This window comes from Ralstonia sp. 22086, from assembly GCF_052045975.1.
GTDB classification, from domain to species: domain Bacteria; phylum Pseudomonadota; class Gammaproteobacteria; order Burkholderiales; family Burkholderiaceae; genus Ralstonia; species Ralstonia wenshanensis.
The window spans coordinates 283850-508849 of sequence record NZ_JBQEPZ010000003.1; the positions used below are offsets into that span (position 1 = coordinate 283850).

General features: G+C 64.5%; 210 protein-coding genes, 2 tRNA genes, 1 other RNA gene and 1 riboswitch (2 of these 214 only partly in view). Of the genes, 96 read left to right on the forward strand and 117 right to left on the reverse strand.

Annotated elements, in window-relative coordinates; translation table 11 throughout:
* Both ACTJK6_RS14460 and ACTJK6_RS14465 read right to left on the reverse strand, forming a co-directional pair.
* Positions 1 to 807, reverse strand: the start of a protein-coding gene (locus ACTJK6_RS14460; RefSeq protein ID WP_440839435.1) for a tetratricopeptide repeat protein. 3225 nt of this gene lie to the left of the window's left edge; the window shows 807 of its 4032 coding nt (coding positions 1-807); the start codon lies at positions 805 to 807; its stop codon lies beyond the left edge, outside the window.
* Complete coding sequence (locus tag ACTJK6_RS14465) at positions 794 to 3631, reverse strand: bifunctional glycoside hydrolase 114/ polysaccharide deacetylase family protein (protein WP_440839436.1); 2838 nt, start codon at positions 3629 to 3631, stop codon at positions 794 to 796. Before ACTJK6_RS14465 ends, ACTJK6_RS14460 begins: the two co-directional genes overlap by 14 nt.
* A gap of 485 nt (positions 3632 to 4116) precedes the next feature.
* Here ACTJK6_RS14465 and ACTJK6_RS14470 point away from each other — a divergent pair, with 485 nt between their 5' ends.
* Positions 4117 to 5424, forward strand: a complete 1308-nt coding sequence (locus ACTJK6_RS14470) for a hemolysin family protein (RefSeq protein WP_440839437.1) — start codon at positions 4117 to 4119, stop codon at positions 5422 to 5424.
* Here the strand turns inward: ACTJK6_RS14470 and ACTJK6_RS14475 are convergent.
* The 3 genes from ACTJK6_RS14475 to ACTJK6_RS14485 all read right to left on the reverse strand — a co-directional run bounded on the left by ACTJK6_RS14475 (position 5421) and on the right by ACTJK6_RS14485 (position 6673).
* Positions 5421 to 5849: a carboxymuconolactone decarboxylase family protein gene (locus tag ACTJK6_RS14475; protein WP_232040679.1), complete on the reverse strand. Its 429-nt coding sequence runs from the start codon at positions 5847 to 5849 to the stop codon at positions 5421 to 5423. The two genes, ACTJK6_RS14470 and ACTJK6_RS14475, sit on opposite strands and share 4 nt — an antisense overlap.
* On the reverse strand, positions 5752 to 6309 hold the full coding sequence (locus ACTJK6_RS14480) for a MerR family transcriptional regulator (RefSeq protein WP_232040680.1): 558 nt from the start codon (positions 6307 to 6309) through the stop codon (positions 5752 to 5754). The genes ACTJK6_RS14475 and ACTJK6_RS14480 overlap by 98 nt, the downstream gene beginning before the upstream one ends.
* A 139-nt stretch (positions 6310 to 6448) precedes the next feature.
* Positions 6449 to 6673 carry a signal peptidase gene (locus ACTJK6_RS14485; RefSeq protein WP_232040681.1) on the reverse strand — a complete coding sequence of 75 codons (225 nt, stop codon included), beginning with the start codon at positions 6671 to 6673 and terminating at the stop codon, positions 6449 to 6451.
* Positions 6674 to 7076: 403 nt separating this feature from the next.
* Here ACTJK6_RS14485 and ACTJK6_RS14490 point away from each other — a divergent pair, with 403 nt between their 5' ends.
* Positions 7077 to 7349, forward strand: a complete 273-nt coding sequence (locus tag ACTJK6_RS14490) for a hypothetical protein (protein ID WP_004631175.1) — start codon at positions 7077 to 7079, stop codon at positions 7347 to 7349.
* Between the two features lie 64 nt (positions 7350 to 7413).
* Here ACTJK6_RS14490 and ACTJK6_RS14495 read toward each other — a convergent pair whose 3' ends face one another.
* Complete coding sequence (locus ACTJK6_RS14495) at positions 7414 to 7686, reverse strand: hypothetical protein (RefSeq protein ID WP_440839631.1); 273 nt, start codon at positions 7684 to 7686, stop codon at positions 7414 to 7416.
* On the opposite strand from ACTJK6_RS14495, the gene ACTJK6_RS14500 reads away from it, so the two are divergent.
* Positions 7583 to 8362: a MipA/OmpV family protein gene (locus ACTJK6_RS14500; RefSeq protein WP_260802248.1), complete on the forward strand. Its 780-nt coding sequence runs from the start codon at positions 7583 to 7585 to the stop codon at positions 8360 to 8362. The two genes, ACTJK6_RS14495 and ACTJK6_RS14500, sit on opposite strands and share 104 nt — an antisense overlap.
* Before the next feature lie 327 nt (positions 8363 to 8689).
* On the forward strand, positions 8690 to 9130 hold the full coding sequence (locus ACTJK6_RS14505) for a hypothetical protein (RefSeq protein ID WP_232040683.1): 441 nt from the start codon (positions 8690 to 8692) through the stop codon (positions 9128 to 9130).
* Between the two features lie 86 nt (positions 9131 to 9216).
* Here the strand turns inward: ACTJK6_RS14505 and ACTJK6_RS14510 are convergent, their stop codons facing one another.
* Positions 9217 to 10098 carry a substrate-binding periplasmic protein gene (locus ACTJK6_RS14510; protein WP_440839438.1) on the reverse strand — a complete coding sequence of 294 codons (882 nt, stop codon included), beginning with the start codon at positions 10096 to 10098 and terminating at the stop codon, positions 9217 to 9219.
* Between the two features lie 97 nt (positions 10099 to 10195).
* Complete coding sequence (gene pedF / locus ACTJK6_RS14515; protein WP_232040685.1) at positions 10196 to 10681, reverse strand: cytochrome c-550 PedF; 486 nt, start codon at positions 10679 to 10681, stop codon at positions 10196 to 10198.
* Positions 10682 to 10946: 265 nt separating this feature from the next.
* On the opposite strand from pedF, the gene ACTJK6_RS14520 reads away from it, so the two are divergent.
* Positions 10947 to 12965, forward strand: coding sequence for a sigma-54-dependent Fis family transcriptional regulator (locus ACTJK6_RS14520; protein ID WP_232040686.1), 2019 nt, complete (start codon positions 10947 to 10949; stop codon positions 12963 to 12965).
* On the opposite strand, the gene ACTJK6_RS14525 is transcribed toward ACTJK6_RS14520, so the two are convergent.
* A complete protein-coding gene (locus tag ACTJK6_RS14525) occupies positions 12951 to 13895 on the reverse strand; it encodes an alpha/beta fold hydrolase (RefSeq protein WP_440839439.1) in 945 nt (314 codons plus the stop codon). The two genes, ACTJK6_RS14520 and ACTJK6_RS14525, sit on opposite strands and share 15 nt — an antisense overlap.
* Before the next feature lie 102 nt (positions 13896 to 13997).
* On the opposite strand from ACTJK6_RS14525, the gene pqqA reads away from it, so the two are divergent.
* From pqqA to pqqE, 5 genes are all read left to right on the forward strand, one after another.
* A complete protein-coding gene (gene pqqA / locus ACTJK6_RS14530) occupies positions 13998 to 14072 on the forward strand; it encodes a pyrroloquinoline quinone precursor peptide PqqA (RefSeq protein ID WP_009277446.1) in 75 nt (24 codons plus the stop codon).
* Positions 14073 to 14218: 146 nt separating this feature from the next.
* On the forward strand, positions 14219 to 15136 hold the full coding sequence (gene pqqB, locus ACTJK6_RS14535; RefSeq protein ID WP_440839441.1) for a pyrroloquinoline quinone biosynthesis protein PqqB: 918 nt from the start codon (positions 14219 to 14221) through the stop codon (positions 15134 to 15136).
* The gene (gene pqqC / locus ACTJK6_RS14540; RefSeq protein ID WP_232040689.1) at positions 15133 to 15843 is read left to right on the forward strand and encodes a pyrroloquinoline-quinone synthase PqqC; all 711 of its coding nucleotides are present in this window, start codon (positions 15133 to 15135) and stop codon (positions 15841 to 15843) included. Before pqqB ends, pqqC begins: the two co-directional genes overlap by 4 nt.
* Positions 15824 to 16096 (forward strand): pyrroloquinoline quinone biosynthesis peptide chaperone PqqD, encoded by a 273-nt coding sequence (gene pqqD / locus ACTJK6_RS14545; RefSeq protein WP_045206002.1) that lies wholly within the window; start codon positions 15824 to 15826, stop codon positions 16094 to 16096. Before pqqC ends, pqqD begins: the two co-directional genes overlap by 20 nt.
* Positions 16068 to 17270, forward strand: coding sequence for a pyrroloquinoline quinone biosynthesis protein PqqE (gene pqqE / locus ACTJK6_RS14550; protein ID WP_260801944.1), 1203 nt, complete (start codon positions 16068 to 16070; stop codon positions 17268 to 17270). The genes pqqD and pqqE overlap by 29 nt, the downstream gene beginning before the upstream one ends.
* A gap of 78 nt (positions 17271 to 17348) precedes the next feature.
* Here the strand turns inward: pqqE and ACTJK6_RS14555 are convergent, their stop codons facing one another.
* From ACTJK6_RS14555 to exaC, 6 genes are all read right to left on the reverse strand, one after another.
* Positions 17349 to 17681: a c-type cytochrome gene (locus ACTJK6_RS14555; protein ID WP_260802249.1), complete on the reverse strand. Its 333-nt coding sequence runs from the start codon at positions 17679 to 17681 to the stop codon at positions 17349 to 17351.
* A gap of 71 nt (positions 17682 to 17752) precedes the next feature.
* A complete protein-coding gene (locus ACTJK6_RS14560; protein ID WP_260801945.1) occupies positions 17753 to 19507 on the reverse strand; it encodes a PQQ-dependent methanol/ethanol family dehydrogenase in 1755 nt (584 codons plus the stop codon).
* Positions 19508 to 19721: 214 nt separating this feature from the next.
* Positions 19722 to 20297, reverse strand: a complete 576-nt coding sequence (locus ACTJK6_RS14565) for a cytochrome b (protein WP_440839442.1) — start codon at positions 20295 to 20297, stop codon at positions 19722 to 19724.
* Positions 20284 to 21357 (reverse strand): beta-propeller fold lactonase family protein, encoded by a 1074-nt coding sequence (locus ACTJK6_RS14570; protein ID WP_440839443.1) that lies wholly within the window; start codon positions 21355 to 21357, stop codon positions 20284 to 20286. The genes ACTJK6_RS14565 and ACTJK6_RS14570 overlap by 14 nt, the downstream gene beginning before the upstream one ends.
* Positions 21358 to 21376: 19 nt before the next feature.
* On the reverse strand, positions 21377 to 23998 hold the full coding sequence (locus ACTJK6_RS14575; RefSeq protein WP_440839444.1) for a TonB-dependent receptor domain-containing protein: 2622 nt from the start codon (positions 23996 to 23998) through the stop codon (positions 21377 to 21379).
* A 257-nt stretch (positions 23999 to 24255) separates the two neighbouring features.
* Complete coding sequence (exaC, locus tag ACTJK6_RS14580; protein ID WP_024972380.1) at positions 24256 to 25776, reverse strand: acetaldehyde dehydrogenase ExaC; 1521 nt, start codon at positions 25774 to 25776, stop codon at positions 24256 to 24258.
* A 286-nt stretch (positions 25777 to 26062) separates the two neighbouring features.
* Here exaC and ACTJK6_RS14585 point away from each other — a divergent pair, with 286 nt between their 5' ends.
* The 5 genes from ACTJK6_RS14585 (at position 26063) to ACTJK6_RS14605 (ending at position 31241) form a co-directional block, all read left to right on the forward strand.
* Complete coding sequence (locus ACTJK6_RS14585; protein ID WP_440839446.1) at positions 26063 to 26839, forward strand: quinoprotein dehydrogenase-associated SoxYZ-like carrier; 777 nt, start codon at positions 26063 to 26065, stop codon at positions 26837 to 26839.
* Complete coding sequence (locus tag ACTJK6_RS14590) at positions 26836 to 27786, forward strand: quinoprotein relay system zinc metallohydrolase 1 (RefSeq protein ID WP_440839447.1); 951 nt, start codon at positions 26836 to 26838, stop codon at positions 27784 to 27786. The genes ACTJK6_RS14585 and ACTJK6_RS14590 overlap by 4 nt, the downstream gene beginning before the upstream one ends.
* Positions 27787 to 27826: 40 nt before the next feature.
* Positions 27827 to 28756 carry an MBL fold metallo-hydrolase gene (locus ACTJK6_RS14595; RefSeq protein WP_440839448.1) on the forward strand — a complete coding sequence of 310 codons (930 nt, stop codon included), beginning with the start codon at positions 27827 to 27829 and terminating at the stop codon, positions 28754 to 28756.
* A 261-nt stretch (positions 28757 to 29017) separates the two neighbouring features.
* Positions 29018 to 30148, forward strand: a complete 1131-nt coding sequence (locus ACTJK6_RS14600; RefSeq protein WP_232040697.1) for a porin — start codon at positions 29018 to 29020, stop codon at positions 30146 to 30148.
* Between the two features lie 181 nt (positions 30149 to 30329).
* Entirely contained in the window at positions 30330 to 31241 is a 912-nt protein-coding gene (locus tag ACTJK6_RS14605; RefSeq protein WP_260801952.1) for an acyltransferase, read from the forward strand.
* 90 nt (positions 31242 to 31331) lie between these two features.
* Here the strand turns inward: ACTJK6_RS14605 and ACTJK6_RS14610 are convergent.
* From ACTJK6_RS14610 to speB, 5 genes are all read right to left on the reverse strand, one after another.
* Positions 31332 to 31421 (reverse strand) — tRNA-Ser (locus tag ACTJK6_RS14610).
* 79 nt (positions 31422 to 31500) lie between these two features.
* Positions 31501 to 32817: a serine--tRNA ligase gene (serS, locus tag ACTJK6_RS14615; RefSeq protein ID WP_232040699.1), complete on the reverse strand. Its 1317-nt coding sequence runs from the start codon at positions 32815 to 32817 to the stop codon at positions 31501 to 31503.
* Positions 32818 to 32896: 79 nt separating this feature from the next.
* Positions 32897 to 34204, reverse strand: coding sequence for a replication-associated recombination protein A (locus tag ACTJK6_RS14620; RefSeq protein WP_433867588.1), 1308 nt, complete (start codon positions 34202 to 34204; stop codon positions 32897 to 32899).
* 89 nt (positions 34205 to 34293) lie between these two features.
* Complete coding sequence (locus ACTJK6_RS14625; protein ID WP_440839449.1) at positions 34294 to 35598, reverse strand: MFS transporter; 1305 nt, start codon at positions 35596 to 35598, stop codon at positions 34294 to 34296.
* Between the two features lie 31 nt (positions 35599 to 35629).
* Complete coding sequence (speB, locus tag ACTJK6_RS14630; RefSeq protein WP_440839451.1) at positions 35630 to 36589, reverse strand: agmatinase; 960 nt, start codon at positions 36587 to 36589, stop codon at positions 35630 to 35632.
* A gap of 133 nt (positions 36590 to 36722) precedes the next feature.
* Between speB and ACTJK6_RS14635 the strand changes: the two genes are divergently transcribed.
* A complete protein-coding gene (locus tag ACTJK6_RS14635) occupies positions 36723 to 37619 on the forward strand; it encodes a LysR family transcriptional regulator (protein WP_232040702.1) in 897 nt (298 codons plus the stop codon).
* A gap of 16 nt (positions 37620 to 37635) precedes the next feature.
* Here ACTJK6_RS14635 and ACTJK6_RS14640 read toward each other — a convergent pair whose 3' ends face one another.
* From ACTJK6_RS14640 to ACTJK6_RS14650, 3 genes are all read right to left on the reverse strand, one after another.
* On the reverse strand, positions 37636 to 38061 hold the full coding sequence (locus ACTJK6_RS14640; RefSeq protein WP_260801956.1) for a hypothetical protein: 426 nt from the start codon (positions 38059 to 38061) through the stop codon (positions 37636 to 37638).
* Between the two features lie 46 nt (positions 38062 to 38107).
* Positions 38108 to 38755, reverse strand: a complete 648-nt coding sequence (lolA, locus tag ACTJK6_RS14645) for an outer membrane lipoprotein chaperone LolA (protein ID WP_260801957.1) — start codon at positions 38753 to 38755, stop codon at positions 38108 to 38110.
* Positions 38756 to 38853: 98 nt separating this feature from the next.
* Positions 38854 to 41199: a DNA translocase FtsK gene (locus ACTJK6_RS14650; protein WP_440839452.1), complete on the reverse strand. Its 2346-nt coding sequence runs from the start codon at positions 41197 to 41199 to the stop codon at positions 38854 to 38856.
* Between the two features lie 219 nt (positions 41200 to 41418).
* On the opposite strand from ACTJK6_RS14650, the gene trxB reads away from it, so the two are divergent.
* From trxB to ACTJK6_RS14665, 3 genes are all read left to right on the forward strand, one after another.
* The gene (gene trxB, locus ACTJK6_RS14655; RefSeq protein WP_316869978.1) at positions 41419 to 42375 is read left to right on the forward strand and encodes a thioredoxin-disulfide reductase; all 957 of its coding nucleotides are present in this window, start codon (positions 41419 to 41421) and stop codon (positions 42373 to 42375) included.
* A gap of 129 nt (positions 42376 to 42504) precedes the next feature.
* Positions 42505 to 43170 carry a Smr/MutS family protein gene (locus tag ACTJK6_RS14660; RefSeq protein ID WP_260801960.1) on the forward strand — a complete coding sequence of 222 codons (666 nt, stop codon included), beginning with the start codon at positions 42505 to 42507 and terminating at the stop codon, positions 43168 to 43170.
* A gap of 46 nt (positions 43171 to 43216) precedes the next feature.
* A complete protein-coding gene (locus ACTJK6_RS14665) occupies positions 43217 to 43840 on the forward strand; it encodes a trimeric intracellular cation channel family protein (RefSeq protein WP_232040708.1) in 624 nt (207 codons plus the stop codon).
* A 43-nt stretch (positions 43841 to 43883) separates the two neighbouring features.
* On the opposite strand, the gene ACTJK6_RS14670 is transcribed toward ACTJK6_RS14665, so the two are convergent.
* The 3 genes from ACTJK6_RS14670 to ACTJK6_RS14680 are packed head-to-tail and all read right to left on the reverse strand — an operon-like array spanning position 43884 to position 46509.
* The gene (locus ACTJK6_RS14670; protein ID WP_004631293.1) at positions 43884 to 44222 is read right to left on the reverse strand and encodes a P-II family nitrogen regulator; all 339 of its coding nucleotides are present in this window, start codon (positions 44220 to 44222) and stop codon (positions 43884 to 43886) included.
* Positions 44223 to 44235: 13 nt separating this feature from the next.
* Entirely contained in the window at positions 44236 to 44862 is a 627-nt protein-coding gene (locus tag ACTJK6_RS14675; protein WP_440839453.1) for a class I SAM-dependent methyltransferase, read from the reverse strand.
* Positions 44863 to 44871: 9 nt separating this feature from the next.
* Positions 44872 to 46509 carry an NAD+ synthase gene (locus tag ACTJK6_RS14680; protein ID WP_440839454.1) on the reverse strand — a complete coding sequence of 546 codons (1638 nt, stop codon included), beginning with the start codon at positions 46507 to 46509 and terminating at the stop codon, positions 44872 to 44874.
* 55 nt (positions 46510 to 46564) lie between these two features.
* On the opposite strand from ACTJK6_RS14680, the gene ACTJK6_RS14685 reads away from it, so the two are divergent.
* Positions 46565 to 47797, forward strand: coding sequence for a GNAT family N-acetyltransferase (locus ACTJK6_RS14685; RefSeq protein ID WP_440839455.1), 1233 nt, complete (start codon positions 46565 to 46567; stop codon positions 47795 to 47797).
* 64 nt (positions 47798 to 47861) lie between these two features.
* On the opposite strand, the gene ACTJK6_RS14690 is transcribed toward ACTJK6_RS14685, so the two are convergent.
* The gene (locus tag ACTJK6_RS14690) at positions 47862 to 48008 is read right to left on the reverse strand and encodes a hypothetical protein (RefSeq protein WP_440839456.1); all 147 of its coding nucleotides are present in this window, start codon (positions 48006 to 48008) and stop codon (positions 47862 to 47864) included.
* Positions 48009 to 48355: 347 nt separating this feature from the next.
* Positions 48356 to 48883 carry an inorganic diphosphatase gene (ppa, locus tag ACTJK6_RS14695; protein WP_024975070.1) on the reverse strand — a complete coding sequence of 176 codons (528 nt, stop codon included), beginning with the start codon at positions 48881 to 48883 and terminating at the stop codon, positions 48356 to 48358.
* A gap of 169 nt (positions 48884 to 49052) precedes the next feature.
* On the opposite strand from ppa, the gene ACTJK6_RS14700 reads away from it, so the two are divergent.
* The 3 genes from ACTJK6_RS14700 to ACTJK6_RS14710 all read left to right on the forward strand — a co-directional run bounded on the left by ACTJK6_RS14700 (position 49053) and on the right by ACTJK6_RS14710 (position 52744).
* The gene (locus tag ACTJK6_RS14700; RefSeq protein ID WP_440839457.1) at positions 49053 to 50489 is read left to right on the forward strand and encodes an aldehyde dehydrogenase family protein; all 1437 of its coding nucleotides are present in this window, start codon (positions 49053 to 49055) and stop codon (positions 50487 to 50489) included.
* A 39-nt stretch (positions 50490 to 50528) separates the two neighbouring features.
* A complete protein-coding gene (locus ACTJK6_RS14705) occupies positions 50529 to 51287 on the forward strand; it encodes an SDR family oxidoreductase (protein WP_027680820.1) in 759 nt (252 codons plus the stop codon).
* 122 nt (positions 51288 to 51409) lie between these two features.
* Complete coding sequence (locus ACTJK6_RS14710; RefSeq protein WP_232040714.1) at positions 51410 to 52744, forward strand: MFS transporter; 1335 nt, start codon at positions 51410 to 51412, stop codon at positions 52742 to 52744.
* A gap of 46 nt (positions 52745 to 52790) precedes the next feature.
* On the opposite strand, the gene ACTJK6_RS14715 is transcribed toward ACTJK6_RS14710, so the two are convergent.
* From ACTJK6_RS14715 to hemC, 3 genes are read right to left on the reverse strand one after another with little or no spacing between them, the layout of a single operon-like run.
* Positions 52791 to 53984, reverse strand: a complete 1194-nt coding sequence (locus tag ACTJK6_RS14715; protein WP_232040715.1) for a heme biosynthesis protein HemY — start codon at positions 53982 to 53984, stop codon at positions 52791 to 52793.
* A 2-nt stretch (positions 53985 to 53986) separates the two neighbouring features.
* Complete coding sequence (hemDX, locus tag ACTJK6_RS14720; protein ID WP_440839458.1) at positions 53987 to 56128, reverse strand: fused uroporphyrinogen-III synthase HemD/membrane protein HemX; 2142 nt, start codon at positions 56126 to 56128, stop codon at positions 53987 to 53989.
* 15 nt (positions 56129 to 56143) lie between these two features.
* The gene (gene hemC, locus ACTJK6_RS14725; protein ID WP_260801965.1) at positions 56144 to 57160 is read right to left on the reverse strand and encodes a hydroxymethylbilane synthase; all 1017 of its coding nucleotides are present in this window, start codon (positions 57158 to 57160) and stop codon (positions 56144 to 56146) included.
* Positions 57161 to 57290: 130 nt separating this feature from the next.
* Here hemC and ppc point away from each other — a divergent pair, with 130 nt between their 5' ends.
* Positions 57291 to 60299, forward strand: a complete 3009-nt coding sequence (ppc, locus tag ACTJK6_RS14730; RefSeq protein ID WP_440839459.1) for a phosphoenolpyruvate carboxylase — start codon at positions 57291 to 57293, stop codon at positions 60297 to 60299.
* Here the strand turns inward: ppc and ACTJK6_RS14735 are convergent, their stop codons facing one another.
* Positions 60300 to 61727: an MFS transporter gene (locus tag ACTJK6_RS14735; protein ID WP_440839460.1), complete on the reverse strand. Its 1428-nt coding sequence runs from the start codon at positions 61725 to 61727 to the stop codon at positions 60300 to 60302.
* Between the two features lie 125 nt (positions 61728 to 61852).
* Between ACTJK6_RS14735 and ACTJK6_RS14740 the strand changes: the two genes are divergently transcribed.
* Positions 61853 to 62737 (forward strand): LysR family transcriptional regulator, encoded by an 885-nt coding sequence (locus tag ACTJK6_RS14740; RefSeq protein ID WP_440839624.1) that lies wholly within the window; start codon positions 61853 to 61855, stop codon positions 62735 to 62737.
* Positions 62738 to 62769: 32 nt separating this feature from the next.
* On the opposite strand, the gene ACTJK6_RS14745 is transcribed toward ACTJK6_RS14740, so the two are convergent.
* Positions 62770 to 63375 (reverse strand): ferritin-like domain-containing protein, encoded by a 606-nt coding sequence (locus ACTJK6_RS14745; RefSeq protein ID WP_232040720.1) that lies wholly within the window; start codon positions 63373 to 63375, stop codon positions 62770 to 62772.
* A gap of 203 nt (positions 63376 to 63578) precedes the next feature.
* On the opposite strand from ACTJK6_RS14745, the gene ACTJK6_RS14750 reads away from it, so the two are divergent.
* The 6 genes from ACTJK6_RS14750 (at position 63579) to ACTJK6_RS14775 (ending at position 70076) form a co-directional block, all read left to right on the forward strand.
* Positions 63579 to 64226, forward strand: coding sequence for an RNA polymerase sigma factor (locus tag ACTJK6_RS14750; RefSeq protein ID WP_232040721.1), 648 nt, complete (start codon positions 63579 to 63581; stop codon positions 64224 to 64226).
* Positions 64226 to 64945 carry an anti-sigma factor gene (locus ACTJK6_RS14755; protein ID WP_440839461.1) on the forward strand — a complete coding sequence of 240 codons (720 nt, stop codon included), beginning with the start codon at positions 64226 to 64228 and terminating at the stop codon, positions 64943 to 64945. The genes ACTJK6_RS14750 and ACTJK6_RS14755 overlap by 1 nt, the downstream gene beginning before the upstream one ends.
* A gap of 103 nt (positions 64946 to 65048) precedes the next feature.
* A complete protein-coding gene (gene argH / locus ACTJK6_RS14760; RefSeq protein ID WP_316878833.1) occupies positions 65049 to 66464 on the forward strand; it encodes an argininosuccinate lyase in 1416 nt (471 codons plus the stop codon).
* Positions 66465 to 66815: 351 nt separating this feature from the next.
* Complete coding sequence (locus ACTJK6_RS14765) at positions 66816 to 67313, forward strand: DUF3304 domain-containing protein (protein WP_440839462.1); 498 nt, start codon at positions 66816 to 66818, stop codon at positions 67311 to 67313.
* Positions 67314 to 67401: 88 nt separating this feature from the next.
* A complete protein-coding gene (locus ACTJK6_RS14770) occupies positions 67402 to 67932 on the forward strand; it encodes a DUF3304 domain-containing protein (protein WP_440839463.1) in 531 nt (176 codons plus the stop codon).
* A complete protein-coding gene (locus ACTJK6_RS14775; RefSeq protein ID WP_440839464.1) occupies positions 67929 to 70076 on the forward strand; it encodes a T6SS phospholipase effector Tle1-like catalytic domain-containing protein in 2148 nt (715 codons plus the stop codon). The genes ACTJK6_RS14770 and ACTJK6_RS14775 overlap by 4 nt, the downstream gene beginning before the upstream one ends.
* A 97-nt stretch (positions 70077 to 70173) precedes the next feature.
* Here ACTJK6_RS14775 and ACTJK6_RS14780 read toward each other — a convergent pair whose 3' ends face one another.
* The 15 genes from ACTJK6_RS14780 to apbC form a co-directional block, all read right to left on the reverse strand.
* Positions 70174 to 72453, reverse strand: a complete 2280-nt coding sequence (locus ACTJK6_RS14780) for an arginine/lysine/ornithine decarboxylase (RefSeq protein WP_232040727.1) — start codon at positions 72451 to 72453, stop codon at positions 70174 to 70176.
* A gap of 73 nt (positions 72454 to 72526) precedes the next feature.
* Positions 72527 to 73093: a dCTP deaminase gene (gene dcd, locus ACTJK6_RS14785; protein WP_004632155.1), complete on the reverse strand. Its 567-nt coding sequence runs from the start codon at positions 73091 to 73093 to the stop codon at positions 72527 to 72529.
* A gap of 195 nt (positions 73094 to 73288) precedes the next feature.
* Positions 73289 to 74164: a formate dehydrogenase accessory sulfurtransferase FdhD gene (locus ACTJK6_RS14790; RefSeq protein ID WP_232040728.1), complete on the reverse strand. Its 876-nt coding sequence runs from the start codon at positions 74162 to 74164 to the stop codon at positions 73289 to 73291.
* A gap of 90 nt (positions 74165 to 74254) precedes the next feature.
* A complete protein-coding gene (locus ACTJK6_RS14795; RefSeq protein WP_232040729.1) occupies positions 74255 to 74806 on the reverse strand; it encodes a superoxide dismutase family protein in 552 nt (183 codons plus the stop codon).
* Between the two features lie 82 nt (positions 74807 to 74888).
* The gene (locus tag ACTJK6_RS14800) at positions 74889 to 75206 is read right to left on the reverse strand and encodes a hypothetical protein (RefSeq protein ID WP_260801971.1); all 318 of its coding nucleotides are present in this window, start codon (positions 75204 to 75206) and stop codon (positions 74889 to 74891) included.
* A gap of 35 nt (positions 75207 to 75241) precedes the next feature.
* Entirely contained in the window at positions 75242 to 76405 is a 1164-nt protein-coding gene (locus tag ACTJK6_RS14805; RefSeq protein WP_440839465.1) for a formate dehydrogenase subunit gamma, read from the reverse strand.
* 31 nt (positions 76406 to 76436) lie between these two features.
* A complete protein-coding gene (locus ACTJK6_RS14810) occupies positions 76437 to 76682 on the reverse strand; it encodes a hypothetical protein (protein WP_316869994.1) in 246 nt (81 codons plus the stop codon).
* Positions 76679 to 77347, reverse strand: coding sequence for a formate dehydrogenase FDH3 subunit beta (gene fdh3B, locus ACTJK6_RS14815; protein ID WP_440839466.1), 669 nt, complete (start codon positions 77345 to 77347; stop codon positions 76679 to 76681). Before fdh3B ends, ACTJK6_RS14810 begins: the two co-directional genes overlap by 4 nt.
* A gap of 16 nt (positions 77348 to 77363) precedes the next feature.
* A complete protein-coding gene (locus ACTJK6_RS14820) occupies positions 77364 to 80369 on the reverse strand; it encodes a molybdopterin-dependent oxidoreductase (protein WP_260801973.1) in 3006 nt (1001 codons plus the stop codon).
* Positions 80370 to 80436: 67 nt separating this feature from the next.
* Positions 80437 to 80688 (reverse strand): ubiquinol-cytochrome c reductase iron-sulfur subunit N-terminal domain-containing protein, encoded by a 252-nt coding sequence (locus ACTJK6_RS14825; RefSeq protein ID WP_232040735.1) that lies wholly within the window; start codon positions 80686 to 80688, stop codon positions 80437 to 80439.
* A 235-nt stretch (positions 80689 to 80923) separates the two neighbouring features.
* On the reverse strand, positions 80924 to 81595 hold the full coding sequence (locus ACTJK6_RS14830) for a TorD/DmsD family molecular chaperone (protein WP_232040736.1): 672 nt from the start codon (positions 81593 to 81595) through the stop codon (positions 80924 to 80926).
* Positions 81596 to 81639: 44 nt separating this feature from the next.
* The gene (locus ACTJK6_RS14835; protein ID WP_322017404.1) at positions 81640 to 83799 is read right to left on the reverse strand and encodes a 4Fe-4S binding protein; all 2160 of its coding nucleotides are present in this window, start codon (positions 83797 to 83799) and stop codon (positions 81640 to 81642) included.
* Positions 83800 to 83879: 80 nt separating this feature from the next.
* A complete protein-coding gene (locus tag ACTJK6_RS14840; RefSeq protein ID WP_440839467.1) occupies positions 83880 to 84452 on the reverse strand; it encodes a DUF3306 domain-containing protein in 573 nt (190 codons plus the stop codon).
* 11 nt (positions 84453 to 84463) lie between these two features.
* A complete protein-coding gene (locus tag ACTJK6_RS14845; protein ID WP_260801977.1) occupies positions 84464 to 85003 on the reverse strand; it encodes a DUF3305 domain-containing protein in 540 nt (179 codons plus the stop codon).
* A gap of 10 nt (positions 85004 to 85013) precedes the next feature.
* Positions 85014 to 86102, reverse strand: coding sequence for an iron-sulfur cluster carrier protein ApbC (gene apbC, locus ACTJK6_RS14850; RefSeq protein WP_232043039.1), 1089 nt, complete (start codon positions 86100 to 86102; stop codon positions 85014 to 85016).
* A gap of 204 nt (positions 86103 to 86306) precedes the next feature.
* Between apbC and ACTJK6_RS14855 the strand changes: the two genes are divergently transcribed.
* Positions 86307 to 86936, forward strand: coding sequence for an OmpA family protein (locus ACTJK6_RS14855; RefSeq protein ID WP_232040740.1), 630 nt, complete (start codon positions 86307 to 86309; stop codon positions 86934 to 86936).
* A gap of 304 nt (positions 86937 to 87240) precedes the next feature.
* The gene (metG, locus tag ACTJK6_RS14860) at positions 87241 to 89310 is read left to right on the forward strand and encodes a methionine--tRNA ligase (protein ID WP_440839468.1); all 2070 of its coding nucleotides are present in this window, start codon (positions 87241 to 87243) and stop codon (positions 89308 to 89310) included.
* Positions 89311 to 89428: 118 nt separating this feature from the next.
* Here metG and ACTJK6_RS14865 read toward each other — a convergent pair whose 3' ends face one another.
* The 3 genes from ACTJK6_RS14865 to ACTJK6_RS14875 form a co-directional block, all read right to left on the reverse strand.
* A complete protein-coding gene (locus tag ACTJK6_RS14865) occupies positions 89429 to 89971 on the reverse strand; it encodes a hypothetical protein (protein ID WP_260801979.1) in 543 nt (180 codons plus the stop codon).
* Between the two features lie 95 nt (positions 89972 to 90066).
* A complete protein-coding gene (locus ACTJK6_RS14870; RefSeq protein ID WP_440839469.1) occupies positions 90067 to 93975 on the reverse strand; it encodes a translocation/assembly module TamB domain-containing protein in 3909 nt (1302 codons plus the stop codon).
* Between the two features lie 8 nt (positions 93976 to 93983).
* On the reverse strand, positions 93984 to 95771 hold the full coding sequence (locus ACTJK6_RS14875) for an autotransporter assembly complex protein TamA (protein WP_440839470.1): 1788 nt from the start codon (positions 95769 to 95771) through the stop codon (positions 93984 to 93986).
* 237 nt (positions 95772 to 96008) lie between these two features.
* Here ACTJK6_RS14875 and ACTJK6_RS14880 point away from each other — a divergent pair, with 237 nt between their 5' ends.
* Genes ACTJK6_RS14880 through panC form a run of 3 tightly spaced genes read left to right on the forward strand, consistent with a single transcriptional unit; the run spans position 96009 to position 97994 of the window.
* Positions 96009 to 96197, forward strand: a complete 189-nt coding sequence (locus ACTJK6_RS14880) for a DUF3460 family protein (protein ID WP_024975037.1) — start codon at positions 96009 to 96011, stop codon at positions 96195 to 96197.
* A 39-nt stretch (positions 96198 to 96236) separates the two neighbouring features.
* A complete protein-coding gene (locus ACTJK6_RS14885; protein ID WP_232040744.1) occupies positions 96237 to 97118 on the forward strand; it encodes a segregation and condensation protein A in 882 nt (293 codons plus the stop codon).
* 24 nt (positions 97119 to 97142) lie between these two features.
* Entirely contained in the window at positions 97143 to 97994 is an 852-nt protein-coding gene (gene panC / locus ACTJK6_RS14890) for a pantoate--beta-alanine ligase (RefSeq protein WP_232040745.1), read from the forward strand.
* Between the two features lie 49 nt (positions 97995 to 98043).
* Here panC and ACTJK6_RS14895 read toward each other — a convergent pair whose 3' ends face one another.
* Positions 98044 to 98709 (reverse strand): ParA family protein, encoded by a 666-nt coding sequence (locus ACTJK6_RS14895; protein ID WP_232040746.1) that lies wholly within the window; start codon positions 98707 to 98709, stop codon positions 98044 to 98046.
* 75 nt (positions 98710 to 98784) lie between these two features.
* Positions 98785 to 100281: a cobyric acid synthase gene (locus ACTJK6_RS14900; RefSeq protein WP_440839471.1), complete on the reverse strand. Its 1497-nt coding sequence runs from the start codon at positions 100279 to 100281 to the stop codon at positions 98785 to 98787.
* A gap of 61 nt (positions 100282 to 100342) precedes the next feature.
* Between ACTJK6_RS14900 and cobU the strand changes: the two genes are divergently transcribed.
* From cobU to ACTJK6_RS14920, 4 genes are read left to right on the forward strand one after another with little or no spacing between them, the layout of a single operon-like run.
* On the forward strand, positions 100343 to 100918 hold the full coding sequence (gene cobU, locus ACTJK6_RS14905; protein ID WP_232040748.1) for a bifunctional adenosylcobinamide kinase/adenosylcobinamide-phosphate guanylyltransferase: 576 nt from the start codon (positions 100343 to 100345) through the stop codon (positions 100916 to 100918).
* Positions 100915 to 101895, forward strand: a complete 981-nt coding sequence (cbiB, locus tag ACTJK6_RS14910) for an adenosylcobinamide-phosphate synthase CbiB (protein WP_440839472.1) — start codon at positions 100915 to 100917, stop codon at positions 101893 to 101895. The genes cobU and cbiB overlap by 4 nt, the downstream gene beginning before the upstream one ends.
* Complete coding sequence (gene cobD / locus ACTJK6_RS14915) at positions 101892 to 102899, forward strand: threonine-phosphate decarboxylase CobD (protein WP_440839473.1); 1008 nt, start codon at positions 101892 to 101894, stop codon at positions 102897 to 102899. Before cbiB ends, cobD begins: the two co-directional genes overlap by 4 nt.
* Before the next feature lie 12 nt (positions 102900 to 102911).
* Positions 102912 to 103868 carry a cobalamin-binding protein gene (locus ACTJK6_RS14920; protein WP_440839474.1) on the forward strand — a complete coding sequence of 319 codons (957 nt, stop codon included), beginning with the start codon at positions 102912 to 102914 and terminating at the stop codon, positions 103866 to 103868.
* A 13-nt stretch (positions 103869 to 103881) separates the two neighbouring features.
* On the opposite strand, the gene cobC is transcribed toward ACTJK6_RS14920, so the two are convergent.
* The 7 genes from cobC to ACTJK6_RS14955 are packed head-to-tail and all read right to left on the reverse strand — an operon-like array spanning position 103882 to position 110624.
* Positions 103882 to 104460: an alpha-ribazole phosphatase gene (cobC, locus tag ACTJK6_RS14925; protein WP_440076155.1), complete on the reverse strand. Its 579-nt coding sequence runs from the start codon at positions 104458 to 104460 to the stop codon at positions 103882 to 103884.
* The gene (locus ACTJK6_RS14930; RefSeq protein ID WP_433865018.1) at positions 104445 to 105215 is read right to left on the reverse strand and encodes an adenosylcobinamide-GDP ribazoletransferase; all 771 of its coding nucleotides are present in this window, start codon (positions 105213 to 105215) and stop codon (positions 104445 to 104447) included. Before ACTJK6_RS14930 ends, cobC begins: the two co-directional genes overlap by 16 nt.
* Complete coding sequence (cobT, locus tag ACTJK6_RS14935; RefSeq protein WP_440839476.1) at positions 105212 to 106276, reverse strand: nicotinate-nucleotide--dimethylbenzimidazole phosphoribosyltransferase; 1065 nt, start codon at positions 106274 to 106276, stop codon at positions 105212 to 105214. The genes ACTJK6_RS14930 and cobT overlap by 4 nt, the downstream gene beginning before the upstream one ends.
* Complete coding sequence (gene cobO / locus ACTJK6_RS14940) at positions 106276 to 106896, reverse strand: cob(I)yrinic acid a,c-diamide adenosyltransferase (protein ID WP_440839477.1); 621 nt, start codon at positions 106894 to 106896, stop codon at positions 106276 to 106278. The genes cobT and cobO overlap by 1 nt, the downstream gene beginning before the upstream one ends.
* Entirely contained in the window at positions 106886 to 107725 is an 840-nt protein-coding gene (locus ACTJK6_RS14945) for an ABC transporter ATP-binding protein (RefSeq protein ID WP_440839478.1), read from the reverse strand. The genes cobO and ACTJK6_RS14945 overlap by 11 nt, the downstream gene beginning before the upstream one ends.
* Positions 107722 to 108741: a FecCD family ABC transporter permease gene (locus tag ACTJK6_RS14950; RefSeq protein ID WP_440839479.1), complete on the reverse strand. Its 1020-nt coding sequence runs from the start codon at positions 108739 to 108741 to the stop codon at positions 107722 to 107724. The genes ACTJK6_RS14945 and ACTJK6_RS14950 overlap by 4 nt, the downstream gene beginning before the upstream one ends.
* The gene (locus ACTJK6_RS14955; RefSeq protein WP_232040758.1) at positions 108738 to 110624 is read right to left on the reverse strand and encodes a TonB-dependent receptor domain-containing protein; all 1887 of its coding nucleotides are present in this window, start codon (positions 110622 to 110624) and stop codon (positions 108738 to 108740) included. The genes ACTJK6_RS14950 and ACTJK6_RS14955 overlap by 4 nt, the downstream gene beginning before the upstream one ends.
* A 125-nt stretch (positions 110625 to 110749) precedes the next feature.
* Positions 110750 to 110997: riboswitch (cobalamin riboswitch) on the reverse strand.
* A gap of 167 nt (positions 110998 to 111164) precedes the next feature.
* On the opposite strand from ACTJK6_RS14955, the gene ACTJK6_RS14960 reads away from it, so the two are divergent.
* The 5 genes from ACTJK6_RS14960 (at position 111165) to ACTJK6_RS14980 (ending at position 113662) form a co-directional block, all read left to right on the forward strand.
* Entirely contained in the window at positions 111165 to 111485 is a 321-nt protein-coding gene (locus ACTJK6_RS14960) for a hypothetical protein (RefSeq protein WP_260801993.1), read from the forward strand.
* Positions 111486 to 111487: 2 nt separating this feature from the next.
* Positions 111488 to 111805, forward strand: a complete 318-nt coding sequence (locus tag ACTJK6_RS14965) for a cell division protein ZapA (protein WP_092972874.1) — start codon at positions 111488 to 111490, stop codon at positions 111803 to 111805.
* A 215-nt stretch (positions 111806 to 112020) separates the two neighbouring features.
* Positions 112021 to 112240, forward strand: a non-coding RNA gene (gene ssrS, locus ACTJK6_RS14970) — 6S RNA.
* Between the two features lie 155 nt (positions 112241 to 112395).
* On the forward strand, positions 112396 to 112866 hold the full coding sequence (locus ACTJK6_RS14975) for an EVE domain-containing protein (RefSeq protein WP_440839481.1): 471 nt from the start codon (positions 112396 to 112398) through the stop codon (positions 112864 to 112866).
* Between the two features lie 94 nt (positions 112867 to 112960).
* On the forward strand, positions 112961 to 113662 hold the full coding sequence (locus ACTJK6_RS14980; RefSeq protein ID WP_260801996.1) for an SIMPL domain-containing protein: 702 nt from the start codon (positions 112961 to 112963) through the stop codon (positions 113660 to 113662).
* A 68-nt stretch (positions 113663 to 113730) separates the two neighbouring features.
* Here the strand turns inward: ACTJK6_RS14980 and lgt are convergent, their stop codons facing one another.
* Both lgt and ACTJK6_RS14990 read right to left on the reverse strand, forming a co-directional pair.
* On the reverse strand, positions 113731 to 114633 hold the full coding sequence (lgt, locus tag ACTJK6_RS14985; protein ID WP_232040762.1) for a prolipoprotein diacylglyceryl transferase: 903 nt from the start codon (positions 114631 to 114633) through the stop codon (positions 113731 to 113733).
* 14 nt (positions 114634 to 114647) lie between these two features.
* Positions 114648 to 115592, reverse strand: coding sequence for a LysR substrate-binding domain-containing protein (locus ACTJK6_RS14990; protein ID WP_440839482.1), 945 nt, complete (start codon positions 115590 to 115592; stop codon positions 114648 to 114650).
* Positions 115593 to 115720: 128 nt separating this feature from the next.
* Between ACTJK6_RS14990 and ilvD (ACTJK6_RS14995) the strand changes: the two genes are divergently transcribed.
* On the forward strand, positions 115721 to 117394 hold the full coding sequence (gene ilvD / locus ACTJK6_RS14995; protein ID WP_440839483.1) for a dihydroxy-acid dehydratase: 1674 nt from the start codon (positions 115721 to 115723) through the stop codon (positions 117392 to 117394).
* Positions 117395 to 117448: 54 nt separating this feature from the next.
* Here the strand turns inward: ilvD (ACTJK6_RS14995) and ACTJK6_RS15000 are convergent, their stop codons facing one another.
* From ACTJK6_RS15000 to ACTJK6_RS15010, 3 genes are read right to left on the reverse strand one after another with little or no spacing between them, the layout of a single operon-like run.
* The gene (locus tag ACTJK6_RS15000; protein WP_232040765.1) at positions 117449 to 117874 is read right to left on the reverse strand and encodes a DUF2486 family protein; all 426 of its coding nucleotides are present in this window, start codon (positions 117872 to 117874) and stop codon (positions 117449 to 117451) included.
* Positions 117871 to 118299: a DNA polymerase III subunit chi gene (locus ACTJK6_RS15005; RefSeq protein WP_206274972.1), complete on the reverse strand. Its 429-nt coding sequence runs from the start codon at positions 118297 to 118299 to the stop codon at positions 117871 to 117873. The genes ACTJK6_RS15000 and ACTJK6_RS15005 overlap by 4 nt, the downstream gene beginning before the upstream one ends.
* A gap of 22 nt (positions 118300 to 118321) precedes the next feature.
* Positions 118322 to 119830: a leucyl aminopeptidase gene (locus tag ACTJK6_RS15010; RefSeq protein WP_232040766.1), complete on the reverse strand. Its 1509-nt coding sequence runs from the start codon at positions 119828 to 119830 to the stop codon at positions 118322 to 118324.
* A gap of 134 nt (positions 119831 to 119964) precedes the next feature.
* On the opposite strand from ACTJK6_RS15010, the gene lptF reads away from it, so the two are divergent.
* From lptF to ACTJK6_RS15025, 3 genes are read left to right on the forward strand one after another with little or no spacing between them, the layout of a single operon-like run.
* Positions 119965 to 121083 carry an LPS export ABC transporter permease LptF gene (gene lptF, locus ACTJK6_RS15015; RefSeq protein ID WP_147213297.1) on the forward strand — a complete coding sequence of 373 codons (1119 nt, stop codon included), beginning with the start codon at positions 119965 to 119967 and terminating at the stop codon, positions 121081 to 121083.
* Positions 121083 to 122276 (forward strand): LPS export ABC transporter permease LptG, encoded by a 1194-nt coding sequence (gene lptG, locus ACTJK6_RS15020; RefSeq protein ID WP_440839484.1) that lies wholly within the window; start codon positions 121083 to 121085, stop codon positions 122274 to 122276. The genes lptF and lptG overlap by 1 nt, the downstream gene beginning before the upstream one ends.
* Positions 122276 to 122647, forward strand: coding sequence for a sirohydrochlorin chelatase (locus ACTJK6_RS15025; RefSeq protein ID WP_440839485.1), 372 nt, complete (start codon positions 122276 to 122278; stop codon positions 122645 to 122647). The genes lptG and ACTJK6_RS15025 overlap by 1 nt, the downstream gene beginning before the upstream one ends.
* A 10-nt stretch (positions 122648 to 122657) precedes the next feature.
* Here ACTJK6_RS15025 and ACTJK6_RS15030 read toward each other — a convergent pair whose 3' ends face one another.
* The gene (locus tag ACTJK6_RS15030) at positions 122658 to 123059 is read right to left on the reverse strand and encodes a 5-carboxymethyl-2-hydroxymuconate Delta-isomerase (protein WP_343618942.1); all 402 of its coding nucleotides are present in this window, start codon (positions 123057 to 123059) and stop codon (positions 122658 to 122660) included.
* A 29-nt stretch (positions 123060 to 123088) separates the two neighbouring features.
* Positions 123089 to 123985: a LysR family transcriptional regulator gene (locus ACTJK6_RS15035; protein WP_433865042.1), complete on the reverse strand. Its 897-nt coding sequence runs from the start codon at positions 123983 to 123985 to the stop codon at positions 123089 to 123091.
* Between the two features lie 123 nt (positions 123986 to 124108).
* Here ACTJK6_RS15035 and ACTJK6_RS15040 point away from each other — a divergent pair, with 123 nt between their 5' ends.
* Positions 124109 to 125125, forward strand: a complete 1017-nt coding sequence (locus ACTJK6_RS15040) for a zinc-dependent alcohol dehydrogenase family protein (protein WP_343618940.1) — start codon at positions 124109 to 124111, stop codon at positions 125123 to 125125.
* A 7-nt stretch (positions 125126 to 125132) separates the two neighbouring features.
* Here ACTJK6_RS15040 and cobA read toward each other — a convergent pair whose 3' ends face one another.
* From cobA to ACTJK6_RS15075, 7 genes are all read right to left on the reverse strand, one after another.
* Entirely contained in the window at positions 125133 to 125939 is an 807-nt protein-coding gene (gene cobA, locus ACTJK6_RS15045) for a uroporphyrinogen-III C-methyltransferase (protein ID WP_322017425.1), read from the reverse strand.
* A 56-nt stretch (positions 125940 to 125995) separates the two neighbouring features.
* Positions 125996 to 127303, reverse strand: a complete 1308-nt coding sequence (locus tag ACTJK6_RS15050; RefSeq protein WP_316870023.1) for a sulfate adenylyltransferase subunit 1 — start codon at positions 127301 to 127303, stop codon at positions 125996 to 125998.
* Between the two features lie 2 nt (positions 127304 to 127305).
* A complete protein-coding gene (cysD, locus tag ACTJK6_RS15055) occupies positions 127306 to 128256 on the reverse strand; it encodes a sulfate adenylyltransferase subunit CysD (protein ID WP_232040774.1) in 951 nt (316 codons plus the stop codon).
* A gap of 20 nt (positions 128257 to 128276) precedes the next feature.
* Positions 128277 to 129113, reverse strand: a complete 837-nt coding sequence (locus tag ACTJK6_RS15060) for a phosphoadenylyl-sulfate reductase (RefSeq protein WP_316870217.1) — start codon at positions 129111 to 129113, stop codon at positions 128277 to 128279.
* Between the two features lie 2 nt (positions 129114 to 129115).
* Complete coding sequence (locus tag ACTJK6_RS15065) at positions 129116 to 129661, reverse strand: DUF934 domain-containing protein (protein WP_440839486.1); 546 nt, start codon at positions 129659 to 129661, stop codon at positions 129116 to 129118.
* Between the two features lie 18 nt (positions 129662 to 129679).
* Positions 129680 to 131341 (reverse strand): nitrite/sulfite reductase, encoded by a 1662-nt coding sequence (locus tag ACTJK6_RS15070; protein ID WP_232040776.1) that lies wholly within the window; start codon positions 131339 to 131341, stop codon positions 129680 to 129682.
* Between the two features lie 125 nt (positions 131342 to 131466).
* Positions 131467 to 132240 carry a sulfite exporter TauE/SafE family protein gene (locus tag ACTJK6_RS15075; protein ID WP_045202820.1) on the reverse strand — a complete coding sequence of 258 codons (774 nt, stop codon included), beginning with the start codon at positions 132238 to 132240 and terminating at the stop codon, positions 131467 to 131469.
* A 155-nt stretch (positions 132241 to 132395) separates the two neighbouring features.
* On the opposite strand from ACTJK6_RS15075, the gene ACTJK6_RS15080 reads away from it, so the two are divergent.
* The 5 genes from ACTJK6_RS15080 to ilvD (ACTJK6_RS15100) all read left to right on the forward strand — a co-directional run bounded on the left by ACTJK6_RS15080 (position 132396) and on the right by ilvD (ACTJK6_RS15100) (position 137666).
* Positions 132396 to 133337 carry a CysB family HTH-type transcriptional regulator gene (locus ACTJK6_RS15080; RefSeq protein ID WP_147213309.1) on the forward strand — a complete coding sequence of 314 codons (942 nt, stop codon included), beginning with the start codon at positions 132396 to 132398 and terminating at the stop codon, positions 133335 to 133337.
* A 41-nt stretch (positions 133338 to 133378) separates the two neighbouring features.
* A complete protein-coding gene (locus tag ACTJK6_RS15085; protein WP_260802009.1) occupies positions 133379 to 134548 on the forward strand; it encodes an ABC transporter substrate-binding protein in 1170 nt (389 codons plus the stop codon).
* Between the two features lie 21 nt (positions 134549 to 134569).
* Positions 134570 to 135454 carry an NAD(P)-dependent oxidoreductase gene (locus ACTJK6_RS15090; RefSeq protein ID WP_343618937.1) on the forward strand — a complete coding sequence of 295 codons (885 nt, stop codon included), beginning with the start codon at positions 134570 to 134572 and terminating at the stop codon, positions 135452 to 135454.
* Between the two features lie 66 nt (positions 135455 to 135520).
* Positions 135521 to 135605: transfer RNA gene (locus ACTJK6_RS15095), tRNA-Leu, on the forward strand.
* A 201-nt stretch (positions 135606 to 135806) separates the two neighbouring features.
* Positions 135807 to 137666 carry a dihydroxy-acid dehydratase gene (ilvD, locus tag ACTJK6_RS15100; protein WP_440839487.1) on the forward strand — a complete coding sequence of 620 codons (1860 nt, stop codon included), beginning with the start codon at positions 135807 to 135809 and terminating at the stop codon, positions 137664 to 137666.
* A gap of 81 nt (positions 137667 to 137747) precedes the next feature.
* On the opposite strand, the gene dkgB is transcribed toward ilvD (ACTJK6_RS15100), so the two are convergent.
* Genes dkgB through ACTJK6_RS15115 form a run of 3 tightly spaced genes read right to left on the reverse strand, consistent with a single transcriptional unit; the run spans position 137748 to position 140722 of the window.
* Positions 137748 to 138554, reverse strand: coding sequence for a 2,5-didehydrogluconate reductase DkgB (gene dkgB, locus ACTJK6_RS15105; protein WP_440839488.1), 807 nt, complete (start codon positions 138552 to 138554; stop codon positions 137748 to 137750).
* Between the two features lie 24 nt (positions 138555 to 138578).
* Complete coding sequence (locus tag ACTJK6_RS15110) at positions 138579 to 139781, reverse strand: MFS transporter (RefSeq protein ID WP_440839489.1); 1203 nt, start codon at positions 139779 to 139781, stop codon at positions 138579 to 138581.
* Positions 139778 to 140722, reverse strand: coding sequence for a TIGR03571 family LLM class oxidoreductase (locus tag ACTJK6_RS15115; protein ID WP_440839490.1), 945 nt, complete (start codon positions 140720 to 140722; stop codon positions 139778 to 139780). The genes ACTJK6_RS15110 and ACTJK6_RS15115 overlap by 4 nt, the downstream gene beginning before the upstream one ends.
* A gap of 245 nt (positions 140723 to 140967) precedes the next feature.
* On the opposite strand from ACTJK6_RS15115, the gene ACTJK6_RS15120 reads away from it, so the two are divergent.
* A complete protein-coding gene (locus ACTJK6_RS15120) occupies positions 140968 to 141405 on the forward strand; it encodes a MarR family winged helix-turn-helix transcriptional regulator (protein WP_232040783.1) in 438 nt (145 codons plus the stop codon).
* A 4-nt stretch (positions 141406 to 141409) separates the two neighbouring features.
* Complete coding sequence (locus tag ACTJK6_RS15125) at positions 141410 to 143227, forward strand: chloride channel protein (RefSeq protein ID WP_440839491.1); 1818 nt, start codon at positions 141410 to 141412, stop codon at positions 143225 to 143227.
* 9 nt (positions 143228 to 143236) lie between these two features.
* Here ACTJK6_RS15125 and ACTJK6_RS15130 read toward each other — a convergent pair whose 3' ends face one another.
* Both ACTJK6_RS15130 and ACTJK6_RS15135 read right to left on the reverse strand, forming a co-directional pair.
* Positions 143237 to 144904 (reverse strand): diguanylate cyclase, encoded by a 1668-nt coding sequence (locus ACTJK6_RS15130; RefSeq protein WP_440839492.1) that lies wholly within the window; start codon positions 144902 to 144904, stop codon positions 143237 to 143239.
* 1 nt (position 144905) lies between these two features.
* Complete coding sequence (locus ACTJK6_RS15135) at positions 144906 to 145907, reverse strand: NAD-dependent epimerase/dehydratase family protein (protein ID WP_440839625.1); 1002 nt, start codon at positions 145905 to 145907, stop codon at positions 144906 to 144908.
* 80 nt (positions 145908 to 145987) lie between these two features.
* Between ACTJK6_RS15135 and ACTJK6_RS15140 the strand changes: the two genes are divergently transcribed.
* From ACTJK6_RS15140 to ACTJK6_RS15150, 3 genes are all read left to right on the forward strand, one after another.
* Complete coding sequence (locus ACTJK6_RS15140; RefSeq protein WP_316872969.1) at positions 145988 to 147037, forward strand: CDP-6-deoxy-delta-3,4-glucoseen reductase; 1050 nt, start codon at positions 145988 to 145990, stop codon at positions 147035 to 147037.
* Positions 147038 to 147308: 271 nt separating this feature from the next.
* Complete coding sequence (locus ACTJK6_RS15145; protein WP_440839493.1) at positions 147309 to 148496, forward strand: acetylornithine transaminase; 1188 nt, start codon at positions 147309 to 147311, stop codon at positions 148494 to 148496.
* Between the two features lie 81 nt (positions 148497 to 148577).
* On the forward strand, positions 148578 to 149054 hold the full coding sequence (locus ACTJK6_RS15150; RefSeq protein WP_440839494.1) for a GNAT family N-acetyltransferase: 477 nt from the start codon (positions 148578 to 148580) through the stop codon (positions 149052 to 149054).
* 65 nt (positions 149055 to 149119) lie between these two features.
* Here ACTJK6_RS15150 and ACTJK6_RS15155 read toward each other — a convergent pair whose 3' ends face one another.
* The 7 genes from ACTJK6_RS15155 to ACTJK6_RS15185 all read right to left on the reverse strand — a co-directional run bounded on the left by ACTJK6_RS15155 (position 149120) and on the right by ACTJK6_RS15185 (position 156068).
* Complete coding sequence (locus tag ACTJK6_RS15155; protein WP_009241298.1) at positions 149120 to 149836, reverse strand: ABC transporter ATP-binding protein; 717 nt, start codon at positions 149834 to 149836, stop codon at positions 149120 to 149122.
* Positions 149837 to 149852: 16 nt separating this feature from the next.
* Positions 149853 to 150629: an ABC transporter ATP-binding protein gene (locus tag ACTJK6_RS15160; RefSeq protein ID WP_004632013.1), complete on the reverse strand. Its 777-nt coding sequence runs from the start codon at positions 150627 to 150629 to the stop codon at positions 149853 to 149855.
* Between the two features lie 13 nt (positions 150630 to 150642).
* Entirely contained in the window at positions 150643 to 151770 is a 1128-nt protein-coding gene (locus tag ACTJK6_RS15165; protein WP_232040790.1) for an ABC transporter permease subunit, read from the reverse strand.
* Between the two features lie 13 nt (positions 151771 to 151783).
* A complete protein-coding gene (locus ACTJK6_RS15170) occupies positions 151784 to 152719 on the reverse strand; it encodes a branched-chain amino acid ABC transporter permease (RefSeq protein WP_232040791.1) in 936 nt (311 codons plus the stop codon).
* Between the two features lie 210 nt (positions 152720 to 152929).
* Entirely contained in the window at positions 152930 to 154138 is a 1209-nt protein-coding gene (locus ACTJK6_RS15175) for a branched-chain amino acid ABC transporter substrate-binding protein (protein ID WP_232040792.1), read from the reverse strand.
* A gap of 453 nt (positions 154139 to 154591) precedes the next feature.
* Positions 154592 to 155575, reverse strand: a complete 984-nt coding sequence (ispH, locus tag ACTJK6_RS15180; protein WP_232040793.1) for a 4-hydroxy-3-methylbut-2-enyl diphosphate reductase — start codon at positions 155573 to 155575, stop codon at positions 154592 to 154594.
* A 1-nt stretch (position 155576) separates the two neighbouring features.
* Positions 155577 to 156068, reverse strand: a complete 492-nt coding sequence (locus ACTJK6_RS15185) for an FKBP-type peptidyl-prolyl cis-trans isomerase (RefSeq protein WP_232040794.1) — start codon at positions 156066 to 156068, stop codon at positions 155577 to 155579.
* 119 nt (positions 156069 to 156187) lie between these two features.
* On the opposite strand from ACTJK6_RS15185, the gene radC reads away from it, so the two are divergent.
* The 4 genes from radC to nadB all read left to right on the forward strand — a co-directional run bounded on the left by radC (position 156188) and on the right by nadB (position 159240).
* A complete protein-coding gene (radC, locus tag ACTJK6_RS15190) occupies positions 156188 to 156862 on the forward strand; it encodes a RadC family protein (protein WP_440839495.1) in 675 nt (224 codons plus the stop codon).
* A gap of 180 nt (positions 156863 to 157042) precedes the next feature.
* Positions 157043 to 157276, forward strand: a complete 234-nt coding sequence (rpmB, locus tag ACTJK6_RS15195; RefSeq protein WP_004631999.1) for a 50S ribosomal protein L28 — start codon at positions 157043 to 157045, stop codon at positions 157274 to 157276.
* 13 nt (positions 157277 to 157289) lie between these two features.
* Positions 157290 to 157460: a 50S ribosomal protein L33 gene (gene rpmG, locus ACTJK6_RS15200; protein WP_003262397.1), complete on the forward strand. Its 171-nt coding sequence runs from the start codon at positions 157290 to 157292 to the stop codon at positions 157458 to 157460.
* 178 nt (positions 157461 to 157638) lie between these two features.
* Positions 157639 to 159240 carry an L-aspartate oxidase gene (nadB, locus tag ACTJK6_RS15205; protein WP_232040796.1) on the forward strand — a complete coding sequence of 534 codons (1602 nt, stop codon included), beginning with the start codon at positions 157639 to 157641 and terminating at the stop codon, positions 159238 to 159240.
* Positions 159241 to 159243: 3 nt separating this feature from the next.
* On the opposite strand, the gene nadC is transcribed toward nadB, so the two are convergent.
* The 7 genes from nadC to purN all read right to left on the reverse strand — a co-directional run bounded on the left by nadC (position 159244) and on the right by purN (position 167050).
* A complete protein-coding gene (gene nadC / locus ACTJK6_RS15210) occupies positions 159244 to 160143 on the reverse strand; it encodes a carboxylating nicotinate-nucleotide diphosphorylase (protein ID WP_440839496.1) in 900 nt (299 codons plus the stop codon).
* Positions 160140 to 161288, reverse strand: a complete 1149-nt coding sequence (gene nadA / locus ACTJK6_RS15215; protein ID WP_414560963.1) for a quinolinate synthase NadA — start codon at positions 161286 to 161288, stop codon at positions 160140 to 160142. Before nadA ends, nadC begins: the two co-directional genes overlap by 4 nt.
* A gap of 188 nt (positions 161289 to 161476) precedes the next feature.
* Positions 161477 to 162667: a DesA family fatty acid desaturase gene (locus ACTJK6_RS15220; RefSeq protein WP_232040799.1), complete on the reverse strand. Its 1191-nt coding sequence runs from the start codon at positions 162665 to 162667 to the stop codon at positions 161477 to 161479.
* A gap of 373 nt (positions 162668 to 163040) precedes the next feature.
* Positions 163041 to 164417, reverse strand: a complete 1377-nt coding sequence (locus tag ACTJK6_RS15225; RefSeq protein WP_322017444.1) for a mechanosensitive ion channel family protein — start codon at positions 164415 to 164417, stop codon at positions 163041 to 163043.
* Between the two features lie 25 nt (positions 164418 to 164442).
* On the reverse strand, positions 164443 to 165012 hold the full coding sequence (locus ACTJK6_RS15230) for a phospholipase D family protein (RefSeq protein WP_440839497.1): 570 nt from the start codon (positions 165010 to 165012) through the stop codon (positions 164443 to 164445).
* Positions 165009 to 166403 (reverse strand): RsmB/NOP family class I SAM-dependent RNA methyltransferase, encoded by a 1395-nt coding sequence (locus ACTJK6_RS15235; protein ID WP_322017460.1) that lies wholly within the window; start codon positions 166401 to 166403, stop codon positions 165009 to 165011. The genes ACTJK6_RS15230 and ACTJK6_RS15235 overlap by 4 nt, the downstream gene beginning before the upstream one ends.
* Positions 166400 to 167050 carry a phosphoribosylglycinamide formyltransferase gene (gene purN / locus ACTJK6_RS15240; RefSeq protein WP_440817194.1) on the reverse strand — a complete coding sequence of 217 codons (651 nt, stop codon included), beginning with the start codon at positions 167048 to 167050 and terminating at the stop codon, positions 166400 to 166402. The genes ACTJK6_RS15235 and purN overlap by 4 nt, the downstream gene beginning before the upstream one ends.
* Before the next feature lie 402 nt (positions 167051 to 167452).
* On the opposite strand from purN, the gene ACTJK6_RS15245 reads away from it, so the two are divergent.
* A complete protein-coding gene (locus tag ACTJK6_RS15245; RefSeq protein WP_004631976.1) occupies positions 167453 to 168118 on the forward strand; it encodes a response regulator transcription factor in 666 nt (221 codons plus the stop codon).
* Positions 168119 to 168178: 60 nt separating this feature from the next.
* On the opposite strand, the gene ACTJK6_RS15250 is transcribed toward ACTJK6_RS15245, so the two are convergent.
* Positions 168179 to 170011 carry an ATP-binding response regulator gene (locus ACTJK6_RS15250; protein ID WP_232040804.1) on the reverse strand — a complete coding sequence of 611 codons (1833 nt, stop codon included), beginning with the start codon at positions 170009 to 170011 and terminating at the stop codon, positions 168179 to 168181.
* 219 nt (positions 170012 to 170230) lie between these two features.
* Here ACTJK6_RS15250 and ACTJK6_RS15255 point away from each other — a divergent pair, with 219 nt between their 5' ends.
* From ACTJK6_RS15255 to ACTJK6_RS15270, 4 genes are all read left to right on the forward strand, one after another.
* Positions 170231 to 171229, forward strand: a complete 999-nt coding sequence (locus ACTJK6_RS15255) for a bifunctional riboflavin kinase/FAD synthetase (protein ID WP_260802025.1) — start codon at positions 170231 to 170233, stop codon at positions 171227 to 171229.
* A 109-nt stretch (positions 171230 to 171338) separates the two neighbouring features.
* Complete coding sequence (gene ileS, locus ACTJK6_RS15260) at positions 171339 to 174218, forward strand: isoleucine--tRNA ligase (protein ID WP_440839498.1); 2880 nt, start codon at positions 171339 to 171341, stop codon at positions 174216 to 174218.
* Positions 174218 to 174742, forward strand: coding sequence for a signal peptidase II (gene lspA, locus ACTJK6_RS15265; protein WP_322017462.1), 525 nt, complete (start codon positions 174218 to 174220; stop codon positions 174740 to 174742). The genes ileS and lspA overlap by 1 nt, the downstream gene beginning before the upstream one ends.
* Positions 174743 to 174749: 7 nt before the next feature.
* On the forward strand, positions 174750 to 175127 hold the full coding sequence (locus ACTJK6_RS15270; protein WP_414560967.1) for a DUF4180 domain-containing protein: 378 nt from the start codon (positions 174750 to 174752) through the stop codon (positions 175125 to 175127).
* A 3-nt stretch (positions 175128 to 175130) separates the two neighbouring features.
* Here ACTJK6_RS15270 and ACTJK6_RS15275 read toward each other — a convergent pair whose 3' ends face one another.
* Positions 175131 to 175709: a YdcF family protein gene (locus tag ACTJK6_RS15275; RefSeq protein WP_440839499.1), complete on the reverse strand. Its 579-nt coding sequence runs from the start codon at positions 175707 to 175709 to the stop codon at positions 175131 to 175133.
* Positions 175710 to 175857: 148 nt separating this feature from the next.
* Here ACTJK6_RS15275 and coaBC point away from each other — a divergent pair, with 148 nt between their 5' ends.
* The 3 genes from coaBC to dut are packed head-to-tail and all read left to right on the forward strand — an operon-like array spanning position 175858 to position 178549.
* A complete protein-coding gene (gene coaBC, locus ACTJK6_RS15280) occupies positions 175858 to 177063 on the forward strand; it encodes a bifunctional phosphopantothenoylcysteine decarboxylase/phosphopantothenate--cysteine ligase CoaBC (RefSeq protein WP_440839500.1) in 1206 nt (401 codons plus the stop codon).
* Positions 177060 to 178106 carry an LLM class flavin-dependent oxidoreductase gene (locus ACTJK6_RS15285; RefSeq protein WP_260802030.1) on the forward strand — a complete coding sequence of 349 codons (1047 nt, stop codon included), beginning with the start codon at positions 177060 to 177062 and terminating at the stop codon, positions 178104 to 178106. The genes coaBC and ACTJK6_RS15285 overlap by 4 nt, the downstream gene beginning before the upstream one ends.
* On the forward strand, positions 178103 to 178549 hold the full coding sequence (gene dut / locus ACTJK6_RS15290; RefSeq protein WP_024974963.1) for a dUTP diphosphatase: 447 nt from the start codon (positions 178103 to 178105) through the stop codon (positions 178547 to 178549). Before ACTJK6_RS15285 ends, dut begins: the two co-directional genes overlap by 4 nt.
* A gap of 68 nt (positions 178550 to 178617) precedes the next feature.
* Here the strand turns inward: dut and clpA are convergent, their stop codons facing one another.
* Both clpA and clpS read right to left on the reverse strand, forming a co-directional pair.
* Positions 178618 to 180906, reverse strand: coding sequence for an ATP-dependent Clp protease ATP-binding subunit ClpA (gene clpA, locus ACTJK6_RS15295; RefSeq protein ID WP_004631957.1), 2289 nt, complete (start codon positions 180904 to 180906; stop codon positions 178618 to 178620).
* On the reverse strand, positions 180903 to 181229 hold the full coding sequence (gene clpS / locus ACTJK6_RS15300) for an ATP-dependent Clp protease adapter ClpS (RefSeq protein WP_003261876.1): 327 nt from the start codon (positions 181227 to 181229) through the stop codon (positions 180903 to 180905). The genes clpA and clpS overlap by 4 nt, the downstream gene beginning before the upstream one ends.
* Positions 181230 to 181805: 576 nt before the next feature.
* Between clpS and ACTJK6_RS15305 the strand changes: the two genes are divergently transcribed.
* From ACTJK6_RS15305 to ACTJK6_RS15315, 3 genes are all read left to right on the forward strand, one after another.
* The gene (locus ACTJK6_RS15305) at positions 181806 to 182009 is read left to right on the forward strand and encodes a cold-shock protein (RefSeq protein WP_004631953.1); all 204 of its coding nucleotides are present in this window, start codon (positions 181806 to 181808) and stop codon (positions 182007 to 182009) included.
* Positions 182010 to 182197: 188 nt separating this feature from the next.
* Entirely contained in the window at positions 182198 to 182653 is a 456-nt protein-coding gene (locus ACTJK6_RS15310; RefSeq protein ID WP_440076176.1) for a DUF2501 domain-containing protein, read from the forward strand.
* A 79-nt stretch (positions 182654 to 182732) separates the two neighbouring features.
* Positions 182733 to 183353 carry a DUF4126 domain-containing protein gene (locus tag ACTJK6_RS15315; RefSeq protein WP_316870047.1) on the forward strand — a complete coding sequence of 207 codons (621 nt, stop codon included), beginning with the start codon at positions 182733 to 182735 and terminating at the stop codon, positions 183351 to 183353.
* 4 nt (positions 183354 to 183357) lie between these two features.
* Here ACTJK6_RS15315 and ACTJK6_RS15320 read toward each other — a convergent pair whose 3' ends face one another.
* From ACTJK6_RS15320 to ACTJK6_RS15350, 7 genes are all read right to left on the reverse strand, one after another.
* Positions 183358 to 183645: a cyd operon YbgE family protein gene (locus ACTJK6_RS15320; protein ID WP_322017471.1), complete on the reverse strand. Its 288-nt coding sequence runs from the start codon at positions 183643 to 183645 to the stop codon at positions 183358 to 183360.
* On the reverse strand, positions 183642 to 183770 hold the full coding sequence (gene cydX, locus ACTJK6_RS15325) for a cytochrome bd-I oxidase subunit CydX (RefSeq protein WP_232040816.1): 129 nt from the start codon (positions 183768 to 183770) through the stop codon (positions 183642 to 183644). Before cydX ends, ACTJK6_RS15320 begins: the two co-directional genes overlap by 4 nt.
* A gap of 23 nt (positions 183771 to 183793) precedes the next feature.
* A complete protein-coding gene (cydB, locus tag ACTJK6_RS15330; RefSeq protein WP_414560974.1) occupies positions 183794 to 184936 on the reverse strand; it encodes a cytochrome d ubiquinol oxidase subunit II in 1143 nt (380 codons plus the stop codon).
* A gap of 10 nt (positions 184937 to 184946) precedes the next feature.
* Complete coding sequence (locus ACTJK6_RS15335; RefSeq protein ID WP_232040818.1) at positions 184947 to 186503, reverse strand: cytochrome ubiquinol oxidase subunit I; 1557 nt, start codon at positions 186501 to 186503, stop codon at positions 184947 to 184949.
* The gene (cydP, locus tag ACTJK6_RS15340; RefSeq protein ID WP_316878730.1) at positions 186500 to 186712 is read right to left on the reverse strand and encodes a cytochrome oxidase putative small subunit CydP; all 213 of its coding nucleotides are present in this window, start codon (positions 186710 to 186712) and stop codon (positions 186500 to 186502) included. The genes ACTJK6_RS15335 and cydP overlap by 4 nt, the downstream gene beginning before the upstream one ends.
* Positions 186713 to 187617: 905 nt before the next feature.
* The gene (gene icd, locus ACTJK6_RS15345; protein WP_260802034.1) at positions 187618 to 188868 is read right to left on the reverse strand and encodes an NADP-dependent isocitrate dehydrogenase; all 1251 of its coding nucleotides are present in this window, start codon (positions 188866 to 188868) and stop codon (positions 187618 to 187620) included.
* 261 nt (positions 188869 to 189129) lie between these two features.
* Positions 189130 to 189507 (reverse strand): sugar dehydrogenase complex small subunit, encoded by a 378-nt coding sequence (locus ACTJK6_RS15350; RefSeq protein WP_440839626.1) that lies wholly within the window; start codon positions 189505 to 189507, stop codon positions 189130 to 189132.
* A gap of 370 nt (positions 189508 to 189877) precedes the next feature.
* Between ACTJK6_RS15350 and ACTJK6_RS15355 the strand changes: the two genes are divergently transcribed.
* From ACTJK6_RS15355 to ACTJK6_RS15375, 5 genes are all read left to right on the forward strand, one after another.
* A complete protein-coding gene (locus ACTJK6_RS15355; protein WP_004631913.1) occupies positions 189878 to 190090 on the forward strand; it encodes a hypothetical protein in 213 nt (70 codons plus the stop codon).
* 187 nt (positions 190091 to 190277) lie between these two features.
* Positions 190278 to 191792, forward strand: coding sequence for a metallophosphoesterase (locus ACTJK6_RS15360; protein WP_440477345.1), 1515 nt, complete (start codon positions 190278 to 190280; stop codon positions 191790 to 191792).
* A gap of 71 nt (positions 191793 to 191863) precedes the next feature.
* Positions 191864 to 193165: a cytochrome-c peroxidase gene (locus ACTJK6_RS15365; protein ID WP_440077082.1), complete on the forward strand. Its 1302-nt coding sequence runs from the start codon at positions 191864 to 191866 to the stop codon at positions 193163 to 193165.
* Positions 193166 to 193220: 55 nt separating this feature from the next.
* On the forward strand, positions 193221 to 193673 hold the full coding sequence (locus tag ACTJK6_RS15370) for a DUF192 domain-containing protein (protein ID WP_440076182.1): 453 nt from the start codon (positions 193221 to 193223) through the stop codon (positions 193671 to 193673).
* Between the two features lie 38 nt (positions 193674 to 193711).
* Positions 193712 to 194677 carry an MBL fold metallo-hydrolase gene (locus tag ACTJK6_RS15375; protein WP_440839501.1) on the forward strand — a complete coding sequence of 322 codons (966 nt, stop codon included), beginning with the start codon at positions 193712 to 193714 and terminating at the stop codon, positions 194675 to 194677.
* Here the strand turns inward: ACTJK6_RS15375 and ACTJK6_RS15380 are convergent.
* The 3 genes from ACTJK6_RS15380 to ACTJK6_RS15390 form a co-directional block, all read right to left on the reverse strand.
* On the reverse strand, positions 194674 to 195141 hold the full coding sequence (locus tag ACTJK6_RS15380) for an MliC family protein (protein ID WP_316870056.1): 468 nt from the start codon (positions 195139 to 195141) through the stop codon (positions 194674 to 194676). The genes ACTJK6_RS15375 and ACTJK6_RS15380 overlap by 4 nt on opposite strands.
* Positions 195142 to 195176: 35 nt before the next feature.
* On the reverse strand, positions 195177 to 196142 hold the full coding sequence (locus ACTJK6_RS15385) for a LysR family transcriptional regulator (RefSeq protein ID WP_343619998.1): 966 nt from the start codon (positions 196140 to 196142) through the stop codon (positions 195177 to 195179).
* A 64-nt stretch (positions 196143 to 196206) separates the two neighbouring features.
* Positions 196207 to 197115, reverse strand: coding sequence for a LysR family transcriptional regulator (locus ACTJK6_RS15390; protein ID WP_232043044.1), 909 nt, complete (start codon positions 197113 to 197115; stop codon positions 196207 to 196209).
* A 73-nt stretch (positions 197116 to 197188) separates the two neighbouring features.
* On the opposite strand from ACTJK6_RS15390, the gene ACTJK6_RS15395 reads away from it, so the two are divergent.
* The gene (locus tag ACTJK6_RS15395) at positions 197189 to 198745 is read left to right on the forward strand and encodes an MFS transporter (protein WP_260802041.1); all 1557 of its coding nucleotides are present in this window, start codon (positions 197189 to 197191) and stop codon (positions 198743 to 198745) included.
* Between the two features lie 9 nt (positions 198746 to 198754).
* Here ACTJK6_RS15395 and ACTJK6_RS15400 read toward each other — a convergent pair whose 3' ends face one another.
* A complete protein-coding gene (locus tag ACTJK6_RS15400; protein ID WP_232040826.1) occupies positions 198755 to 199165 on the reverse strand; it encodes a DoxX family protein in 411 nt (136 codons plus the stop codon).
* Between the two features lie 34 nt (positions 199166 to 199199).
* Positions 199200 to 200084, reverse strand: coding sequence for a LysR family transcriptional regulator (locus ACTJK6_RS15405; protein WP_260802042.1), 885 nt, complete (start codon positions 200082 to 200084; stop codon positions 199200 to 199202).
* Between the two features lie 124 nt (positions 200085 to 200208).
* Here ACTJK6_RS15405 and ACTJK6_RS15410 point away from each other — a divergent pair, with 124 nt between their 5' ends.
* On the forward strand, positions 200209 to 201837 hold the full coding sequence (locus ACTJK6_RS15410; protein ID WP_440839502.1) for a gamma-glutamyltransferase family protein: 1629 nt from the start codon (positions 200209 to 200211) through the stop codon (positions 201835 to 201837).
* 102 nt (positions 201838 to 201939) lie between these two features.
* On the forward strand, positions 201940 to 203256 hold the full coding sequence (locus ACTJK6_RS15415; RefSeq protein WP_440076185.1) for an MFS transporter: 1317 nt from the start codon (positions 201940 to 201942) through the stop codon (positions 203254 to 203256).
* 30 nt (positions 203257 to 203286) lie between these two features.
* Here ACTJK6_RS15415 and ACTJK6_RS15420 read toward each other — a convergent pair whose 3' ends face one another.
* The gene (locus tag ACTJK6_RS15420; protein WP_440839503.1) at positions 203287 to 203877 is read right to left on the reverse strand and encodes a hypothetical protein; all 591 of its coding nucleotides are present in this window, start codon (positions 203875 to 203877) and stop codon (positions 203287 to 203289) included.
* Positions 203878 to 204195: 318 nt separating this feature from the next.
* Between ACTJK6_RS15420 and ypfJ the strand changes: the two genes are divergently transcribed.
* Positions 204196 to 205080, forward strand: a complete 885-nt coding sequence (ypfJ, locus tag ACTJK6_RS15425) for a KPN_02809 family neutral zinc metallopeptidase (protein ID WP_232040831.1) — start codon at positions 204196 to 204198, stop codon at positions 205078 to 205080.
* Between the two features lie 15 nt (positions 205081 to 205095).
* Here the strand turns inward: ypfJ and ACTJK6_RS15430 are convergent, their stop codons facing one another.
* Positions 205096 to 205842: an SDR family oxidoreductase gene (locus tag ACTJK6_RS15430; protein ID WP_440839504.1), complete on the reverse strand. Its 747-nt coding sequence runs from the start codon at positions 205840 to 205842 to the stop codon at positions 205096 to 205098.
* Between the two features lie 138 nt (positions 205843 to 205980).
* On the opposite strand from ACTJK6_RS15430, the gene ACTJK6_RS15435 reads away from it, so the two are divergent.
* The 4 genes from ACTJK6_RS15435 to ACTJK6_RS15450 all read left to right on the forward strand — a co-directional run bounded on the left by ACTJK6_RS15435 (position 205981) and on the right by ACTJK6_RS15450 (position 210875).
* Positions 205981 to 207456 carry a DNA-3-methyladenine glycosylase 2 family protein gene (locus ACTJK6_RS15435; protein WP_440839505.1) on the forward strand — a complete coding sequence of 492 codons (1476 nt, stop codon included), beginning with the start codon at positions 205981 to 205983 and terminating at the stop codon, positions 207454 to 207456.
* A 17-nt stretch (positions 207457 to 207473) separates the two neighbouring features.
* The gene (locus tag ACTJK6_RS15440) at positions 207474 to 208022 is read left to right on the forward strand and encodes a methylated-DNA--[protein]-cysteine S-methyltransferase (RefSeq protein ID WP_440839506.1); all 549 of its coding nucleotides are present in this window, start codon (positions 207474 to 207476) and stop codon (positions 208020 to 208022) included.
* 60 nt (positions 208023 to 208082) lie between these two features.
* Positions 208083 to 209015, forward strand: a complete 933-nt coding sequence (locus ACTJK6_RS15445) for a DMT family transporter (RefSeq protein WP_440839507.1) — start codon at positions 208083 to 208085, stop codon at positions 209013 to 209015.
* 549 nt (positions 209016 to 209564) lie between these two features.
* Entirely contained in the window at positions 209565 to 210875 is a 1311-nt protein-coding gene (locus ACTJK6_RS15450; protein WP_232040836.1) for a HipA N-terminal domain-containing protein, read from the forward strand.
* A gap of 32 nt (positions 210876 to 210907) precedes the next feature.
* Here ACTJK6_RS15450 and ACTJK6_RS15455 read toward each other — a convergent pair whose 3' ends face one another.
* Positions 210908 to 211183, reverse strand: coding sequence for a hypothetical protein (locus ACTJK6_RS15455; protein WP_024974928.1), 276 nt, complete (start codon positions 211181 to 211183; stop codon positions 210908 to 210910).
* A 225-nt stretch (positions 211184 to 211408) separates the two neighbouring features.
* Here ACTJK6_RS15455 and ACTJK6_RS15460 point away from each other — a divergent pair, with 225 nt between their 5' ends.
* Both ACTJK6_RS15460 and ACTJK6_RS15465 read left to right on the forward strand, forming a co-directional pair.
* Positions 211409 to 212824, forward strand: a complete 1416-nt coding sequence (locus ACTJK6_RS15460; RefSeq protein ID WP_440839509.1) for a M20 family metallopeptidase — start codon at positions 211409 to 211411, stop codon at positions 212822 to 212824.
* Positions 212825 to 212896: 72 nt separating this feature from the next.
* The gene (locus tag ACTJK6_RS15465; RefSeq protein ID WP_440839510.1) at positions 212897 to 213712 is read left to right on the forward strand and encodes a transporter substrate-binding domain-containing protein; all 816 of its coding nucleotides are present in this window, start codon (positions 212897 to 212899) and stop codon (positions 213710 to 213712) included.
* Between the two features lie 15 nt (positions 213713 to 213727).
* On the opposite strand, the gene tet is transcribed toward ACTJK6_RS15465, so the two are convergent.
* Positions 213728 to 214909, reverse strand: coding sequence for a Tet(A)/Tet(B)/Tet(C) family tetracycline efflux MFS transporter (gene tet / locus ACTJK6_RS15470; RefSeq protein WP_316870069.1), 1182 nt, complete (start codon positions 214907 to 214909; stop codon positions 213728 to 213730).
* A 119-nt stretch (positions 214910 to 215028) separates the two neighbouring features.
* The gene (locus ACTJK6_RS15475; protein WP_232040840.1) at positions 215029 to 215835 is read right to left on the reverse strand and encodes a hypothetical protein; all 807 of its coding nucleotides are present in this window, start codon (positions 215833 to 215835) and stop codon (positions 215029 to 215031) included.
* A gap of 409 nt (positions 215836 to 216244) precedes the next feature.
* Here ACTJK6_RS15475 and ACTJK6_RS15480 point away from each other — a divergent pair, with 409 nt between their 5' ends.
* The 5 genes from ACTJK6_RS15480 to ACTJK6_RS15500 all read left to right on the forward strand — a co-directional run bounded on the left by ACTJK6_RS15480 (position 216245) and on the right by ACTJK6_RS15500 (position 220975).
* On the forward strand, positions 216245 to 216517 hold the full coding sequence (locus ACTJK6_RS15480; protein ID WP_124381667.1) for a hypothetical protein: 273 nt from the start codon (positions 216245 to 216247) through the stop codon (positions 216515 to 216517).
* Positions 216518 to 216788: 271 nt separating this feature from the next.
* The gene (locus ACTJK6_RS15485; protein ID WP_232040842.1) at positions 216789 to 217997 is read left to right on the forward strand and encodes an HD-GYP domain-containing protein; all 1209 of its coding nucleotides are present in this window, start codon (positions 216789 to 216791) and stop codon (positions 217995 to 217997) included.
* On the forward strand, positions 217979 to 219535 hold the full coding sequence (locus ACTJK6_RS15490) for an ABC transporter permease/substrate-binding protein (RefSeq protein ID WP_440839511.1): 1557 nt from the start codon (positions 217979 to 217981) through the stop codon (positions 219533 to 219535). Before ACTJK6_RS15485 ends, ACTJK6_RS15490 begins: the two co-directional genes overlap by 19 nt.
* A 64-nt stretch (positions 219536 to 219599) precedes the next feature.
* The gene (locus ACTJK6_RS15495; protein WP_322017495.1) at positions 219600 to 220367 is read left to right on the forward strand and encodes a sulfite exporter TauE/SafE family protein; all 768 of its coding nucleotides are present in this window, start codon (positions 219600 to 219602) and stop codon (positions 220365 to 220367) included.
* A 167-nt stretch (positions 220368 to 220534) separates the two neighbouring features.
* Entirely contained in the window at positions 220535 to 220975 is a 441-nt protein-coding gene (locus ACTJK6_RS15500) for a hypothetical protein (RefSeq protein WP_232040845.1), read from the forward strand.
* A gap of 67 nt (positions 220976 to 221042) precedes the next feature.
* Here the strand turns inward: ACTJK6_RS15500 and ACTJK6_RS15505 are convergent, their stop codons facing one another.
* Complete coding sequence (locus ACTJK6_RS15505; RefSeq protein ID WP_440839512.1) at positions 221043 to 222443, reverse strand: GntP family permease; 1401 nt, start codon at positions 222441 to 222443, stop codon at positions 221043 to 221045.
* A 153-nt stretch (positions 222444 to 222596) separates the two neighbouring features.
* A complete protein-coding gene (locus tag ACTJK6_RS15510) occupies positions 222597 to 222947 on the reverse strand; it encodes a hypothetical protein (RefSeq protein WP_440839513.1) in 351 nt (116 codons plus the stop codon).
* Between the two features lie 182 nt (positions 222948 to 223129).
* On the opposite strand from ACTJK6_RS15510, the gene ACTJK6_RS15515 reads away from it, so the two are divergent.
* The gene (locus ACTJK6_RS15515) at positions 223130 to 224461 is read left to right on the forward strand and encodes an MFS transporter (RefSeq protein ID WP_440817122.1); all 1332 of its coding nucleotides are present in this window, start codon (positions 223130 to 223132) and stop codon (positions 224459 to 224461) included.
* Positions 224462 to 224510: 49 nt separating this feature from the next.
* On the opposite strand, the gene ACTJK6_RS15520 is transcribed toward ACTJK6_RS15515, so the two are convergent.
* Positions 224511 to 225000 carry the 3' portion of an oxidoreductase gene (locus ACTJK6_RS15520; protein ID WP_414560994.1) on the reverse strand. The gene runs 263 nt beyond the window's last position, so 490 of the gene's 753 nt are visible here — the last part of the coding sequence; its start codon lies beyond the right edge, outside the window; the stop codon is at positions 224511 to 224513.

Here is a 225000-nt window from a genome sequence, read left to right on the forward strand (position 1 = left end):
CCGGTTACATGCCATCGCCAGGCGCGTGAGAAAGCGCAGCGTTTCGGTATCGTCGATCAGTGGACCCACGCGGCGTTGCGCTTCCGTCATGGCGTCGTCGAGCAGGTTGCCAGCCTGCAGTGCCTTCAACCCTGCAATGAAGTAGCGGCGCTGTTCGTCGAGCGACTTGGCGGTGGCCTGCGCAGCAAAGTTGGCAGCGGCAGCGGCGCGGTATTCGCCCACGCCCAGCGCAATCTCAGCAGTACGCGCCTGCCATTGCGCGGCGCGCGCCACGTCCTGTTTTGCCAGACGTTGATAGAACTGGATGGCAATCGCCCCCTGATCCAAGCCACGCGACTTGGCGGCGAGCATCTCCAGCTCGGCCGCAGTCCAGCGATAGTCCAGCGCCTGCTTGAGCAGACCACGCAGGTCGACCAGCATGGCGGCGCGTTGCGGATCGTTCGGTTGCAGCGCGTAGGCGCGTTGCTCCCGGATGGCGATATCCAGCAGCAGCGCTTCACGGTCGAGCGTCTTGTCGTGCAGCGCGCGCATGCGAGCGACCATGGCTTCGGCTTCTGCCAAGCGGCCCGTGCGCACGTACTGGGCAGCCAGCACACTCAAGAACTCGCCGTCGTTCGGGCGCACGCGCAGCCACGCTTCCAGGTAGGCCACCGACAGCGCATCGACCTTGCCGCCCTCCAGCAGGCGCGCCTCCAGACGTTCGCGGGGGAACATCAAGGCGAGCGCCAGCCCGATCAGCGCACCCAGGGTACCGATCAGCCAGGCTGGCAGCAGCCGTTCACGCGGGGTCAGGTCAGCAGACCACATCGATACGTTGGTAGGTCACGGTTTGCGCAGCAGCTCCTGTCAGATCGACACGCACGGTGTTGTCTTGCGCACGGGCGGTGCGCGCTGGGTTGCCGTTGACCTTCACACGGCAGGCACCTGCATTGGCCAGACGAACAAACGGCTTGTAATAGCCGCCTGCCTCAAAACTCAACGCATTTCCGTTTCGTGCGAAATCGCGCACAAAGGCAGCGGCTTCAGCAATGTACGCCGGCTTGGCCGACTCCGCCCCAGGTGCGAGCGTAAAGCGTGCGGCACCGTCATCAAGATGGATATAGATGCCGCCGGCGGCCTTGTCATATCCGACCACCCCCTGCGCATCCGCCATGCGCGGCGTACCGGGTGCCATCCAGCGCAGCTCGCGCAGATCGCCATCGCCGCGCACCACCCAGGTGTTGTCGTCACCGACTTCTCGGGCGATGGCCATGTTGCGGAAGTCCAGCACCTTGACCACATACTCGGTCGAATAGATCGGGAACACGGGCTGCGACAACGCGTAGTCATAGACCTTCTTCAAGGCCTTGAGCGACGCAAGCTTGGTGCCCGAATACATGTGGTAGTAGATGTTGATCGGCTTGAAACGATACGGCGTGTCCGTCAACTGCAGCGTTTCAATCAGGCGATCGAAACCATAGAACGGTCCGGTCCAATCGTTTGTATAGACGTTCTCGTTCTGGTTTGGCGCGAACACCTGGTAAGCCCCTGGGCCCTTGTCGATGCCCAGCGGCGCAATCTCCGTCCATGATGGCGAACTGCGCGTGATGGTGGTATCGCCCCCGTTCAGGTTGAGCACGCCTGCGTCCCACGCCATGCGCACGGCAATCCCGGGAGGCTGGCAGTCGCCCGACCACTGCAGGAGCTTCACGCGCTTGCCGGGCGGGGCCAGACGCTCGTTGATGTAGTTGATCGAGCCCGCTATCTCGCGATCCAGGCTGAACTTGTAGCCCGGAATGGACAGCGTGAATGCGGTGTCGCCACCGCCCTTGTCCGCACCCGGGCCTTCCTTGGCCCGATCAGCGGCCGCGCCGGGCACGGTGCGGCTCCAATCAAACGGGTGCGAATAAGTATGGGTGCCCAGCTCGACATACGGCAGCGCGAACATCTGGCGCGCAATTGCTTCCAGGCGCGGCGTCAGCTTGGGGTAAAGCCCGCTTGCGCCCACCTCGCCTTCGATGATCGACAGCGTTGTCGGGATGCGGTACTTCTCCCACACGTCCTGCAGCAGCACCTCGCCGGAATATTCGGGGCCGGGAAACTCGGCGCGCGAGGCAAAGCCGTCGCCATCCACGTGCACGAGCATAAGCCGGCGGCCGTTTTCAGAGGTCACATCGGGGATCGGCATGTCTGGCAGCGCCAGCGCGCGGCGCAGGAACTCGATCGGCTGGACGACCCAACGCGCCTGCTCAACGGTGTCCATGGAGAACACCGCGTACGGATTCAGTACGTAGCCGCCCCAATCGGTAATGGCAGCGGCATCAAACTCAAAGTTGCCCGACTTCAGCCGCAGCAGCGACTGCCCATTCGCGCTCACCTTGATCGGCTGGGCTTCACGGCGCTCCGGCTGGGGCGCCATCTCAAAACCCATCATCTTGTGTTGCGACACCACCGACAGCGGCCCGCTGGCACGCCCGCGCACGAGCTGCAGCTTGAACATGTCGGCCATGCTGCCGTCCACCGGCAGGCCGAACTGGTTCAGGAAGGCGATGTGCACGCCGTCATGAATACGTTGCCGCACCCACGACGACAGCGCCGCCACCTGCTTGATCGGACTGGTGTTCACCCACACCACCACGCCGGCGTAGCGGTCGGGTGGTACCGAAGCGGGCAGCGGCTTGTTGATGTCGGCGTACTCGACGTCGTAGCCAAGAAAATTGAGCGGCGTGGCCACGAAGCGCACGCCCTCGCTGGTGTCGATGGTGGTACGCGGGTCGCGGTCCTGCAGGATCAACACCTTGCGCGGTAACACCTCGATGCGCCCCACGCCAATGGTCGACAGGTCGGGATCGGTCACGTACGGCACCACGCCCTGCGCCTTGATGCGCTTGGCCGTTTCGCGTGCACAGGCACGGTCGGTCGGCGGGCAGTAGTCGATGGCAATGACGGGCAGGTGATAGTCGTCGCGAATCTGGCGTACATGGCCCATCAGCCATTCGCGGTCCGCGTCGCTCACGTCCTTGTACTGCTTGCTGCCCTGGTCCCAGCCGCGATACAGCGATTCAAACGCCACCGCATACGCTTGGTCGTGCACCTGCGGCAGGATCTCAAACCCGCGGTTGAAGATCAGCTTGGCGTCCGGATAGCGCGCCTTGATGGCGCGAATCACCCGCACCATGCCGGCCTCCTGCGCCGCGCGCGAGGCGTCGTCCTTGGCCACCAACTGATAAGAGTCGAGCGTATCGAGGAAAAAGCCACGGTAGCCCTTGTCCCACAGCGGCTTGATGACGTGTTCGACATAAAACGCCGGCCACTCGGGCTGGGCCTGGTCTACCACGCGCGAGGCCCACGCCGCGTTGCGGCCCAACAACCAGGCCTTGGGTAATTCCTTGTACCAGCTGCGCTCAGGTGTGACCTCGCCCACGCTCACATAGGCGTACCACTGCGTCTTGGGTGTCTTGAACTGCGATGGATCGAACCCGTGGTCGGGTTCCACCACCACCGCATCGAAGGCGCGCAACTGCGCCACGGGCGGTTTGTCGCCGTAGTACCACGCGATGTTCGGCGCGCTGGCCGAGACGGAAGATGTAACCGCAGACGCACCGGATCCGGTGGTGGCAGACGTTTGTTGCGCAAACGTCGTACAAGGCATCGATACGGTGGCTGCAATAAGAAAGCCTGCCAACCGTGCGATCGTCCCTGCCGTATTCCCCCGTTTCCCCCCGGTGCGCCGCTGTAAACGGCTGAGAACCCACATGAACTGATACTCCGCTATGCAACTGAGTGCATGAATGAGGCCGATCTGCGCCGGCGCTGAAGATCGGCCCCTGTGGCGGCGCCGTCCCGGAACTGCTGTTTTTCTTCCCGGTCGCCGCCCGCAAACGCAGGCCCCGCAAGGCATACCGAGATAATGTGTCCGAACGTCAAGTATCGCCGATGCCATGGGTACACCGCAAACCACATTTTTGATGGCCGTATACCCCTCTCGGACATAAACAATTGTTTGAGATCAATCGCGCATGCCGTGGTTTGACAAAGCATTCAGGGCTGCACCATGATCATTCGGAGCCACATTCCACGCGACCGTGCAGTTGTCGCTGCGCAACGACGCGACTTGCCCGGACGGCCCCCGCCATCATGTCCGCCCTCATCCTTGCCCTGCTGATCCTGATCAGCGCCTTTTTTTCTGCTTCCGAAATCGCCCTCACGGCATCGCGGCGCACCCGCCTGCAAACCCTGGCCGACGACGGCGACACCCGCGCCCTGCGCGTGCTGCAACTCAAGGACATGCCAGGCAACTTCTTCACCGTGGTGCAAATCGGGGTGAATGCGGTGGCCATCCTGGCCGGTGTCATCGGCGACAGCCAGATCTCGGGGCCGCTCGCCGCAGGGCTGAGCGAGTGGCTGCCTGCCGCCCGCGCCGAACGGATCGGCAGCATCGCCGGCTTCATCATCGTGACGGCGCTGTTCATTCTCTTTGCCGACCTGCTGCCCAAGCGCCTGGCCGTGCTTTACCCCGAGCGCTGCGCCCTGTCGGTCATCGGCCCGATGCAGTCGTGCCTGCGCGCACTGCGGCCGGTGGTGTGGCTGTTCAATGGGGCGGCCGACATGTTCCTCAAGCTGTTTGGCGTACCGACACACCGCGTCGACCAGATCACCACCGAAGACATCGCGGCCATGGTGGGTGCGGGTGCAGAGGCCGGCGTGCTGCGTAAGCACGAGCTGGCCATGATCGAAAACGTGTTCGAGCTGGAATCGCGCACCATCACCTCGGTGATGACCGTGCGCGACGAGGTGATCTACTTCACGGTGGACGAGCCGCTGGAGTCGATCAAGATGAAGATCATTGCGCAGCCGCACGCCGAATATCTCGTCTGCCGCGAAGACATCGACTCGGTGCTCGGCTTCATCGCGTCCAAGGACATCCTGCAGCAGATCCTGTCGGACGAGTCGTCCGCCGTGATCCGCAACATCAGCAAGCACTACGACAAGAATCTGCTGGTGCTGCCAGACACGCTCAATCTGTCGCAAGCGCTCACGCGCTTTCGCGAGATGCACGAGCGCTTTGGCGCGGTCGTCAACGAATACGGGCTGGTGGTGGGTGTTGTGACACTCGACGACATTGTCGGCGCGGTGATGGGCGACATCCTGTACCTGGGCGAGGACGAGCAGATCGTGCGCCGCGATGACGGCTCATGCCTGATCGACGGTGTCACGCCGCTGGGCGACGTCAAACGCGCCTTCGACCTCGACGACCTGCCCGGCGAACACCACGTCGAAACGCTCGCCGGGCTGGTCATCTACGCGCTCAAGCGCATTCCCAAGAAAAGCGAGACGGTCGACATCGGGCCGCTGCATATTGAAGTGCTCGACATCGACAATCACCGCGTCGATCAGTTGCTGGTGTCGCGGCGGATCGCCCCTCCGGCAGCGACCACGCCCTAGGCCTCGGCGTCGTGAGCGGCAAACACTTCCTTGGCGGCAAACATGCCGTTGAGCGCTGCCGGAAAACCCGCGTATAGCGCCATCTGCAGGATCGTCTCGGTGATCTCCGTGCGCGTGAGCCCCACGTTGAGCCCCGCCGCAATGTGCACCTTCAACTGCGGTGCCGCGTTGCCCAGCGCCGTGAGCGCGGCAATGGTGGCAATCTCGCGCTCGCGCAGCGTCAGGCCAGGGCGGCAGTAAACATCGCCAAACCCGAATTCGACGATGTAGCGGCCGAGGTCGGGCGCGATGTCGGCCATGGCCTCGACCACGCGTTCGCCGGCCACATCATCGACTTCCTTCAGCTTTAGCCAGCCCCGTGCGTAACGGTCGTCCTGCAGATTGGCGTGGTTTGCGGATTGGGCGGTGTGCGTGTTCGGTGTCATGCGCGTCCTCGTTCGGTTGGCGTTTCGGCTTGTGCTTCGATTTGAGAGATGAGGAAGCAGAGCCCTTCGCGCCTTCCGCGGCTTCAATCCGTGCCCGGATGCCGTCGTAGACAACGAGTTTGACGCGCAGCACGGCCAGCGTTTCGGCCCGCGCGCGCAGCTCCGCTTCCAGCGCCGCCGCATGCGATTCCAGCAGGCGTTGGCGCGCCGACACACTCTCCAGACTGTCGCCCTGCCGCCGCAGTGCGGCGTACGCCTGCATCTGCGCGATCGGCATGCCGGTATCGCGCAGGCGCAGCAGGAACTCGAGCCATCTCATGTCTTCGGTGCGGAAGACACGATGGCCGTTATCGCGCCGCTGCACGCTGTCGAGCAGGCCGATGCGCTCGTAATAGCGCAGCGTATGCGTCGACAGGCCGGTGGCTTCTGCAACTTGGGCGATGGTCAGGAATGTGGTCATGAACGGAGCTTAGAAGTTAGAGCGCACTCTAAGTCAAGCGACTTTAACGTGAATCTTTTCGGCTCGCACAAAACAAAGCGCCGGCTCCTTCTAGGAGGCCGGCGCTTCGGTGTGCAGAAAATCGGCGGGCTACAGCAGATCAGCCGCCCACGCCGTACGCGCTCTTGTCCTGATGCTTCGGACGATGGTCGCGTTTCTTTTTCTTCTTATGAAGTTGCGTTGCCTTTTCGCCTGCGGCAGGAGCCGACGCGGCGGGTGCCGGCGCGGCAGCGGCAGGTGCCGGAGCCGCTGCCGGTGCGGACGCCTGCGCAAACGCGCCGGCGCTGAAGACTGTAGCCACGAGGGCGGCCAGAAGCTTGTTCATCGTGTTGTCCTTATAGAAAAGACTGGTTTGTGGCGCTACCGGTATCGGATGGAGCGTGACCCATTGCGCTCCCACGCCCGCGATGCAATGCGCTGCCTGACATCGAAATGACCCACGCATCACCACCCAGTGTGGTGTACGCGTCAGCGGTTGTCCACCCGACGCCTGACGGTACGCCGATGCGCCGGGCCTGGCCTTGATGTGTCTCAACCCATCGCGACAGACATCGGACGCAGCGAAAACGACCTTGTTACGCGCGCTTACACCGTGGGCAGAACGCTTACAAACGGCGGTCAGCGCGCTCTCAATGTGAGACGTTTTTGGAGGCATGGATCGCAAATCGGACGAGATCCATGTATCTGGAGTCCCAATATCCCGCTTGTATCTGATTAAGGAGTCTCACATGAAAGTCGCTCAATCCCTGGCCGCTCTGATCGTTGCTGGTGCCTTCGCAGCCCCCGTGTTCGCAGCTGGCACCGCCTCCGCACCGGCCGCCGCACCCGCACCGGCGGCGACCGCTGCAGCGACGACCACCGATGCTGCTTCGGCACCGAAGGCTGAAGCCAAGCACGAGAAGAAGCACGCTCACAAGAAGGCCCACAAGGCTGCAGCCAAGTCGGAAGCCAAGACCGACGCTGCTTCGGCACCGAAGGCCGCTGCGCCCGCCAAGCAATAAGGCAGCCGCACCATGAAGAACGCCGGGACACTCCCGGCGTTTTTTTTGCCTGCTTGCCGACGCATCACTGCAGATGCGTCAGACGCTTCCTGCGTTCGCTCGTCATCCGGCATTCGGGCGGTTCCACTAGAATGGCGTGCCCGCCGTTTCCTTCGCTCACATTCGTTTCGAATTTCTGCTCGCTCATGCCGCTGTTTTCGCGCGCCCTGCCCCGCTTTGCGTTCTTCCTTCTGATGGCCATCGGCGCATTGAGCGGCATCGCCCGGGCACAGACAAGCCCCGCCGCCAACACGGAGAGCAACGCAAACAACAGCGCCGACGCCAGCGACTGGAGCATTGCTGTGGGCCCGGCGATTTACATGTCGCCCAAGTATCCGGGCGCAAAATCGAGCTTCGTGTTTCCGTGGATCGATCAGGAGATCGAGTACAAGCACCGATTCTTTTCCAAGGGGATGGACTTTGCGGGTGTGTACCTGGCGAACAACGACACGTGGCAGGTGGGCGGCAACTTCCAGTTCGACCCGACGTGGCGCCATGCGCATGACGACGCGCGCCTGAATGGTCTGGGCAACGTCAATGCCACGGTGCGCGCAAAGGCGTTTGCGCAGTACACGGTGTCGTTCCTCACGCTGTCCACCGATGCGGAGCAGGACATCCTCGGTAACCGCCAGGGGTTGATCGCCAACGCCGATGTCTACGCAAGCGCGCCGCTCGGCCGCTGGCTTTTCAGCCTTGGCACCGGCGTGTCATGGACGAACGGTCAGTACATGCGTACGTTCTTTGGCGTGGACGATGGGCAGAGCGCCCGTTCGGGCCTGCCGGTATTTGCCACGCATGCGGGGCTGCGCGACATCCACTTCAATGCCATCGTCACGTGCAAGCTCGATGATCGGTGGACGGCCAATGGCTCGCTCACGGTTGCGCGGTTGCAAGGAGATGCGGCGGATAGCCCGATCACGCAGCGCCGCCAGCAGACCACGGCCATGGCTTCGCTTACGTACCGGTTCCGCTGACAGGGCACCCCGGATCGGGCGCGGTGATGTGCGCAATCGCTTGCGCAGGCAGGTGACGTTTGCCTCGCAAACCTGTGCAAAGTAGGCAATCCGCTTATGAGACCAGAAGTTGGCCCGTGCGCCTCTCACCCAAACGGACCATGCTTCCTTTTCACAACAGGCATGCGCGTGGACTAGCGCAATCGCGCTGCTTTTTTTGCTAGTCTGTTTGGCAAGCGGCGATCACTTCCGATCAATGCGCGGGCAGTGAACGGTGTCTTCCCACCGGCGGCGGACACCGCAAGACAGGAGGGCTTGACCATGTTGCGGTGGATTGCAAACTGGGCCTTGAGCCACGCACCCTCTCCCGAGAAGCAGGCCGAACGCGCGCTAAGCGAATTGCGCATGGAGCTGTACCAGGCAGAGCAGCGCGTGATGGATGCTCAAATGCACGCGGACTATTACCGCGCACGTATCACGTTCCTGGAAGATGTCGTCAAGAAAGGCATCGAGCGCGTCTCCGACCAGCGCAAGGGCAAGCAGGAAAGCGCCCACGCATTGCGCGCCGGTCTCAAGTTCACGGCCGAGCTGTGGCGCGAATCGCAATCGCGCGACTCGCACATGCTCAAGCGCCGCACGGCAATGTCGTTCATCGACCCGCACGACGCACAGGCCGACGAATCGCACGCGCCGAAGATCCACCACTTCTCAAAGATCCCCGTGGATTCGGCGTTCGACGACAACGTGAGTGCGCTGCCCTCCAAGCACGCCGCGGCGGAGAAAGCATAGCGCGCGAGCTGGCCGGCGCGGCCAGCCCGCACGGCCAGCGCATCAGAGACGTCGACACGTTCGGCTCCGTGGGCGGGCAGTGGCGCCTACGGAGCCACCATCGACACGCCGTACTGCGCAAAGATGCGCTGCAGCTCGCCGCTGGCGCGCAGGGCATTGAGGGCGCTCTCCAGCTCCTGCGCCAGTTCACGTTGGTCCGCCTTGACGGCCATGCCGATCGCCCAGCCGCGGGCGGGCAGCAGGGGCGACTGCAGCTCGGTCGCCACAAAGCGTGTGGCAGATTGATTCTGCGTCTTCAGCGCACTTTCATATTGCGCCCGCGTCACCATTGCCGCGGCAATCTGGCCGGAGAACAGCGCACGTAGCGCCTCGTTGGCCTCCGGGTAGATCTTCACCTTGTCGCGCAGGGCGCCGTTGGCGCTGGAAAGCAGCGCGCTTGCGCCGCCCGATCCCTGCTCGGCGCCAGTCGCCTGGCCGGCGAGGTCTTCGAAACTGCTGACCTTGCGGACGCGCTCGCTGTCGTACACCAGCACGTAGCCTTCGCGAAGGTACGGCGCGAAGATCAGCACCTGCCCATTCTGGCGAATGAAATTCGGGTCGACCGGCACATGCAGCATCACGTCGGCCGGGCCGTATCCCAGGTAATGCCCCTTCCAGACCATATTGCGCAGGTCGCCCGACATGCCGTCGTCATCCGCATCAAAGGGCAGCAACGACGCCGACAGGCCCATCTGCTTGCCGAGCGCATTGGCAAGCGCCACATCAATGCCGCTGAATTGCCCCCCGACGTTATCGGAGAACGGTGGCAGGCCCTTGTACAGCGCGACCTTCAGGGCGCCGCTCTGGCGGATCTTCGCCATGTCGGCGTGTGCCGGCACGGCGCCCAACACCATGGCTGACGCGGCAAGCAGGAGGCAGGCAAGGCGGCGAAAAACTCCGGCCGCAGCCAACCGAAAACGGGCGTTCATGAGACATCTCCAGGCGGAAAAAAATGAGCGAGCCGATGCACACGAAGGCAGGGACAGCACCGGCTCGCCAAGCTGCCAACTGAGGCAGGCCGACCTACTAGTCCTGTACGCGGCGCGATTCCAGATACGTCTTGATCGCCCAGACCGCTTCCTGGGTCAGCACGCCTTCAAACGGCGGCATGTAGACACGGCCGTCTCGGGTGCGGCCGTGGCGGACGGTGGCTGTGAAGTATTGCGACACCTCGCCGTAGCAGGCTTCCTTCTTCTTGGCGTCGGCCAACGACATGCAGTCGGTGTCGAGCTTGCGCAGGTCGGGGGCGATCCCGCCCGAGATGGCCTCCAGCCCATGGCAGCGCGCGCAGTTCTGGTTGAACCCGGAGGAGCCGATCCGCAGCGCTTCGTCGTGTGCGGGACCGGTCCGGTATGGATTGTCCTGACGCCAATCGGCGCCGAGTTGCGGTAAGGTGTGCGTGTCTACGGCCTGCGGCGTGACATCGCCGTGAGCGGATGCGGTTGCGGGCAATCCCGCGGCCAGGAATGCGCAGGCAGAAAGCAGCGCGAGCAAGTTGCGAGGCGTTTTCAAGAGTGTCTCCTAGTTGTCGTTGAAACGATTTTTGGAGGCATTTCTGCAAGAGCCATACCAAGTCGAGAATCTGCCGGGAGACACCGCCAAGATCCGTCAAACGCTCCAGATATCGGAGGCATGGGTTGGCACAGGTGCTCAGGAATGCAACACCCTGGCAAGGGTCTTGCTTCATGGCGCAACACTTCCGGTTCGCTCCCTGGTTAAATGAAGCGATCCGGGCGACCCGCACACAGATTGCGGGCGAGGTTTTAGGAGACACACCATGACCCCTCACGCGGCAGCCGGCACGCGCGCTTCCGACAACGCCCCGGCCACGCTCGGTGACGCACCGCACGATCAGCCCGAACTGATCGCGCAATCGCACGAACGATCCAAGTCGTACGGCCTGCGGCCCTATGAATCGCCCGACTTCTGCCCGGTGCTGCATAACGAGCTGAAGACCGAGATCGAGCGCAGCCAGTCGCTGTTCACGCACGCGCTGCCCGTCATGGAGACGCTCTACAGCCAGATCGTCAACACGCAGAGCATGGTGATCCTGACCGACACGTCGGGCCTGATCCTGCATTCGATGGGCGACGACGATTTCCTGGCCCAGGCCAGCAAAGTGGCCCTGCAGCCGGGCGCGCTGTGGTCGGAAGCGAGCCGTGGCACCAACGCCATCGGCACGGCGCTGGCCGACGGCAAACCCACGCTGGTCCACGGCTCGGAGCACTACCTTGAGGCCAATCAGTTCCTCACCTGCTCGTGTGCGCCGATCTTTGATCCGTACGGCGCCACCGTGGGTGCGCTCGATGTGACGGGTGACCATCGTGGCTTCCACAAGCACACCATGGCGCTGGTGCGCATGTCGGCCCAGATGATCGAGAACCAACTGTTTGCCAACACGTTCCAGGACGTGGTGTGCATCCACTTCCACTCGCGCCCGGAATTCATCGGCACGCTGGTCGAAGGGATCGCGGCCTTCACGCCGGCGGGGCGCTTCCTGTCGGCCAACCGCAGTGGCGAGTTCCAGCTCGGCCTGTCGATCCGCGCGCTTCAAGCACATACCTTTTCGTCGCTGTTCGGGCTGTCGATGTCGCAGTTGATCGACCGGGAACGTACCGCGGCGGCAGGCATCGTGCAATTGCAGTTGCCCAGCGGCGTGAAGGTGTTTGCGCGCGTCGAATGGAAGCGGCCGGCCAACCGCATGGTGGGCGGCGCAATGGGCGCAGAACGTTCGACCGACCACGACACGGCGCCGCGCCGCGCCTACATCGAGCCATCCCGGCAACCGGCAAGCCTGGAGGCACTGGATACCGGCGACGCGCAGATCCAGACCGTGATCGGCAAGCTGCGCAAGGTCATCGGCAAGGACATTCCTGTCATGGTCCTGGGCGAAACCGGCACCGGCAAGGAACTGCTCGCGCGCGCCATCCATGCCGACAGCCCGCGCCATGCCGGCCCCTTCATCGCCGTGAACTGCGCGTCGATTCCGGAAGCGCTGATTGAATCCGAACTGTTCGGCTACGAAGAAGGCGCCTTTACCGGCGCGCGCAAGAAAGGCGGCATCGGCAAGATGGTGCTGGCCAACGGCGGCACACTTTTCCTCGACGAGATTGGCGACATGCCGCTGCACCTGCAGGCCCGCCTGCTGCGCGCGCTGCAAGAGCGTGCGGTGTCGCCGCTGGGCAGCAACAAGCTGATCCAGGTGGATGTGACCGTCGTGTGCGCGACCCACCGCAACATGCGCGAGATGGTGGCCAGCGGGCAGTTCCGCGAAGACCTGTACTACCGCCTCAACGGCCTGGTCGTGCGCCTGCCCGCACTGCGCGAGCGCACCGACCTCGACGTGGTGGCCGACAAGCTGTTGAAACTCGAACAGGCAGACGCGCCCCCCATCAGCGAAGCCGTGATGCAGATGTTCCGCAGCTACCACTGGCCCGGCAACATCCGCCAGCTCGGTAATCTGCTGCGCACCGCCCGGCTGATGGCCGAAGGCGCGCCGGAGATCACCGAAGACCATCTGCCCGACGATTTTCTTGAAGACTGGCAGGCGCGCCATGGCGACCAGCCGGCGGCAGACAACGCGGTGGCGCCGACAGCGGCTGTGCCGCCCGTCACTCAAAGCGTGGGCGGCTCCCAGCCCAAGCGGCTTGCCGATGTGGAAAGCATGACCATCATGGCGGCCGTGAAGGCGCACAACGGCAACATCTCCGCCGCTGCCAAGGCGCTCGGCATTTCACGCAACACGATCTACCGCAGGATCGACGAGGCAGGCGGTTTGCCCTCAGACACCGACTGACCACGCCGACGCACGGATGGCAGCGCCCAGCGCGTTCGCCATCTCCCCTACCGCCAGGTGCCCGCCCGGCACCCACACCAACCGCGCATGCGGTATCGCTGCAGACAATCGCAGCGCATTCCGGGGGTGGCAAACGTTGTCTTGCCGCCCATGCAGTAGCGTCACCGGCAATCCCCTCGCGCCGATACGCGCAGCCGCCCGCAGCAACGTAGCTTTCCCAAGCCCCGCCCGCCGATACAGGTAATGCGCCTGCAGCTGGTACTTGCGCGCCAGGGCCAGTTGGTTCTGCCAGGTTTGGCGACGCGGCTGCGGCCGCAGCCCCAACAGCCGATGCTCCGCACGCTGCCACGCACGGGCGATGTTCAATTTCTGAACAGTTGTACCAGGCTGCAACATGTCTGTTGCAACGAGAAGGCGACCACGGGCCGCGGGAAAACCCTCGCCGCGCGCGTCGACGTTCCGCAACAGATCACGACCGGCACCGCGCGCATTGAACAGCGCCTGCACATCGTCGAAACCGGTCAGGAAAGTGCCGCGCAGCACCAGCGCCGATACGGCATGGGGATAGCGATCGGCATAGGCCAGCGCCAGCGCCGCACCCCATGACCCGCCGACCACGCCCCAGCGCGCAATGCCAAATGCGGCGCGCAGTTGCTCAAGATCGGCCAGCAGTGCCGTCACCGTATTGCGCCGTAGCGTGCCGGCCGGTCGCGAGCGCCCTGCGCCGCGCTGGTCCGGCAACACGGCGCGATGCCGCAGCGGATCGAACCACGCGGCCATCGATGGCACGCAGCCGCTGCCCGGCCCGCCATGCAGCACCAGCCACGGTTCGCCGCTGTTAGGGCCGCATTGCCGCACATGCAAGCAGTGGCCGTCCGGCGCGCGCAGGTTGAAGCAGGTGGATGAGGTTGGCCAGTCGGAAGTGGGCATGGATGTTGCCTTGATGACGATGCGGCTACGCCGGCAAACGCCTGCACAGCCGCTGAACAACGCAGTGCACTCACTAACTATGCCAACCCTCAAGGAGGAGACATGAACTGGACGACGCCCGCCTATACCGAACTGCGACTCGGGTTCGAAATCACCATGTACATCGCCAACCGCTGATGCTGCGCGGCTGAGCACGCAAGGCTCCACGAGCCCGCCGGTTCTTCACGGCGGGCTTCTTTTTTTTCGGCGCGCGGCGCGCATGCCTTAGCGCCATGCCCTGGCCGACTTCTTGCTCAATCCGCCTGACACGTTGGATTTGCATCATGACCATACTCAGGGTTCTCGGCTCGGCCGCCGGCGGCGGTTTCCCACAGTGGAACTGCAACTGTCGCAACTGCGACGGCGTGCGGCGCGGCACCGTGCGTGCCACCCCGCGCACGCAGTCTTCCATCGCACTCGGCGACGGCCAGCACAACTGGATCGTGGTGAATGCCTCGCCGGACATCCTCGCGCAACTGCGCAGTTCACCGGCGCTGCAACCGGCGCGCGCGCCGCGTGATACGGGCATCGTGGGCGTGGTGCTGATGGATGCGCAGATCGACCACGTGACAGGCTTGCTGATGCTGCGCGAGCATCGGCAAGCGCTGCCGGTCTATGCCAGCGCGGCCGTCATCAGCGACCTGTCCACCGCTTTCCCGCTCACACGCATGTTGTCGCACTACTGCGGGCTCGACACGCGCGCGCTGGCGCTGGACGGCACGGCGTTCTCGGTGCCGCCGCTCGACGACGTGGCGTTGACGGCCATCCCGCTGGAGAGCAAGGCGCCGCCCTATTCGCCCAGCCGCAACGCGCGCCGCGTGGGCGACAACATCGGCTTGCGCATCGTCGACAAAAAGAGCGGTCGGCGGACGTTCTACGCCCCCGGCCTTGCCCGCGTCGAACCCCATGTGTTCGACGAACTGGGCGCGGCCGATGTGGTGCTGGTGGACGGCACCTGCTGGCAAGACGACGAAATGCTCGCCCTGGGTTTTTCCACCAAGACGGCAGCCGACATGGGCCACCTCGCGCAATCCGGCCCCGGAGGCATGATCGAAGTCCTCGACCAGCTGCCGGCCACGCGCAAGGTGCTCATCCACATCAACAACACCAACCCGATCCTCGATGAAGACTCGCCGCAGCGACGCGAGTTGGAGGCGCACGGTATCGAGGTGGCTTACGACGGCATGGAAATCTCGCTATGACACATCCTGTTGCCTGGACTGCCGAAGACTTCGAAGCGCGACTGCGCGCGAAGCAGGCGGGCTATCACATCCATCATCCCTTCAACCTGCGCATGCGCGCCGGCGAATGCACGCCCGAGGAAATCCGCACCTGGGTCGCGAACCGCTTCTACTACCAGGTCAACATCCCGCTCAAGGATGCGGCCATCCTGTCCAACTGCCCGGACCGGGCAACACGCCGTGAGTGGATCGTCCGCATTCATGACCACGATGGCGACGACGTGCAGCCGGGCGGCATCGAAAGCTGGGTGCGGCTGGGCGAAGCCGTGGGCCTCACGCGCGACGCGCTGTGGTCTCACCGGCATCTGCTGCCGGGCGTGCGCTTTGCGGTGGATGCGTATGTGAACTTTGCGCGCCGCGCGCCGTGGCAGGAAGCGGTGTGCTCCTCCCTCACGGAGATGTTTGCGCCGGACATCCACAAGGAACGGCTGGCCGGCTGGCCCGATCACTATCCGTGGGTGCAGCCGGAAGGGCTGGCGTACTTCCGCTCACGCATTCCGCTGGCCTCGCGCGACGTCGAGCACGGCCTGCGCGTGACACTCGACTACTTCCGCACGCCCGAGCAGCAACAGCGTGCGCTGGACATCCTGCAGTTCAAGCTCGACATCCTCTGGTCGATGCTCGATGCCATCCAACAGGCCCACGCACATGAGCCCTCCCTTGCCTGATCCAGCCCACCCCATGCTGCACCGGACCTTCCGGCTGCAATGGGAAGACATGCAGCAAAGCTGGGTGCTGCTGTACCCCGAGGGCATGGTCACCCTCAATGACAGCGCCGCCGCGATCCTGCAGCGCTGCGACGGTGCCCATACCCTCGACATGCTGATCGACGACCTGCAGTCCGCCTTTGGCGTGCAGGGCATCGCTCCGGAGGTCCACGCCTTTGTCAAACATGCACTTGAACGCGGCTGGCTCGTTTGAGGCCGATTCGCTGCTGGCGCCGGCCGCTACGCCGATGCCCGGCCCGCCGCTCTGGCTGCTGGCCGAGCTGACCTATCGCTGCCCGCTGCATTGCGCCTTCTGCTCCAACCCGGTCGACTACACGCGGCACGACCAGGAACTCACTACCGAGCAGTGGTGCGATGTATTTACCCAAGCCCGGGCGCTAGGTGCTGTGCAGCTTGGCCTGTCGGGCGGCGAGCCGCTGTTGCGCAAGGATCTCGAAACACTGGTCGCGCATGCGCATGGGCTCGGGTTCTACGTGAACCTCGTGACGTCCGGGGTAGGCCTGACCGATGCGCGGCTTGGGGCGTTGCGCGCAGCGGGGCTCGACCATATCCAGTTGTCGTTCCAGGACTCCACGCGTGAGCTGAACGACTTTCTGTCGAGCACGCGCACCTTCGATCTGAAGCGCCGCGTGGCTGATCTGATCAAGGCCCACGGTTATCCGATGGTGATGAACTGCGTGATGCACCGGCACAACCTGCCGCACGTGGGGGCCATCATCGACATGGCACTGGAGATCGGCGCCGAATACCTCGAACTCGCCAACACGCAGTACTACGGCTGGGCATGGGAGAACCGCCTGGCGCTGATGCCCACCCTGGAGCAGCTGCGCGACGCCGAGGCTGTCGTGAACGACTACCGGGCCCGCATAGGCAGCCGGTGCCAATTGCTTTACGTCGTGCCGGACTACTTCGAGCAGCGCCCGAAAAAGTGCATGAACGGCTGGGGCACGACATTCCTCGGCATCGCGCCGGATGGCGTTGCGCTGCCCTGCCACTCGGCGCGCATGCTGCCGGGGCTGGAGCTGCCCAACGTGCTCAGCCAGCCGCTGCGCGATATCTGGCGAAGCAGCGATGCCTTTCAACGCTTTCGCGGCACGCATTGGATGCCGGAGCCATGCCAGTCATGCGAATCGCGCGAGGAAGATGCCGGCGGCTGCCGCTGTCAGGCGTACCTGTTGACGGGCGATGCGACACGCACGGACCCGGTGTGTGGAAAGTCGGCAGATCACGGCGCACTGCAGAAGGTGGTGCTGCAAGGCCGGATGGCTGCGATGAACGGGTTCGGGCAGATACGGGACACGCGCACCGGTGAAGTGCCGATCGTGTTCCGAACGGATGCCAACTCGCGACGGCTGACACAGCCATAGAGCGCGGTCATCCATAGAAAGCGAAGAGGGCCGGACAATGCCGGCTCTCTGTTCTTTCCTTGCGAACAACGTCGAAGCCTAGGAGCCTGAACTCAACACCCAGGCCACCAGCTGCTTCGCTTCGTCTTCCTTGAGATTGGGATGCGGGGGCATTGGGATACGGCCCCACGTGCCCTTGCCGCCGTCGCGCACTTTCTGCGCCAGCCTGGTCGGCGCATCGGCATCGCCCTTGTATTTTGCGGCCACGTCGGCAAAGGCTGGGCCGACGATCTTGGCGTGCATGCTGTGGCACGAGAAGCAGCCGCTCTTGTCGGCCAGGGCCTGCATGTCGGGGGCGGCGTGGGCAGATGCCGCGCCAATTGCTGCGCACGCTACGGCCAGCAACGAAAACACTCCATTACGCATGATCACGATCTGAAACTCCATGAAGCTGTGCGAGAGGCTGCGCGCCGCACAGGGCGCACAGCGCTCAACTCAGCACGTCAGTTCTTGTGCAACTTGAACACCCAAACCGAACCGCCCTGCTCCAGGAAGTTCACGCGCTTGGCCACTTCACCGCCCCACAGCGGCACTGCACCACCCCAGCCCGACACCACGGCCACGAACTGCTCGCCGTTGTCTTCCCAGGTGACGGGCGGCGCAACGATGCCGCTGCCGGTCTGGAATTCCCACAGCTCCTTGCCGGTCTTGGCATCGGCCGCCTTCAGATAGCCCTCGGGCGTGCCCCAGAACACCAGGCCGCCGGCAGTCGTCATCACACCACCCCACAGCGGGGCGTTGTTCTTGATCTGCCATTCAATCTTGCCGGTCTTCGGGTTGATCGCGCGCAGTGCGCCGATGTAGTCCTCATTGAGAGGCTTGATCGTGAAGCCGGCGCCCAGGTAGGCCGCGCCCTTCTTGTAGCTGACGGGCTCGTTCCAGATCTCCATGCCCCACTCGTTGGCGGGCACGTAAAACAGGCCGGTTTGCGGGCTGTAAGCCATCGGCATCTGGTTCTTTCCGCCCAGGAAGCCGGGCTCGGCAAACACCGCCTTGCCCTTTTTGTCTTCACCCGTGGCTTGCGCCGGGTCGCCCGGCCGGTGGTCCGGTGCGTAGTTCGGGCGGCCGGTCTTGAGGTCGATGCTGGTGGCCCAGTTGACCTTCACGAACGGGAACGCGTTGAGCAGCTTGCCACTCTTCGCGTCGTTCACGTAGAAGAAGCCGTTGCGGTCAGCCTTCCCGCCGACGCGCTTGCCGTCCATGTCGAACGTGACGAACTCGTTCACGCCATCGAAATCCCAGCCGTCGTTCGGGGTGTTCTGGTAGTGCCAGACGATCTTTCCGGTGTCCGGGTTGATGGCCAGCGTTGACGACGAATACAGGTTGTCGCCCTTGCGCAGATGGCTGTTCCACGGGCCCGGGTTGCCGGTGCCGAAGTAGACCAGGTTGGTCTGCGGGTCATACGTGCCGCCCAGCCACGTCGATGCACCACCGGTCTTCCACGTCTCGCCGGGCCAGCTCGCGTTGAGCGTGCCCGTCATGCCGTTCTCGGTCTTGTTGCCGTCCTTGTCGTACTTGTAGCCCATGTGGCCTTCGACCGTCGGACGCGACCAGATCAACTGACCGGTCTTGGCATCGCGCGCTTCCACGCGGCCGACCACGCCAAACTCGCCACCCGACACGCCCGTCAGCACCATGCCTTTCACGATCAGCGGTGCAGCGGTCGTGGAGTAGCCCGCAGCGTAGTCCTCGATCTTGTCTTTCCAGACGATCTTGCCGGTGTCCTGATTGAGCGCGATCAGCTGCGCATCCAGCGTGGAGAAGATGACCAGGTTGTCGTACAGCGCGGCGCCACGGTTGACGACGTCGCAGCAAGGCATGATGCCCTCCGGCAGACGCTGCTCGTACTTCCACAGCTTCTTGCCCGTCTTCAGGTCGATCGCATAGATGCGCGAGTACGACGCCGTGACGAACATCTTGCCGTTGTAGATCAGCGGCTGGGCTTCCTGCCCGCGCTGCTTCTCACCGCCAAACGAGAACGACCATGCCGGCACGAGCTGGCTGACATTCTTCGTGTTGATCTTGGTGAGCGTGGAGAAGCGCTGCCCTTGCGTACCCATGCCCCAGGTCAGCACGTCGTTCGACGATTTCGCGTCGTTCTCGATCATGGCATCGGTAACGGGGGGCGTTGCCGCGTGCACGGCAACACTTGCTGCCGCCATTGCAGCCGCAAGTGCAATCACTCGTAGTGTCCTCATTCTTGTCTCCTCTACCTCTATTTATGGTCCAGGTCCGGCAGTGTGATGTCACACCGGTCGGACTCAGGGCAAATCCCGTGCCATCGAAAAACGCCGTAAAACCGCGGTTTCAGGCAACTTGCAGTGCGGTGTTGCGTGCCATACCGCAACACATCGTGTGTTCTGTTGCGAAATGGAACAACGCCATGCACGCAGCCCCCGCAAAGCCCGTGGCCTACAGCGCGCGCGTGCGCCCGCCCGGCAACATGCGCTGCACGCATCGCTGTGCATCGAGCCATTGGTGCTTGATCACCCCGGCAACGTGGAGCGCGACCAAGCAGAGAAGCAGATCGGCCGTCGTGCTGTGTACCGTGTAGAACATGTGCTGCAGTGCGCTGTCGACCCAACCCCAGCGCGGCAATGGCACGCCCCAGAAGCGCGTTCCGTATTGATTGAACGAAGACCCGAGGTAACCCGACAGCGGCATGACGACCATGCACATGTAGAGCAGACGGTGCGTGATGCGCGCCAGCTCCGCCTCCCAGCAGTGCAGCCCCGGGATCGAAGGTGGCGCAGCACGGCGCAAGCGCACGGCCACGCGCCACGCAATCACCAGCGCCGCCGTCAGGCCGAGTGATTTATGCAGATTCACCCAGGCGGCCTTTCCGGGCGCGCCCTTGGCGAGACCCGTCATGTAGTAGCCCAGCGCGAACAGCCCGCATAGGAGCACGGCGCTGACCCAATGCAAAGCGATCGACAGACCCGCATAGGCCGGCGCCGGGGCGGTGGCGGGTCGATCAGCGGGGCGCATCAAGAGTGCCCACCGAGGTTGGATAAGTCACCACGCCCCAGGGCAGCTTGTAGCCCGGCAGCGCATCGACGACCTCGCGCTTCTGCGGGTCGATCACCTGCACAGTGTTCGAGCGGCCGCAGGCCAGCAACAGCTTCTGGCCGCCCGGCGTGAAGCTGAAGTGCCAGCAACGCTTGCCAACCGGAATGGCAGCCACCGGCGCAAAGGTGCGGGCATCGAACACCTGCAGTTGATCTGCGCGGCTGGCAGCCACCCAGAGGTATCGGCCCTCGCGGTCAAACGCGATGCCGTACGGCCCTTGCCCCGTCGGCACAGTCCTTATCGGCTTGAAAGCGGCATCCAGCAGCAACAGGTTGTTCGAATTTTCCAGCGTCACCACATAGGTCTTTCCATCCGGCGCGATCTTGATGCCGCGCGGCCGATTGCCGAACGGCGCAACATCCACGCTACGGATCTGCTTGAGCGTGGACAACTCATAGACGCCGACCGTGTTGTCACCCTCGTTCGCCACCAGCAGCAACTTGCCCTCTGGTGAAAACTCGATGGCTTCGGTCTCGCGGGCGGCCTTGATGCGGCCCACCACGGCCCACTGGTTGAGGTCGATGATCGCGACTTCAGCGGGGGCTTCGTCTTTCTCACCTTTCTCTTCCTTCCCAGCCTGCACGTTCTTTCCCGGTGGCCCGCCTTCCGACGAAGGCTCGTAGGTGACGAACGCTCGGCGGCCGTCGGGCGAGATGCGCATGAACTCGACATTCCTGCCGACCGCGATGCGTCTGATCTCCTTGCGCGTGGCCGTATCGACCACCGACACATCGGCGCTGCCCTGATTGGCCGTCAGCAGCCAGCGGCCATCGGGTGTGACCGCGAGGCCGCGTGGGTCCTTGCCCACGGCAATCTCGTCAACCTGTTTGAGCGTGCGTGCATTCAGCACGGTCACGCCGCCGCCCTGATTCGTGACATAGGCGACGGGGTCGGGCACCTCGGCGACCGCCTGAAGCGTGGATACCAGGCCCACGCAAAGCAACGTGGCGATCCGGAAGTAATAGGTCAGTGCGTTCATGATGGTCTCGTCTGCAGGGCTAGTCCTTGTCGGCATCGGAGGTCTTGCCTCCAAACGAATACGTCAGCCCAATCCAGATCGCGCGCGGCGGCGCGGGCGTCATAAACTGTTGCGTCGCGAGCGTGTAGATGCTCCGTATGCCAGACAGGCCGTACGTGGAATAACGCTTGTTGAACAGGTTGCTGATGTAGGCGGAGATCTCGAGGTGCCTCGTCGGCTTGTAGTGCAGGTTCAGATTGACGAGACCGTAGCCGGCCACCTCGCCGTTCGGGTCGGCATTGCTTTCGTTGCCGTGCGCGATCTGCTTGCTGACCAGGATCACATTCCCGCCCATCGACAGGTTCGGGCTGAACGCGTACGCCGCGCCGAGCTTGAGCGTCTTCGCGGGGATGCCCGGGATCTTGTTGCCGCTGACCACGTTCTGCCCGCTCGCCGTGGTGAATGCCGACTTGTAGATCGCGTCGACATAACCAAAGTTGGCTGATAACGACCACTTGTCGATCTTCGTGCTGGCACCCAGTTCAAAGCCGCGCCGCTCCGTCTTGCCGACGTTGGCGAAGTAGCCGTACGTGTTTGACGTGGCGATGAACTGGATGTCATTGCTCAGCCGCGAGTCGTAGACAGACGCGCTCCAGTAGGTGGACTTGCCCAGCTTTCCGCGGCCGCCGAACTCGATGGTTTTGGCCACCACTGCTTTCAGGTCAGGATCGCCGTTGAACCCCGTGGGGAGCGAGCATGGGCTGTTCGGATCTGCGCAGGACAACTCGATCGATGTTGGTGCGCGCATCGATTCGCTGTAGCTGCCGAAGATGCCCTGCCCCGAACCCAGGTCGTAGTTGAACCCGAGCGCCGGGTTGAACCGGTGATAGTGATGCGAGCCGGCGAGGCTGTTCGTTTCCGGCCCGGCCACCGCCCCTGCGGGGATACCGTTCGGAGCAGAGGCTGCGCCCGAACCCGAGTTCGAATATCGATAGGCGCTTTCGTAGCCGGGGTTGTAGTACGACACGCCCGAGACTTCGTCCGTCCAGGAGTAACCGCCGTCTCCGTTCAGGTACTTGTTATTGGCGCCGCCCTGGTTGAGCGTGGTGTAGTTGAAGCTGCCGGATGCCGTCACGCTCAGCTTTTCCGTCACGCTCAACGTATCGGTGAAGTACGCGCTGAAGTTGTTGACGTTGGACGACAGGCTGACCGCGCCGATCACGTTGCTGCCCGTGAAGAATGCCGGGTTCGATGCCGACGGAGCCAATCCATTGGCGGTGAATCCGTACGCCTGATTGGGAGTCACCACGGCCTGATAGTTGATCAACCGTGCCAGATACGTGGTCTGGTCATACGTGATGCGCGAATGGTCGAACGCACCACCCAAGGTGAACGTGTTGTTGCGTCCCGCCAGCTGGCTGAAGTTCGACCACTGCAGGGAGGTGCCCAACGTGTCCTCATGCGTGGCGGAATCGACAACGCTGGTGTTGATCGCGTTGGTCCAGCGGCCGTAGCCGAGCGCCAACGCATTCGCACCGGTCACGGCATTCACCGCCGTACCGTTGGGCGCCTTGTTCGCGCACTTGTATGTGGTGATGCCACCTGCGGTGGTCGTTGCCAGCGATCCGTCGTCGTTGAAGCAGCCATCGTCGAGCTGCGCGTTGCTGTTGACGTTGTGAAGGTTCGCCTTGCGGTAGTAGACGCTGCCAGCCAGTTGGTTGGTGTCGTTCAACCAATGGCTACCCTTCAGGTTCAGCAGCGCCATCCGGTTCGAGATGGTGTCGGGCCACGTATAGGCCGCGCTGCGATTCGCCATCATGTCCATCGGCAAAGACTGCGTGCCGCTCAGCGAAGTATCTGCGAGTGCAGCCGACAGCTCCAACTGGGTAGCGCCATCGTTGCCGTGCCACCGCGCCTTTCCGTACAGCTGCTTGACGTTGGAACCCGAGTGGTCCCGAAAGCCGTCTTGCCGGTCGATGTTGCCGGCGACGAAGTAATCGGTGCTGTGGGCCTTGTCGACGACCCCAGTCTCGAAGCTCAGCGCGCGGCGGCCAAACGATCCACCCAGCGCCTCGATCGACGTGCCGGCGTTGTCCTTGCCGTTCTTGGTGTTGACGACCAACGCGCCGCCCAGGGTATTGAGGCCGAACATCGGATTGGAGCCCGGCAGAATGTTGACGCTGGACATCGCGTTCATGGGAATGAGGTCCCAGTTGACGATGGAGCCAAAGGGCTCGTTCATCCGCACGCCATCAAAGTAGACCGACACGCCAATGGGCACACCCAGCAGCGAAGACACCTGAAACCCACGGTAGTTGATGTCGTTCTGGTACGGATTGCCCGCCCCATTGCTGATGCTGATCTGACCGAGGTTGTCGTTCAGCAGGTCGGCCAGGTTCGAACTGCGTTGCTCGCGGGCATCGGTTGCGCTGACGCGCTGGGCATTGGCAGGAAACTGAGACAAGGGCACGCCAATGCTGTCGATCGGGGTCGAGCCGACGACCTGGGCGGTGGGCAACGCCACCGCAATGATCGGGTCCTCGGCAAACGCCGGCGAGCACAGGCCCGCGGCAGCGAGCGCCGCTACCCCGCCGGCCAGACGCGGCGCGGCGTTGCGCAGACGGCTGGCGTCCTTGCCCGAACGGCTGGTATTCGAATGCACGGAGTGTCTCCCTGGTGTTTCACGCTCGCCGGGCCCGAGTGCGTCAATGGCGCATCTTCAGAAACAGACGTGGTGATGGCGATTCCCCTCAGGGAATCAGCGGCAATGGGGCAGACACCTGCGCGCGTTGCGGCAGTGCATGTGTGGGCGCATGGCCATGTCTCCTCTTCTTTTTTCGCCTGCGGGGTCTTTGCCTCGTAGGTCAGCGGCTGGCGCACGGGTGTCGATGACCATGCGCCAACCGTCCTGCTACACCATCAGAAGAAGCCGAGCGGCTTGGTGTCGTAGCTCACCAGCAAGTTCTTGGTCTGCTGATAGTGGTCGAGCATCATCTTGTGGGTCTCGCGGCCCACGCCCGACTTCTTGTAGCCACCGAACGCTGCGTGCGCCGGATACAGGTGGTAGCAGTTCGTCCACACGCGCCCCGCCTTGATGGCACGGCCCACGCGATACGCGCGGTTGATGTCGCGCGTCCACAGACCGGCGCCCAGGCCGAAATCGGTGTCGTTGGCGATCTGCAGGGCCTGCGCTTCATCCTTGAACGTCGTCACGGCAATCACCGGGCCGAAGATCTCTTCCTGGAACACGCGCATGCTGTTGTCGCCCTTGAGCAGCGTCGGCTTGATGTAGTAGCCCTTCGACAGATTGCCGGGCAGCACTTCCACGTCGCCGCCGACCAGGCATTCGGCGCCTTCTTCCTGCGCGATCTCCAGGTAGCTACGGATCTTGTAGAACTGCTGCTCCGAAGCCTGCGCGCCAACCATCGTGTCGGTGTCGAGCGGGTCACCGCGCTTGATGGCGGCCACCTTGGTCATCACCGCATCCATGAAGCGGCTGTAGATGGATTCCTGCACCAGCGCGCGCGACGGGCACGTGCACACCTCGCCCTGGTTGAAGAAGCCCAGCACCAGGCCTTCGGCAGCCTTTTCGATGAAGCTCGGCTCGGCCTGCATGATGTCTTCGAAATAGATGTTGGGCGACTTGCCGCCCAACTCCACCGTCGACGGGATGATGTTCTCAGCCGCGCACTTCATGATGTGCGAGCCCACCGGAGTCGAGCCCGTGAAGGCGATTTTCGCGATGCGTTTGCTGGTAGCCAGGGCCTCGCCGGCTTCCTTGCCGTAGCCGTGCACGACGTTGAGCACGCCCGCCGGCAGCAGGTCGCCAATCAGTTCCATCAGCACGCAGATGCCCAGCGGCGTCTGCTCGGCCGGCTTGAGCACGACGCAGTTGCCGGCGGCCAGGGCGGGCGCCAACTTCCATGCGGCCATCAGCAGCGGAAAATTCCACGGGATGATCTGGCCGACCACACCCAGCGGCTCGTGGATGTGATACGCCACGGTGTGCTCGTTGATCTCGGCTGCGGAGCCTTCCTGCGCGCGGATGCAGCCGGCGAAATAGCGGAAGTGGTCCACGGCCAGCGGGATGTCGGCGTTCAGCGTTTCACGCACGGGCTTGCCGTTGTCCCACGTTTCGGTCACGGCCAGCAGTTCGAGGTTCTGTTCGATGCGGTCGGCGATCTTCAGCAGGATCAGCGAGCGGTCCTGCACCGAGGTGCGCCCCCAGGCGTCAGCGGCAGCATGCGCGGCGTCGAGCGCGCGGTCGATGTCTTCAGCGGTCGAGCGCGGGAACTCGCCGATCACCTCGCCCGTCACCGGGGTGGTGTTGGTGAAGTACTGGCCCTTGACCGGCGACACGAATTCGCCACCGATGAAGTTGCCATAGCGCGGCTTGAACGAAACGATGGCGCCGGGCGTGCCGGGATGAGCGTAACGCATGGGTTGTCTCCTGATGTTTGAGTGATGACCGCAGCGTCGTTGTCTGCGCTGTGTCCGCTCGTCATCTGCAAAACCCGGGCCATCCCCTGCGGTGGATGCTGCATCCACGCCCAATCGCCGGTTCACGCCGATCGGCTCGCCTGACTGTTCCAGAATGGAACAACGGGTGTTGCAAAGCTCAACGCCCCATCACCTGAACAGCCGCGGGACGCGCATGCGGACCCACGGCGGGCATGGCATGACTTTCGCAACACGGGCCGTTCATCTGAACCTTGCAAGGCACACGATGAGAACGGCCTCACTCCATGCTGCCGCTGCCGCGCTGGCCGTTGCGTGCCTGCACTGGCCGGCCCGCGCCGAGACGAACATTGACCCGGCAGGCTCGCCGCTCTGGCCGACGATTCAGCAGGAGGTGTTTGGCGCGGCGCCAACAACGTTCGACAGCCGCATCAGGATCACCGGGCCCGCATTTGCGGAAGACCCGATGCAGGTGCCGATTGCGTTTGACGCGTCGGCGCTTGGCAAGGTGGAGCGCATCGTCGTCGTGGTCGACCGCAACCCCATCCGCAAGGTGCTGGAATTCGCGCCGATGCGCGTGCGCCCGGCCCTGTCGTTCCGGTTCAAGCTGCAGGAGGCCTCTGCGGTGCGCGTGGCGGCGCGTACGCAGGATGGTGTGTGGCATGTCGGCACCTTGCAGGTGGACGCCACCGGCGGCGGCTGCACGCTGCCCGGCGCCACCCGCCAGAACTCCACGTGGAGCACCACGCTGAACCAAGTGGAGTCGCGCGTGTTTCCGGGCTTCAACGGCGCAGGCAGCCGCATCCGCCTGCGCGTGATGCATCCGATGGACACGGGCTTGGTGGCGGGCATCCCGTCCTTCCATATCGAGCAGCTCAACCTGCTCGATGCCCGGCGTCAGCCCATGCTTGAACTGGCGCTGTACGAACCCGTGGCCGAGAACCCGATCTTCTCGTTCGATCTGGATGGCCCCGTTGAACACGGCATCAGCGTGGCCGGCGTCGACAACAACGGCAACCGCATCCGCGCACAGGTGACACGATGAGCCGACGCCACCAACGGTTGGGGCTCCTGCTGCTGTGCCTGGCAATGTGGACTGCCGTCGCGCGGGCAGAGCGCCCCGATTACCACCTCGTACCGCAGGCGGTTGCCCCAGACGTCTGGGTGCTCGAAGGCGCCAACGCGGATTTCTCTGCGCGCAACGGCTGCAACATCATCAATACCGCCTTTATTGATACCGGCGACGGCGTACTCGTCATCAACACAGGGCCGTCACTGCTGTACGGCGAACAGCAGCGCCAGGCCATCCGCACGGTCACCTCGGCGCCGGTGCGCTGGGTGTTCAACCTCAACCTGCATCCCGACTACTTCTTCGGCAACCAGGCCTATGCGGATATCGGCCCCCAGGCGCTGCCCGGCACCATTGCCGGTGCGCAACGCGAAGGCGCGGCCTATGCCGACAATCTCTACCGCATCTGCGGCGCGTGGATGCAGAACACGGTATCCACACCGCCCGGCGTGCCATTGACGCCCGGCACACGCACCATGGGGAGCCACCGCATCGACCTGGTTCGGCTGAACGGGCATACCGATGACGATCTCGTCCTGGTGGACCGGACCAGCGGCGTCGTCTTCGCCGGCGGCCTTGCCTTTCGAGACCGGATTCCCACGACGCCGCACGCCAACATTGCGCATTGGCTGGCCAGCCTGGACGCGTTGCAGAAGATCGTTGCCGACAGCGGAGCGCACGTATTGATCCCCAGCCACGGGCCCGCGCTCGGCAAGGCCGATGCCATCGCGCAGACACGCCAGTACCTGCAGTGGCTCGAGGCACGCATGCGCCGCGCGGCCGCAGAAGGACGCGACCTGGCAGAGGTGATTGCCATGCCGGTAGACGCGCCCTACGCGCAATGGGGCGGAATGCCCGCGGAGTACGTGCGCAACGTGACCCGCTTCTACCCACGCTACGAGAACGCCGCGCTGGCGCCCTGACATGGCGCCAGACCCCGCGCGGCGACGCTGGATGCGCATCATGCTCGCGACCCTGATCAATCCGGCGCCGACGGCGTCTGCGACACCCGCTCGCGTTACGCTGTTGCGCCTGCAGGATGGCCTGTATGCTGCGCGCGCCGTCAACGCAGAAGCCTCGCGCGCGAATGCCGGAGAAGTCGTACCCACGCTGGTACACACGACCGGCAACGGCGTTCTCGTGGTGGACCCGGGCCCGCACGCGCGATGGGGACACCATCTGATCGCGGCCATCCGGCACATCACGGCCGAACCCATCCGCTGGGTGGTCAACACGCACGCGCACCCGGAGCACGTGCTCGCCAACGCGGCGTTCGCACAACTGCAGCCACGCCCTGCGTTCCTGGCATCGGCCGCCACCGCCGACCTGATGCGCCGGCGATGCGAAACCTGTTTGGCCCGGCTGACCGCCCTGCTGGGTGCGCGCGTCATGCACGCAACGCAGATCGTCTATCCCGAGCCCGCATTGCGCGATGGCGACTGGCTGCACACCGGCAAGACAGCGTGGCAAGTCCACGTCTGTACGGCTGCGCACAGCGCTTCCGACACGGTGCTGTACGCGCCGCAGCGCGGCGTGCTGTGCACCGGTGGCCTGGCGTATCGGCAGCGCATTCCAGACCTGCAGGACGGCTCGCTGATCGGCTGGCGTCAAGCATTGCAGGCGCTCGTTCAATTGCCCGCCACCATCGTCGTCGGCACCGCCATCGGCACGCCTGCGCAGATGCTGCGCCCGACGCTCGCCTATCTCGACATGCTCGACAGCGCGATCACGCGCGCCATTGAAGCCGGCGGCGACGCAGCTCGCGCGCTCGCGTACGTCCCGGGCGACGCCTATCGCGACTGGCGCAACTTCGACCCCCGCCATGCGCTGAACGTCGGACGTGCATGGCGCGAGCTCGAAGATCGCTGGATGCAAAGCGCGCCCAAGGTCTGACACACCTGCTCCACTGCGCAACAGAGAGCGGACATGTGTTGCATCAACTGTCCCGCCACGCCACATCACACACACAGCCGCGGGCATCCGCAAACGTTAAGCAACGGACTGCAACTCCGTGCAATGCGCGGCGAACGTCGTGGTACGCATATTGCAAAGTCCCGCCGACGTTGAGCGCGCGCCCCGCGTGTTTGGCGCCAACACCGCATGCGTCCGAGCCAATTCCATAGACGCATCACACAACGACAATACGGAGACAACATGCAGAACACACGCCTTCGACCCTGCGTACTGACCGCCCTTGCTGCCGCCCTCGGCTGCGCAGCGAGCGGCGCCATCGCACAATCGTCGGTCACGATCTACGGCACAGTCGATGCCGGACTCCAGTATCAAAACCGCAGCGCAGCCGGCGGCAGCATCACGGAAATGCATTCGGGCGGCATCAGCCCAAGCATCTGGGGCCTCAAGGGATCGGAAGACCTGGGCAGCGGCATGAAGGCCAACTTCAACCTCGAAGGGCATTTCAGCAGCGACACGGGCACGCTCACCACCGGCCCGGGCTTCAGCTCGGAGCTGTTCCGCCGGCAAGCGAACGTTGGACTCAGCGGCAACTGGGGCGCGATCACGCTGGGGCGCCAGTACAGCCCCGCGCTCATCGGCACGATCGGCACCGAAGCGCGCGGCTTCAAAGAGCAGTTCTCGAATCTGTACGGCTGGGCATACAACCAACTGCCCGCACCGGGCAACGCGATGGGCGCTGGCACCAACCCCGGCAACGACGTCGGCGTGTTCATTGGCAATGCACTGCAGTACTCCAACAACTTCGGCCCGGTGTGGCTGGGCGTTGCCTATTCATTTGGCGAGACCGCCGGTAGCTTCAAGCGCGGCAATGAGCTGTCGCTGGGTGCAACGTATACGGGCCCGGTCACAGTCGGCCTCGGCTATCAGTCAACCGCGGACAGCGGCACAGGCGAGACCCTCAGCCGCTTGTGGAGCGCAGGTGTGGCCGTGCCGTTCAATGCCTTCACGGGCCGGGTGAACTACATCGGCGTGACCAACAATGCGCCGACCGGGCAACGCGTATCGGACGTCAAATCGATCGGCGTCGGGCTCGACTACAAGTGGAGCCCCGCCAATACCGCCACGCTGGCCGGCTACTACAGCAAGTACGAAAGCAGCGCCCACGACAGCTCGACCAAGTCGGTCGTGCTGAGCAACGATTACGCATTCTCCAAACGCACCACGCTGTATGCGCAGCTCGTGTACGTGAATGCGGGCGCGGTGGGCGCGGCCGACCCGCTGGAGAGCCTCAAGACGTCGATCGTTGCAGGCGGCACGGCGCCGGGCGCCAAGACGGTGCTGGCAGGTGTGGGGCTGAAGCATTCATTCTGAGCTGGTCCTGAGCAGGAAAAACCCTTGGCCAAAACCAAGGGTTTTTTTTCGCCCTCAGATACAAAGCGTGAATCCTGACGCAGCGCATGGTCGGGCCGGCCGAACCGCGCTACGCTCGCGTATCCTCAACATCACGATTCCTGTCTGCCGGAGCCACCCGGCAGCGCTCATTGGAGGTGCCTTGATTCGCGTCCTGCCTGCCTTTGTACGGGGCATGCTCAGCTCAATCCTGCTGGCCCTGAACACGCTGTTCTGGAGCGTGCCACTGTTCACGCTCTCGGCGTTCAAGCTGCTGGTGCCGGCAGCGGCCGTCCGCCGCCGGATCGACCCCATGCTCAACTGGGTCGCCACGTGCTGGATCGGTTGCAACAATGCCTGGATCGGCGTACTGCAACGCGAGCCGTGGAGCGTGGAAGGCGCCGACAACCTGCGCTACGCGGGCTGGTACCTCGTCAACTGCAACCATCGGTCTTGGGTGGACATCTTTGTGCTGCAGCGGGTGTTGAACCGGCGAATCCCGCTGCTCAAGTTCTTCCTCAAGCAGCAGCTGATCTACGTGCCGGTCATCGGCCTGGCCTGGTGGGCGCTGGATTTCCCGTTCATGCGTCGGCACTCCAAAGCGGCGCTGCGCAAACACCCCGAGCTGCGCAATCAAGACCGCGAAACCACGCGTCGCGCGTGCGCCAAGTTCGCCCATGTGCCGACCAGCGTCATGAACTTTGCCGAAGGCACGCGGTACACGCCGGCAAAGCACCGGACGCAGTCGTCCCCCTATCGCCATCTGCTCAAGCCGAAGGCCGGCGCCCTGGCCTTGACGCTCAACGCCATGGGTGGACGGTTCCAGTCGCTGCTCGATATCAGCATTGCCTATCCGGACGGCACACCGAGCTTCTGGCAGCTGGCCTGTGGCACGGCCGGCCGAGTGATGGTGCATATTCGCGAGCTGCCGATCCCGCCGGATTTCTGCACGCACGACTACAGCACCGACGCCGCCTTCCGCAGCGATTTCCACCGCTGGCTCGCTCAGCTCTGGGAAGAGAAGGACCAGCAGATCGAAAACATGTTGGCGCGGGCGGCCGGCCGCGCGGCGTGACCGCCGGTGGCGACGCCGTTTCGCCAGACGAAATCTAGACGCCAAACAAAAAGCCCCTTGGTCGGAAAACCAAGGGGCTTTTGCTACTGCTGGCGGAGAGGGTGGGATTCGAACCCACGGTACCGTCGCCGGTACGCCTGATTTCGAGTCAGGTACATTCGACCACTCTGCCACCTCTCCGGTAACTGGGTCGCTGAATCGCGAAACCGCGAGTATAACAAAGTTTTTCCGGCCCGATCAAGGGGGTCGGCATAACTCATCAAACTGCCGGTTTCAGCACTTCCTGGCCGCCCAGATACGGGCGCAGTACCGTCGGCACCGTGACCGAGCCATCCGCGTTCTGGTAGTTCTCCAGCACGGCCACCAGCGTACGGCCCACGGCGAGGCCCGAGCCGTTGAGCGTGTGCACCAGCTCCGGCTTGCCCTGCGCGTTGCGGAAACGCGCTTGCATCCGGCGCGCCTGGAAGTCGCCCATGTTCGAGCACGAGCTGATCTCGCGGTACGTGTTCTGCGCCGGGATCCACACCTCGATGTCGTACGTCTTGGTGCTGCCGAAGCCCATGTCGCCCGTACACAGCACGACGGTGCGGAACGGCAGCTCCAACTTGCGCAGGATGTTCTCGGCGCAGTTGGTCATGGCGTCCAGCGCGGCGGCCGAGGCTTCGGGCTGCACAATCTGCACCATCTCGACCTTGTCGAACTGGTGCTGGCGGATCATGCCGCGCGTGTCCTTGCCGTACGAACCGGCCTCCGAACGGAAGCACGGCGAATGCGCCGCAAACATCATCGGCAAGGCGTCCGCAGCAACGATCTCATCGCGCACGAGGTTTGTCAGCGGCACCTCTGCGGTCGGGATCAGGTAGAAATTCTCGACGCGCTCGCCGTCTTCCCCTTCGGCGCTGTGCCCCATCTTGCGCGGCACGCGGAACAGGTCTTCCTCGAACTTCGGCAACTGGCCGGTGCCACGCATCGACGCGGCGTTGACGATGTACGGCACGTACGCCTCGGTGTAGCCGTGCTCCAGCGTGTGCGTGTCGAGCATGAACTGCGCGAGCGCACGATGCAGACGCGCCACCTGCCCTTTCAGGACGGTGAATCGCGCACCCGACAGCTTGGCGCCCGCGTCAAAATCCAGCCCCAATGCGGCGCCCAGGTCCACGTGGTCCTTCACCGGAAAGTCGAATGCGCGCGGCGTGCCTTCGCGACGCACTTCCACGTTCTGCGTTTCATCGCGGCCGGCCGGCACGCTTTCGTGCGGCAGGTTCGGGATCGACAGCATCAGGTCCTGCATCTTGGCCTGTACCACGTCGAGTTGCGCGGCAGACGCCTTCAGCTCGTCGCCAATGCCCGACACCTCAGCCATCACGCCAGATGCATCCTCGCCCTTGCCCTTGAGCATGCCAATCTGCTTGGACAGGCTGTTGCGGCGGGCCTGCAGCTCTTCGGTGCGGGTCTGGATGGCCTTGCGTTCCGCTTCGAGCGCGGCAAAGCCGGCCACGTCGAGCACGTAGCCACGATCTTTGAGGCGCGCGGCGACGGCGTCGATGTCTTTGCGCAGCAGTTGGATATCAAGCATGGTGGGAAAAAAGAAACCGAAGATGGCGAGCGATCTGAACGATCGGAAACGCCGATTTTATCGTACCGGCCCGTCGGGATTATTTGTTGCGAGAGGATTTGTCCTGCTCGGCATGCCACTGCGCATCCAGCTCGCGCAGGTGCCGCAGCTTCTCACCGATCTTGCCTTCCAGGCCACGCGGCGTCGGCACGTACCAGTTCTGCGGGGGCAAATCGTCGGGGAAGTAGGTTTCGCCGGCGGCGTAGGCCTCGGGCTCGTCATGCGCGTAGCGGTAGGCGTGGCCGTAGCCGAGTTCTTTCATCAGCTTGGTCGGCGCATTGCGCAGGTGCACGGGCACGTTGCGCGACTTGTCCTGGCTGACGAAGGTGCGCGCGGCGTTGTAGGCGTTGTAGCCGGCATTCGACTTCGGTGCGATGGCTAGGTAGATCACCGCCTGGGCCAACGCCAGCTCGCCTTCCGGTGAGCCCAGACGCTCGTACGTTTCCGCCGCGTCGAGCGTGATGCGCCCGGCACGCGGATCGGCCAGGCCGATGTCTTCCCACGCCATGCGCACGATGCGGCGTGCGAGATAGCGCGGGTCGGCGCCACCGTCGAGCATGCGGCAGAACCAGTAAAGCGCGCCGTCCGGATCGGACCCACGCACGGATTTATGCAGCGCACTGATCTGGTCGTAGAAGGCGTCACCGCCCTTGTCGAAGCGGCGCAGGTTTTCCGATAACGCCGATGCCAGCAGTGCCTCGTCGACCACCGGAACCGCATCGCCCTCAGCCTGCGAACGCGCGGCGCGCGTGACGATTTCAATGTTGTTGAGCAGCTTGCGGCCATCGCCATCGGCGGAGGCGACGATGGCGTCGACTGCGGCGGGCGCCCAATCCAATCCGCCCAGCTCCTGGCGCGCCCGTTCGGCCAACTGCTTGAGCTCATCGTCAGACAGGCTCTTGAGCACATACACCGCGGCACGCGAGAGCAATGCACCGTTCACCTCGAACGAGGGATTCTCCGTCGTCGCGCCGATGAAGGTGAACAGCCCGCTTTCGACGTGCGGTAGAAATGCGTCTTGCTGGCTTTTATTGAAGCGATGAACTTCGTCGACGAACACGAGCGTGCGGCGACCATTGGCGCGGAATTGCTCTGCGCGCTCGACGGCCTCGCGAATGTCCTTCACCCCGGAGAGCACGGCCGACAGCGCGATGAATTCCGCATCAAACGCGTCGGCCATCAATCGGGCCAGCGTGGTCTTTCCAACGCCGGGCGGGCCCCAGAGGATCATCGAATGCGGCTCGCCAGAAGCGAAGGCCACGCGCAGCGGCTTGCCCGGCCCCAGCAGATGCTGCTGGCCGATCACTTCGTCGACAGAATGCGGGCGAAGGCGCTCGGCCAGCGGCATGTGGGCGGGCGCGTCCGGAAAGAGAGATGCGGAGGCGTTCATGCGGGGATTGTCGCAGAATCCGCCGGCCGACCGGTTTCCACGGCGGATCAGGCGGCGCGTGTGTCCAATGCCGATTCCTCGGCGATCGGTCGGGCCCGGCCGATCCATACAACGCACACCAGAGACAGCGCCGCAAAGCCGGCATAGAAAACCGCCATGGGCCACCACAGTGGGAAGAAGCGATCTGCAAGCACCGTGGCAAGCAGCGGTGTCAGGCCGCCAGCAAATGCGCCGCAGACTTGATACGACAACGAGATCGCCGTATAGCGGATGCGCGCCGCAAACATGCCGCTGACAAAGCCCGCAATGATCGCGTAATAGCCGGACTCGGCCAGCGTGGCGATGGCCACCCCTGCAAACACGGTATGCGCCTCGCCCATGCGGACCAGTGGAAGCATGATGAACGGTACGACCACCGCGAAGGCAGCGAGAACGACCAGCATGCGGCGCGCCCCGAAACGGTCGGCCAGCGTGGCTGCGCCGAGCTGCACGAAGAACTGCAGCACGGCCACCCAGAACATGCAGTCGAGAATCATCGCGCGACTGAGCTGCAGATACTGCGTGGCATACGAAATCATGAAGATGTTGCTGAAGTAGACGCCAGCGATGCCGTACACGTTGGCGCCAATGGCCAGCGCGATCAGCGGCCATGCCTTGAGGGCCTCCGCCAGCGGCTGCTTCGCCACGTCGCCGGAGGCCCGCATCGCCTCGAACTCCGGCGATTCATTGACCGACATGCGGATCACAAAGCCCACGGCCAGCAGCACGGCACTTGCCAGGAACGGCAGGCGCCAGCCCCACGCCAGGAAGGCTTCCGGCTCGAGCCGGCTGACGGCCGAGAACGCCAGCATCGACAGGATCAGGCCACCGGCGCTGCCAAGCTGGGCGAACGAAGCGAAGAACGTACGCCGGCCTTTCGGCGCATGCTCGCCGGCCAGCAGCACCGCGCCGCCCCACTCGCCGCCCACGGCAATGCCTTGCAACACACGCAACGCCACCAGCGCGACCGGCGCAATCCACCCGGCCTGCGCATAGGTGGGCAGACAACCGATCAGCACGGTGGCGACGGCCATGAGGGTGAGCGTGCCCATGAGCGCGCGCTTGCGGCCGAGCTTGTCGCCGATGCGGCCGAACAGCACGCCGCCGATGGGCCGGGCGAGGAAGCCGATGGCGAACGAGCCGAACGAGGCCAGCAGCCCCAGCAAGCGGTTCTCTCCCGGGAAGAACAGCGGCCCGAAGACAAGCGCCGCCGCCGTGGCGTAGCTGTAGAAGTCGTACCACTCGATCGTGGTGCCGATGAACGATGCCATCGCCGCACGGCGCGGCTGGGCCGTCGATTGCGTTGTCTGCATGGGTCTCCTCTCCGTTTTTGTGGGTATCGCGTCAGGCGCGGTATTCGACGCCCGGCAGCACGCACAGCAGCTCGAACGCGAGATTGGCGCCAAGCAGCGCCGTCGTCCCGAACGGGTCATACGGCGGGGACACCTCGACGAGATCTGCACCGACGATGTCGAGACCGCGTGCGCAGCGCACGATCTCCAGCGCTTGCGGCACGGTCAGGCCGCCAATCTCCGGCGTGCCGGTACCCGGCGCATAGGCGGGGTCGATACCGTCGATGTCGAAACTGATGTAGACCGGGCCGCCCTGCACGCGAGCGCGCACCTCTTCCATGAGCGGCACGAGCGATCGGTGCCAGCATTCCTCGGCCGTTACCACGCGAAAGCCCTGTTCGCGGCACCAGTCGAAATCTTCGGCCTCGTAGCCGGTCCCGCGCAGCCCGATCTGCGCCACGCGGTTGCAATCGAGGAGCCCTTCTTCCACCGCGCGGCGAAATGGCGTGCCGTGCGCGATCTTCTCGCCGAACATGGTGTCGTTGACGTCGGCATGCGCGTCCACGTGGATCAGGCCAATGCGGCCGTACTTGGCATGCATGGCGCGCAGGATGGGCAGCGTGACGGTGTGATCGCCGCCCAGGCCGATCGGCCGGCACCCGCCGGCGATGATCTCCCGGTAAGCCGCCTCGATGCGCGCGATCGAGTCATGCAGGTTGTATGGGTTGGTCGGCACGTCGCCGATGTCGGCCACGCGCAGCGAGTCGAACGGCGCGGCGCGCGTGGCCATGTTGTACGGCCGCAGGAGGACGGATTCTGCTCGGATCTGCCGTGGCCCCAGCCGCGCGCCGTTGCGATTGGACGTGCCCAGGTCGAACGGCACGCCGACAAAGCAGGCGTCCAGCCCCGCCGATGACGCTGCGGCGGGCAGCCGCATCATGGTGGCAATACCGCCAAAGCGCGGCATGGCATTGCCCGAGGCGGGCTGAAAGAGGTTGGCGCAGTCGTTCATGGCAGTCGAAGTATCACATCGTCTTCAGGCGATGTAATGAGTGGATATAGCCTGTATTTTTGCCGATCGATTTCGTGCGTAGAATGCGAAATCTCCGACTTAAACATCGATTTCAATCGATGTATTCACCGCCGTGCTGGGACAACCTTCCGATCTTGATCTGCGACTGATCCGCGTGTTTCTTGCCGTGGTTGACGCGGGCGGCATCACCCCTGCCCAGGCAACGCTGAACGTGGGGCAATCGACCATCAGCACCCAGCTGTCCACACTCGAGACGCGACTCGGCTATCGGCTATGCGAACGTGGCCGCAGCGGCTTCCGGCTCACCGCGCGCGGAGAACGGTTCGTTGATTCCGCACGCAAGCTGCTGGGCGCACTCGACGTCTTCAGTGCAGAGGCTCGCAAAGTGGGCCGCACGCTGGTCGGAACGTTGAATCTCGGCTTGATCGGCCATGCGCCCGTGAATGCGAATGCGCGCATCAGCCAGGCCATCGAGCGCTTTCGTCAGCGCGATGAATCCGTTCATTTCACGGTGTCGGTACGGCCGCCCGGTGAACTCGAGGGATTGCTGCTGGACAACAAAATCCACATGGCCATCGGCTATTTCTGGCACCGCGTGCCGGCGCTGGACTACACGACGATCTTCCACGAGACGCAGCTTGCGTATGCGGGGCGTGGTCATCCGCTGTTCAGCAAGGCTGGGGACGTGACGCCCGCGCAGGCACTGGCGCACGCGTGGGCGTGGCGCAGCTATCCGCTGCCCGAAGCGGCGGGATCGCCGGCCGAGCGGCCGGTGACTGCGGTGGCAGACAACATGGAAGCGGTGGCAATGCTGGTGCTTTCGGGCCGGCACCTAGGCTACCTGCCAGAGCACTTTGCGGCGCCCTATGTAGCCCAAGGCCTACTGACGCCGTTGGCACCTGCAGCCATGCGCTACGAGGTGCCGTTTGACATGGTGGTGCGCCGCGACGCCCGGCGCAATGATCTGCTGGCCGCCTTTATTGCCGACATGAAAGCGGCCCACGCCTGAAAAGGCGGTCAAGCCGTCAGTTCGATGCCCGCTGCACCAGCCCCATGAACGCCTTGGCCGGCAGCGGCCCATGACACGATTGCGCACCGTTGGGCGAGCGCAGCAGCAGCCAGACGTTCTCGCTAGCCGGCGGCTGAATCACGAACGGCTGACGCGCCGAAGCCTCGGGCAGGCGCGGATCAGCCGGCGCCTGGATCGGCACGACCTGCCCGGCGTGGCCCTTCACCAATGCGCTGCACTCGGCGCCGGGCAGTTCGGTCGCGTGCAGGAAATCCTTGTTGACCAAGGCCTCGGCCAGAACCGTGTCTGGCGCGGTGAGGAACGAATCGACGTCAAAACGGGACGCACCGGTGGAGGCACATCCCGCGAAGACGGCCGCCGCTGACGCTGCAACGGCAACAGCGGCTGCACGGTGCAGCGACGTGGTGAACGGCAAAGGCATGGTCGGTCTCCTTGTCGAGGACAGCAACGGCGCCGGCCTGCACGCGTCATTGCTTGATGACGTCAGCCCCTTTGGGCGGCGTAAAGCGGAACACGTTGGCCGGCAGTTGCGGATTCTTCTGGATGTTCGAGAACGTCAGCAGGGTGGTGTTGCCAAAGGCGTCGCGCAGCTCCATCCCCTGCAGCTCGCCGCTGCGAAAGCCGATGGCGATGCGCTCGAACTGGGTGTCCTTTGCCTTGGGGGTGAGTTCGGCCCAGTCGATACCGTCCTTGGTGCCACCCTCCTTGAGCGTGAAGTTCTTCGCCAGATCGTTGCTGCCGAACAGGATGGCGGCGGGGCTGGAACCCAGCGACGCATCAAGCTTGCGCTCCGTGATCTGGTTCAGGTCCTTGTCGAAGATGTAGAGCATCTGGCCGTCGGCCGAGAGCTGCTGCTCGTACGGCTTCACATAGCGCCAGACAAAGCGGCCCGGGCGCGAGAAGACGAAATCGCCATTGGACGTCCCGGCCACGCGTAGCGGGCTGCCGTTGGTGCCGCCCTTCACTTGCCGCTGCACGAACTCGCCACGCGCGGTGCTGACGTTGCTCACGAAGGCGTTGAGCTGTTCGACCGCGCCCGCATAGGCGCCGGCGGACCATGCCGCCAGCGAAACCAGCCCGGCGGCCATCAGGTGACGTGCTTTCAACACAAACATAGGAATCCCGGTTTCAGTTGATCTTGTTGTTAGTGGCCGGCTGCGCCCGAACATTCCGTCCGCGCGGTAACGCGATGTAACTGCAAATGCGGGCAGCGTCATTCCTCTTCGACGACGTTGCCGTTGCGGTTGGGCGCCAGGATTTCGCGGTTGCCGTTGCCTGACATGGCGGACACGAGCCCCGCCTTTTCCATGTCTTCGAGCAGGCGTGCGGCGCGGTTGTAACCGATGCGCAGGTGACGCTGCACCAGCGAGATCGACGCGCGGCGATTCTTGAGCACCACGTCGACGGCCTGGTCGTACAGCGGATCGGCCTCGCCGCCGCCCGCACCGACAAGTCCCGCGCCGCCGCCAAAGCCATCGCCGCCGCCCTCGCCATCGGCCACGCCGCCTTCGAGGATGCCTTCGATGTAGTTCGGCTCGCCTTGCGATTTGAGGTTATCGACAATGCGGTGGACTTCCTCGTCCGACACGAACGCGCCGTGCACGCGTACCGGCAAGCCCGTGCCGGGCGCCAGATACAGCATGTCGCCCATGCCCAGCAGCGCTTCGGCGCCCTGCTGGTCCAGGATGGTGCGCGAGTCGATCTTGCTGCTGACCTGGAAGGCGATCCGCGTCGGCACGTTGGCCTTGATCAGGCCCGTAATCACGTCCACCGACGGACGCTGCGTCGCCAGCACCAGGTGGATGCCGGCGGCACGCGCCTTCTGGGCAATCCGCGCGATCAGCTCTTCGACCTTCTTACCGACCACCATCATCAGGTCGGCCAGTTCGTCGATCACGATGACGATCATCGGCAGCTTGTCGAGCGGCTCCGGCGCATCTGGCGTCAGGCTGAACGGGTTGGGAATCTTCTCTTCACGCGCCGCAGCTTCTTCGATCTTCTTGTTGAAGCCGGCCAGGTTGCGCACGCCCATCTTGCTCATGAGCTTGTAGCGGCGCTCCATCTCGCCCACGGCCCAGTTGAGCGCGTGGCCCGCCTGGCGCATATCGGTAACGACCGGGCACAGCAGGTGCGGAATGCCTTCGTAGATGCTCAGCTCCAGCATCTTCGGGTCGATCAGGATCAGGCGCACCGCATCGGCCTTGGCCTTGTACAGCAGCGACAGGATCATCGCATTGATGCCGACCGACTTACCGGAACCCGTGGTGCCGGCCACCATGCAGTGCGGCATCTTGGCCAAGTCGGCCACCACCGGCTTGCCGGCGATGTCCTTGCCCAGTGCCAGCGTGAGCTGCGATGCGCTCTCGTTGTAGACCTGCGAGCCGAGAATCTCCGACAGGCGCACCGCCTGACGCTTCGGGTTCGGCAGCTCCAGACCCATGTAGTTCTTGCCCGGAATCGTCTCCACCACGCGGATCGACACCAGCGACAGCGAACGCGCAAGGTCCTTGGCCAGGTTGACGATCTGGCTGCCCTTCACGCCTGTGGCAGGCTCGATCTCATAGCGCGTGATGACCGGCCCCGGATAGGCCGCCACCACCTGCACTTCCACGCCAAAATCCTTGAGCTTCTTCTCGATGAGGCGCGACGTGAATTCCAGCGTCTCGGCGCTCACGGTTTCCACAACCGGCGGAATCGGGTCGAGCAACGCGAGCGGCGGCAGGTCGGAATCGTGAATATCGACAAACAGCGGCTGCTGCTTCTCGCGCTCCACGCGCTCGCTCTTGACCACGGCGGTCGGGCGCACGATCTGCACCGGCGGCGATTCTTCAATGCGCACGCGGCGGGTCTCGACCACCTCTTCGCGCTCGACCTTGGCTGCCTCACCAATGGCGCGGTCCTGTTTGCTTTCGCGGCGCGTCTTGAAGCCGACGAACAGCATCTCGACGCCCGCGCCAATCTGCTCGGCCAGGTTCAGCCACGAAAAATGGAAGAACAGCGACAGCCCGACCAGGAACGTGAACAGCAGCGCCAGCGTGCCGCCGGTAAAGCCCAGCGAATGCTGCATCGCCCCGCCGATCACGTCGCCCAGCACACCTCCGGGCGCACGCGGCAGCTTCATGTGCAGCGAATACATGCGGATGGCTTCCAGACCCATGCTGGAAGCCAGGATGAGCGCAAAGCCGATCCACGTGACACTGGCGTCCACACGCGGCATGGAGGTGCGTGGCAGGCGCTCGTCCGACATCAGCTCGCGCCAGCCGCGCCAGACCTTGCGCACCAGCAGCACCGCCCACCAGTAGGCGGACGCGCCAAAGACAAACAGCAGGAGATCGGCCAGCCACGCGCCCACGCGGCCGCCCAGGTTGCGAATCTCGTCGACCTGGCTGGCGTGGGTGAAACCAGGGTCGGCCCGGTTGTATGACAGAAGAATGATCAGGAAGGCGATGGTCACCGCCAGCAACAGGAACCAGCGGACCTCCCCCAGCAGCCGGCCAATGCGGGACGGCAGTGCGGAGGGATCGGTGCGGGTTGTCGGAGTGGTGGAAGCTCGAGCCATGCGGGAGACGCGGAGAGACGGATGTGCCGCTTGGGCAAGGCCACGCGGCTTGGGACAGCACAAATGCGATGGCAAGGATTGTAACGCGGCCCTATCACCGCCATTGGAATTTACAACCGGGCGGACGAGGGGGTGCCACTTTATAATGGCGCCCGTCACCCTCACCTAGCCTGCACGGCGGCGCTCCACCCCTCGTGCCGCGCACACACAGAACGCATCATGGCAAAACACGCAAAAGTGCTGATCCTTGGCTCCGGCCCCGCCGGCTACACGGCCGCGATTTACGCTGCCCGGGCTAACCTGAACCCCGTGCTGGTCACCGGTCTGGCGCAGGGCGGCCAGCTCATGACCACCACCGACGTGGAAAACTGGCCCGCTGACAAGGAGCACCTGCAAGGTCCGGAATTGATGCAGCGCTTCCTCGAGCACGCCGAGCGTTTCAAGACCGAAGTGCTGTTCGACCACATCCACACCGCGCATCTGAACGAAAAGCCGATCCGCCTCGTGGGCGATTCGGGTGAATACACCTGCGACGCGCTGATCGTCTCCACCGGCGCCTCGGCCCAATATCTGGGCCTGCCGTCGGAAGAAGCTTTCGCGGGCCGCGGCGTGTCTGCCTGCGCAACGTGCGACGGCTTCTTCTACAAGGGCCAGGAAGTGGCCGTGGTGGGCGGTGGCAACACCGCTGTGGAAGAAGCGCTGTACCTGGCCAACATCGCCAGCAAGGTCACGCTCATCCACCGCCGCGACAAGTTCCGCGCCGAGCCGATCCTGATCGACCGCCTGCATGAGCAGGAGAAGAAAGGCAAGATCGAGATCAAGACCAACATGGTGCTCGACGAGATCCTGGGCGATGACTCCGGCGTGACGGGCGCGCGCCTGAAAGGCACGAACGAGAACGAAGGCAAGATCGAAGAGCTCAAGGTGGCCGGCGTGTTCATCGCCATCGGCCACAAGCCGAACACCGACATCTTCCGCGGCCAGCTCGACATGAACGACACAGGCTACATCCGCACGAAGAGCGGCCTGGACGGCATGGCGACGGCCACGAACATCCCGGGCGTGTTTGCCGCCGGCGACGTGCAGGACCACATCTACCGCCAGGCCATCACCAGCGCCGGCACGGGTTGCATGGCCGCACTCGACGCCCAGCGCTACCTGGAAAGCCTGGAATAAGCTTCACCGCCCCGGTTTTCCCGGGCGCAAACAACGCGGCCGATGGGTAACCATCGGCCGTTTTGCCATATGCGGCGCCTTCGTATAATCGACAGACGCTCCATCCGATGTGCACGCCTGCCCTTCACCATGAAACGCGCTTCTTCCCCCGCCAACAAGCTCAGCCTGACCGACCTGGCCGGCCTGCGTGACCAGCTCAAGCACGAGACGGAGGCACGCGAAGCCGAACGCCAGCGCGCCGAAGCCGCCGCGCGCAAGGCCGCAGAAGAAGCCAACGTGTTTCGTGCCAGCATCGGCGAGGTCAGCGCGCTGCGCCAGAACAAGCGCGTCGAGCATCCGCGCAATCCGCCCGCCCCGGATCCCGTGCATTCGCGTGCCGAAGAGCAAACCGTGCTGCGCGATTCGCTGTCGGATGAATTTGACGTGGACAACCTGCTGGAAATCGACGACACGCTTTCCTACCGCCGCCCCGGCATCGGCGACGACGTGCTCAAGAAGCTGCGCCGCGGCGAGTGGGCCACGCAAGACCAGATCGACCTGCACGGCATGCGCCGCGAAGAAGCCCGGGAGGCACTGGCCGCCTTCCTGCGCCGCGCCGTACAGCGTGGCGTCCGCTGTGTGCGCGTGATCCATGGCAAAGGCCTCGGCTCGCCCGACAAAACGCCCGTTCTCAAGGGCAAAGTGCGCTCGTGGCTGGTGCAGAAGGAAGAAGTGATCGCTTTTGTCGAGCCGCGTAACACAGCCGGGGGCGCTGGCGCGGTGCTGGTGCTGCTGCGACAGCCGCACGGCTCCTGAACCCCAATCCTCCCATTCGCCCGCTCATCACAAGAACAACACGCATATGCACGTGACCCGCCTGCAGTTGGTGATGCACTGGGTGGAGATCCTCGCGGTCTTCTCGTTTGCCATCTCGGGGCTGGCCGAGGCCAAACGGCGCCGGCTCGATGCCGTGGGCGCCTTCATCGTGGCGTTCCTGACGGCGTTTGGCGGCGGCACACTGCGCGATCTATTGCTGGATCGGCGGCCCTTCTACTGGATCGAGCACGAGCAATATCTGCTTGCGCTGTTCGTGATGAGCCTGTTCGCCAACTGGGTGATCCGGCTGGTCAGCCAACTGGTGTCTGATCGCGTGCTGATCGTGGCCGACGCCATCGGCATGGGGCTCTTTGGCGTGCTGGGTACGCAACTGGCACTCGATGCGGGTGTGCCGGTCTTCGTGTCGGTGATGATGGGTGTGATCACGGCGGCGTTTGGCGGCCTGCTGCGCGACGTGGTCTGCAATGAAGTGCCGATGCTGCTGCGGGACAATCACCCGTACGCAACGTGCGCGTTTCTCGGGTGCTTCCTTTACGTCGGGCTGACGCACACGGACTTGCTTCCGAGCGTGTCCGTGGTGATCGCAACGCTGGCGATCGTGATCGGGCGGCTGGCGACGCTGCGCTGGAACATCACCCTGCCGCGTTGATCAGCGCTGACCGGCGCGAGCGCGCCGGCCACAGGCAGCGGCTTCAGACCGCTGCTTCGTCCTTCTCGCCGGTGCGGATTCGGATCACCTGCTCCACCGGCATCACGAAAATCTTGCCGTCGCCGATCTTGCCGGTCTTGGCTGCCTTGACGATGGTGTCGATCACGTTTTCGACCTGGCTCTCGGCCACCACCACCTCGATCTTGATCTTCGGCAGGAAGTCGACCACGTATTCCGCACCCCGATACAGCTCGGTGTGGCCCTTCTGACGGCCAAAACCCTTGACCTCGGTGACGGTCAGGCCGGTCACCCCCACGTCGGCGAGCGACTCGCGCACTTCGTCCAGTTTGAAGGGCTTGATGATGGCGGTGATTTGTTTCATGGTGTCTCGCTCACTAGTTGGTGAAGTATTCAAGCGTCCAATAATACTGGAGCCGGTTAATGCGCACATCCTGGGCGATGCCGGCCACGGTCTGCAGCAGCGTCGGATCGTCGGGAAAGTTCTTCAGCACATCGTGCTCGCTGCCGTCGCGCAAGGGGCGGCGCTGCCACGTGTTGCCATGTTCGTCGTTGTAGGCGATGGGCGTGCTTGATCCGAACACATACTGGTTATCGAACCACAGGACACGCACGCCCGGTCCAAGCGCACGGTGCAGCCCTTCGACGTGCCGGCGCAAGTCCTGCAACGGCACATGCGACCACCAGCAACCTGCCGTCATCACGTCGAATGTGCCCGGCGCAAACGGCAGCGCGTCATTGTCGGCACGCACAAACGACGCTCCGGGGATGCCCTTGCCGCGCGCGATGCGCAGCACGGTGTCGTTGAAATCCGCGCCGACGATGCTGCGCGCGTCCGTCATCGCTTCGGTCCAGAAACCGGTGCCGCATGCCAGATCCAGCACCCGCGCGCCGCGCGTCAGCTCGCGCACGCGCTCCTTCAACCACGCCAGATCGCCCTGCCGCTCGGGCTTCGTATAGATGCGCTCGTATTCGGGAGCGCGCTTGGCGTAGTAGTCGAGCATGGCGGCGGCCTATTCTTTGAAGCGCGACGTGATCGGATACCGCCAGTCGCGCCCGAACGCCCGCTGCGTCACGCGGATGCCCACTGGCGCCTGACGCCGCTTGTACTCGTTGATCTTGATGAGGCGCACGATCTTCTGCACGTCGGCCTCGGCAAACCCTGCAGCGATGATGTCGGCCACTGGCTGGTTCTGCTCCATATAGCGCTGCACGATGGCGTCGAGCGCGTCGTATTCGGGCAGGCTGTCCTGGTCAGTTTGGTTCTCGCGCAGTTCGGCCGACGGCGCGCGGGTCAGGATGCGCTCCGGAATCACTTCCGACAACGCATTGCGGTAGCGGCACAGCCGGTAGACCAGCGTCTTGAAGATGTCCTTGATGACGGCGAAACCGCCGGCCATGTCACCGTACAAGGTGCAATAGCCGACTGCCATTTCGCTCTTGTTGCCGGTCGTCAGCACGATCCGGCCGCTCTTGTTGGACAGCGCCATCAGGAGCGTGCCGCGAATTCGCGCCTGGATGTTCTCTTCCGTCGCATCTTCGGGCAGCCCGCGGAACTCCTCCGCCAACGCGCCCTTGAATGCGTCGAACATCGGGCTGATGGCGATTTCGTCATACTGCACGCCCAGGCGGGCCGCCATGTCGCGGGCATCCACCCACGAGATATCTGCCGTGTAGCGCGAGGGCATCATCACCGCGCGCACGCGATCGGCGCCCAGCGCATCGACGGCAATCGCCAGCACCAACGCTGAATCGACGCCACCCGACAAGCCGATGATCGCGCCCGGGAAGCCATTCTTGCCGAGGTAATCGCGCACGCCCAGCTTGAGCGCCTCGTACACCCGGGCTTCAAGCGGAGCTTCCGGCACGATCGTGCCCGGCAGCGAGCGTGCGCCGTCGAACTGCGCGTAGCCGACGCCCTCCACAAACTGCCCCATCCGCACGACGACGTTGCCTTCGGCATCAAGCACGAACGAGCCGCCATCGAAGACGAGCTCATCCTGCCCGCCGACCAGGTTCGCATACACATGCGGCAAGCCCGATTCCTTCACCCGGTCACCAATGATCCGTTCGCGCAGGTCTTCCTTGTCGAGGTGGTACGGCGAGGCATTGGGGATCAGCACAACCTGCGCGCCGGCGGCCTTGGCGTAGGCCGTGGCCGTGGCATACCAGGCGTCTTCGCAGATGACGACGCCGAAGCGCGTGCCATCCACTTCAAACACAAAGGGCTCGGTGCCGGGCTGGAAGTAGCGCTTCTCGTCAAAAACCTCGTTGTTGGGCAGCTCCAGCTTGTTGTACCGGCCGACCACGCGGCCGTCCGCGACCACCGTGGCGCTGTTCGTGGGCTTGGGCAGCACGCCCGGCGTCGGGGCTTCCAGCGAGAGTTGCGGGTGCCCGATCAGCACGTGCAACCCCGGGAAGACGGCCAGTTCGGCGATCAGCGCGTCGAGCGCGCGCGCGCTGGCATCGATAAAGGCCGGGCGCAGCAGCAGGTCTTCGGGCGGATAGCCCGTGAGCGACAGTTCGGGCGTGAGCAGAATGCGCGCACCAGCCTGGTGCGCTTCGCGCGCAGCGGCGACGATGCGGGCAGCATTGCCGGCGAAATCGCCGACGGTGCAGTTGATCTGGGCGAGAGCGACAGAGACGGTCATGGGGGCAATGTGGATTGCAAGCGCGGCATTCGAAGCTGGAATTAGAATCGGCGGCATGACTTCTCGCCCCCTTGCTCCCGAGCCCCAAGCGCGCGCTGGTTCGCGACACGAATTGGCCAATTATCGCACGCGACTTGTGACCGATCTGCGCGACATCGGCCGCGATGCGTGGGACGCCCTGCTCGCCCTGCAGCCCGAGGCGACGCCCTTCCTGCGCTTCGATTTCCTGCATGCGCTGCATGAAAGCGGCAGCGCATCGCCTGACACCGGCTGGTCGCCGCAATACCTGACGCTGTGGGAAGACGGCGCCGACGGCGAAGTGCTCGCTGCGGCCGTACCGCTGTATGTGAAGGGCCACTCCTATGGCGAGTACGTCTTCGACTGGGCGTGGGCCAATGCCTACGCGCAGCATGGGCTGGAGTACTACCCGAAATGGCTGTCGGCCGTACCGTTTACACCGGTACAGGGTGCGCGGTTGCTGGCGCGCGATGCGGCTGCGCGTGCGGCGCTAGTCGACACGTTGCTGGCGGTTGCGCGGCAGAGCGAGTTGTCATCGCTGCATGTGCTCTTTCCCACCGCTGGCGAGGCCGAGCAGATGCGTGCGGCCGGCATGCTGCTGCGGCAAGGGGTGCAGTTCCATTGGTGCAATCCGGGCTTCGCCAGCTTCGACGACTTTCTGGCCGCGCTGGAGCAGAAGAAGCGCAAGAATATCCGCGCCGAGCGCCGCCGCGTGCACGACGCCGGTATCACTTTCCGCCACGTGCCTGGCGCAGCGGCGACAGACGCCGACTGGCGCTTCTTCCATCGCTGCTATCGCACCACCTACCGCGAGCATCACTCGTCGCCGTATCTGAACCTGGAGTTCTTCCGCCAGATCGGCCAGACGATGCCGGAAAACCTTCTGCTGGTGGTCGCCTCGCGCAACGGCAACGACATCGCCAGCGCGCTGCTGGTGGTCGACACGCGACCGGAAGCGTCGGTCATGTACGGCCGCTACTGGGGCGCGATCGAGCACCACCCTTGCCTGCACTTTGAGACGGCGTATTACCAGCCGCTGACGTACTGCATCGCGCACGGCATCCGCACATTCGAAGGTGGCGCGCAAGGCGAGCACAAGATGGCGCGCGGCTTTGAGCCGGTGGCGACGCTGTCGGCACACTGGCTGGCGCACCCGGCATTTGCCGATGCAGTGAGTAGGTTCCTCGACCGCGAAACGGCCGGTATGGAGGCGTACCTCGACGAACTGACAGACCGCTCGCCCTTCAGGCAGCGACCAGAATCGGATTAGCAGGAGAAAACAGCGGAGGCGGGAGAGGCAGCGTCCGCACGAACGGCGGACGCGGAGATGAAACTTAGGGCGCGGCAGGCTTCTGGTGAGCGATCACGCAGTGCGCAGTGTTTGAATCCACCGCCACAGTGGCCGATGCGACGGCACGCTCGCCAGCGTGGGCAGCGTCCGGCGGCCCAACCAGCAGCGCCCACACAGTGAATGCGGCCATGGCCACAGCAGAAAGCACGGGAACGACAACGGTCTTGTTCAACATCGCAGTACCAGGGGTTGGAGTCAAACTTGACGGGGAGTCTAGAGGGGCCGTTTCCGGTGGGCAAATGAGCGTTTCTTAAATCTCTGTGTAGCAGAACTACCGGGCGGTAAGTATGCACAATTCGTGAAAAATATCATGGAACGCATACTGCAGCCCTGTCCCGGGTGCAAATGGCGGCCGGACGCGAGTCGACAAATCTCCGCGTGCTGCGCTGATGACCGCTGCGCAAAGAAAAAATCCCGGCGCTCCATCCGGAGGCCGGGATTTGTCAGACATGCCGTACGGCAAAATCCTGAAATCGCTTACTTCTTATAGTTGGCAACGCCGTCGGCGATTTCCTTGTGGGCTTCTTCAATGCCGCCCCAGCCTTCGACCTTGACCCACTTGCCGGCTTCCAGCGCCTTGTAATGCTCAAAGAAGTGCTTGATCTGGTCCAGCAGGTTCTGGCCGATGTCCGACAGGTCGGTCATGTGGGCCGTGGCCGGGCTCAGCTTGTTGACAGGCACGGCAACCAGCTTGGCATCCACGCCGGACTCGTCCGTCATCTTGAGCATGCCCAGGGCACGGCAGCGCACCACGCAACCGTGGATGAGCGGGAACGGCGTGACGACCAGCACGTCGACCGGGTCACCGTCGCCCGACAGCGTCTGCGGGATGAAGCCGTAGTTGGCCGGGTAGCGCATGCCGGTGCCAACGAAGCGGTCCACGAACAGCAGACCGGTTTCCTTGTCGGCTTCGTACTTGACCGGGTCGCTTTGCGCCGGGATCTCGATGATGACGTTGAAGTCGTTGGGGATGTCCTTGCCCGGCGAGACGTTGTTGAAGCTCATGGAAATGCTCCGGAATGCGCGAAGTGCGTAAAAACGCGACGCAAATGGTTAGAAAGAAGCGTGAAAAACTGTCGGCGGGCATTATAGCTCCTGACACCCGGCCGCTTCCCCTGACAACGCCGCGCCCGTGCGAAAATCGCGCGTTGCCGATCTTTTGCAGGAACCTCCCATGCATGCCCAGCACTTCATCGCCAACCGTCTGATGTCGCCCGACTCGGGGATGCGCATCAAGGTGTTCGATCCGTCCGACGGCCAATCCTTTGCCGAGATTGCGCGCGGCAACGCCACCGACATCAGCGTGGCCGTGCATGCGGCACGGCGTGCGTTCGAGGGCGTCTGGGGCCAGTTGGCGCCTGCCGAGCGCAGCCGCTTGCTGATGCGCGTGGCCCTGCGCCTGGCCGATCACGAAGAAGAACTGGCCCGCCTGGAAGCCCGCGACACCGGCAAGCCCATGCGCCAGGCCCGCGCCGACGCCCGCGCCGTGGCCCGCTACTTCGAGTTCTACGCCGGTGCGGCCGACAAGCTGCACGGGCAAACCATCCCCTACCCGGCCGATACCACGGTGCTGACCGTGCGTGAGCCGCATGGCGTGACGGCGCACATCATCCCGTGGAACTACCCGATGCAGATCTTCGGGCGCAGCGTGGGCGCCGCATTGGCAGCGGGCAACGCGTGCGTGGTCAAGCCGGCGGAAGACGCATGCCTGTCGATCCTGCGCGTGGCCGAGCTGGCCGCCGAGGCAGGCCTGCCCGATGGCGCACTCAACATCGTGACCGGCTATGGCCACGAAGCGGGTGCTGCACTGGCGGCGCATCCCGGGATCAACCATGTGTCGTTCACAGGGTCACCGGAAACGGGCAAGGCGATTGTGCGTGCGGCCGCTGAAAACCACGTGCCCGTGACGCTGGAGCTGGGCGGCAAGTCTCCGCAGATCGTGTTTTCAGATGCCGATCTGGAAGCGGCCATTCCCGCCGTGGTGAACGGCATCATCCAGAACGCCGGGCAGACGTGCTCCGCCGGCAGCCGCGTGCTGATCGAGCGCAGCATCTACGAGGCGACGCTGGACCGGTTGGCCACGGTGTTCGAATCCATCAGGGTCGGCCCGTCGTCGCTGGACCTGGATTGCGGCCCGCTCATCAATCCCAAGCAGCAGCAGCGCGTGTGGGATTTCGTCTCGGATGCGCAGCACGCCAACATTCCGGTGATGGCGCAGGGCCAGGTGGTGCCCGAGGCGCCCGAGACCGGCTACTACCAGGCGCCGATGCTGCTGCGCGATGTGCCGCACACGCATCGCCTCGCGCAGCAGGAAGTATTCGGCCCGCTGCTGGCTGCCATGCCGTTCGATACCGAAGCCGAAGCGCTTGCCCTGGCCAACGGCACACCGTACGGCCTGGTGGCCGGCGTGTGGACGAACGACGGCGGCCGCCAGATGCGCCTCGCGCGCAAGCTCAGGGCCGGCCAGGTCTTCGTCAACAATTACGGCGCGGGTGGCGGCGTTGAATTGCCTTTCGGCGGAACGGGCCAATCGGGTCACGGGCGCGAAAAGGGCTTTGAAGCGCTCTACGGCTTCACCACGCTCAAGACCATCGCCATCCGCCACGGTTAAGGCGCAACGCAGCATCCACCCACAACACGAGGAGACATCATGCGGCTTGCCGGCAAAATCGCCATCGTCACGGGCGCGGGTTCGGGTTTTGGAGAGGGCATTGCCAACACCTTTGCCCGCGAGGGCGCGCGCGTCGTCGTCAACGACTTGAATGCGGAGGCCGGTGAACGCGTGGCCAGCGCCATTCGCGTGGCCGGCGGCGATGCACATTTCGTGCAGGCCGACGTCTCGAATGGGGACTCCGTCGCCAAACTGCTCGGCGCCACGCTGGCGCGCTATGGCGATCTGCACATCGTCGTGAACAATGCCGGCACCACACACAAGAACAAGCCGCTGCTGCAGATCACCGAAGACGAGTTCGACCGCGTGATGGCCGTCAACGTGAAGAGCATTTACTGGACGGCGCATCACATCGTCCCGCACTTCCGCGAGCGCGGCGGCGGCGTGTTCGTCAATGTGGCCTCCACGGCGGGCATCCGGCCGCGCCCGGGGCTGGTCTGGTACAACGCGAGCAAGGGCGCTGTCATCACGGCCAGCAAGGCGATGGCGGCGGAGCTTGGCCCCGACAAGATCCGCGTGAACTGCGTGAACCCGGTGATGGGCGCCACGGGCCTCATCGAGCAGTTCATGGGCGTACCCGACACGCCCGAGAACCGGGCGCGCTTCCTGGCGACGATCCCGATGGGGCGGCTTTCCACGCCGCAGGATGTAGCCAACGCATGCCTGTATCTGGCGTCGGACGAAGCCGAGTTCATTACCGGCACGTGCCTGGAAGTGGACGGCGGGCGCTGCGTATAAACCCTGCCGGCGGGCGTCTTGGCGCGCCCGTCCGAGAAGCGCAGAATGCTGTGGCGGTTTTCCGGGCCGAGGTAGGTAACGAGGAGCACTCGGCCTGAACTCACAATAACGCTGGAGACCCGATGGCCATCACCACCCCACCCACCTCACCGGTCGGCGGCGCAGGCACGCTGACGAGCCAATCCACAAGTGCATTTGAAGAAGCCACCTACCGCAAGGTGACGTGGCGCCTGGTTCCGTTCCTGCTGCTGTGCTACGTGGTCGCGTACCTCGATCGCGTCAACGTGGGCTTTGCCAAGCTGCAGATGCTGAACGACCTCAAGTTCAGCGAGACCATCTACGGCCTTGGCGCCGGCATCTTCTTCATCGGCTACTTTCTCTTTGAAGTGCCGAGCAACGTGATCCTGCACCGCGTGGGCGCGCGTATCTGGATCGCGCGGATCATGATCTCGTGGGGCATCATCTCGGCGGCCATGATGTTCGTGACCACGCCGGCCATGTTCTACGTGATGCGCTTTCTGCTGGGTCTGGCAGAGGCCGGCTTCTTCCCGGGCATCATCCTGTACCTCACGTATTGGTATCCGGCGCAGCGGCGCGGGCGCACCACCACCTTCTTCATGACGGCGATTGCGTTGTCGGGCGTGATCGGGGGCCCCATCTCGGGCTGGGCGATGAAGGCGTTTGGCGGCGTTTACGGCCTGGCCGGCTGGCAGTGGATGTTCCTGATCGAGGGCATTCCGTCGATCATCGTCGGCATCTTCGTGCTGGCCTATCTTGACGATCGCATCAGCCACGCGAAGTGGCTGACCGACGAAGAGAAAGCGCTGCTCGCCCGCAACATCGCCGCGGAAGACGCCGAGAAAGAAGACCCGCCCATCCGCACCGTCATGGCCAGCCCGCGCGTGTGGCTGATGAGCCTGATCTACTTCAGCTTCGTGATGGGCTTGTATGGCGTGAGCTTCTGGCTGCCGACACTGATCAAGCAGACCGGCGTGGCAGATCCCTTCTCGGTGGGCTTGCTGACGGCGATTCCGTACGGCGCGGCAGTCGTCGCCATGGTCTTGGTGGCCCGCAGCGCCGACCGCCTGCGTGAGCGCCGGTGGCACATCGCGATTCCCGCAGTGGTGGGGGCAATCGGCCTCGTATTGTCGGCCGTGTGGCACACCGACACCACGCTCGCCATGGCCGCCCTCACGCTCGGCACCATGGGCATCCTGACCACGTTACCGCTGTTCTGGAGCCTGCCGACTGCGTTCCTGGCCGGCACGGGCGCTGCCGCTGGCATTGCGCTCATCAATTCGCTGGGCAACCTTGCGGGCTTCCTGAGCCCCTACGCCGTCGGCTGGCTGAAAGACGCCACGCAGAGCACAGATTCCGGCATGTACTTGCTGGCTGCATCGATGGTGCTGGGTGCGATCCTCACGCTTTCTGTACCGGCACGGATGGTGAACAAATAGGCGACGCCACCGGCAAGAAAAAAGGCCGGGGTGACCCCGGCCTTTTTCATTTGACTGCAAGCAATGCGCTTTGCCGGTAGTGGCGCTGCGCGTCTTCCATGCGCTCGGTCTGCTCGAACATCTGTGCAAGCGCCAGATGTGCATGGGCGCGGAGGTTGCCGGAGTGATCCGCATCGGCATACTTCAATGCCGACTCCAGGTTCGACTGCGACTTCCCCCAGAGCTGCTCCTTGAAGCACAGCATGCCGAGCGTGTAGAACAGATCGGCATCCACCGGATGCTGGGCGAGCCATTTCTCGGCTTGCTGGATCAGCGGCAGCGCCTTGCCCGGCACCGCGCAATCGGCATAGCGGCGGATCAGGCGGCTATCCCAATGCGTCTTCAGACCGTCTTCGACGATGCGCTTGGCGTCATCGGTGCGGCCAAGCTGCGCGAAATACAGCGCGGCCTGCGACGCAATGCGCGGCGAGCGGCGTTCTTCCGTGGTCAGCTCGCGCCAGAAGCTGTTCAGCGCATCGGCATCGTGGCGGCGCTCGGCCAGCAGCGTTTCACACGCCATCTGCTTGAGTCGGGCGGCCAGCACGGAATGGATGGCGTTGCGCTTTTCCAGGGCGCGCGTCAGGCGCAGCACCTCGCTCCAGTTCTTCAGATGCTGATGCGCACGCAGGGCAATGCGTTGCGCCTGAATCTGCCGCGAGCCCTGCGATTGCAGTTGCGCGATCTTCTCCAGCGCACCTTCCGCATCACGTGCGTCGACCAGCAATTCGGCCATCGACACAAGCTTCGCCTGCTCTCGATCGGGCGAGGAGACTTCGGCCATCCACGCATCGCGGCGTTCGGTCTCCTGCATGCGGTGTGCGGCACGGGCACCGATCAGCGCGGCCGTCTCGCGCTGAGGTTCCCAAGCCTGCGCTTCTCGCGCCTGGCGCTCCGCATGGCCAAAGCGCCCGGCAAACAGGCTTTCCATTGCCTCGCGCAGCGCGGCAGATGCCTTGAGGATGCGATTGCGCTCGCGATACGCCGCAGCACGCGCCGGCATACCGGCCACATGGTGGAAAAGGCGCATCACAAGATGCAGCACCACAAACGTCGCCAGCAGCGCCGCCAGCACGAAATTGAGCGACATCTCCACCCGGTACGGCGGGTAGAACAGCACGACGTTGCTCAGGTTCAGTTCCGTAAATAGCGCCAGCCCGACGGCGGCGGCAAACAGGAGCGCGACCCAGAATACCCAGCGCATGCTCACTCCTTGCCCGAACCGCGCACGGCGGCAAGGCTGTCAGCCAGCGTCGGCACCTGCAGCGTGCCAACCATCGCGCGCACCTGCGACAGTTGATTCTGCACCGTGGTCACGCGCGAAGACTGCGTATCGAAGTAGCGCGCCAGCAGCGTATCGGCGCGACCCAGATCGGCGCGGAACACGGCGTCATTGCGCGAGAGCAACGCCAGGCGCGCGTTCATCAAACGCAGCTTGAGGTTTTCACGCAGGAACCACGCTTGGTCGGAAGACAGCAGCAGTGCCTCGGTCTGATCGACGCGGCGCACCTGTACGATTTGGCCCAATTCGCCGCGCACGTCGCTCCACAGGCGCCCCCACCAGGCGCGCACGCCTGCCGACCATCCGGCGTCGTTGGACGGCATCGAGGCAACCGGCGCCGACGCAGCCGCGGCGTGCGCCTTCGCATTCTTCGTGGGTTTCACGGCAGCATGCGGCGCCTGCGCGGCCTGTTCCGCCTCCAGCGGCTGTGCCGACGAGATGAGCGGCAGCGTGTCTACAGCATTGATGGCGTCATCCAACCGCAGCGCCGCACCCGCCAGATCAAACGACGGCATCGCCTTGAGCTTGGCCATATCGCGCGATAGCGCCCGGCGCGCGGCGTTGAACTGCGGCTTGTCGAGCGTGGCCAGGCGCGCGTCAACCGTTTGCAGCGCAGCCAGTGCGCCGGCGACATTTCCCGTCAGTTGCAGTTGCTCGGCAGTGACCTCCAGCGAACGCTGAATCTCGGCGCGCTGCCAGTCATCGCGATTGCGCAGAAGGTCTTGGTTGGCCTGCTCCAGCGCGGCTTGACGATCGCGCGTTTCAGCGGTGCGGGCATCCAGCGCGCCGAATTTCTGCTGCAACTGGGAAACCGAATCCTGGTCCGCACGCGACAGCACGCGCATCTCCTGCGCCAGCGCTTCGTTCGTCTGGGCGTGCTGACGGATATCGCGTGCCAGGCGCTCATTGCGCACCTGCAGCGCGGCCACCGCCGCCACGACCGCGACGAGCGCCACCCAGATCACCCAACCGCCGCTGCGTGGCGCATGGTTGACCGTCATGGTGGGCGCAAACGCGGCCGGCGGAGCACTGGGCGCAGGGGCCGGGCTTGGCTTGGCTGCCGCAGAGGCGGGCGCCGGTGTCGAAGCAGGGGCAGAAGCGGGAGCCGCCGAGGGAACGGGAGTCTGCGTCACAGTGGAAGGAGAAGTAGACGGGTTTGATTCAGCTGACGCCTTTGCCGGGGCTTGTTCGGCTGCCGGCACCGGCCCAGCCCACGCGAGCACGCTGGCGAGGAGCCGGTCGTCGCCGGCGCCGGTGAGCGTCACGTCGCGAAAGCCCAGCGATTTGGCCTGTTCGACGATGCGGGCGTGCGAAGCAAAACATGGCGCGCCGTGCAGCGTATCCAGATCGGCGGGCGACAGATTGGCGCGGGCCAGTTCATCGAGATTGCGGACGGCCTCGGAGCTGGTGAGCGTCCAGGCATGGCGTGCCGAAAGCACGGCACGCAAGGCGAGCCACGCCGCGGCATCGGGCACCGGCACGCTGCGGCGATAGGCTTCCACCGTGCGGACCGATGCGCCGGCTTCACGCAGTTGATCGGCCAACCATTCGCGGCCACCGTTGCCGCGCACGATCAGCACTTCACGGCCGCTCAACGAGGGCACGTCCAGCCGCGCGTAGAGCGCTTCGGAATCCTGGCGCGCGTCGTCGGCATGCGTGTCGGGCTTGATCACGCGGTGCGCGGGCGGCGCAACGCCGTGCTGGGCAAGCGCCTGTGCGCTCGCTGGGCCCACCACCGCTACCGGCACCTCCTGCGGCCAGTGGAAACCTTCCGGCATGGCGGCAAATGCCTGCTGCACGGCGTTAGGACTGACGAACACCACCAGTGCGTAGCGCGAGGGATCGCCCAGCGCGGCACGCAAGTCGTCGAGATTGGGTGTCGGCGCAATGTCGAGCAGCGGAAACTGATGCGTGCGCAGGCCGTGGCGCTCAAGCGCCGCCACCAGCATGGGCGCCTGCGCGCGCGGACGCGTGACCACCACCACGGGCGGGGTTGCCGGTTGAACAGGCGGCGTGCTGGATGCGGGCGACGATGGTGACAAGCGCAGTGGCAAGTGGTCGTCCATGGCGAGCCGTGGGAGTTAGGTAGCAGGTGGGGCGTCAGTGCCCAGCATGGCAAGGATGTCGCGTGCACCGCCGGCCAGCATCTGCTGGGCCACGCGCACGCCCAGTGCGTCGGCGTCGGCCAGCGTGGACGGCGTGGTTTCGCCATCGGCGGCAAGTTTGCGGGTACCGTCCTGCGAAGCGACAAAGGCGCGCAGGCGCAGCGTGCCGGCATCCGACCACTGCGCAAACGAGGCGAGTGGCACTTGGCACGAACCGCCAAGAATGCGCGAGACAGCACGCTCAGCAGTCACGGCCAGCGCTGTGGGCTCATCGTGCAGCGGCGCGAGGCACGCTCGCACGTCTGCGCGATCGGCGCGAATCTCGATGCCGAGCGCACCCTGCCCTGCCGCCGGCAGCGATTCCTCCGGCGCAATGGTCGAGCGGATGCGATCGGCCAGCCCCAGGCGCTTGAGCCCGGCCGCGGCCAGGATGATGGCAGCGTAGTCGCCACGATCAAGCTTGCCGAGGCGCGTATCGAGGTTGCCCCGCAACGGCTGGATGACCAGATGCGGGAAGCGCGCCCGCAGCGAAGCCTCGCGGCGCAAGCTGGACGTGCCCACGACGGCGCCTGCCGGCAGCGAGGCCAGATCGGCGTAGTCGTTCGAAACAAAGGCATCGCGCGGGTCTTCGCGTTCGAGAATGGCCGATAGCGCAAAGCCTTCGGGCAATTCCATCGGCACATCCTTGAGCGAATGCACGGCAAGATCGGCGCGTCCCTCGGCCAGCGCGACTTCCAGTTCCTTAACAAACAAACCTTTGCCCCCCACCTTGGCGAGGGAGCGGTCGAGAATCTGGTCGCCACGCGTGGTCATTCCAAGGATGGACACGTCGCACGCGGGATAGTATTTTTGCAATGCAGCACGCACGTGTTCGGCTTGCCAGAGGGCAAGCCGGCTTTCGCGCGAGGCAATGACCAGCTTGGTCGGCGCCTGGGCTGCAGGAGTCGTTGCAAGCTGGGATTGACGGGAAGTCGGGTGGGCGTTGGAAGACATGCGGCAATGGTAGCACGCAGCTTTTTCGCGACAGCCCGGCTATCACGTTGAAGTGATGCAGAAAAGAGGGCCGTTCAGGCACCTTCGAGCAGGCGATTCCGCCTGCTCGCCACCCAACCTAGGAGACACCATGACGCAGCCCGCCGCGCGCCGCGCTTCCTCGCGCGCGACCACCGCCCGCAAGGCTTCGGCCGCCCCCGCCAAGACCAGCAAGACCCCCAGGGCCATCAAGGCTGCCAAACCCGCCGCCAAACCCGTGGCAAAGGCCAATGGCGCGGACGAAGCCAACGGCGCATCACTCGGCCCCACCTCCCGACGCTCGTCGGGCAGCGCCGCGGCCAAGGATCAGCCGCTGAAGGAAGACATCCGCTTCCTCGGGCGCCTGCTGGGCGACGTGCTGCGTGACCAGGAAGGCGGCACCGTCTTCGAAACGGTCGAGACCATCCGGCAGACTGCCGTGCGCTTCCGCCGCGACGGCGACCGCCAGGCCGAGCAGGATCTCGACCGGCTGCTGAAAACGCTCTCGCGCGACCAAACCACGTCGGTGGTGCGCGCCTTCAGCTATTTCTCGCACCTGGCGAACATCGCTGAAGACCAGCACCACAATCGCCGCCGCCGCGTGCACGCGCTGGCCGGATCGCCGCCGCAGCCGGGCAGCCTGATGCGCGCGCTGCTGTCGGCCGCTGATGAGGGCATGTCGGGCGACGTGTTGCGCCGATTCTTCGAAACCGCGCTGATCGTGCCGGTGCTGACCGCCCACCCGACCGAGGTGCAGCGCAAGAGCACGCTCGACGCACAACGCGAAATCGCCCGCCTTCTGGCCGAGCGCGACGCACCGCTCACCGCGCGCGAACGCGAACGCAACACCGCGCTGCTGCGCGCCCACGTCACCAAGCTGTGGCAAACGCGCATGCTGCGCACCACGCGCCTGATGGTGGCCGACGAGATCGAAAACGCGCTGTCGTACTACCAGACCACCTTCCTGCGCGAAATTCCCGCGCTGTACCGCGAGCTGGAAGAAGACATCGCGACCGTCTTCCCGCGTCGCGGCGCACGTGGCGAGCCGGCACCGCTGCCGCCCTTCTTCCAGATGGGCTCGTGGATCGGCGGCGACCGCGACGGCAACCCCTTCGTCACCGCAACGACCTTGCGCGACGCTGCACGGAAGCAGGCGAGCGTGATCCTCGCGTGGTACCTGGAAGAGATCCACGCGCTGGGTGCGGAACTGTCGATGTCGACGTCGCTGGTGGACGTGAGCGCCGAGCTGCAAGTGCTGGCCGAGCGCTCGCCCGACCATTCCGAACACCGCGTGGACGAGCCGTACCGCCGTGCGCTGATTGGCGTCTATGCGCGCCTGGCCGCCACCTGCCATGAGCTGACGGGCGAAGACGCAGGCCGCCACGCCGTCGGCCCCGCTCCGGCTTACAACAACGCAGAAGAACTGCGTGCCGACATCCAGATCGTGATCGACTCCTTGGCGGCGCACCACGGCGAAGTGCTGGCCGACGCGCGACTGGCGTCGCTTGCGCGCGCGATTGATGTGTTCGGCTTCCACCTGTCGTCGATCGACCTGCGTCAGGTATCGGACGTGCACGAAGCGACCGTCGCCGAGCTGTTGAAGGTTGCGGGCGTGGAAGGCGCCTATGCGGCGCTGTCCGAGGCCGACAAACGCACGCTGCTGCTGCGCGAGCTGCAACAGCCGCGCGTGCTGACGCTGCCGTTCCACGCGTACAGCGAGCAGACCACATCGGAAATCGACATCTTCCGTGCTGCCCGCGAAGTGCGCGCCCGCTACGGCAACCGCATCGTGCGCAACTACATCATTTCGCACACCGAGACGCTGTCCGATTTGCTGGAAGTGATGCTGCTGCAGAAGGAAGCCGGCATGTTCCGCGCCGGCACGAACGGCAGCGGCGGTGCAGGTTTGGACGTGATGGTGATCCCGCTGTTCGAAACCATCGAAGACTTGCGCAACGCCCCTGAAATCATGGGCGACCTGCTCGCTCTGCCCGGCTTCGATGCCGTGCTGGCGGCGCAGGGCAACGAGCAGGAAGTCATGCTCGGCTATTCGGATTCGAACAAGGACGGCGGCTTCCTCACCTCCAACTGGGAGCTGTACAAGGCCGAACTGGCGCTGGTGGAGCTGTTCGAGCGCAAGGGCGTGCGCCTGCGCCTGTTCCATGGCCGCGGCGGCACGGTGGGCCGCGGCGGCGGCCCGACGTACCAGGCCATCCTGTCGCAACCGCCGGGCACGGTGAACGGGCAGATCCGCCTGACCGAGCAGGGCGAAATCATCTCCAGCAAGTTCGCCAATCCGGAGATCGGCCGGCGCAACCTGGAAACCATCGTCGCGGCCACGCTGGAAGCGACGCTGCTGCCCACGCGCAACCGTCCGAAGGGCCTGGAAGAGTTCGAAGCCGCCATGCAGGCGCTGTCGGATAACGCCTTTGCCGCGTACCGCAACCTCGTCTACGAAACCCCGGGCTTCAAGGACTACTTCTTCGCCACCACGCCGATCACCGAGATTGCCGATCTGAACCTCGGTTCACGCCCGGCCTCGCGCAAGCTGATGGACAAGAAGCACCGCCGCATCGAAGACCTGCGTGCGATTCCGTGGGGCTTCTCATGGGGCCAATGCCGCCTGCTGCTGCCGGGCTGGTTCGGCTTTGGCAGCGCGGTGCAACGCTGGCTGGACGATGCCGGCAACGCCAAGGCGAAGGCGGCGCGCCTGGCCACGCTCAAGCGCATGCACAAGCAGTGGCCGTTCTTTGCGAACCTGCTCTCGAACATGGACATGGTGCTGTCCAAGGCCGATCTGAATGTGGCCTCGCGCTACGCGCAGTTGTGCGATGACCGCAAGCTGCGTCACGCGGTGTTCTCGCGCATCTCGGCGGAGTTCACGTTGACCGAGCAGACGCTGGCCGCCATCACGGGGCAGTCGGAGCGCCTGGCCGACAACCCGCTGCTGGCGCGCTCCATCAAGAACCGCTTCCCGTATCTCGACCCGCTGAATCACTTGCAGGTCGAGTTGCTCAAGCGCTTCCGCTCGGGCAAGGCCGGCAGCGACGATGCACGCGTGCGGCGCGGCATCCATCTGTCGATCAACGGGATTGCGGCGGGCCTTCGCAATAGCGGCTGATCAGGCAGCCAGCGCGGTGGCGGCCGGGCGTCGGCTGATCCACGCCATCGCCATCGCGCCGGCATATGACAGCGTCATCAGGCCAAAAACCAGCGGCGAGGCATGCGCCAGACCGGGCACCACCGTCACGACCGCGCCCGCCGCTGCCACGCCCAGCAAGCTTCCGGTCTGCCGCGCGGCGTTCAGCAAGCCCGACGCCGTGCCGGCCAGCTCGCCCGGCGCCGCCGACAGGATGGTCGACGTCATGGGCGCAATCGCCAGCGCGGTGCCGCCCCCGTAAGCCATCATCGTTGCACTCACCACCCAGATGTGTACCTGTCCGGTCAGCGCAGCCGACGTGGCGAGCAAACCGGCCGCGCCGATCACGAGGCCACTCAGCATCATCGTGGGCGTGGAAAAACGCGCCATCAGCTTGCCCGCGAAGATGTTGCCCGCCGACAGGCTCACCGCCATCGGCAGCATGACCAGGCCGGTCTGGCGTGCGCTCAGGTGTTCGACGTTCTGTAAATGCAGGCTCAGCACGAACAACGCGCCGTAATAGCCGAAATTCAGCAGGAACCCCACGCCGTTGACTGCGCCCAGCGTGCGATGCCCCAGCCAGGCCAGCGGCACCAGCGGCGCGCGCGCCCGGCGTTCAGCCAGGACGAACAGCGTGCCGGCCGCCACCGTCAGCAGCGCGGCACCCCACACCCACGGCGATAGCGCGCCGCGCACTGGCCATTCAATCGCGGCAAAACACAGCGCCGCGAGCATCACGGCGCTCGTCACCTGCCCCGCCCAATCAAACGGCTTGGCGCGCGCAGGCTGCACGTGGCGCACGATAGCCCAGGTGCCCAGCATGCCAGCCACGCCCAGTGGCACGTTGATCAGGAAGGCACTGCGCCAGCCGTATGTGTCGACCAGCACGCCACCCAGCGCCGGGCCCACGGCTGCGGCAGTCGCGACGATGGCGCCCCACAGGCCAATGGCCCAGGCGCGCTCGCGCGGGTCTTCAAACGTGCTGCGAATGAGCGACAGCGAACTCGGCAGGAACATCGCCGCCCCCACGCCCTGCAGGATGCGCGCAGCAATCAACGTGGTGACTGAAGGCGCCAGCCCACAACCTGCCGAGGCCACGATGAACACCGCCATCCCCGCCATGAACACGGTGCGCGCGCCAATCCGGTCGCTCAGCAAGCCACCCGTGAGGATGAACGCGGCAAAGGCCAGCGTGTAGGCATCAACAATCCAGGCAAGTTCTGCGACGCTGCTGTGCAGGCTGTCGCGCATGGCGATGAGCGCCACGTTGACCACGGTCGTATCCAGCACCGCCATGAACACGCCCGACGTGAGAATGCCCAGCGTGGCGTTGCGGCGCCATCGGCTGAGATCGGGTTGCAAGTTGCCCCGGGGAGCGGCAGCAATGGTATGGGCGTTGCACGAAGACATGGCGGAACCGTTTGGCAATTTCATGCAGCCCAGTGTAGGCTGGAGAACGCATGCAAAAAAGCAGCGTTTTTGCATCGCAACGCTGCAAATTTGCATCGCTCATCTACGAATATTCGGAGCCCGACGTGAACTGGGACAACGGACGCTTTTTCCTGGCCGTGGCGCGCACCTGCACGCTGCGCGGCGCGGCCCAGCGCCTGGGCGTGGATCAGGCCACGGTGGGCCGCCGCATCGCCGCGCTGGAAGAGGAGCTATCGGCCAAGCTGTTCTTGCGCACGTCGACCGCGCTGGTGCTCACACCCGCCGGCGAAGCGCTGATCGTCCCAGCCGAAGCAATGGAGCAGGCGGCACACACCATCGAGCGCCGCGTTGCCGGCATCGACGACCAACTCGCCGGCACGATCCGCGTGGCCACGACCGACACGATGGCGGCCACCTTCGTGCTGCCGGCCCTCGCGCAGTTGCGGCAGCGGCATCCAGGCATCGACGTCGTCTGCATGGCTTCCAAGAGCATTGCCAATCTGACCAAGCGCGAAGCCGATGTGGCCGTGCGCACGCTGCGGCCGGATTCGCCCGACCTCATCGCGCGGCGCATCGGTCAAATGGAAACCGGTATCTATGCGAGCCGAAGCTACGTCGCAGCGCGCGGTGAGCCGGAGGAAGGGACGGCCTTTACGGGGCACGACCTGGTGCTGTATCCGCGCAATGAAGTGCCGTGGATGTGGGAAGACCTGTGCGGCGAGCCGATCACGCGCGGGCGCGTCGTCTTGCAGAGCAACTCGGCGCTGGCGCTGTTCGAGGCGGTCGCCGCAGGCATTGGGATCACCGAGCTGGTCTGCCGCCGCGCGGAGGCCTATCCAGCGCTGGTGCGCGTGCTGCCCAACCGCCGCAGCATGCAGGACGTCTGGCTCGTCACGCACGCCGATCTGCACAAGACCGCGCGCGTGCGGGCCTTGCTCGATTGCATCGTCGAAGCATTCGACGCGCACAAAAAAACCGCCACACCGTAACGAGCAGCCGGTGTGGCGGCCCAACAAACCTCTCAGCTGATGAACGCCACCGGCACCGGGTCTTCACCGAGCACGGAGAGCAGCACCGCCCAATGCATTGTCTCGTCGCCCAGAATGCTGGCGGCGGCCTTGGTCAGGTCGCGCGTGTAGAAATTCGGCATCACGCCCAGATACGCTGAAGCGGCGCCCTTCTCCAGCCCGGCGGCAAAACGCAGCACGTCGGCCTGCGTCTTGAGCTGGCTGACCGGGAAGTTGTACTCCGCCACCTTCTTTTCCATGACCGGCGTACCACCCAGCTTGGACACCGTTCCCGCCAGCACCGCCGCGTGTGCCTTGTGGTGGCCCTGGAACTTCACGGCAGTCGCGAGCACGGGTTTTTGCAGCAGGCCGCTTTCTGCGCCCACCTGATATGCGGCGATGGCTTGGTACTCCAGCCCGAGCGCCACGTTCAAAATGTTGACGTCGTCTTTCACGCTGCCTGATTGGGACTGGGCCCAGGCCGGCATCGACTGCCCTAGCGACACCGCCGCCAGCGAACCCAGCGCCATCAGCCCGGGCGCGCGCAACAGCACGCGGCGGCGCGCATCGATGCGCGGGATGTCATTCTCCAACTGATCCATCTCTTTGGTTGCGTCCATCGTCGGTCTCCTTGCAGATGCGGGGAAGATGCGCGACCCGTGCAGTGCGTAGTGCGGATCGCCGGCGTTTGTCCAGCGCCTGACCGCTTATACGAAGGGCGAGCCCAACTGGATGCAAACCGCAGCGCCGCCCACGTGAATCCCCCCCACGACCGAGGTTTCTTCCTACACTTTGGGCAGAACCGTCCACAAAAGCCGTCTACGTGCTCACCTTCCAGCGCACCGCCGAAGACCACGCCGCGCAAGACGCCGATCCGCCGACGGCGGCCGCGGCAACTCGCCCCCCAAGCGCCGACGCGGAAGAGCTGGCGGCGCTGCTCCAGCGCATCGGCCTGGGCGACCGCGACGCCCTGCGCACGCTATATACGCGCTGCGCACCGAAACTGTTTGGGCTCGCGCTGCGTATCTTGGTCAGGAAAGACTGGGCCGAGGACGTCTTGCAAGAAAGCTTCGTCAACATCTGGCGCCACGCCGGCGATTACCGCCCGCACCTGGCCGCCCCCATGACGTGGATGACCACCATCGTGCGCAACCGCGCACTTGATTGCCTGCGCCGGCAGCATGCCGAACGCGTGCAGGAATCCGTACCGCTGGATGACACCTACGCCGATGTCCTGGCCGACCACGCCCCTGGCCCGGCGGACTTGGCGCTCGCCGGCCAGCAGGCCCGCGCGCTGGCCGAATGCCTCAAGCGCCTGGACCCGAAGCAGCGCGAGGTCGTTTCGCTCGCCTATCTGCGAGACCTGTCGCACAGCGAGCTGGCGCAAGCGCTGTCACTGCCGCTGGGCACCGTCAAATCCTGGATGCGGCGCGGTCTCGACCGCCTGCGCGAATGCCTCGGAGCACCCTGATGGACCCGCGCCGCCACCCCGATCTCGTCGACAAGCTGGCCGCCGAATATGCGGTCGGAACATTGCGCGCCGGCGCGCGCCGCCGGTTCGAGCAGATCATTCGCCACGACGACGCCGTGCGCGCCACGGTCGAACGCTGGCAGCGCTATCTGGCCGACCTGCCCGCGCTCCAGCCGGCCACGGCGCCGCTCCCGGAAATCCTCTGCCGCGTTGAAGTGCAACTCGGCTGGCGCGAGCCTGCGCCGGCGCGGAAAGCCCTTTGGCAACGGCTTTGGCAAGGCACCGGCTTCTGGCGCGGCGCCACCGCAGTCGCGGCGCTGGTCGGGGCGGTGGCGATCGGGCTGAACCTGCGACTGGCGCAGCAATTGCGCGAGGCGCCCGTCGCCAACGCCGTGGCCGTGCTGCAGGACGCGCAGGCCCAGGCGGCCGTCCTCGTCACCTGGGATGCGCGCACCGGCACGCTGTCGCTCAAGCGGCTGGATGCCACGCCGCTCACCACTGAGCAGGCCTTGCAGCTCTGGGCGCTGCCGCCCGGCGGGCATCCTCAGTCACTTGGGGTGATCGGGCACCAGCGCGCGGTGCGGCTGACAGTCGCGCAGCCGTTGCGCCAGGTGCCCGCACTGGCCATTAGCGTGGAACCGCGTGGCGGCTCACCCAACCCGGAGGGGCCGACAGGGCCGGTGGTCTTCAAGGGCGCGCTGATCGACAGCACGCTGTAGGCACCGCTGCGTGGGGGCCGGAAGGCCCTGCGGGCGATATAATCGCGGTTTCCTGAATTTGCGGCTGGTGCCTCGCTGGCCGCGCTCCTCCAGCTGTCCGCCCATGACCTCCCAACTCGCCAAGAAGGCCGAAGCGTGGTCCGCCCGCTTTAACGAGCCGGTGTCCGATCTCGTCAAGCGCTATACCGCGTCGGTGTTCTTCGACAAGCGCCTCGCACTGTTCGACATCCAGGGCTCGCTCGCGCACGCCGCCATGCTCGCAAAGCAGGGCATCATCGCCGAAGCCGACCGCGCCGCCATCGAAAAGGGCATGACGCAGATCCGCCAGGAGATCGAGGCCGGCACGTTCGAGTGGAAGCTGGACCTGGAAGACGTTCACCTGAACATCGAAGCGCGCCTGACCGCCATGGCGGGCGACGCCGGCAAGCGCCTGCACACCGGCCGCTCGCGCAACGATCAGGTCGCCACCGACATCCGCCTGTGGCTGCGCAGCGAGATCGACAACATCGTCGGTCTGCTCAAGGCCCTGCGCAGCGCGCTGCTGGACTTGGCCGAGCAGCACACCAACACCATCGTCCCGGGCTTCACGCATCTGCAGGTCGCGCAACCGGTGGTGTTCGGCCACCACCTGCTGGCCTACGTCGAGATGTTCACGCGCGACACCGAGCGCATGCTCGACGCCCGCAAACGCGTCAACCGCCTGCCGCTGGGCGCCGCGGCGCTTGCTGGCACGAGCTACCCGATCGACCGCGAATTCGTCGCGCAGCAACTGGGTTTTGACGGCGTGTGCCGCAACTCGCTGGATGCCGTCTCCGACCGCGATTTCGCCATCGAATTCTGCGCCGCCGCCGCGCTCGTCATGACGCACGTCTCGCGCTTCTCTGAAGAGCTGGTGCTGTGGATGAGCCCGCGCGTGGGCTTTATCGACATTGCGGACCGCTTCTGCACCGGCAGCTCGATCATGCCGCAGAAGAAAAACCCGGACGTACCGGAACTGGCACGCGGCAAGACCGGCCGCGTCAACGGCCACCTGATCGGCCTGCTCACGCTGATGAAGGGCCAACCGCTGGCGTACAACAAGGACAACCAGGAAGACAAGGAACCGCTGTTCGACACCGTCGATACCGTGGTCGACACGCTGCGCATCTTTGCCGACATGGTGCCGGGCATCACCGTCAAGGCCGACGCCATGCGTGCCGCTGCGCTGCAGGGCTACGCGACCGCCACCGATCTGGCCGACTACCTGGTCAAGCGCGGACTGCCCTTCCGCGATGCACACGAAGCCGTGGCCCACGCCGTGCGCGCGTGCGACGACCTACGTTGCGACCTGGCAGACCTGTCGGTTGCGCAACTGCGTGACATCTGCGGCCTGGGCGACAAGTCCGACCTCATTAGCGACGATGTGCACGCCGTGCTGACGCTGGAAGGCTCGGTCGCTTCGCGCAACCACATCGGCGGGACGGCGCCGGAGCAGGTGAAGCAAGCCATTGCGTTCGCACGGGCCGCGCTGGCTGAATAATCGGCTGCACGCTTCAAACAAAAACGCCGCGCTACCCAGCGCGGCGTTTTTTTGGCCGCTGCTTTTGCGGCGGTCAAATTCCTAAAGCATCACTCCATAACACACGGCATAGCTCTTTCCAGAACTACCGCCGTTGCGCCTCCTTGCCTGCGCCCTTCTGCCGGCGCCAATAACGCGACACAAATCTTGACGTGATTACGCAGGAATTGTTGGGAAAATCGCCCGAATCCCACATTGCTTCGAACGCTATCTGCGGCATGTCGAATAACAATAATCACAACGCCATCGCGGAGATAAGGAGATGCACCAATGCGCACGTAAAAAAAATACACTCCGCAACTGCGCACCGCCATGCAGTGGCTCGCGCCGTTTCTGGTAATGGGGCTCATCGTCAGCTGTCTCGACAACAAAGCCACCGTGGAAGTTTCAGGCTACAACCACATGAAAGACCAGTCCATTGCCGGTTTTTCCGTCAATGGCGCCAGCGGCCCCAATATTGGGCCAGAAAGTGGCGGCGGCGCATTCAATTGCTGCATCGAAATACCCAAACGCTGGCATCGAGGCATGAAGGCGAAGGTGGAGTGGTCTTACGGGTACGGCATTGCGGGACCGGGGTCGCAGCCCCCTCCTCAAGAAGCCGCGGTCGAGATTCCAGAATACACCGCTGAAAATCGCGGCCCCGTTCAGGTCCACTTTTACGACAACCATCGCGTCAAGGTCGTTGTTTCCAAATGGGCACTAGGGAATGCCGAATATCCCTTACCCAAAGAAGACTGGGCTCCATGGACCATTAATGAGCGATGGGAGCGCAATATCCGCGAAATTCGAGAAGAAGGAGGAGATGTATGACAGCGATCGACTTCGCACTAAACCCCGGCTTGAAACTTGGTCGAACCCGCAGCAAAGAGCGCCCGCTGAGTGACAAGGAGATACACCAATGCGCGCGTTAAAAAACTACACCCCCCAACTGCGCACCGCCATGCAATGGCTCGCGCCGATTCTGGTAATGGGATTGATCGTTAGCTACCTCGACAACAAAGCCACTGTAGAAGTCACAGGCTACAACCACATGAAAGACCAGTCCATTGCCGGCTTTTCTGTCAATGGCGCGGGCGGCCCCAATATTGGGCCAGAAAGTGGAGGCGGGAAATTCAATTGCTGCATCGAAATACCCAAACGCTGGCATCCAGGCATGAAGGCAAAAGTGGAGTGGTTTTACGGATACGGCATTGAAGGACCGGGTTCGCAACCACCTCCACAAGAAGCCGAGGTCGAGATTCCAGAATACACCGCTGAAAATCGCGGCCCCGTTCAGGTCCACTTTTACGACAACCATCGCGTCAACGTCGTTGTATCGAGATACAGCCTGGGACATCCCATGTATCCCCTGCCTAAGGACGATTGGGCCCCTTGGGAACTTAACGAAGACTGGGCTCATAACTATTACGAGGATCAAAAGAAGCAATGATGGATATCGACTTCGCATTGAACCCTGAGCTGAAACTTGGCCAAACCCGCAGCAAGGAACGCCTGCTAAGCGAGAAAGAAACCATGCAGCGCATGTGTGCTTTAAACGCCCTGCTCCCCAAGAGCCACATACCGTCTTGCGATGGCAATCTCTTCGTCGGCATGTTCTTTGATGGCACAGGCAACAACGAAGATGAAGATTACAAGAAGCATCAGGGCGACCCACGGCATCAAAAACACACCAATGTCGTGCGCCTCTATCACGCCTATCCAGACTTGAAGGAAAAGAAAGGAACGGATGCCTACTATGCCTATTACGTTCCCGGCGTCGGCACGCCGTTCGACAAGGTGGGTGACGACGGAAAGGTGATTCCTGGCGTTCCCAATCCGCTTGGATCCGCTGCGGGCTGGGGTGGTGCGCCACGCATCTTTTGGGGGCTGATTCAGATTTTTAATGCCGTTCATCGGTTTCACCATGGTGACGTATTAGTTCACGACAGCGAAGCTAAAGACCTGTGCAACCCGCTGAGCTTCTCGCCCACGAACTTCGCCAAGCGGTTTGCTGTTTCAGCAAACCCCTTCCAGGCATTGCTCAACACACAGCAGACGTTGAACTACAAAAGACGGCTTCGTGAGCTGAAAGACGTTTATCAGGCGCGGCTGAAGACAAAGATCCGGGGCCGCAAGCCGGAACTGCGGCAAATCAACCTGAGCGTGTTCGGCTTCTCGCGAGGGGCCGCGGAGGCACGTGCTTTTGTGAACTGGCTCTACCAGTTATGCGAAGAGAAAGACGGCGGTTGGCTCTTTGCCGGCATCCCGCTGCGGATACAGTTCTTGGGTATCTTCGACACAGTGGCGTCGGTGGGCTTGGCAGGCTTGTACCCCATTACAGAGGGCAGGCAAGACTGGGCCGACAACAACATGCAAATCCACCCGGCGGTGGAGCAATGTCTGCATCTGGTTGCAGGTCATGAAATCCGCGCGTGCTTCCCGCTCGACTCCGTGCGGGTCGATGGGAAGTATCCGCCCCACTGCAAGGAGTACGTTTTCCCCGGTTCGCACTCCGACGTGGGCGGCGGGTATATGCCGCTGGCGCTAGGCAAGGCCGATTGGAGCCGCGACGGCAAAAACACCGATCTCCAACTCGCTCGCGTACCGGGTTTTGAGATGTACTGTGCGGCACTTGCGGCGGGTGTGCCGTTCTACTTGCCAGAAGAGCTTGCAGAAAGAAGGGAGCAACAGATTTTTGATGCGTTGGCCCCTTCTAAAGCCACCCTTGACGCCTTCGCCACCTACTACCAACAAGCCAACATCCAACCTGGCCCGGTTGAAGATATGGCACGTCAGCATCTGAGCTGGTACTTCAGCCACCGCTGGCAACTACTGGAAGCGGGTTTTCATAAAACACCCCAATACCAACGCGCTCGGGTTGAACCCAACGCAGACCAAGGTAAGGATTTCCAGGGCGAATCCACGTGGATGCTGCACACGCAGCGCGCGCTCATTCAAATGGTTGCGGCATCCTGCCATCACCTCGAACAACGCATGCAGCTCAATCGAGAGGACGTCGAACAACATGGCGAGGCCTTAACGAGCCCGTTTGAATTTGGAGCCGCTGCAAAGAAGGCAGCCGCCAAATCGCTGGGCAGCCCCGCGGGCGCGATCTACCACGCGGTGGAACACCAGAGTGGCCCGATAAAGAACGATGCGCGGCAAGCCCAGGCTGATGCCATCGCTAAACGAGCGCCGGCTGTGCTCGCACGGTGGCGGCAGTGGCTTGCCAACAATATGTACCCAGAAGTGCGGAATGCCGACGCGCCTGAGCGAGACGTCATCCGGTTGTTGGAAGCCCTGCGGAGTCGCCCCGTTCCAGAAGCAATCGGCGACTTCTTCGATGCCTACTTGCATGACTCCATGGCCGGCTTTATCGGTTTCGGCATGCCCGAGTTCCAGCTGAATGGTTATGGGCTGGCGAAATTCCGGCGCATCTACTTTGGCGATCACGGAGACAAGATCATTCGTGACAGGGTCAAGCACGAAAACGAACAGCGTATTGTTGAGGCGAGAGCCCAGCGCAACAAAGCGGCCTCAGAGCGGATGCCGCCGCGCATTCCGCCAATGTCGGAGTGGTTTCCAAGCCTTTGATCGCTTGAGCTAGCGGGGCCATGGGCAGCACCGCCTCCAAGCAAAAACGCCGCGCTGATCAACTCAGCGCGGCGTTTCTGTTTCGTGTGGCTGAAACTCAGCGCACGCAGTCGACGAAATACCCCATCTTGCCGTCGACTTCTTCCTCGACGAGGCCGTGAATGTCGGTCTCGAAGCCCGGGAACAGCTTGTTGAACTGACGTGCGAATTGCAGGTACTGCACGATCGTCTTGTTGAAGCGCTCGCCAGGAATCAGCAGCGGAATGCCCGGCGGATACGGCGTCAGCAGGATGGCGGTGATGCGGCCTTCCAGGTCGTCGATTGCCACGCGCTCGGTTTCACGGTGAGCCATCTTGGCCCAGGCGTCCGACGGCTTCATCGCCGGTTCCATGTTCGAGAGGTACATTTCCGTCGTCACGCGGGCCACGTCGTTGGCCTGGTAGACGCTGTGGATGCTGTCGCACAGCTCGCGCAGCCCGATGCGCTCGTACTGCGGATACTGGCGCACGAACTCCGGCAACACACGCCATAGCGGCTGGTTGTTGTCGTAGTCGTCCTTGAACTGCTGCAGCTCGGTCACCATCGAGTTCCAGCGGCCCTTGGTAATGCCGATGGTGAACATGATGAAGAACGAGTACAAGCCGGTCTTCTCGACGATGATGCCGTGCTCAGCCAGGTAACGCGTCACGATGGCGGCCGGGATGCCCGAGTCGCTGAACTTGCCATCGACGTCCAGGCCCGGGGTGATGATGGTGGCCTTGATCGGGTCGAGCAGGTTGAAATCTTCGGCCAGGTTGCCGAAGCCGTGCCAGCGCTCGTTGGCCTTGAGCATCCAGGCTTCGCGGTCCTCGATGCCTTCGTCGGACAGGTCATTCGGGCCCCAGACCTTGAACCACCAGTCGTCGCCACGTCCACTGCCACCGTTCGTGCCGACGTATTCCTGCTCCACCTTGCGCATGGCGCGGCGGAAGTCCAGCGCTTCGGCAATGCTCTCTTCCACCAGCGCAGTGCCGCCCGGCGCTTCCATCATTGCCGCGGCCACGTCGCACGAAGCGATGATCGAGTACTGCGGGCTCGTCGACGTGTGCATCAGATACGCCTCGTTGAAGCGGTACGTATCGAGCTTGCGCGTTTCCGAATCCTGCACGAGGATCTGCGAGGCCTGCGACAGGCCGGCCAGCAGCTTGTGCGTGCTCTGCGTGGCAAACACCAGCGCGTCCTTGCTGCGCGGGCGGCCGTGACCAATCGCGTGCATGTCCTCGTAGAAGGGGTGGAACGACGCATGCGGCAGCCACGCTTCATCAAAGTGCAGCGTGTCGATCTCGGTCGACAGCATGTTCTTGATCATCTCGGCGTTGTACAGCACGCCGTCGTACGTGCCCTGCGTGATGGTCAGAATGCGCGGCTTCTTGTTCTTGGCCTGACTGGCGAACGGGTGATCAGCGATCTTCTTGGCGATCGTTTCGGGCTCGAACTCGCTCTTCGGGATCGGCCCGATGATGCCGAAGTGGTTGCGCGTCGGCATCAGGAACACGGGGATCGCGCCCGTCATCATGATCGCGTGCAGGATCGACTTGTGACAGTTGCGGTCCACCACCACGATGTCGCCGGGCGCCACGTTGGCGTGCCACACCATCTTGTTCGACGTCGACGTGCCGTTGGTCACGAAGAACATGTGATCGGAGCCGAAGATACGCGCGGCGTTGCGCTCGGACGCGGCCACCGGGCCCGTGTGGTCGAGCAACTGGCCCAGTTCTTCCACGGCGTTGCAGACATCGGCGCGCAGCATGTTCTCGCCGAAGAACTGGTGGAACACCTGCCCCACCGGGCTCTTCAGGAACGCCACGCCGCCCGAGTGCCCCGGGCAATGCCACGAATACGAACTGTCCTGTGCGTAGTCGATCAGCGCCTTGAAGAACGGCGGCGGCAATGAATCCAGGTAGTTGCGGGCTTCACGGATGATGTGTCGGGCCACGAACTCAGGCGTGTCCTCGAACATGTGAATGAAGCCGTGCAGCTCGCGCAGCACGTCGTTCGGCAGATGGCGCGAGGTACGCGTTTCGCCGTACAGGAAGATGGGAATGTCAGCGTTGCGGCGACGCACCTCGGCCACGAAGGCGCGCAGGTTTTCAACCGCCTGCGGTTCGGGCTTGTCGTTGTCAGGGTTGATGAATTCATCGTCGTCGATCGAGACGATGAAGGTGGACGCGCGGCTCGACTGTTGGGCGAACGAGGTCAGGTCACCATAGCTGGTGAGGCCGGTCACCTCCATCCCCTCATGCTCGATGGCCTGGGCCAGCGCGCGAATGCCCGACCCGGAGATGTTCTCGGAGCGGAAGTCCTCGTCAATGATGATGACGGGAAAGCGGAATTTCATCGTGGTTCCTTATGGATGAAGCTAAAGGCACCGCTCCGGATACGCCTGAACGCGCGGAAACGGACTACAAAAACTAGGTCTTGGGCAACGTCACACCGTGCTGGCCCTGGTACTTGCCACCACGATCCTTGTACGAGGTTTCGCATTCCTCGTCGCTCTCGAAAAACAGCACCTGTGCGCAGCCTTCGCCGGCGTAGATCTTGGCAGGCAGCGGCGTGGTGTTGGAGAACTCCAGCGTCACGTAGCCCTCCCATTCGGGCTCGAACGGCGTGACGTTCACGATGATCCCGCAGCGCGCGTACGTGCTCTTGCCCAGGCACACGGTCAGCACGGTGCGCGGGATGCGGAAATACTCCATCGTGCGGGCCAGCGCGAACGAGTTCGGCGGGATGATGCACACATCGCCCTTGAAGTCGACAAACGACTTCTCGTCGAAGTTCTTCGGATCGACGATGGTGCTGTTGATGTTGGTGAAGATCTTGAATTCGTCGGCGCAGCGGATGTCGTAGCCGTAGCTCGACGTACCGTAGGAAACGATGCGGCGGCCGTCGGATTCACGCACCTGGCCGGGCTCGAACGGCTCGATCATGCCGTGCTGCTCGGCCATGCGGCGGATCCACTTGTCGGATTTGATGCTCATGGAGCGTCCAGATACCTTGGATGAACAAATGGGGGCAGGCTTCGCGGTGCGAAAACTGTCCCCATTTGGTCACGCCAGCGGCCGGGCCCGCGGCTGGGGCCGGTTTGGAACGCGGATTGTACTCCCAAACCTGTGACGGAAAACCCCGTGGCAGCCGATGGCTTGCTCTGGCCTTATCGAACCCACCAGGGCAGATCAGCGGCTGGATTCCGCCGCCTGGGGCAACTCTCCGCGCGGCCCCACGGTGCCTGCCATCTCTGGTTCGGCCACGAACCGGTCTCGCCCCGTGTAGAGCAAAAAGTGCCGCCCAGTGCACCGCGCAAATAGCGTCAGATTGACGCGCTGCGCCATCTGGTGGCCCATCTGCGTAACGCCCGAGCGCGACAGCAGGAACGGAATGCCCATCTGCGCGCCCTTGATGACCATCTCGGAAGTCAGGCGGCCGGTGGTGTAGAAGATCTTGTCGCCGCCCTCCATTCCTTCAAGCCACATGAGGCCGGCGATCGCATCCACGGCATTGTGGCGGCCCACGTCTTCGATGAAGTGCAGCAGCCCGCCGTGCGCATCGAACAGCGCGCAGCCATGCACCGAACCCGCTTGCTTGTAGATGGACTGCTGCAGGCGGATGGTGTCGACCACGCGATACAGGGTTGTCTGTGTCATGCGCGCGTCGGGCGGCAGATGGATGGCGTCGATCTCGTCCATCAGCGAGCCGAACACGGTGCCCTGCCCGCAGCCGGTGGTCACGGTGCGGCGGGCGGTCTTCTCATCCAGATCGGCAATACCGCCGCGCGTGGTGACGGCAGCGGATTCGGTTTCCCAGTCGACCTGGATGGAGGCGATGTCTTCGATGCTGCCGATCAGGCGCTGGTTACGCAGATAGCCGAGTACGAGCGCTTCCGGGGCACCGCCCAGCGTCATCAGCGTGACCAGTTCGCGCTTGTCGAGGTAGACGGTGAGCGGGCGCTCACCGGGGATGAAGACACTGCGTGCGCGGCCCAGCTCGTCGAGCACTTCAACCTCGTCAAGCAGTGGAACGGAAGCGTTGGTCAGTTCAGGGCGCAGCGGCATCAATGTCTTCGTTCAAATAAAAATGCGCACGGCAAGCGTGCGCATGGTGCGGCTGGTACCTGCCCGGGAGCAGGTACCGCGTGCGGGCGATCAGTTCGCCACGATCACGCCGCAGGCGATGCGCCCGCCGGAATTGCCGGTGGGCTGGGTCATGTAGTCGTCCTTGCCTGCGTGGACGACCAGCGCGCGGCCGACCAAGCTGGTGGGCCCAGGCGACAGCGTCACGCCGGAAAGAACGATCGAGCCGACGGCCTTGCCGTTGGCATCGGATTGCAGCATAGGAATGTCGCCGGCGTGGTGTGCGCCGTGACGCGGATCACCGTGCTGCTGGCCGGTCGGGTTGAAGTGGCCGCCAGCGCTATTGCCATCCGCCGACGAGCAATCGCCCTTCTCATGCACGTGGAAACCGAACATGCCGTTAGCCGGCAAACCGGAAATATCCACGGCGATGGCAACCCGATTGTCGCCTTGCTGCGCGAGCTTCACGCTGCCTTGCACGGTACTGCCGCTCTTGGGTGCCAGCACGGCCGAGGCCGCCATGGCGCCGTCACCGGCATTCGCCGCCTTGGCCGTCGACGCTGAGTTCGATGCGCAGCCGGCCATCAGGCCGATCGCGGCGAGTGCAATCACGAGTTGCTTCATGTGTCACCTCCAGTCAGGGTTCACTCGGGGAGCGGACGATTGTACTGCCGGATGATGAACACGCAACATTGGCAACAACGGTTCACCCTTTGGCCGCCGGTGCAGGTGCAGGAGGCACGGGCGCGACAAACGGCCCCGGGTCAACGCACGGCGCGCCCGGTTGCGTATGCGCAGCCTTGCCGCCGGCCTGGTAGGACGCCGCCACCTTGTCCTGGGCCTTGCATGTCTGGAACGCGGCCACCTTGTCGCCCCAGGCTGCCTTGGCTTTCGCCAGATCCGCCTGTGCCTTCTGTTCTTCCGTCGGTGCCGGCAGCTTGGCGCCGGCCAGTCCGCTTGTCAGGCTCAGCATGGCGGCAGCAAGTGCCATACCTGCGGCGCGGCTCAGAGCAGATGCATGCATGGTGAGGTTCCTTGAATCGGTGGCGGTCGATGGCGTCATGACTTGGCGGGCTGCTCGCTCGGTGCCGGCGGCGCAGGCGGTTGGGTCCGCTGCGCAGGAATCTTGCCGGCCTTGACGTCGTCGTACCACAGCTCGTGGTGCTCTTTCGCCCACGCTTCGTCGACATAGCCGTCGCGCATGGCACGGTAAGCGCCTTCCATGCCGATCGTGCCCATGTAGATGTGGCCCAGCGACATGCAGATCATGCCCACTGCCGCAATGGCGTGAATGACCTCGGCCAATTGCATTGTGCTGCGGTAGTAATCCACGCCGGGGACGATGCGATCGAGCGTCCAGCCCGAGGCCGACAGGACCAGCCCGAACACGACGAGGCCGCCCCAAAACCAGAGTTTCTCCCCGGCGTTGAAGCGGTGCGACGGCACTTCGGCGCCGTGCTCTCCGGCAAACATGCCGCCCAGGCTCAGCAGCCATTTCATGTCGCCACTGCGGGGCAGGTTGTCGCGCACCCACATTACGAAGGCCACGATGATGCTGACCGTGAACAGCGGCCCCACCAGGTTGTGGAGATTCTTCAATATGTACGTCAGCCAGCCGAACAACTGGTGCCCAAGGATCGGCAGCAGAAAATGCTTGCCCCACAGCATGACGATGCCCGAGATGCCCAGCGTGACGAAGGAAATCGCCATGGTCCAGTGCACGTAGCGTTCGGTCGGCGTGAAGCGCTCGATCTTGCGGCCGGTGGGCGTTTCCTTCAGGGGAATCGTGCCGCGCCACAGGAAGAACCCCAGGATGAGCAGCGGCACCAGCACCACGAGCCAACCGCCCCACACGGTAATCACGCCATTGCGGAACAGCCGCCATTTCTGCCCCGTGCGCTGGATCAGCACGCCGGCTTCCAGCCCGGGAATGCTGGCGTAATGCGCCTGGTCGGAGTTCACCTCGCGCCAGACAGGCGCGTTGTTGCCGGGGCGCGTGACGCGGCGTGCGGCCTGGTCCCGCGCCTCTTTAGCGAGATCACGCTTCTGGAGATCAAACACATTCTCCGAGACGATGTTGGAGAACGGTTGCGCCGGTTGAACGGCCGGATTGACGGGGGCATTGTTGGCCGCCGGCGCGCTGGCCGGCTGCTGCGCGCTCGCCAACGCCGCCGCTGCGCCGAGCAACACGGCCATCGCAAAGTGCTTCCAGGAAGTGCCCATGGACGAACCTCCGCTCGTACGTGTCATGGCGTCACGGCGTCTTGTTGTACTCGTTCTGATATTGGCCGCGCGCTCGGATCTGGTTCTCCCAGCTCGTGCGGTCACCGGGCGTCCAGTTCTTGGCCATGAACGGATCGCCTTCTGCGCCCTTGTAGGCTGGCGCGTCGTCCTTGCGGTGCGAGGCAAAGGCGGTTTGCGGGCGTTCGCCGCAGGCACCGAGCAATAGCGCGGCGCCAACAGCGATCAGCAGGCTGGTCGAGCGGGCCCTGGCGGTCATGATTGCGCCCCCGGCGTTGAAGCAGGCGCGGTGGGCGCGGCGGGGGTAGCCGGCGCTGCCTGGCTGCCTTTGCCGTGCCCACCGCCGTAGGCCGTGCCCCACCCGAACAACTCGGCGCCCTTCCCGCGCTTCATGACCCGGTTACGCAGGATGTCGGAAATCACATCGCCATCGCCGCCAAGCAGCGCCTTGGTCGAGCACATTTCCGCGCACAGTGGCAGCTTGCCTTCGGCCAGGCGGTTGCGACCGTACTTCTCGAATTCTTCCTCGCTGCCGTTCTTCTCGGGGCCGCCCGCGCAGAAGGTGCACTTGTCCATCTTGCCGCGCACGCCAAACGTACCTTGGCTCGGGAACTGTGGCGCGCCGAACGGGCACGCATAGGAGCAGTAGCCGCAGCCGATGCAGACGTCCTTGTCGTGCAGCACCACGCCGTCTTCGGTGCGGTAGAAGCAGTCGACCGGGCAGACCGCCATGCACGGCGCATCGGAACAATGCATGCACGCCACAGAGATAGATTTCTCCGCGCCGATCATGCCGTCGTTGATGGTCACCACGCGGCGGCGGTTCACGCCCCAGGGCACCTCGTGTTCGTTCTTGCAGGCCGTGGCGCAAGCGTTGCATTCGATGCAGCGCTCGCTGTCACAGATGAATTTCATGCGTGCCATGTTGATCTCCCCGTCCTTATGCGAACCGCTCGATCTGGCAGACCGTCGTTTTCGTTTCCTGCATCATCGTCACCGAGTCGTAGCCGTAGGTGGTGGCCGTGTTGACGGCCTCGCCGCGGACGATCGGGTGGGCGCCTTCCGGGTAGTAATCCAGCAGGTCCTTGCCCTGCCACCAGCCCGAGAAGTGGAACGGGATGAAGGCGTGGTCGACGCCCACGCGCTCCGTCACCAGCGCACGCACCTTGATCTGGGCGCCGGTCGGCGTCTTGACCCAGACGAAATCGTTGTGGCGGATACCACGGTCGGCTGCAGCCTTCGGGTTGATCTCGACAAAGTTCTCCTGCTGCAGCTCGGCAAGCCACGGGTTGGAGCGCGTCTCCTCGCCGCCGCCCTCGTACTCCACCAGGCGGCCGGAGGTGAGGATGATCGGGAATTTCTCGTAGACCTTGTTCTCGATATTGCGCTGCTGCACTGTCTTGTACAGCGTGGGCAGGCGCCAGAAGGCCTTCTTGTCGTCATGCGTGGGGTACTTGGCAACCATGTCGGGCCGCGTTGAATACAGCGGCTCGCGGTGCTGCGGAATGCCGTCTGGGAAGTTCCACACGATCGCGCGGGCCTTGGCGTTGCCGAACGGATGGCAGCCGTGCTTCATCGCCACGCGCTGGATACCGCCCGACAAATCGGTCTTCCAGTTCTTGCCTTCGGCGGCCTTCTTCTCGGCGTCGGTCAGGTCGTCCCACCAGCCCAGTTTCTTGAGGAACACGTGATCGAACTCGGGGTAGCCTGTCGTCAACTCCGAGCCCAGCGAGAACGAGCCATCTTCGGCCAGCAGGTTGACACCGTCGCGCTCCACGCCAAAGTTGGCGCGGAAGTTGCCCCCGCCCTCCATCACATGCTTGCTTGTGTCGTACAGGTTGGGCGAGCCAGGGTGTTTGAGTTCCGGCGTGCCGTAGCACGGCCAAGGCAGGCCGAAGTAATCCCCGGTGAGGTCGTAGCCTGTTTCGGCGTCCTTGCCGCCCTTGCAGCGCAGCGTGCGCACATCAAACAGATGCATGTTGCGCATGTGAGCTTTCAGGCGTTCCGGCGATTGGCCGGTGTAGCCGATCGTCCAGTTGCCGCGGTTGATCTCGCGCAGGATCGATTCGATCTCCGGCTCGCGCCACGTCATGCCGGCGCGCTTGTATTCCGTGATCTTGTAGTTCTTCGACAGCTCCTTGCCGAAGCCAAGGCGATCAGCAAAGGCCTGCATGATCACGTGGTCGGGCTGCGATTCGAACAGCGGCTCGATGACCTTTTCGCGCCATTGCAGCGAGCGGTTCGACGCCGTGCAAGAGCCCGACGTTTCGAACTGCGTGGCGGCCGGCAGCAGATAGACGGCACGGTTCGGATTGGGCGGCGTACCGTCGGCGGCTGGCATGTTGGCCATGGCCGCCGTGGCTGACGGGTATGGGTCGATCACCACGAGCAGGTCGAGCTTGTCGAGCGCACGCTTGATGTCCATCCCGCGCGTTTGCGAGTTCGGTGCGTGGCCCCAGTAAAAGACCGCGCGAACGTTGTTGTCCTGGTCGATCAGCTCGTTCTTCTCGAGCACCGCGTCGGCCCAGCGCGAGACGGTGGTGCCAGACTTTTCCATCATCGCCTGCGAGGCGAAGCGGCCCTTGATCCAGTCGTAATCGAGGCCCCACACGGAGGCAAAATGCTTCCACGCGCCAGCAGCGAGGCCGTAATAGCCGGGCAGCGAGTCCGGATTGGGCCCCACGTCGGTCGCGCCCTGAACGTTATCGTGGCCACGGAAGATATTGGCGCCCCCGCCCGACCTGCCGATATTGCCCAGCGCCAATTGCACGATGCACGATGCGCGCACGATGGCATTGCCGATGGTGTGCTGCGTCTGGCCCATGCACCACACCAGCGTGCTCGGGCGGTTCATCGCCATCATCTCGGCAACCTTGTGCACCTGGGCCTCAGGCACGCCGCACACTTCCTCGACCTTGTCCGGCGTCCACTTGGTGAGCACTTCCTCGCGCACCTTGTCCATGCCGTAGACACGATCGTGGATGTATTGCTTGTCTTCCCAACCGTTCTTGAAGATGTGATACAGCACGCCGAACAGGAAGGCGATGTCGGTACCCGAGCGGATGCGCACGTATTCATCGGACTTGGCGGCCGTACGCGTGTAGCGCGGGTCGACCACGATGACCTTGCAGCCCGTTTCCTTGGCGTGCAGCAGATGCAGCATCGACACGGGGTGCGCCTCGGCCGCGTTCGAGCCGATATACAGCGCGCACTTGGCGTTCTGCATGTCGTTGTACGAGTTCGTCATCGCGCCGTAGCCCCAGGTGTTGGCCACGCCGGCCACGGTGGTGCTGTGGCAGATACGCGCCTGGTGGTCGCAGTTGTTGGTGCCGAAGAACGACACCCACTTGCGCAGCAGGTACGACTGCTCGTTGCTGTGCTTGGACGAACCCACGAAGAAGAATGAATCCGGCCCCGTTTCCTGGCGGATCGTGTTCATCTTGGCGACGATCTCGTTGAGCGCCTGCTCCCAGCTGATGCGCTGGTAGCGGCCGTCCACAAGCTTCATTGGCGTCTTCAGGCGGTATTCACCGTGACCGTGCTCGCGCAGGGCAGCGCCTTTGGCGCAGTGCGCGCCCAGGTTGATCGGCGAGTCGAATACCGGTTCCTGGCGCACCCACACGCCGTTCTGCACGACGGCATCCACCGAGCAGCCAACCGAGCAGTGCGAGCACACCGTGCGGCGCACGACGATATCGCCCTTGCCTTCGGCGGCCTGGGCCTCCCCCACCACCGATTTCTTCACCAGCGAAAGCTGCGTCGCGGCCAGCCCTGCGCCAACGCCGATACCGGAGCGCTTGAGGAAGGTGCGGCGGTCCATGGTCGGCAGCGCGCCGGCCAGGCTGCGAGCCAGACTGCCGGCAAGCGATGTGGCGCCCTGGCCGTTTGAACGTCGGGCCGGTGCGGCTTTGGTGTCCTGTACCGCCGGTTTGCGGGTCAGAAGCATGAGGTCACCTGAGGATGAGGGGTGCGTGCAATGACGATGGAGTAGCAGCGGCGCGCATGCGGCCGTGTCAGATCCACGTCGTCTTGTAGTACTTGCGAATGTGTTCGCTCAGCCGGTAGCCGGTGGCGCCGTCATCAGCGGCGTCAGCCGGTGGCGACGCGGTGGCGGCGGGCGCTTGCACCAGATGGCTGGCCGTGGCGGCGGTGCCTGCTGCGGCAGCGGCCACCGCGGCGCCCATCAGGAAGCGGCGGCGCGTGGGGCCGGATTCAGCGGAATCCGCCTCGGGGCGGGCGTGAGGGACGGTGTTCGGACCTGGCATTTCGATGCTCCCCGGCTCATTCAAACCGATGACCGAATGTAATAGGAATTTTTGAACACATTTTAGGAGTAACGGCATGGGAAAACCATGCCTAAAACCCCTCACACAGGGATTTTCCTGACGATTTACCGATGAATTTTTTCAATGAGTACGATTTGAACCGGTCCGCCGTGACGCGGACGGGGCGCGACTCTTGGCCGACCGCTCAATTTTTAGGCAGTCGACCACATTGCGGTCACGCCAATTCCAGCGCGAGCCGCTCGACGTCGAAAAACGCCTTCGCCAATCCCGCCACGTCGGCATAAAAAGCGGCGCGCGGATGCTGCAATACAGCATCACAAGCTGTATCGACCCATGGGGCCAGATGGCGCTGGAAAAAAGCGCGCTGCTCCTCAACGCGGGCAACAGCAACATCGTCCCCGGCGATGAGGTAACGCATGACCTCGCACAGCGTAGCGAGGTGATCTTCGGTTTCCGTGATGCCCTCGGCGCGCTCCAGGCCGTAGCGGCGCAAGTCGTCGCGCAACACCACGAGCGGCTTTTCGTTCATGAAACCGGCCTGGTAGTACGAGCCGTACAAGAACACTTCGGGCTTGCCGACGCCGATAAACAGTTCGGTGTATTCGTCGTCGGCCTGCTCGGCGGTGGTCTTGCCGGCGCGGGCAACAAGCTTTCGCCACGCCTGGGTGAGCGCGCTGCTGGCGGCAGCTTCCGCATCGGCCGGGGCGATAGCGTCGTCGCCTGACGGGTCCAGCGGCGCGGCGGCGATGCGCTGCAGCAAATCAGCGTCGGCCGCGCGGAAGAACAGCGTGGCGAGCAGGCCGTACAGGTCCGCACGGGCGAGATCCTCGGCGCTGTCGGCAGGCGTGGCGGCGGGCTGGAATTGCAGGGGCTGGGCGTCGGTCATGGGATCAGGGATCGGCTTCAATGCGCGGCTTCAATGGGCGGTTTTCAGTGCGGGGCGCCAGGGCGTTCGCCGTGCTGCATCATGTCGATCACGCGGCAATCGCTGCACATCTTGAGACGCTCGGCGGCGGCACCTGAGAACGCCGGATGCGCGCCCAGCTTGGCCAGCATCGTCGTGACCATCTGCGCGGTGCCAAACGGCTTGTTGCAGCGGATGCAGTGGAACGGCTGGGCCTCGTTGAGCGTGATCGATTGGCGAGCTTCGGCCGACAGGTTCAGACGCGGGACGAGGGCGATGGCGCTTTCAGGGCACGTGGTTTCGCACAGGCCGCACTGGACGCAGTTGCGCTCAATCATGGCCAGTACGGGGCGCTCGGCCTGATCGCGCAGCGCCTGCGATGGGCACGCGCCCACGCACGCCATGCACAGCGTGCAGCGTTCGCGGTTCACGGTGATGGCGCCGAACGGTGCGCCGGCCGGCAACGGGAAGACGGCCTCGGTGGCCTTGGCGTGACGCGCGAGATGGTCGAGCGCGAAGTCCAGCGTCTCGCGCTTTGCCGCGGCCACTGCAAAGGTGGCGGCCGCCATGTCACGGCGGAAACCGCGCAGCGGGGCCGATACGTCAGCGCTGCCCAGGCGCGCGTCGAGCGCCACCGCATCCGCCACGTCGATCAGCACCACGCCCGCCTCATCCGCCGGTTCGCCAAGGCCCTGCAGCATGGCCTGCGCCACGGCAACCTGCTCGGCCAGCATCGCGCGGTACTGCGGTGCGTCGTCTTCCGTCAGCAGGATGGCGATGCGCGCGGCGCCGTAAGCCAATGCGGATAGCCATAAGTCCAACCCCGTCGATGCCGCATGGAAGACCTCGACCGGCAGCACATTCACTGGCACGCCCTGGGCGTTGCCGATACGCGCGGCCCGGCCAAGTTGCTCGATCAGCGTGCGGCCGCGCCCACCGTTATGCAGCAGCACTACGGCATCACGCCCACCCGCCGATGCATACGTGCTCAGCAGCGTCTTGAGCTTGCGCCCCTGGTACGGCGCGCTGGGATAGGCATAGGTGATGGCGCCGGTCGGGCACGCGGTCGTACACGCGCCGCAGCCTACGCACAGATTGGGCGTGACGTGCACGCTGCCGCGGCCATCCTTCCACTGCGGCGCAATCGCCGACGCGGAACACACCTGCACGCAAGCGTCGCAGCCCACCTGGCCGTTACGCCCGTGCGCGCAGATGGATTCCTTGTATTGGAAGAACTTGGGCTTCTCGAACTCGCCCACCATCTGCAGCAGTGCCAGCGAAGCGGTCAATTGGCGGCCCGCGTCCGCGCCCGCATGGAAGTAGCCTTGCGGCGGCTGATGCCGCGCAAACGCCGGCGCATCGTTCAAATCGAAGATCAGGTCGAATTGGCCCGATAGCGCCACGGGTGCCTCCACCCGGCTGAAATCAATGGCCATCGCATCGCCGCACGCCTTGACGCACGCGCGATGGTCGCGGCATGCATCCAGGTCGATCTGGTAAAGCGCGTCGATGGCACCTTCCGGGCAGACATCGATGCAGGCGTTGCAGTGCGTGCAGCGGTCAAGGTCGATCGGATTGCGGTTGCGCCACTGCACCTCGAACGCGCCAAGCCAGCCGGTCACCTCCTGCAGCTCGCCCGCGTGAACGGGCCAGCGACGCGCCATCGGCGGGGCGAGCGGGCCGCTTGCGCGATCGCGTCCGGTGGCGAGCACCGTCACGCTCAGTTGGTCGGCCAGGCGTTCCGCCCAGGGCATCGCACGCTCAGCCGGACCGACAATCAGCACGTTGCCGTCGGAGCGGTAATCGACCACCGGCACTGGGTCAGGTGCCGGCAACCCAGCGACGGCCAGCAGCGCCGCTGTCTTGGCACGGAAACCACGCGCATCGCGCTTGGCCCCCGCCGACCACCCGCCCGTTTCGCGCACGTTGACGAAATGGATCGGCGCCGTCACGCCCTCGTGCTGCGCGGCCACCTCTGCAAACAACGCCTTTTCCTGCGTGCAGGCGACGATGACGTCTTCCGTACCCTCCAGCGCCTGCGTGAACGCGCCGATCTCGCGGCGGCACAGCAGGTGGTGCGTCTTGCCTGGCGCGTCGACGGCGGCGTCGGACGCGCGCAGGGCGTCGCCCACCGCATCGGCATCGATGGGCATGGTGTGATTGCAACTGCAGAGCAGCGTCGGCATGGATTTGTGCGTGAGCGCCCACGTGCATGGCGCGGGCTGTGGAGACATGGCCGCGCGGTCGTTGCCGCGCGGTACTTTTTTTATTCTACGGACGGCGGCTTAGCGCCGCCATGCGGGGTTGCCTGGGCCGGGTCCTCAACAAGGGGCGACACGGCATCGGCGGGTTCAGGCGGCGTCTCGCCGGTCACAACGGGCGAAGCAGGCGAAGCGTCCGATACTGGTTCGATTCCTGCTGGCGCAGCCGCATCCTCTTCTTCCAGCGGCTCGAACAATCGCAATCCCGCCGTATGGCGCAGCTCGCGCAGCATCTCAGGCGGGATGGGGTCGGGCTGCGAATAATCGTCGATGTAGGTATCGAGGCCGTCCATCACATTGAAATGCGGATCGGCGAAGAGCTTCTTGAGCGCGGCACGCTTGACGGCCTCGTCCACGCCGTGCGCGACGAAAGGCGCGAAATCATCGGATGGCGTCAGCTTGGCGGCATCTTCCAGCGTGAGCGGGGGTGGCACCTCGGGCGCGGGTTCGGCCGTCGACGCTTCGGGCACGACAACGGGCGCCGGCTCGGCGGGCGGGGCCGCTTCCGGTTCGGGTTCGCCCCGCCGCTCTGCTGCCTTGCGGCGTGACCAGCGCGAGAGGAAAGTTTCGTCGCTCACAGCGGCCTCGCTCAGAACTTCGCGCGATCTTCCGGCGGCAGGAACGACTCCGGCCGGCGTCGCTTCTTCGGCTCGGGCCGGTAGTTTTCAGCCACGTACGCCTGCAGCCATTCCAGCGCTGCGGCGTCCAACGGCACATTTTCGACCGTCTCGCCACCGTCGAGCCAGCGGCCAGCCTCGTTGTAGCTCAGCGAAACCGTATGCGGAATCGCCCGGCCCTCGTCAGTCGTGCCCGACTCGCCTAGACGCCACAGCACAAACCAGCAGGGCGCGGCGGAAGTCACGTTCAGGTAGTAGCCTTCGGCCTCGTCGCGAAACAGCGTGACGGAGAAGCCGGGCGTGAGCCAGCGCTCGTCGCCCTTTTTATCGTCGGCACGATCCAGGCAGCGCGGTGCGGTGCCGTATTCGCCCAGATCGGGCACGACGGCCTCCAGCCGCCACTGGAACGGCTGCCAGCGGCTGGCCGTCGGGCGGCGGCACAGCACCACCGCCACCCGTACGGACGGGCGCTCCGTCTGACGATCGTTGGACAACGGCTCGCTGGCATCCATGGTTTTTCGCTCAGGTGTTCTGCACGACGATCGACGGGAACTTGCTCGTCATGTCCTTCGCCTTCTCGGCCACGGCAATGGCGACGCGGCGCGCGATCTGCTTGTAGACGCCGGCAATTGCGCCGTCGGGATCGGCCACCACGGTCGGGCGGCCCGAATCGGCCTGCTCGCGAATCGACAAGTTCAGCGGCAGGCTGCCCAGGAACGGGACGCCGTATTGTTCGCACATCTTCTCGCCGCCGCCGGCGCCGAAAATGTGCTCGGTATGGCCGCAGTTCGGGCAGCAATAGACCGCCATGTTTTCAACCACGCCGATGATGGGAATTCCCACCTTCTCGAACATCTTCAGACCCTTCTTGGCGTCGAGCAGCGCGATGTCCTGCGGCGTGGTGACGATCACCGCGCCCGTCACAGGCACCTTCTGCGACAGCGTGAGCTGGATATCGCCCGTGCCCGGGGGCATGTCGACGATGAGGTAATCCAGGTCGCGCCAGTTGGTCTGCTTGAGCAGTTGTTCCAGCGCCGAGGTCACCATCGGGCCGCGCCAGACCATCGGATTGTCCTGCTCGATCAGGAAGCCGATCGAGTTGGCCTGCAGGCCGTGCCCCTCCATCGGCTCCATCGTCTTGCCATCTGCCGACTCGGGCTGGCCCTGGATGCCCAGCATCATCGGCTGGCTCGGGCCGTAGATATCGGCGTCAAGAATGCCCACGTTGGCGCCTTCCGCAGCCAGCGCAAGCGCCAGGTTCACCGCAGTGGTCGACTTGCCCACGCCGCCCTTGCCGGATGCCACCGCGATGATGTTCTTCACATTCGGCATGAGGTGCACGCCGCGTTGCACCGCGTGCGCGACGATCTTCATCGACACCTGCACGCTCACATTCTCGACACCTTGCACCTTGCGCAGCGCCCCGATGACCAGCTTGCGGATCGGCTCGAACTGGCTCTTGGCGGGGTAGCCGAGTTCCACATCGAGCGACACCTCGCCGCCGTCGACCCGGATGTTGCGCGCCGATTTGGACGACACGAGGTCGCGCTCGGTATTGGGATCCACCACGCCGCGCAGGGCTTCGGTGATCTGTTCGATGGTTACGCTCAACATTTGCTCCACAAATCTAATGCGAATGGGGGACGGGCCAACGGTGACGCGGCATGAACTTTGCGGCGCCCTGGCCACTCTATCTACTGTTTTGCTATTGTATTTTGCCGGCGCGTCGTTCGTCCGATTCTCCCCAATATCCCTCTGATGCGCCGGATATCGGCAAACCCACAAGAACCGATCCCGTTACCCGTAGGAGAAACCATGAAAGCCAAGCTTATTTCCGTCTCGCTGATCGCCCTGCTGGCCGCCGGCTGCGCCACCGAGCAGCAGAACCAGACCGCCATGGGCACGGGCGTTGGCGCGGCCGTGGGCGCTGGCATCGGCGCACTGGTCGGCAACGGCAAGGGCGCCGCCATTGGCGGTGCGCTGGGCGCGGCAACCGGTGCAGCCGTCGGCTACAACTGGGGCGCCATCAAGTCCAAGCTGGCTGGCGATACGGCCGGCACCGGCACGCAAATTTCGGAGCAGCCCGACGGCTCGCTCAAGCTGAATATTCCGAGCCAGGTTTCGTTCGATACCGACAGCGCGGTGATCAAGCCGTCGTTCCGCGGCCCGTTGGATAGCGTGGCGCAAACGCTCACGCAACATCCGGAACTGGCCGCCAATGTGGTCGGCCACACGGACAGCACCGGCAACCCCAACTACAACATGACGCTGTCGCAAAAGCGCGCCCAGAGCGTGGCGAACTACCTGACCGACCGAGGCGTGGCCCGCAACCGTCTCTCGGCTGAAGGCCGCGGCCAGAACCAGCCCGTTGCCGACAACGCGACCGAGGCCGGCCGCGCTCAAAATCGCCGCGTCGAAATTTATTTGAAACCAATTCAGGGCTAACCCTGTCATAGAAAACAGGTGCCGCTTGCCACACGTTGCTGGCTCGCGATGCGTGGCTGACCTCCCGGGCGGTACCTGATTTCTCCTCCTTTTCCGTTGTGGAAAGCTGCGCCGGCTCTGACCGGCGCTTTTTTTTGGTTCACACCATGCGCGGCATCGTGACGCATGGGACAACCCCACGATCACACCCGCGATTCCGCAGATTGCTCCCTGACGGGCTTGCCGCCGCCGGGCGCGCTAAAATATGCGTTTCTCCGCGCGCCGCGCCCTGTTTGCGGCCCGCCCGCACCTTTCTGGCCTGCCCATGTCCGAACGTCGCATCCTCGTCACTTCCGCACTGCCCTACGCAAACGGACCGATTCACATCGGCCACCTGGTCGAGTACATCCAGACCGATATCTGGGTGCGCTTCCAGCGCATGCGCGGGCATGAGATCTATTACGTGGGCGCCGACGATACGCACGGCACGCCCGTCATGCTGCGCGCCGAGAAGGAAGGCCTGACCCCGCGGCAGCTCATCGAACGCGTCTGGACGGAACACAAGCGCGACTTCGACAACTTCCTCGTCTCGTTCGACAACTACTACAGCACCGACTCCGATGAAAACAAGGAGCTGTGCCAGAGCGTCTACCTCAAGCTCAAGGAAGCTGGCCTGATCGACGTGCGCGAGGTCGAGCAGTTCTACGACCCGGTCAAGGAGATGTTCCTGCCGGACCGTTTCATCAAGGGCGAATGCCCGAAGTGCGGCGCGAAAGACCAGTACGGCGATTCCTGCGAAGTCTGCGGCGCGACGTACCAGCCGACCGACCTGAAGAATCCGTATTCCGTGGTGTCGGGCGCAACGCCAGTGCGCAAGTCGTCGGAACACTACTTCTTCAAGCTGTCTGACCCGCGCTGCGAAAATTTCCTGCGCGAATGGGTGGCCGACCTGGCGCAGCCTGAAGCCACCAACAAGATGCGCGAATGGCTTGGCGATGAAGGCGAGGCCAAACTGTCGGACTGGGACATCTCGCGTGACGCGCCGTACTTCGGCTTCGAGATTCCGGGCGCGCCGGGCAAGTACTTCTATGTGTGGCTGGATGCGCCGGTCGGCTACTACGCCAGCTTCAAGAACCTGTGCGCCAAGCGCGGCCTTGATTTCGACGCGTGGATCAACGAACACTCGACCACCGAGCAGTACCACTTCATCGGCAAGGACATCCTGTATTTCCACACGCTGTTCTGGCCGGCGATGCTCAAGTTCTCGGGCCACCGCACGCCGACCAACGTGTTCGCCCACGGCTTCCTGACCGTGGACGGCGCCAAGATGAGCAAGTCGCGCGGCACGTTCATCACGGCACAGAGCTACATCGACACCGGCCTGAACCCGGAATGGCTGCGCTACTACTTCGCCGCCAAGCTGAACGCGACGATGGAAGACCTGGACCTGAACCTGGACGATTTCATCGCCCGCGTGAACAGTGATCTGGTGGGCAAGTTCGTCAACATCGCCAGCCGCTCGGCGGGCTTCCTGGTCAAGCGCTTCGAAGGCCGCGTAAGCGACGCCGCACTGGGCCACCCGCTGATGGTGCAACTGCGCGAAGCCGCCCCGCAAATCGCCGATTTGTACGAAAAGCGCGAGTACAGCAAAGCGCTGCGCGCCGTGATGGAGCTGGCCGACGCCGTCAACGCCTTCGTCGACACAGAAAAGCCGTGGGACCTGGCCAAAGACGAAGCCAACCGCGAAAAGCTGCATGCCGCGTGCTCGGTTGCGCTGGAAGCGTTCCGCCTGCTGGCCGTGTACCTCAAGCCGATTCTGCCGACCACCGTCGAGCGCATCGAAGCGTTCCTCAACGTTGAGCCGCTGACGTGGCGCTCGATCGATTCACAGTTGTCGTCGGCCAAGCCGATCCAGCCGTACTCGCACCTGATGACGCGCGTGGACAAGAAACAGGTGGATGCGCTGGTGGAAGCCAATCGCCAGTCGCTGCAGGCCACCGCAGAAGCACCGGTTGCTGCCGCCAACGGTGTTGCCGCGATCGAGCCGATGGCCGACACCATCACCATCGACGACTTCGCCAAGATCGACCTGCGTGTGGCCAAGATCGTCGCCTGCCAGCGCGTGGAAGGATCGAACAAGCTGCTGCAGCTGACGCTGGATGTGGGTGAAGGACAGACGCGGAATGTGTTTTCGGGCATCCAGTCGGCGTATGCGCCGGAAGATCTCGTGGGCAAGCTGACCGTGATGGTGGCCAACCTCGCACCGCGCAAGATGAAGTTTGGGATGTCGGAGGGGATGGTGTTGGCGGCTTCGGCGGCTGATGAGAAGGCTCAACCGGGGCTTTATATTCTTGAGCCGCATGCTGGGGCGGTGCCGGGGATGCGGGTGCGTTGATTTGGTTTGATGGGGAGTTGGGCTTGGTGGTCCACCTCCCTTTCGGTCCCGGCAGGGTACGACACGGGGGATGCACCACAAAAAAATCCAGAGCCAAAAACCCAAACAACAAAAACCCCTACCCCCCATTCAACCGATCATCACTCCGCGAAGTCGTCGTAACACGCCCATCCGCCCCAAAGTGCACATTGAAGAAAGCCCGTTCAGTCGCGCTTTCCATCCACCGATACCCCCAAACCTCTTCCTGCTTCAGCTTAAACACCTCGACCTTCCCAGGTTTGCCGAGCATGCGGCGGATATCGTCCTTGCTCTGCCCCACACGTACGCGTCCAAAATTCTCGGCGGTCAACACCTGCTCGATCTTCTGCACGTGCCCGTCAGGCCCGATCGTCACCATCCACGTTGAGGTTCCTTCAGGCCCGCGCGGATACTCAAGCTGCCGCGTGCCGCCCTCGTTCTCCCAGATCATCTCGGGCTGGCCGGCGGTGGCCCTGACATCATCCTCGGTGGATTGCCCCGCCACGATGCCCTTGAACAGCAGGTTGTCCGGCTTGGCCGATTGCCATGCCCGCTTGGCGGCATCGCCCACACGATCCACAGCCTGGTCGACCTTCTGCTGATCACAGCCGAACAGCCCCAGCAATGAAGCCAGAACGCCCATGGTGACTCCCACTTGTGCGAGTTGACGAAGATGCGGCATGGAACTCCTCGTGTGAAACATGTACCCGCCGCCATTCTGGCAGCCGGGCCACCTGATTACCAACGCTTGTTGAACAGAACCGACGCGCCGTTGATCGTGCCGCCGCGTGCCACCACCGACCACCGCCGCGAAAACTGCCATGTCAGTTTGACGATGGAATCGGCCGTGGACAGGCTCTGCTCGTAGCCAACGGTGATGCGCTCCGAGATTGCCTTGCCCAGGCTCACCACCTGCGGGTCGGTCAGGCCAGCGGTGGACGGCCCAATCGAGAACTCGTCGAGCCCGAAGCGCCGCGCCACGTTCTTGCCGGCCACGTTGCCCAACAGGCCAAGTGCCGCGCCGGACATCGCCTGCTGCTGGCCCAGGCCCGCGTTTGATGCGCTATAGCCGAACATCAACCAGGAGAGCTTGTCTTCATCGGGCACGTTGGGCTCGGAGACGAGCTTGACGCGCGGCTGGCGCACCGTGCCGGTCACCTGCACGCCCGCTTCGACTTCCTGATTGCGCCGCATGGCGGTGATGTTGAACGACGGGTTGTTGATCGGCCCCACGAAGTTCAGCACGCCGCGTTCGATGGCCAGCTTGCGGCCGAACGCCTCGTACGTGCTGCCCTCGCGCACGTAGATCGTGCCGGTGCCGCGCAGGGGCACGAGCGGTTCGCTGTGCACGTGCATCTGGCCGCCGAGTGACAGGTCTGCACCGGCCCCTTTGAAGCGGAAGTTGTCGCCAAAATCGACATCAACATCCACGACCGGGCTGAAGCGGCCAGCCGGCTTTTCTTCCCGCTTGACGCCACGTTCGGCCTGGTTGCGTGCTGCATCGGCACGACGGACGATGACCACGTCGTCGCCGAGCGACGGCGCGCCGTCCTTTGGCAAATCGAACAGGCCGCGGTCGACCTTGAACTTGCCGGTGATGGCCACGCGGTCGTTGTCGTTGGCAATGCGGGCCTGCCCCGACAGCACCAGCGTGCGGTCCGGATCGGCAAAGAGTTGCAGCCTGTCGGCAACGATGGAGCCTGCCAGGTTCGGGTTCGCCTCGCCAAGCTGCACGCGGCCCTGCGCCCGCACCGTGCCGTCACCGCCGTGGAACACCACCTCTTGCAGGTCAACCACGTTCTGGTCGAGCGCCACGCGCACCACGCCCTTGGTCAGGCGGATGCCCTGGTCGTACAGCGCCACGTCAACGTCCTGGCCGGTCAGGAAGCCGCTCACCTTGGGCGCGCCCACCGTACCGGCGAACGTCAGGCTGGCCGCAAGCTGCCCGTCCGTTGCGACGTCCGGCCCAAGCAGGTCCCCAATGCTCTTGAGTTGCGGCAGGCTGATCGTCAAACCGCCGGAGAGCGGCGACGAGGGCGCCATGAGCGCCAAGGTGCCAGGCCCCGGATCACGCACAAGCCCGACACCCGCATCAAGGTAAACGTTGCCGACGCGCGTCGACTGCACGTTGCCGCGCAGCCCCAGGCGCATGCCTTCGCCGCGCGCTTCCACGGTCGCTTCGGTCAGGCCCAGCGGCGTGAAACCACGGCCGGCGTTGATCGACAGATCGCCGCTGCGCCGGGCGATGCGCGCCGTGCCGGTGGCCGTGTTTCCGAGGTCAAGATCCCATTGGCCATCGACGACAAGATCCGTGCGTACCGGCGGAGCCTGGCCCGTCAAGGTGCGCACCAGCTCCAGCACCCGCGCGATCTGTAAACCATCGAAGCGGCCGGCGCTGCGCACGTGGCCCTGGGTCGATTCGACACGCTCGATGTGGATGGGCGTCTGGTCCAGCGTCAGGTCTGCGCGGCCCATCATCAGGCGGCCCGGTGCCACCGACAGCTTCACAGGCGCCGTGAGTTGCAGGTTGGGCGCACCCTGGGCCGACAACGTGGAGATCGTGCCGTCCCACCCATCGCCGTCCTTGCCGGGTGTGAGCGCACCGTCGCCTGCCAGCGCGAACTTGAACGGCTGATTGCGTACGTTGCCGTCAGCGTCGGCGCGGAAGCGGTGGGCGCGCCGCGTGCCGTCCAGCGTGGCATGCACTTCTCGCAACGACAGGCTCGGACCCGTCACACGTTGCGCGGTCAGTTCGAACTGCAATGGCCCGTCGATCCCGTCGCGGATCTGCGCGCGGCCGTTGGCGGTGTCGATCTTGTTTCCCTGATAAGCCAGTTGGCTCGCGCGGAAGGTCGCGTCTACCTGCGGGCGCTTGATCGTGCCGGAGACATCGCCAGACAAGGTCAGCGCCCCACTCACCCCAAGCTGCAAGCGTGCGAGCTGCGGCGCATCGACGTCGACATGCATGCGGTCGCCCGCCCCGCCAAAGCTGCCCCGCAGGCTCGCCTTGTTGCCGGCCACGTCGAGCTTGGCGTCACTGGGCAGCAGGCGTTCGCCGCGCACGTGGACGTTGCCGTCGCCGGTCATCGGCAAGCCGGCGTAATCGCTATCGCGCACCGCAAACTTGATGGCGGCGTCGATCGGCTCGCCGAGCGTACCGCGCGCGTCGAACTCGGCATTGATGCGGCCCTTGGCCACCATGGCCAGCCGCGACGGATCGAACTCCGCCAGGTTGCCCTTGAAGGCGAATGACTGCGCATCGTCGTGCTTGAGCGTGCCCGCCAGTGTCAGGCGCGAGCGCCCCAACGACACCTGGGCGCGCTCCACCGCAATCTGCGCCGCATCGAGCACGGCGTTCGCTTGCGCGCGCATGTCGCCGCCCGCCAGATCAAGCGCCACACGCTGCGTGCCACCCGCAAAATCCACGGTGACGGGGCCAGCGAGTTTCGTCTTCTCCAGCGATGCGTGCAGCGCCTGCAGATCGAGCTGGCGCACATCCACGCGGAGTGCGCCATGCCCCTTCTGCACATCGGCGCCGCCCGTGAGCACTGCGCCGCCCAGCAGCCGCACGTCGAGGCCGGTGAGTTGCTGATCGTTTTCGTTCAGCCGCACCTGAGCACGCAGCGATTGCAGCGGCAGCTTCTGTTTGTCGAGCGTGCCGGGCTGTGCGTTGTCGATCTGGATGGGGCCCGCCACCGTCAGCGTCTTGGCTTTCTCGTCAGGACGCAGGTCAGCGTGGATCGACAACGATGCTTCTGGCGCGCCCGGCGCAAACGCACGCGGATTCACATGCTCCGCCGATACGACAGCGCGCGACAAGGGCAACGCGCCGAACGGCGTGGCATCGATCAGCGCCTGCGCGGTCAGCTTGGCGCCGGTCCCGGTCGCCTCGATATGCAACGCCTCCAGCGAGCCCGACAGTTGCGCCGACACCGCCGCATCCTGCTTCTGCCCGTTCACCTCGAACTGCGTAGCCAGCGTTGCGGCGCCGGTGAGTGGATACGGGCGCGTACCGGTCATGCGCAGCGTGGCGGCCAGCTTGCCGGCAGGCGTCTCCATACCGTCGAGCAGCACGTTGTGGTGCGTGCCGTCGGTGTGCAGGCTGCCGGCAATCGATTTCAGTTCGGTGGTCGACGTGCCCTGCCGGATGGCAAGCCGCTCGACGGCGAGGCGGTCCACATCCAGTGCCAGCGGCAGCACCAGCGAATTGGGCGGACCACTCGGCGGTGTGGGCGGCGTCGGATGCAGGATCACCTCGACATTGCCGGCACGGAGATACGCGAAGTGCGCATGCCACGGGCCACGCGTGATGGCCCAGCGGCCCTCCACATGGTCGATGCGCACTTCCGTGCTGCCGGCGCGCACGTGCAGATCGCGCAGCGACAGGCCCTCGCGCACCGTGCCGCCTTCCAGCTTGCCCGACACATAAGCGTTGCCAAAGCGCGTAGCGAGCGACCACAACTGCGCCGTGCCCGATTGCGAATGGATGGCCCACACCAGCCAACCGGCGAGTGCCAGCACGATCGCCAGCAGAAGGGCGATGAAGGCGCCGAACCAGCGCAGCGTGCGGCGGCCCCAGCCGCGCTGTGGACGCTCGGGGCGCGGTGTTTCGGGTTGCTTCGGTTCGGGCGTTTGCGGATCGGTCATCGTCATGTTCAGAACGCGATGCCCAGCGACACGCTCGGCCGGAACTGCTTCTGCTGGATGCCATAGGCCATGTCGAGCTGGATCGGTCCGACCGGGCTCTTCCAGCGCACGCCGACACCCACACCGTTGAACCAGCGACGCTCCGACCAGTTGTCGGTGGCGGTGCCGGTATCCCAGAACACGGCGGCGCCCCATTGCGGCAGGAACCAGCGTTGATACTCCACCCCGCCGGTGACGAGGAACTTGGCCGGCAACGTGCTGCCGTTGACGTCGTTACCGATGCTCTGGAAATCGTAACCGCGCACCGACTGCGTGCCGCCCGTGCGGAAGCGCAGCGTGGCCGGCACGCCATCGCCGGAACCGGAGGTGATGACCGCGCCCAGCTCGCCACGCGCGACGAAGATATCGCGCTGCCCCACAGGCACGAACTGGCGGATGCGGCTGTATGACCGCACGAACGATTGGTCCGTCAGCACGCCCTTGACTGCCGCGCCGATCTGCGTGGTGATGATGTTGCCGCGACGCGGGAACAGCGGGTCGTCCACGTCGCGGCGCGTCCAGGCGAACCCCGGGACAAGGGCTTTGCTCAACTGCCGCTCGGCACCATCGGGGCGCAGATCGTCATAGTAGAAATCAACGGTGAACGACGTCTCATAGATGCCGCGTACGCGCGTCTGCTTGAAGCCGGAACGATAGCTGCGCGTGTCGGTGCCCGAGGTGTCGGTGCGGTCCATGCTGGTGTAGAGACTGTTGACGTATTGTTTGTCGTCGGGCGGCACGGTCACGCCGGCAAACAGGTACTGACGGCGCTGTTCGATGCGGGCCTGCGTATCGAGCACCCATGCCTTGCTGAACAGATTCAGATATTGATAGCGCCCCTCCACCGAGGCGCCCGTGTCCGTGCCGTAACCCACACCACTGGTGATGCGGTTGGGCGGGTACTCCCGCACGCGCACGCGCACCGGCGCGTTGACCGGGTTCTTCGGGTCGTCACCCAGGTCAACGATGGCATTGGAGAAATACGGCTGCCCCTGGATGGCAGCCTGCAACGATTGCAGCCGATCGGCTGAGTAGTCTTCACCCACGCGCAGCGGATTCACGTGGTTGATGATGCTGAGCGGGTAGCGCGACAAGCCCTGCACTTCCAGCGGCCCCAGCGTGTAGGCCGGACCGCTGTCATAGCCCACCGACAGGTCTGCCTTGCTTTCGTCCGGATCCACACGTGCCTGCGACGACGTCTGCTTGGCCGCGTAATAACGTTTGCTCTGCAGAGCGGCCAGACCGTCGTCCTTGGCCTTATCCCAGCCCGACTGGCGGAAGGCCATGCCGTGCTGCAGGCTCCACGATTTTTTCAATTCGTCGATGCGCTTGGCGTCTTGCGTGATGGCCCCGGTAAAGTCGAGCGCCACGGTGTCGATGGTGGTACGCGGGCCGGGCTCGACCTTCACATTGACTACACGGTGGTCCGGCGGGCCGTCCAGCTTCGCGGTCGCCTTGGGCACGAAATAGCCTTCGGTGGCCGTCAGCTTGGTGACCTGGTCGCCAATGGTCTCGACCATGTATTGGAGCTGATCGTCGGTGATGTCCTTGCGATCCTTGTAACGCGACAGGTCCAGATGGCGCTCAAGCAAATCGCGAATGGACTTCGGCGCGTCGATCTTGACGTCGTATTCAGCGTGCGCCGGGGCCCAGGCAACGGACAGCGCAAAGCCGGCCGCCAGCGCGGCGGCGGGCAAACCCAGAAAACGAAAGCGTGGTGGTCGTGACGGTCGCGATGGTCGATTGGAGCCGGTCATCGTGGCAAGCGTGGCGCCGCCCCACGGGTCGGCTGAATCGAAGGAAAGGCGTATTTGACCATACCGGGCCCGGCGGGTGCCGAGGCAAATGCAACGAATGCGGCCTTCCGGATCGGCCCGAGGGGTTTCGCACGTGCCGTGCCCAAGGCCGTTAGGACAGCCAATACGGTAAAATGCGCCGGTTTTCCGCCGGGGACCTTTCCGCGCGGGCAAGATCACCCAACATCACATACCGCCATGGCCCTGTACAAGTCCGAGATCACCCAGTTCCTGGAAGAACTCAAGACCCAGAAGCCCGACCTGGAAGCGCAGCAGCGCCAAGGCCGGTCCCTGCTGTGGGACAAGGACCCGATCGACCTGGAAGAGCGCGCCCGCGCCAAGTCCGCCCGCGTGCCGCAAAAGCCGTACGTCTACTCGCTGGACTGATCGGCCAACCGGCCCTCGGCCCGCCAGGCTCACCGCCGCATGACCACTTCCGCGCAGGACAAGCTGCCACTGCCCGTCGAGCTGCCCAGCGTGGCGCCCGATCAGGATTCCACGCCCGCGCAGGTCGACGGCCTCGCCTTTGCGCGGCTTTACGGCGAGCCGCTGTTCAAGCTCCCGCAAGATCTCTACATCCCGCCCGACGCGCTCGAGGTCTTTCTCGAAGCGTTTGAAGGGCCGCTGGACTTGCTGCTGTACCTGATCCGGCGCCAGAACTTCAATGTGTTGGACATTCCGCTGGCGCAGGTCACGCGGCAGTATCTGGCGTACATCGAGCAGATCCGCACGACCAACCTTGAGCTGGCTGCCGAATACCTGCTGATGGCGGCCATGCTCATCGAGATCAAGTCGCGCATGCTGCTGCCGGTCAAGAAGACCGACGAAGGCGTGGAGCCCGAAGATCCGCGCGCCGAACTGGTCCGCCGCCTGCTCGAGTACGAGCAGATGAAGCTCGCGGCACAGAAGCTCGACACCGTGCCGCAACTGGGCCGCGATTTCCTGCGCGCACAGGTCTATATCGAGCAGAGCCTCGCGCCGCGCTACCCCGACGTCAATTCCGACGACCTGCGTGTCGCCTGGGCAGACGTCCTGCGCCGGGCCAAGCTCACGCAGCACCACAAGATCTCGCGCGAAGAGCTGTCCGTGCGCGAACACATGAGCCAGATCCTGCGCCGCCTGCAGCACGCGCGGTTCATGGAGTTCACCGAGCTGTTCGAAGAAGCGATCCAGTCCGGCAAGGGCGCACCCATCGTGGTCGTCAACTTTGTCGCCATGCTCGAGCTTTCGCGCGAATCGCTGCTCGAAATCACGCAGGCCGAACCGTACGCACCCATCTACGTGCGCCTTGCCTACTCTCCGACGTAATCGGTCGGATCACCACCAAAGCGAATGAAAGTCATCTCGTCGATCCAGGAGTTGCGCGATCAGCTGCGCGGCCAGAACCGCGTCGCCTTCGTGCCGACCATGGGCAACCTGCATGAGGGCCACCTGAGCCTGATGCGCCTGGCACGCCAGCATGGCGATCCGGTGGTGGCGTCCATCTTCGTGAACCGTCTGCAATTCGGCCCGAACGAAGATTTCGACAAGTACCCGCGCACGCTGCAGGACGACATCGAGAAACTGCAGAAGGAAGGCGTGTACGTGCTGTTTGCGCCCACCGAGCGCGACATGTACCCCGAGCCGCAGGAGTACCGCGTCGAGCCGCCGCACGACCTGGGCGACACGCTGGAAGGCGAATTCCGCCCCGGCTTCTTCAAAGGCGTGTGCACGGTGGTGATGAAGCTGTTCTGCTGCGTGCAACCCCGTGTGGCCGTGTTCGGCAAGAAGGATTACCAGCAGTTGATGATCGTGCGCCGCATGGCGCATCAGTTTGCGTTGCCGGTCGATATCATCCCCGCCGAAACGGTGCGCGCGGATGACGGCCTGGCGCTGTCGTCGCGCAACGTCTACCTGACCAACGAAGAGCGCGCAGAGGCCCCCGAGCTGTACCGCACGCTGCATCAGGTCCGTCAGGACGTGCTGGAAACCGTGCTGCAAGGCCAGGCTTCGCACGAAGAGGTGACCACCAAGGCGATGGAGTATCTGCGTGGCCGCGGCTGGCAGCCCGACTACGTGGCCGTGCGCCGCCGTTCCGACCTGCAGAAACCGACGCCCGAGAACATCGCTGCAGGCGAACCGCTGGTCGTGCTGACCGCCGCGAAGCTCGGCAAGACACGCCTGATCGATAACCTCGAGATCTGAGCGATGTAGCCTCGCCCCACGAAAAAGCCCGGCAGTGCCGGGCTTTTTTTCATGCCGCCGCCGACGTGTCGGTAGCGCTCGCCTGCGTAGGCGCTTCCCCCAACCAGTCGAGAATGCCGCTCCACTGCTCCACGTCCTTGGCCACGCGCGAGGGCGCCACATCCCACAGCGTCAGGCCATGCGCGGCCAGTTGGACGTAGTTCTGGGTATCCCGCAGATAGCCGAGGATAGGTACGTCCAGCCCCTGCACGAAACGCTGGAGCTGTTCCGCGGCACGCGTGCGCATATCCACGCGCATGCCGACCACGCCCAGCTTGACCTCGCCATGACGCACGGGTTTTTCATCGGCCAGTTTGCGCAGGAAGGTCTGCGTGGCAAGGATGTCGAACATGGAAGGCTGCAACGGCACGATCACGTAACCGGACATCTTGACGAGATCCCCCAGGCGCCAGCCGTGGAGACCCGCCGGCGTGTCGAGCACCACGTGCGTCGTCCCCTTGGGCGGCTTGGCGATGTGGTCGGCGTTGATTTCCCACGTGCGGATGGGCTTGGCGGTTTCGGGGCGCAAGGCGAGCCATTCGCGTGAGGACTGCTGGCGATCGGTGTCGCCCAGCATCACGGCATGGTCCCGCGCCGCAAAGTAGCCGGCCAGATTGGTGGCCAGCGTGCTTTTGCCCACTCCGCCCTTCGGATTCGCTACAACGGCCACCGGCATGCCTGCCTCCTTGTGCTCGTCGAATCATGTGCCGAGTTAGTCACCCAGCGGATCTGTCCATCCGGTAATTATGGCTCACCCTGCACGTGGCAGCGTTCGGAACAGCGTGGCGAGGTCCAGATGCGCTTCGCACGTGTCGGCAAGGCGCTCGAGCGATGCCTCGCGCAATGCGGCGTAGTCCTGCGCCTGCGCATCGCGCACGCCGGCCCAGGCAAGCAACGCTCGGCACGCATCGGGCGTATCGAACAAGCCGTGCAGGTAAGTCGCCAGGATTTGCCCGTCTGCGGAGATCGCGCCATCTGCGCGGCCATCGTCGAGGTGCACGGCGGGGCGCGTGAGCGCCGCCCCCTCGGTCACGCCCATGTGGATTTCGTAGCCGGCGATGGCCGCACCGCTTTCCGCCAAGGAGCCGCGCACCTGACGCAACTGCTTGGCAGCCTCCAGCGTCGTCTCAAAATCGAGATAGCCGAAACCCTCGACGCTGCCAGCTGCGCCTTCCAGCCCGTGCGGATCATGCAAGCGCCGCCCCAGCATCTGCATGCCGCCGCAGATGCCGATCAGCTTGCCGCCGTAGCGCAGATGCCGCGCGATGGCCGCCTCCCAGCCATTGGCACGCAGCCAGGCGAGATCGGCCTGCACGCTCTTGCTGCCGGGCAGGATGATGAGGTCGGCGGGCGGAACCGGCTGGCCTGGCCCGACCAGGCGGACATCCACCTGCGGGTGCGCGCGCAGCGCATCGAAATCGGTGTGGTTGGACACACGCGGCAACACCGGAATAGCAACGCGTAGCGCGTCGGCGGAGGCTGTGCGCTGCGCCGTCTGCACCGCGTCTTCTGCGTCGAGGTGAAGGCCATGCAGATACGGCAGCACGCCAAACACCGGCTTGCCCGTCTGCGCGGTCAGCCAGTCGAGCCCGGGCGTGAGCAGAGAAATATCGCCGCGGAACCGGTTGATGATGAACCCGCCCACGCGCGCACGTTCGCTGTCAGACAAGCAGGCGAGCGTGCCGACAAGGTGCGCGAACACGCCACCGCGATCGATGTCAGCGACGAGCACGACGGGGCAATCGACGGCTTCGGCAAACCCCATGTTGGCGATGTCCCTGTCGCGCAGGTTGACCTCCGCCGGGCTGCCCGCACCCTCTACGAGCACGAGGTCGTAACGCGCGCGCAGCCGCGTGTGCGATTCGAGCACGGCAGCCATGGCGGTGGGCTTGTAGTCGTGATACGCGCGGGCATCGAGGTCGCACCGCGGCTGACCGTGGATGATGATCTGCGCGCCGGTGTCGCTGTTGGGCTTGAGCAGCACGGGGTTCATGTCGACCGTGGGGGCAACGCCCGCCGCCTGCGCCTGCAACGCCTGCGCGCGGCCGATCTCGCCACCGTCTGCGGTGACGGCGCTGTTGAGTGCCATGTTCTGGGGCTTGAACGGCGCCACGCGCACACCCGCACGATGCGCAACGCGGCACAAGCCGGCCACCAGCGTGCTCTTGCCAGCATCCGACGTGGTGCCCTGGATCATCAGCGTGCCCCGAAGCGAGTCTGGCGGCACAGGAAATGGAGCTCTCGACATGCGCGGATTATCGCACCCGCTTTCTAGTGCTTCACCCCTGCGCCCTCGCTAAAATGCCGGAATGTCACGCCGCCTCACACTCGTTCTCGGGGGTGCCCGCTCGGGCAAAAGCCATCACGCCGAACAGCTCGCGCTGCAATGCGCGGGCCCCGTCACGTACGTCGCCACCGCCGGCGAGGGCGATGAAGAGATGCAATTGCGCGTGGCCCTCCACCGCGCGCGACGCCCGGCCAACTGGGGGCTGGTCGAAGAGCCCGTGCGCCTGGCCGAAGCGCTCTACACGCACGCGCAGCACGGTGGCTGCGTGCTGGTCGATTGCATGACGCTGTGGCTCAACAATCTGCTCTTCTCTGAGCATCACGAATACCCCGAAACAGGCCTCGTCACGCCGCCCGCGGCCTGGACGGCCGAGATCGATGCGCTCCTTACCGCCCTGCCGCTGCTGCCCGGTGAGGTCATCCTTGTCAGCAACGAAATCGGACTGGGCGTAGTGCCGATGGGCGCCGTCACGCGCTTCTACGTGGACGAGCTTGGCCGGCTGAACCAACGCCTCGCCGCGCTGGCCGACAACGTGCATCTGCTGGTGGCCGGCATTCCGATGGTGGTGAAAGGGCCGGCACCCGGCGCTGCAACGTGAGCGTGTCGTCGGGCGGCGTATTCGATCTCGGATGGGCGCTCGTGACGCTGGCCGCGCTCGCGGGCGTGCTGCTCGACCGGCTGTTCGGCGAGGTACCGCGCTGGCATCCGCTGGTCGGCTTCGGACGCATCGCAACAGCGATTGAACACGGTATGAACCGCGTACCTGCTGCGGTAGCGTGGTCGCGCGTCGTCGGTCTCGTTGCATGGGCAGTCGCCGTTTTGCCGTTTGTGCTGCTGGCGGGATGGCTCGTCGTCATTGCGCGTGATGTGTCACCGTGGCCGGTGGCAGCGCTTGATGCCATCGCGCTCTATTTCGCCATCGGCGCGCGTAGCCTGCATGACCACATCGCGCCGATCGCGCTTGCGCTGCGCGATGCGGATCTGCCGCGTGCACGCGCCCTCGCCTCGCGCATTGTCTCGCGTGACCTCACGCAAGCCACCGATGAGCCCATCGCGCGCGCCGCGGTGGAATCCGCGTTGGAGAACGGCAGCGATGCCGTCTTCGCACCGCTGTTCTGGCTTGTGGTGGCAGGCGCCCCGGGCGTCGTGCTGTATCGGCTGGCCAATACGCTTGATGCAATGTGGGGCTACCGCAATGCGCGCTTTACCGGCTTTGGCTGGGCGGCGGCCCGCATCGACGATGTGCTCAACTGGATGCCCGCGCGACTCACTGCAATCAGCTACGCGCTACTCGGCCACACCGCCGATGCGCTGCGCTGCTGGCGCACGCAAGCCCCGCAATGGTCGAGCCCCAACGCTGGCCCGGTGATGGCTGCTGGTGCAGGCAGCCTGCGCGTTCAGCTCGGCGGCGCAGCGCGCTACGAAGGCGTGGACGAAGCGCGCCCTTCGCTCGGCACCGGAGAAATGGCGGCCGCAGCCGATATCGCGCGGGCATTGACACTCGTGTCGCGCACGTTGTGGTTGTGGCTCGGCGTACTGAGCCTGATCGCAGCGTTGGCGTGGCGCCTGTCGTGAACGCCATCGTCCACGGTGGCAATCTCGCGGCCGCACGCGTGCAGTACGGAGAGCCTGCCGGCGGCTGGCTTGACCTGTCCACAGGCATCAACCCGCACGGCTACCCCATCCCGCCGATCCCACCCGATGCCTGGTTGCGCCTGCCCGAAGACGATGGCCTCGAAGCGCAGGCCGCCGCGCACTACGGCGTGATCGACGCGCGGGCCGTGCTGGCGGTTGCAGGTTCGCAAGCAGCAATCCGCACCCTTCCGACCCTGCTGCCGCGCGGGCGTGCCGGCATCGCGCAGATCGGCTATAGCGAATACGCGCCCGCCTTTGCGCGCGCAGGCCATGACGTCGTGCCGCTGCCCGAAGCCGCCTTCCTCGGTGACCTGCCAAGCGACCTGCGGCACTTGGTTGTCGTCAACCCGAACAACCCGACGGCACGCGTGCTGCCCGCAGAGACCCTGCGCGATTGGCACACACGCCTGCATGCGCGCGGCGGGTCGTTGATCGTGGACGAGGCCTTTATCGAAGCGTTCAACGATGGCCCCACATTGGCGCCCCTGGCTGGCGTGCCGGGGCTCGTCGTGCTGCGCTCGATCGGCAAGTTCTACGGGCTGGCGGGCGCGCGCATCGGCTTCGCGCTGGCTGCGCCTGAGCTGGTGTCTGCGCTGCGCGAGGCGCTCGGGCACTGGACCGTCAACGGCCCCGCCCGTGCTGTGGTACGTGCGGCGCTGGCCGATACCGCTTGGCAAGTTTCAACGCGCACGCAACTGCAGCATGCGGGGGCGCGGCTCTCGGCGTTGCTGGATCGCCACGGCTTGCCAAATGCCGCCACCCCGCTGTTTGCCTGGGCACAGGCGCCGCATGCACCGGCCCTCCATGCAAGCCTGGCGCGCCTTGGCATCTGGACCCGCCGGTTCAATGTACCCGTCAGCGGCCTGCGCTTCGGCTTGCCGCCGGATGAGACTGGATGGCAACGCCTTGCCGATGCGCTAGCATCGCTGTCGCACCCTGCTTGACCTGCCCCCCCGATGCCCGCTTGCCTCTCTCGTCTCACCCGTCGCGTTCTTGCGTGCGGCCTCTCCGCCATTGCGCTCACGATCGCTGCCGCACCGGCCCTTGCCGCCATTTCCGTCACAGACGATAGCGGTGCCACGGTTACGCTGCAGCGCCCCGCTCAACGCATCGTCAGCCTCGCCCCGCATGCGACCGAGCTGCTGTTCGCGGCCGGCGGCGGCGCACGCATCGTCGGCACCGTGGCTTACAGCGACTACCCGCCTCCTGCGCGCGACATTCCTCACGTGGGAGATAACCGCTCGCTCGATCTGGAGCGCATTGCCGCCCTCAAGCCCGATCTGGTGGTGGTCTGGCGCCACGGCAATGCGCAGAAGCAGATCGACCGGCTGCGTGCGCTGGGCATTCCGCTGTTCTTCTCCGAGCCGCATCGCATGAGCGATATTCCGCGCTCGATCGAGGCACTCGGTACGCTGCTCGACACCCGTGCCAGCGCGCACGACGCGGCCCAGCAATTCCGCCAACGCGCCGATGCATTGCGCCAGCGCTACGCGAGCCGCCCCCCGGTTTCGGTGTTCTACCAGGTATGGGAACAGCCGCTGATGACGCTCAACGGCCAGCACATCTTCTCTGACATGCTGACGTTGTGCGGCGGCCGCAATGTGTTTGCGGGCGAGCCCTTGCTGGTGCCGACCGTTTCGCCCGAAGCCGTCATCGCAGCGAACCCCGAAGTGCTGCTGACCGCGAGCATGGGCGCCACGCAAGGCAGCCGCCCGATCGACACGCTCGACGCGTGGAAGCGCTGGCCGCAATTGCTGGCCGTGCAGCGCGGCAACCTCTTCAGCATCAATGGCGACCTGATCAACCGCTTCGGCCCCCGCTTGGTGGACGCAGCAACACTGTTGTGCGAAGACCTGGAGCAAGCCCGCATGCGGCGCCTCGGTTCACAAACCACCAACGGGTTGAGCCGCTGAACCGCGCCGCCGGTCAGCGGTTCCAGAACAGCAGCACCGGTAATGCGTCAGGCTGCACGCGAAAGCCGCAGGCTGCGCCCCATTGCAACGGCCATTGCAGCGTCTCGGCCAACGGCCGCTGCAACCAATGCGACGCCAGTGCACGCATACAGCCGGCATGCGTCACCGCCCACACGCAAGCCGCGGGCGTCGCGCTTGTTGCCTCGGCCCAGGTCGTCATGCGCGCCAGCAAATCCGCCGCCGACTCTCCGCCATGCGGATTACCGTGCACAAGATCACGTGCCCACTGGTCGATTTCTGCGCGCGGGATGTCATCCCACTGGCAGCCTTCCCAGGCGCCGAAATCGAGTTCCATCAATTGCACATCGATCTCGATCGCGGGAAGTTGAGCCGCTTGCGCTAAGGCTTCGGCCGTCAGACGGCTGCGCTGCAATGGACTCGCCAACAGGCGATGTGGGGCGTGGGCGCTGAGCTTCTCGACGATGGATGAAGGCGCAGGATCCATCGGCAAAGCCAGATCCAGATCGGTGCGGCCATAGCAGAGACCGGCCGCCATGGCAGGCCGCGCGTGGCGGATCAGGATGACATCCATGCCAGCAACCCCCACAGGATCAGCAGCTCGAAAATCTGCTGCGCCATGCCCAGGCAATCGCCCGTGATGCCGCCGATGCGGCGCACGAAGTAGCGGCCCAGCAGCCAGCGCGCAACGAACAACCCGCCAGCAATGAACGCCGCGCACACCGGCCCAAACCACAGCAAAGGCGCGATGCCGAACACGCCGGCCCACAAGGCATCGCTCCATCGCATGCGTTGCGCAACGGGCTTGGCCTTGCCTTCGGCGCGCACGTAGTCGTGGGTGAGCAGGTAGCTGACGGCCGCCGCGCGGCTTGCAGCGTGCGCAGCCACCATTGCAACGAGGATGCCCATGCCATGCGGCGCCATCGCGCTGAGCAATTGCCACTTCAGCAGCAGCGCCATGCACACGGCAATCGCCCCGAACGCGCCGATGCGCGAGTCGTGCATGATGCGCAGCCGGTCTTCAGGCGTGTAGCCGCCACCAAAGCCGTCTGCGCAATCGGCCAGACCGTCCTCATGAAACGCGCCGGTCAACAACAGCGTAGCCACCATCGACACGGCTACCGCCACACCGGGCGCGGGCACCGTGCGTGACACGAGCCAATACACCGCGGCTGCCACGGCGCCCACCAACCACCCGATCAGCGGAAAGTAGCGCGCCGCGCGATTCAGCCCCGCTTGCGAGAACCCAACCGACGCCGGCACGGGGATGCGGGTGAAATACCCGACCGCCGTCCACAGCGCCTGCCAGTGTTCACGCAAGGCGTTCATGGCGATGCGCGCCCGCTCACGCCTGCGCTGGCGAAGGTCGCCATCTCGCGCAGGAACGCCACGGCTGCCACGACCACCGGATACGCCAGCACCGCACCGCTGCCCTCTCCCAACCGCAACGACAACGACAGCAGCGGCCGCGCATCGAGCACCTCCAGCAGCGCGCGATGCCCACGCTCGTCTGACACATGCCCGAATACGCAATAGCGCAGCACGTCGGGCGCCACCTGCGCCGCCACCAGGACCGCGGCCGTGGCAATGAACCCGTCGACGAGGATGACCATGCGCCGCTGCGCAGCCTCGAGTACCGCACCCACCATCGCCGCGACCTCGAACCCGCCGAAGCACGCAAGCACGTCCAGCGGCTCGCGTACGTCTGCATGCTTGGCCATTGCAGCCTCCAGCACGGCACGCTTGTGGGCAAGGCCATCATCGTCGAGCCCCGTGCCGCGGCCAACGCATTGCGCGACCGGAAGATTGCATAACCGCGCCATCAGGCACGCGGCAGAGGCCGTGTTGGCGATGCCCATTTCGCCCAGCGCGATCACGTTGGTGCCGAGCGCCGCGTGGTGTGCCACGCGTTGCGCGCCGAGTGCCATGGCGCGGTCGCGTTCGTCGGCGGTCATGGCGGCCTGCGTAGCACCCTCGTCGGCGAAGTTGCGCGTGCCGGGGCCGACAGGTGCGTCGACCAAGCCGGGCGTATCCGCAGTCCACAACGGTGCGGCGACCCCGGCGTTCACCACCTCCAATGCAAACCCATGCTGGCGGCAGAACACATTGACAGCCGCACCACCCGCGATGAAGTTGAGCACCATCTGGGCGGTCACCGCTTGCGGGTACGCGCTCACGCCGGCATGGGCGATGCCGTGGTCGGCGGCAAACACCACCATTGCAGGGCGCGTGAGCTGCGGCGTATCGGTGTTCTGGATCAGGCCGATCTGCACGGCCAACGATTCGAGCCGGCCCAGCGCGCCGAGCGGCTTGGTCTTGCTGTCTACGGCGACCTGCAGGCGCGCGCGCAGCGCATCATCAAATGGTGGAATGTGCATGGCTTGGCTCATCACAGTTCGACTCCCGGCTGCGCCTGGATGCCTTGGGAAAACGCATGCTTGACGAGCGTCATGTCGGTCACGGTATCTGCGGCGTCGATCAATTCGGGCGGCGCACCGCGCCCGGTAATCACCACATGCTGCGCCGGCGGCCGCGCGCGCAAGTCAGCCAGCACGGTCTGCACGTCAAGGTAGTTGTACTTGAGCGCAATGTTCAGTTCATCCAGCAGCACGAGGCCGACGGTCGGATCGTTCAACAGCTCGCGCGCGCAGGTCCATGCGGCTTGCGCCTTTTCAATGTCGCGCGTGCGGTCCTGCGTTTCCCACGTGTAGCCCTCGCCCATCACGTGGAAGCTGCATTGCTCGGGAAACCGGCGCAGGAAACGCTCCTCTCCCGTTGGGATCGCGCCCTTGATGAACTGCACCACGCCGACCTGCATATCGTGGCCCATGGCGCGGATCACCATGCCAAAGCCGGAGCTGGATTTGCCCTTGCCGTTGCCGGTGTTGACAAGCAGCACGCCGCGCACGTCGGTGGCGGCGGCGATCTTGGCATCCACTACAGCCTTCTTGCGCTGCATGCGCGAGCGGTGGCGCTCGTTCAGCGCGTCATTGTTGCCTTCAGTCGTCATCGGAATCATCGGGAATCAAGGCCGTACGGCGGCCGTCGGCCACCTCGGCAATCGGCGTGTGCAGCACGCGCGCGCAGTGCTCGGGGGTGAGCACATCGGCAGCGATGCCGGCGGTGGTATGCCCTTCGCCGTCCATCAGCAGCGCGTGCGTGGCGAAGCGGCGCGCGAGGTTCAAGTCATGCACCGTCAGCACGACCAACCAGCCGTGTTTGCGGCAGCCTTCGCGCAACAGGCGCAACACCGCAACCTGCTGATGCAAATCGAGGTGCGCAACGGGCTCATCGAGCAGCAGCACGCGCGCCTCTTGCGCCACCACGGCAGCCATCGCCACGCGCTGACGTTCACCGCCAGAAAGCGTGCGCACATCGCGTTGTGCCAGCGAGTGCAACTGCAGCGCAGACACCGCGGCATCTACAGCGCGTGCATCCGCATCGCCCTCCCACTCCCAGCGCGCGAGATGCGGGTGGCGGCCGGTCATCACGGCGTCGTACACCGTGATCGGAAAGGTGTCATGCAAGGTCTGCGGCAGAAACGCGCGGCGGCGGGCCATCGCCAGTGCAGGCCAGTCGGCAAGCGCCACACCGTCGAGCGTGACGCTGCCGCCGTCCGGCAAGCGCAAACCAGCCAGCACGGCAAGCCATGTCGACTTGCCCGCGCCGTTCGGTCCGACCACGCACCAGAGTTGGCCTGCCGTGGCCGTCATCGACAACCGCTCGATCAACACGCGTCCATCGATGGTCACCCGCAGATCGCGCAGCGCAAGTTCTGGCGCCGCATCCAACTGCGCGCATGCGTCCGTTGCGGGACGTGGACGGCGCCACCAGCTCATCGCGCGGTCCGCATGAGCAAGTAAAGAAACGTCGGCACCCCTAGCAGGGTGGTGATCACGCCCACGGGCAGTTGCGTTGGGGCGATCAGCGTTCGGGCGATCAGGTCGGCCAGCATCAGCAGCCCGCCGCCAGCCATCGCCGCGGCAGGCAGGTGGATGCGCACGTCGCGCGTCCATGCCAGGCGCACCATATGCGGCACCAGCAGGCCGACAAAGGCGACCGAGCCCGCAATGGTTACCGCCACCGCCGTGCATAGCGAAGCCACCACATAGATCAACGCACGCACACGTGCTACTGGCACACCCAGCGCACGGGCACGGGTTTCGCCGGTCAGCAGCACGTTCAGGTCGCGCGCATGGGGCAGCACCACGGCCACCGCCACCACGAGCGCCATCAAGGCGCCCGCGTAACGATCGGCGCCCCCCAAGTCGCCGACCATCCAGAAAATCATGCCGCGCAGCTTGTTCTCGGGCGCCACTGTCAAGATAAGCGTGATCAGGCCGACCCAGCCGGAGGCCATGACCACGCCACCGAGCAACAAGCGCGCGTTGGCCTCGCCGGGCTCGCCACGCCACAGGTGCTGACGCGCCAACGCCGCCACCAGCGCCATCGACAGCAATGCTCCCGCGCCGGCACTCGTCTGCACCGCCCACCACGGCAGCGAAAACAACATCGCCGTGAGGGCCGCCACGGCCCCGCCGCCGGACACGCCCAGCACATACGGATCGGCCAGCGGATTGCGCAGCAGCATCTGCATGAGCGCCCCGGCAAAGGCCAGCAGCCCGCCGGCAGCAAACGCAGCGCCCGCACGCGGCAGGCGCAATTCGGTGACGATGCCTGCAGCCAGGCTGTCGCCACCGCTATTGCCAAAAAAGAGGGCCCGCCAGACCTCGGCGGGCGACAGCTTCACACTGCCGAGCATCAATGACGCCACCAGCACCACCACGCACGCAAGCGCCAGCAGCAACCACAGTCGCCAGGCAAAACCGCGTGCGGGCAGTGCAGGTGTTGTCATCGCTTCGGTTCGTGCTGTTGCCACGACAGCGTGAAGAACACCCCACGCGATGCCGTGTTGTACGGATAGATCAACTGGTAGTTCTTGTTCGTCACGTTTTCAACACGTGCCGACACCGCCCAGTCAGGCGTGATCTGGTAGCGGCCGACCAGGTTCAGCAGGCCATAGCCGCCGAGTGTCTTGGTCGAATCCTGACGATCGCCCGCCGCATTCCACTCCACACCCGCAGAGAACGGTCCGAACGTCTTGTACGCCGAAACGCTGCCAAAGTGCCGTGCACGGCGCGACAGCAGCCGGTTGGCCGACAAGTCCTGCGGGTTCTGCATGGTAAAGCTCGCACGCAGGTCCACGCCATAGATCGAACCCCGATACGACGTCTCGAGCCCGTTCACACGTGCGCGGTTGACGTTGGCTGCGGAGCAATTGAAGTCTGCATCGCATACGGCCGTGATCAGGTTGCTGTAGTCCGTCTCGAACGCCGTTATGCGCACCAAGCCGATCGCGCTGCTGTATTCCACGCCGCCTTCCACCGAGCGCGCCTTCTCGGGCTGCACGTTCGGGTTGCCGAAGAACGGGTAGTACAGTTCATTGAAGCTTGGCGCGCGGAAGGCGTTGCTCACGCTCGCCACCGCCTTCCATTGCGGGTTGAACGCGAAGCCGTAACCGGCGTAGTAGCTGTTGGCGCCGCCAAAGTCCGAGTAGCGGTCGCGACGCACGTTCAACTGCAACTGGTGCGGACCGAACTTGCCTTCGTAACCGATGTAGGCGGAATCGACGTTGCGCGTGGGCACGTCGTAGGCGTCGCTGTCGATGCTCGTCTGCAGATGCTCCAGCCCCACCTTGAGCAACTGATTCGGCATGAAGGCCCAGTCGTTCTGCCAGCTCGCCGTTTGGTTGCGCGTGTTGAAACGCGCCGGCACCTGCAACACGCCGTTCGTGTAGTTCAAGCTGCGGTCATCGCCTTGGGACAGCGTCACACGCGTCTTCCAGTCCTGCGTCACCTTGCCGTCTACGTAGGCCGACATCGAGCGCACCACGTTGTGCGCGACGTTGATGTCGGTAGGCTGGCCGAAGGCGCTGTCGTAGCTGACATCGCCCCAGGTCTGGAGGTAGGTCAGCCCGGCCTGCCAGTCTGCCGAGAACCGATGCGACAACTGTGCCGACACGCTCTTGTTCGTGTAGTAGTTGTCGTTCGGGTTGGCGTTCGGCGCCTGCAACGGGTTGATGGAGGAGAAGCCATTCGTCTTGAACTCCGACACCGACAGCGCGAACGACGTATCGCCCCGCTCGCCCAGCGAGCCGCCGATGCCCGCCTGCGCCCGCCTGGTATTGCGCGCGCCGTACTCGATTTCCGCATTGGCCAGCGGCGGATGTCCCTTGCCGCTGCGCGTAAAGATCTGCACCACGCCGCCAATCGCGTCCGAGCCGTACAGCGCGGAGACGTTTCCGCGCACGATCTCGATGTGATCGATCTGATCGGCCATCAGCTGGTCGATCTGGGCGCTGCCCGTGGTTCCGGAACTCACGCGCACACCGTCAATCAGAATCAGCGTCTGGTTGGAACTGGCGCCACGCATGAAGATGCTGGCGGTGGAGCCGGGGCCACCGCTCTGCGCGATCTCGATGCCGGCTTCGCGGCGCAGCAGCGTCACGGCATCCGGCGCCTGCGAGCGCTCAATGTCGGCGCGCGAGATCACCGTGGTATGGGGCAACGCATCCGATAGGGGCTGCTCGCTGCGCGAGGCGGTCACCACCGTCGGGTTCAGTTCACCCACTGGCGTGCTGGCTGCCTGTGTATTGCTTTGTGCCCAGGCCGGCGCAACTGCACCTGCCATAACCCCCGTTAGTGCGCCGGCAAGCGCGCGCATGGCCGTCCGGGGCATCCGGAGTGGCCGCTTTGTAGTCAAGCTCATGTTGAAAAGACAAGAAGCGTCAGCCCGACCCGTTCCCCCGCGGGTCGCTGGCAGCAGGATCTCGATGCGGTTCCCTCCAGGGTTGCACATCGGCTCTGAGATCCACCGTCCTGGCCGGTATCCGGGCTGGCGAAGCGGCCTGTCCGCCTTCCCATTCCCGAGGGAACAGTGGCGTATGGACAGACCGCGCGGCACCCATCTTCTTTGCGAGATGGCGGGCACACGCGACGTTCGCTTACCGTTGCGGGGGCAGCGCAGGTTGGCGCATCGCTTGGGGCGCGCGCTCCCTGCTTCCCGTTTAACTGCAGATGGTGCTGCGGGCACCAGGACGCCGCGAAGTTTAACGGAAAAGGCGCGTAAAACTTGCCGCATTCGCGGTAAAAACACACCCTACGCCCGCTGTGCCGGCTGCGTCGCCTCATGCCGCCACATATTGCGCATCCGTATGGAGGACAGGCGCGACGCGCATGATCGGCTAAAATCCCCCCACTCGATTCTGATTGACACCCAATGCTGAACGAACTCGAACAACTTGCCGGCAAGATCGCGCGCGTGCTGCGTCACGCCGATGCGCTAGCCGCCGAGAACCAGCGCCTGCGCGCCGAAGTCGAGCGGCTTCAGGCGGAAGCCGAGGCCTCCAAGACCGAGCGCGACGCGATGGTCGCCGATCGCAGCGTGCTCAATGCCAAGATCGAAGAAGCGCAACTGCGCATCCAATCGATTCTCGACAAGCTGCCCACGGCCACCGACGCGCGCCAGCTTGACCTCCTCGGCCAGGCCGCCGGCGCCGAAGAAACAACGGCCGCCCCCGCCCCGCACTCGGAGACCTAAGCATGAGCAGCAAGCAAATTGAAGTGAACATCGCCGGGCAGCCCTACAAGTTTGCCGTCTCGGTCGATAACGAAGCGGCCCTGCGTGAAGCCGCAGCCATGGTCGACAACCAGATGACCCGCATCAAGAACGGCTCGAACACCAAGGGCATCGAGCGGGTTGCCGTGATGGCCGCCATCAGCATCGCCTCGGATTTGCTGTCGATGCAACGCCAGGCCGCCTCCGATTCCGCCCTGCCGATCGACACGATTCGCGCCAAACTGGCCGACCTGAACGCCCGCACGGACGAGGCGCTGCGCCAGTACGGTGAAGTCATTTGACTCAATACAAAACGTGTTTGTAACCGGATCGCATCCGGGCTTGGGTTCGGATGCGAACGGGTGTATAGTGTCACCCAATGGCTTCCGGGATCTCCCGCAAACCCTTGCAGCATAAGGCTTTAGCGGCTACAGGGTAGAGAAAAACGGTTGCCTGCGATGAATCTTTCAGACGCATCGCCATGCGCTCAAAATACAGCGTGATGATGCGTCTGACAGTTTCCCTGCCTGGTTCGCCATGGCCATTAATTCCTTGAACCGATAAGCATTGCTTGGTGCGGGATATGCCGTGTGGGCGAGCGCGTCTTCCAGTGCATAGCGTGCGACGCAAGTCGTGGGCTCCCTGTGCCGGTGATGTACCCGAAATGCGGCTTCCGCTGCCACTCTGAACCTCACTTGGGTTCAGGATGCGGGTCTAGCGGCCAAGGTGGGGACCCAATAAAAGGCGGTAGTGCACATGTGCGCTACTGCCTTTTTCTTTGTCTATCCTCGATACGCCCGCCATTGCCACAGCGCCAATGGCGAGGCTGCAGCCGTGTTGCTATGCTGCGCACACCGTCACCTCCCTGCACGTCGCCCGCGCACCCCACACGATGGCCACCCAATACTGGTTGATGAAGTCCGAGCCCGACGAGGCCAGCATCGACACGCTGCACGCCGAAGGCACCTTGCCCTGGACCGGCGTCAGGAACTATCAGGCACGCAACTTCATGCGCGACCGCATGCGCATCGGCGATGGCGTGCTGTTCTACCACTCTTCCTGTCCGCAGCCCGGCATCGCGGGGCTGGCGGAAGTCTGCTCGACCAGCTATCCCGATCCCACGCAATTCGACGCCAAGAGCCATTACCACGACCCCGCCTCGAAGGCGGAAGCGCCGCGCTGGATGCTCGTCGACGTGAAGTTCGTGCGCAAATGCGCGTTGATCGATTTGCCCACGTTGCGTGCACAGGAACAGCTTGCCGACATGACGGTGCTGCAACGCGGCAACCGCCTTTCGATCACGCCCGTCACGCCCGCGCAATGGCGTTACATCACAACCAAATTGATGCGCGATCCTGAGTGAATGGTTGGCATCGGCAGGGAATTGTTACAAACGTGATGAACGATGCGCGTAACAGCCAGTCAGACGCATCACATTGCTTTTTTGGGAGAACACAATGAAATCTGTCCTGGCCGCAACCATTTTGGGGACTGCAATGATGACGACTGCTTTCGCACAAGCCGCTCCTGAAACGAATCATTCAGGCGTGCTGTCGCTAGACGCGCAGGCCGTGGCCGAAGTGCCGACTGACACTGTCACGCTCACGCTGAGCGCCGAGCAGGAAGGTGCCGACCCGGGCGCGATTTCCACGGCTCTGTCGCGCAAGGCCGATGAGGTGATCAACCAGGCAAAGCGCACGTCCGGCGTGCAGGCAGAAACAGGCGGTTTCAATATCTATCCAAACACCGATCGCAACGGCAAGATCAGCGTCTGGCGTGGCCGTGCGGAGGTGCGCATCACGTCGAAGGACTTTGCAGCCGCGTCCAAGCTGGCAGGCCAACTGGCCAACCAGATGCAGGTGCAAAACGTGAACTTCACGCTCTCGCGCGAGGCTCGCACGGCGGCGGAAGCCAAGCTGGTGGACCAGGCCGTGAACTCGTTCCGCGACAAGGCCCTGACGACCACCAAGCTGTTCGGCTACACGAGCTACACGATTCGCGATGTGCACGTGAGCGAGGGCAGCAACAACCCGGGCCCGCGTCCGATGATGCGCATGGCAGCCGCTCCGGCATCGTTCGATTCGGCGCCGGTGCCTATCGAAGGCGGCAAGGCGCAGGTAACGGTGACCGTTTCCGGCGCCGTGCAGATGCTGAAATAAGCAGCGAGCCGCTCCATGAAAAAAGCCACCGACATTCGGTGGCTTTTTCTATGTGCGCGGTAGCAGCGTCAGGCGTGCGCCTGGTTTTTTGCGCCGTTGCCTGCACGACGGTAAGACCAAACCAGCATGGCGATGCCGATCAGGATCATCGGCAGCGACAGCCACTGCCCCATCGACAGGTTCGCCGCCAGCAGGCCGAGGAAGTTGTCCGGCTCACGCGCAAATTCGGCAGCGAACCGGAACACGCCATAGCCGAGCAGGAATGCGCCCGACACCGCGCCCGTCGGCCGCGGCTTGCGCGCATACAGCCACAGGAGGATGAAGAACAGCACGCCTTCGCCGAGGAACTGATAGATCTGCGAGGGGTGGCGCGGCAGCATGTGGTACTGGTCGAACAGGGCCTGCACGCCGCTGGTGACCGCCTCCTGCGCGTGCGAGAGCAGCCACTCCCGGTCTTCGCCTTGCGCCTGCGGGAACATCATCGCCCACGGCAGATTGGGCGACGACACGCGGCCCCACAGCTCGCCGTTGATGAAGTTGCCGAGGCGCCCCGCCGCGAGGCCGCACGGCACCATCGGCGCGATGAAATCGGTCACCTGCATCCACGAGCGGCCGCGCATGCGCGCATACAGCATCATCGCCACGACCACGCCCAGGAAGCCGCCGTGGAAGGCCATGCCGCCTTCCCAGACCTTGAAGATGTCGAGCGGGTGGGCGAAATACCAATCCGGCTTGTAGAACAGGACGTAGCCGAGGCGCCCGCCGAGAATTACGCCGAGCACGCCGTAGAAGAGCATGTCGTCAAGGTCGCGGCCGCTCCAGCCTTCGGCGGCGATGTGCGGCTGGCGCGTGCGCAGGCGGCCGAACCACAGGAACATGATGAACGCCGCCAGATACATCAGGCCGTACCAGCGGATGGCGAGCGGCCCCAGATGCAGGGCGACGGGATCGAATTGCGGATGGATGAGCATGAATCCTGTGGGTTTCAGGTTTGGTTGTCTTCTTGCAGCTTGGCAACGGCTTCGGCACTGGCCACGAACCACGGCAGCACCGGCGAAGCCGCATCTCGCCGCCACACCAACCCGGTCTCGATGAACGGGCTTGGCGCGGCGAGTTCGAGATAGACCACGCCGGTCCGCTGCAGGTTGCATAGCGATGCCGGGACCAGCGCAATCCCCATCTCAGCGGAGACCAGGCTGACGATGGTCTGCATCTGGATGGCTTCCTGGCCGATCCGCGTGGCAGCCCCGGGTTCTTCGGGCCGGCCGCCGTGCGCGGCATGATAGCCGGTAATGATGTCATACAGCGCAGGCGCGGACCGTCGCGGGAAGATGATCAGCGGTTCGGTCGCGACATCCGCCAGCGCAATCAGCTGACCGGGCTCCACGCCCCATTGCGCCGCGCGCGACGCCGGCACCGCCAGCACGAGACGCTCGCGCACCAGCGGACGGTATTCCAGTTCGCCCGGCACGGAGCCGGCGTGATGCGCAATCACGACGCCGGCATCTACGTCGCCGGCCAGGAGCGCTTCGATCTGCACATCGCTGGTGGCCTCGCGCAGCAGAAGCTGCACGTCGGGACGCGCATCGCGGAAGTGCCGCAGCAAGGCGGGCAGGATGCCGTAATCGGCGGTGCTGACGAAGGACAGCGACAGCGAGCCGACCTCCCCGCGCGCCAGCCGCTGCGCGAGGCCGGGCAGCGCATTCGCCTCGGCCAGCACACGCCGCACCTCGACCAGCCAGCGCGCACCGACGGCCGTCAGCGCCACGGAGCGCTGCGTGCGATGGAACAGCGTGACGCCCAGTTCGTCTTCCAGCGCGCGAATCTGCTGCGACAGCGGTGGCTGCGTCATCGAAAGCCGCTCGGCTGCGCGCCCGAAATGCAGTTCTTCGGCAACGGTCACGAAGTAGCGAAGCTGGCGCAGATCCATAGCGTGGATTGATATTTTTTTCGACTGAATAGATCGCAAATAATATATTTGACGCTCTATTTCTCCAAGCGCATGCTGGGCGCCAGGCTGTTGACTACAACGATAGTGCCGACCCCACGGAGACTCCCATGCCAAACAACAAGCGTTCGCAGCACATCACCCAGGGTGTGGCGCGCTCGCCCAACCGCTCGATGTACTACGCGCTGGGCTACACGAAAGACGACTTCAACAATCCAATGATCGGCGTGGCCAACGGCCATTCGACCATCACGCCGTGCAACTCGGGCCTGCAGAAGCTGGCCGATGCCGCCGTGGCAGCGGTAAAAGAAGCCCACGCGAATCCGCAGACTTTCGGCACGCCCACCATTTCCGACGGCATGTCGATGGGCACCGAGGGCATGAAGTTCTCGCTGATCTCGCGCGAGGTGATTGCCGACTGCATCGAGACCTGTGTCAACGGCCAATGGATGGACGGCGTCGTCGTCATCGGCGGCTGCGACAAGAACATGCCCGGCGGCATGATCGCCCTGGCGCGCACGAATGTGCCGGGCATCTACGTGTATGGCGGCACCATCAAGCCGGGTCACTGGAAAGGCAAGGACCTGACCATCGTTTCGTCGTTCGAGGCCGTGGGCGAATTCACGGCTGGCCGCATGAGCGAGGAAGACTTCGAGGGCATCGAGAAGAACGCCTGTCCGTCGAGCGGTTCTTGCGGCGGCATGTACACGGCCAATACGATGAGTTCTTCGTTTGAAGCGCTGGGCATGTCGCTGCTGTATTCGTCGACGATGGCCAATCCCGATCAGGAGAAGGTCGACAGCGCAGCCGAATCCGCGCACGTGCTGGTCGAAGCCGTGCGCCGCGACCTGAAGCCGCGCGACATCATCACGCGCAAATCCATCGAAAACGCCGTGGCCGTCATCATGGCGACCGGCGGCTCCACCAACGCCGTGCTGCACTACCTGGCCATTGCCCACGCGGCGGAAGTGGAATGGACGATCGATGACTTCGAGCGGGTGCGCCAGCGCGTGCCCGTCATCTGCAACCTCAAGCCCTCGGGCCAGTACGTGGCCACCGACCTGCACGAGGCCGGCGGCATTCCGCAGGTGATGAAGCTGCTGCTCAACGCCGGCCTGCTGCATGGCGATTGCATCACCATCACCGGCAAGACGCTGGCTGAAGAACTCGCCCACGTGCCCGACCAGCCGCGCGCTGATCAAAACGTGATCCTGCCGATCGACAAGGCGCTCTACAAGGAAGGCCACCTCGCCATCCTGAAAGGCAACTTAGCCGAGGAAGGCGCCGTGGCGAAGATCACCGGCCTGAAAAACCCCGTCATCACCGGCCCGGCCCGCGTGTTCGACGATGAGCAAAGCGCGATGAGCGCAATCCTGGGCGACCAGATCAAGGCAGGCGACATTCTCGTGCTGCGCTATCTGGGGCCGAAGGGCGGCCCGGGCATGCCGGAGATGCTGGCCCCGACCTCAGCCATCATCGGCAAGGGCCTGGGCGAGTCGGTCGGCTTCATTACCGACGGGCGCTTCTCGGGCGGCACGTGGGGCATGGTGGTCGGCCACGTCGCTCCGGAAGCGTACGTGGGCGGCACGATCGGCTTGGTGCATGAAGGCGATTCGATCACCATCGACGCGCACCAGCGCCTGCTGCAGTTGAACGTGCCTGACGATGAGCTTGCGCGCCGCCGTGCAGCATGGAAGCAACCCGCGCCGCGCTATACGCGTGGCGTGCTGGCGAAGTTTGCAAAACTGGCGGCAACGGCCAGCAAGGGCGCGGTAACGGACTAAGCTGGGGCCATATCAACAAAAAACCCGCCGGACGGCGGGTTTTTCTTTGTGCGATCAGCGCTGCGGCGGCTTCTGCTGCGCGGCCAACGCATCGTCCAGCGCGGCGCCTAGCCAATCCATCAGGCGGGCCTCGAGCGTGCGGGTCAGCTCCGCCGCCAGCTGTTCACTCAGCAGCGACAGGCGCGACTCCATGGCGGCACGGCACTGCGCCTCGATCAACGCCGGCCATTCGGATTGGAAACGCCACATCACGTCACCCATCACGCGCGCCGCGTCGGTGCCTGCGGGCGGCATGGCCGAAGTGGGCGCAAGGCCCTGCTCGCGCAGGGCGGGCGGGACGTCCACGTTGGGAGCTTCAGCAGACGTGGGCGGATTCGCGGCGGGCGCTGCCGCAGGTGCCGCGTCCTCCAGCTCGACAATCTCCGTCAGGACGGGGATGTTGTTGTCCGTATGGGACCCGGGATAGCGTCCGTCGGTCATGCGCGCCCCACGTCGTGGTGTTGGATCGGATAACCGCGATCGCGGTAGAAACGGAAGCGATCGCGCGCAGCGGCGCGGTCGGCATCGTCATCGCCAACGATTTCGATCAACCGGCTGAAGCGCGCGAACAGTGCTGGCGGTTCAGGCGACAGGTTGACCAGGATGTCGTGATGCGGCGCGTCGTCCAGCGGCTCCGTTGCATCGGCCAGCAGGATGGGCGTCTGCGCAGCCAGCGGATGCCGCAGGCCGCAATGCGGCAGGAAATCGAGCTGGCTGAACGTCCACAACTGCGTGTCGAACGCTTCCAGCGCAGCCTGATCTCCGACCACGATCACTTTCTGGCCCGCGCCGTAGGCCTTGCGCACGAGCCGGCAGGCATAGGCCAGCTTGCCGGGCACGTTGCTGTGGAAATCGACGCGGGTCATACAGTGCCTTGCCTCTGCGTGATCAACCGCGGTCCATCAGGAAGCGTGTCAGCAGCGGCACCGGGCGGCCCGTGGCGCCCTTGGCCGCGCCGCTCTTCCAGGCCGTGCCGGCGATATCCAGGTGGGCCCAGTCGTACTTTTCGGTAAAGCGCGCCAGGAAGCAGGCGGCCGTTACGCTACCGGCCGGGCGGCCGCCAATGTTGCCCATGTCGGCAAAGTTGGACTTGAGCTGTTCCTGGTATTCCTCATCCAGCGGCATGCGCCACGCAGTATCGAGCGATTGCTTGCCGGCCGCCACCAGCGCGCCCGCCAGCGCATCGCTGCGGGCGTACATGCCGGTGTTGATGTGGCCGAGCGCGATGATGCAGGCGCCCGTGAGCGTTGCCACGTCGATCACCACCGCCGGCTTGAAGCGCTCCACATAGGTGAGCGCATCGCACAGGATCAGGCGACCTTCGGCATCGGTGTTCAGGATCTCGATGGTCTGGCCAGACATGCTGGTCACCACGTCGCCCGGCTTGGTGGCAACACCGCTGGGCATGTTCTCGCAGGTCGGCACCACGGCGATGACGTTCTGCTTGAGGCCCATTTCAGCCACAGCACGCAGCGTGCCCAGCACCGAAGCTGCGCCGCACATGTCGTACTTCATCTCGTCCATGCCTTCACCCGGCTTGAGCGAGATGCCGCCCGTATCAAACGTGATGCCCTTGCCAACCAGCACCACCGGGGCCTGCTTGGCCGGGCCGCCTTCGTAGCGCAGCACGATGAATGCCGGCGGCTCGACGCTGCCCTTTGTCACGGCCAGGAAGGCCCCCATCTTCAAGGCTTCGATCTGCTTGCGGCCGAGCACTTCCACCTTGAGCTTGAAATCCTTGGCAATCTGGCGCGCGGTGTTGGCCAGGTAAGTCGGCGTGCAGATGTTGGATGGCAGGTTGCCCAGATCACGCGTGAGGTCCATGCCGTTGGCGATGGCGGTACCGCGCGTGGCGGCTACGCTGGCGGCCTTGGCGTCCGCTGCCGGCACGGCCAGCACGAGCTTGCGCAGACTGGTGCCGTTCTTGTCGCGCTTGCTCTTGAGTTCCGGATGACGCTCGATGAAGCGGTAGCTGGCCTCGCGGATGAGCGTGACTGCGGTCAGGACGGCCCAGGCGGTGTCCTTGTCGCGCGCGGCGTGCTCGGTGAGCGTCCACGTCACGCTGGCGGCCTTGGTGCCGGCCAGGGCGCGCAGTGCGGTACGCACGGCTTCGGCGTAGGCGCGGTCGGTGAAGTCGGCTTCCTTGCCCAGGCCGACCAGCAGCACGCGGGCAGCGCCCACGCCGGCCACTTCGTGCAACAGCAGCGACGTGCCGCGCTTGCCTTCAAAGTCGCCCAGCTTGACGAGGCGGGCGACCAGGCCCTTGGTGGCCACGTCCAGCGCCTTTGCGGCGCCAGCCAGGGTCTGCGACTCGAACAGACCGATCACGAGGCAATCGCTCTTGGCGGCCAGGGCGCCTGCTTTGGCCCAGTCCAGGGCTTTTGTGCTAAATTCCATCGCGCTTCTCTCTATGAGGCGAGTCAACGAAAGCCCACATTATCCGCCATTTTGCGCGGGGGCTCCGATGGAACCTAGTGGGGCATGCATCGTCCCAACCTGGCCTAGACCTCGCCCTCCCTTCCCGCATCCGCATGATTTTCGAACAAGCCCTGCGACGCGAACTGTCCTTCACCGCCGGCGCCGTCTTCCTCGTGCTGCTGACGTTCATGCTGACCACCCTGGTGATCCGCATTCTCGGCATGGCTGCCAACGGCGAAGCGAACCCGAACGACGTCCTGCTCCTGATCGGCCTGGCAACGCTGGGCTACCTGGCGATCCTGCTGTGCGCCACGCTCTTCATCTCGGTATTGCTGGTGCTGACGCGCTGGTACAAGGATTCCGAGATGGTGGTGTGGTTCACCTCGGGCATCAGCCTGACGGATTTCATCCGCCCGGTGCTGCGCTTCTCGCTGCCGTTCATCGTGCTGGTGGCGCTGCTGGCCCTGTTCGGCTGGCCGTGGGCCAACCAGCAGAGTGCATTGTTCAGAGACCGCTTCGAGCAACGCGACGTGCTGTCGATGATCTCCGCCGGCCGCTTCATCGAGCCCGCGCACGGCAACTACGTCCTCTTTATCGAGGGCGTCGATAACGGCATGAAGCACGCCCGCAACCTGTTCGTCGCCAATGCTGAACAGGACAAGATCGGCGTGGCGATGGCCAAGACCGGCGAATTCAAGACCATGCCAAACGGCGACCGCTTTGTCGTGCTCGACAAGGGCCGCCGCTATGAAGGCACGCCCGGCAAGCTCGATTACCGCATCGTCGAGTTCGACAAATACGGCGTGAAGGTCGCCAACAAGCCGCCGCAGGCAGACGCCAACCTGCCCACCAAGAGCCGCTCCACGAAGGATCTGCTCGCCAACCCGACGCCCGAGAACCTCGGTGAGCTGGTCTGGCGGATCGGCCTACCGCTGCTGGCGCTGAACTTCGTGCTGATCGCCATTCCGCTGGCCTACGTGAACCCGCGACTGGGCCGCTACACACCGATGATCTTCGCGGTGCTGATCTACCTGACGTATTCGAACCTGCTGAACCTGTCGCAGGCGTGGGTCTCGCAGGGCAAGATGAACGTGTTCATGGCATGGTGGCCGATCCACCTTGTCGCCTTCATCTGCGCGGTGCTGCTGTTCCGTTTCCGCCATTACAGCGCGGCGGGCCTGAAAGGGATTTCCGCCCTGCTCGGCTTCGCACCCAAGAAGGCGGGTGCGTGATGAAGATGCCGGTCTATGAAAAGTACTTCGCACGCCAGATCTACGGGGTGTTCATCTTCATCCTGTTTGCGGTGCTGGCGCTGTTCATCTTCTTCGACATGCTGGGCGAACTGGGCTCGGTGGTCGGACGCTACACCACGCTCATCGCGTTTTTCCACGTGATGCTGCAGGCGCCGACGCGCGTGTACGAAGTGATTCCGGTGGCGGCGCTCATCAGCGCCATCTATGTGTTCTCGCAGATGGCGAGCCAGTCGGAGTTCACGATCTTTCGCGTGGCCGGTCTCGATACGCGCCGAGCACTGCTGTCGCTGTTCAAGATTGCACTGCCGCTGGCACTGGTTACGTACATCTTTGGTGAATTCATCGGCCCGAAGGCCGAAGAGTACGCACAGAAGGTGCGACTGGAAGCACTGGGCGCGACGGTGTCGGCCGGCTTCCGCTCCGGCGTGTGGGTCAAGGATCGCGGCCCTGCCAAGCCGGACGGCACGGGCGGCGAAGTCACCCGCTTCGTCAACGTGGGCGCGCTGCAGCCGGACCAATCCATCAAGGGCCTGCGCATCTATGAATTCGATTCCGACTACCGCCTGAGTTCGATCCGCGTAGCCGAGCAAGCGCGCTACCAGGGCCACCAGAACTGGCAATTGAACGACGTGACGGAGACGCGCTTCATTGAATTCCCGCGCAAGCCCGGCAGCGTAGCCCCGCAGGACACCGTGCAGGCCGTGCCCGGCGCCCCCGATGCACTGGCGCCTGACTTCCGCGGCGAGCAGATCAAACTGCCGCAGCAGGAGATGCGCTCCGAACTCACGCCGCAGATCCTGTCCGTGCTGATGGTCACACCCGACCGCATGGCTACGCTGGACCTCTTCCAGTACATCCGTCACCTGCGCGACAACAAGCAGGACACGCAGCGCTACGAGATCGCGCTGTGGAAGAAGGTGGTCTATCCGTTCACCGTGCTGGTGATGATGGCGCTGGCCCTGCCTTTTGCGTATCTGCATGCACGGGCGGGGGCGGTTGGCCTGAAGGTGTTCGGGGGCATCATGCTGGGGTTGTCGTTCCAGCTGGTGAACAACCTCTTCTCGCACGTCGGCCTGTTGAACACGTGGCCGGCCATCTTCACGGCCATCGTGCCGGGCGCGCTGTATCTGGCACTAGCGCTGGTCAGCCTGCGCTGGGTGGAGCGCCACTGATGGCCGACCGCGCACTTGTCCTCTTCGCGCATGGCGCTCGCGATGCCCGCTGGCGTGAACCATTCGATCGCCTGCAAGCGCGTTTGGCTGCGCAGCAGCCCGACGTCGACACGCGCCTCGCCTTTCTTGAACTGATGGCGCCCGATCTACCGGGCACCATCGACGACCTGGCCACAAACGGCACGCAGAGCATCACCATCGTGCCGGTGTTCTTCGGCCAGGGCGGACACCTGCGGCGCGATCTGCCGGCGCTGATCGCGCAATGCGCGCAGGCCCATCCCACGCTCTCCATCCATTGCGCCGACGCCGTCGGCGAAGACGACACCGTGCTCGACGCCATCGCAGGTTATTGCGTCCGGCAACTCGGCTAAGCCAGACGTCCTACTGCGGTTCCGCGACGCGCGCAAAGCGCGCATGCACGTTGTTCTCGACGTAAAAGCCATGCGCGTCGAACTCCACCAGCTCCAGCGTCAACCCAAGATAGCGGCGCGCAAACACGTCGACCAAATGTGCGCGCATGGCGGCGAACATCGCGGCGCAAATCGGCCCCGTCACGGCTTTTTGCCGGCCCGCCTTGATGCGGAAGGTCACGTGGATGAAGGCATCGTCTTCCGCGCCGTCGGCCATGCGGTACTGATCGAGCCGCAGCGCGCGCGTGCGAATGCCACCAACGGGAAACACATCCGCATGGCCGATCAGCACATCGTTGAGCACGCGCATCAGCTCAGGAATGCGCGCATCGGCTTCGACATTGGCGGTGTATTCGATGATGACGTGCGGCATTCGCGGGCGTCCAGAGATGGCATAGGTGATTAACGCGCCACTGCCGCGCCGGTGGACAGCGCCGATTCGAGCGCATCCACCACCCGCGCCATGCGGCCGAGCGACGGTGCGCGCTGCACGCAGACGTCCCACTCGGCGGGCGCCGAGGTGAGCTTGTGCACCGACAGCGAACCCTCAGCGATTTGCGGTCCGATCAGCCGCACGGGCGCAAACCCGAGCCCGAAGCCTTCGGCCACCAGCGCGTGCTGTAGCGGCACCGATTGCACTTCCGCCGCGACGTTGGGGGTCAACCGATCCGCTTCGAAGCGGCCGAGAAGCCAGGCGCGCATCTCGCATCCGGTGGGGTTCAGCACCCACGCTTCGTCAGTGACCTGCGCCATCGACAGCGTGGCCGGCAGCTTGCGCGCGGGCGCGGCAATCAGGCTGACGGGCTCGGTGCCGATCACGCGAATGTCCGCATCGGCATGGTTGCCACGGGCGTTGGACGGCGTCAGCCACAGCGCGGCGTCCAGTTCAGCGCGTTTCAGGCGTTCGCGCAGCACACCGCCCCACTCACAGCTCAGGCGGAATGACACGGCCGGAAAGCGCTCCCGCAACCCCGACAATACGCGCGCAAACCGCGCATCGCCCACCGCATGGCTCACGCCCACGCGCAGCGAGCCTTCCGGTTCGCCACTCGCGCGCACGCTGCTGCGCAGCGCCTCGAACTCCCCCACGATGGCGCGACAGCGTGCCAGCACTGCTTCGCCTTCAGCTGTCAGGCGGAACGGCTTGACGCGCCGGTCGAATAGCACCGTATCCAGCGCGCGCTCCAGCCGCTGGATCTGCTTGGTAACGGCCGGCTGCGTGAGCGGCAGGCGCTCGGCCACACGGGCAATCGAGCCGGTCTGCGCCAGCAGCACAAAGGTGCGCATTTCCTCAAGCATGGAAACATTCCTAGTAGTTATGTTTTGTTTGAGCAAATTGAATTGGATTCATCTTAGGCAAGGCGCCACAGTATCGCCAGACGCGCTGTTGCGTTGCTTTCCCCCACGGAGGACACGGACACCATGAAAGCCCTGGCACTGACCGACGGTTACGGCATCGACGCCCTGCGCCCCATCGAGCGCGACACGCCCACACCCGCCCCCGACGAAATCATCGTGCGCACGCACGCCGCGTCGCTCAACTACCGCGATCTGGAAATTGTCTCCGGCACGTTCTTCACGCGCTTTCCGCTGCCGCTGATCCCGCTGTCGGATGGCGTTGGGGAAGTCGTGGCCATTGGCGAGAACGTGACGCGCGTAAGCATTGGCGATCGTGTCGCAGGCACCTTCTGGCAACGCTGGGACGGCGGAGACTTCCGCAACGCCGACACGCGCCGCATGCTGGGCGGCCCGATCGACGGCTGGCTGGCCGATACCATCCGCCTGGACGCGGGTGGCGCGGTGGTTGTGCCGCCGCACCTGAGCGACACCGAAGCCGCCACCCTGCCCTGCGCGGGCCTCACCGCCTGGCATTGCCTGATTGAGGCTGGCGGCCTGCAGCCCGGCGAGACGGTACTCGTGCAGGGCACCGGCGGCGTCTCAATGTTCGCGGTGCAGTTCGCACTGATGGCGGGGGCGAGGCCCATTGTGCTGTCGAGCAGCGACGCCAAGCTGGAGCGCGTCCGGGGGCTGGGCGTGCCCGAGTCGGACACGATCAACTACCGCGCGACGCCCGAATGGCACGAAGCGGTGCTCGCGCGCACGGACGGCCGCGGCGTCGATCACGTCATCGAAGTGGGTGGCGGGGGCACGCTGCAGCGCTCGCTGAAAGCGTTGCGGGTGGGCGGGCAGATCCACTTGGTCGGCTATCTGGCCGGGCGCGAGGGTGGCGTGAATCCGCTGGAGATTTTCGCGCGCAAGGCGGTGATCCGGCCGGCGTCAGTCGGATCGCGCGCGTCATTCGAGGCGATGAACCGGGCGCTGGCGCTGCACGGCTTGCACCCGATCGTCGATCAGGTGCGGCCGTGGCAGGAAGCGCGGGAGGCGTTCCGGGCGATGGAAGCCGGAACGGTGTTCGGGAAGGTGGCGCTGGCGTTCTGAGCTTCGCTCAGGCGGCCAGGATGTGCGGCTCGCTGACGAGGACTTCCGGCGCGGATGCCGTGGCCCGCGCGGCAAACGCGTCGCCGATCATCAGCAAGCTCGGATGCTCAGGGTTGATCCACTGCGCGGCGGCGCCATCGGCCATTTGCCGCAGCGTGAAACAAGCCGAGCGCTGCTCGGGCGTGGTTGCAGCTTCGACCACCCAGGCCGGCGTCGACGGGGCACGGCCACGGGCGATCAGGTCTGCAGCGATGGAAGCGGCTTGATCGCGGCCCATGTAGTAGACGAGCGAATCGGCCTGCGCCACGGGTTCCGGCACGACGCCTTCGGGTTGCGGCGTATCCGGATCGGCCGCCTTGGCTTGCGTAACGAACGCGACGCTGCGGGCAACGCCGCGCTTGGTTAGCGGCTGGCGGATGGCGGACGCGGCTGCCAGCGCAGCGGTAATGCCCGGCACGACTTCGTAGTCGATGCCGGCCTGCTCGAGCGCCTGCAGTTCCTCGTCAGCACGGCCGAACAGCATCGGATCGCCGCCCTTCAGACGCACGACGCGCTGGTACTTGGTGGCCAGATCGACGAGTTGGCGATTGATGAAGCGCTGCGCGGTCGAACGCTTGCCGCAACGCTTGCCGACCGCAATCAGCACGGCCTGCGGGCAGTACTGGAAAACCTCGGGCGAGACCAGTGCGTCATGCAGCACGACCTCGGCTTCGCCCAACAATCGTGCACCGCGCACCGTGATGAGGTCCGCTGCGCCCGGGCCGGCACCAATCAAGCTCACGCGGCCGAGTGTTTTGGGGGTCTTCGCTTCCATTGCCTAGGTTCCTTTGCTTTTTCCTGCGGGGCGCAACTTACCGCGCCCCATCCACATCAGGAAAATGCACGGATCATGCCAGCTGCCACCGTATGGTGCGTGGCTTCGTCCACCAGGATGAACGCGCCGGTCGCCGGGTTGTCACCGTACGCGTCGCACACGATCGGCTTCTGCAGGCTGATATTGACCGTACCGATATCGTTGAGCGCGATCTGCTTGCGGCCGGTTTCGTGCGACAGCGTATGCACGTCGAGCACGCGCTCCACATCCGACACGCGTGCAAACACGGTGGCCGTGGTGTGCTTGAGCACGTATTTGCGGGCCGGGTTCAGTTCGTGTTCGTCGAACCAGCACAGGTCGGCATGCAGTTTCTTGGCTGCGTTGGCGGCAGTGGTCGGGGCAGCGACGATGGTGTCGCCGCGCGAGATGTCCACATCGTCCGCCAGGCGCACGGTGATGGTCTCGCCGGGGCCGGCGGATTCAGCCGCGCCATTGGGCGTCAGCACCTCGGCCACCGTGGTTTCGCGGTTGGCGGGCAGCACGCGCACGGCTTGGCCGACGCGCACGGTGCCGGCTTCCACACGACCCATGTAGCCGCGGAAGTCATCGGCTTGCGAGCCATCCTGGCGCGCCACCAGCTGCACCGGAAAGCGCAGCGCATCGTCGCCCGCCGGAGCGGTCTCTTCCACCTTCAGGTCTTCGAGCAGCGCCAGCAGCGGCTCGCCCTGATACCACGGCATGGCTTCCGATGCGTGCACGATGTTGTCGCCGCGCAGCGCCGACACCGGCACATAACGGACGTCGCGCAGGCCCAGTTGCGTGGCCAATGCATCGTAGGCGGTACGGATTTCGTTGAAGCGCGTTTCGCTGTAGTCGACCAGATCCATCTTGTTGATGGCCACGATCACATGTTGCAGCTCCAGCAGCTTGACGATGGCCGAATGGCGCTTGGTCTGGGCCAGCAGCTCCGTCTTGCCATCGACGGTCGTCACACGCGTGGCATCGATCAGGATGATGGCAGCGTGCGCGGTCGAGGCGCCGGTCACCATGTTGCGGGTGTACTGCTCGTGGCCCGGCGTGTCGGCAATGATGAACTTGCGACGCGCAGTCGAGAAATAGCGGTACGCCACGTCGATCGTGATGCCCTGCTCGCGCTCGGCTTCCAGGCCGTCGGTCAGCAGCGAGAAGTCGATCTGCTCGCCGGCAGTGCGCTTGTTCTTGGCGTTGGCCAGCGCTTGCAGCTGGTCGGTCAGCACGGCCTTGCTGTCGTACAGCAGGCGGCCGATCAGTGTGCTCTTGCCGTCGTCAACGGAACCGGCGGTGATGAAGCGCAGCAGGCCTTGGTGCGATGCTTGATTCGTCATGATCAGAAATACCCTTCCTTCTTGCGCTTTTCCATTGAGGCTTCGCTCGTCTGGTCGTCCATGCGCGTGGCGCCGCGTTCGGTGATTTCGGTGACGGCCGTCTCGGCGATGATCTCGGCCGGCGTGGCGGCGGTGCTCGCCACCGGGCACGTGCAGCTGATGTCGCCCACGGTGCGGAAGCGCACCGACAGGACTTCACTCACGTCGCCATCGGCCTTGGGCGTGATCGACGTCACCGGCACCAGCAGGCCGTTCTTGCGCACGACTTCACGTTGATGCGCGTAGTAGATCGGCGGCAGGGCCAGGTTCTCGCGAGCGATGTACTGCCAAACGTCGAGTTCCGTCCAGTTGGAGATCGGGAACACGCGCATCTGTTCGCCCTGCGCCATGCGGGCGTTGTACAGGCTCCAGAGTTCCGGGCGCTGGGCCTTCGGATCCCACTGGCCGAACTCGTCGCGGAACGAGAAGATGCGTTCCTTCGCGCGGGCCTTTTCTTCATCGCGGCGGGCACCGCCCATCAGGGCGTCGAAGCCGTGCGATTCGATGGTTTCCAGCAGCGTGACGGCCTGTGCCGCGTTGCGCGAATCGGTTTCCTTGCGCAGGCGCACGGTGCCGCGCTTGATGGAATCTTCCACATGCCCGACCACGAGGCGCGCGCCCAGCTTGGCAACCTGCTCGTCACGGAAGGTGATCACTTCCGGGTAGTTGTGGCCTGTGTCGATGTGCACCAGCGGGAACGGCAGTTCGATCTTGCGATCGCCCAGGCGGAAGGCCTTGAGCGCCAGATGCAGCATGACGATCGAATCCTTGCCGCCCGAGAACAGCAGCGCCGGGTTGCGGCACTCGGCCACCACCTCGCGGATGATGTAGATCGACTCGGCTTCGAGCCAGTCGAGGTGTTCGTTCTGCACAGGCGTCAGCGCCGTGCCGGGGATCTCGCTCATCACTCCCATGATTCTTCCTTCGCTTTCGCTCAATTCTTTTGCGACAGATTCGTCGCCGAATTTGTCACCGCATTTGCCGCATGCAGACCGCATTCCTTGCTGTCGCGCGATTCCCACCACCACCGGCCGGCACGCACGTCCTCGCCGGCACGCACCGCGCGCGTGCAAGGCTCGCAGCCAATGCTGGGATAGCCCTTGTCATGCAGCGCGTTGGTCGGCACGTTGTGCTGCTCGAGGTAAGCCCAGACTTCGGCCTCGGACCAGTCGAACAGCGGGTTGTACTTGGCGATGCCGCGCGCGGTGTCGTCTTCGGCAAACGGCAGGTCGGCACGGGTGACAGCCTGCTCTCGGCGCTGGCCCGTGAGCCATGCGTCGGCGTCTTTCAGTGCGCGGTTCAGCGGCACCACCTTGCGGATGTTGCAGCAGGCCTTGCGCAGCTCGATGCTGTCGTAAAAGGCGTTGAGGCCATGGTCGCGTACGTAGGCTTCCACCGCGCGAGCGTCCGGTGTGTATTGCTCGATCGCATAACCGTAGTGCGCGCGGATGCGGTCGAGCATCGCGAGCGTTTCGGCATGCAGGCGCCCGGTTTGCAGCGTGAAGATCGGCAGGTGCGCGCGTACGGCTTCGGGGCTGCGCAGGATGGCATCTGTCACGACCATGTCTTCGGCGGCCAGGCTGGTGGCGAACTTCGCCACGCCGTGCTTGGCGGCAATCTCGGCCAGGCGCTCAAACAGCGCAGCTTCCTTGGCGACCAGGGCTTCCGCCGTGCCGGTGTAGACGGGGCGCGCCCACAGCACGGGGCGCCCGATTGCGGACACCGGCACTTCGGACACGGCGATCTCTTGGCCTTCTTGTGCGTCACTCAGGCTCACGCGGCCTCCTGGACAGCACGCTCGCGGCGGAACAGCGGGCGCGGCTCGTCGACGGCGCCTTGATAGCGCACGCTGATCTCGCCAAAGCCATTCAGCGCGTCGTCGATGTTCTTGTCTGCGCGCACGGCGTAGGCGTCAAAACCGCAACGGCGCATGAAGTCGAGCTGATCGCGCAGCACGTCGCCAATGGCGCGCAACTCACGCGTAAAGCCCAGGCGCTGGCGCAGCAGGAACGCGGTGCTGTAGCCGCGGCCGTCACGAAAGACTGGGAAATCCACCGCCACCAGCGACAGGTTCGGCAGGTCAGCCTCCAGCGCGAACGGCTCGTCGTCCGGAGCGAGCCACACCGCCAGCGTGCCAGCGCGGGCGCGGCCGAGCAGCGCGTCGCGGTTGGCTTGCCAATAGGCCAGCGGCACGATGGCGTGCGCAGTGGCCTCCACGTCGGCTTGCGTCAGTTCGCCGCCTTCCGGCGCACGCAGCACGGTCCATTCGTCAGCCACGACTTGCGGGGCACCGTTTTGCAGCTTGATGATCTTGCTCATGTTCATTTCCCTCGGCGTTCAGGCTTCTTCACGGGCGTAGACGCGTTCCTTAAACGGAGCCATGCCGATGCGGTGATAGGTGTCGATGAACAGCTCGTCTTCCGTGCGGTTGGCAACGAAGGTGTCGATGATGCGTTCGATCACGTCGGGCATTTCTTCAGCCTTGAACGACGGGCCGATGATCTTGCCGATCGCCGAATCGTTGCCCTGCGCGCCGCCCAGCGACACCTGGTACCACTCTTCTTCGTGCTTATCGACACCCAGGATGCCGATGTTGCCGACATGGTGGTGCCCGCACGAGTTGATGCAACCCGAGATGTTGAGCGAGAGCTCGCCCAGATCGTGAACGAAGTCCAGATTGTCGAAACGGGCCTGAATTGCTTGTGCGATGGGGATCGACTTGGCGTTCGCCAGCGAGCAGAAGTCGCCGCCCGGGCACGCAATGATGTCGGTCAGCAGGCCGATGTTTGCGGTGGCCATGCCGTGCTCTTTGGCCAGTTGCCACAGCTCGAACAGATCATGCTTCTTCACGTCCGGCAGGATCAGGTTCTGCTCGTGCGCGACACGCAGCTCGCCAAAACCAAAACGCTCGGACCAATCCGCCACCAGCGACATCTGCTCGGCCGTCGCGTCACCCGGGGGCAGCGCCGCGCCCGGCTTGAGCGACAGCGTGACGGCAGCGTAGCCTGGCACGCGGTGCGGATGCACATTGCGGCTCACCCAGCGGGCGAACGCCTTGTTCTCCAGCAGCGCCTTTTCGTAGGTGGCGTCGGTGTCGGCCAGCTTTTCATACGCGGGCGGCGCAAAGAATTGTGCCACGCGGTCGAACTCGGCCTGCGGGATGGTCGACGGTCCATCCTTGATGTGCTGCCACTCTTCTTCCACCTGGCGGGCGAATTCTTCCGCGCCGATGGCCTTCACGAGAATCTTGATCCGCGCCTTGTACTTGTTGTCGCGGCGGCCGTAGCGGTTGTACACACGCACGGCAGCCTCGATGTACGACAGCATGTGCTGCCACGGCAGGTCTTCCTTGATGATTGCGCCCAGGATCGGGGTGCGCCCCATGCCGCCGCCGGCCAGGATGCGCAGCAGCGTCTGGCCGTTCTTCTCATAGGCGTAGACACCAATGTCGTGCAGTTGCGTCACGGCACGGTCTTCGCGCGAGGCCGACACGGCGATTTTGAACTTGCGCGGCAGGAACGCGAATTCAGGAATGAACGTCGACCATTGGCGCAGGATTTCTGCAAGCGGACGCGCGTCGATCACCTCGTCCGGTGCCACGCCGGCAAACTGGTCCGTCGTGATGTTGCGGATGCAGTTGCCCGAAGTCTGGATGGCATGCATCTCCACCGAGGCCAGCTTGGCCAGGATGTCGGGCACCTGCTCCAGCTCGATCCAGTTGTACTGGATGTTCTGGCGCGTGCTGAAGTGGCCGTACCCGCGATCATGCTCGGCGGCGATGTGGCTGAGCATGCGCAGTTGCTTGGCGCGCAGATGGCCATACGGAATCGCCACGCGCAGCATGTAGGCGTGGCGCTGGTAGTACAGGCCATTCTGCAGGCGCAGCGGCAGGAACTCTTCTTCCGTCAGTTCGCCCGAGATACGGCGGCGCACCTGGTCGCGAAACTGCTCTACGCGGTCTGCGACGAGGCGGTGGTCGTAAGCGTCGTATTGATACATGACTGTTCGGTCCAATCCGGCTGGGCCGGCGTGCGATTCAATTTGGGGAAAGCGTTTCGTTATGGTGCTGCTGCCGGCTCAGCGACAGCAGCCACAATCAAGCAGGGCCGGCATGCGATCACGCATCACGACACCAGCTTGATGGCCGTGATCGTCAGCGTGGCGGCAAGCGCGCCGCGCACCAGACGTTCCGGCAGATTCTTGGACAGGCGCGCGCCCAGCCAGATACCCGGGATGGAGCCCACCAGCAGCGACACCAGCAGGTTCCAGTCGATCGTGCCCAGATACATGTGACCCAGGCCCGCCACGGCGGTCAGCGGCACGGCATAGGCGATGTCGGTGCCGGCCACTTCGGCGCTCTTCAATTCGGGATACAGGATCAGGATGAGCGTCGCGCCCACGGCGCCTGCACCAATGGACGACACCGTCACCAGCACGCCCAGCACCACGCCGACGATGACCGTGGCCACGGCCAGTGCCGTGCCCTGCAGACGATAACGCGGGTTGGCCGCCAGCCAGCCCAATACGCGCTGACGGAACAGCAGCGAAATCACCGTCAGGATGACCGACGCGCCGATCGTCACGCGAATCACGTGCATCCACTCCGCATCCAGGTTGCCGGCCGTCTTCAGCACGATCACCGTCACCAGCGCGGCGGGCAGGCTGCCCAGGCAGAGGCGCTTGACGATGTCCCAGCGAATATGACCGTGGCTACGATGTGCGATCGTGCCAACGCCCTTGGTCAACGAGGCGAATGCCAGGTCCGTGCCGACAGCGGTCGCTGGCGAAAAGCCGAACATCAGCGTCAGCAGCGGAGTCATCAGCGATCCACCGCCAACGCCCGTCAGGCCGACCAACAGGCCGACCAGCAAACCGGAAACCGTATAGGCGAGCGTCATGGCGCGGGGGACAGTGAGGGCGTGTTATCACGAAGTTCGAGCATCGTAATGAACGCGCCTCATATCCCAAACCAATAAAAAATTGTTTGTTTATATGGTGTCGGTTATAAGTAGCGTTCAGTTCGCACCCGTTCTTCTTTATCGACCGCGCAGCCATGAACCTTCACCAATTCCGCTTCGTGCGCGAAGCCGTGCGGCAGAAATTCAACCTGACAGAGGCCGCTAAAGCGCTCTATACATCACAACCCGGCGTCTCCAAGGCGATCATCGAGCTGGAAGAGGAGCTGGGCGTCGATATCTTCACCCGGCACGGCAAGCGCATCCGGGGTCTCACGGAACCGGGCCGCCGCATCCTGGCCTCGGTCGAGCGCGTGCTGGAAGAGGTCGAAACCCTCAAGCGCGTCGGCAAGGACTACGCCGCGCAGGACCAGGGCAACTTCACCATCGCCACCACGCACACGCAGGCGCGCTACGCGCTACCCAAGGCGATTGCCGAGTTCACGCGCAAATACCCCAAGGTTCGCCTGTCCATTCAGCAGGGCACGCCCGCGCAGATTGCCGAGATGGTCCTGCACGACCAGGCCGACCTTGCCATCGCCACCGAAGGCATGTCGCACGTGAAGGATCTGATCTCGATCCCGGGTTACCAGTGGCAGCATGTGGTGGTCACGCCGCCTGATCACCCGCTTCTGTCTCGCCAGCACCTGACGCTGGAAGACCTGAAGGGTTACCCGCTCATCACATACGACCAGCACTTTGCCGGCCGCCCCAAGATCGACCACGCCTTCGAGCTGCGCCAGATCAAGCCCGATATCGTGCTGGAGGCCATCGACGCGGATGTCATCAAGACCTACGTGGAAGTGGGCCTGGGTGTGGGCATCGTGGCGGGCGTCGCGTTTGACGCAGAGCGCGACCGCAACCTGCGCGCGATTCCGGCCGGCCACCTCTTCGGCACCAACGTCACGCACCTCGGCGTCAAACAAGGCGCGTATTTGCGCGGCTTCGTCTACACCTTCATCGAACTGTTTGCGCCGACGCTCACGCGCAAGCTGGTCGAACAACTCATGTCCGGCGATCACGAAGCGTACGAGCTCTGATTCGCCCGCAATTGCAATTGCCCAACTTCCCCGGAGACTTCATGACGACCCGACGTCGCCTGCTGTGCGGCCTCGCGCTCCTTGCCAGCGCAGCCGCCATTGCCCTGCCCGCCCAAGCCGACATCCGCGTGGGTGTGGTGCTGTCGACCACTGGCCCCGCTGCGGCCATTGGCATTCCCAGCAAGAACACCGTGCAGATGTGGCCCGCGACCATCGGCGGTCAGCGCGCGCAGGTCATCATCCTGGACGACGCATCCGACCCGTCGATGGCGGTGCGCGACGTGCGCAAGCTGATCGCCGAAGACAAGGTGGATGTGATCGTCGGCCCGACGATCGTGCCGACAGCGCTGGCCTCGCTCGACGCGGTGGCTGAAGGTCAAACGCCGATGATCACGCTGGCCGCCTCCGCTTCCATCGTCGAGCCGCAGGACGCCAAGCGCCGCTGGGCCTTCAAGATGCCGCAGAACGATTCGCAGATGGCCACGCTCGTTACGCAGCACATGGCGGACAGCGGCGTGCACACCGTCGGCTTTATCGGCTTTACCGATGCGTATGGCGAAAGCTGGTGGCGTGAATTCTCGAAGCTGGCCGAAGTGCGCAAGCTGCACGTGGTGGCCAACGAGCGCTTTGCGCGCACAGATACCAGTGTGACCGGCCAGATTCTCAAACTGATGGCCGCCAGGCCCGACGCCATCCTGATTGCCGGGGCCGGCACACCGGCCGCGTTGCCCCAACGCACGCTGGTCGAGCGCGGCTATAAGGGCCGCATCTACCAGACGCACGGCATCGCCAGCACGGAATTCCTCAAGGTGGGCGGCAAGGACGTGGAAGGCACCCTCTTCCCGACCGGCCCCGTGGTGGTGGCGCGCGAGCTGCCGGCCAGCCATCCGGTACGCAAAGTCGCCGTGGAATTTGCCGATCGCTATGAAGCCAAGTACGGCCCCAACACCGTCACGCAATTTGCGGGCGACGCCTGGGGCGCGTGGCAGTTGCTCGACAACGCCACGGCCCGCGCGCTCAAGACCGGCGCCAAGCCTGGCACACCCGCTTTCCGCGCTGCCCTGCGCGACGCGTTGGAAACCACGCGCGATCTGACTGTGCCCAACGGCGTGCTGAACCTGAATGCCCAGGATCACCAGGGCTTCGACCAACGCTCGCGCGTGATGGGCATTATCAAGAACGGCCGCTTTGCTTACGCTGGCCCGCGCTAATCCAACACGCACAGATCTGCCATGACACGTATCGCCTTCATCGGCCTCGGCAACATGGGCACGCCGATGGTCCAGCACCTGATTGCCGCCGGGCACACCGTGCGCGCCTATGTGCGCCGTCCGGAGGCCGCCGACAATGCGCGCGCCATCGGCGCCGAGCCCTGCAGCACCCCTGCGGAAGCCGCACGCGACGCCGAAGTCATCTTCACCAACGTCACCTCCACGGCCGATGTGGAAGGCGTGCTGCTGGGCCCGGATGGCGTCGTCCATGGCGCACCGCGCGGCGCTGTGTGCATCGACCACAGCACGATCTCCGCCGTAGCCACGCGCCGCATTGCGGCCGAGCTGGAAGCTGCAGGCATCGAATTTCTCGATGCGCCGGTTTCGGGCGGCACCATGGGCGCGCAAAAGGCCACGCTGTCGATCATGGTGGGCGGCAAGGCTGAGGTACTGGAACGCGTTCGGCCGCTGCTCGAACTGCTGGGCACGACGATCACACACGTCGGCGATCACGGTGCCGGCCAGGTCGCCAAGGCGTGCAACCAGATCGTGCAGGTCATCAATATTCAGGGCATTGCCGAAGCCATGCTGTTTGCACGAGTCCAGGGCACCGACCCGTCACGTGTTTTGGCAGCCATCGGCCCGGGCTTTGCGGGCAGCCGCATGCTCGACATGATGGGCCCCAAGATGGCAGAGCGTAACTTTGCCGCCGGCATCGAAGCGCGCCTGCACGACAAGGATTTCGGCCTCGTGCGCGAGATCGCCCAGGAACTCGGCCTGCAGATGCCGGCGATGGAGCTGGTGGCTTCGCAGCTCAATACGCTGGTCGCCAATGGCTGGGGGTATGACGATACGGCGTCGCTGCTGCGCGTGCTGGAGCAGCAGAACAATCAACAGGCGGATTGAGCATCTTCCAGCCCGCCTTGTTTGGCTGGCCAGACTTCTGGCATAATTGCTGGCTCATCAGCACCTGCCCGAGTGGTGAAATTGGTAGACGCAGGGGACTCAAAATCCCCCGCCGCAAGGCGTGCCGGTTCGATTCCGGCCTCGGGCACCAGAATTCAAGCCGCTTCTGTTCACGCAGAAGCGGCTTTTTCATTGGCACTCACTAACCCCACGACAGCCGGCAACGCGCCCCGCCAGGCGTGGGATAATGCGGGTTTTGCCCCGGGCGCGGCTCAAGAGGTTGATCGCACGGGCGCGCGAGGGCCTTTATCCGCGTGGCCCGCCCCACCATCGACTTTCTTCAGCACCCAAAATGCCCGCATACCGTTCCAAAACCTCCACCGCTGGCCGCAACATGGCGGGGGCGCGCTCGCTCTGGCGCGCCACCGGCATGAAAGATGAAGACTTCCAGAAGCCGATCATCGCGGTGGTCAACTCGTTCACCCAGTTCGTTCCCGGCCACGTGCACCTGAAAGACCTCGGTCAGCTCGTCGCGCGCGAGATCGAAGCCGCGGGCGGTGTTGCCAAGGAATTCAACACGATTGCCGTGGATGACGGCATCGCCATGGGCCACGACGGCATGCTGTATTCGCTGCCCAGCCGCGACATCATTGCCGACTCGGTCGAATACATGGTCAACGCGCACTGCGCCGACGCCATGGTGTGCATCTCCAACTGCGACAAGATCACCCCGGGCATGCTGATGGCCGCCATGCGCCTGAACATTCCGGTGATCTTCGTCTCGGGCGGCCCGATGGAAGCGGGCAAGACGCGCCTGGCCAACCCGGTCACCAAGGCCATCGAGATCAAGAAGCTCGACCTGATCGACGCGATGGTGATCGCGGCCGACAGCAAGTATTCCGACGAGGAAGTGGCCGAAGTCGAGCGCTCGGCATGCCCGACCTGCGGTTCGTGCTCGGGCATGTTCACGGCCAACTCGATGAACTGCCTGACCGAAGCCCTGGGCCTGTCGCTGCCGGGCAACGGCACCGTGGTCGCCACGCACGCAGACCGCGAGCAGCTCTTCAAGCGCGCCGGCCACCGCATCGTTGAACTGGCCCGCCAGTACTACGAGCAGGACGACGAACGTGTGCTGCCGCGTTCGGTCGGCTTCAAGGCATTCGAGAACGCCATGACGCTCGACATCGCGATGGGCGGTTCGACCAACACGATCCTGCACCTGCTGGCCATCGCACAGGAAGCCGAGATCGACTTCACGATGGCGGACATCGACCGCCTTTCGCGCGTCGTGCCGCAGCTGTGCAAGGTTGCGCCGAACACGAACAAGTACCACATCGAAGACGTGCACCGCGCTGGCGGCATCATGGCCATCCTGGGTGAGCTGGACCGCGCTGGCAAGCTGCACACCGACGCTCCCACCGTGCACGCGCCCACGATGAAGGACGCGCTGGACCAGTGGGACATCGTCCGCACGTCGGACGAAGCCGTGCAGACGTTCTACCGTGCCGGCCCCGCCGGTATCCCGACGCAGGTCGCGTTCAGTCAGAACACGCGCTGGCCGAGCCTGGACCTTGACCGCGCCGAGGGCTGCATTCGCTCGAACGAGCATGCCTTCTCGAAGGAAGGCGGCCTGGCCGTGCTCCGGGGCAACATCGCGCTGGACGGCTGCGTGGTGAAGACCGCCGGCGTGGACGAAAGCATCCTCGTGTTCGAGGGCACGGCGCACGTGACGGAATCGCAGGACGAAGCGGTCGCGAACATCCTCGCCGACAAGGTCAAGGCCGGCGACGTGGTGGTCGTGCGTTACGAAGGCCCGAAGGGCGGCCCCGGCATGCAGGAAATGCTGTACCCGACCAGCTACATCAAGTCCAAGGGCCTGGGCAAAGCCTGCGCGCTGCTGACGGACGGCCGCTTCTCGGGTGGCACGTCGGGGCTGTCGATCGGTCACTGCTCGCCGGAAGCGGCTGCAGGCGGCGCGATCGGCCTGGTGCGCAACGGCGACAAGATCCGCATCGATATCCCCAACCGGACGATCAACGTGATGGTGTCGGACGAAGAACTCGCGCGTCGCCGCGAAGAGCAGAACGCCAAGGGCTGGAAGCCTGCGCAGCCGCGTCCGCGCAAGGTGTCGGCCGCGCTCAAGGCGTACGCCAAGCTGGTCATGTCGGCAGACAAGGGCGCGGTGCGCGACCTGTCGCAACTGGACGACTGATGCGTCACGGGCCAAGCGCTCGTCAACGTGAAAAAGCCGCTCTTCGGAGCGGCTTTTTCTATTGTGCCGACGGCGCGGCGTTCAATCCCACGCCGGCGAAAGCCCCTCGGGTGACACCTCGCGGCCGTTGCGCTCAAGCGCGGCGATCTGCGCCATGTCGTCTGCCGTCAGTTGCAGCGCTTGTGCGCGCAGGTTGCTCGCAAGATTTTCACGCTTGGTCGACGACGGGATCACCGAATAGCCGAGCTGCATCGCCCAGGCCAGCGCGACCTGCGCCGGCGTTGCCTCGTGCCGCCGCGCAATCGCGCCGATCACCGGATCGCCCAGCACCTTGCCGTATGCGAGCGTCATGTACGACGTGACGTGAATGCCCTCGCGCTGCAGGAATTCAACGAGCTTGCGGTTCTGCAGATACGGGCTCAGCTCGATCTGGTTGGTGGCGATGGCGTCTTTGCCGACCGCCGCCATCGCCTGTTGCGTCAGCGCGATGTTGAAGTTCGAAACGCCGATCTCGCGCGTCAAACCCCGGGCCTTGGCGTCGGCCAGCGCGGTCATAAATTCTTCGAGCGACACGCCGTTGTTGGGCGCAGGCCAGTGGATGAGCGTGAGGTCGACGTAGTCGGTTCGCAGCTTGGCGAGGCTGTCTTCGAGGCTTGCCGCAAGCTTGCCCTTGGCGTAGTTGTCGACCCAGATCTTGGTGGTGAGGAAGAGGTCTTCGCGGCGCACGCCTGAGCCGACAATGGCCTCGCCCACGTCGGCTTCATTGCCGTAGATCTGGGCCGTGTCGATTGCGCGGTAGCCGAGTTCCAGGCCATTGCGAACCGAGTCGATGACAACCTGACCCTTCAGGCGAAACGTGCCAAGGCCAAAAGCGGGAATCTTGTTCATCTTGTGCTCCAAGGGGAAATCGAATCAGGGGTTCATGGCAAGGCGCGTCCTGCGCTGCACGACATGCAGCCCCACCAGCGCAAGGCCTGCCGCAGCAATCGCCGCGCCGACAATCGGCACCGCCGCATAGCCCAGGCCTGCAGAGATGGCCGCACCGCCCGCTGCCGCCCCCAGGGCGTTGCCGAGGTTGAAGGCACCCACATTGACCGACGAAGCGAGGCCCGGCGCTTCAGCCGCGGCGCGCATCACACGCATCTGCAACGGCGGCACAACCGCGAAGGTGGCAATGCCCCACACCAGCAGCGCGGCGGCCGCACCGACGTGTGTCTTGGCGAGCAGAGGAAACGCGAGCATCGTTACGATCAACAACAACAGAAAGCCGATCAGGCTGCCGTCGAGCGAGCGATCGGCCAGGCGGCCACCGGCAATGTTGCCGATCGAAAAACCGATGCCGATCAGCACCAGCATGGCCGTCACGAACGCCGGCGAGGCACCGGTCAACTGAGCGAGTGTCGGGGCGACGTACGTGTACAGCGTGAACATCGCGCCCGCACCGAGCACCGTGGTGGCAAGCGCGCCCAGCACGACGGGACGTGTCAGCACGGCCAGTTCGGCGCGCAGGTTGGGCATCTTGCCGGCATCGCCTTTCGGCAACGCGGTGAACAGGCCCACGATGGCGATCAGGCCCAGGCTTGCCGTGGCGGCAAACGACATGCGCCAGCCGATCATCTGACCAAGCCACGTCGCGGCGGGCACGCCACCGACGTTGGCGATCGTCAGGCCCATGAACATCGTCGCCACGGCGCTGGCCTGCTTCTCACGCGGCACGAGGCTGGCGGCAACCACGGAACCCAGCCCGAAGAACGCGCCGTGGTTGAGGCTGGTGACGAGCCGCGCGAGCAGCAGCGTCGTGTAATCGGGCGCGACGGCCGACAGCAGGTTGCCGATGGTGAAGATGCTCATCAGCGCGATCAGCGCCTTGCGTCGCGGCCAGCGTGCGAGCAACAGCGTCATGATCGGCGCACCGACCATCACGCCGATCGCATACGCGCTGATCAACATGCCGGCCTGGGGAATCGATACATGCACGCCGTCGGCAATCACGGGCAGCAAGCCCATCGGCGAGAACTCGGTGGTGCCAATACCGAAGGCGCCAGCGGCAAGCGCGAGCAGCGGCAGCGTCGCGCTGCTGCGCGTGGGCTCGGCAGAAGTGGGGGTGGGGTTCATGCGGTGTACTCCAAAGCAGAGGAATGGAAAGCGGGCAGAACCTCTGCCGCGATTTCCGCAAACGTTTCAGCAAGCGGGCGACGATTTCGGCGGAAGTGCAGCCCGATATGCTGCACACCGGCTTCGCGCATCGCCGCCAATTCTTCGGACAGTGCAATGCGCCCGGCACGTGCGCCAAAGCGATGACGTTGCAGCGGTTCGTGCGGGTCTTCGGCCAGATCGAGGTGGATGAAGCTCATGTAGGGCTTGTCGCCCGCAACGGCACGCCATGCGGCGGCGCGTTGCGCGTGATCGGCCGGCGCGCCCGGGTAGGCAAGGCAACCGTCCATGTGGGTGCCGATCCACGCTGGCGTCTGTTGCGCCAGGCCGGCCACCAGCAGCGGAAGCGGCGTGCGCATGGCCGGCAGAATCTCCACCCCGGCGGGCAAGCTGCCGCGCGCCCCGTCACGCAATAGCGCGACCTGGTCGCGGAAGCTTGCACCGCGCGATTCGAAGTCGCGGCCGAACAGCGGATATTCGACGGGCCGGTCTCCGCTTGCCACGCCAAGCAGCAGACGACCGCCACTCAATTCCTGGATGGTCGTGGCCGATTTGAGCGTCAGCAGCGGCTCGCGCAGCGGCAGCACAACGGCCGCCGTGCCGAGCAGAATGTTGCGCGTGATGCCAGCCAGGTAGCCGAGGTACGAAAACGCTTCGAACACCTGCGCGGCATCGCCGAATGCGGGGTCATACACCGGCACATCGCGCACCCACAGGGCACGAAAGCCGAGCGAATCCGCGAGTTTGGCGAGGGTTGCGTGGTGTTCGATATCGGGCACACCGTGGCGGCGCCCGTCACGCAGGCGCTTGGCGTCGCCGGTGGCGGACCAATCGTTGTCCAGCGGCAGTTCAATGCCAATGCTGAAGCCGCCGTGGGTCAGTTTGTCGAGTGCGGGAGGCATGGTTGTGATCGGGTCAAAAGGCGCGCTGCGGGCGATGCATTCGCTATCAGCGCAAAGGGCATGGACCGCAGTGTGCGGGCTCCACCTTTGCAGAAAAACCCGCCCGTCAACGAAACAGTCTTGATTGGCAATCAACAATCCACGCAAGTCAGAACGCACTCCGGGTTGGCAATACAGCAACACGGCGGGCTTTCCCAAATATGTCACACCGTGATATATTCCGGCCCGAACCGTTTGATTCCGCCATGTCTACCCCCGCCCGACCTTTATCCAAGCAGGAGTTCGAGAGCCTCTCCGATTTCCGCTATCACCTGCGCCGCTTCCTGCGCGCGTCTGAAGATCTGATCCACGCCAAGGGCATCACGCCGCTGCAGTATCAGTTGCTGCTGCACGTGAAAGGCTATGCCGGGCGCGAATGGGCCACCGTCGGCGAGCTGGCCGAGCGCCTGCAGGCCGCGCCGCATGGCACGGCGGCACTCATCACGCGCTGCGAAGAAGCGGGCCTGGTCGAACGCCGTCAGAGCGATACCGACGCGCGCCAGGTGGAAGTCCACCTTTCCCGCAAGGGTGATCACCTCGTCGCGCTGCTGGCCGGGCTGCATCAGAGCGAGCTGTCGGCCTTCAGCCGTGCTTTCAAGATCCCCCACCTTGATCACCCTGCCGAACCCTCCGCCGAGCAGTAACCTCATGCAAACCCTTGAACACCACCAGCACCGGCGCGACTTTGCGACCGACACCACGCTGTTCCGCACCACTGCGCTGGCGGTCGTCATCGCCGCGTTTGCCACGCTGGCCGCCGTGGTGCTGCTCAACCTGATCCGCTTCTTCACCAACCTGTTCTTTTTCCAGACGCTGTCGCTGGCCGACCGCTCGCCGGCCACCAACACGCTCGGCGCATGGGTGATTGCGGTACCGCTCATCGGCGGGCTGATCGTCGGGTTGATGGCGCGTTTTGGCTCGGAAAAGATTCGCGGCCACGGCATTCCCGAGGCCATCGAGGCCATCCTGTTCGGCAAGAGCAAGATGTCGCCCAAGGTGGCGGTGCTCAAGCCCGTGTCGTCGGGCATCGTGATCGGCAGCGGCGGCCCGTTTGGCGCGGAAGGCCCGATCATCATGACGGGCGGCGCGATCGGCTCGCTGTTCGCGCAGTTCTTCAAGCTGACGGCCGCCGAGCGCAAGACGCTGCTAGTGGCCGGTGCCACGGCGGGCATGACGGCCGTGTTCGGCACGCCCGTGGCCGCGCTGCTGCTGGCGGTGGAACTGCTGCTGTTCGAATGGCGCCCGCGCAGCATGCTGCCCGTGGCGGTGGCGTGCGCCGTGGCGGGCTTTCTGCGTGTGCTGGTGCTGGAGCCCGGCCCCCTCTTCCCGCTGGAAACCGCACCGGCAACGCTGCCTGCGTTGGGCTCGTGCGTGGTCGCGGGGTTGCTGTGCGGCGCGCTGGCACGCTCGCTGTCGATGGCGCTGTACAAGACCGAAGACCTGTTCGGCCGCCTGCCCATCCACTGGATGTGGTGGCCGGCCATCGGTGGCCTGGTGGTTGGCATTGGCGGCTACTTCGAGCCGCGCGCGCTGGGTGTCGGCTACGACGTCATCGGCGATCTGCTGCACAACCATCTCGCCATCCGCGTGGCACTGGCGCTGCTGGTGGTCAAGGCCATCATCTGGGTGATCGCGCTGGGCTCCGGCACGTCGGGCGGCGTGCTCGCCCCGCTGCTGATGATGGGCGCGGGTCTTGGTGTGCTGATCGGGCCCGTGCTGCCGGGTGGTGACCCAGGCCTGTGGCCGCTGGTATGCATGGCCGCCATGCTGGCCGGCGTGCTGGGTGCCCCGCTCACCGCCATCGTCTTCGCCTTCGGGCTGACACACGATGTGAACGCGCTGCTGCCGATTCTGCTGGCGGTGGCGGTGTCCTACGGCTTTGTCGTGCTGACCATGCCGCGCTCGATCATGACCGAGAAGATCGCGCGCCGCGGCTTCCACATCTATCGCGAATACGCTGTCGACCCGCTTGAGCGCCACGCCGTGGATGAAGTCATGACGCGTTCGGTGCAGACCATCGACGCACACGCCACACTGGCCGATACACTCGCCAACCGCTTTGGGCCCAAGCAGGCGCACCGCGCGTTTCCGGTCGTGCAAGGTGGGACGAATGGCAGGCTGATCGGCATGCTTGACCGCGATGCGCTGCTGGCGGGCCAGAAGCGCGGCGCCGTCACCGTTGCCGAATTGTTTGGTGCGAATGCTCCCGTGATGGCATTGCCAGGCGAGACCTGCCGCATCGTCGCCACGCGCCTGGCAGTGCATGGGTTGGAGCGGCTGCCGGTGGTGGCCGATTCGCAATCGCGCGCGCTGGTGGGCATTGTCTCGCGCAGCGATCTGGTCAAACCCTCCCTGGCGTTCTTTGATGAGGAGCAGCGCCGCGAGCGCTTCCGCCGTGTGCCGCTGTCAGGCACGCGCACGCAGCTCGAACTTCGCCGCCGCCGCGCTGGCCGCGTCGCGCGCTAGTCGCCAGTTTCAGCCGGCGACGTGCCGGTTGCGCCCGCTTTCCTTGGCGCGATACAGCGCCAGGTCGGCGCGCTTGAGCATCTCCGACGCTGTATCGCCCGGGCGGCAGACCGTCATGCCCATGCTGACGGTCATCGACAGTCCGGTCGGGAAACTCTCGTCCGTCTCGGCCACTGCCGTACGCAGGCGCTCCGCCACCTCGGTGGCCGTCTCCAATGTGGTGCGGCCCATCACCATGGCGAATTCCTCGCCGCCCAGACGCCCGACCAGATCACTGCTGCGCAGCACGCCCGTGGCAAGCGACGCAAAGCGCTGCAGCGCCATGTCGCCCACAGCGTGGCCCCATGTGTCGTTGATGCGCTTGAAGTGATCCAGATCGGCCAGCACAAGCACGAGCGGTTCGCCGCGATTGTGGGCACGTGCGAGCACCGTATCGAACAGCGCCAGGAAGCGACGCCGCGTCAGCACACCCGTGAGATGGTCGAAATGCGCCTCGTTGGCGAGCGCGCTGTTGGAGCGCTGCAGCCGCTGGTTCAGATGGCGCGTCAAGCGGTGATGCTGCCGCTCGCGCACCAGAGACCACGCCACCAGCACGAACGTCACCAGCACGCTTACAAACAGCACGAAGCCGATCGCGCGGTTGCGCGCATGATTGGCGATCTGCTGGCCCCACGCAGGCAGCGGCTCGGCCACGACGACGGTGAGGTCCGCACTGGCATTGCGAGACACGGTGAGCGATGGCATCGCACTGCCCTCGCGCCAAGCCAGCGTATCCCGCACCTCGGCCGGCACCCAGCTGGGCACGTCGTGATGCGCCTTTGCCGTGGGCTGATAGGGCCACGGTTCGAAGTCGACGCGCTGGTAGGCGTTGTACCGGTCGCTGGCGCCCATGCGCTGCAGGCGCGCATCCGGCAGGATCTTGCCCACCAGCGACGCGTCAGTCGACAAAATGATCAGCCCGTTCGGATCGGTCACCAGCGACGTCGGGTGCGACACCCAGTGCTGCAGCCTCGCGAGGCTCACCTTGGTGCCCATCGCCGCGACCAGGTATCCACCAGCGTCATACACCGGCGCAGCGAAGAACAAGCCCGGCACGCCCGTCACCCGGCCAATCGTGAACTGTTCGCCGAGGCCGCCCAGCATCGCCTCCTTCATGTACGGCTGCATGCTCGACTGCACGCCAACGAACGAATCGGCATGACCGGCGTTATTGGCCAGCACCACGTAATTGTGTTGGTTGACGACCCAGACGTAGTCGAGCCCGAGATTGCCGGCGGTCGTGTTCAGGAATGCGTCGATATCGGCCACTTCCGGGTGCGACATCGCCTCTTGGGCACGCGAGCCCTGGTCCATCAGGTTCCAGCGCCGGGTGTCGACGCGCGCTACGGCACGCGGGATGGCATCGATCTGCGCGAGCGTCTGCGGCAGCGCCCGCAGCAAGGCCACGTCGGCCGTGATCTGGCTCGACATACCTTCCGCTACCTGCGCGGCCAGCTGGCGGCGCGCATCGATCATCTGCTGCATGTCGCGCGCGCTCATCGAATCCGCCACGAAGCTGGCGGCAAACCAGGAGGCACCTACGCCCACCGCCACTGCCGACAGCCAAAGCGCCAACCGCACAACGCGCAGCCGGGTGCCGTGCGATGGCGTTGCAGGGGCAGGCGCAGGCGCCTTCATGTCAGGCCTCGCTGCTCAGGAAATCCGCCACCGTCGGGTAGCGCAGCGCCATACGCAACTCCCGCCCGAGCCGCGTGTTGCGCAACCGGCGCGATTCGCTCATGAACGACAGCAGCGCGGGCTCGATCTGCTGTACGGCTTCCGCTCGCGAAATGCGCGGCGGCCGCTGCAAGCCGCGCGCGTCGGCCACGGCGTCAAAGTAATCGCCCATGCGCAGCTCCGATGCGTCAGTGGCATGCACAACGCGCTGCGGTTTCCCGCGGAACAGCGCGGCAACGACGGCGCGCGCCAGGTCGTCGGCATGGATGTGGTTGGTGTAGACGTCGTCCTCGGCGCGCAAGGCGGGCGTGCCGCGTTCGAGCCGCGCGACGGGCAGCCGGTCCGCCGCGTAGATGCCGGGAATGCGCAAGATCGACGTGCGCCAACCGCCGCCCGCACCGAACCAGCGCACACGGCGCTCTGCGGCGACGCGGCGCTGGGCACGCGCCGTGGTTGGCTTCACCGGCCGAGATTCGTCGACCCAGGCGCCGCCCGCATCGCCGTAGACGCCACTGGTGCTGGCATACACGAACGCACGCGCTTGGAGGGGAGTTTTCAAGCGGCCAGTGAGGCCACGCGGCCTGCGTGCCCGCTCGGGTAAAATGCGAGGTTTTGTAGCTGGGGAAACCGGGGCTGGCTGCGCCAGCACGTGCAGTAGCGCGGCAGTACGCGGATCATCGTTGCCCGCAGCGGGGGGCGGTGCCAGATGCAGCACGCGGGCGCTTAACCCTCGCAGGCGGCGCAACGACGCGGGATCGTCCAGATTGGCGACAATCGGCACGGCACCGGCTTCGCGCAACGGAGCGCAACCTTCAAGGCGTGAGGTGACGGCAAAGACGCGAAAACGCGTGCGGAGCGTCGCCAGGCAGCGTTGCCCAACATCGCCGCAGCCGACGATCAGCACGCGGGGACGGCGCAAGCGCAGCGGAGATTTGGATGGCCGAGCGGCTGACTGATTCACCATCGGACGTGCTGCCGGATTGACCATCATTGCATGCCCAGATGGGCGACCAGACACACTTTTCAACATATTTGGATTGTAGTATGGCTTACCAGATCAACGTGCTGCCCAGCGGCCGCCAATTCCAGGCCGAAGACGGCGAGACCATCCTTGCAGCCGCGCTGCGCCAGGGCATCGGCCTGCCGTACGGCTGCAAGAACGGCGCGTGCGGCTCGTGCAAGGGCCTCGTGCGCGAGGGCTCGATCGTCCAGGGCAACCACTCGCCCAACGCGCTGAGCGCCCAGGAGGCCACCGAAGGCCGCGCGCTGTTCTGCTGCGCCACGCCTGCCACGGACGTCACCATCGAAGTGCGCGAAGTGCACGGCGCGGGCGATGTCCCCATCAAGAAGATCCCATGCCGCGTCGCGTCGCTGGAAAAGGCCGCGCCGGACGTCACCATCGTCAAGCTGCAACTGCCTGCCACCGAGCGTATGCAATTTCTGGCCGGACAGTACGTGGAATTCCTCCTGCGCGACGGCAAGCGCCGCAGCTACTCGATCGCCAACCCGCCGCACGACGACGGTCCGATCGAGCTGCACATCCGCCACATGCCGGGCGGCGCCTTTACCGACTACGTGTTCGGCGCCAAGGAAGGCGCCCCGGCCATGAAGGAGCGTGACATCCTGCGCTTCGAGGGGCCGCTCGGCAGCTTCTTCCTGCGTGAAGAATCCGACAAGCCGATCATCCTGCTGGCCTCGGGCACCGGCTTTGCGCCCATCAAGGCGATCATCGAGCACGCCCAGTTCATCGGCAGCACGCGCCCGATGACGCTGTACTGGGGCGGCCGTCGCCCGCAAGACCTGTACATGCACGCCAAGGCCGAAGAATGGGCGCGCACGCTGCCGAACTTCACCTACGTGCCGGTCGTCTCCAACGCCCTGCCCGAAGACGCCTGGACAGGCCGTACCGGCTTCGTTCACCAAGCGGTGATGGCCGATCACCCCGACCTGTCGGGCCACGAGGTCTACGCCTGCGGCGCGCCGGTGGTGATCAACTCCGCCCGCACGGACTTCGCTGCCCAGTGCGGGATGCACCCTGATGCGTTCTTCGCCGACTCGTTCACTTCCGAGGCGGACCTGCATCCGGCTGGGTGATCGTTGCGCGAATCCATACAGCGTCAAATTTCATTTTGACTTGACTTGGCATCCGTCTTATTCTTGCGCCTTATGAACCCAGCCCTGCACCTCCGACGCCGCCGTACGTTGCTCCCTCCGGGAAGCCACGCGGCTGTCTGCTGATTGCATATCGGGTTCACAGGATTCGACGATCACAAGGCCACGGGGCAACCCCCGTGGCCTTTGTCTTTTTCCAACTCGCGTTTTTTCGGTTTTTCATCTTCCTGCCGCCTTTTTCTGGAGCTTTGCCATGGCGTTTGCTGACTACCCCGTCCAGTCCCTGATGTACATCACCAACCGGCCCGAGATCGTCTTCACCGAAGGCAAGGGCTCTTGGCTGACGGACCACAACGGCAAGCGATACCTGGACTTCGTGCAAGGCTGGGCCGTCAACTGCCTCGGCCACTCCAACGACGGCATGATCGAAGCGCTGAACGCGCAGGCCAGGAAGCTGATCAACCCGAGCCCGGCGTTCTACAACGAGCCGATGGCCAAGCTGGCCGGCCTGCTGACCGCGCACAGCTGTTTCGACAAGGTGTTCTTCGCCAACAGCGGCGCCGAAGCCAACGAAGGCGCCATCAAGCTCGCCCGCAAGTGGGGCAAGAAGCATAAGAACGGCGCCTTCCAGATCATCACGTTCGACCACAGCTTCCACGGCCGCACGCTCGCAACCATGAGCGCATCCGGCAAGGCCGGCTGGGACACCATCTTCGCGCCGCAGGTGCCGGGCTTCCCGAAGGCCATCCTGAACGACATTGCCTCGGTGGAAGCGCTCATCACCGACGAGACTGTCGGCGTGATGCTGGAGCCGGTGCAAGGCGAAGGCGGCGTGCTGCCCGCCACGCCGGAATTCATGCAGCAACTGCGCGCGCTGACCAAGAAGCACAAGATCCTGTTGATCGTTGATGAAGTGCAGGCCGGTTGCGGCCGCTGCGGCACGCTCTTCGCCTATCAGCTCTCGAACATCGAGCCGGACATCATGACGCTCGGCAAGGGCATCGGCGGCGGCGTGCCGCTCTCGGCCCTGCTGTGCACGGATGAAGTTGCCAGCTTCGAGGCCGGCGACCAGGGCGGCACGTACAACGGCAACCCGCTGATGACGGCCGTGGGCTGCTCGGTGATCGAGCAACTCCTGGCCCCGGGCTTCCTGGACGGCGTGCAAGAACGCGGCGCCTATCTGCGCACCCAACTGCTCAAGCTGAGCGAAGAGTTTGGCCTGGCTGGCGAACGCGGTAACGGCCTGCTGCGCGCCCTGCTGCTCGGCAAGGACATCGGCGGCCAACTTGTGGAAGCCGCTCGCGAGATGAACCCGACCGGCCTGCTGCTGAATGCCCCGCGCCCCAACATCCTGCGCTTCATGCCTGCGCTGAACGTGACGACAGAAGAGATCGACACGATGATCGGCATGCTGCGCACGCTGCTGAAAGCACACGCCTAAAGCGCATCGCATGACCTCGGGGGCGGCGCGCAATGCGTCGCCCTTCATCGCCCCATCGCTGCTCCCACTCTGAGGTTTGCCATGGCCGTGACGCGAGACGTTCCGGCCACGGGGATCGTGTTGTCTGATGATTCCGCGTGGCTTCCGCTGGACGACATCTACGATTTTCTCTCGCAGGAAACGTACTGGGCCCGCGGCCTGCCGCGCGACGTATTCGAACGATCGCTCGCGAACTCGCTGTGCCTAGGCGCGTATCGACAAGCCGACGATGGCTCGCATGGTGACCTTGTGGGTTTTGCGCGCGTCATCACCGATCGTGCGACATTCGCTTACCTGTGCGATGTGTTCGTGCTACCGGATTGGCGTGGGAAAGGCATCTCGCACGCGTTGATGGATTTCCTGCGCGAGCACCCTGACCTGCAGACCCTGCGCCGCACAGTGTTAGTGACAACGGGCGCCGATTGGCTTTATCGCAAGCATGGCTTTACCGATGTGCCCGAGGGCGTCGGCTTCATGCAATTGCATCGGCCGAACATCTATACGGCAGGATCTGCCTGAAACGTTGGCCATGCGCAAAGAAAAAGCCCCGCGATTGCGGGGCTTTCTCATGGCGCTGATGGTGCTTATTCGCCCAGGTAGGCGGCGCGCACCTTCGGATCGTCGAGCATCTGCTTGGCATCGCCGCTCATGGTGATGAGACCGGAGTCCATCACGTAGCCGCGGTGCGCCGCCTGCAACGCCAGACGCGCGTTCTGCTCAACGAGCAGCACGGTCACGCCTTGCGCCGAGATGTCGCGCACGACCTCGAAGATCTTCTCCACCATGATCGGGGAGAGACCCATCGACGGCTCGTCCAGCAGCAGCAGCTTCGGTTGGCTCATCAGCGCACGCGCCATGGCCAGCATCTGCTGCTCGCCGCCCGACATCGTGCCGGCCAGCTGGTTTGCACGTTCCTTCAGGCGCGGGAAGATGCCGAACATGCGGTCGATGTCGGCCTTGATGTTGGCCTCGTCGTTGCGCGTGAAGGCACCCATCTGCAGGTTCTCGACGATGGTCATGCGCGCGAACACGCCGCGGCCTTCCGGCACCATCGCCAGGCCCTGCTTGAGCAGGTTGTAGCTCGGCACGCCCTTGATGGACTTGCCGAGATACTGCACGTCACCGCCGGCCCAGCCCTGCAGGCCGGTGATGGCCTTCATGGTGGTCGTCTTGCCGGCGCCGTTGGCACCGATCAGCGTGACCAGCTCACCTTCGCGAATCTCCAGATCCACGCCCTTGACCGCCTGGATGCCGCCGTACGCGACCTTCAGGCTGTCGATCTTCAACATTACTGGTTTCATATTCCGTTCCTCTGCGTCAGTGCGCTGACGCGCCGAGGTAGGCCTCGATCACGGCGGGGTTGCTCTGCACTTCCTGCGGCAGGCCTTGTGCGATCACCTTGCCGTAATCCAGCACGGTCAGGCGGTTACACAGGCCCATCACCAGCTTCACATCGTGCTCGATCAGCAGGATGGTCTTGCCGTCGGAACGGATCTTGTCGAGCAGGCCACGGAGCTCCACTTTTTCCGTGGCGTTCATGCCGGCAGCCGGCTCGTCCAGGGCCAGCAGCTTGGGCTGCGTGGCCAGGGCGCGTGCGATCTCCAGACGACGCTGGTGACCGTACGACAGGTTGCGCGCCGTGTAGTTGGCATACTTGCCGATGCCGACGTAGTCCAGCAGGTCGTGCGCCCAGTCTTCGATGGACTGCTCTTCTTCGCGTGCCGCCTTGGTGCGGAACACCGCGCCGATCAAGCCGGCCTTGGTCCGCACGTGGCGGCCGACCATGACGTTTTCCGCCGCAGTCATATCGCCGAACAGGCGGATGTTCTGGAACGTGCGCGCGATGCCGGCCTTGGCCACTTCGTGCACGGCGGTCGGCTGGTAAGGCGTGCCGCCCAGCACGAACTCGCCTGCGTCAGGCGTATATAAGCCCGTGATGACGTTGAAGAACGTGGTCTTGCCGGCGCCGTTCGGGCCGATCAAACCGTAGATTTCGCCTTCGCGAATTTCCAGGCTCACGTCGGACAGCGCTTGCAGGCCGCCGAAACGCTTCTGGACTCCTCGGATCGAGAGGAGGACGTTGTTGTTGCTCATGTGCGTGCCTCCATCAGATACGGGACAGTCCACCAGCCCGCTGCTTTTGCGGACGGTCTTCCTTGCGCGGCGAGGGCCACAGGCCCGCGGGGCGATACAGCATCACCACCACCATCGCCAGGCCGAACAGCAGCTGACGCAGCACTTCCGCTTCCACGATCACATGACCGAACAGCTTGTTCTGGAGCGGCTCAGCCAGGGCGCGCAGCAGTTCCTGGAAGCCCACCAGCAGAATGCCGCCCAGGATCACGCCCGGGATATGGCCCATGCCGCCCAGCACCACGATCGCCAGGATGTAGATCGACTCCCACAGCACGAACGATTCCGGCGACACGAAGCCCTGGAACGACGCGAACATCGCACCCGACACACCACCGAACGACGCACCCATCGCAAAGGCCAGCAGCTTGATGTTGCGGGTGTTGATGCCCATCGCCTTGGCGGCGATTTCATCTTCACGCAGCGCCACCCATGCACGACCGATACGCGAGTTCTGCAACCGCAGGCACACGATGATGATGATCGCGGCCAGGATCACGAACAGGTAGTAGTACATGTAGACCGAGTCGAAGCGGATGCCGAAGAAATCATGGCGCTTCGAGAAGTCGAACCCGAAGATCTTGACCGGCTCGATCAGGTTGATGCCCTTCGGACCGTTGGTGATGTTCACCGGGCGGTCGAGGTTGTTCATGAAGATCCGGATGATTTCACCAAAGCCCAGCGTCACGATGGCGAGGTAGTCACCGCGCAGCTTCAGCACCGGTGTGCCCAGCAGGATACCGAACAGCGCCGCCAACCCGGCACCCAGCGGGATCACCCACCAGACAATCAGGTGGAGCCCGTTGGGGAACATGTTGTGGATCCACTCGAACTGATTGGACAGGTGCGGCGAACCCAGCAATGCCATCATGTAGGCGCCCACCGCATAGAACGCGATGTAGCCCAGGTCAAGCAGGCCGGCAAAGCCCACCACGATGTTCAGGCCCAGGGCCAGCATGATGTACAGCAGCGCGAAGTCCAGCACGCGCACCCAGTAGTTGCCACCTGCGGCACCCACGATGAACGGCGCGAAGATCGCAAGGATCAGGAAGCCGTACAGCGCGGCGCGCGTCTTCATCGGCGCTTTGAAATTTTCTGTCATGGCGCTCCCCTTCTTATGCGCGGTCCGCAACGCGTTCGCCCATGATGCCGGACGGGCGGAACAGCAGCACGCCAATCAGCACGATGAATGCGAACACATCCTGGTAGTTCGAACCGAACACACCGCCAGTCAGATCACCGATATAACCGGCACCCAGTGCTTCGATCAGGCCCAGCAGCATGCCGCCAACCATGGCGCCCGCCAGGTTGCCGATGCCGCCCAGCACTGCGGCGGTAAACGCCTTCAGGCCGGGGATGAAGCCCATGTAGAAGTGGGCGTTGCCGTAGTTGGTCGCCATCATCACGCCAGCGACCGCAGCCATCGCAGCGCCGATCATGAACGTGGCGGAGATCACGAAGTTCGGGTTGACGCCCATCAGGCCTGCCACACGCTGGTTCTCGGCGGTAGCGCGCATGGCGCGGCCGAGCTTGGTGCGGTTAACCAGCAGGATCAGCCCAATCATCACCAGGATCGAGACCACGATGATGACGATCTCCTTGCCGGTGATGGTCGCCCCAGTCGAGCCGATATCGATCGGGCTCGAAGGCAAGAGCTCAGGGAAGCTCAACGGGTTGCGCGACCAGATCATCATCGCGAGCGTCTGCAGCACGATCGACACGCCGATGGCGGTGATCAGCGGCGCCAGGCGCGGCGCATTGCGCAGCGGCCGGTAAGCGACACGTTCGATGGTGTAGGCCACGATAGCGCAGACCGGCATTGCAAATAGCAGTGCAAACACCAGCGTGAGCCAGTTAGGCAGATTGGGGAAGTACTTTTGGAGGAAGTTGATGGCGGTCAGGGCAGACATTGCACCGACCATCAGAACATCGCCGTGGGCGAAGTTGATGATGCCGAGAATACCGTAGACCATGGTGTAGCCAAGTGCGATCAGCGCGTAAATGCTGCCGAGCACCAGACCGTTCACGATCTGCTGGATAAAGATATCCATGAGAACAGCTCCTGCTATGCCTTGCTTTGTTGTAGGCGACGGGATGACGCGCCCGCAAGGTATGCGATCAATCGGATGGGTAAGGTGAGGTTGCTGGTAAGCGGCCTGCCGACACGCCCATGGTGAGGGCCTTGTTTCATTGGCGAGGCTATGAAAAACGGCACCGCAGGGGTAGTCGCGGTGCCGTTTTTAGGGCGGATAACCCTTCGATTACATCTTCACAACGTCAAGAACAGTCTTCTTCTTGTCCTTGTAGTTGTACAGGGTGATGGAACCTTGCTTCAGGTCACCCTTGTCATCGAACGAGATGTTGCCGATCACGCCGTTGTAGTTGGTTGCCGGCATGGCAGCCAGGATCTTGGCCGGATCGGTCGAGTTGGCACGCTTCATCGCGTCGATGATCACGTTGACAGCGTCATACGTGAACGGAGCGTAGATCTGCACCGGCGTGTGGAAACGGTCTTGGTACTTCTTGTCGAAGTCCGCGCCCTTCTCCATCTTCGACAGCGCCAAGCCTGCTTCCGAGCAGACGATGTTGTCGATTGCGTCGCCAGCCAGTTCGGCCACCTTGTCGGTACACACGCCGTCGCCGCCAACGATCTTGGCCGTGATGCCCAGTTCCTTGGCTTGCTTGGCGAACGGGCCGCCGGTGGCGTCCATGCCGCCGTACATGATCACGTCCGGCTTCTTGCCCTTGATCTTGGTCAGAATGGCCTTGAAGTCGGTCGCCTTGTCGTTGGTCGCCTCACGCGCCACGACGTTCACGCCGTCGGCCTTCGCGGTCTTCTCGAACTCGTCGGCCAGGCCCTTACCGTAGGCGGTGGCATCGTCAACAATTGCCACGGTCTTGGCGCCCAGGGTCTTGGCGGCGTAGTTCGCCAGTGCCGGACCTTGTTGCGCGTCGGTTGCAACCACGCGGTAGGTCGTCTTGAAGCCTTGCTTGGTGTAGTCGGGGTTCGTCGACGACGGCGAGATCTGCACGATGCCTGCATCGCTGTAGATCTTCGAGGCCGGGATCGACACGCCCGAGTTCAGGTGGCCAACGACGGCAACAACGTGCTCGTCAACCAGCTTCTGCGCCACGGCGGTACCGGTCTTCGGGTCGCCTGCATCGTCTTCACCGACCAGTTCCAGCTTGATCTTCTTGCCGTCGATGGTCAGGCCTTCCTTGTTGGCTTCTTCAACGGCCAGGCGTGCACCGTTTTCGTTGTCTTTGCCAAGGTGAGCAATACCGCCCGTGAGCGGAGCCGCGTGACCGATCTTGACGACGGTCTCGCCGCCGCCGGCAGCAGCAGCCGGAGCCGACGTTGCTGCAGGTGCAGCAGCTTGGTCTGCGGGCTTTTCCTCGTTCTTACCGCAAGCTGCTACGAGTGCCACGGCAGCCGCAAGCGGCAGAACTTTGGCAAACTTAATTTGCATGAGTGATCTCCTAGATCTCGCAAGAGCAAGAAGAGCGTCCTGCCTCCCGGCCGCTCCCCCCGCGCCGATTGTTTCAATTTGAAACGCGCGAATTGTATCCCCTTTTATTGCGGATGCAATACGCGTCGCAACAACGATTTTTGCAGTAACTACGCCGCTTTACGGGCTTTCCCCAATGCCCAAACAGGCGTCATTTCGCGCAGGCATTCGCGAACGGCGGATAGCCTTATCAAGAAGCGTGCCAGACTAGGGGAAACCCCCTATTCATGCGGCTTGGCGGACGATTGCCACGGTAAATCAAGGCTTCGGCGGCATTGAAGAGGTTTTGCAACGCACAAAACAAAACGGCCACTCCGGGAAGAAGTGGCCGCTGATTCCTCAAAAGCGCTTTATGCACCGCATTAGGGCGCACAGTTTTTGTGCGCTTTTAAGTGGGTATTTACATAAAGGTATTCAATTGATTTGAAGACCCCTCGGAAGGGGGAAAGACATGTTTTCCTGGATACCGTCGAGCGGACGAACGGTGCGCGCGCCCAACGCCTTGAGGCGGTCGACGATCGACTGCGCCAGCTCTTCGGGCGCCGAAGCACCCGCTGTCAGGCCCACGCGGCGTTTGCCGGCCACCCATTCGGGCCTCACCTGTTCCGGCGTATCCACCATATAGGCAGGCACGCCCAGCTTCTCGGCCAGCTCACGCAGGCGGTTCGAGTTCGAGCTGTTCGGGCTGCCGACCACGATTACCACTTCCACTTGCGGCGCCATAAACTTCACGGCGTCCTGGCGATTCTGCGTCGCGTAGCAGATGTCCTGCTTCTTGGGCTCGTGCACGGCCGGAAAGCGCGCCTTGATGGCCGCCACGATCTCCTGGGTCTCGTCCACCGACAACGTGGTCTGCGTCACGTACGCCAGACGCGTCGGGTCTTTCACTTCGAGGTGCGCAACATCATCGACGGATTCGACCAGCAGCATGCCGTCGTTGGCTTGGCCCATGGTGCCTTCCACCTCGGGATGGCCCTTGTGCCCAATCATGATGATCTCGAAACCCTGCGCACGCATCTTCGAGACTTCCACGTGCACCTTGGTCACCAGCGGGCAGGTTGCATCGAACACACGCAGGCCGCGCGCCTCCGCCGCCTCGCGCACCGCCCGCGACACGCCATGCGCGCTGAAGATGACCGTGCCGCCAACGGGCACATCGTCGAGTTCCTGCACGAACACTGCGCCCTTGTTGCGCAGATCGCCAACGACATAGGCGTTGTGCACGATCTCGTGGCGCACGTAAATGGGCGCCCCAAACAGCTCCAGCGCGCGCTCGACGATCTCGATGGCGCGATCGACGCCGGCGCAGAAACCGCGCGGCTGCGCCAACAAGACCTCGGCGTCGGCCTGCGTGACAGGATCAATGGGATCGCGCGGGGCGTTTACGGCGTTGCTCATATCAAAGAATGCCGATCAGCTGGACTTCAAACACGATCGTCTGGCCAGCGAGCGGGTGGTTGAAGTCGAACAGCGCGGAGGTTTCGCCGACTTCCTTGAGCACGCCGGCATATTTGCCGCCGCTCGGCGCATTGAACTCAACCAGGTCGCCCGGCTGGTAATCCTCTTCGAACGAAGAATTCTCGCGCAGCGTGGCCAGCGACACGCGCTGCAACAGTTCCGGATTACGCGGACCGAACGCCTGCTCGGGCGCCAGGCGGAACGTCGTGCGCTCGCCCTCGCGCATACCGAGCAGCGCCTGCTCCAGCGTTGGCGCCAACTGGCCTTGGCCCAGCAGCAGCGTGGCCGGCTTGTCATCGAAGGTCGTGACGATGTCCGTGTCGTTTTCCAGCGCGATGCGGTAATGCAGCGTCAGAAAGGAATCCGGGCCTACCACCTTGCCCGCCGTGCCGCTTGGCGTCGCCGCGGACGCCTCGTTCACCAAATTTTGCACGCTTAACCTGCTTGACCAAAAAGTAACCCGTTATTGTACGTCAGCCCTCCCTGCGGCCGCAGGCGCAAAGCCTACTGCACTCTCGCTGGCAGGGCCTTTCCTCCGCTCATCCAAACCCTATGGCAATCGTCGACTGGCCCGCCCACGAGCGGCCGCGTGAAAAACTGCTCGCCCACGGCGCCGCCGCGCTCTCCGATGCGGAACTGCTGGCCATCTTCCTGCGCGTGGGTATGCCAGGCAAAAGCGCGGTCGACCTCGCCCGAGAACTGCTCACGCACTTTGGGTCGCTCGCCCGGCTGTGCCACGCCTCTCAACAAGAGTTCTCCTCGATCAATGGCATGGGCCCCGCCAAATACGCGCAACTGCACGCGCTGCTGGAAGTCGCGCGGCGCGCACTAAAAGAAGAGTTCACCCACGGCCAGACCTTTGACTCTCCACAAAGCGTGAAGGATTTTTTGCGCCTGACATTGGGGCACCGCCCGCACGAGGTGTTCGCCTGCTTCTTTCTAGATGTACGACACCGGCTCATTGCCTGGGAAGAACTCTTCCGCGGCACACTGACGGAAGCCCGCGTCTACCCGCGCGAGATCGCCAAGCGCGCACTGCATCACAATGCGGCCGCAGTGATCCTGGCGCACAACCACCCTACCGGCATCACGGAGCCCAGCGAAGCCGACATCATCCTCACCCGCGAGCTGCGCCGTGCGCTGGCCATGCTCGACGTGATCGTCCTGGATCACATGATCGTCGGCCGCGGCCACGTCTATGGCTTCCTCGAACACGGCAAAATGTAGTGCCGATGCGGCATCGCACGGTCCCCAACGGCAATCCATCGATCTCGTTGATTTGTCAGCAGTTTTGTGTGTATAATCCGCGTTTCGCTGAAGTCCCACCTCTACAGTGGCGCTGCGCTTGGTTTTGGTCCCGGCGCCCGGTCGCAAACTGTAGCCAACGAATTTAGTTAGGAGTGCTCCATGGCACGCGTCTGTCAAGTGACCGGGAAAGCGCCGATGGTCGGCAATAACGTTTCCCACGCAAACAACAAGACCAAGCGCCGTTTTCTGCCGAACCTGCAGAATCGCCGCTTCTGGGTCGAATCCGAAAACCGCTGGGTCAGCCTGCGCGTCTCGAACGCTGGTCTGCGCCTGATCGATAAAAAAGGCATCGACGAAGTGCTCGTGGACCTGCGCGCACGCGGCGAAGTCTAATTAGGAGTTAAACATGGCCAGCAAAGGCGGACGCGACAAGATCAAGCTGGAATCGACCGCAGGTACGGGTCATTTCTACACGACCACCAAGAACAAGCGCACCAAGCCGGAAAAGATGGAGATCATGAAGTTCGATCCCGTCGCCCGCAAGCACGTCGCTTACAAGGAAACCAAGATCAAGTAATCTTCGCGGATTGCGCATCTTGTTTCCGTCGGCATGACCGACAGCAAAAACCCGCTCTCAGGCGGGTTTTTTGTTGCCTGCTGTTTGGCGCATGCTGGGGTGTACACTGCTCTTCTTTCCGATTGACACGCGACTGTGTTACTCACCAGCCGCGCCTGCACCGCGTCCCGCGTCTTCCATGAATTTCGATGTTGCCGTTGTTGGCAGCGGCTTGGCGGGTCTGACCGTCGCCCTGCACCTAGCCGATCACCGTCGTGTGGTTGTCATCAGCAAACGCAGCCTGCCGGAAGGCGCCAGCGATTGGGCGCAGGGCGGCATTGCCGCAGTGCTCGATTCAGGCGACAGCCATGACGAGCACGTCGACGACACGCTCATCGCCGGAGCAGGACTGTGCGATGAAGCCGCCACTCGCTACATCGTCGAAAACGGGCGTTCGGCCATTGAATGGCTGATCGGACATGGCGTGCCTTTCACCCGCGACGAGCAGGCTGAACTCGGCTTCCACCTGACGCGCGAAGGCGGCCATCGCCATCGACGCATCATCCACGCCGCCGATGCCACCGGCCATGCCGTGGTCACGACGCTGGTTGAGAAGGTACGCAACCACCCGAACATCACGCTGCTGGAAGACCACTTTGCGATCGACCTGATTACCGATGCAAAGCTGGGCCGGCCGGGCATGCGCTGCCATGGCCTGTACGCACTCGACATTGCATCGGGCCACGTCAAGACGATTACCGCGAGCCAAACCGTGATGGCCACGGGCGGCGCAGGCAAGGTCTATCTCTATACGACGAATCCGGACACGGCCAGCGGCGACGGTATTGCCATGGCTTGGCGCGCGGGCTGCCGCGTAGCGAACATGGAGTTCATCCAGTTCCACCCCACGTGTCTGTACCACCCGTTCGCGAAATCATTCCTGATTACCGAAGCCGTGCGCGGTGAAGGCGGCAAGCTGATCCTGCCCGACGGCACGCGCTTCATGCCGGCGCATGATGAGCGCGCTGAGTTGGCTCCGCGCGATATCGTCGCCCGCGCCATCGACTTCGAGATGAAGAAGCGTGGCCTGGACTGCGTCTATCTGGACATCAGCCACCAGAGCCCGGCGTTCCTCAAGGAACATTTCCCGACCATCATGGCGCGTTGCCTGGAGCTGGGCATCGACATCACGCGCCAGCCGATTCCGGTGGTGCCGGCGGCGCACTACACGTGCGGCGGCGTGGTGACGGATCACCTCGGGCGCACGGATATCGCCGGCCTGTACGCCGTGGGCGAAACGGCCTACACCGGCCTGCACGGCGCCAACCGGCTGGCGAGCAATTCGCTGCTCGAATGCATGGTGATCGGGCGCGGAGCGGCGGAAGACATTCTCGCGCAACCGCCCTCAAACTCGACGCCGGTGCAGATTCCCGCGTGGGATGAGAGCCGCGTGACCGACGCCGATGAAGAAGTGGTCGTCTCGCACAATTGGGACGAGCTGCGCCGCATGATGTGGAACTACGTCGGCATCGTGCGCACGAACAAGCGGCTCGAGCGGGCCCAGCACCGCATTGCGCTGTTGCGTGAGGAGATTACGGAGTACTACGCCAACTTCCGCGTGAGCCACGATCTGCTGGAGCTGCGCAACCTCGTCGAGGCCGCGTCGCTGATCGTCGACAGTGCGCTGTCAAGGCATGAGAGCCGTGGGCTGCATTTCTCGCGCGACTATCCCGAGACGCTGCCCAAGGCGCTGCCGACGGTCATGCAGCCGACCCATCGGCAAATCGCCCGGAAACGCTAAGGCTTATTCGACGATCCGCAAAGAGAAGTCGGTCGCGCGTACGTCCTTCGTCAGCGCGCCGACGGAGATACGATCCACGCCCGTTTCGGCAAACGCGCGGATCGACTCAATGTTCACGCCACCCGACACCTCCAGCAGCGCCTTGCCCGCCGTCATGCGCACAGCCTCGCGCATGGCGGGCGGCTCGAAGTTGTCGAGCAGCACGGAGGTAGCACCCGCCGCCAGCGCTTCTTCAAGCTGCGCCAGCGTTTCCACCTCGATCTGGATCGTCACGCCCGCGTTCAGCGCCTGCGCCGCACGCAGGGCCGCTGTCACACCACCTGCCGCAGCGATGTGGTTTTCCTTGATCAGGATGCCGTCGTACAACGCCAGGCGTTGATTCTCGCCACCACCGATACGCACGGCGTACTTCTGCGCCAGACGCAAGCCCGGCAGCGTCTTGCGCGTGTCGAGCACGCGGGCGCGCGTGCCGTCGATGGCTGCGGCGTAATGCGAGGTCGCCGTCGCCACACCGGAAAGCAATTGCAGGAAGTTCAACGATGGCCGTTCGGCTGTCAGCAGCGACCGTGCTGGGCCTTCGATCTCGCACACCACCGAATCGGGCGCCATGCGGTCGCCTTCGTGCTGGCGCCACGTAACGCGCAGCGTTGGATCAACGGCGTGCATACATGCATCGAACCAAGGCGTGCCGCACAGCACCGCGGTTTCGCGCACGATCACCCGCGCACGCGCATGGCGATCAGCAGGGATCAGCAAGCCGGTGCGGTCACCCGTGCCCACGTCCTCGGCAATCGCAGCAGACACGTTGGCGGACAATGCCTCGCGCAGTGCCGGCCCAAAGCTATCGAAAATTGCCTGAGCCGCCGTGGCAAAGCTCGTCGTGTTCATCTGGGTTGCCGTCATGCCGGGCCGATTCCTTGAAAGAGTTGCGCGTTGGCGGCCAGCTCACCCTGCGGGCGAACCATGGCTTTCTCCCGCGCGGCAAAATCCAGCATGCGATCGATGCAGACCACAGCTTGCTTACCGATGGCCGGATCAACGTGGATCTCGTTACGACCGGTTTCCAGCACCTCGGCCAGATTGGTCAGTGCATTCATCGCCATCCAGGGGCAATGTGCGCAGCTCTTGCAGGTCGCGGCGTTGCCAGCCGTCGGTGCCTCGATGAAGCGCTTGCCTGGGGCCGCCATGCGCATCTTGTGCAGGATGCCGTTGTCGGTCGCGACGATGAATTCCTGTGCTGACAACGACTGCGCTGCTGAAATGAGCTGCGAAGTCGACCCGACCACATCGGCCTGCGCTACCACCGATTCGGGCGATTCCGGATGCACGAGAATCTTCGCGTTCGGGTGCTCGGCACGCAGCAGGTCCAGCTCTACGCCCTTGAATTCGTCGTGCACCAGACAGGAGCCCTGCCACATCAGCATGTCGGCGCCGGTCTGTTTCTGAATGTAGCTGCCGAGATGACGATCGGGGGCCCACAGGATCTTCTTTCCCTGCGCGTGCAGGTGCTGCACGATCTTCAGCCCAATCGATGACGTCACCATCCAGTCGGCACGCGCCTTCACGGCGGCGCTGGTATTGGCATAGACCACCACGGTGCGATCCGGATGCGCGTCGCAGAAGGCGGCGAACTCATCCGGCGGGCAACCCAGATCGAGGGAGCAAGTCGCATCCAGATCCGGCATCAGCACAGTTTTTTCGGGGCTCAGAATCTTGGCGGTCTCGCCCATGAAGCGCACGCCTGCCACGATCAGTGTCTTGGCTGAATGGTCGCGACCAAAGCGCGCCATCTCCAGCGAATCGGACACGCAGCCACCGGTCTCCTCGGCCAGGTCCTGCAGGTCAGCGTCGACGTAATAGTGCGCGACCAGCACGGCCTCGCGCTCCTTGAGCAGGCGCTTGATGCGAGCCTTCAGTTCATCGCGTTCCTCGCGCGACAGCACCGGCGGCACCTTGGCCCAGGCGTGGGCCACGCAGCTTGCGCCGGATTGCGCCTCGGAAAGCATATCCGGGCGCTCGAATTCAACCGTCTTGATTTGGGTTTCCATGGTGGTCTCCGCGTCCATTCGCGCTGTTAGGGCGCCGAGAAGCTGGCGCGGCAATGAAACGGACGGCGTGTGAGGAGGACTGGCTCCGCGATACATTGTCGCGGCCTGTTAAAAATGTGAGTTGGGGGCAGTTTACCCAAAAGAAAAGCCCCGCTGCGGAGCGGGGCTTCACCTATGAAACAAGAAACTCAGGCGTAGCGGCGCAGGCGAACAGCAAATTCCTGCAGCGCGTGGATGCCGCTTTCCTCGGCACGCTTGCACCACTCTTGCAGTTGATGCAGCAGTTGCTCGCGCGTGGCGTTCGAGCGGCCCCACAGTGCGCCAAGTTCGCGGCGCATCTCAACGAAGGTGTGCAACGCCGAATGGTCCGACACGATCTGCGAGAGTTGCTCACGCTGCGGCGCGCCCAGCTTGGTTTCGTCGCGGTGGAACCACTTGCGAGCGGGCTTCAGCGCACGGTATTCAACAGCGCGCGAGTCCTTCAGCTTGGCCAGCTCTTGGCGGTAAGCCGTCTTGACCGTCTTCGCGTAACGAGCCATCACGTCGTAGCGGTTGGCGATGATGGCTTCCAGGGTGTTCTGGTCGACCGGCTTCACGTCGCCAAAACGAGCCTTGGGCGCCACTTTCTTGACCTTTGCCAAACCCACGATTTCCAGCGCGCGGATGTAGCCCCAGCCGATATCGAACTCGTACCACTTGACCGAAAACTTGGCCGACGTGGCGTACGTGTGGTGATTGTTGTGCAGTTCTTCGCCGCCGATGATGATGCCCCATGGCGACACGTTGGTCGAAGCGTCTTCGCAGTCGAAGTTGCGGTAACCCCAGAAGTGGCCCAGACCATTGATGATGCCGGCAGCGTGGATCGGGATCCACAGCATCTGCACCGCCCACACCGTCAGGCCCAGCGCGCCGAACATCAGCACGTCCAGGATCAGCATCAAACCGACGCCCTGCCACGTGAACTTGGAATATACGTTTTTCTCGACCCAATCATCCGGCGTACCGTGGCCGAACTTCTGGATCGTTTCCTTATTCTTGGCCTCGGCGCGATAGAGCTCAGCACCTTCCATCAACACCTTGCGGATGCCACGGGTCTGCGGGCTGTGCGGATCCTCTTCGGTTTCGCACTTGGCGTGGTGCTTGCGGTGAATGGCGGTCCATTCCTTGGTGACCATGCCGGTGGTCAGCCACAGCCAGAAGCGGAAGAAGTGTCCGGCAATGGGATGCACGTCCAGCGCACGGTGCGCCTGGCAACGGTGCAGAAAAATCGTGACGCTGGCGATGGTGATGTGCGTCATCACCAGCGTGAAAATCAGGATCTGCCACCAGGCCCAATTCAGGGTGCCGTTGGCGAGGAAAGTCAGAAAGGAGTCGATCAAAGTGTTCTCCGTGGTCAACTCGGGTGATCAAAGCAGCCTTTGGTCCGTCAAATCAATCCGGACGATGCTGCCTCTTAAGGCCATCCGCTGTCGCAGCGTTACGACAATGGGGTCGTGTTGGCGGGGATTCGGGTGTTGGCACCCGGCTTGCGCGTCACATCGGCGAGCTTGCGGCTGCTACCCATATGACCTCCGCCCCAGCGCAATACAAGGTGTTTGCGGTGCTTTGTCGCAAGTGCTATGCCCTTTGCGACGGCCCGTCTGATCCTTTGTGGGAGCACTCAGCATTTTAACCGAATACCCCCTCTATTCCATGGGGGAAAACCGCTGATTTGACCTCAGACAAGTGGGCACCGTTCCGCCTATAGATGTGTTAGGTCGGCACGGATGCGCTGGATGAGGCTGCAGCATCACCCGAAGTGCTCGAAGCGCCCTGCTGCAGCGCCAACGGCCCGAGCACACGCACTTCCCGTTGCGGATATGGAATGTCGATGCCGGCCTCTTTGAAGCGGCGATAGATCGCGCGGTTCAGGTCAGACTGCACGCCCAGCTTGCCGTTGTGCGGATCGCCGATCCACACGCCGAGTTCGTACTCGATGCCGCTGTCGGCAAACAGGGCCATGAAGGCGGCGGGTGCGGGCTCGGGAAGAATGCGTGGAATGCCCTCTGCGCATTGCAGCAGCAGCGCCAGCACCGCTTCCGGATCAGCGGCATACGATGCCTGCACGCGCACCGCCACGCGCACGGTGCCGCGTTCGTTGTGGTTCTGCACGGCCTGCGCGACCATCAGTTCGTTCGGCACGAGCGTATCGCCATCGCCGTTGCGCACCACGGTGTAGCGCGTGCGGATCTGCGTGACGATGCCGGTGTATGTGCTGACCGTAATCTGATCGCCAAGCTTGAGCGAGCGCTCAAGCAGGATGATGAAGCCCGAGACGTAATTGCTGGCGATCTTCTGCAAGCCAAAGCCCAGCCCCACGCCGAGCGCCCCGCCAAACACCGACAACACCGTCAAATCGATGCCTACCAGCGACAGGCTCAGCAGCAGCGACACCAGCAGCAGCGCTGCCTTGGTCACCCGCGACAGCACCACCTTCAGGTTGGCATCGATGGCCGAAGCACGCGTAATACGGCTGTCCAGCCACGAGCCGAACCACATCGCCACGAGCACGGTGACGAGAATCCACACCACGCCCATCAGCATGGCGGCGAGGCTCACCTTCTGCTTGCCGCCGAGCGCAAAGCGAATGCCGTCGAGGTAATCCACCACATCGCCCAGCACACCCAGCACGTAGAGCACCATGCCGATCCACATCAGCGTGGTCAGCACACGCTCGGCGACGACAAGCATGCCGTGCAGCTCGCCATTGGCCGACAGCACGCGGCGCAGCACGTAGAAGCCGAGATAGAGAATCGCCAGGCCAAACAGCGGCACCGCAGCCAGGCGGAATACGCTGATCGGCATGGTGCCGATCAAGGCATAGCGCGCACCAAGCACCAGCAGCCAGCCAATCAACGGGAACATCGCCCGCTCCAGGCTCGACCAGGCAAAACGCAGCGCGAACGTGTCGTTCGCATGGGCCGTATGCAAGCGCCGCGAAATCGGCCGCGCGATCAGCCACGCGGCAACGAGCACCAGCACCAGCACGCCCAGTTGCCAGATAAAGCGAGGTCCACCCAGATCGGAGACGATGTCGTCGATCATGTGACCCAGCGCGATATGGTTGAGATTCAGCGGCAATCCGTTCATTGGCGTGACCGGTTATTACAAACCCTTATTGGGTCCGATAGGGCAACGCATCGCCCACATGCTTCTGCCAATTGGCGGCATAGCGCTGGGCGAGATCGGCGTCGCCGCGCACGATCAGTACGTTCTCGGCATTGCCGCGCTGCGCGGTCTGCGTAAAGTTGAAGCTGCCGGTAACCAGCACCGGATGCGCGCCGCGCGGGTCGATCACGATGACCTTGTTGTGCGCGTTCCTGTAGCGCACCTCCAGCCACACGGGGATGCCCGCATTCGCGACCTCGGGCACGCGGCTGCCGCCGGAGCGCGTCATCTGCTCGCGATCGGCCAGCACACGCACGTCCACCCCGCGCTGATGCGCTGCCACCAGCGCACGCGTAATCGCCCTGTTCGACAGCAGGTACGCCTGCACCAGCACCTGCTCGCGCGCCTGATCGATGGCGTCGGCCAACAACCCTTCGATGTCATCGTCGGGCGTGAACGCTGCCTGCACCGTACCCTTGGCCGGCAGCACCGGCGGCGTGCTGCGGGCCTGAGCCACGCCACCTGCGGCAAACACCAGCCATGCGGCCAGCAGCCAACCCAAGCGGCGCAACATCATGCGCGGCGCTCCAGCACGGCCGCGAAGAAGCCGTCAGTCTGGTGCGTGTGCGGATACAGCTCCAGGTAGGGCCCCATTTCGAGGGCGATCTTCTGCGCGGCCAGCACCTCACCCGCGGGCACGAGCACGAAGTCTTCATGGGCGGCCAGAAACTGCTCGACCACCTGCTGATTCTCGCGCGCCAGCACGCTGCAGGTCGCGTAGACGAGGCGGCCACCCGGCTTCAGCAGCCGCGCCGCCGATGTCAGGATCGACAGCTGCTTGGCCGACATTTCTTCCACGGCCTGCGCAGATTGGCGCCACTTCAGGTCCGGATTGCGGCGCAGCGTGCCCAAGCCGCTGCACGGGGCGTCGACCAGCACGCGATCGATCTTGCCCGCCAGGCGCTTGACCTTGGCATCGTGCTCGCTGTCGATGCGGCCGGGGTGCACATTTGACAGGCCGCTGCGCGCCAGGCGCGGGCCCAGGTTCGACAAGCGCTTTTCCGATACGTCGAAGGCATACAGGCGCCCGGTCGAGCGCATCGCCGCGCCGATCGCCAAGGTCTTGCCACCGGCGCCGGCACAGAAATCAACCACCATCTCGCCGCGCTTGGGTGCCAGCAATTGGCAGAGCAGTTGGCTGCCCTCGTCCTGTACCTCGACCGTGCCGTTGGTGAAGATATCGAGCTTGTTCAACGCCGGCTTGCCCGCCAGGCGAATGCCCACCGGCGACAGCGGTGCCGCAGCGCCCTCGATACCGGCTTCGGCCAGTGTTGCGAGCACGGCTTCGCGCTCGCCCTTGAGCGTATTCACACGCAAGTCCAGAGGCGCAGGCGTGAGCCACGCTTGCGCCAGTGCCTCGGTGAAGTCCGCACCGTGCTGTGCGACCAGCGCGTCGAACAGCCAGTCGGGCAGATTGGCGCGCACGCGGGCCGCCAGCGCGGCGCGGTCACGGTTTTCCCATCGATCCAGCCATTCTGCTTCGGCCGGGTTCAGGAATGGCGCAATGGCCTCGCGTCCGGCAGTCTGCAGCAAGCCGAGCAGCACCAGTCGACGGCGCGCCGGGCCGGTGCCGCTCTCGGCAAACTGGCCGAATTCCACCTTGCGGCGCAGCACGGCAAAGGCCGCTTCAGCGATGATGCCGCGCTCGCGGTGGCCAAGTTCGTGATGCTCACGGAAGTATTGGCTGACCACCATGTCGGCGGGCGCCGCAAAGTGCAGCAGGCGCGCAAGCACCTTGTCCAGGTGCTCCAGGTGGCTGCCATGCACGCCCGTGCGCGGGCGCGGAGCACTGCGCGGCGCGGGCTTGCCCTGCGGTGCCCGATACCAGCCACCGCCACCGGAACCCGCGCGCTTGTTGCCCGCCCCGCCACTTCCATTGCCGCCCGAACGCTGACGATTCTGGCTCATGCTGCCTCCCGGGCGTAGACGCCAATAACAAGCTGCGACTCGTCCGGCGAGACGCGCACAACACCGTCTTCGATCGACAACCGCCCTTCCACGAACCAGCGCACGGCACGCGGGTAAATCGTGTGTTCCTGTGCCAGAAGCCGCCCGGCCAGCGAGTCCGGCGTGTCGTCCTGACGTACGTCGATGATGGCTTGCAGCACGATCGGGCCGTGGTCCAGGTCAGCGGTGACGAAATGCACAGTCGCGCCATGCACCTTCACGCCCATGGCCAGCGCGGCCTCGTGCGTGTGCAAACCGGGAAAGCACGGCAGCAGCGACGGATGAATGTTCAGCATGCGCCCGGCGTAGCGTTTGACGAAGCCCGGCGTAAGGATGCGCATGAAGCCGGCCAGCACCACCAGATCCGGCGAAAAGCCGTCGATCACCTGCGCCAGGGCGGCGTCAAAGCTGTCGCGATCGGGGAACGCCTTGTGGTCGACCACCGCGGTGGCGATGCCGTGTGACGCGGCAAATTTAAGTCCTGCCGCATCGGGCCGATTAGAAATGACGGCGGCAATGCGTCCCGACCAACCTTCGGCCTGACAGGCGCGGACAATGGCTTCCATATTGGAACCGCGTCCGGAAATGAGAATGACGATGTTTTTCATCGCGGCATTTTATCAAGTGCGCCGGAGTTCCCCGAGAAAATCGGGTGTGACGCCTGCACAGCCATGCCGCGGGCGCTTTTGCAGTCACCGTGGCATTTTGCCGACGCATGCCGGCGAAAACGCTGTCATGGCGGCAAAAGGAAGGGGCAACCGTTGGCGCGCTTTGGCGCGCTCTGATAATCTCAGCGCCATAATTGTCCGCGCTCCCGAGGGGTCGGGTGGGCTGCCAGCGATGATCCGACGCGTATCAAACGCCTGTTCATCCTGCGCTGCAACATCGTGCGGGCAATACCGTGACGGTCGATCGGCACAGGGTAAGACACCCGGCTCGTCGACCATCGCCCGCGCCGGGTCGACACGCGTACAACAACAAGAGGGCATTGCCCTCACCGGGGAATAAGAATGACGAGCTCGCTGCGTAGCCTGCTGGTGGTCGACGACCACCCTCTCGCCTTATCTGGCACGACCACGTTTCTTGCACACGCCTTGCCTGAAGTTCAGGTGCACGCGGCTATTGGCCGGCGCCAGGCGCTTGCGCTGGTGGAAGAAGGCGTCCGACCGGACGTCGTGCTGCTGGACGTGTGGCTGTCCGATTGCACCGGCTTCGACGCCATGCGCGAGCTGCGCGGCAAACTGCCGGAAGCGCGCTTTGCCTTCATGTCGGCGGAAAACACGCCAGAAATCGTTGCCAAGGCCCAAGCCCTGGGCGCCATCGGCTTCATCGGCAAGCACGCCGATGCCCATGCTTTCTCCAAGGCAGTGGCCGGCATTTTCGGCGGCGATGCCTCCTTCCCGTCGGAAGACGACATGGGAGGCATCAACGGCAAGGGCGGTGCCTCGCACGGCATCCCCATCACGCCGGCAGAACTGGGACTGACGCCGCGCCAGGGCTCGGTGCTGGCGCTGCTGCTCGAGGGCCTGCCCAACAAATCGATCGCGCGCCAGTTGGGCCTGACGGAAAACACCGTCAAAGAGCACGTCTCGGCGATTCTGCAGCGGCTGGGCGTGCGCACGCGCATCCAGATCATCTCGCGCATGGAACGCTTTCGCCTGACGGGCGCTGCCTGAGCCAGACGCCCCATCCGAGCATTCCGACGGCGCCCTTCACGGCGCCGTTTCACATGACCGTCAATAAGCGACCTGCGGCTCGGCTGAGCGGCCGCGCAGCCAGCGCTTGAGCAGCACGCGCAGCATGTTCGGGTCCATCGGCTTGGCCAGCAGCAGATAGCCGGCTTCTTCGGCGCGCGCCAGGGCGGCGGAGTTGCGATCGCCAGTCAGCAGCACGGCGTGGGCATCGGGGTGGCTGACTTGCCAGCGCTCGAGCAGTTGCAGGCCATCCTCCTCGCCGGGCAGGCGCAGGTCGCAGAAGATGATCTGCGGGCGGATGCCGCGCGCCAGCAGTTGCTCGGCGGAGCGGCCATCGGCGGCGCTGTGGACTTCCACGCCCCACGCTTCGAGCAGCGCGTGCCACGCCTTGCGAATCTGCGGATCGTCGTCTACCACCAGCACCACGCCCGAGAACCGCGGCTGATCGAGCACGGCGCGCTTCTGCTCGGCGCGTGGCTGCGTGGCCAGCGGCGCCTTGATTTCGGCGGGCACCGGCCGGAGCGCCATCCAGAACATCGAACCGCGCCCCGGCACCGAGCGCACGCCAAACGTGCCGCGCAGCAGCCGCACACATTCCTTGTAGATCGACAGGCCCAAACCCAGGCCCTGACTCGGATCGCGCTCGGGGTTTTCAACCTGGTAGTACGTCGAGAAGATGTCTTTCTGGTGCTCAGGCGCGATGCCGATACCGGTATCCCACACCTCGATCCGCAGATGTTTCTGCCGCACGCGCAGCGCCACCATCACGCCGCCGCGCTCGGTGTAGCGCAGCGCGTTCTGCAGCAGGTTGAACAGCGCCCGGCGCAGCAGCACCGGCTCGGCCATACCGAACACCGGCAGCGGCGGAATACGCGCCGCGAGCGTCAGGCCCTTGGCGCGCGCATCCGGCATGAACTGCTGGACCACTTCGGTGATGACCTCGCCCAGATCGACCGGCTCCAGCGTGGGCGAGGTCTTGCGGCTCTCCAGCTTGGACAGGTCCAGCAGCGAGCGGAACAGCAAGTCGATGGTCGCCGCGCCAGAGGCCAGTTGCTCCACCAGCGGCGCCAAGGATTCCGACTGGTTGCGCGCCCGCAGCGCCTCCACCAGGAGCACGATCGCATGCACCGGCTGACGCAAGTCGTGGCTGGCGGCCGCCAGGAAGCGCGATTTTTCTTCCGATGCCGACAACGCGCGCTGCTTTTCGTCCTGATAGCGGCGAGCAAGCTGGCGGCTCTCGTTCTCAAGCTGGATTTCGCGCACCAGCGTGTTGTGGATGTTGACGGCATGCCGCGTCAGCAGGGCCGCAAAGAACAGCAGCACGCCGCGCAAATACAGCCCGTGCCCCGGAAATGCCTGGTCGGCCAGCACAAAGTGCGGCGCAAGGATGCCAGTCCCGAGGATCAGCAGGCTGGACGGCACCGGCGCCTGCGACAACACCGCTGCCGCCGCCACACCGATGATCACGATCATCAGCAGACTGCTGAACTCGAGCGACGGCGACATCAGATACAGCCCGGCCGAACAGCCCCACGCCACCCCACCGACCGCCGACATCACGTGCATGCCCGTCCACCACTTGCGGGTGTGCGGGGCCAGCGTCATGCGGGTCAGGTCGTAGCGATAGCCAAAATAGAAGCGCAGACCTGACGCCGTCAGGCACAGCATGATCAGACACCAGCCCAGCAACACCGGGCGGTTAGAGGCGTCCCAGAACGCGGCGACCGTCAAGGCGGGCAGCACGACCGAGGCGGCAATCCCCATGGGCGCCCCGCGATGCACGGCGGCGAGCAGCTTGGCTCGGGCGTCCAGTTCAAGCGGCGCGCGGCTGGCAAGCCCGAACTTGGCGAAGAAAAGGCGCAGCGAGGCGTTCAAGGAAATATCGGGAAGAAACGGGATACCGGATTGTGCCGCAAGCATGCGCCGCACGGGCGCACCGTTCGGACGATTGTGCAACACCCCGACACCCCGCCGCATGCGCGCCGGGGATGGGGCAATCCCTTATATAATGTGCGTTTTGCTGGATTTTGGCGGCTGTCACGCCAATCCGGCACGAAAACGCACTTCTCCTTTCCTCGACCACCGACGCTTCTCGTGAAAGTCTTTCGCGGCTTGCCCAACGCCGAAAGTCGCGCGCCCTGCGCGTTGACCATCGGCAACTTCGACGGCGTACATCGCGGGCACCAGTCTTTGCTGGCCCGCGCACGCGCGGCGGCCGACGCACGCGGATTGCCGCTCACGGTGATGACGTTCGAGCCGCATCCGCGCGAATTCTTCATGCCGGACCGCGCGCCCACCCGCATTGCACTGCTGCGCGACAAGCTGGAAAGCCTGCGCCGCCAGGGCGTCGACCGCGTGGTCGTGGAGCATTTCAACGCGCATTTCGCCGGGCAGACGCCGGACGAGTTCGTGCGCAATGTTCTGGTCGATGGCCTGCACACGCGCTGGCTGCTGGTGGGCGATGATTTCCGCTTCGGCGCCAAGCGCGCTGGCGATTTCGCTTATCTGCAGGCCGCCGGTGCCCAGTTCGGCTTCGAAGTCGAGCAGATGGGTTCGGTGTCGGAGTCCGGCGTGCGCATCTCCAGCTCGGCCGTGCGCGAGGCGCTGGCCGCCGGCGACCTGGAACACGCTCGCCGCCTGTTGGGGCACGGTTATGCCATCAGCGGACACGTGGTGCACGGGCAAAAGCTCGGCCGCTCGCTGGGCTTCCCGACGCTGAATTTGCGCATCTCGCATCGCAAGCCGGCAGTGGCCGGCATCTTTGTCGTGCAGGTGCACGGGCTGGCCGAAAAACCGTTGCCTGCCGTCGCCAGCATCGGTGTACGCCCGACAGTGGACGACTCCGGCCGCGTGCTGCTGGAAGTCCACATCTTCGATTACCACGCCAGCGTCTACGGCAAGCTGGTGCGTGTGGAATTCATGAAGAAGCTGCGCGACGAGGCTCGTTACGATTCGCTCGATGCCCTCAAGGACGCCATCGCGCAAGACTGCGTTCACGCGCGGCAGTTCTTCGGCCTGCCCATTCCGCCAGCCGGCGAGTCGCCAACGCTTCGGCGCGACTTCGCCACCTCCGCCACCGACCGAATTCAGTAGGCGGCCGACCCGTTCGCCGCCCAGAAGCTACACGCTGCGCACGCGCGCCCTGCACTGTCAGCCGCGCCTGCACCGATCCGATTTGCCCGAATCTGCCCCACATCACACCATGTCCGATTCCAAGAAGCCCACGCCGGAGAAGAGCAAGTACCCGGTCAACCTGCTGGACACCCCGTTCCCCATGCGCGGCGACCTGCCCAAGCGCGAACCGCTGTGGGTCAAGCAATGGCAAGACAAGCAGCTCTACAAGAAGATCCGCGCCGCACGCAAGGGCGCGAAGAAGTTCATCCTCCACGACGGCCCGCCGTATGCCAACGGCGATCTGCACATCGGCCACGCGGTCAACAAGATCCTCAAGGACATGGTGATCAAGGCGCGCGGCCTGACTGGCCTGGACGCCGTCTACGTGCCGGGCTGGGATTGCCACGGCATGCCGATCGAGATCCAGATCGAGAAGCAGTTCGGCAAGGGCCTGCCCGTCCAGGAAGTGCAAGAAAAGGCGCGTGCGTACGCCACGGGCCAGATCGCACGCCAGAAGGCGGATTTCGAGCGCCTGGGGGTGCTGGGCGACTGGGCCGATCCGTACCTCACCATGAACTTCCGCAACGAAGCGGATGAAGTGCGTGCGCTCGGCAAGATCCTGGAGAAGGGCTACGTCTTCCGCGGCCTGAAACCGGTCAACTGGTGTTTCGATTGCGGCTCGGCATTGGCTGAAGCCGAAGTGGAATACGCGGACCGCACCGACCTGTCGATCGATGTCGGCTTCCCGTTTGCCGATATCGACGCACTGGCGAGCGCCTTCCACGTCGGCGCCGACGTGCTCAAGGCCAAGCCAGGCTGGATTGTGATCTGGACCACCACGCCGTGGACGATCCCCTCCAACCAGGCGCTGAACCTGCACCCGGAAATCGAATACGCGCTGGTCGACACGCCGCGCGGCCTGCTGATCGTCGCCAAGGAGCGCGTCGAGGCCTGTCTGCAAAGCTGGAAGCTCGAAGGCACGGTGCTGGCCACGTGCGAAGGCGCGGCGCTCTCGGGCGTGCGCTTCCACCATCCGCTCGCCAAGATGGACGCGGGCTACGATCGCACCTCGCCCGTCTATCTGGGCGACTACGTGACCATCGACACCGGTACCGGCATCGTCCACTCCGCACCGGCGTATGGCGTGGAAGACTTCCAGTCCTGCAAATCGCACGGCATGCCGGACTCGGAAATCATCAACCCGGTGATGGGCAACGGCGTATACGCATCGACGCTGCCGCTGTTCGGCGGCCAGATGATCTGGGACGCCAACCCGAAGATCGTCGAGGTGCTGCGTGACTCGGGCAACCTGTTCGACGCCCACAAGCACCCGCACAGCTACATGCACTGCTGGCGCCACAAGACGCCGATCATCTATCGCGCCACGTCGCAGTGGTTCGCGGGGATGGACGTGCAGCCCAACGACGGCAACGCCACGCTGCGCGAGACCGCGCTCGCGGGCATCGACGCCACCGCGTTCTACCCGTCGTGGGGCAAGCAGCGCCTGCACAACATGATCGCCAACCGCCCGGACTGGACGCTCTCGCGCCAGCGCCAATGGGGCGTGCCGATGGCCTTCTTCGTGCACAAGGAAACCGGCGCGCTGCACCCGCGCACGCCTGAGCTGCTGGAGCAGGTCGCCCAGCGCATCGAAAAGAGCGGCATCGAAGCCTGGCAGACGCTGGACCCGCGCGAACTGCTCGGCGATGAGGCCGACATGTATGAGAAGAACCGCGACACGCTCGACGTGTGGTTCGACTCGGGCACGACGCACTGGCACGTCATCCGCGGCTCGCACGCGGCGGATCTGTACGACGCTTCGGCCGACCTGCCGGACGGCCGCCTGGCTGATCTGTATCTGGAAGGCTCTGACCAGCACCGCGGTTGGTTCCACTCGTCGCTGCTGACGGCTTCGATGCTGTACGGCAAGCCGCCGTACAAGGGCCTGCTGACGCACGGCTTCACGGTGGACGGCGAAGGCCGCAAGATGTCCAAGTCGATCGGTAACACGATCGCGCCGCAGGAAATCGCCAACAAGATGGGCGCCGAGATCATCCGCCTGTGGGTGGCCTCGACCGATTACTCGGGCGAACTGGCCATCTCGGATGAGATCCTGAAGCGCGTGGTGGAAGGCTATCGCCGCATCCGCAACACGCTGCGCTTCCTGCTCGCCAACCTGACGGATTACGACCACGCCAAGCACGCGCTGCCGACCGAGCAATGGCTGGAGATCGACCGCTACGCCGTGGCGATGACGGATGCGTTGCAGAAGGAAGTCCTGTCGCACTACGACGTGTACGAATTCCACCCGGTGGTCGCCAAGCTGCAGACGTTCTGCTCGGAAGACCTGGGCGGCTTCTACCTCGACGTGCTGAAGGACCGCCTGTACACGACGGCGTCCGATTCCGTGGCGCGCCGCTCGGCACAGAACGCGCTGTACCACATCACCCAGGCCATGCTGCACTGGATGGCGCCGTTCCTGTCGTTCACGGCAGAAGAAGCGTGGCAAGTGTTTGCGCACGGCACGGAGCACACCGACACCATCTTCACCAGCACGTACTACAACGCTCCGGTACCGCAAGGCGCCAGCGCGCTGCTCGAGAAGTGGGCCGCCATCCGCAACGTGCGCGGCGAAGTGACCAAGCAACTGGAAGCGCTGCGCATCGACGGCAAGATCGGCTCGTCGCTGCAGGCGGAAGTGACGGTGTCGGCGGGTGAATCGGTGCATGACGCGCTGGCCAGCCTCGGCGACGACCTGCGCTTCGTGCTGATCACGTCCGCAGCCAAGCTGGAGCGCGCGCCGGAAGGCGGCGATCTGCTCATCACCGTGGTGCCGTCCACGCACGCCAAGTGCGAGCGCTGCTGGCACTACCGCGCCGATGTCGGCCACGACCACGCCCACCCGACCCTCTGCAAGCGCTGCACCGACAACCTGTTCGGCGCAGGTGAACAACGGAGCGCTGCCTGATGGCCACTCGCAACAACGGCAAGAGCAAGTCGATCGGATTGAAGAAGAGCGGCGGCGGTCATGGCGTGGGCCCCTGGCTGGGCCTGGCCGTCATCTGGATCCTGCTGGACCAGTTGACCAAGATCGCCGTCCTCAAGACTTTCACTTACGGCGAGTCGCGCCCGATCACCGGGTTCTTCAACCTGGTGCTCGCCTATAACAAGGGGGCGGCGTTTTCGTTCCTGGCGGCGGCGGGGGGCTGGCAGCGCTGGTTCTTCACGGGTCTGGGCGTAGCAGCTGCGCTGTTCATCGTGTGGCTGCTCAAGCGCCATAGCGGGCAGAAGTTGTTCTGCTTTGCGCTGGCGCTGATTCTGGGCGGCGCGCTTGGCAACGTGATCGACCGCGTCATCTACGGTCACGTGGTGGACTTCCTCGACTTCCACCTGCACAACTACCACTGGCCGGCCTTCAACGTGGCGGACTGCGGCATCACCATCGGCGCGGTGCTGCTGATCGTCGACGAACTGAGGCGCGTGCGCCGCTGAGGCTGCAGTGCCAGAACTCCGGCAGTGGAATGGTGAAGCGGTGCTGTGCCTTGACGAGGCCGGCCCGCCCATCGCCAGCGAACAGGATGCGCTGGACCACCTGATCGGCGAGGCGCTAGGGCATGGGGCAACGATGGTTGCGGTGCCCGTCAGCCGCCTTGATGCCGCGTTCTTCGCGCGGCGCACCGGCCTGGCCGGCCGCATCGCGCAGAAGATCACGAGCTACCGATTGAAACTCGCCGTGGTAGGTGACATCTCGGCCTACCTGCACGCCAGCAGTGCGCTGCGCGACTGGGTGCGCGAATCCAACAAGCGCGACACGATCCGCTTCGTGCCCTCGTTTGACGACCTGGCCGCCGATGCGCGGCCCCTGCCCGCCGAATGAGGCTCAGGCCCAGTAGCGCACGGCGTACCACGCCCGTTTGACGTACTCCGCAAGAATCGACCCGGCTTCATAGATCGGTACCGACTTGGCCAGCGTGTCGCCCGGGAATACGCCGTGCGCACCCCAAGTGACTTCCGGCCACACCTTGCGGAACACCGCCAGTGCCCGGCCGGTGTGATACCAGCTCGTGACCAGGATTGCGCTGTTGACGTGCTGATCCGCCAGCGTCTCGCGCGTCATCCGCGCATTTTCCATCGTGCTGCCGGATACACATTCGTGGCCGATGCGCTCTGCCGGCACACCGGCCATCACAAGGCGGCGCTCGATCAGAAGGCAATCGCCCTGCCCACTGACGAACACGCGAGGCGCGACGCCTGCGTGATACAACTCTGCAGCGCCGATCACGCGCTGGCCCGACTCACCGCCCAGCACAACAATCACGTCTGCGTGCGCGAGCTTCGGCTCGTCGCGCAGCCATGCCTTGGCCCCGCACACGAGCACAGCACCGACCACCGCCGCCGCGATGGAGCAACCGCCAATCAAGGCGAGGATATTGCGGGCTGCCGAACGATCGAAAACCATATCGGGAATACGCTTTTGAGGAAAAACCCGGGCGCCGGACGCGCCGCGGGGCAAGCCGGTATCATCGCCACTGTTCAGCAGGAAGCCCGGGCACCGGGTTGTATCCTGCCGCGCATATCGCGTCAATCGGATTTCCAAGCGGGTTGTTATGGAACTGCAAGGCAAACATTTCGTGCTCGGCCTGACGGGCGGCATCGCGTGCTACAAGTCCGCCGAGCTGGTGCGGCTGTTGACCAAGGCCGGGGCGACCGTGCAGGTGGTGATGACCGAGGCCGCCGCGCACTTCATCACCCCGGTGACGATGCAGGCGCTTTCCGGTCGTCCGGTCTTCACGTCGCAGTGGGACGGCCGCATCGGCAACAACATGCCGCACATCGACCTCTCGCGCGAGGCGGATGCCATCATCATCGCGCCGGCGTCCACAGACTTTCTCGCCAAGCTCGCGCATGGCATGGCCGACGATCTGCTCTCCACGCTGTGCATCGCGCGCGATTGCCCGCTGCTCGTGGCCCCCGCGATGAACCGCCAGATGTGGGCCGCGCCCGCCACGCAACGCAATGCCGCCCAGTTGCGCGCGGATGACGTCACGCTGCTTGGCCCCGATGCCGGCGACCAGGCCTGCGGCGAAGTCGGCGACGGCCGCATGCTGGAGCCGGAGGACATCGTCGAGCAGCTCATCGGCTTCTTCCAGCCCAAGCTGCTGCGCGGCCACCGCGTGCTGCTGACAGCCGGCCCGACCTTCGAGCCGATCGACCCGGTGCGCGGCATCACGAACCGGTCCAGCGGCAAGATGGGGTTCGCTTTGGCACGGGCGGCAGCTCAGGCCGGTGCCGAAGTCACGCTCGTCGCCGGGCCGTGCCATCAGGACACACCCGCAGGCGTGCTACGCATCGATGTGCAAACCGCCCAGCAGATGCACGACGCCGTCATGCACGAGCTGGATGCTGCCAAGAGCGACATCTTCATCGCCGTTGCGGCGGTGGCCGACTGGCGCGTGGCACAAGCCGCGGAGCAAAAGCTCAAGAAGCAGAACGACACCGACGTACCGGCACTGACGTTCACGCAGAACCCGGACATCCTCGCCGCTGTGGCGCGCCGGGCGAATGCGCCTTTCTGCGTCGGCTTTGCGGCCGAAACCGAACGGCTGGAAGAGTTCGGCGAGGCCAAGCGCCAGAAGAAGGGCATTCCGCTGCTGGTCGGCAATCTCGGGCATCAGACCTTCGGCCGCGACGACAACGAAGTCGCGCTCTTCGATGCCAAGGGCATCACGCGGCTGCCGCGCGCCGACAAGCTGACGCTCGCACGCGAGATCGTCGCCGCCATCGCCGACCGCGTGCACGGAGCACGATCATGAGCGCCGCGCCGATCCGCCTGTCAGTCCTCGACCAAAGCCCCGTCATCTACGGCCACAGCGCACGCGATGCCATCGCCGCCACGGTCGACCTGGCGCAACTCACGGACTCGCTCGGCTACACGCGCTACTGGTGCGCCGAGCACCACGGCCTGCGTGGCGTGAGCAACCCCGCGCCGGAAGTGATGATTGCCCGTGTGGCGAGCGCCACGAAGCACCTGCGGGTGGGCTCCGGCGGCGTGATGCTGCCGTACTACAGCCCCTTCAAGCTGGCCGAGCAATTCCGCCTGCTGGAGGCCCTGTTCCCCAACCGCATCGACCTGGGTGTCGGCCGGGCACCCGGCGGCGACATGCGTACCGCACAGGCCGTGGCCATGGGCGACTACAACCGCGGCGACATCTTCCCGCAGCAGGTGCAGGAACTGATCTGGCACCTGACAGGCACCCTGCCGCCGGACCACCCGGCAGCCGGCGTTCTGCTGCAACCCGAGATCGATACCAAACCCGAGCTGTGGATGCTCGGCTCCAGCGATTTTGGTGGGGCACTGGCCGCGCGCCTGGGCATCCGTTTCGCGTTCGCGCACTTCATCAACCCCCACGTCGGGCACATCGTCGCGCAGCAGTACCGCACGGACTTCGAGCCCGGCTACGATGCGCGCCCATATAGCGCCGCCGCCGTCTTCGTGATCGCGGCAGACACCGAAGCCGAGGCGCGCCGCTATGAAGCCGCTGTGGACTTGCGCCGCGTGCAGATGGCGCTTGGCGTAAATGGCCCGATCCCCACCGTCGAACAAGGCGAAGCGCACGTCTACACCGAGCGCGACCAGGCCATCGCCATGCGCGAACGGCCGCGCAGCATCATCGGCACACCGGAATCCGTGGCCGAGCAGATGCATGCGCTCAAGGAGCGCTTCGTCGCCGATGAATTGATCGTGCTGACCGTCGCGCCCAGCTACAAGGCGCGCCTGCGCTCGTACGAGCTGCTGGCCGAGGCGTTTGCGCTACCATCTCCTGCTTCTGCAACCTCTTCGGCCTGCCCCGCATGAAACTCGACGTCAAGATACTCGACGCCCGCCTGCATGAACAGCTCCCGCAGTACGCCACCACCGGCAGCGCCGGGCTGGACCTGCGCGCCTGCATCGACGCCCCGCTCACCATCGAGCCCGGCACCACGCATCTGGTCCCGACCGGCATGGCCATCCACCTGGCCGACCCGGGCTATGCCGCACTGATCCTGCCGCGCTCCGGCATGGGCCACAAGCACGGCATCGTCCTTGGCAACCTGGTCGGCCTGATCGACTCGGACTACCAGGGTCAGCTCATGGTCAGTACGTGGAACCGTGGCAGCACGGCGTTCGTGCTCAACCCGATGGAGCGCCTTGCGCAACTCGTGATCGTGCCGGTAGTACAAGCAGAGCTGAACATCGTGGATGACTTTGCCGAGAGCGAGCGCGGCGCCGGTGGATTCGGCAGCACAGGGCGCCACTGACAACATCGCCCGCGCATAAGAAAAAAGGCCCGGAATTTCCGGGCCTTTTCTTTGGTGCGACAAACGCGTCAAGCTTCCGCTTCTTCCTGGGCAGGTGCCGGCGGCGCTTCGTTCTCGGAGAACTCCAGCTTCACCGCATCGGCGTCGTCCAAGTCCACGATCACCTTGCCACCATTCACCAGCTTGCCGAACAGCAGCTCGTCGGCCAGCGCCTTGCGGATCAGGTCCTGAATCAGACGCTGCATCGGGCGTGCACCCATCAGCGGGTCGAAGCCCTTCTTGGCCAGGAAGCGACGCAGCTTCTCGGTAAAGATGGCATCCACCTTCTTCTCGTGCAGTTGCTCTTCCAGCTGCATGAGGAACTTGTCAACCACGCGCATGATGATTTCCTCATCGAGCGAGCGGAAGCTGATGGTTGCATCCAGACGGTTGCGGAACTCCGGCGTGAACATGCGCTTGATGTCGGCCATCTCGTCGCCCTGTTCGCGCGCCGTGGTGAAACCGATCGTCGCCTTGTTCATCGTCTCGGCACCCGCATTGGTCGTCATGATGATGATCACGTTGCGGAAATCCGCCTTGCGGCCGTTGTTGTCCGTCAGCGCGCCGTGGTCCATCACCTGCAGCAGGATATTGAAGATGTCCGGGTGCGCCTTTTCGATCTCGTCCAGCAGCAGCACGCAGTGCGGCTTCTTGGTCACGGCTTCCGTCAGCAAGCCGCCCTGGTCGAAGCCCACGTAGCCCGGGGGCGCGCCGATCAACCGGCTCACCGCATGACGCTCCATGTACTCCGACATGTCGAAGCGGATCAGCTCGATGCCCAGGATGAACGCGAGCTGCTTGGCGACTTCCGTCTTGCCCACGCCCGTCGGGCCGCTGAACAGGAACGAGCCGATCGGCTTGTCCGTCTTGCCCAGCCCTGCACGCGACATCTTGATGGCCGAAGCGAGCGCATCGATAGCCGGATCTTGCCCGAACACGACCGACTTCAGGTCGCGCTCCAGCGTCTGCAGCTTGCTGCGATCGTCCTGCGACACGCTTTGCGGCGGGACGCGGGCGATGCGCGAGACGATGTCCTCGATCTCGCCCTTGCCGATCGTCTTCTTCTGCTTCGACTTCGGCAGGATGCGTTGCGCCGCACCCGCTTCGTCGATCACGTCGATCGCCTTGTCCGGCAAATGACGGTCGGTGATGAAGCGCGCCGACAGCTCAGCCGCAGCAGTCAACGCCGACGACGCGTACTTCACGCCATGGTGTTCTTCGAAGCGCGACTTCAGGCCGCGCAGAATCTGCACGGTCTGGTCGACGGTCGGCTCCACCACGTCGATCTTCTGGAAGCGGCGGGACAGCGCTGCGTCCTTCTCGAAGATGCCACGATATTCCGTGAACGTCGTCGCGCCGATGCACTTGAGCGCGCCCGACGACAGCGCCGGCTTGAGCAGGTTGCTGGCGTCCAGCGTGCCACCCGAAGCGGCGCCGGCGCCGATCAGCGTGTGGATTTCGTCGATGAACAGGATCGCGTTCGGATTGTCCTTGAGCGACTTCAGCACGCCCTTCAGGCGTTGCTCAAAGTCGCCGCGGTACTTGGTGCCGGCCAGCAGCGCGCCCATGTCGAGCGAATAGACGACGGACTTCGCGAGGATGTCCGGCACTTCGCCCTTGGTGATGCGCCATGCCAGGCCTTCAGCGATGGCCGTCTTGCCGACACCGGCCTCGCCGACCAGCAGCGGATTGTTCTTGCGGCGGCGGCACAGCACCTGCACCACGCGCTCGACTTCCTGCTCGCGGCCGATCAGCGGATCGATCTTGCCGGCCTTGGCCAGCGCGTTCAGGTTCTGGGTGAACTGCTCCAGCGGGCTTTCCTTGCCGTCGCCGCCTTCGCCTTCGGGGTTGCCTTCGCCCTGCTTGGCGGGCTCAGCCTGGTCCTTGCGGATGCCGTGGCTGATGAAGTTGACGACGTCCAGCCGGGTCACGCCCTGTTGCTGGAGGTAGTACACCGCGTGCGAATCCTTCTCGCCGAAGATAGCGACCAGCACGTTCGCGCCCGTGACTTCCTTCTTGCCGTTGGATGTGGACTGCACGTGCATGATGGCGCGCTGGATCACGCGCTGGAAACCCAGCGTGGGCTGCGTGTCCACCTCGTCGGTGCCGGGTACCACAGGCGTGTTGTCGGCGATGAAGTTCTTCAGATGCGTGCGAAGGTCTTCGATGTTGGCAGCGCAGGCGCGCAGCACCTCGGCGGCCGTCGGGTTGTCCAGCAGCGCAAGCAGCAGATGCTCCACCGTAATGAATTCGTGGCGAGCCTGCCGGGCTTCGACAAACGCCATGTGCAGGCTGACTTCCAGTTCTTGCGCGATCATGCTTCCTCCATCACGCACTGCAGCGGATGCCCCGCTTGCCGTGCATGGGTTGACACTAATTCCACTTTCGTCGCGGCGATATCCCGTGTGTAGATACCGCACACGCCCTTACCTTCCCGATGCACAGTCAGCATGATCTGTGTGGCGGTCTCCCGGTCTTTGCTGAAATACTGCTGAAGAATCATCACGACGAATTCCATCGGGGTGTAGTCGTCGTTGAGCAGCAGCACCTTGTACATCGCGGGCGGTTTGAGCGCTTGCTCTTTCCGCTCGAGGACGGTGCCTGCATCGTGTTGTGGAGTGGTCGCTTGCCGGATTGCCATGGTCTTATTCTAACCACTCCTTTCGAGTTCGCAATTTGGGGAAATAACGCCGACTTCAAGGTCTACAAACGGTTTGGCCCGTGCAGCGTGCGTTCGTCAGCCCTCGGGCGCGAAGGGTTTTACCGCCTCCGCGCTGGCTGAGACGGGCGCAAGCTCCGCGCCTGAGATGCCAATCGTTTTCCGTACTTGGAGGCGATCGGCTGGATTTCGAGCAAAACCTCTTCAGAAACTGACCGTTTTTCGCCACAAACCCACCCTTTGTGGCCTTGACAGTCTCTTACAATCCTCGAACAATCGAATTCAGCATGTGCGCCCTACTGCCCCGCAAACCGTTGGCAGCGAGCCGCATGAATGGTGAGCCCGGGAGGCCTCACACCAGTCGACAACAGATCGACAACCGCTTCAGGCTGTGGTGTTTGCCACAAGAAGACCGATCGCTTGCGGCGCGGTTCCACCCGCGCCATTCGTCGTGCCGTGCAGGCCGGCGGCCGGGCGATGACTGCGCGGTACCGCTCTGCACTGCCCCGACAGGCACACCCTCCCGGCTCGGACTTGTGTTTTAACGGAGGGGTTTTCATGGCACTCGGTACGGTCAAATGGTTTAACGACGCCAAGGGTTTCGGTTTCATCTCGCCTGACGAAGGCGGCGAAGAGCTGTTTGCGCATTTCTCAGCCATCCAAATGGCTGGCTTCAAGACGCTCAAGGAAAATCAGCGCGTCTCGTTTGAAGTGACGCAAGGCCCGAAGGGCAAGCAGGCCACCAACATCCAGGCTGCCTGATTGGCGTTGCGCGGCACCCCGCCGGATGGCTACGGTGTCCAAATGCAAAAAACCCGGCGACATGCCGGGTTTTTTGTTGCCGCGGCGCCAGACAATGACGGACATACCTCGTCGCGCGCAACACGTCATTTCAGCGGGTTGTGCACTACGGTATGGATGATCCCCGTGCCGTTTTAAGGAGCCTGCGCATGAAACCCCATCTGACCCGCACCGCCGCCACGGCAACGCTGTTGATTGTCGTGCTACTTCCTGCTGCCGCCCACGCCCAGATCGGAGACCTCATCAAAGGGGCCACGCAGGGCAACAGCCAGGGCCCCACAAGTGGCCTTGGCAGCATCGGCGGCCTGGGCGGTATGCCGTCGCTCGGGTCATTGACGTCGGGTAGCACCGGCAATGTGGCCGGCGTGCTGGAATTCTGCATAAAGAACAACTACCTTGGCGGCGCCACCGACGCGGCCTCGGTCAAAGACAAGCTGCTCGGCAAGCTGGGCGGGGCGCCAGCGTCCAGCCCGGGTTACACCGACGGCACAAAGGGCATCCTGACGAATTCGGATGGCAACAAGTTCGACCTGAGCAGCATCAAGTCGCAAATCACCCGGCAGGCGTGCGACAAGATCCTGTCGCAGGGCAAATCGCTGCTTTGAGCCGCGGCGCAGGCGAGCGCGCACTACACTGCAATATCGATTGACCGTTCGCCTGTCTTCCACGCCCCGAGGAAGCCTCATGCTGGAAACTGCCGCGCTGGCCGCCGGGCTGTCCTGGACCAGCGGATTCCGACTCTACCTTGCCGTGTTTGCTGCCGGCGTGCTCGGCCGCACGGGTTGGCTGCATTTGCCGCCCGGGCTGCAGATGCTGGAATCGTGGTGGGTGATTGGCCTGGCCGGCGTGCTGGCCGTGGCGGAATTCCTCGCCGACAAGATTCCGGGCTTCGATTCCGTGTGGGATGGCATTCAGACTTTCATCCGCGTACCTGCGGGCGCGATTCTGGCTGCGGCCGCATTCGGGCAGCTCGATCCGCAATGGATGGTGGCCGCCGGATTGATTGGCGGAACGCTGGCCGGCACGGCACATGCCACCAAGGCTGGCACGCGCGCGCTGATCAACACGTCGCCGGAGCCATTCTCGAACTGGGTGGCGTCGTTCAGTGAAGACGTGGCCGCCAGCGGCGGTTTGCTGATGGCGTTTTTCCTGCCGATTGCGTTTCTGGTGGTGCTGGCGCTGCTGCTGTTGGTATCGGTGTGGCTGCTGCCCAAGCTGTGGCGCGGCGTGCGGCGCCTGCGCGATGCGCTGCGCGGGCGATCACCTGAGCCGCCACCGGCTGGTACCACCCGGCTGCCGCGCTGAGGCGCTACCCAAAGGCGCGCAGCAGCCCGAACAGCGTCAGGGCCAGCGCGCACGCCCATCCCGAAAGCAGCATGCGCGACACCTTGTTGCGCGGAACAAACCCCACACCCCGCACGAGCCCCGCACTCATCGCCCAGAACAGCAATACGGCGAGACCGTGGTCAGCATGCCCGTCGCGATTGGCGAGGATGTACGGATACACCGTCCCCACCGCCATCACGAGCAACCCGGCTGCCAGGCTGGCGGCGTGGATGCGCGGCTTGTCGGTGGCGTTCACGTTCGCAGTGCTCATTCGCGGTCCGGGTTCGCACTGCTTGCATTGGCAGCGCGGTCGTCGCTCACCTCACCCCACATTGCATTGAGCACCGCCAGCAGCACAGCAAAGCCGACACCCAGGACCCAACTGAAGTACCACATGGATTTGCTCTCCTGTGCCGTCGTTAGTAGGCCGAGTGCTCGTTGGCGCGGATGTGCTCGACCGTCACCTTGCCGCGCATCACGCGGTAGCACCAGCTTGTGTAGGCAATGATGATGGGCGTGAAGATGATCGCCGCCCAGAACATCAGGCCAAGCGTGAAGTGGCTGGAAACGCTGTCCCACACCGTGAGGCTGGCGCGGGGCATGCTGGACGAGGGCAGCACGAACGGAAACATCGAAGCCCCGGCCGTCGTGATGATGCCCGCCAGCCCCAGCGACGACAGCACGAACGCGGTAAGCGTGCGCCCCACCCGCGCCAGCACCACGGCCAGCAGCGGGCCGATCACGCCAATAGCCGGCAACGCCCACAGCAACGGCTGCTTCTGATAGTTGCCCCACCATGCATCGGCCGCGCGTGCCACGGTCTTCGCCATCGGGTTGGCAAGCCCGGCTGGGTCGATGGCCGAGGTGATGACGTAGCCTTCGATGCTGCCTGCGTGCAGCCACACGCCGGCCGCAATAAAGGCCAGCACGGCGATGATGGCTGCGCCGGTGGCCGCGTTGGTTGCGCGTTGCTGGATGGCGCCTTCCGTCCGGTGGGCGAGGTAGATGCCGCCATGCATGGTGATCATCGCGCTCGACACCACGCCCGTCAGGATGGCAAACGGATTGAGCAGTTGCCAGAACGTGCCGGTGTACGTCACCACCATGAAGTTGTCGAAATGGAACGGCACGCCTTGCAGCAGGTTGCCGAACGCCACGCCAAAGATCAGCGGCGGCACCGCGCCCCCGATGAAGAGGCCCACGTCCCACACCTTGCGCCACGTAGCGTTGTGGATCTTGCTCCGGTAATCAAACCCGACCGGCCGGAAGAAGAGCGCCCACAGCACCGCCAGCATCGCCCAGTAGAACCCGCTGAACGCGGTGGCATATACCAGCGGCCACGCGGCAAAGATGGCGCCGCCGCCCGTGATGAACCAGACCTGATTGCCGTCCCAGTGCGGGCCGATGGTGTTGATCATCACACGGCGCTCGTCGTCGGTCTTGCCGACAAAGGGCAGCAGCGTGCCGACGCCCATGTCGTGTCCGTCCATGATGGCAAAGCCGATCAGCAATACGCCAATGAGCAGCCACCAGATGACCTTGAGGGTTGGGTAGTCGAACATGGCGTTCTCCTCAAGCGTGGGCGGCTTCGAAATCGTAGCGACCAGTGCCGAGGCTGCCCGGCCCCTGACGCGCGAACCGGATCATCAGGTACATCTCGACGATCAGCAGCAGCGTGTAGAAACCGATGAAGCCCGCTAGCGACCCATACAGACTGGCCTCGCTCAACGTCGACACACTCAGATGCGTGGGCAGCACGCCGTAGATGGTCCACGGCTGGCGGCCGTATTCCGCCACCACCCAGCCCAGCTCGATGGCGATCCACGGTGCCGGAAGCATCCACAGCGCCCAGCGCAGCAGCCATGCCGGCGCCTTGCGCTGCGGCCGCAACGTGCTCCAGAACGACAGGCCAAACAGCGCCAACATCAGGAAGCCCAACCCGACCATCACGCGGAAGCCCCAGAACATCGGCCACACGCGCGGCACGGTATCGTCGACCGCCTTGTCGATCATCTCTGGCGTGGCCTGCCGCACGTCGGCCACGTACTTCTTGAGCAGCAGGCCAAAGCCCAGGTCTTGCTGATGGATCTGCAGGGTCTGGAGCGCCGCTGCATCGCCGGGGTGCTGGCGCACCGTCTCCAGTGCGGCCACCGCCTCGATACCGCTCATGATTCGTCCGCGGTTGCGCGCCTTGATCTCATGGATGCCCGGAATCTGCTTGGACACCGAGCGCGTGCCGATCAGCCCCATCACCCATGGAATCTCGACCGCCCAGTCGTTCTTCTGCTCGCGCTGGTTGATCGACGCAACCACAGTGAAGCTGGCAGGCGCCGGCTCGGTCTCCCACATGGCCTCGATGGCGGCCATCTTGGTTTGCTGTGCCTCGCCGACGGTGTAGCCGGACTCATCGCCCAGCACGATCACCGAGCAGACGCTGGCCAGGCCAAACGCAGCCGCCACGCGAAAGCTGCGCCGCGCGAATTCCACATCGCGGCCGCGCAGCAGGTACCAGCTTGAAATCGACAGCACGAACATCGCGCCCGTCACGTAGCCCGCCGACACCGTATGCACGAACTTGGCCTGCGCGATGGGGTTGAAGACCACGGCCCAGAAGTCGTGCATCTCCATGCGCATGGTCTGCCAGTTGAATTCGGCGCCCACCGGGTTCTGCATCCAGCCGTTGGCGATGAGAATCCACAGCGCGGAAAGATTGGTGCCGATCGCCATCAGCGTCGTCACCAGCAAGTGCTGCGTCTTGGAAAGACGATCCCACCCGAAGAAGAACAGCCCGATGAAGGTGGATTCCAGAAAGAACGCCATCAGCCCTTCAATGGCCAGCGGCGCACCAAAGACGTCGCCCACGTAGTGCGAGTAGTACGCCCAGTTGGTGCCGAACTGGAATTCGAGCGTGATGCCCGTCGTCACGCCCAGCGCAAAGTTGATGCCGAACAGCTTGCCCCAGAAACGCGTCATGTCTTTCCAGATGACCTTGTTGGTCATGACATAGACGCTTTCCATGATGACCAGCAGCCAGACCATGCCCAGCGTGAGCGGCACGAATAGGAAGTGGTACATCGCGGTGGCCGCGAACTGCAGCCGGGACAGATCGACGAGATGCTCGGAAATCACGGTTGCCCTCCCTGCGCTGCTGACGGTGTGACGATCAGGCGATCAGCGGCCCGCTCGGCATCGACCGGCACCCGGTGGTCTCGCACAAACACCCACCACAGCGCGCTCAGCGCCACCAGCTTGATGGCGACGACGATGAGCAAATGGCGGACGAGTCGGCGGTCGTTGGGGTTCACAGGCGGACGAGACTTGGCGCGCGTCGGTGCCACTTGCAGGGGGTCCCGCCAGTGGCACAGAAAGTCACATGTGATCCAGTCTAGTCACGGATGGAAGGAGTGACAAACCGTTGCTGCTGTTTCTTGATGGTCATCAAGCACCGCCGGCAAGCCAAAACCGTAAAGATTCGTGGATCTGGCCCGTGTGGACCACCGCACAGCCGCGTCACCATGGGGTTGGCGCGGTCGTCAGCAAATTCTGATTTATAGTTTCGCCCCTGCTCAGACGAAGCGGCCATCGGTACACTCTGCGCCGTCGCTTTCAGTGCCATAGAGGAAGCGATCGAGGTGTGGAAACCTTGGGTATAGCGGGCAAGCGCCGAGCATAGGTGCTTGTCCTCAAACACTATGGCTTGGCTTCGTCTCCCTCTTGGGGCGAGCCAGGCTTGAACGGCTTCGGCCGTGCCGATCGCTGTACCTCGGTTTTCCACCTTGCCTGTGCTCGCCCACCCCTCCCCCAAGGGTTGGGCGCGGTTCCGTTCATCAGATGAAGAGGAATGCCGTGACCCGCTCGATCTCCCAATCCGTCGATTCCCCGGCGGGCGATTCGCTCACCGAATATGAGAAAGGTGTTGGCGCTGCGCGTGAGTTTTTGCGTGCCCTGTCCGCGCGCGCCGCAGCCCCCAAGCATTCCGCAACGAGCACGACGGACTCGCCAGAACATCCCAAGCAACCCCGCTGATCGATGGGCGAGGCCCAGCGCATGGGCCGCGGCGCCCTTGTTGCAGCATCGGCGTTGGGGCTTGTTGGGGCTCGCCCGCCCTTTTTGCGAGTACGAACCGGTCAGGACTGCGAGCATCTGCAGATGGTCGGTTGCGGCTTGAAACAAAAAACCCCGGCGAGCCGAAGCTGCCGGGGTTTCTTCATATCCATCGCGGCCGGAGCCGCGAGCGACATGCTTACATGTTGTCGATCATCACTTGACCGAAGCCCGAGCACGACACTTGGGTCGCGCCTTCCAGCAGGCGGGCGAAGTCATACGTGACCTTCTTCGACAGGATCGACTTCTCGATCGACGAGATGATCAGGTCAGCGGCTTCCGTCCAGCCCATGTGACGCAGCATCATTTCGGCCGACAGGATTTCCGAACCGGGGTTCACGTAGTCCTTGCCTGCGTACTTCGGAGCCGTGCCGTGGGTGGCTTCGAACATCGCCACCGAATCCGACAGGTTGGCACCCGGGGCGATACCGATACCGCCAACTTGCGCAGCCAGGGCGTCGGAGATGTAGTCGCCGTTCAGGTTCAGCGTGGCCACCACCGAGTATTCGGCCGGACGCAGCAGGATCTGCTGCAGGAAGGCATCGGCAATTGCGTCCTTGACGATGATTTCCTTGCCCGTCTTCGGGTTCTTGAACTTGCACCACGGGCCGCCGTCGATCAGCTCGGCGCCGAATTCCTTCTGTGCCAGCGCGTAGGCCCAGTCACGGAAACCACCTTCCGTGAACTTCATGATGTTGCCCTTGTGCACGATCGTGACCGACGGCTTGTCGTTGTCGATCGCGTACTGGATGGCCTTGCGCACCAGGCGCTCCGTGCCTTCCTTCGAGACCGGCTTCACACCGATACCCGAGGTTTCCGGGAAGCGGATCTTCTTGACGCCAAATTCGTCCTGCAGAATCTTGATCAGCTTCTTGGCCTTGTCGCTTTGGGCTTCGAATTCGATACCGGCGTAGATGTCTTCCGAGTTCTCGCGGAAGATGACCATGTCGGTCTTCTCCGGCTCTTTGACCGGCGAGGGCACGCCCTTGAAGTAGCGCACCGGGCGCAGGCAGACGTACAGGTCCAGCTCTTGGCGCAGCGCCACGTTCAGCGAACGGATGCCGCCGCCCACCGGCGTCGTCAGCGGGCCCTTGATGGACACCACGTAGTCCTTCAGGACTTGCAGGGTTTCTTCCGGCAGCCACACGTCCGGGCCGTACACCTTGGTCGACTTCTCGCCGGCGTAGATTTCCATCCACGAAATCTTGCGCTCACCCTTGTAAGCCTTCTCAACCGCTGCGTCCACCACCTTGATCATCACCGGGGTGATGTCGAAGCCGGTGCCGTCACCTTCGATGTAAGGAATGATCGGGTTGTTCGGAACGTTCAGGGAGAAGTCTTGGTTGACAGTGATCTTCTCGCCGGCCGGGACCTTGATGTGTTGATACATGGACGACTCCAGTGCAGACCGCAGGTAGCGGGTGGACGGTGGGGGTTGACAGCACAGCGCGCCGCTCACGGGTTGGCCGGCGTGGCGCGCTGCAATGAACTGGCGATTCTAACGGCCTACGATGACGCGCTCACGATGCACCGCACAAAATCTCGCATCTGGCGCAAGCCGCAACTCTTATATAAGACACAAGAGTGAATTCCGCATTATGCCGGAAAATTTCACCATCCGCCATATTTCGGCCCCTGATCCCAGGCGCTGTCAACGGCCGATCAGGTCGGCGTCGAAGGCGCGGGCGACCGGGCCGCGGACATCGATCAAGGCAGGAACCGCATCCCGCCGGGCGCTCCAGGCATCCACCAGCCGGACCAACGCGGCACGCAGTTCGCGGGCGCTGTCAGCATCAAGCAAGCGGACCAGGCCGGCAGCGTCCACGCCCGGATGCCGGCGGACCAACCACGCAAGCGCCTGGATGTGTTCGATAAAGCGATCGTCAGCCCGGTGCAGATGGCTGAAACAAGACAGCCCCACGCGGCGATCCAGCGGTGCGCCGGAAATCGTCTGGGACACGAGCATGAAATCATCAAGTGCGGAAGCGCCGTGCGAACGGGGCCAGAAACCGGGCAAGGCCCCCAGCACAATCAACGCGCCGCAACCCAGGACGAAATCGCGGCGCCGGAGTCGGGCCGGCGGAATGGGAGAGGCGGGCTTGGTGGGGCGGGAAGACGACGGCGGGAAAGACACGGCAAGCCTTGAGCACAATCGGCTCGCATTCTCTGGGGGAAGGCGCCGCCATCTAATCAGATCGGTCCGAAATGCAGGCCCGCAGGCATCTTTCTTGCGCAGCGCAACATGCGCCACATGGCGGATCAGGCGGCGCGGAGGCTTTCGCCGGAGCCCAGAAAAAATTCGACGGAACGTGTCAACGCGCCTGTAACGGCCTGCGTTATTGCAGATGACTCATTTAGCGGGTCGTTGGTTAACTCACTGATCTATAAAAGGATTCACCATGAAGAAGCTGATCGCTGCCCTGATCGCCGGCCTGTTCGCCACCGGTGTGTTCGCTCAAGCCTCCGCTCCGGCTGCTGACGCAGCTGCTGCTCCGGCTGCTGCCGAAAAGGCTGCCCCGAAGGCCAAGAAGGCCAAGAAGCACCACCACAAGAAGGCTGCCAAGAAGGCTGCTGACGCTTCGGCTCCGGCTGCTGACGCCGCCAAGCAATAAGCTTGTGTTTCTGCCGGGCCCACGCGGCTCGGCCGATACAGAAAAAGCAGGTGCTTATGCATCTGCTTTTTTTTTCGCCCTCGCCTGCCCAACGGAAATCCCGGGCACGCATGCAGGGCTGTCAAAATAGCGCCATCAAGCTTGAGTACCTTGCCCGTTCCTCACAACAAGAAACAGGGATGGCGCAATGGAATTCCGATCGATGTTCGCTCCGGTGCGACGAAAACGCACCGTGTTCACGATGCTCTCTCTTGCCGCGCTGGCCGCTGCCGCCGTGATTGCGGGCTGCGGCGGCTCGTCGTCCGATTCGACGCCGGTGTCGACGGCCACGCCCTCGGATGCGGCCACGGCTGACGCCAACATCCAGGCCGCATGGGTGGAGATCGGTGACAGCAACCAGGCTGTCGTGCGCGCCGTCACCAGCTATACGAACAGCGCTTCGCCCGTCGACAGCTCGGTCTGCCCGCTGCTGACGGTGGACGGCACCTCCACGCGCATGACGCTGCGTGTGGCCGCCGGCACCCCCGCGCAGCGCACCACGGCCAGCGCCGCCAGCGATTCGAAAGCCTCGTCCTTCCCTGTGAATGCCTGCGAAGCCACCGTGGCATCTACGGCCAAGGCCGCGTCGATCGGCTCGCGTGTGCTGCCGCTGCCCAAGGCCAACCCGCAGCGCGTGGTGATCCTGGCGGACACCGGCTGCCGCATGAAGAAGTCGAGCAACACGTTCCAGTCGTGTAACGACCCGCTGTCGTGGCCGTTTGCCAGCGCTGCCGCCACGGCCGCCAAGATGAACCCCGACCTCGTGCTGCATGTTGGCGACTATCACTACCGCGAAAACGCCTGCCCGCCCGACGTGGCCGGCTGCCAGGGCAGCCCCTGGGGCTACGGCTGGGATGCGTGGCAGGCCGACCTGTTCCAGCCCGCCGCCCCGCTGATGGCCGCGGCCCCGTGGGTGCTGGTGCGCGGCAATCACGAGGAATGCGCGCGCGCCGGCCAGGGCTGGTACCGCTTCCTGGATCCGCGCCCGTATTCGGCCGACCGCTCGTGCGACAACCCGGCCAACGACACGGCTGCCAACGCGTCGGACCCTTACGCCGTCGCCCTCGGCAGCGATACGCAGGTCATCGTGTTCGATTCGGCCAAGGCTGGCACGACGGCATTGGCGACGACCGACCCGTGGTTCCAGACCTACCAGAAACAGTTCAGCACGGTGGGCACGCTGGCCGCCAAGCCGGGCGTGATGTCGATCTTTACCAATCACCACCCAATCCTGGGCTTCGTGCCCATCGCGGGCAGCACGCCACTGGGCGGCAATGCCGCGCTGCTGTCGGTCATGAACAGCCTGAACGCCACGGCGTATTACCCGCCGGGCGTGCAGGTCGCGCTCCACGGTCACGTGCATGACTTCCAGGCCATCAACTTCACCAGCAACCACCCGGCGACCATCGTTGCAGGCAACGCCGGCGATTCGCTGGACGTGGCCCTGCCCGATCCGTTCCCGGCCGTCAGCCCGGCTTCGGGCGTGACGGTTGGCAGCATCTCGCACAACAACTCGTTCGGCTTCATGGTGATGGACCGCCAGCCCGCACCCGCCAAGGGCTGGCTGTTCAAGGCCTACACCGTGGCCGGCAAGCTGCTGACGACCTGCACGCAGAACGGCACGAGCCTGGTGTGCGACAAAACGGGATTCGTCGCACCTTGAAGCGCCTGAGCACCGCGCTGTGGGTTGCCGCCGCACTCTTCTCGGGTGCGGCGGCGGCTGAATCGATCGGCATGACGCCCAGGCTGGACGCCGTGCCCCCGCCTGCGGAGTCGACCGCGTTCAAGCCGGACCCGAACCTCGTCGCGCTCGGTAAGCGGGTGTTTTTCGACCCGCGCCTGTCTGAGCCGCAAGGCACGTCGTGCGCGGCATGCCATGATCCGGGCCGCGCCTTCGCGCCCACGCTGAAGGGCGAGGCGCTGCGCATCGGTGTGCCGGCCGGCAGCCGCCCCGGGCACGTGGCGGCACGCAACGCGCCGTCGCTGCTGTATCTGCGCTACATCCCGCATCGCTACTTCTTCCAGGACGACGACGCGAGCTTTCCGTCGCCGTTCGGCGGCTTCTTTGCCGATGGCCGGGCAGATTCCATCCCCGAGCAGATCCGCGGCCCGTTGTTCAATCCGGATGAAATGGGCAACCATTCAGCGCGCGACCTGCAGCGCAAGGTGGCCGGCACCGACCTGGGCCAGGCGTTGGCGAAGCAATTCGGCGCCGATGCGGTGCATGAGCCCGAACGCCTCGTCGGCGCGTTGGGCAAGGCGCTGGAGGCGTATTTCCAGAGCGACGAATTGGCGCCGTTCACCTCCCGCTTCGATGATTTCCTGCGCAAGCGCACGCCGCTTTCCGCCGCCGAGATGCGCGGCCTCGCCCTGTTCCGCAATCCGGACAAAGGCAACTGCGCGTCGTGCCATCTGATGGTGGAATCGTCGTCGCGGCCGGAGCGATCGCTGTTTACGGATTTCGGCTACGACGCCATCGCCGTGCCGCGCAACCCGCTGCTGCCGGCCAACAAGGACCCGCGCCACTTTGACGTGGGGCTCTGCCAGACCGCCCGCACGCTGAAGTGGCCGGAGCCCGACCAATGGTGCGGCTACTTCCGCACGGCGGGCCTGCGCAACGTGGCGGTGCGCCAGACGTTCATGCACAACGGTGTTTTCCGTACGCTGCGCGACACCGTGGCGTTTTATGCCACGCGCTCGACCGACCCCGCGCAGTGGTACCCCGGCGGCAAGCGTTTCAACGACGTGCCCGCCAGATACCAGGGCAACATCAACGTGAATGCCGTGCCGATGAACCGCCGCCCCGGCACCGCGCCTGCGCTGACGGAAGACGAGATCGACGACATCGTGGTGTTCCTGCGCACGCTCACCGATGCGCGTTATGTGGCGCTGATGCCCGATCCTGCGGCCGACAAGGCGCGCTCTGTGCATGCGCCCAAGACAGGTGCCAAAACGGTTGCCGTCGAGCACCAAGCCGCCCCCGGGCCCCAATACGCGGTAACAACTTCGTCGCCCGGCCGGCGGCTGTCTGATTGACGGCGGCTGGCCGAGTGCCGATCATGGAGCGTTTCTTTTCCGACCCGTTCGCGCCATGACCACCCTGTCCCGCTTCTTTGCCGCTCTGTCGCTGGCCGTTGCCGCCACCGGTGCGCTCGCCCAGACGCCCACCGCCCCCAATACCGGCCTGCCCGTGGTCGACCTGACCATCGGCATGTACAAGGTCAAAGCCGAAGTAGCGGCCACCCCGCAAACGCGCGAGACCGGCCTGATGTTCCGCAAGACCATGCCCGACACCGCCGGCATGCTGTTCGTGTTTGATGAATCCGCCGGCCACTGCTTCTGGATGAAGAACACCGACCTGCCGCTGTCCATCGCCTTCATCACCGACGACGGCACCATCTCCGACATTGCCGAGATGAAGCCGCAGACCGAAGACAACCACTGCCCCACCCGGGCAGGCAGCTACGCGCTGGAAATGAACAAAGGCTGGTTTGCACGCAAGGGCATCAAGCCCGGCATGAAGGTGGGCGGGCTGCCCCGCTAAAACAGGCACGCAGACAACAGCAGAGAGGAGACCGCCGCATGCACGCTTTCGACAACAACCGTCGCCGCTGGATGCGGCAGGCCGGCGCGCTGGCCGTGGGTGCGGGCGCGGCGTCCGCAAGTTTGCCGTTGAGCGCTTTGGCTGCCGATGTGCCCAAGAAGGGCACGCGGTTGATCCTGCTGGGCACGGCGGGCGGGCCGACGCCCAAGAAGAATCGCTCGGCCCCGGCGCAGGTGATCGTCATCAACGGCGTATCGTACGTGGTCGATTGCGGGAACGGTGTCGCACGCCAATACGTGACGGCGGGCCTCAAGCTCAAGGACATCCGCCACGTCTTCATCACGCATCAGCACTCCGACCACAACGCCGACTACGGCACGCTGATGCTGCTGGCGTGGGCCACCGACCTGACCGGCCCCGTCGATGCGTGGGGCCCGCCCCCGCTGGCCGCGATGACGACCAAGTTCCTTGAGCTGTACGACTACGACATCCGCACCCGCATTGCCGACGAAGGTCGCCCGCCGCTGGCGCCGATGCTTCATCCGCACGAGCTGACCGAAGGCGGACTGGTCATGCAGGATGCCAACGTGAAGGTGACGAGCGCGCTGGTCAAGCACCCGCCGGTGTCGCCGGCATTTGCGTTTCGCTTCGATTCGGCAGACCGCTCCATCGTCATCTCCGGCGATACGGCGCCGAGCGAAAACCTCGTGCGCCTGGCGTACGGCGCCGACGTGCTCGTCCATGAGGTGATGCATCTGCCGTCGCTGGATAAGCTGCTGTCCACCGAGCCCAACGCCAAGACGCTGCGCGAGCATTTGCTGGCGAGCCACACCTCCACCGAAGAGGTCGGCCGCATTGCCACCGAGGCCAAGGTGAAGACGCTGGTGCTGTCGCACTTCGTGCCCGGGGGCTATCCGTTCCTGGAAGATTCAGTCTGGCTCGATGCCGTGCGCCCGCACTTCAAGGGCGAGATCATCGTCGGGCACGATCTGCAGGAAATTTAAGGCCGGCCGCTGGTCGCTTCGCTGCAATCGCGGTAGAGCTGATTGCGGCTGCCTGGCAGGGTCTCGTCGGCGAGGAAGCCGGCGGGGCCCTTCGTCCACCACACATACTGGCCCGACGCATAGCGCGCCCCCGAAGCGGCCATCACGTTGGCAAACACCAGTGTCTTGCCGTTAAGTGTCATGGCCGCCAGCGGCGTATCGCCCACCGTCATGTATTTCACGAGGAGCGTCTTGCCGCCCTCGCACGTGTAGCGCACGTCGTGCGGGTCCTTGATCGGCAGCGCGGAATACGCACGCGCCTGGTCGATCGCCTTGTTGAGGCCGGCCTTGGCAAAGTCGAGCGCCGTGTTCAGATCGTCGGACGACATGCCTGGCACCGGCGACTGCTGCGCGGTGGCGACGCCGCTGAAGACGCCGGCGCCCAGCGCCAGCCCAAACATCACTGCAGTTGCAAAACGACGCATGGATCCGTCTCCTGGAAATGGTCAGTGCAAGCCGGTTAGTCTGCCGCGTCGCTGTCAGGTTCGGTGGGCTTGAGCACAAATGCGGTCGGTTCGACGCGCTGCGGGAGTTCATCGGACAGCGCGCGCGCGGCCTCGGCAAAGCACTGCACCAGGCTATCCGCCAGCGATGACGGCGCGTGATGCTCGGCACGCATGGCGCGCACGTCAAACGTCTGCGCCGGCTCCAGCGCGAACAGCGCGATGCGCTCCATGCTGCCGGTGGCGGCAGTGAACTGATCAAGCATCGTCACGCCGAGCGACTCCTCTACCAGCGAACGCGCCAGCGAATACGTCTGTACTTCCAGCGTCGACTGCGGCGCCAGTCCGCCGCGCGCCAGCGTCTGCCCGACCAGCGAGCCGAGCGAAATCTGGTCTTCCAGTCCGATGAACGGCTTCTCGGCAACGAGCTTGTGCAGCGCGCGGCCATCCGTCTTGCCCCCCACCCAGGCGCGCGGCGCGGCCAGCAGGATGCGGCCCTGCGCGACGGGCGTGGTGCTGATGGCCGGATGCACGGGCGGCGCAAAGGCGAAGCCGACGTCGATGTCCTGCGCGAGCAAGCCCTGCACGATCTCGGCCGTGTGATGCGTGAACACGCGCACCAGCGTATCGGGATGGCGCTGAGAGAAACGCCGCACGGCAGGCGCCAGGATGCTCGGGGCCAAGCTGGGCGTTGCCGCCACGCGCAAGCGCCCGGCGCCCTTGTGGCGCAGATTGGCCGACACGCGCCGCACGCGCTCGACCTCCTGGTACAGCCGCTCGACTTCGCTGAACAATTCGAACGCCTCGGCGGTGGGCTGCAGGCGCCCTTTGGTGCGGTCGAACAGGCGGAAACCGAGTTGCAGTTCGGTGTGCTGCAGCACGCGCGTCACCACGGGTTGCGACACGTTCAGCATGCGCGCCGCCTCGCTGACGGTCCCGACCAGCATCACGGCGCGGAAGACTTCAATCTGGCGCAGACGCATGGCCGCCGGTCCTCACAATCCGAATAGGGAAGCGCCGATTGTGACATCCAGCGCCGGTCTTCGGCTAGGCAGGGGCCGGTGTGGCGGAAACGCCCTCTGCTTCCAGCGCATCCAGAAACACGCGCACCTTGCGCGGCACCAGCTTGCGCGCAGGCATCAGCGCATAGACGCGCAGCGCGGTCAGTTCGAAATCGGGCAGCACGCGCACGAGCCGACCGGCCGCGACTTCCGTATCACCCACGGAGCGCGCCATGCGCGCCACACCCAGGCCACGCACGGCGGCCCGGGCGCGCATTTCGGCATTCAAGGTCTGCAGGCGCGGCTGGATCGGGACTTCGATTGGCTCCATTGCGGGCTGGCCGACGGGGCGGAAGGCCCAGCTTGCGTCGTCGGGGCCGGACAGGCAGGGCCAGCCGGCCAGGTCGGCGGGTGTCTTGAGCGGCGGGCGTTCCGCCAACATGGCCGGCGACGCATACAAACCGCGCGGGATCAGCACCACACGACGCGCCACGAGCGACGAATCCGGCAGCATCTGGTCGACCATCACGAAGACGATGTCGTAGCCGCTAGCCAGCAGGTCGGGCTGCTCCCACGAGATGTGCACCTGGATTTGCAGATGCGGATACTTCTCGAGCGTACGGCACACCGGTTCAGTCAGGTGCTGCGCACCGACTTCGTACGGCGCGGCGATGCGCAGCGTGCCGGCCACGGTTTCGCTGGCTGCTGTGGTGTCGGCGTGCACTTCGCGCAGGCGTTCGAACAACGGCGCGATGTCGTCGTAGAACTGCGAGCCCGCTTCGGTCAGCCGCAACTGGCGCGTCGTGCGCGTCATGAGCCGCACGCCCAGCGCTGCTTCCAGCCTTGATACGGCGGCGCTGGCGGTCGATTTGGGAATGCCCAGCGCCTCGGCGGCGGCGGTGAAGCTGCCGGCCTCCACCACGCGGCAGAAGGTTTCCCAGTCGTTCCACTCCATTGTTCGCATGACTGGACAGTGTTCCTAGAGTTGGCCGTTTATCCGGCTGGCGGGCAAGTTTATGCTCGGGCACATGTCGCTGCAAATCCTCAAACCCGCGTCACTGCGGGCGTTCCCCCACTTCTCTTCTGCACGCGTCCACGCTTTTGGGCTGGCGCTGGGCCTCTCCACAGGCCTCGATTTTGTCTCGTCGCAGATGTTCGCCGTGGCGGGCCAGCACATCCAGGGCGGTGTGCATGCGAGTCCCGAGGCGTATCTGTACGCCGTCACAGCGTATGCCGTGGCGGCCGTGGTCGCCAACCTCGCCATTGGCCGCATTGCGGCGCACGTTGGCTACCGGACGTACTCGCTGGTGGGCATCGTGCTGTTCGCCATCGGCTGCATGGTGTGTGCGCAATCCAACAATATCGGCGAACTCGTCATCGGGCGGACCATCCAGGGCCTGGGCGCGGGCGGCTTGTTTTCGGCGTCGCGCATCCTGGTGCAACTCACAGCCGAGCCCGACGAGCGCATTCCACCGATGCTGATGTTCAGCGTCGGCCTGTTCGGACTGACCACGCTTGCGCCGTGGATCTGCGCCGAGGTGCTGGAGTACAGCGAATGGCGCGTGATTTTTTGGATCGAACTGGCGCTCGCCGGTGTGGCCTGGATGGCGATGTTCTTCCTGCCGCCCGAGCACCATCAACCGCGCACACGCGCCGCACGCCGCCCCGATGAAGCGCCGCCCGAAGACAGCCAGTGGGATTGGGTTGGCGTGGGCGCCATGGCCATCGGCGCGCTGTCGTTCCTGATGGGCCTGTCGGAGCTGCGCTACAGCCGCCTGACGGCCTCGCCGTTGATTCCGCTGTTGTTGCTGGGCGGTACGGCTTCGCTGCTACTGGCCATCCATCGCCTGCGCACGCACCCCGATCCGTGGCTCGATCTCTCGCGCCTGAATGGTCGCCGTTACCTGTGGGGCATCGGCTTCTACGGCGTCTATTACCTGATGAGCGGCTACTGGTCGTACCTGTTTCCGGCGGTGTCGCAAGGCGGCCTGGGCTTCACGTTCCGCACGACCACGCTGTTCCTGATGATCAGCGGGGCAGTGTCGACGGTGGTGGCCGTCGTCATGACGATTTGGTTGCCGTTCTTCTTCCGCAAGCGCCGCTTCATCGCCATCGGCTTTGCCGTGTATGCGGCAGCGGCGCTGCTGCTGGCGACGAGCCTGATGCCAGGCGCACCCGACTATGCGTTCTTCCCCGTGTCGATTCTGGAAGGCATCACGCCAGGTGCGGTGATGATTCAGGTGGCGATGATGACCTACCTCGATCTGGACCGCGAAGACTTCGCGCACGGCTACCAGATGAAGAACATCGCGCGCCAGTTTGCGACGGCAGTTGGCACAGGCTTGGCGGCTGTGTCGCTGCAGACGCAGCAGGCGGAATCGCGCTCGCTGATCGTCGCGCATGTCACGCGCTTCACGGCAGACCTGCAGGCCGCCAACCCGCTCACGCCGGAGCGCCTGGTGAGCCTGTCCGCCGAAATTGATCGGCAAGCCACGCTGCTGGCCGGCACGCAGCTGTTCAGTTGGTTTGCCGTGGCATGCGGTGTGTTTGCCGTGCTGGTGCTGGTGCAGCGGTCATTGCGTTGAGCGCGCGCACTACGACTTCTGCACCGCGTACTTGCCCGGCCCCACAGCAGCCAGCAGAAACAGCCCGCCCATGATGCTCAGGTTCTTGTAGAACTGGATCTTGTTGGCGGCCTCCATGGCGCCTTGCATATCCCAGTAGGAGTGGGCGATGAACGACGTGCCGAGCACGAACAGCGCCATCAGAATGGCCAGCGGCCGCGTCCACAGCCCGATGAGCAAGGCAATACCGACGCCGAACTCCATGACGACGGCCACCGCAGCGGCCACCATCGGCATGGGGGCGCCCGTGCTGGCCATGTAGCCGACCGTGCCCTGGAAGCCGGTCAGCTTGCCCCATCCGGACATCACGAACAGCACCATCATCAGAATGCGAGCGAGCAGGATCAACTCGTCGCGCCAGCGTTGAATGATTGCGTCCATCGCGATCTCCGGAGCCTGTCTGGGTGCATTCAGTCTAGGCGCTGGAATTGCCAAGTGTGGTTTCGAGCGCATCGAGTACCGCCTGAATCACACCGTGTCGCACGTGTTCTTTCCGCTCGATCATCCCGACAGCGCGCACCGGCGTCTGCGGCGGCATGGGCAGCACGCGCAGGGCGGGGTCGCTCTCCCAGCTTGCGCGGCGCAGGCGCGGCACCAGCGTCACACCCACCTGCTGGCGCACCAGCTCGACAATCGCCTCGATTGAATTGACCTCGATGAATTCGTTGACCGCCATGTGCGTCTTCCGCAGAGCGCGGTCGATGAGCGCCCCCGTGCGCACCGCGCGGTCGAAGCGCAGGAATGGATGGGTGCGCAGGACTTCTTCGGCGCGGCCGCGCGTATGACGGCCCGCCACCACCACCAGCGGTTCGGTATAGAGCGGATGCCACGCGAGGTTGGCCGGCAGGCGCTCCAGATGTTCTACGACCAGCGCGCCATCCAGTTCGCCCGCTTCCACCTGCTCGGCCAGCTCGCCCGATTTGCCGGTGATGAGCTTGACGTCCAGCCCCTTGTGCACCTGCTTGAGCCCCGCCACCGCATGTGCCAGCGACCCCATCACCGACACCACTGCGCCAATCGCCACGGCGCCGGACAGCTCCGTCTGCGGTTCGTCTCCGACACGCATGGCGTCGTACAGCGCCAGCAGGTGCTCGGCTTGCGGCAGCAGCGCGCGGCCATGCGCATTCAGTGTGACGGTGCGCCCCGACCGGTCGAACAGATCGCGGCGCAGTTCGGTTTCGAGCGCACGCATCTGCAAGCTCACTGCGGCCTGCGTCAGCGCAACGCGCTCGGCGGCGGCGGCAAACGAGCCATGGCGTGCCACGGCAACAAAGGTGCGGAGGAAGCGGACGGTACTCACGGGAAGGCGCGGCGGATTCTCAAGTTTTTCTTAAGCTGAATCCAATGAATTTTAACTTTATTAAATCCAGAGCACCGCAAATAATCATTCGTCAAACATTCCCGCTTATTCCCACTTGATTCCCATGCCCCACCAGTTCGATTGGCAAAACCCGTATCCCACCGTCCGCATTCCGCTGTTTGCGCGCAACGTTGTGTCCACGTCGCACCCGCTGGCCGCGCAGGCTGGGCTGCGCATGCTGCTCGCGGGCGGCAGCGCCGTGGATGCGGCCATCGCCGCGGCGGCGATGCTCACCGTCGTCGAGCCCGTCTCGTGTGGCCTCGGCAGCGATGCATTCGCCATCTTGTGGGACGGCAAGGCGCTGCACGGCCTGAACGCTTCCGGCACGGCACCGCAGGCCTGGAACCTCGACTACTTCCGAAACAAATACGGCGAAGACGCCAACGGCAACCCGAAGCGCCCCACACGTGGCTGGGATGCTGTGACGGTGCCCGGCGCCATCTCCGCCTGGGCCGCATTGCACGAGCGCTTTGGCAAGCTGCCATTTGCCGATGTGCTGGAACCCGCCGCCGAGATTGCCGAGCGTGGCCACACCATCGCGCCCATCGTCGCGCACAAGTGGGCAGCGGCCATTCCTGAACTGCACAACCAGCCCGGCTACGCGCAGGCCTTCATGCCGCACGGCCGCGCGCCAGAAGTGGGCGAGAAGTTCAAGCTGCCCGAGGCAGCCGCCACGCTGCGGCGCCTTGGCCAGACCAACGGCCGCGATTTCTACGAAGGCGAACTCGCTGAACGCATTGCCGCGTACTCGCGCGAATGCGGCGGCGGCATGACCGCACAAGACCTGCGCGACTATCGCCCCGAATGGGTCAAGCCGATCACCAAGCGCTACCGCGGCTACGACCTGCACGAGATCCCGCCGAACGGCCAAGGTATCGCTGCGCTCATCGCCCTGGGCATTCTCGACCGCTTCGACCTCGGCGCCCTGCCCGTCGACTCGGCCGACTCGCAGCATCTGCAGATCGAAGCGATGAAGCTGGCGTTTGCCGATCTCTACAAATACGTGGCCGACCCGCGCTCGATGGAGGTCACGCCCGAGCAGATGCTCGACGACGCTTACCTCGATGCACGCGCCAAGCTCATCGACATGGGCCGCGCGCAGATGCCGACCTTCGGCATGCCGCGCGCCGGGGGCACGGTGTACCTGACGGCCGCCGACGAGAACGGCATGATGGTCTCATTCATCCAATCCAACTACATGGGTTTCGGCTCCGGCGTGGTGGTGCCCGGCACCGGCATCAGCCTGCAGAACCGCGGCTTCGGTTTTTCGATGGACGCGCGTTCGGCCAATGTGGTGGAAGGCGGCAAGCGGCCGTTCCACACCATCATTCCGGCGTTCCTGACCAAGGACGGCCAGCCGCAGATGAGCTTTGGCGTGATGGGCGGCGACATGCAACCGCAAGGCCATCTGCAGACGCTCGTGCGCATGCTCGATTACAAGCAACAGCCGCAGGCCGCGTGCGACGCACCGCGCTGGAAGGTCAACCGCGATTTCACGCTCGACGTAGAAGGCACGATGAACGCCAAGACCGTCGCTGCGCTGGAAGCGCGCGGGCACAAGCTCGAATCGGTGGCGGATCCGTACATGGATTTCGGCTCCGGCCAGTTCATCTGGCGCCTGTCGGACGACGCCGACCACGGCTACGTGGCTGCCAGCGACAGCCGCCGCGACGGCCACGCGGTGGGCTTCTAAGAAAGCCCTGCCGCACCAGCGCGCTGACCCGTCGGACCGGGCGGGCAACGCGCTGCAGTTCCCATAAAAACGATCCCGGCCGGCACCAAAGGAACCCTGATCATGACCGCCCCCTCTGCGGCAGGCACTGCTGCGCCTGCTCGGCCCGCAACAACGAGTGCAGCGCATGCACGCCGCATCGTCGTTTCGTCGTCGATCGGCAATGCGCTGGAGTGGTACGACTTTCTCGTCTACGGCTTCTTCGCATCCATCATCGGCAAACTGTTCTTCCCAGCCGATGACGAATGGGTGTCGCTGCTGTTTGCGGTGGGCAGCTTTGGCGTGTCGTTCATCACGCGGCCGGTGGGCGCGATCGTGCTGGGCATGTATGCCGACAGGAAGGGGCGCAAGGCGGCACTGACGCTGTCGATCCTGCTGATGATCGTCGGCACATTGGTGATTGCCGTGATGCCGAGCTACCAGCAGATCGGCATCGTGGCGCCCATCACCATCCTGCTTGCACGCCTGGTCCAAGGCTTTGCGGTGGGTGGTGAATTCGGCAGCGCGACGGCCTTCATGGTGGAGCACAGCACGCGCGGGCGCGGCTACTACGCAAGCTGGCAATTCGCCAGCCAGGGCATTGCGACCATTCTGGCGGCGGGGCTTGGAGCGCTGCTCACCGCGTCGCTCACGCCGGCGGATCTGGAAGGCTGGGGCTGGCGGCTGCCGTTCATCTTTGGTCTGCTGGTCGGCCCGGTGGGTTTCTACATCCGCCGCCATCTGGATGAGACGCCCGAGTTCGTTGCCGAACAGAAGAAGACAACGGTCGACCCGCAAGCTTCATTCAAAGCGCAATGGACGAACCTGCTGCTGGCGGTGGGCGTGGTGGCGCAGTCGACCGTGTCGGTGTACGTGCTGCAGCTCTACATGCCCACGTATGCCGTCAAGCAGCTGCATCTGCCGGCGGCGCAGTCGTTCGCGGTGGTGGTGCTCAACGGCGGGCTGCAGTTTCTGCTCTCACCGGTGATGGGCGCGCTGTCGGATCGCATCGGCCGCATCCGCATCATGCTCACCACGTCGGTGCTGATGATCCTGCTGATCTACCCGATGTTTGCGCTGTTGCGCGCGTATCCGACCATCGGTGCGCTGCTGGCGCTGCAAGCCGTGTCGGGCATCTTCAAGGCCGCGTATTCGGGCCCGATGCCGGCACTGATGTCGGAGATCTTTCCCACGCGCGTGCGCTCGACCGGCCTGTCGCTCGGCTACAGCCTGGGCGTGACACTGTTCGGTGGGTTCGCGCCGTTCATCGTCACGTGGCTGATCCACGCGACGGGCGATACGCTGGCACCGAGCTACTACGTGCTGACCGCCGCCGTGGTGAGCGGCATCTCGCTGACGATCATCGCGCTGCGTCGTCGCAGGCACGCGCACGCGGGCTGAGCGCGCATTCGGCTGGATGCAGGAAGCCGATCAGGCGCCCTTGTACCAGGCCGCGTTGAATGGCGCGCCATGGCGCATGTAACGCGTGCTGCGATGATGACGGCGCACGTTGGCAGGTGCCGGCGCGTCGTTGTCTTCCAGCGTCTCGCGTTCGGCCACGGTGCGGGCGCGCGGCTGCTGCACTTGCGAGTACACACGTTGTTCCATCCGGTCACGTGCTGCCGCAACGCGGTCGGCCGATGCGGGTTGCGTGGCAGCTTCCGCAGGCGCAGGAGCAACGGCCGACGCCGGCGTGGCTGCGTTGGCAGGCCCGGCGGCCATGGCAACACTCATCGCATCACCGGCCTGGGCGGCCGTCGGCGTGTGGCCGGCAAGGCTCTTCACCCAGGGCGCGTGATACATCCCAACGTAGATGGCCCCCGTCACGGCAATCAACGCAGCTGCAACACTGCTGAATGCACCGCCGACCACGGCACCCGACACGCGCTCCCACCAGGGCTTGCGCGCTGCGGCGGCCTGCTCCACGTCCGACACCTCGGTCGGATCAACATGGGTGGCAGCCAGATGCGACGACTCTGCGGCGTCTGGTGGTTGAGCGGTGATCGAAGCAGGCAAGCGCATGGTGAGAACTCGAGATCATGGATCGGCAGCGTGACCTTCTGCCGAACGTTATTCGGGAACCGCCCCATGTCACCTGTGTGACAGCCGGACGGAGGATGAGCAGCCTTGGTTAGCAAGTTTCCTGCCGGGCTTTGTGCAATGCCGCAAATCGCCGCCAGCCCTTGTCAATGCTTGCACCGGCTCTGCGTGCAGACGATTCGGCAGCGCCGCGGCATGCCCGTACGTACCCACAGCAGGTAGACTTTGCAAAGTTTACCGGGTGTGACGCCCGGGCTGACCCTGCCCTACTAGCCTCTCAGGCCTCTCAAGGAGAACATCGTGCGTTGGGATGACATGCGCGAAAGCAATAACGTCGAGGATGAGCGCGCCTCCTCTGGCGGCGGCTTCGGTGGCGGCGGCATGCGGCTGGGCATCGGCGGCATTGCGATCGTGGCCGTCGTGGGCTTGCTGATGGGCAAGAACCCGCTGGAAATCCTCAGCATGGTGATGCAGGTGTCGCAGAACGCGCCGACGCAATCCGCACCGCACAGCCCCGCCCGGCCCACCGGAGAAACCGACAACGACCGCAGCAAGCAATTGGTTTCGCACGTGCTGGGCGACACAGAAGACACCTGGACGCAACTGTTCAAGCAAGCCGGGCGCGCATACCAGCCGCCCAAGCTCGTGCTGTTCCGCCAGGGCATCCGCTCAGGCTGCGGCGACGCCACTTCGGCCGTTGGCCCGTTCTATTGCCCGGCCGACACCAAGGTCTACCTTGACCTCGGCTTCTTCGACGAACTGCGCCGCAAGTTTGGCGCCCCGGGCGACTTTGCCGCTGCGTACGTCGTCGCACACGAGGTGGGCCATCACGTCCAGAACCTGCTGGGCGTGTCGGAGAAGGTCAGCCGCGCGCAGGCCGGTAAATCGCAGGCGGGGGCGAATGCGCTGTCGGTCAAGCTGGAGCTGCAGGCCGATTGTCTGGCCGGCGTGTGGGGCCACTTTGCGCAGCAACGCGGCTTGCTTGAGCGTGGTGACCTGGAGCAGGCTCTGACCGCCGCGCACGCCATCGGCGACGACACCCTGCAGCGCAACGCCGGCCGCAGCGTCACGCCCGATGCCTTCACGCACGGCACGTCAGAGCAGCGCATGCACTGGTTCCGCCAGGGCTTCGACGGCGGCGATCTTCGACAGTGCGATACCTTCCGCTCCGGAGCGAATGCCTGATCGCCTGATCGCCGCTCAGCGCCCGCCCGCGCAGTCCAGCAGCGCGCCCGTCACGTAAGACGCCGCATCGGAGAGCAGCCACACGATGGTCTCGGCCACTTCGTGCGGCGTGCCGGGCCGGCCGATCGGCGTGGCGCTGCCAAGGCGCTGCGCGCGATCGGGCTGGCCGCCTGAAGCGTGAATATCGGTCTCGATCAAACCGGGGCGCACGGCATTGACCCGCACGCCATCGCGCCCGAGTTCACGCGCCAACCCGAGCGTCATGGTGTCGACGGCGCCCTTGGAGGCAGCGTAGTCGACATATTCGTGCGGCGACCCCAGCCGCGATGCCGCCGACGACACGTTAACCAACGAACCGCCCACGCCACCACGCGAGGTCGACAACCGCCGCGCCGCCTCGCGCGCTACCAGAAAGGCGCCAAGCACGTTGGTCTCGAACATCGTACGCAGCCGGTGCGTGGTCATGTCGGCCACGTCCTGAGCCTCGGCCACGATGCCGGCGTTGTTGACGACGCCATGCAGCGCGCCAAAGCGTCCGGCCGCCGCTTCGAACAGGGCGATCACATCTTCGTCGTTCGACACATCGCCCTGCACCGCCAGCGCGTGGCCGCCCGCCTGTTCGATCAGCCCCACCGTCTCTTCCGCCGCCTGCCGGTTGCCGCGATATTGCAGCGCGACAGACCAGCCGCGTTGCGCGCACAGAACCGCCGTGGCGCGGCCGATACCCCGGCCCCCGCCGGTAATGACGATGGTCTTGGACATGCCGATCTCCCGATGTGTTGTTGTGTTCGCAATTGTGCCGAGATACCGCGTTTTTGGCAGCGAGGGATGTGTCCGAATCCGGCGAATCCATGCGACCCGACAGGGCTAGACTAGCTGCCGAGTCACCCGATCACCACCATGCACCTCGACCACAACGCCTGCTACCACGCCGTGCAATCGCGCGACCGTCGCTTTGACGGCTGGTTCTTCGTCGGTGTGACATCCACCGGCGTATATTGCCGCCCCGTTTGCGCGGTCCGCACGCCGCTGGAAAAGAACTGCCGCTTCTTCAACACGGCCGCCGCCGCCGAGCGCGCGGGCTTTCGGCCGTGCCTGCGCTGCCGGCCGGAACTGGCACCCGGCCACAGCCTGGCCGAGATGTCTTCGAGCCTCGCGCGCGCCGCCGCCCGCATGATCGACGAAGGCTTTCTGCAAGAGCACGACCTGGCCGCACTGGCCGCAGCCGTGGGCGTGACTGACCGCCACTTGCGCCGCATCTTCCGCGCCGAGTTCGACGTCTCGCCCATCGAGTACGCGCAAACGCAGCGCCTGCTGCTCGCCAAGCAACTGCTGACCGACACCGCCATGCCCGTCGGCGATGTCGCCTTTGCGGCCGGCTTCGGGAGCGTGCGGCGTCTGAACAGCGGCTTTACCGAGCACTACGGCTTTGCACCCACGCGCCTGCGCTCGCGCACGACGGCTGCGCACACCGAAGACGGCCCCACACTCATGCTGGGCTACCGGCCACCGTTTGCGTGGCAAGCGTTGCTCGCGTTTTTGCGCGCTCGTGCGGTCGATGGCGTCGAGGTGGCCGACGCCGACAGCTACGCACGCACGATCACCGTCGCCTACGCCGGCGCGCGACACATCGGCTGGCTGCACGCGCGCAATGTGCCGCAACGCCATGCGGTGGCGCTCACCCTGTCGCCCAGCCTGCTGCACGCCATGCCGCCCGTGCTGGCGCGCGCGCGGCGGCTGTTCGACCTCGATTGCCGGCCCGATCTGGTGGACGGGCACCTCGGCACGCTCGCTGCCGAAACCCCCGGCCTGCGCGTGCCGGGCGCTGTCGACGGCTTTGAAATTGCGGTGCGCGCCATCGCCGGGCAGGTCATTTCGCTGGCGCAGGCACGGCGCATTCTCGGTCGCATGACTGCCGTATATGGCGTGCCGTTGCAGCAACCGCGCGAGGGGTTGGCCACCGCATTTCCTAACGCTGCGGCATTGGCGAACATCGACGCGCAGGCGCTATCTGCGCAGACCGGTCTGCAGGCCAGCCGCGCTGCCGCCGTCGTCGAACTCGCCCGCGCCATCGACGGCGGGAGGCTGCGGCTCGAACCGCTGGTGCCGCTCGGCCCCACGCTGGCCGCGTTGCAGGCATTGTCCGGCATCGGCGAATGGACCGCGCAATACGTCGCCATGCGTGCGCTGGGCTGGCCGAACGCATTTCCGCTGGGCGACTACGTCTTGCGCAAACGGCTCGCCAACGGCGACGGCACGCTGCCCACGCGCCGTGCCATGGTCGAGCGCGCCGAACCCTGGGCGCCCTGGCGCGCGTATGCCGCCATGCATCTCTGGCACCGCGAGGATGCGCTCACCCAACCTGCGTCGCATTGATTGACGAGTCGACCGCCATGTACCGCCACACCTTTGCCTGCCCGCTCGGCGATCTGCTCTTGACCGCCACCGACACGCGCCTGACCGGCGCGTTCTTTCCCGGCCAGAAGACGATTCCGCTGAATGCCGCGCGCATGTCGCCGGGCGCGGACATCCCGGTCATCCGCGAGGCACAGGCACAGTTCACGGCGTACTTTGCCGGCAAGCTGCACGACTTCAATCTGCCGATGGCGCCCGAGGGCACGCCGTTTCAGCAAGACGTCTGGCGCCTGCTTTGCAACATCGCATTCGGCAGTCGCACCACGTACGGGCAGATCACCGCGCGCCTGGGGCTCACGCGCGAACATGCACGCGCGGTGGGCACCGCCGTGGGCCGCAACCCGATCTCGATCGCCATCCCGTGCCACCGCGTGGTCGGCGCGGATGGTGCGCTCACGGGCTATGCCGGCGGCTTGCCACGCAAGGCCGCGCTACTGCGGCTCGAAGGGCATCCCGCGCGGGTCGGCGAACGCCTGCCCATGGCTGACGACCGCCGCCAAGGCACGCTGGCACTGCAGCCTGCATAAAACCCGAATCGCGCGGACAATGCGCGCACACCGCCCCACAACGATAACGAGCCCCCTTCCATGCGCCGCTCCGACGTGCTTGAACTTCTCACCCTGGCTGCCCTATGGGGCGGCTCTTTCCTGTTCATGCGCGTGGCAGCGCCGCCGTTCGGGCCCGTTGCGCTCATTGCGCTGCGTGTGGCGATCGCCTCATGCTTCCTCGTCCCGATACTGACCTGGCGCGGCGGCATGGGCGCCCTGCGCACGCACTGGCCGCATCTGCTGGCCGTGGGCGTGCTGAACTCGGCCATCCCGTTCTGCCTGTTCGCCTACGCCGAACTCACGCTTACGGCGGGCTTCACCTCGGTGCTCAATGCGGCGGCCCCGTTGTTTGCGGCCATCGTCGCGTTCACATGGCTGGGCGAGCGGATGTCGTCGCTGCGCGTGCTTGGATTGGGGATTGGCTTCATCGGCGTGATCGTGCTGGTGGGCGGGTCGTCTGTCATCGATGCAAAACAAGGCGGCGTGGCGGTAGCCGCGGCACTGTCGGCTACCGTGCTGTACGGCGTGGCCAGCAGCCACACCAAGCGCTTCCTGACCGGCGTGCCGCCGCTGGCCGTGGCGACCGGCAGCCAATTGGCCGCCGCCATCGTGCTCGCACCATTGGCCTACTGGCTTTGGCCCGCGCAAACGCCCACCGGCAGCGTGTGGCTGCACGTCATCGCCTTGGGTATCGCGTGCACAGGCGTCGCCTACATCCTCTTCTTCCGCCTTGTCGCGCACGTGGGGCCGACGCGCGCGGTGTCGGTCACCTTCCTGATCCCGGTGTTTGGCGTGCTGTGGGGCATCCTGTTCCTGGGCGAGCAGCTAACGCTCAACATGGTGATCGGCTGCGCGGTGATCCTGCTCGGCACGTCGCTGTCGACCGGCGTGTTCGCACCAGGCAAAAAGGCCCCTGCAAATGCGGCAACCGCTGCAAAGGATAAGGATTCGCTTTTGCGTTCCGGCCGCTGAATGGCCACGTTGATCGTGCCCCGCTTGGCCGGGGCACCGCAGTGCGCCGGTCAAAGCCCGCTTGAAGTCGACGCTTAAATCCGCAGTTGAATCCGTAAGCAATGCTGTTATGTCTTCTCCGCCCCACATTGCGAAGGATTTTTCCGTCGATTCGTGCAACGCGAGAAAACGTTGGCGCTGCCCCGATAAATAGCCGACTTGTAATGAATACCCTACCGCTTTGACGCCCATGCAATTTATTCAATGGCGCCAGCATTGGCTCTGTAGATAGATTTAAAAAATCTGCAAAACTGAAGTAGACGGCCGAAACATCGACCAACGCGCACTCGATCTTAACGATCCGATAATCCGATTTGAGAAAATTGCATCATCGATTACGGATATCTCCGCGCGTTGCACAGATTTTCTTTGTTATGCTCGCCATCGGTCGATGAGGGGCGTGCAAGGGAACGGCACATTTGCTGCAAAGCAGCCGAATTCCCAATTGCCGGCGGGTTCTCCGCTGCACAGCCGACTAAGCACGCTCCATCAAATACGTTGGATACGCGCATGCTGGACGTCTACCTGAATAAGCATCTGATCGGTCAGCTATCGTGCGGCCGCAGCGGTTGGGCGTTCGAATACGATTCCCGCTGGCAGGCTTCGTCGCAGGGCTTTGATCTGAGCCCGCACCTGCCGCGCACCGCTGGCAATATCGCCGACACGGCAAAAGCCCAGCCGGTACGCCACTTCTTTGAATACCTGCTGCCCGAACCGGCACGCAACACGCCGAAGGCTGCTGCCGCGGCGCTCGAGCATCTCGCGCAGGCGGCGCCGCATCTGGATGGCCCGCTGGCCCTGGTGCCGGCCGGCCTCAAACCATGCAGCGGGCGCGCCGACGGGCTGTCCGAGCGCGATCTCGTGCTGCAGTTCCAGCAAACTGTCGGTCGCCCGCCCCGCAGCACGCCGCTGCGCGTGGCTGAACCTCGCGCACGCTATGGCACCGATGCTGCCGCAACGTCCGAAGAAATCAGCCTGCCCTTCCTGGCCTCGAATGGCTTGCCGGTGTCGATGTGGCTCGGCCGGTTTTCCGCGCCGGCCAATGCCGCACAATCGAGCCACTTCGTTCGGCTGGATCTGGGCGAAGGCGCGCACTTGCCGTACGCCACCATCAACCACTGCTGGGCCACGCTGTTGGGCCGCAGCATCGGGCTGGACACACCGTTCATCGGGCTGCGCCAGTTTCCCGAAACGGCCGCGGTGGTGCAGCGCCTTGATCGCACCCTGCGCTGCAAGAGCGACGATACCGCGCTGGTGCAGGCCCGCTATGTCGTCTCGGCGGTGCAACTGCTGGGGCTTTCACCCAAGCACCGCTTCCTGCCGATTACAGTCGAGCAGGTCGCGCAATGTGCGAGCCTGTGTGCAGACCCCGCTTCCGCCACGGCCGCGCTGTTCCGCTGGATGGTGTTCTGCCTGCTGATCGGCGGGCGCAACGCCTCGGCCGGCACACTGCACTTCCACATTGGTGCGGACGGCATCCGCCTTGCGGCGCACGACCACCTCTTCTGCGCAGCGGTCTACGCCAACGAATGGAATGCCGATGAACTGTCGCCAGATGCGCAAGCCCGTTATGAGGCTATCGACCAGGACGCCCTGCTCGCCCTGGCCGATCACCTCGGCTACGACGCCAGCCAGGCGCGCCGCGAGTTGCTAAGGCTGATCAGCATGCTCGCGCCGCAGTCCTCATTCGTGGCGACGCATCTGTCCCAGGCGCTCGGGCATTCGCCCACGCGCGCCGCGGAGATCGATTTCCTCGCGCGCATCCACCGCCACGTATCCGAAACGGCACGGCGGCTGGGCGGCAAGACCGCCGAAGTCTGAACTAAAGCGCGAGCCTTGAGCCGCCAGCAAACTTAGAGCGCGGCCAAGCTGACCGTGCCATAGCGCGCATAGCCGTGCGCGGCCAGCGTATCCATGGCCTCGGCTTCTGCGCGGGCAAATGTCAGCGCGAGCGTATCGGGGCTTCCTGCCCCGCTGGCGAAGGCCTGATAGGCCGCGAACGCCTCGCGCGGCGACACACCACTGCGTTCAAGCACGCGCTGCGCGGCCTCGAGCGCCGCACGAATCGCCGTCTCCCCGGGCGGGGCATCGCGAAACGCCAGCTGTAGACAAGACGTCGTCGGATTCATCCGCGTTTCGATGTTCGATTCACTGGAACAGCACACCTGACCCAGTCTAGGAAAGCGCCTACCGAGTGCCAAGCGTTGCGCTCGCCCTTGGGCGTGTTTCTGCCCAACGCGCATGAGGGACTCGGGGATGCCCCCGGGTGCACATGCCCTGAATCACGTTGCATAATCGAATCGATTGACGAAGCAACGACTTTGTTGGCGCCACCATAACGACAGGAGACATCCATGATCACGCCCCCCATCCGGCTGAAACGTACTGCGCTCGCCTGGCTTCTGGCCAGTGCAGCCTTGCCGACGTTCGCGCAGATTCCGTCCAGCCCTGGCGGCACGCCATCCGCAACTGCGCAACCTGCGGCGGCCACGGCCGGCGGGATCGACGTGGCGCAGATCAAGCCGGCGGTGGACGCGGCGGTCAATGCGGAATACGGTCAGCTCGACCTGCTCTACAAAGACATCCACGCGCATCCGGAGCTGGCGTTCCAGGAAACGCGCACGGCGGCCAAGCTGGCCGAGCAGATGCGCAAGATCGGCTTTGATGTGACGGAGCACGTTGGCAAGACCGGCGTGGTGGCTGTCTATCGCAATGGCGCCGGCCCGACGATCCTGGTGCGCACTGAACTCGATGCGCTGCCGATGGAAGAGAAGACCGGCCTGCCCTATGCAAGCCACGTCCAGACGAAATGGCGCGGCGAGGACGTAGGCGTGGCGCACAGCTGCGGGCATGACGTACACATGGCGTCGTGGGTGGGCACCGCCAAGACGCTGGTGTCGCTCAAGGACCGCTGGCACGGGACGCTGGTATTCGTCGCGCAACCTGCCGAGGAAACCGTGACGGGCGCGCAGAGCATGATCGACGACGGCTTCTTCAAGCGCTTTCCCAAACCCGACTATGCGTTTGCGCTGCATACCGGCCCGGGGCCGTACGGTTCGATCGTTTTCAACAGCGGTCCGATCACGTCCAACTCCGACGGGCTGGAAATTACGTTCAAGGGCCGCGGCGGCCACGGCTCTGCGCCCGACAAAACCATCGACCCGGTGATGATGGCGGCGCGCTTCGTGGTCGATCTGCAAAGCGTGATCAGCCGCGAGAAGGATCCGCAGGAATTTGGCGTGGTGAGCATCGGCGCCATCCAGGGCGGCAGCGCCGAGAACATCATCCCCGACAGCGTGCTGCTGCGCGGCACGATCCGTTCGTACAAGCCGGCGGTGCGCCAGAAGATGCTCGACGGCATCCGCCGCACGGCCAAGGCCGTTACCGAAATGTCGGGCGCGCCGGACGCCGATATCAAGATCACGGAGGGCGGCAAGGCGGTCAACAATGATCCGACCGTGGTGGCGCGCACCGAGGCGATGTTCAAGACTGCCTTCGGCAACGACCGCGTGCTGCGCGTGCCACCCATCACGGCCAGCGAAGATTTCTCGGCGTTTGTTGACGCGGGCATCCCGTCAATGTTCTTCTTCATTGGTGTGAACGATCCGCAGACGTTCTTCGCCTCGCTCAAGCCGGGTGCCAAGCCGCTGCCGACCAATCATTCGCCGCTGTTCGCGCCCGTGCCGGAGCCGTCCATCAAGACGGGCGTGACGGCAATGTCGCTGGCAGTGCTCAATGCGCTGCAATGGAACAAGGCGTCGGGCCAGTAGGCCGGCGTTGATGTGGGCGCGGAGCCCGATGACCGGGCGGCCGCGCCTTTTGATTTCTCAGGAGGGGATTCCATGTTCAACCGTTTCATCCGCACCGGCGCCCTGCTGCTGTGCGCCTGCGCCGCGGCACCCGCCCTGGCACAAACCACGACGCAAGCCACCAACCGCCTCGACGAAATCATCGCGCGCGGCACGCTGCGCGTCGGCACCACCGGCGACTACAAGCCGTTCACCTACAAGAACCCCGCCGATGGCCGCTTCATTGGCCTGGACGTCGAGATGGGCGAACGCCTGGCCAAGGCACTCGGCGTGAAGCTGGAAATCGTGCCGACCACGTGGTCGACGCTGATGCAGGACTTTGCAGCAGACCGCTATGACATCGCCATGAGCGGTGTGTCGGTCACGCTGGAGCGGCAAAAGAAGGCGTTCTATTCGATCCCGTATCAGCGCGATGGCAAGACGCCGATCACGCGTTGCGAGAACCAGGCGAAATACCAGACCCTGGCGCAGATCGACCAGCCGAACGTGCGCGCGGTGGTCAACCCGGGGGGCACCAACGAGAAATTCGCGCGCGAGCACTTGAAGCAGGCGCAGATCCGCGTGTATCCGGACAACGTGACGATCTTCAACGAGATCGTCGCCGGCCGTGCAGACCTGATGATGACCGACGCAGTGGAAACCAAGCTGCAGCAAAAGCTGCATCCGGAACTGTGTGCCGTGCACCCGGAAGCGCCGTTCGATTTCTCCGAGAAGGCATACCTGCTGCCGCGCGACGTGGTGTTCAAGAACTTCGTCGACCAGTGGCTGCGGCAAACCACCGAGAGCGGTGAATTCGCCAAGCGCTTTGATGCGTGGCTGGCGTATCCGTGGAACACACCGGCCAAGTAAACGGCCTGAGCAGTGCTATGCCCGTGCGGCGCGCCTGGCAGCGCCGCCCATCAGCAGCACGAGGCACACTCCGTTAAGCAGCGCGCCAAGCATCCAAACCGTGCCGGACCACACCGGCGCGGTCATCGCATACACCGCTGTGGCGGCCAGCGGCCCGATCATCGCGGCCACGCTGGCAAGGCTTGCCAGCGCGCCCTGCAACTCGCCCTGCTCATGCTCGCCCACCTGGCGCGAGAGCATGGCCTGCAGCGCCGGCATGCCAACCTCGGCCATGCACAGCACCACCATGGTCGGGTAGACCATCCAGCCGGCGCTGATCCAGGCCATCGCCGCAAAGCCAGCCACATCCATCATCACGCTCAACACCACGGCGCGGCGCTCGCCCAGCGCACGTGAGATCGGCCCGGTCAGGAATGCCTGCGCCAGCGCATGCATCAGCCCATAAGCCGCCAGTGACAGGCCGGCGGCACGGGTGTCCCAACCGAAGTGCGCCTCGCCGTGAATGACCCACAGCGTTTGCGGAATCTGCCCGACGATTTCGATGATCGCCAGCACAGCCAGCAACGGCAACAGCGTCGGCACACGTGCCACGCGGCGCAGCGACTGCACCGGCAGCAGCGCGCGCCACGCAAACGGCGCACGTTCTGCACGGCGTGACTCCGGCAACGCGAAGCAAGCCACCAGAAAGTTGACGCCGTTGAGCGCCGCCGCCAGCAGGAACGGCGCACGCAGCCACCAGTCGCCCAGCAGCCCGCCCAACGCCGGCCCGGCGATGAATCCCAAGCCGAAGCACGCGTTCATCAGCCCGTAACGGCGCGCGCGATCGGCCGGCGCGGTGATGTCGGCGATGTACGCCGTCGCCACCGCATAGTTGGCACCGGTGATGCCCGCCACCACGCGCCCCACATAAAGCACCCACGCGTGGGGCGACAGCGCCATGACGAGGTAATCGACCGCCGCGCCCGCCAACGACAGCAGCAGCACCGGCCGGCGCCCGTAGCGATCGGCCAGCGCGCCCAGGATCGGCGCAAAGACAAATTGCATCGCCGCATACGCCGCGATGAGCAGGCCGAATTCGAATGCGATGTCGCCCGTGTGGTCCAGCTCGCGCAGCAGGCTTGGCAGGATGGGCAGGATCAGCCCGATGCCCATGGCATCGAGCGTCAGCGTAACGAGGATGACGGCAAAGGCAGGCATGCGAACGCGCCGCGGGCCCGTCGGGCGGCGGCGCTTCGAAAAACAGAAAGCCGAGATGATGCCGTGGAAGTGCGCGCTTGCAGCGTCGTGCGGCGCTCAGGCGAAAGCCGCCGGCAAGCTTAGTGGAGGTTGGCCGGATCGCCGTGTTGCAGGGCCAGTGCGTCGCGCAGCAGCGCGTCGGTCATGTCGCGGCCCAGGAGCGCCGGGTCAAAGCGCGCGGAGAAACGCGTCGAGCACGACTCCACCTGCAACACCACCTGGCCCGGCGGCAGCAGTTCGATGTCGACGTGGATGACCTCGTCGTCTTCGGTAAAGGAATGCAGCAACGTCAGTGCGCGGTAGCCGTCGGCGCGTTCCACGGCGGTTTCGGTCCAGGACGGCGCCAGCAGCGCGCAGTTCACCAGCGTTTCGGGCTCGTCAGGGCGATACAGGTGCAGGCCCATCATGGTCGAAGCAGCATCGGCCACGCCGGACCATTCGGCTGCAGGAATCAGATCACCGAGCAGCCGAATGTCGTCGACCGCGGCGTCGGTCTGCACAAAAGCGGCACCCAGGAAAAAGGCAGTCTCGTCGCGGAAACCACCCGCCACGGTATTGCGCCACAGGCGATGGCTGCTCTTGCTGCCGAGCGCCACTTGCGACAGCACCTTGGCTGCGCGTGCGCCGTCTGCGCCCGACCACTGGTCCACCGCACCATGCGAGAACAGGCGATCGGCCATCACCAAACCCACGCCTTCGGGCAATACGCGCTCTTTCAGCCAGTTGGCCAAGACGTGCACACCGCTGAACGGCATGTCCGGACGGCCGATCGCATGCGCTCGCACGCGGCCGTTTTCCGGCACGTGGAACGGCATGGCAAACAGCCTCGCCTGATAAGCGACGCCGTCAATCTCGAAACGGGCGATGGAAGCGGTGGTGATGGACATGATGACCTTCCTGCTGCAAGGGGCGGAAAACGCCGCCCGTACCTGCATCAACGACCATCCACGCCGAATGTTTAGCCGCCACATGGGGGGTTGGGGGGGAGGGGAATCCCCACGTCTGTAATGCAACGCAACAATCGGGGGACTGCGAGGCAGGAATTTTTTGCCGCTCCAGCCGTCACACCTTCGCATTAAGGGTTATCCCGCATCTCATATTTTCATTTCAATTCAATGACTTATATGCAGATTGCGGTGCTTGAGGGGTCACAATTGTTCTTATTTTTTGAACAAAGAGTTTAATAGAACTGCTTTTTTACCCCCTGAGCAACGACTAAGCTTATGCCATCGCGTTACCGCACCGCAGCGAAACCTGCCCTGCGGCAATGCTCACCCCCCTGTTGTGGAGTTCACCATGAAAACCAAGAACCTGATTCTCGCCTCGCTGATCGCTGTTGCCGCTGTTCCCGCCTTCGCTGCTGGCGTGCAAAGCCAAGACCCGTACACCAACGGCCAAGCCGTGACCAAGGCTGACCCCTACACCGACGGCGCCCGCAAGGCCGACGTCTACACCGACGGCGCCGTGCGCAAGGCAGACCCGTACACCGACGGCGCGCTGCGCAAGGCCGATCCGTACACCGATGGCGCCCTGGTCGGCAAGGCTGACCCGTTCAGCGACGGCCAATAAGTCGTCCGTCCGCTGTTCGCATCACCCGTATCACTCTCCCTCCCCGATGCCGGGTGCCCCAGTTGGCACCGGCACCGGCTTACCGAGGCGGCCGTTTGGCCGCTTTTTTTTTGCCTACACCCGCAGAGTTCACATTGCGAGCCCGGATTTTTCCTCCCTCAAGCCCCTGGGCGCGCGTCCGATAGAAGAGAATGCATTCATTGGCGGGGCGCCTTCCCTTGAACCCGTTGCGCAAACGTGCCTCGCCACGGACCGATCCCTGAACATCAACATGCGCAAGCGCATCGCCATCGAACACCTGCGGGTGGGCATGTACCTCGACGAATTTGTCGGCTCGTGGCTCGACCACCCGTTCTGGCGGGCACGTTTTCGCGTGGAAGACGCCGCCCAATTGCAGCGCCTGCGTGCCAGCGGCGTGCGCGAGGTGTGGATCGACACCACACGCGGCACCGACGTGGCCGCCGCCAATGCGGCACCTCCGGCCCCTGAAGCCCCGGCGCCGCCCGCCTGCGCCGCCGACGCCAACATCGCACCGCGCCCCATCACGTATGCGGAAGAAATGCGCCGCGCCGCCCGTCTCATCAGCAAGGCAGAGGTGGCCGTGCAGGCCATGTTTGCCGATGCGCGCATGGGCCGCACGATCGAAGCGCGCGACGCATTGCCCTTGGTGGAAGCCATTTCAGGCTCCGTAGACCGCCACCCGAGCGCACTGACAAGCCTCGTGCGCCTGAAAGCAAAAGACCGCTACACGTTCCTGCATTCCGTGGCGGTATGCGCGCTGATGGTGTCGCTGGGCCGCCAGTTGGGGCTCTCCGATGACGAAGTGCGCGACGCCGGCCTTGCCGGGCTGCTGCATGACATCGGCAAGATCGCGATCCCGCCTGAGGTGTTGAACAAGCCCGGCGCCCTGACCGATGCTGAATTCCGCCACGTGATCGTCCACCCGCAGGCAGGGCACGACATCCTCGCGGGCGACAGCAGCATGCGCGACATCGCGCTCGACGTCTGCTTGCACCACCACGAGCGCATGGACGGCACCGGCTATCCGCATAAGCTCGCGGGCGAAGGCATCTCGCTGTTTGCGCGCATGGGCGCCATCTGCGACGTGTACGACGCCGTCACGTCCGACCGCCCATACAAAAAGGCGTGGGAAGCTGCCTACGCGGTGCAGCGCATGGTCGAATGGCGCGGCAACCATTTCGACCCGATGGTGTTCAATGCCTTTATCAAAAGCGTGGGCATCTATCCGGTGGGATCGCTGGTCCGCCTGCGTTCAGGCCGGCTGGCGGTGGTCATGCAGCATGCGCCGGGCGCCTTGCTCACGCCCACGGTCAAGGTATTCTTCTCGATATCGTCGGGCACGCGGATTGCGCCCGAGCTCATCGATCTGGCGCACACCGGCGACCAGATCGTCTCGCGAGAAGAACCCCGCGACTGGGGCCTGACCGACCTCAACGAACTTTGGATACACGGCGACTGATCCGTAGTGCCTTTCCGTGGCGCCTGCTGGCATGGCTCGCGCTGGGCTGGCTGGCGTGCAGCGCATCGGCCTTGGCCGAACCACCACTGCGCATCGGCTCCAAACGCTTCACCGAGTCGTACGTGCTGGGCGAGATCCTCACGCAGACCGCAAGCCCCCACGGCCCCGCCGAACACGTACCGGGCCTGGGCAACACCGCCATCGTCTTCGCCGCGCTCAGGAACGGCAGCATCGACGTCTACCCGGACTACCTCGGCACCATCGCCGCAGAAATCCTGCACTTGCCTGCCGAGCAGGCTGCCAACCCCGATCAGGCAGCGCTGCTGGCCGACGTGAACCGTGGCCTGGCACCGATGGGCCTGGCGGCCGGCGTGCCCCTCGGCTTTGAAGACACCTACGCGCTTGCCATGCGCGACGCCGATGCCGAACGCGAACACATCCGCACGCTCGCCGATCTGGCCACGCACCCGGCGCTACGGCTTGGCCTGTCGCACGAATTTCTCGGCCGCGCCGATGGCTGGCCGGCCATTGCGCAGCACTACAAGCTGCCCCAAAGACCGACGGGCCTCGACCACGGCGTGGCCTACGACGCGCTGCGCGCCAGCCAGGTCGACGCGATCGACATCTACTCCACCGATGCCAAGATCCGCCGCGAACATCTGCGTGTGCTCGACGACCCTGCGCACGTCTTCCCGCGCTACGACGCCGTGCTGCTGTACCGCGCTGACGTTGCGCAACGGCATCCGGCGCAATGGCAGGCGATCAGCGCCCTCGCCGGGCGCATCCAGCGCGACGACATGGTGGCGATGAACGCCGCGGTCGAACTCGAAGGCCAGTCGTTCTCGCAAGCCGCGCGCCAGTTTCTCGCTGGGCGTGGCAGCACGCCAGCAGCGACGCCGGCTCATGCATTCTTCACCCGGCTGATGGACGGCCTGGGGCGGCTCACGCAACGACATCTGATGCTGGTGGGTATTTCGACTGGCGTTGCCGTGCTGCTCGGCGTGCCGCTGGGTCTCATGGCGGCGCGTCGCCGGATCAAGCAGCCGATCCTTGCCGTCGTAGGTGTGCTGCAGACGATTCCGTCGCTGGCGTTGCTGGCGATGCTCATCCCCATCGTCGGGTCGATTGGCGTCGTGCCTGCGCTGATTGCGCTGGCGGTCTATGCGCTGTTGCCCATCGTGCGCAACACGATCGTCGGATTGGAGCAGGTGCCCGATGGCCTGCGCGATGCGGCATTGGCGCTAGGCTTCACGCCGTCACAACGCACGCGCGTAGTGGATCTGCCGCTGGCGCTGCCGGTCATTCTGGCTGGCGTCAAAACCGCCGCGGTCATCAGCGTGGGTACGGCGACCATTGCCGCGTTCATCGGCGCCGGCGGCTATGGCGAGCGCATCGCCACGGGGCTCGCGCTCAACGACAGCGCAACGCTGCTCGCGGGTGCCATCCCCGCCGCGGTACTGGCGCTGCTCGTGCAGGGCGCGTTCGAGGTGGTCGAATGGTGGCTGCGCCGACACGGCAGTGACACCCCGCTCCGCTGACGAGCACGCGCGCGGACGTTCCATTACCATCGCGGTCATTCCAGCCGCCTTGCACGCCCCGCTTATGACCACGCTCCCGTTTTCTACCGCCCTGCTCGTCGCGGCGGCCGGCGTTTATGCCGGCGCCCAGAATGCCCTTGCGGGCGGCGGATCGTTCATCACGTTTCCGGCCTTGCTGCTGGCGGGTCTCAACCCGCTGGGCGCCAACATGACGTCGACAATCGCGCTGTTCCCCAGCCAGATCACCTCGTCGATTGCCGGGCGCAAACTGGCCGGCGGCGTCGATGCCGGCGAACATCACCTCTCGCTCAAGCAGCTCATTGTCATCAGCCTGGTGGGCGGTGTGCTGGGCGCACTGTTGCTGTTGGCGACACCGCCGTCGTTCTTCGCCAAGCTGGTGCCGTATCTCGTGCTGTTTGCGACGAGCGTGTTTGCGTGGGGCAGCTTCCGCCGCAAACCGCTGCATGCGGCATCGGGCATGTCGACCACCGCGCTGGCGACCGCACAGTTTGCAATTGCCATTTACGGCGGCTACTTCGGTGGCGGCATCGGCTTCCTGATGCTCGCGGCGCTGACTGTGGCCGGCCAGCAGGTGCGCATGGCGGGTGCGACCAAGAACGTGCTCGCCATGACGATGAATGCATCCGCCGTGGCGGTGTTTGCGTTCTCTCCGCAGGTGAACTGGGCGGCCGTGGTGGCGTTGGGCATTGGCGGCATCGCGGGCGGATTTGCCGGCGCGTGGCTGCTGCACCGGCTGCCGGAAAAAGTGCTGCGCGGCTTCGTCGTGATCGTCGGGATCGTCCTGACGGTCTGGCTGTTCATGCGCGCCTGAGCGCCACACCTGACGTTGACTTGACAGCGTTTGTCCGACAGACGGTTCAGTCAACGCCTACTGTCTGCCGGGGGGCCGCTTTCCTATTGTGACGTTCGGGATGCACGTCGTGGCACGCGGCATGCGTGCCGTGAAGTCGACCCCGTGTCACAACAAGGAGAACGAGCATGCAAGCACGCAAGATGTCGAGTCTGGCCGCAGCAATTGCAATGGCCGCCTGCGCGTGGATCGTCGCGGCGCCCGCGCAAGCCCAGCAGAAGGATCACAGTGCAGTGACGGGCGTCGACAGCCCGATGGAGGGCCCGCGCACCCAGGTTCAGCGCAACGCCGATGCCGCTGCCAACCCCGGCTATCACAACAACGCCACCGGCGCGCAACCCGAAGCCACGCCCGGCACGCTCAAGCAGAAAGTCCATCGTGCGCATGTGAAGACCGACAAGTGGGTCGACAAGCACGTCACGCACCGCCATGGCAAGGGCAAGGCGATGGCCGAATCGTCGTCGGACCGCGCGTTCTGGTCGCACCGCGCCAACCAGTGCGATTCGCTGGTGGGTGAAGCCCAGCGCGTCTGCCGCGAACGTCGCTCCGAAGCGGTGAACGGCCAATAACGCTGCTCGCGGCCCATAGAAAAAGCCACCGATATCCGGTGGCTTTTTTGTTGCGACAGACAGGGCGTCAGACGATGCCGGTGGCGTAGAACACGGCAATCACGAAGAACACCGCCAGCGTCTTGATGATCGTCACGCAGAACACATCGCGATACGCCTCGCGGTGCGTGAGGCCCGTCACGGCCAGCAGCGTGATCACGGCGCCATTGTGCGGCAGCGTATCCATACCGCCCGAGGCCATCGCCGCGACGCGGTGCAGCACCTCCATCGGAATGCCCGTCGCCTGCGCGGCCTGCACGAACTGATCGGCCATTGCCGCCAGCGCAATGCTCATACCGCCCGATGCGGAACCGGTGATGCCGGCAAGCGTGCTGACCGTTACTGCTTCATTGACGAGCGGATTCGGAATCGCACGCAGGCCATCGGCGAGCACCAGGAAACCCGGCAGCGCGGCAATCACGCCACCGAAGCCGTATTCCGAAGCGGTGTTCATTGCGGCAAGCAGCGCGCCCGACACGGCCGCCTTGCTGCCTTCGGCAAAGCGGCCCTTCACAGCGCGGAAGCCGAACACCAGCACCACGATGATGCCGATCAACAGCGCCGCTTCCACGGCCCAGATCGCGGTCAGCTTGTCGGCTTCAACCGTCAGCGGCTTGGGCAGGCCGGGCAACGCAACGGTGACGACCTTGCCGTACCACGTGGGAATCCAGCGCGTGAACAGCAGGTTCATCACGCCCACCAGCACCAGCGGCGACAACGCGACGAGCGGATGCGCGAGCGTGCCGGTCTCGGCGGTCTCGGGCTCGTTCACCAGCTTGGTGAGGCCGTGGTCATAGCCGTGGCCATTGCGCAGCGCTGCGCGGCGGCGCCATTCCAGATACGACATGCCGACCACGATGATGAACAGCGCGCCGATGGTGCCGAGCCACGGTGCCGCCCACGACGTGGTGTGGAAGAACGTGGTCGGAATGATGTTCTGGATCTGCGGCGTGCCCGGCAGCGAATCCATCGTGAACGAGAACGCGCCCAGTGCGATCGTGCCTGGAATCAGGCGCTTGGGGATGTTGCCCTGGCGGAACATCTCGGCTGCAAACGGGTACACCGCAAACACCACCACGAAGAGCGACACGCCGCCGTAGGTCAGCAGCGCGCACACCAGCACGATGGAAAGCATCGCCCGCTTGGCGCCTACCACCCGGATGACCGACGCGACAATCGAGCGCGAAAAGCCCGACAGCTCAATCACCTTGCCGAACACGGCACCGAGCAGGAATACCGGGAAATACAGTTTGACGAAGCCGACCATCTTCTCCATGAAGATGCCGGAGAACACCGGCGCCACAGCCGATGGATCGCTCAGCAGCACCGCGCCGAGGGCAGCGAGTGGTGCAAACAGGATGACGCTGTAGCCGCGATATGCGGCGAACATCAGAAATGCCAGCGCAGCCAGCACGATGATGACGGACATCGACAATCTCCTCGCATGCTTTTCTTTTAAGAGCGAAGGATTGTATGTCGCGATGCAACAGATTCCGTTACGCAATCACGCGTATTGAACTGACGGCGGAACTGGCGTTCGCGCGCGCCGGATGGGCCTCTTCGTCACGTTGACGATGACGATTCAATGACGGTGCCCCCACCCTCCTCCGTGACCCCAGCCGCCGCGACCGCCCCACCCGCGGCCACCCCAACCGCGATGGCACCCCCAGCAGCCGCCCCCGCCAATCCACACGCTGCCGAACACCGGCGCCGCGTAAACCGGCGCTGGGTAATAGGCCGGCCCATAGTAGTAGTAAGGATCGTACGGATACGCAGCCGCTGGCGCAGGCGCCACGGCCATCGGGGGGATCGGGTTGCCGTAGGCATCGTAATACGGTGCGACCACGCAGCCGCCCAGCAAGACGACCGCGCACGCGGCCAGCGCGCCCGGCAGGATGGCGGCACGGCGGCCAGGTTGCGATGCGCGGTCCATGATGTGCTCCGTTGGATGCATGTGCATATGCGTTCGACAGTGTTTGGCTGACTCAATTCCAAGGTCTTCGTATACCGCGCCGCAGCGAATCCTTGCCGGATCACTTACCATGACCGCTTCGCCGCCCGCGCTGGGGAGAGATCGAGGCAGGCGATGCCCATAAAACACTGGAGGACACATCCATGCAAGCCACGGCAGCGCCCACCCACGGCGATCGGGCAGCGGCACCGGCCATCTCTGCGGCCACCCGACGCAAGGCCATCATCGCAGCCACGATCGGCAACGGCCTCGAATGGTTCGACTTTACCGTCTACGGTTTCTTTGCGCTCATCATCGCCAAGCTGTTCTTTCCCACCGGCAATGAACTCACTTCGTACCTGCTGACCGCCGCCACGTTCGGCGTGGGGTTCTTCATGCGGCCGGTCGGCGCCGTCGTCCTTGGCATTTACGCCGACCGCGTAGGACGCAAGGCAGCGCTTACGCTGACCATCATGATGATGGCGCTGGGCACGGCCATCATCGGGTTGGCCCCCACTTACTCTCAGATCGGCGTGGGCGCGCCGATCCTGATCGTCATAGCGCGTCTCATCCAGGGGTTCTCCGCCGGTGGTGAAGTTGGCGGCGCCACGGCGTTCCTGATCGAATACTCCCCCGACGAAAGGCGCGGCTACTTCGCAAGCTGGCAGCAGGCGAGCCAGGGCATCTCGTTCATCCTCGGCGCGGCAATGGGCGCGCTCGTCATCAACGGGCTTTCGCCGGAACAGGTCGACGCCTGGGGCTGGCGCATTCCATTCCTGTTCGGGCTGCTGATCGGGCCGGTCGGTATGTACATCCGCTCGCACCTGCACGAGCCGCCGGCGTTTAAAGAGCAGAAGGCTAAGGCCGCCAAGGAATCGCGCCTGGCGCCGCTGTCGCAAGTTTTCCGCGACCATCCGCGCGAAGTGCTGGGCGGCCTGGGCGTGACGATTCTCTGGACGGTCTGCACCTATACGCTGGTGTTCTACATGCCGACGTATGCCAAGCAACAACTTGGGCTACCGCTCGGTGCGACGTTCCAGTCGACTGCACTTTGCGGCGTGATCATCTTTGTGCTGTGTCCCATCATGGGTACCCTGTCCGACCGCATCGGGCGCAAGCGCATGCTGGGCACGGTGGCGCTCGTCATTGCAGCTGCGGCGTATCCGCTCTTCCACTGGCTCAACGTCAACCCGACGGTGCAGACCCTGCTGCAGGTGCAGGTGATCCTGGGTGTGTTGCTGGCGGCATTCACGGGCCCGGCTCCGGCCGTGCTGGCCGAGCAATTCCCGACGGCGGTGCGGTCTACCGGCCTGTCGATTTCGTACAACCTGGCGGTCACGATCTTCGGTGGTTTTGCTCCGCTGATCGTCACGAAGTTGATCGAAACCACCGGCAGCAAGCTGGCACCGTCGTACTACGTGATGGCCGCGGCGATCATCAGCGTGCTTGCGCTGTCGCTGATGCACGACCGCACGGGCAAGGCGATCGAAAAGTAATCGCTTGAAGTAGACCCCGCGCGAAACACGAGCGAAAACGGCCGGTGGATCACCCCACCGGCCGTTCGTCTTTTGCGCCCAGCAACGCTGCGTTTTCCAGCACACGCACGCCCGGCGCATCCACACGCGCCGCCATGACGAGCGCTGCCGCCACCGATTCCGCCGACACCGGTCGCCATGTCTTCGGAATCATCCATCCGATTGCATGCGACACGCCTTGCGCAACGCGTTCACCGAGCCGAAATTCTGCGCGCGCGCCGAGCAGCAATGACGGCCGAACCACCGTCACGGACGGAAAGCCGATCGACAGGATTTCGGCCTCCACCTCGCCTTTGCAGCGGTTGTAGAAAACACGGGAGTGCGCATCTGCGCCCAACGCGCTCACCAGCAAAAAATGATGCGCACCCGCAGCAAACGCGCGCCGCGCCAATTCGACCGGATACTCGACATCAACGCGCCGGAATGCAGCCTGCGAGCCAGCCTTCCGGATCGTCGTGCCAAGCGCGCAGATCACGATATCGGCGGCAAACGCAGACTGC

What these genes read in the sequence shown, in the direction of transcription:
- ACTJK6_RS15145 (WP_440839493.1), top strand. Translation starts at nt 147,309, where the DNA reads ATGGCGTTTGCTGACTACCCCGTCCAGTCCCTGATGTACATCACCAAC.
- ACTJK6_RS14650 (WP_440839452.1), bottom strand. Translation starts at nt 41,199, where the DNA reads ATGGCTCGAGCTTCCACCACTCCGACAACCCGCACCGATCCCTCCGCA.
- ACTJK6_RS14770 (WP_440839463.1), top strand. Translation starts at nt 67,402, where the DNA reads ATGCGCGCGTTAAAAAACTACACCCCCCAACTGCGCACCGCCATGCAA.
- serS (WP_232040699.1), bottom strand. Translation starts at nt 32,817, where the DNA reads ATGCTTGATATCCAACTGCTGCGCAAAGACATCGACGCCGTCGCCGCG.
- ACTJK6_RS14590 (WP_440839447.1), top strand. Translation starts at nt 26,836, where the DNA reads ATGAGCCGACGCCACCAACGGTTGGGGCTCCTGCTGCTGTGCCTGGCA.
- ACTJK6_RS15120 (WP_232040783.1), top strand. Translation starts at nt 140,968, where the DNA reads ATGTCTACCCCCGCCCGACCTTTATCCAAGCAGGAGTTCGAGAGCCTC.
- ACTJK6_RS14465 (WP_440839436.1), bottom strand. Translation starts at nt 3,631, where the DNA reads ATGCCTTGTACGACGTTTGCGCAACAAACGTCTGCCACCACCGGATCC.
- lspA (WP_322017462.1), top strand. Translation starts at nt 174,218, where the DNA reads ATGGCCACTCGCAACAACGGCAAGAGCAAGTCGATCGGATTGAAGAAG.
- ACTJK6_RS14700 (WP_440839457.1), top strand. Translation starts at nt 49,053, where the DNA reads ATGCATGCCCAGCACTTCATCGCCAACCGTCTGATGTCGCCCGACTCG.
- ACTJK6_RS15090 (WP_343618937.1), top strand. Translation starts at nt 134,570, where the DNA reads ATGACACGTATCGCCTTCATCGGCCTCGGCAACATGGGCACGCCGATG.
- ACTJK6_RS15485 (WP_232040842.1), top strand. Translation starts at nt 216,789, where the DNA reads ATGCGCAAGCGCATCGCCATCGAACACCTGCGGGTGGGCATGTACCTC.
- ACTJK6_RS14560 (WP_260801945.1), bottom strand. Translation starts at nt 19,507, where the DNA reads ATGAGGACACTACGAGTGATTGCACTTGCGGCTGCAATGGCGGCAGCA.
- ACTJK6_RS15385 (WP_343619998.1), bottom strand. Translation starts at nt 196,142, where the DNA reads ATGCGTCTGCGCCAGATTGAAGTCTTCCGCGCCGTGATGCTGGTCGGG.
- ACTJK6_RS14930 (WP_433865018.1), bottom strand. Translation starts at nt 105,215, where the DNA reads ATGAACGCCTTGCGTGAACACTGGCAGGCGCTGTGGACGGCGGTCGGG.
- ACTJK6_RS14955 (WP_232040758.1), bottom strand. Translation starts at nt 110,624, where the DNA reads ATGCCCCGGACGGCCATGCGCGCGCTTGCCGGCGCACTAACGGGGGTT.
- ACTJK6_RS15315 (WP_316870047.1), top strand. Translation starts at nt 182,733, where the DNA reads ATGCTGGAAACTGCCGCGCTGGCCGCCGGGCTGTCCTGGACCAGCGGA.
- ACTJK6_RS14810 (WP_316869994.1), bottom strand. Translation starts at nt 76,682, where the DNA reads ATGACCGCCAGGGCCCGCTCGACCAGCCTGCTGATCGCTGTTGGCGCC.
- nadA (WP_414560963.1), bottom strand. Translation starts at nt 161,288, where the DNA reads ATGGAAACCCAAATCAAGACGGTTGAATTCGAGCGCCCGGATATGCTT.
- cobA (WP_322017425.1), bottom strand. Translation starts at nt 125,939, where the DNA reads ATGGAAGCGAAGACCCCCAAAACACTCGGCCGCGTGAGCTTGATTGGT.
- ACTJK6_RS14525 (WP_440839439.1), bottom strand. Translation starts at nt 13,895, where the DNA reads ATGCCCACTTCCGACTGGCCAACCTCATCCACCTGCTTCAACCTGCGC.
- ACTJK6_RS14715 (WP_232040715.1), bottom strand. Translation starts at nt 53,984, where the DNA reads ATGCGCTGGGTATTCTGGGTCGCGCTCCTGTTTGCCGCCGCCGTCGGG.
- ACTJK6_RS15460 (WP_440839509.1), top strand. Translation starts at nt 211,409, where the DNA reads ATGATCACGCCCCCCATCCGGCTGAAACGTACTGCGCTCGCCTGGCTT.
- ACTJK6_RS15175 (WP_232040792.1), bottom strand. Translation starts at nt 154,138, where the DNA reads ATGCAAATTAAGTTTGCCAAAGTTCTGCCGCTTGCGGCTGCCGTGGCA.
- ACTJK6_RS14895 (WP_232040746.1), bottom strand. Translation starts at nt 98,709, where the DNA reads ATGCCGGTGGCCGTTGTAGCGAATCCGAAGGGCGGAGTGGGCAAAAGC.
- metG (WP_440839468.1), top strand. Translation starts at nt 87,241, where the DNA reads ATGTCCGAACGTCGCATCCTCGTCACTTCCGCACTGCCCTACGCAAAC.
- lolA (WP_260801957.1), bottom strand. Translation starts at nt 38,755, where the DNA reads ATGTTTGTGTTGAAAGCACGTCACCTGATGGCCGCCGGGCTGGTTTCG.
- ACTJK6_RS14480 (WP_232040680.1), bottom strand. Translation starts at nt 6,309, where the DNA reads ATGACCACATTCCTGACCATCGCCCAAGTTGCAGAAGCCACCGGCCTG.
- ACTJK6_RS15110 (WP_440839489.1), bottom strand. Translation starts at nt 139,781, where the DNA reads ATGAACCCCACCCCCACTTCTGCCGAGCCCACGCGCAGCAGCGCGACG.
- ACTJK6_RS14735 (WP_440839460.1), bottom strand. Translation starts at nt 61,727, where the DNA reads ATGTCTTCGTGCAACGCCCATACCATTGCTGCCGCTCCCCGGGGCAAC.
- ACTJK6_RS14800 (WP_260801971.1), bottom strand. Translation starts at nt 75,206, where the DNA reads ATGCATGCATCTGCTCTGAGCCGCGCCGCAGGTATGGCACTTGCTGCC.
- ACTJK6_RS15375 (WP_440839501.1), top strand. Translation starts at nt 193,712, where the DNA reads ATGCACGCTTTCGACAACAACCGTCGCCGCTGGATGCGGCAGGCCGGC.
- ACTJK6_RS14865 (WP_260801979.1), bottom strand. Translation starts at nt 89,971, where the DNA reads ATGGGCGTTCTGGCTTCATTGCTGGGGCTGTTCGGCTGTGATCAGCAG.
- ACTJK6_RS14640 (WP_260801956.1), bottom strand. Translation starts at nt 38,061, where the DNA reads ATGCCTTTGCCGTTCACCACGTCGCTGCACCGTGCAGCCGCTGTTGCC.
- ppa (WP_024975070.1), bottom strand. Translation starts at nt 48,883, where the DNA reads ATGAGCTTCAACAACGTCTCGCCGGGCAAGGACATCCCCAACGACTTC.
- ACTJK6_RS15495 (WP_322017495.1), top strand. Translation starts at nt 219,600, where the DNA reads ATGACCACGCTCCCGTTTTCTACCGCCCTGCTCGTCGCGGCGGCCGGC.
- ACTJK6_RS14885 (WP_232040744.1), top strand. Translation starts at nt 96,237, where the DNA reads ATGACCACTTCCGCGCAGGACAAGCTGCCACTGCCCGTCGAGCTGCCC.
- exaC (WP_024972380.1), bottom strand. Translation starts at nt 25,776, where the DNA reads ATGCGTTACGCTCATCCCGGCACGCCCGGCGCCATCGTTTCGTTCAAG.
- ACTJK6_RS14830 (WP_232040736.1), bottom strand. Translation starts at nt 81,595, where the DNA reads ATGACCGACGCCCAGCCCCTGCAATTCCAGCCCGCCGCCACGCCTGCC.
- ACTJK6_RS15040 (WP_343618940.1), top strand. Translation starts at nt 124,109, where the DNA reads ATGAAAGCCCTGGCACTGACCGACGGTTACGGCATCGACGCCCTGCGC.
- tet (WP_316870069.1), bottom strand. Translation starts at nt 214,909, where the DNA reads ATGCCTGCCTTTGCCGTCATCCTCGTTACGCTGACGCTCGATGCCATG.
- ACTJK6_RS15140 (WP_316872969.1), top strand. Translation starts at nt 145,988, where the DNA reads ATGGCTTACCAGATCAACGTGCTGCCCAGCGGCCGCCAATTCCAGGCC.
- cydB (WP_414560974.1), bottom strand. Translation starts at nt 184,936, where the DNA reads ATGTTCGACTACCCAACCCTCAAGGTCATCTGGTGGCTGCTCATTGGC.
- ACTJK6_RS14965 (WP_092972874.1), top strand. Translation starts at nt 111,488, where the DNA reads ATGAGCAGCAAGCAAATTGAAGTGAACATCGCCGGGCAGCCCTACAAG.
- ACTJK6_RS15025 (WP_440839485.1), top strand. Translation starts at nt 122,276, where the DNA reads ATGGCCGACCGCGCACTTGTCCTCTTCGCGCATGGCGCTCGCGATGCC.
- ACTJK6_RS15160 (WP_004632013.1), bottom strand. Translation starts at nt 150,629, where the DNA reads ATGAGCAACAACAACGTCCTCCTCTCGATCCGAGGAGTCCAGAAGCGT.
- ACTJK6_RS14855 (WP_232040740.1), top strand. Translation starts at nt 86,307, where the DNA reads ATGAAAGCCAAGCTTATTTCCGTCTCGCTGATCGCCCTGCTGGCCGCC.
- ACTJK6_RS15030 (WP_343618942.1), bottom strand. Translation starts at nt 123,059, where the DNA reads ATGCCGCACGTCATCATCGAATACACCGCCAATGTCGAAGCCGATGCG.
- ACTJK6_RS14980 (WP_260801996.1), top strand. Translation starts at nt 112,961, where the DNA reads ATGAAATCTGTCCTGGCCGCAACCATTTTGGGGACTGCAATGATGACG.
- ACTJK6_RS15415 (WP_440076185.1), top strand. Translation starts at nt 201,940, where the DNA reads ATGACCGCCCCCTCTGCGGCAGGCACTGCTGCGCCTGCTCGGCCCGCA.
- panC (WP_232040745.1), top strand. Translation starts at nt 97,143, where the DNA reads ATGAAAGTCATCTCGTCGATCCAGGAGTTGCGCGATCAGCTGCGCGGC.
- pqqD (WP_045206002.1), top strand. Translation starts at nt 15,824, where the DNA reads ATGAGCCCTCCCTTGCCTGATCCAGCCCACCCCATGCTGCACCGGACC.
- coaBC (WP_440839500.1), top strand. Translation starts at nt 175,858, where the DNA reads ATGGAACTGCAAGGCAAACATTTCGTGCTCGGCCTGACGGGCGGCATC.
- ACTJK6_RS14670 (WP_004631293.1), bottom strand. Translation starts at nt 44,222, where the DNA reads ATGAAACAAATCACCGCCATCATCAAGCCCTTCAAACTGGACGAAGTG.
- ACTJK6_RS15360 (WP_440477345.1), top strand. Translation starts at nt 190,278, where the DNA reads ATGGAATTCCGATCGATGTTCGCTCCGGTGCGACGAAAACGCACCGTG.
- ACTJK6_RS14565 (WP_440839442.1), bottom strand. Translation starts at nt 20,297, where the DNA reads ATGCGCCCCGCTGATCGACCCGCCACCGCCCCGGCGCCGGCCTATGCG.
- ACTJK6_RS15075 (WP_045202820.1), bottom strand. Translation starts at nt 132,240, where the DNA reads ATGACGCTCGCCTATACGGTTTCCGGTTTGCTGGTCGGCCTGTTGGTC.
- ACTJK6_RS14900 (WP_440839471.1), bottom strand. Translation starts at nt 100,281, where the DNA reads ATGTCGAGAGCTCCATTTCCTGTGCCGCCAGACTCGCTTCGGGGCACG.
- ilvD (WP_440839483.1), top strand. Translation starts at nt 115,721, where the DNA reads ATGCCAAACAACAAGCGTTCGCAGCACATCACCCAGGGTGTGGCGCGC.
- ACTJK6_RS15435 (WP_440839505.1), top strand. Translation starts at nt 205,981, where the DNA reads ATGCACCTCGACCACAACGCCTGCTACCACGCCGTGCAATCGCGCGAC.
- dut (WP_024974963.1), top strand. Translation starts at nt 178,103, where the DNA reads ATGAAACTCGACGTCAAGATACTCGACGCCCGCCTGCATGAACAGCTC.
- ACTJK6_RS14485 (WP_232040681.1), bottom strand. Translation starts at nt 6,673, where the DNA reads ATGAACAAGCTTCTGGCCGCCCTCGTGGCTACAGTCTTCAGCGCCGGC.
- ppc (WP_440839459.1), top strand. Translation starts at nt 57,291, where the DNA reads ATGACGCAGCCCGCCGCGCGCCGCGCTTCCTCGCGCGCGACCACCGCC.
- ACTJK6_RS14520 (WP_232040686.1), top strand. Translation starts at nt 10,947, where the DNA reads ATGACCCCTCACGCGGCAGCCGGCACGCGCGCTTCCGACAACGCCCCG.
- ACTJK6_RS15275 (WP_440839499.1), bottom strand. Translation starts at nt 175,709, where the DNA reads ATGGTTTTCGATCGTTCGGCAGCCCGCAATATCCTCGCCTTGATTGGC.
- purN (WP_440817194.1), bottom strand. Translation starts at nt 167,050, where the DNA reads ATGAAAAACATCGTCATTCTCATTTCCGGACGCGGTTCCAATATGGAA.
- ACTJK6_RS14620 (WP_433867588.1), bottom strand. Translation starts at nt 34,204, where the DNA reads ATGCCGCTGGCCGAGCGCCTTCGCCCGCATTCTGTCGACGAAGTGATC.
- cobU (WP_232040748.1), top strand. Translation starts at nt 100,343, where the DNA reads ATGTCACGCCGCCTCACACTCGTTCTCGGGGGTGCCCGCTCGGGCAAA.
- rpmB (WP_004631999.1), top strand. Translation starts at nt 157,043, where the DNA reads ATGGCACGCGTCTGTCAAGTGACCGGGAAAGCGCCGATGGTCGGCAAT.
- ACTJK6_RS14745 (WP_232040720.1), bottom strand. Translation starts at nt 63,375, where the DNA reads ATGGACGCAACCAAAGAGATGGATCAGTTGGAGAATGACATCCCGCGC.
- ACTJK6_RS14835 (WP_322017404.1), bottom strand. Translation starts at nt 83,799, where the DNA reads ATGCCGACGCTGCTCTGCAGTTGCAATCACACCATGCCCATCGATGCC.
- ACTJK6_RS14710 (WP_232040714.1), top strand. Translation starts at nt 51,410, where the DNA reads ATGGCCATCACCACCCCACCCACCTCACCGGTCGGCGGCGCAGGCACG.
- fdh3B (WP_440839466.1), bottom strand. Translation starts at nt 77,347, where the DNA reads ATGGCACGCATGAAATTCATCTGTGACAGCGAGCGCTGCATCGAATGC.
- ACTJK6_RS14675 (WP_440839453.1), bottom strand. Translation starts at nt 44,862, where the DNA reads ATGCTCGACTACTACGCCAAGCGCGCTCCCGAATACGAGCGCATCTAT.
- ACTJK6_RS15430 (WP_440839504.1), bottom strand. Translation starts at nt 205,842, where the DNA reads ATGTCCAAGACCATCGTCATTACCGGCGGGGGCCGGGGTATCGGCCGC.
- ACTJK6_RS15235 (WP_322017460.1), bottom strand. Translation starts at nt 166,403, where the DNA reads ATGAGCCAGAATCGTCAGCGTTCGGGCGGCAATGGAAGTGGCGGGGCG.
- icd (WP_260802034.1), bottom strand. Translation starts at nt 188,868, where the DNA reads ATGTATCAACACATCAAGGTCCCGGCCGGCGAGAAGATCACTGTCAAC.
- cysD (WP_232040774.1), bottom strand. Translation starts at nt 128,256, where the DNA reads ATGGGAGTGATGAGCGAGATCCCCGGCACGGCGCTGACGCCTGTGCAG.
- ACTJK6_RS15070 (WP_232040776.1), bottom strand. Translation starts at nt 131,341, where the DNA reads ATGTATCAATACGACGCTTACGACCACCGCCTCGTCGCAGACCGCGTA.
- ACTJK6_RS15450 (WP_232040836.1), top strand. Translation starts at nt 209,565, where the DNA reads ATGCTGGACGTCTACCTGAATAAGCATCTGATCGGTCAGCTATCGTGC.
- ACTJK6_RS14600 (WP_232040697.1), top strand. Translation starts at nt 29,018, where the DNA reads ATGCAGAACACACGCCTTCGACCCTGCGTACTGACCGCCCTTGCTGCC.
- cydX (WP_232040816.1), bottom strand. Translation starts at nt 183,770, where the DNA reads ATGTGGTACTTCAGTTGGGTCCTGGGTGTCGGCTTTGCTGTGCTGCTG.
- ACTJK6_RS15500 (WP_232040845.1), top strand. Translation starts at nt 220,535, where the DNA reads ATGCAAGCACGCAAGATGTCGAGTCTGGCCGCAGCAATTGCAATGGCC.
- ACTJK6_RS15065 (WP_440839486.1), bottom strand. Translation starts at nt 129,661, where the DNA reads ATGAGCAAGATCATCAAGCTGCAAAACGGTGCCCCGCAAGTCGTGGCT.
- ACTJK6_RS15355 (WP_004631913.1), top strand. Translation starts at nt 189,878, where the DNA reads ATGAAGAAGCTGATCGCTGCCCTGATCGCCGGCCTGTTCGCCACCGGT.
- ACTJK6_RS14820 (WP_260801973.1), bottom strand. Translation starts at nt 80,369, where the DNA reads ATGCTTCTGACCCGCAAACCGGCGGTACAGGACACCAAAGCCGCACCG.
- ACTJK6_RS14920 (WP_440839474.1), top strand. Translation starts at nt 102,912, where the DNA reads ATGCCCGCTTGCCTCTCTCGTCTCACCCGTCGCGTTCTTGCGTGCGGC.
- dkgB (WP_440839488.1), bottom strand. Translation starts at nt 138,554, where the DNA reads ATGAACAAGATTCCCGCTTTTGGCCTTGGCACGTTTCGCCTGAAGGGT.
- nadC (WP_440839496.1), bottom strand. Translation starts at nt 160,143, where the DNA reads ATGACGGCAACCCAGATGAACACGACGAGCTTTGCCACGGCGGCTCAG.
- speB (WP_440839451.1), bottom strand. Translation starts at nt 36,589, where the DNA reads ATGAACGACTGCGCCAACCTCTTTCAGCCCGCCTCGGGCAATGCCATG.
- cobO (WP_440839477.1), bottom strand. Translation starts at nt 106,896, where the DNA reads ATGACGACTGAAGGCAACAATGACGCGCTGAACGAGCGCCACCGCTCG.
- ACTJK6_RS14690 (WP_440839456.1), bottom strand. Translation starts at nt 48,008, where the DNA reads ATGGCCGCATTCACTGTGTGGGCGCTGCTGGTTGGGCCGCCGGACGCT.
- ACTJK6_RS14495 (WP_440839631.1), bottom strand. Translation starts at nt 7,686, where the DNA reads ATGCTCCAGTCGCTGGCGTCGGCGCTGTTGTTTGCGTTGCTCTCCGTG.
- ACTJK6_RS15035 (WP_433865042.1), bottom strand. Translation starts at nt 123,985, where the DNA reads ATGCTTGAGGAAATGCGCACCTTTGTGCTGCTGGCGCAGACCGGCTCG.
- ACTJK6_RS15165 (WP_232040790.1), bottom strand. Translation starts at nt 151,770, where the DNA reads ATGACAGAAAATTTCAAAGCGCCGATGAAGACGCGCGCCGCGCTGTAC.
- ACTJK6_RS15410 (WP_440839502.1), top strand. Translation starts at nt 200,209, where the DNA reads ATGCCCCACCAGTTCGATTGGCAAAACCCGTATCCCACCGTCCGCATT.
- radC (WP_440839495.1), top strand. Translation starts at nt 156,188, where the DNA reads ATGGCAATCGTCGACTGGCCCGCCCACGAGCGGCCGCGTGAAAAACTG.
- ACTJK6_RS14685 (WP_440839455.1), top strand. Translation starts at nt 46,565, where the DNA reads ATGACTTCTCGCCCCCTTGCTCCCGAGCCCCAAGCGCGCGCTGGTTCG.
- clpA (WP_004631957.1), bottom strand. Translation starts at nt 180,906, where the DNA reads ATGATCGCGCAAGAACTGGAAGTCAGCCTGCACATGGCGTTTGTCGAA.
- ACTJK6_RS14875 (WP_440839470.1), bottom strand. Translation starts at nt 95,771, where the DNA reads ATGACCGGCTCCAATCGACCATCGCGACCGTCACGACCACCACGCTTT.
- ileS (WP_440839498.1), top strand. Translation starts at nt 171,339, where the DNA reads ATGTCCGATTCCAAGAAGCCCACGCCGGAGAAGAGCAAGTACCCGGTC.
- lptF (WP_147213297.1), top strand. Translation starts at nt 119,965, where the DNA reads ATGATTTTCGAACAAGCCCTGCGACGCGAACTGTCCTTCACCGCCGGC.
- ACTJK6_RS14665 (WP_232040708.1), top strand. Translation starts at nt 43,217, where the DNA reads ATGCACGTGACCCGCCTGCAGTTGGTGATGCACTGGGTGGAGATCCTC.
- ACTJK6_RS14705 (WP_027680820.1), top strand. Translation starts at nt 50,529, where the DNA reads ATGCGGCTTGCCGGCAAAATCGCCATCGTCACGGGCGCGGGTTCGGGT.
- ACTJK6_RS15505 (WP_440839512.1), bottom strand. Translation starts at nt 222,443, where the DNA reads ATGTCCGTCATCATCGTGCTGGCTGCGCTGGCATTTCTGATGTTCGCC.
- trxB (WP_316869978.1), top strand. Translation starts at nt 41,419, where the DNA reads ATGGCAAAACACGCAAAAGTGCTGATCCTTGGCTCCGGCCCCGCCGGC.
- ACTJK6_RS14870 (WP_440839469.1), bottom strand. Translation starts at nt 93,975, where the DNA reads ATGACCGATCCGCAAACGCCCGAACCGAAGCAACCCGAAACACCGCGC.
- ACTJK6_RS14805 (WP_440839465.1), bottom strand. Translation starts at nt 76,405, where the DNA reads ATGGGCACTTCCTGGAAGCACTTTGCGATGGCCGTGTTGCTCGGCGCA.
- ACTJK6_RS15080 (WP_147213309.1), top strand. Translation starts at nt 132,396, where the DNA reads ATGAACCTTCACCAATTCCGCTTCGTGCGCGAAGCCGTGCGGCAGAAA.
- ACTJK6_RS14475 (WP_232040679.1), bottom strand. Translation starts at nt 5,849, where the DNA reads ATGACACCGAACACGCACACCGCCCAATCCGCAAACCACGCCAATCTG.
- ACTJK6_RS15395 (WP_260802041.1), top strand. Translation starts at nt 197,189, where the DNA reads ATGTCGCTGCAAATCCTCAAACCCGCGTCACTGCGGGCGTTCCCCCAC.
- ACTJK6_RS14490 (WP_004631175.1), top strand. Translation starts at nt 7,077, where the DNA reads ATGAAAGTCGCTCAATCCCTGGCCGCTCTGATCGTTGCTGGTGCCTTC.
- ACTJK6_RS14790 (WP_232040728.1), bottom strand. Translation starts at nt 74,164, where the DNA reads ATGCCGCTGCGCCCTGAACTGACCAACGCTTCCGTTCCACTGCTTGAC.
- ACTJK6_RS14585 (WP_440839446.1), top strand. Translation starts at nt 26,063, where the DNA reads ATGAGAACGGCCTCACTCCATGCTGCCGCTGCCGCGCTGGCCGTTGCG.
- argH (WP_316878833.1), top strand. Translation starts at nt 65,049, where the DNA reads ATGACCTCCCAACTCGCCAAGAAGGCCGAAGCGTGGTCCGCCCGCTTT.
- ACTJK6_RS15170 (WP_232040791.1), bottom strand. Translation starts at nt 152,719, where the DNA reads ATGGATATCTTTATCCAGCAGATCGTGAACGGTCTGGTGCTCGGCAGC.
- ACTJK6_RS15225 (WP_322017444.1), bottom strand. Translation starts at nt 164,417, where the DNA reads ATGAACGGATTGCCGCTGAATCTCAACCATATCGCGCTGGGTCACATG.
- pqqE (WP_260801944.1), top strand. Translation starts at nt 16,068, where the DNA reads ATGCACTTGAACGCGGCTGGCTCGTTTGAGGCCGATTCGCTGCTGGCG.
- ACTJK6_RS15420 (WP_440839503.1), bottom strand. Translation starts at nt 203,877, where the DNA reads ATGCGCTTGCCTGCTTCGATCACCGCTCAACCACCAGACGCCGCAGAG.
- ACTJK6_RS14595 (WP_440839448.1), top strand. Translation starts at nt 27,827, where the DNA reads ATGCTCGCGACCCTGATCAATCCGGCGCCGACGGCGTCTGCGACACCC.
- pqqC (WP_232040689.1), top strand. Translation starts at nt 15,133, where the DNA reads ATGACACATCCTGTTGCCTGGACTGCCGAAGACTTCGAAGCGCGACTG.
- ACTJK6_RS14795 (WP_232040729.1), bottom strand. Translation starts at nt 74,806, where the DNA reads ATGAAGCAACTCGTGATTGCACTCGCCGCGATCGGCCTGATGGCCGGC.
- ACTJK6_RS14765 (WP_440839462.1), top strand. Translation starts at nt 66,816, where the DNA reads ATGCAGTGGCTCGCGCCGTTTCTGGTAATGGGGCTCATCGTCAGCTGT.
- ACTJK6_RS15230 (WP_440839497.1), bottom strand. Translation starts at nt 165,012, where the DNA reads ATGATGTTGCGCCGCTTGGGTTGGCTGCTGGCCGCATGGCTGGTGTTT.
- ACTJK6_RS15125 (WP_440839491.1), top strand. Translation starts at nt 141,410, where the DNA reads ATGCAAACCCTTGAACACCACCAGCACCGGCGCGACTTTGCGACCGAC.
- ACTJK6_RS15285 (WP_260802030.1), top strand. Translation starts at nt 177,060, where the DNA reads ATGAGCGCCGCGCCGATCCGCCTGTCAGTCCTCGACCAAAGCCCCGTC.
- dcd (WP_004632155.1), bottom strand. Translation starts at nt 73,093, where the DNA reads ATGAGCATCAAATCCGACAAGTGGATCCGCCGCATGGCCGAGCAGCAC.
- ACTJK6_RS14500 (WP_260802248.1), top strand. Translation starts at nt 7,583, where the DNA reads ATGGCCATCGGCGCATTGAGCGGCATCGCCCGGGCACAGACAAGCCCC.
- ACTJK6_RS15320 (WP_322017471.1), bottom strand. Translation starts at nt 183,645, where the DNA reads ATGAGCACTGCGAACGTGAACGCCACCGACAAGCCGCGCATCCACGCC.
- clpS (WP_003261876.1), bottom strand. Translation starts at nt 181,229, where the DNA reads ATGGCAATCCGGCAAGCGACCACTCCACAACACGATGCAGGCACCGTC.
- ACTJK6_RS15305 (WP_004631953.1), top strand. Translation starts at nt 181,806, where the DNA reads ATGGCACTCGGTACGGTCAAATGGTTTAACGACGCCAAGGGTTTCGGT.
- ispH (WP_232040793.1), bottom strand. Translation starts at nt 155,575, where the DNA reads ATGAGCAACGCCGTAAACGCCCCGCGCGATCCCATTGATCCTGTCACG.
- rpmG (WP_003262397.1), top strand. Translation starts at nt 157,290, where the DNA reads ATGGCCAGCAAAGGCGGACGCGACAAGATCAAGCTGGAATCGACCGCA.
- hemC (WP_260801965.1), bottom strand. Translation starts at nt 57,160, where the DNA reads ATGTCTTCCAACGCCCACCCGACTTCCCGTCAATCCCAGCTTGCAACG.
- ACTJK6_RS14845 (WP_260801977.1), bottom strand. Translation starts at nt 85,003, where the DNA reads ATGGATGCCAGCGAGCCGTTGTCCAACGATCGTCAGACGGAGCGCCCG.
- ACTJK6_RS15245 (WP_004631976.1), top strand. Translation starts at nt 167,453, where the DNA reads ATGACGAGCTCGCTGCGTAGCCTGCTGGTGGTCGACGACCACCCTCTC.
- ACTJK6_RS15115 (WP_440839490.1), bottom strand. Translation starts at nt 140,722, where the DNA reads ATGCCTCCCGCACTCGACAAACTGACCCACGGCGGCTTCAGCATTGGC.
- ACTJK6_RS15310 (WP_440076176.1), top strand. Translation starts at nt 182,198, where the DNA reads ATGAAACCCCATCTGACCCGCACCGCCGCCACGGCAACGCTGTTGATT.
- ACTJK6_RS15155 (WP_009241298.1), bottom strand. Translation starts at nt 149,836, where the DNA reads ATGAAACCAGTAATGTTGAAGATCGACAGCCTGAAGGTCGCGTACGGC.
- ACTJK6_RS15475 (WP_232040840.1), bottom strand. Translation starts at nt 215,835, where the DNA reads ATGTCCATCACCACCGCTTCCATCGCCCGTTTCGAGATTGACGGCGTC.
- ACTJK6_RS14780 (WP_232040727.1), bottom strand. Translation starts at nt 72,453, where the DNA reads ATGAAATTCCGCTTTCCCGTCATCATCATTGACGAGGACTTCCGCTCC.
- cobT (WP_440839476.1), bottom strand. Translation starts at nt 106,276, where the DNA reads ATGAGCCAAGCCATGCACATTCCACCATTTGATGATGCGCTGCGCGCG.
- ACTJK6_RS15005 (WP_206274972.1), bottom strand. Translation starts at nt 118,299, where the DNA reads ATGACCCGCGTCGATTTCCACAGCAACGTGCCCGGCAAGCTGGCCTAT.
- ilvD (WP_440839487.1), top strand. Translation starts at nt 135,807, where the DNA reads ATGCCCGCATACCGTTCCAAAACCTCCACCGCTGGCCGCAACATGGCG.
- ACTJK6_RS14755 (WP_440839461.1), top strand. Translation starts at nt 64,226, where the DNA reads ATGGACCCGCGCCGCCACCCCGATCTCGTCGACAAGCTGGCCGCCGAA.
- ACTJK6_RS15510 (WP_440839513.1), bottom strand. Translation starts at nt 222,947, where the DNA reads ATGGACCGCGCATCGCAACCTGGCCGCCGTGCCGCCATCCTGCCGGGC.
- ACTJK6_RS15150 (WP_440839494.1), top strand. Translation starts at nt 148,578, where the DNA reads ATGGCCGTGACGCGAGACGTTCCGGCCACGGGGATCGTGTTGTCTGAT.
- pqqB (WP_440839441.1), top strand. Translation starts at nt 14,219, where the DNA reads ATGACCATACTCAGGGTTCTCGGCTCGGCCGCCGGCGGCGGTTTCCCA.
- hemDX (WP_440839458.1), bottom strand. Translation starts at nt 56,128, where the DNA reads ATGGACGACCACTTGCCACTGCGCTTGTCACCATCGTCGCCCGCATCC.
- nadB (WP_232040796.1), top strand. Translation starts at nt 157,639, where the DNA reads ATGAATTTCGATGTTGCCGTTGTTGGCAGCGGCTTGGCGGGTCTGACC.
- ACTJK6_RS15135 (WP_440839625.1), bottom strand. Translation starts at nt 145,907, where the DNA reads ATGGTGAATCAGTCAGCCGCTCGGCCATCCAAATCTCCGCTGCGCTTG.
- ACTJK6_RS15085 (WP_260802009.1), top strand. Translation starts at nt 133,379, where the DNA reads ATGACGACCCGACGTCGCCTGCTGTGCGGCCTCGCGCTCCTTGCCAGC.
- ACTJK6_RS15050 (WP_316870023.1), bottom strand. Translation starts at nt 127,303, where the DNA reads ATGACGAATCAAGCATCGCACCAAGGCCTGCTGCGCTTCATCACCGCC.
- cobC (WP_440076155.1), bottom strand. Translation starts at nt 104,460, where the DNA reads ATGGATGTCATCCTGATCCGCCACGCGCGGCCTGCCATGGCGGCCGGT.
- ACTJK6_RS15440 (WP_440839506.1), top strand. Translation starts at nt 207,474, where the DNA reads ATGTACCGCCACACCTTTGCCTGCCCGCTCGGCGATCTGCTCTTGACC.
- ACTJK6_RS14945 (WP_440839478.1), bottom strand. Translation starts at nt 107,725, where the DNA reads ATGAGCTGGTGGCGCCGTCCACGTCCCGCAACGGACGCATGCGCGCAG.
- ACTJK6_RS15365 (WP_440077082.1), top strand. Translation starts at nt 191,864, where the DNA reads ATGACGCCCAGGCTGGACGCCGTGCCCCCGCCTGCGGAGTCGACCGCG.
- ACTJK6_RS15480 (WP_124381667.1), top strand. Translation starts at nt 216,245, where the DNA reads ATGAAAACCAAGAACCTGATTCTCGCCTCGCTGATCGCTGTTGCCGCT.
- ACTJK6_RS14825 (WP_232040735.1), bottom strand. Translation starts at nt 80,688, where the DNA reads ATGCCAGGTCCGAACACCGTCCCTCACGCCCGCCCCGAGGCGGATTCC.
- ACTJK6_RS14470 (WP_440839437.1), top strand. Translation starts at nt 4,117, where the DNA reads ATGTCCGCCCTCATCCTTGCCCTGCTGATCCTGATCAGCGCCTTTTTT.
- ACTJK6_RS15445 (WP_440839507.1), top strand. Translation starts at nt 208,083, where the DNA reads ATGCGCCGCTCCGACGTGCTTGAACTTCTCACCCTGGCTGCCCTATGG.
- ACTJK6_RS15400 (WP_232040826.1), bottom strand. Translation starts at nt 199,165, where the DNA reads ATGGACGCAATCATTCAACGCTGGCGCGACGAGTTGATCCTGCTCGCT.
- ACTJK6_RS14510 (WP_440839438.1), bottom strand. Translation starts at nt 10,098, where the DNA reads ATGAACGCCCGTTTTCGGTTGGCTGCGGCCGGAGTTTTTCGCCGCCTT.
- ACTJK6_RS14960 (WP_260801993.1), top strand. Translation starts at nt 111,165, where the DNA reads ATGCTGAACGAACTCGAACAACTTGCCGGCAAGATCGCGCGCGTGCTG.
- ACTJK6_RS15455 (WP_024974928.1), bottom strand. Translation starts at nt 211,183, where the DNA reads ATGAATCCGACGACGTCTTGTCTACAGCTGGCGTTTCGCGATGCCCCG.
- ACTJK6_RS15010 (WP_232040766.1), bottom strand. Translation starts at nt 119,830, where the DNA reads ATGGAATTTAGCACAAAAGCCCTGGACTGGGCCAAAGCAGGCGCCCTG.
- ACTJK6_RS15370 (WP_440076182.1), top strand. Translation starts at nt 193,221, where the DNA reads ATGACCACCCTGTCCCGCTTCTTTGCCGCTCTGTCGCTGGCCGTTGCC.
- ACTJK6_RS15000 (WP_232040765.1), bottom strand. Translation starts at nt 117,874, where the DNA reads ATGACCGACGGACGCTATCCCGGGTCCCATACGGACAACAACATCCCC.
- ACTJK6_RS15465 (WP_440839510.1), top strand. Translation starts at nt 212,897, where the DNA reads ATGTTCAACCGTTTCATCCGCACCGGCGCCCTGCTGCTGTGCGCCTGC.
- ACTJK6_RS14990 (WP_440839482.1), bottom strand. Translation starts at nt 115,592, where the DNA reads ATGGATCTGCGCCAGCTTCGCTACTTCGTGACCGTTGCCGAAGAACTG.
- lgt (WP_232040762.1), bottom strand. Translation starts at nt 114,633, where the DNA reads ATGCTCATCCATCCGCAATTCGATCCCGTCGCCCTGCATCTGGGGCCG.
- ACTJK6_RS14880 (WP_024975037.1), top strand. Translation starts at nt 96,009, where the DNA reads ATGGCCCTGTACAAGTCCGAGATCACCCAGTTCCTGGAAGAACTCAAG.
- ACTJK6_RS15515 (WP_440817122.1), top strand. Translation starts at nt 223,130, where the DNA reads ATGCAAGCCACGGCAGCGCCCACCCACGGCGATCGGGCAGCGGCACCG.
- ACTJK6_RS14975 (WP_440839481.1), top strand. Translation starts at nt 112,396, where the DNA reads ATGGCCACCCAATACTGGTTGATGAAGTCCGAGCCCGACGAGGCCAGC.
- ACTJK6_RS14570 (WP_440839443.1), bottom strand. Translation starts at nt 21,357, where the DNA reads ATGAACGCACTGACCTATTACTTCCGGATCGCCACGTTGCTTTGCGTG.
- ACTJK6_RS14680 (WP_440839454.1), bottom strand. Translation starts at nt 46,509, where the DNA reads ATGACCGTCTCTGTCGCTCTCGCCCAGATCAACTGCACCGTCGGCGAT.
- ACTJK6_RS14660 (WP_260801960.1), top strand. Translation starts at nt 42,505, where the DNA reads ATGAAACGCGCTTCTTCCCCCGCCAACAAGCTCAGCCTGACCGACCTG.
- ACTJK6_RS15380 (WP_316870056.1), bottom strand. Translation starts at nt 195,141, where the DNA reads ATGCGTCGTTTTGCAACTGCAGTGATGTTTGGGCTGGCGCTGGGCGCC.
- ACTJK6_RS15130 (WP_440839492.1), bottom strand. Translation starts at nt 144,904, where the DNA reads ATGAAGGCGCCTGCGCCTGCCCCTGCAACGCCATCGCACGGCACCCGG.
- ACTJK6_RS15390 (WP_232043044.1), bottom strand. Translation starts at nt 197,115, where the DNA reads ATGGAGTGGAACGACTGGGAAACCTTCTGCCGCGTGGTGGAGGCCGGC.
- ACTJK6_RS14625 (WP_440839449.1), bottom strand. Translation starts at nt 35,598, where the DNA reads ATGCAGACAACGCAATCGACGGCCCAGCCGCGCCGTGCGGCGATGGCA.
- lptG (WP_440839484.1), top strand. Translation starts at nt 121,083, where the DNA reads ATGAAGATGCCGGTCTATGAAAAGTACTTCGCACGCCAGATCTACGGG.
- ACTJK6_RS14775 (WP_440839464.1), top strand. Translation starts at nt 67,929, where the DNA reads ATGATGGATATCGACTTCGCATTGAACCCTGAGCTGAAACTTGGCCAA.
- ACTJK6_RS14950 (WP_440839479.1), bottom strand. Translation starts at nt 108,741, where the DNA reads ATGACAACACCTGCACTGCCCGCACGCGGTTTTGCCTGGCGACTGTGG.